A 228,359-nucleotide genomic window follows, 5' to 3' on the forward strand; every position below is an offset into this window, starting at 1 on the left:
GTTCAGCGCTTCGTGCAGGCTGTCCTGCCAGAGCAGCAACTCGTGTTCGCCCACCTGCAGATGGCGCAGACAGTCACCGCCGCGAACGATCCATTCGGCGCTGTCACCCTGCCCCATCTCGTGCGCCAGCACGATGTACTCGGCCACCACGCAGGCGGCCATCAGCGTGCGCACGACCTCGGGAACGCTGGTGTCATGCAGCGCTTCGGCGTCGTGGTGCAGCCGCAGGGCCGACTTCAGCTCGACGGGCAGACCCCAGGTGCGCGCCACCAGCGCGCCGACGATGGCGTGATCGGTGTGGTGCGCCGCCTGCTCGGTGGCCGTGAAGCTGCGGTCCTGCCGCGCACGGGCCTCGGCCAGCGTGCCGGCATAGCCGCGCAGGCCCTGCAGCAGCAGCGGAATGCCGACATCGCAGAACAGCCCGAAGGTGTGCGCCAGATCGGGCGGCGTGCCGTAGAGCTGGCGGGCGATGTAGCCCATCACCAGCGCACGCCGGCTGGCGCTTTGCCAGAAATGCGCCAGCGCCGGGTGGTTGACTGGCAATGCACGTGCGGCCAGAAACTGCGTCAGCAAGGCGCTGGTCTGGCGCAAGCCCAGCAGCGACATCGCCTGCGGCACGCTGCTGACCGCGCCGCTGCGAGCGTAGATCGGGCTGTTGGCGGCCCGCACCAGCGACGCGGCCATGGCCACGTCCGAAGCGGCAATGGCGCAGACGGCATCCCAGTCGGGGTCAGGCTCAGCCATCACCGTCTGCAACCGGGTCAGCAATTCCGGGCACGGCGGGATGACGATGGTGCGCACCGGACCTTCCGTCCGGGCCCAGTCCAGTTCTTGATCGATATGGCGGTTCAACATGTGTGGCGGCTCCCGAGCGGACTCTAGGCGAGAGTCCGTCGGTCAGAAGCGCCAAACAACACGACTTGCGGTCATCAAATCACGCTGGACAGCGGCACGCCGGGCCATGAAAGCGCTTTTCGCTCACCGGCTGGCCGGCGTGGCACTGGCCGAAGCCGCCTCGGCCGGCGCCGTGATGCTCACGGCCGCTGCGTCATGCGGCGCGGCCGAGGGCGCAGAAGCCCCCGCCGGCAGCAGCGGCACGATCAACAGCGCCACGATGTTGATGATCTTGATGAGCGGGTTCACCGCCGGCCCGGCCGTGTCCTTGTACGGGTCGCCCACCGTGTCGCCGGTGACGGCGGCCTTGTGCGCCTCGCTGCCCTTGCCGCCGTGGTGGCCATCTTCGATGTACTTCTTGGCGTTGTCCCAGGCGCCGCCGCCGGTGCACATGGAAATGGCCACGAACAGCCCCGTGACGATGGTGCCCATCAGCAGTCCGCCCAGCGCCGCCGGCCCCAGCAGCAGGCCGACCGCAATCGGCACCACCACCGGCAGCAGGCTGGGCACGATCATTTCCTTGATGGCCGCCGTCGTCAGCATGTCGACTGCCGCGCTGTAGTCCGGCTTGCGCCGGCCGGCCATGATGGCGCCGTCGGCAAACTGGCGCCGCACCTCGACCACCACGCTGCCGGCGGCGCGGCCGACCGCTTCCATCGCCATGGCGCCGAACAGATAAGGGATCAGCCCGCCGATGAACAGGCCGACGATCACCAGGTGGTTGCTCAGGTCGAAGCTGACGCTCAGCCCGCGCGCTTCCAGCGCGTGGGTGTAGTCGGCAAACAGCACCAGCGCGGCCAGGCCGGCCGAGCCGATGGCGTAGCCCTTGGTGACGGCCTTGGTGGTGTTGCCGACCGCGTCGAGCGGGTCGGTCACATCGCGCACGCTCTTGGGCAGTTCGGCCATCTCGGCGATGCCGCCGGCGTTGTCGGTGATGGGGCCGTAGGCGTCGAGCGCGACGACGATGCCCGCCATGCTCAACATCGACGTGGCGGCAATCGCGATGCCATACAGCCCGGCCAGCTTGAACGCCACCAGGATGGCGAGGCAGACAAAGATCACCGGCCAGGCGGTGGACTTCATGCTCACGCCCAGGCCGGCAATGATGTTGGTGCCGTGGCCGGTGGTGCTGGCCTGCGCCACGTGCTGCACCGGCGCGTACTGGGTGCCGGTGTAGTACTCAGTGACCCAGACCATCGCGGCCGTCAGCACCAGGCCGACGGCGCAGGCGCCGAACAGGCGCAGTTGCGTGCCGGCGCCCAGCGCGTCATCGGGCATCACGGCACGGGTGACGAAGAAGAACGCTCCCAGCGACAGCACGCCCGCCACGATCAGCCCCTTGTAGAGCGCCGGCATCACGTTCTTCATGCCCGGGCTGGCCTTGACGAAGCTGCAGCCGATGATCGACGCGATGATCGACACCCCGGCCAGCAGCAGCGGATACACCACCGCGGCCATGGCCGCGCCCGTGACCACCAGCGCGCCCAGCACCATGGTCGCGATCAGCGTGACGGCGTAGGTCTCGAACAGGTCGGCGGCCATGCCGGCGCAGTCGCCCACGTTGTCGCCCACGTTGTCGGCAATCACCGCCGGGTTGCGCGGGTCGTCCTCGGGGATGCCAGCCTCGACCTTGCCGACCAGGTCGGCACCCACGTCCGCGCCCTTGGTGAAGATGCCGCCGCCGAGCCGCGCAAAGATCGAGATCAGGCTGGAGCCGAACGCCAACCCCATCAGCGGCTTGAGCGTGGTGCTGAGCTCCGCCGGCGCGCTGCTGCCGCCCCCCGTCAACACCCAGAACACCCCGCCCACGCCCAGCATGCCCAGGCCCACCACCAGCAGGCCGGTGATGGCGCCGCCCTTGAAGGCCACGTCCAGCGCCGGGCCGATGCCTTTTGTCGCCGCCTGCGCCGTGCGCACATTGGCACGTACCGAGACATTCATGCCGATGAAGCCGCACGCGCCCGACAGCACTGCGCCCAGCACGAACGCCCCGGCCGTGGGCAGGCCGATGAACAGCCCGATCAGCACCGCCAGCACCACGCCCACCACCGCAATGGTGCGGTACTGCCGCGCCAGGTAGGCCGCGGCGCCCTGCTGCACGGCGGCAGCAATCTCCTGCATGCGGGCGTTGCCGGCGTCGAGTTGAAGAATCCATCGTCGGGAGACGAAGCCGTAGATCACGGCAGCGACGCCGCAAAGCAGCGCGACAAGCAGCGCGGTGGGAAGGGACATGAGGGACTCCTTGCTCTCTGGAAGATGGCTGGGAACTCGTCCGCCGCTGCGTGCGGCCACTGGCATCGCTATCCGGCCTCAGGCGCCGGATACCGTGATTTATTGGCACAACCAATGTAAGGCCAAGCCGAGTCGCGCGGCTAGTTGCGCCAGCCCCGTGTTTTCCATCACAGCCCCGCTCTACCGCAAGGCCGGCGCAAGGGCCAAACGTAGAATCCGCGCAGTTTTCTCACCCACCAGAATGAGCACCGCATGAGCCTGCACAACGTCACCCCCGGCAAGAAATGTCCTGAAGAGTTCAACGTGATCATCGAGATCCCGATGAACGCCGACCCGATCAAGTACGAAGTGGACAAGGAATCCGGCGCGATCTTCGTCGACCGCTTCATGACCACCGCCATGCACTACCCGTGCAACTACGGCTACATCCCGCAGACGCTGTCCGATGACGGTGACCCGGTCGACGTGCTGGTGATCACGCCCTTCGCGCTGACGCCCGGCGTGGTCGTGACCTGCCGCGCCATCGGCGTGCTGAAGATGGACGACGAAGCCGGCGGTGACGCCAAGCTGCTGGCCGTGCCCACCACCAAGATCCTGCCGATCTACTCGCACTGGAACAAGCCCGAGGACATCAACCAGATGCGCCTGAACGCGATCCAGCACTTCTTCGAGCACTACAAGGACCTCGAAAAAGGCAAGTGGGTCAAGGTCCAGGGCTGGGAAGGCCCGGAGTCGGCCAAGGAAGAAATCCTGACCGGCATGGCCAACTACAGCAAGGCGCTGGAAGCCAAGTAAGCACCCAAGGAGTGCTCCTCCAGCAGGGTTGGAGCGTCCATGAAAAAGAGAGCCAACGGCTCTCTTTTTTTGTGCCCGGCGATCCGTGCCGCCGGGCTGCGGTCAACAGGCCGCTCAGGCGAAGTTGGCGGCGGCGAAGTCCCAGTTCGCCAGCGAGGCCAGGAAGGTCTCGACGAACTTGGGGCGCGCGTTGCGGTAGTCGATGTAGTAGGCGTGTTCCCACACGTCGATGCACAGCAGCGCGGTGTCACCGGTGGTCAGCGGCGTGCCGGCGGCACCCATGTTGACGATGTCGACCGAGCCGTCGGCCTTCTTCACCAGCCACGTCCAGCCCGAACCGAAGTTGCCCACGGCCGATGCCTGGAAGGCCTTCTTGAAGCCGTCGTACGAACCCCACTTGGCGTTGATGGCGTCAGCCAGCGCGCCGGTGGGCTCGCCGCCGCCGTTGGGCTTCATGCAGTTCCAGAAGAAGGTGTGGTTCCACACCTGGGCGGCGTTGTTGTAGACGCCACCGCTGGACTTCTTGATGATTTCTTCAAGGCTCAGGGCTTCGAACTCGGTGCCCGGAACCAGGTTGTTCAGGTTGGTCACGTAAGCGTTGTGGTGCTTGCCGTGGTGGTATTCGAAGGTCTCCTGGGGAGATGAACGGTGCCAGGGCGTCGATAGCGTAAGGCAGTGCCGGCAGGGTGAAGGCCATGATGAAGTCCTTGTGGTTCACGGTGCTGCCCGAGGGCAGCGGGTTGGGAAAATCGGTACGAATAATCAACTGCAATGAATTGTAGGCACGCCCCCGCAGGAATCAGGTCGGCTGCAGGACAGCCCCACGAGCGGGTGGCGTCATGGCGCGAGGTGGCTGATGACGCTGGTCAACTCACCGTCTGCCAGCGTCGCTTTGAGGGTCTGGCCCAGTTGCAACTGCTGCACCGAGGTCACGGTGCGGCCGGCGGCGTCGCTCAGGCGCGCATAGCCCTGGCGCAAGGCGCGCGCCGGGTCGAGCGCCCGCATGCCGCGCGGCCAGCAGCGCCAGCCGGTGCTGCTGAGCTTGCAGCTGCTGCCGCTGCGTCTGCAGCAGACGCTGTTGCAGGCGCTGCAGGCGTTGTGATTCACGCGTCAGGTTCTGCGGCAGCGCCCGCTGCAAGCGTTGATTCAGCAGTGCGAGACCCTGGTTGTGGCGCCGCAGCGCGTCCCCCGGGCGGGCCAGGCGCAGCGCGATGTGGTCGAGGCGCTGCGCCTCGCGGTCGAGCCGGTGGTGCAAACGGACACGCGCCAGTCGGGCCAGCTGATCCAGTTCGTCGAGCAACCCTGCCCGGGCCGGCGCGGCCAGTTCGGCCGCCGCCGTGGGCGTGGGCGCACGCAGGTCGGCGGCAAAGTCGGCCAGGGTGAAATCGGTTTCATGGCCGACGCCGCTGACCACCGGCATGGGGGAGGCGACCATGGCGCGCACCACGCGCTCGTCGTTGAAGGCCCACAGGTCTTCGAGCGAGCCGCCGCCGCGGCAGACGAGCAGCACGTCGACCTCGGCGCGCGCACCGGCCAGCGCAATCGCCTGCGCCAGCAGCGCGCCAGCATCGGCACCCTGCACCGGCGCGGGGTAGATGATCAGCTCGACCTGTGGCGAACGCCGTGCCAGCACGCTGACCACGTCGCGCAAGGCGGCAGCGGCCAGCGAGGTGACGATGCCGACGCGGCGCGGCATGGCCGGCAGTGGCCGCTTGATCGAGGGATCGAACAGGCCTTCGGCCTCCAGCCGGGCCTTGAGGCGCAGGAACTGCTCCATCAGCGCGCCAGCGCCGGCACGGCGCATGCCTTCGACGATCAGCTGCAACTCGCCGCGCGGCTCGTAGACCGCCAGCCGGCCACGCAGCTCGACTTCCTGGCCGTCCTGGGGCTGGAAATCCACCAGCGAGGCGGCACGCCGGAACATGGCACAGCGCAGGCCGGCGCTGCCGTCGTGCGACTTGAGGTTGAAGTAGCAATGCCCGCTGCTGGCACGCGAGAAACCGCTCAGTTCACCCCGCACCTGCACGGCGCCAAAGCGCGCCTGCAGCGCGTCGCCCAACGCCTGCAGCAGCGCGGCCACGTCCCACACCAAGCTGCGCTCGCCCCCTGCGGGACGATCCAGGCGATCAGACATGAGTGCGCTCCGGCAAGGAGTCCGTCAAATCATCCACAGACGGGTGTGGCCCTGTCGCATCGCAAAAAATCGCTCGGCAGGCCTTGACTTTCTTCGCAAGTTGTTGATTCGTATGAATTTTCTTCTGCCTTAAAATGAAGCAACCTAAGCCGAGCCGCATGCAGCCTCACTTTTTCTCGGGTCGACGGGCACTTGATAACAAAGTTATCCACAGATATTGGGGATGAATTGCGGTGACTGAGGCGGCTTGACGGTACACGCTCATCGCTTGCGGCCGGTAACCACCGCGGTGCACTCCGGCACAGGGGCCGCTGCCGGAGCGGCCATAATCAACGACGATTCATGCCCGCTTGCACCTGCCGGAAGCGGGTCCGACGACCACGGGGAACGCCTTTGTTTTCGATCATACAAGCCGCTGGCTGGCCGATCTGGCCCCTGATTCTGTGCTCCATCACCGCGCTGGCCATCATCATCGAGCGCTTCTCAAGCCTGCGAGCGGTCAAGGTTGCGCCGCCACAACTGCTCGATGAAGTGCTGGCCCTGGCGCGTCATGGCCAGCCCAGCGATGACGTGGTGCAGAAGCTCGCGGCCAACTCGGTGCTCGGCACCGTGCTGGCTGCCGGACTGAGCGGCACGCCCAAGGGCCGGCAACCCGACGAGCAGCAACTGCGCAACCAGTTCGAGAACGCCGGCCGCACCGCCGTTCATCAGCTGGAGCGCTACCTCAACACCCTGGGCACGCTGGCCTCCGCCGCGCCGCTGCTGGGCCTGCTGGGCACGGTGGTGGGCATGATCGAGATCTTCGGCGCGCAGGCACCGGGCTCGGCGGCCAGTGGCGGCTCCAACCCGGAACAGCTGGCGCACGGCATCTCGGTGGCGCTCTACAACACCGCCTTCGGGCTGATGATCGCCATCCCGGCGCTGATGAGCTATCGCTACTTCCGGGGCCGGGTCGATGAGCATGTGATGAACATCGAGCTGGCCGCCGACCGTCTGCTGCAGCAACTGCTCGGCGGCAGCCACGGCGGCAAGCGCTGAGGCTCGCCACCATGGCCCTGAATTTCCGCCGCCGCCGGCCCGAGGAGCCGGAGATCAACCTGATCCCCTTCATCGACGTGCTGCTGGTGGTGGTGATCTTCCTGATGCTGTCGACCACCTACGCCAAGTACACCGCGCTGAAGATCAGCCTGCCGGTGGCCGACGCCAGCAAGCTCGAAGGCGCGCCGCGCGAGATCCTGGTGACCGTCTCGGCCGAAGGCCGCTACAGCGTCAACCGCCAGCCGCTCGAAGGCAACAGCGTCGAAGTGGTCGCCGCCGCGCTGAGCAGCGCCGCGCAGGGCGATGTGCGACGGCCGCTGATCGTCTCGGCCGACGCCATGGCCGCGCACCAGAGCGTGATCAACGTGATGGATGCAGCCCGGCGTGTCGGCCTCAACCAGCTGACGTTCGCCGCGCAGGGCGGTGCGGGTGCGCGCAGCGGCGCTGCGGCACGCTGACCACAGACATCAGACGCGCTTTTGACGCTCGCCCAACACATCGAAGCCGCCTGGACGCGCGGCGGCCCGCTGCAATGGCTGCTGCGGCCGCTGTCGGGACTGATGCGCCTGCTCGTGGCCTCCCGGCGCGGGCTTTACCGGCGTGGCTGGCTGCGCAGCGAGCGCCTGCCGGTGCCGGTGGTGGTGGTGGGCAACCGCATCGTCGGCGGCGCGGGCAAGACGCCAACCACGCTGGCGCTCGTCAAGGCGCTGCAGGCGGGCGGCTGGCAGCCGGCCATCGTCTCGCGCGGCCATGGCGCCAGCAGCAGTGCGCCGCGCGCGGTGCGGGCCGACTCCAGCGCGATCGAGTCCGGCGACGAGCCGCTGCTGCTGCAGCGCCGCACCGGCGTGCCGGTCTGGGTCGGGCGCGACCGCGTTGCGGTGGCGCGGGCACTGATTGCCGCCCACCCCGGCGTCGACGTGCTGATCTGCGACGACGGCCTGCAGCACCTGCGCCTGCAGCGCGATCTGGAACTGGTGGTGTTCGACGAACGCGGCGCAGGCAACGGCTGGCTGCTGCCCGCCGGCCCACTGCGCGAGCCGATCAACGCGCCCGCCGCCGCACCGCAGCTGGTGCTCTACAACGCCCCCGCGCCCAGCACCGCCCTGCCCGGCGCCTGCGCGCAGCGGCATCTGGCCGGGTTGGTGACACTGGCCGCCTGGTGGAACGGCACGCCGGCCACGCTGGAGGCGCTGGAATCGGTACGCAGCCGTCTGGCCGGCTCGAAACGAGCACGCCCGGTGGCCGCCAGCGCCGGCATCGGTCAGCCGCAGCGCTTTTTTGATGGCCTGCGTGCCGCGGGGCTGACGGTGCAGCCGCTGCCACTGCCCGACCACCATGACTTCCGCACCCTGCCCTGGCCAGCCGATCTGGACGAGCTGATCGTGACCGAGAAGGACGCCATCAAGCTCGACCCCGAGCGCATGGCGCGCGAGCGGCCCGGCCTGCGCGTCTGGGTTGCGCCGCTGGAGTTCGAACTACCGCCCGACTTCATCGCCGCCGTGCTGGCGCGGCTCGCCACCCTGCACCGGCTGGAGCCGCGGCGCAGCAGTTAGGATTCCGCCCCATGGACACACGCTTGATGGAACTGCTGGTTTGCCCGGTCTGCAAAGGCCCGCTCGGACACGACCATGCCACGCACGAATTGATCTGCCCGGCCGACCGGCTGGCCTTCCCGATACGCGACGGCATCGCGGTGATGCTCGAAGGCGAGGCCCGCGTGATCGACGCCGTGCCAGCCGCTCTGAGCGCGCCGACCTTGCCATGAGCTTCACCGTGCTGATCCCGGCGCGGCTGGCGTCGACCCGCCTGCCGAACAAGCCGCTGGCCGATCTGGGCGGCGCCCCGATGGTGGTGCGCGTGGCGCAGCGCTGCGCGCTCAGCTGCGCCAGCGCCGTGGTGGTGGCCACCGACAGCACCGAGATCGCCCAGGCCTGCGCCGCCCACGGCGTGCGCGCCGTGCTGACCGCCGCCAACCACCCGACCGGCAGCGACCGCCTGGCCGAGGCCTGCATGCAACTCGGACTGGACGGGCGCGACATCGTCGTCAACGTGCAGGGCGACGAGCCGCTGATCGAGCCGAGCCTGATCGACGCCTGCGCCGAACTGTTGGGTGCACGCGACGATTGCGTCATGAGCACTGCCGCGCACGCCATCGACTCGGTCGAGGAATACACCAACCCGAACGTCGTCAAGGTCGTGACCGACGCCCTGGGCCGCGCGCTGTACTTTTCACGCGCGCCGCTGCCGTGGTGGCGCGACGGCTACCGCGCCGGCGTGCACCAGTTGCCCGACCCGGCGCCGCTGCGCCACATCGGCATCTACGGCTACAGCGCCGGTTTTCTGCGCCGTTTCCCGACGTTGCAGGCCAGTCCGCTGGAGCAGATCGAGTCGCTGGAACAACTGCGCGTGCTGTGGCACGGCGAGCGCATCGCCGTGCACGTGAGCGCCGTGCGCCCCGGCCCCGGCGTGGACACGCCTGAAGATCTGGAGCGCGTGCGCCGCCACTTCGCCTGAAGTGCACCGATGTGACACAACGGCGACGCCAACCGCCGGTCTAGTTGCTGTCATCCTAGGGAAAACCTGCCGCATCGGTGTGCTTCGTGCGTGAGCTGGCGTCAGCTTGATCTCAGGAGTCGCGTGTTATTCTGAAAAGAAGAGAAACCGAGGAGCTTCATGAGACTGATCCTGTTGGGCGCACCTGGCGCCGGCAAAGGCACGCAAGCGGCCTTCATCTGCCAGAAGTACGGCATTCCGCAAATCTCGACCGGCGACATGCTGCGCGCGGCCGTCAAGGCGGGCTCGCCCATGGGCCTGGCTGCCAAGAAGGTGATGGATGCCGGTGCGCTGGTGAGCGACGACATCATCATCGGCCTGGTCAAGGAACGCATCGCGCAGGCGGACTGCGCCAACGGTTTCCTGTTCGACGGTTTCCCGCGCACGATTCCGCAGGCTGACGCGATGAAGGCGGCGGGCGTCAATCTCGATCTGGTGCTGGAGATCGACGTGCCCAGCGAGGCCATCATCGAGCGCATGAGCGGCCGCCGCTCGCACCCCGCCTCGGGCCGCACTTACCACGTCAAGTTCAACCCGCCCAAGGTCGACGGTCAGGACGACGTGACCGGCGAAGCGCTGGTGCAGCGCGACGACGACAAGGAAGAAACCGTGCGCAAGCGCCTGGAGGTCTACCAGAGCCAGACCCGCCCGCTGGTGGACTACTACGCTGGCTGGTCGGCCACGGGGGACACCGCTGCGCCGCGCTACGCCAAGATCAGCGGCATGGGCTCGGTGGAAGAAATCACCGCGCGGGCTTTGGCTGCGCTGGGCTGATTACCGCCCGCACCGTCTCAAAAGCCGCTTGAGCCACGCTCCAGCGGCTTTTTTGTCGTCTCAATCTGACGTTTACGTCAACGGCAATCAAAAACTCAAGGCTATCTCATGGACATCGCAGGCAAGGTTTTCATCGTCACGGGCGCGGCCTCCGGGCTGGGCGAAGGCACGGCCCGCATGCTGGCGCGGGAAGGCGCCACGGTCGTGATTGCCGACCTGCAGGCCGAGCGCGGCGAGCAGGTGGCGGCCGAGATCGGCGGCGCCTTCGTGCGCTGCAACGTCGCCTCTGAGGACGACGGCCGCACGGCGGTCGCCCGCGCCACCTCGCTGGGCAAGCTGATGGGGCTGGTCAACTGCGCCGGCATCGCGCCGGCGGCCAAGACGGTGGGCAAGGATGGTGCGCACGCGCTCGACCTGTTCAGCAAGACCGTGACGGTCAACCTGATCGGCAGCTTCAACATGATCCGCCTGGCGGCCGAGGCGATGTGCCGCAACGAGCCCGAAGCCACCGGCGAGCGCGGCGTGCTCATCAACACCGCCAGCGTGGCCGCCTACGACGGCCAGATCGGCCAGGCGGCTTATGCGGCCAGCAAGGGCGGCATCGTCGGCATGACGCTGCCGATTGCGCGTGATTTGGCGCGCAACGGCATCCGCTGCATGACGATTGCGCCGGGCATCTTCGGCACGCCGATGCTGTTCGGCATGCCGCAGGAGGTGCAGGACGCGCTCGCCGCCGGCGTGCCCTTCCCCAGCCGCCTCGGCACGCCCGCCGACTACGCCAAGCTGGTGCAGCAGATCGTCACCAACGAGATGCTCAACGGCGAGGTGATCCGCCTCGACGGCGCCATCCGCCTCGCGCCGCGCTGAAGCATGCGGACGGGCTTGCGTGCGGGTCTACGTGCATTGCTGGCGCTGATCGGGCTGGCGCTGCTGGCGGCGTGCGCGCAGGCGCCGGTCACATCGCCCGGCGTCAACCCGGAAGCGGCCACCGGCAGCAGCGCCAAGCCAGGCTGGCACACGCGGCGCTTTGCGGTGGCCGCCGCCAACCCGCTGGCGACGGAGGCCGGCGACCAGATCATCCGGGCCGGTGGCTCGGCGGTGGACGCCGCCATCGCGGTACAGATGGTGCTGACGCTGGTCGAGCCGCAGTCCAGCGGCCTCGGCGGCGGCGCGTTTCTGCTGCACTGGGATGGCACCACGCTGCAGGCCTATGACGGCCGCGAGACCGCGCCCGCTGCCGCCGATGAACGGCTGTTCCTGACGCCCGACGGCCGGCCGATGGCGTTTGCCGACGCCATCGTCGGGGGCCGCGCCGTGGGCGTGCCAGGCACGCTGCGCATGCTGGAGTTGGCGCATCGGCAACAGGGCCGGCTGCCGTGGGCACAGCTGTTCGAGCCGGCGATTGCGCTGGCGGAACAGGGATTTGCGATCAGCCCGCGCCTGCACGGCCTGCTGGCGGGTGATGCGCATTTGCGCAAGAACGCGGCGGCGGCGCGCTACTTTTACCAACCCGACGGCAGCCCCAAACCCATCGGCACGCAACTGCGCAACCCGGCGCTGGCGGCGGTGCTGCGCCAGATGGCGGCACAAGGCAGCGCGGCGCTGCATGAGGGCGCGGTGGCGCGCAGCATCGTCACCGCAGTGCGCGGCCACGCCAGCAACCCGGGCCGGCTGAGCGAAGCCGATCTGGCCGGCTACCGCCCACTGCAGCGCGAGGCGCTGTGCAGCGACTGGCGCATCTACCGGCTGTGCGGCTTTCCGCCGCCGTCGTCAGGCCACCTGGCGATGGCACAGATGCTGGGCCTGCTGGAGCGCACGACACCAGACCGCCCCGCGCTGGAGAACGGCCTGCCGAGCGCCGACTTCCTGCACCGCTACACCGAGGCCGCCCGGCTGGCCTTCGCCGACCGCGCGCAGTACGTGGCGGACCCGGACTTCGTCAGCGCGCCGGGCGGGCGCTGGGCTAGCCTGCTGGATGCGGCCTATCTGGACCAGCGCGCCACGCTGATCGGCGCGCAGTCCATGGACATCGCCCGGCCCGGCAAGCCGGCCGGGATGCAGCAGGCGTGGGCGCCGCAGCCGGACCAGCCGGAATACGGCACGTCGCACATCTCGATCGTCGATGCGCAGGGCCGCGCGGTGGCCATGACCAGCACCATCGAAGACCAGTTCGGCGCAAGGCTGCTGGTCGACGGCGGCACGGGGCTGGAGGGCGGCTTTCTGCTCAACAACGAGCTGACCGATTTTTCTTTCACGCCTGCCGATGCGGCTGGAAAACCGATCGCCAACCGCGTGCAGCCTGGCAAGCGCCCGCGCTCCAGCATGAGCCCGACGCTGGTGTTCGACCGCGCCAGCGGCCAGTTGCTGATGAGCGCGGGCTCGCCCGGTGGCGCGCTGATCATTCACTTCACCGCCAAGACGCTGCTGGCCACGCTCGGCTGGGGGCTGGACGCGCAAGCAGCCATCAACCTGCCCAATTTCGGCTCGCTCAACGGCCCGACCCTGCTGGAGGAAAAGCGCTTTCCCGCCGCCACGCTGCAAGCGCTGCGCGAGCGCGGCCACGAGGTGATCGAGATTCCCATGACCAGTGGCCTGCAGGCAATTCAGCGCACGCCACAGGGCTGGTTTGGTGGCGCGGACCCGCGCCGCGAAGGTGTCGTGCGGGGTGATTGACGGGCTGATCGACTCAAGCCGGCTAGACTTTCGCGGGTGATACCCCAAGGCTTTATCCAGGATTTGATCGCCCGCGTCGACATCGTCGAAGTGGTGGGCCGGCAAGTCCAACTCAAGAAAACCGGCGCCAACTACAGCGGCCTGTGCCCCTTCCACGCCGAAAAAAGCCCGAGCTTCACGGTCAGCGCCACCAAGCAGTTCTATCACTGCTTCGGCTGCGGCGCCAACGGCAACGCCATCGGCTTCCTGATGGAAACCAGCGGCATGAACTTCGTCGAGGCGGTCAAGGACCTGGCGCAGGAATTCGGCATGGTGGTGCCCGAGGAAGACACCAGCCCCGAGCAGCGCGAACGCGCCGCGCAGGCCCGCGCCCAGCAGATCAGCCTGACCGACGTGCTGGCGCGCGCCACGCAGCACTACCGCGCGCAGCTCAAGACCAGCCCGAAGGCGATCGACTACCTCAAGCGCCGCGGCCTGACCGGCGAGATCGCTGCCCGCTTCGGCCTGGGCTATGCGCCGGCCGGCTGGCACGCACTGGCGAGCGCGTTTGCGCATTACGACGACCCGCAGCTGGTCGAGTCCGGCCTGGTGATCCTGCAAGACCCGAAAGAGGTGCGCGAAGGCGAGGAAGCGCGCCGGCACGACCGCTTCCGCGACCGCATCATGTTCCCGATCCGCAACCCCAAGGGCGAGGTGATCGGCTTCGGCGGGCGCGTGCTGGACCAGGGCGAGCCCAAGTACCTCAACTCGCCCGAGACGCCGGTGTTCGTCAAGGGCCGCGAGCTGTACGGCCTGTACGAGGCGCGCATGGCCATCCGCGAACGCGGCCACGCGCTGGTGACCGAAGGCTATATGGACGTGGTCGCGCTGGCGCAGCTCGGCTTCGGCCAGGCGGTGGCCACGCTCGGCACTGCCTGCACCGGCGAGCACATCCAGAAGCTGGTGCGGCACACCGACCAGATCGTCTTCAGCTTCGATGGCGACAAGGCGGGCCGCCGGGCCGCCACGCGGGCGATGGAGGCGGTGCTGCCGTTCGCGACCGACACGCGCAGCTTCCGCTTCCTGTTCCTGCCGGCCGAGCACGATCCGGACTCGTTCGTGCGTGCCGAGGGCGCCGAGGCGTTTGAGCGCTGCATTGCCGAGGCACTGCCGCTGTCACGCCAGATGATGCAGGTGGCCAGCCAGGACTGCGACCTGGCCAGCCCGGAAGGCCGTGCCAAGTTCATCGCCCAGGCTGAGCCGCTGTGGCGCGCGCTGCCCGAGGGCGTGCTGCGGCTGCAGATGGTCAATGAGTTTGCACAGCTGTCGCAGATCGCATCGACCGATCTGGCGGTGCGCTGGGGCACGGCACAGGCGAGCGCGGCATCGGGCGCGAAGTCATCGCAAGCGCCGATGCAGTCCCCCATGCAATCACCGATGCAGTCGCCGCAATCCGGCTACCGCAAGAGTGGCGAATGGCAGCCCGGCAGCTTTGGCAAGGGCTCGAAGCGCTGGAATCGCGAGGAACCGCGCATCCCGCAAGGCCAGCGCCCAGCCGCGCGCCGCCCCGAGGACCGCGCCGCCTGGCTGCTGCTGCAGCGCAGTGAGTGGTGGACCACGCTGTCAGGCGCTGACCACGACCTACTCTGCCAGCTGCCAGGATGGCACGGCGAACTGTTCCGGCACCTGGACCAGCTGCACACCGAGCACGACACCGTGCCGTGGCCGGCACTGCGCGAAACGCTGCTGGCGTTCGACTGGGGCACGACCGCGATTGCGCTGGTGGATGCCGCCGAATCGGGCATCGAGCCGCTGCCCGAGGACCTGCCGCACGTCATCTCGCAGATCCGCAGCGCCGGGGACCGCACCGACGCCATGCGCTTTCTGGGTCGGCTCTGAGCGTAAAAAGGTATAATCCTCGGCTGTCTTAGAAACGGCAAGAGTGACAGCAGTGCTTGAGCCCCCCGGCCACCCGCGAAACGGGCACCCACCTCCGGCCAATTCCGCCAACACTGCACCCCCAAATGTTCACGCGAACTTGCCTGCCTTGAAAAACAGCTTGTTTTTCAGGCCGACCGCCCCATTTCCGCCGAGTACACCTGCCGAGGAATCGCATGAACGCGAAGAAGAGCGCTGCCGCGCAAGCCCCTGAAGTCGATCAAGAGTCCAGCGTTGTCGCTGCCGTGGCCAAGCCGCCGCGCAAGAACGCCAAGGCGGTCAAGACCGGTGAAGAAGGCGGCGGCGCCAAGCGCGGTCGCAAGCCCAAGGCGGCAGCCGAGCCGGTCAAGGCCGAGGCCAAGAAGCCGGGCCTGGACAGCGACGAGGACTTCGCCGACATCGAAGCCGAGCTCGAAGGCGAGCCCGAGGCAGAAGTCGAAGCAGAAGCCGAAGTGGGTGTGGCCGTCAGCGAGGAAGTCACGCCCAAGGCCAAGCCGCTGCGCATGAAGGTCAGCCGCGCCAAGGAGCGCGCGCTGATGCGCGAGTTCGGCCTCGACGAGACCGCGCTGACTGACGAAGAGGTCAACAAGCGCCGCACCGAGCTAAAGACCCTGATCAAGATGGGCAAGACGCGCGGTTTCCTGACGCACCAGGAAATCAACGACCACCTGCCCGAGAAGCTGGTCGAGGCCGAGATCCTCGAGGCCATCATCTCGATGCTCAACGACATGGGCATCGCGGTCTACGAGCAGGCGCCCGACGCCGCCACGCTGCTGATTTCGGGCAACAACACCAGCACCGCGACCGAGGAAGAAGCCGAAGAAGAGGCCGAAGCGGCGCTCTCGACGGTCGACTCCGAGTTCGGCCGCACCACCGACCCGGTCCGCATGTACATGCGTGAAATGGGCACGGTCGAGCTGCTGACGCGCGAAGGCGAAATCGAGATCGCCAAGCGCATCGAAGGCGGCCTGCAGGCCATGATGCTGGCGATCTCGGCATCGCCCGCCACCATCGCCGAAGCACTGACCATGGCCGCCCGCATCCGTGCCGGCGAAGACCAGATCTCGGCCGTGGTGGACGGCTTCGTGTCCGAATCCGAGGCCGACGACTACGTCGCCGAAGAAGACTTCGACGAGTTCGACGAAGACGACGATGACGACGGCAACGGCGGCTCCAAGGCGCTGACCAAGAAACTCGAAGAACTGAAGAACCACGCGCTGGTCAAGTTCGCCGCACTGCAGCTGGACTTCGACAAGATGCGCGCCGCGCTTGAGAAAGACGGCTACAAGTCGCCCGCCTACAACAAGGCGCAGAGCGCCATCAGCGCCCAGCTGATGACGATCCGCTTCACGGTCAAGACCATCGAGAAGCTGTGCGCGCTGCTGCGCTCGCAGGTCGATGACGTGCGCCGCTACGAGCGTGAACTGCGCAAGATCGTGGTCGACAAGTGCGGCATGCCGCAAGAGCAGTTCATCAAGGTCTTCCCGCCCAACATCCTGAACCTGGCCTGGGCCGAAGGCGAGATCGCCGCCGGCAAGTCCTACAGCGCCATCATGGGCCGCAACCTGCCCGCCATTCAGGAACTGCAGCAGAAGCTGATCGACCTGCAGACCCGCGCCGTGGTGCCCATCGATGACCTCAAGGCCATCAACAAGCGCATGAACGAGGGCGAGGCCAACTCGCGCGAAGCCAAGCGCGAGATGATCGAGGCCAACCTGCGCCTGGTGATCTCGATCGCCAAGAAGTACACCAACCGCGGCCTGCAGTTCCTCGACCTGATCCAGGAAGGCAACATCGGCCTGATGAAGGCGGTCGACAAGTTCGAATACCGCCGCGGCTACAAGTTCTCGACCTACGCCACGTGGTGGATCCGCCAGGCCATCACGAGGAGCATTGCCGACCAGGCCCGCACTATCCGCATCCCGGTGCACATGATCGAGACGATCAACAAGATGAACCGCCTGTCGCGCCAGCATTTGCAGGAGTTCGGCTTCGAGCCCGATGCGCCCTCGCTGGCCGAAAAGATGGAAATGCCCGAGGACAAGATCCGCAAGATCATGAAGATCGCCAAGGAGCCGATCTCGATGGAGACGCCGATCGGCGACGACGACGACTCGCACCTGGGCGACTTCATCGAGGACACCAACAACACCGCGCCGATCGAGGCCGCGATGCAGTCGGGCCTGCGCGACGTGGTGCGCGACATCCTCGACAGCCTGACGCCGCGCGAAGCCAAGGTGCTGCGCATGCGTTTCGGCATCGAGATGAGCACCGACCACACGCTCGAAGAAGTCGGCAAGCAGTTCGACGTGACGCGCGAGCGCATCCGCCAGATCGAGGCCAAGGCGATCCGCAAGCTCAAGCACCCGAGCCGTTCGGACAAGCTGCGCACCTATCTGGACAACCTCTGATGCAGCGCCGGCCCGGCGTGATTTCCGGGTCTGATCTGCACTGACAACAAGGCCCGGCTCGTCCGGGCTTTGTCGTTTCAGCGCGCCCGGAACCGCTGGAACACATCGTGCAGGATGTCACGGTGGCGCCACTAGAATCAAGACCATGTCGCAGTCCGTGATTCGTACCGTCTTGTTCGCCGATCTGCGCGGCAGCACCTCCCTCTATGAGAGCCTGGGCAACGCCGACGCCGCATCCCTGGTCACCCAGAGCGTCGCCATGCTGGGCCGGGTGATCGAGGCTCACGGTGGCCGCGTCATCAAGACCCTGGGCGATGGCCTGATGGCCGTCTTCACCGACCCTTCGCCCGCCGTGCGCGCTGCCGAAGAGGTGCAGGAGTCGTTCGGGCGCACGCTGGTCAACCTGTTCGGGCTGCGCGCCCAGTCCCTGCGCGTGCAGGTGGCGATGGTGCATGGCGAGTTGATCGAAGTCGGCAGCGACTGCTTCGGTGACGCCGTCAACGTGGCCGCACGGCTGCTGGATCACGCCGGCGACAGCGAAACCCTGCTCACCATCGAAACCCTGGAGCCCTTGCCACGCCACCTGCGCGAGCACTTCCGCCGGCTCGACAAGCTGCACCTGCGCGGCCGCATGGAACCGGTCGAGGTCTGGCATCTGGAGTCACGCCACGGCCCGGACGCCATGTCCACCATGTTCGGCGACGGCCTGCCCACTGCCGTGCCGGACGGCATCAAGATCACGCTCTGCGGCGTGCCACGCGTGCACACGATGCGCAACCTGCCCGTCATGCTGGGCCGCAGCCAGGAGGCGGGCTACTGCCTCGACGACAGCCGCGTCTCGCGCATGCATGCGCGCATCGAATGGCACGGCGGCAACTTCCAGCTCACCGACCTCAGCTCCAACGGCACTTATGTGCGCTTTGGCGTGCAGCCGGCCGTGGTCAGCCTGCGCCGCAGCGCCTGCACGCTGCACGGCCGCGGCGTGATCTCGCTGGGCGTGTCGCCGCTGGTGGCGGACGCGCCCACAGTGAGCTTCGAGGTGCTGCGCTTCGACGAGACCGAGCCGCAGCCGCTCACCTAAACCCTTTCTTTTTCTTCAGGCTCCAGACCCGCATGAAAGCTCTTGCTACCCCTTTGTCGCCGGTGGCGACGCGCGTGATGCTGCTCGGCAGCGGTGAACTCGGCAAAGAGGTGCTGATCGCCCTGCAGCGCCTGGGCGTCGAGACCCTCGCGGTCGACCGCTACGACAACGCCCCCGGCCAGCAGGTCGCCCACCACGCCCGCACCATCACCATGAGCGACCCGGCGCAGCTGCGCGCGCTGATCGAGGCCGAAAAGCCCGACCTGGTCGTGCCCGAGATCGAGGCCATCGCCACCGCGGTGCTGGAGGCGATGGAGGCCGAGGGCCAGATCCGCTGCATCCCCACCGCCCGTGCCGCCCGCCTGACCATGGATCGCGAAGGCATCCGCCGCCTGGCCGCCGAGACGCTGGGCCTACCCACCAGCCCCTACCGCTTCTGCGATTCGCTGGCCGAGTTGCAGGCCGCCATTGACGGCGCAGATGGCGCAACGGCAATAGGCTACCCCTGCATCGTCAAGCCGGTGATGAGCAGCTCCGGCAAAGGCCAGAGCAAGATCGACAGCGCCGCCGACGTCCAGCACGCCTGGGACTACGCCATGGCGGGCGGCCGCGTCGCCAAGGGCCGCGTCATCGTCGAAGGCTTCATCGACTTCGACTACGAAATCACCCAGCTCACCGTGCGCGCCGTCGGCACCGATGGCAGCGTGCAGACCCACTTCTGCGACCCCATCGGCCACGTGCAGGTCGGCGGCGACTACGTCGAGAGCTGGCAGCCCCAGCCCATGCAGCCGGCCGCCCTGGAGCGCGCCCGCACCATCTCCAAGGCCGTGACCGACAACCTGCAAGGGCTGGGCTTGTTCGGCGTCGAGCTGTTCGTCAAGGGCGATCAGGTCTGGTTCAGCGAAGTCAGCCCGCGCCCGCACGACACCGGTCTCGTCACGCTGGCCACCCAATGGCAGAGCGAATTCGAGCTGCACGCCCGCGCCATCCTCGGCCTGCCGGTCGACACCACCCTCAAGAGCGCCGGCGCCAGCGCGGTGATCTACGGCGGCGTGGACGCGCAAGCCGTCATCTTCGACGGCGTGGCCGACGCCCTGTCCGTGCCCGGCACCGACCTGCGCCTGTTCGGCAAGCCCGAAAGCTTCGTCAAACGCCGCATGGGCGTGGCGCTGGCGCACGCCGAGTCGATCGACGTGGCGCGGGAGCGGGCCAAGCTGGCGGCATCGAAGGTGCGGGTGCGCAAAGCCGACTGACCTCACCGGCTCTCACTCGCGGCCCGCAGAACCCGGCAGCCCAGCCGGTGTTCTGCGGGCCGCGCTGCGTTTGTGACCAGATGAAACGCTGAGTCGAATCCGCAAAAACCCGCTGGAAACAGCAACCCGATTCGATAGCATCTGCCGCTTCGATCCCCAGGCGCCCAGCCGCACCGCAGAGTGCTGCAACGCCAGTCCACGGGGATCTCATCAGGGGGAGCCTTCATGGCAAGAAAACGTCGCACCACTGCGGCTGAAGAGTGGATGAGCCTTGTTGCGCGCCTGCCGTGGTGGGTGGGTGTGGGGCTGGCGGGGGTGAGCTACCTGCTGCTGCATCGGTTGGCGACGCCGGTCGACATGCCCATCCCGACGCCGGGCCAGATGGTCGGGCCGATCGTCAAGGTCGCCATCGCGTCCGTTGCCCTGTTCGCACAGTACCTCGTCCCGCTGATCTGCCTGGCCGGCGCTGGCCTGTCCGCCTGGAAACGCCGCCGCGGGCAAGCCTTGGTGCGCGACGTGCAAGCCAGCCGCCACGTCGAGGCGCTCAACGGCATGAGCTGGCGCGAGTTCGAGCAACTCGTCGCCGCCGCCTACCGCCAGCAGGGCTACCGCGTCACCGAAACCGGTGGCGGCGGGCCGGATGGTGGGGTAGACGTTGTGCTCAAGAAAGGCAGCGAAACCTTTCTGGTCCAGTGCAAGCAATGGAAGGCGCTGAAAGTCAGCGTCGACGTGGTGCGCCAGTTGTACGGCGTCATGGCCGCGCGTGGCGCAGCGGGCGGTTTTGTCGTCACCTCCGGCCAGTTCACCGCTGACGCGCACGCGTTTGCGCAGGGCCGAAACATCATGCTCGTCGATGGCCCAGCCTTGAAAGGCCTGATTCAGTCGGGCCGCCAAGCCAGCGTCACACCACCCCCTGCGCCCGTTACTGCCCGGGCGATGGCTCCGGTCTGCCCGAAATGCGATGGTGCGATGACCAAGCGTGTTGCCAAGCAAGGCGCGAATGCGGGGCGGGAGTTTTGGGGGTGTTTGGGGTATCCGGGGTGCCGGGGAGTATTGAGGTTGTGAGGATGAGTGCTATCGGCCATGAGCTGACGGTCACGCAAGTCCGCTGTGAGAGCCTTCACCGGGCAGGCAGCATCATCCTTGCCACCCTTGCCCTCGCGCACTATCAGCGCGCGGTGGGTAAAGTCGACGTCCTTGACCCGAAGTTGCAGGCCTTCGGTGATGCGCATGCCCGTGCCATACAGCAGTCGCGCCAGCACCCGGTGCACGCCCTGCAAACCGTCCAGCACAGCGGCTACCTCGTCGCGCGACAACACCACCGGCAGGCGCCGCACCGGCACCGGTCGGCCAATCTCGGCCAGCCACGGCAGTTGCAGGCCCAACACCTTGTCGTAGAGAAAGATCAGCGCAGACAGAGCCTGCCGATGGGTCGAGGCAGACAAACCCTTTTCTACTGCCAAGTGCGTCAAGAAACCCTCCACCTCTGCCTTGCCCATCTCGGCCGGGTGCCGCAGGCCGTGGAAGCGAATGTAGGCCCGCGCCCAGTACACGTAGGCTTCTTCGGTGCGCAAGCTGTAGTGCAGCAGCCGGATGCGCTCTCGCAACTGGTCCAGCAGACGAACGGACTTCAAGGGCGGCAGCCCCACCGCTGGATCCACGGGGCGCAGGGCCGCACGTCCGGGCGCCTGAGCTTGTCGCGAAAACGCCATGGTTGCCTCCCTTGGCAGGGCGGTGCACTGCTGACAGAATCGTAAGCAAACGCCGCTTTTGACTGCAAATTTAGTACTGTATGAATGCACAGTCAACAGGGAGGGAGGTCAGATGCGACAAGCACATCGGCCACGTCAGGCGCACTCGATTAGGACGACAGTTGCCGTGTTAGGCGACAGTGTGGTGTCGTCTATAACACGTTAGCCAACAAGAAAATATGTCCCACGATATTTCCAATCTCATCGCAGCCGGCGAAAGCCAAACAGTCGAATTCAAAGAACGGGTTACGACCCCGGAAATATTGGCTCGCCTTATTTCCGCATTCGCGAACGCCGAAGGCGGTTCCATATTAGTTGGTATAAAAGAACCAAACATTGTGGTTGGCATACAACCCGAACAATTTGAGCGCGCTTACCAGCGGTCAATTCAAAGGGTTACTGGCGATGTAAAAGCGGATTTTAAAGTCGTCAACATTGGTGACAAATGTGTTGGCCTCATTACGGTTCAAAAATCTTCTGCGCTAATTGGCTCAAGCGAAGGTTTCTTTGTTCGCATCGGCGAGTCAACAAAGGCATTGGCAGCGCAGCAGCTTTCGCAAAAAGCGTCTGAGTTCCAAAATCACAATAAAGCAATTGAAACTCTTAGCGAGACAGTATCGAAGCAAACAGAGGAAATCGGCAAGCTCAGAGAGTCATTTGAAAAAGCAAATTCTTGGCAACGTAAGGCGCTTTATGCGGCCATTGGTGCTGTCGTTTCAAGCCTTGGCAAGGCAATCTTTGCAGCCTTGGTGGGGTAGTTGGCTAACAAGGCACTCCAGCCGACCGCTACGCCTCCGCTTCGGCTGAGTTTGGGCGTTGAGCGGCAGCTTCCGGGCGCTGAATTCGCGCTCTGTTTGAACCGCTCCGGGTCGAAAGCAGTTACAAGCTCAACACCGTTAATTAATCGACAATAATTAATATGACTGCCAAGATAACTCGTACGCAGTCACACCGAACTACTTTCCTCAAACCCCCAACACCCCCGCCAACTCCCCCAAATCCCTCACCCGCAAATGCAGCCCGTCACCCTCGAACGCCGGCTGCTCTGACGCCCCCTCCCGCCGCACCCACGCCGTATGCAACCCCGCATTCCGCGCCCCCACGATATCCAACCCATGGTCGTCACCAATGTGCAGCACCTGCCCCGGCTCACAGCCCAGCCGGGCGCAGGCGGCCTGGAAGATGCGCGCATCGGGCTTGGCCACGCCGCAGCTGCGGGCGTTGACGGAGCCGACGAACCAGCGGGACAGGCCCGTGGCTTCGAGTTCAGCGTTGCCGTTGCTCAGCGCCAGCAGGGGCCAGCGGGCGGCGAGGCGGTCGAGGGCGGGTGCGACGTCGGCGTAGAAGGTGACGCGCTGGCGCTCGGCGAAGAAGCACTCGAACGCCGGTTCGGCCAGCGCCGGGTCGTCGCCTGAATCGGTCAAGGCTTGGCGCAGGCTGAGCAGACGGAGTTCGGTCAGGTCGTGTGCCAGGTCCGGGCGCTGCTGGCCGATCTGGGTGCGCAGGCGGCGCATGGTGTCGAGCGGGTAGCGGGCCGAGGTGGCGGGCGCGTGCGCCAGCAGCCAGTCGTTAAGGACACGTTCGGCGTTGACGATCACCGGGCCGACGGGCCAGAGCGTGTCGTCGAGATCGAGCGTCAGGGCTTGGAGGGTGGAGGCAGTCATGGCGCGGAGTGTCGCGCCAAATGGCCGCCCACCTTGGGGGCAAGGTCGGCTGGGAGAGAATGCGCGCGCCATGAAATTTGCACCCGAACCCACCTTCCGCCACGGCCAGCCAGCGCGCACCGGCGTGCTGCTCGTCAACCTCGGCACGCCGGATGCGCCCACCGCGCCAGCGGTGCGCCGCTACCTGGCGCAGTTCCTGTCGGACCCGCGCGTGGTGGAGATTCCGCGCGCAGTCTGGTTGCCGATCCTGCACGGCATCATCCTGCGCTTTCGGCCCAAGAAATCGGCCGCCAAGTACGCCAGCATCTGGACGCCCGAGGGCTCGCCGCTGGCGGTGTGGACCCGAAAGCAGGCCACGATGCTGCAGGGCTACCTGGGCGAGCGCGGCCTGCAGGCGATGGTGATGCCCGCCATGACCTACGGCCAGCCGTCGATCGCCAGCGGGCTGGACGCGTTGAAGCAGGCGGGCTGCGAACGCATCCTGATCCTGCCGCTCTACCCGCAGTATTCGGGCACGACCACGGCAAGCGTCTACGACTCGGTGCAGGACTGGAGCCGCACCTGCCGCAACCTGCCCGAGCTGCGCTTCGTCAAGCAGTACCACGACGACGCCGGCTACATCGACGCGCTGGCGCAGCGCCTGCAGGCGTTCTGGCAGCGCGAAGGCCGCGCCGACCACGTGCTGCTGAGCTTCCACGGCGTGCCCGAGCGCACGCTGCACCTGGGCGACCTCTACCACTGCCACTGCTACAAGACCGCACGCCTGCTGCGCGAGCGCCTGGGGCTGACGCCTGAGCAGATGAGCCTGAGCTTCCAGAGCCGCTTCGGCAAGGCCAAGTGGCTGGAGCCCTACACCGAGCCGACGCTGGAAAAGCTCGCCAAGCAGGGCGTCAAGCACGTGCAGGTCTTCTGCCCCGGCTTCCCGGCCGACTGCCTGGAGACGCTGGAAGAAATCGCCATGGAGGGCAAGCACGCCTTCCTGACGGCGGGTGGCCAGCGCTTCGAGCACATCCCGTGCATGAACGACGACCCGGCGTGGATCCGGGCGATGGTCGGCCTGGTCGAGCAGCACACCCAAGGCTGGCCGATGCACGCGGCCGACCTGCCCAGCGCGACCGAGCTGGAAAGCCAGCGCCTGCGGGCGCTGGCCGTGGGCGCCAAGGCCTGAATCAGAACGAGTGCTTGATGCCGAGGTCGTAGCCGGTCTTGTCGGTCAAGGCCTTGCGGTCATGGCCGATGTCGGTGTAGATGATCGTGCGCTTGGACAGGGCGTAGTGGTAGCCCAGGCCGACCTTCTGCGCCGTGGTCGTGCTGCCCTGCTTCTGCGTGCCGATCGCCGCCTTCAGCTCGCCCGGGCCAACGCCCCAGTTCAGGCCCAGCATGAAGCCCGTGGCCTTCACGTTGGCGTTGGTGTCGCCCCGCGAGTAGCCGGCTGACAGCGTTGCCGCACCCATCGTGTAGGCCGCGCCGATGCTCATGATGTTGTCGTTCACGCCGGCCGGATCTTCATAGCCGGCGCCCACGAACAGGCCGCCCACCTTGTAGTTCGCCGCCACCGACACCGGCCGGTCCGTACCGCCGTTCGTGACCGCCTCGGCGCCCGACAGCGCCACGTTCAGGCCATTGGCGCTGAAGTCGTAGCGGATCGAACTGTCGATGCGGGTTTTGGCGATGCTGGCGACGCGGAAGCCGACATCGCGCAGCTGCGCCACCGTGTCGCCGCCGAACGGATCGATCTGGTTCTGGATCAGCGAAAACGCCGCCACATACTGGCGACCCAGCGCCACCTGGCCGTAGGCGCCACTCAAGCCGGCGTGGGCGATGCCCTTCCAGAACTGCGTGCCGTCCTGCGTGCCGTTGTTCGGGAAGAAGCGATGTTCGAGGTTGAAGAAGGCACGGTTGCCACCGCCCAGGTCTTCCGTTCCCTTGAAACCGAGCCGGCCATCGCTGCCGGTGGCGATTTCATTGTTGCTGGAGCCGACGGCCTTGCGCGCGCCGATGTCGACCTTGCCGTAGACGGTGACCGACGACTGCGCAGCGGCAGCACCGGCTGCAGCAGCCAGGATGGCGAAGGTGATCAGGGATTTGTTCATTCGGGATGTCTCCGGTTGTTGAAATGTCGAGACCGACCAGGCATCACGCGCCAGGTCCGATCGGGTTGACGCACCCAGGGGCGCGCACGGATCCCCCAGGCCCTGGAGTCAGGACCCGAGAAATAGGGGAAAGGAGGAACGGGGGAAAGAACGCGAGCCCGGCGCGGGCCCGCTCGGCGGCTGAGCGCCGTGGCTCAGCGCGTGCGCTGCAGGTGCTTGATCAGCCGCGGCAGCACCAGCACCGCCACCACCACGACCAGCAGCGTCACCGACATGGGCCGTTGCAGGAAGATGCTCCAGTGGCCTTCGCCGATGGACAGCGCGTTGCGCATCTGCGCCTCGGCCAGCGGCCCGAGGATCATGCCGACCACCACCGGCGCGGTCGGAAAGTCATAGCGCCGCATCACCACGCCCAGCAGGCCGATGGCGTAGAGCAGCACCAGATCGAACGCCGACTGCCGCATGCCGTAGACGCCCACGGTGGCGAAGATCAGGATGCCGGCGTAGAGGTGCGCCTTCGGGATCTTGAGCAGCTTGACCCACAGCCCCACCAGCGGCAGGTTGAGCACCAGCAGCATGACGTTGCCGATGTAGAGCGACGCGATCAGCGCCCACACCAGCGACGCGTTGGTGTCGAACAGCTGCGGCCCCGGCTGGATGCCGTAGTTCTGGAACGCGCCCAGCAGGATGGCGGTGGTGTTGCTGGTCGGGATGCCCAGCGTCAGCAGCGGGATCAGCGTGGCGGTGATGGCGGCGTTGTTGGCCGCTTCAGGCCCGGCCACGCCTTCGATGGCTCCGGTGGTGCCGAACTCTTCCTTGTGCCTGGAGAGCTTCTTCTCGGTGGCGTAGCTCAGGAAGGTGGGGATCTCGCTGCCGCCGGCCGGAATGGTGCCGAACGGAAAGCCGATGAACGTGGCGCGCAGCCACGCCGGCCAGGAACGGCGCCACTCCTGCCGCGTCATGTGCACGCGGCTCATGCGGTTCTGCGATTCGGTCACGCGGCCCTCGTAGAGCACGGCGTAGAGCGTCTCGCCCACGGCGAACAGGCCGACGGCGATCAGCACCACCTCCAGGCCGTCCATCAACTCGGGCACGCCCAGCGTGTAGCGCACTTGGCCGGAGATCTGGTCGATGCCGATCAGCCCCATCGCCAGGCCGATGCCCAGCGCGGTCAGCCCGCGCAGCGTGCTCTTGCCCAGCACCGCGCTGACGGTGATGAAGGCCAGCACCATCAGCATGAAGTATTCGGGCGGCCCCAGCTTGATGGCGTAGGTGGCCACCACCGGTGCGCAGAACGTCACCAGCACGGTGGCGATGGTGCCGGCCACGAAGGAGCCGATCGCCGCCGTGGCGAGCGCCGCGCCGGCCCGGCCGCTCTTGGCCATCTTGTTGCCTTCCATGGCCGTGACCATGGAGCCGGATTCGCCCGGCGTGTTGAGCAGGATCGAGGTGGTCGAGCCGCCGTACATCGCGCCGTAGTAGATGCCGGCGAAGAAGATCATCGACGCGGTCGGTTCGACCTTGAGCGTGATCGGCAGCAGCATCGCCACCGCCGTGGCCGGGCCGATGCCGGGCAGCACGCCGATGGCGGTGCCCAGCGTGCAGCCGAACAGCGCCCACAGCAGGTTGACGGGCGTGCCGGCGGTGGCAAAGCCCTGGAGCAGTTGATTGAGGATGTCGAGCATCAGAGCCAACCCGTGGAAGTGAGACCTGGCAAGTTGATCGCCAGCAGCTTGGTGAACATCCAGAACACCGGCGCGGCAATCGCCACACCGATGGCGCTGTCGGCCAGCCAGGCGCGCGCGCTCAGGTCGAGCCGGCCTTGCGCCGACTTGAAGCCCCGCACCGCCAGCACGAAACAGAGCGTGCAACTCAGGATGAAGCCGATCGTGGTGATCAGCCCCGCGTTGGCCAGGATGCCGAGCGACACCCAGGCAAAGCCGTGCCAGTCGCCGCGCGCCGCGCCGGAGGCTTCTTCCATGTCACGGAAGCCGCCGGCGCGCGCCTCCCACACCAGCCCGGCGCCGCAGACCAGCAGCAGCAGCGCGACCACGCCCGGCAGAAAGTTGGGGCCGACGCCGCCGTAGCCGGCCTCGCCCGAGATCTGCAGCGCGCCGGCCACCAGCAAGGCGCCGGTGGCGATCACGCCCACGCCGATGAGGGTCTGCGGTGTCTTCATCAGATCATTCCGGACTTGACCATCACCGCGCGCAGGCTGGCGAACTCGTTGTCGACGAACTGCGCGAACTCCGGCCCGCTCATCAGCGCCGGGGTCCAGCCGTTCTTCTCCAGCGACTCGGCCCAGGCTTTGCTCTTGGTGGCCTTGATGACCATCTCGGTCAGCACCTTGCGCTGCTCGGGGGTGATGCCGGGCGCGCCGTAGACGCCGCGCCAGTTGCCGATCACGACGTTGATGCCCTGCTCTTTCAGCGTCGGCACCGGGATGCTCTTGATGCGGGTGTCGGAGGTGACGCCGATCGCGCGCATCTTGCCGGCGGCGATGTACTCGGCAAACTCGCTGTAGCCGCTGCCGCCGATGGTGACGTTGCCGCCCAGGATGGCCGCAATCGCCTCACCACCGCCCCGGAAGGCGACGTAGTTGATCCGGGCCGGGTCGACGCCCACTTCACGCGCGATCATGGCGGCCGCAATGTGCTCGGTCGAGCCGCGCGAACCACCGCCCCACTTGACGCTGCCGGGGTCTTTCTTCATCTGCTCGACCACGTCCTTCATGGTCTTCAACGGCGAGTCGGCCGGCAGCACGAAGACGTTGTATTCGCTCGTCAGGCGTGCGATGGGCGTGGCCTGGCTCAGGTTGACCGGCGGCTTGCCGGTGATGATGCCGCCGAGCATGACCGCACCCATCACCATCAGCGCGTTCGGGTCGCCCTTGCTGGCGTTGACGAACTGCGCCAGCCCGATGGCGCCGGCCGCGCCGCCCTTGTTGTCGTAGCCCACGGTGTCGGCCACGCCGGCATCCTGCAGGGCACGGCCCAGCGCGCGGCCGGTGCTGTCCCAGCCACCGCCCGGGTTGGCGGGGATCATCAGCTTGAGGTTGCCCGCCGCACGGGCGCTGAGCGGCAGGCCGCCCGAGACGGCGGCGGTGGCCAGGGCGGCCATCGACTTCAGAAAGGTATCGCGACGCATGGCGGTCTCCGGATCGGTTGGTTTGTGGGATCAACGACAAAATCAATGCTGTGTATGGTGCGGGCGCTGGCTGTCGATCGGCTGTCCAAGTGCTCAGGGAAAACGCCAAGAAACACAAGCCAATCGCCCAACTGCCATGAAACTGCTGCTGATCGAAGACAACCCCGCCATGCAGACGGCGCTGCAGCGCTCGTTCGAGCGCCGCGGCCTGCAGGTCGCCCTGTGCGGCGACGGCGCCCGCGCGCTGGACCGCTGGCGCGCCCACCAGCCCGACGTGGTGCTGCTCGACCTGAGCCTGCCGGGCCTCGACGGCCTCGAAGTGCTCAGCCGCGCCCGCGCCGAAGGCCTGCGCACGCCCGTGATCATCCTGACCGCGCGCGGCGCGGTGGGCGACCGCGTGCTGGGCCTCAACACCGGCGCCGACGACTACCTGGCCAAGCCCTTCGACCTGGACGAGCTGGAAGCCCGCGTGCGCGCACTGGCCCGCCGCCAGGCGCCCATGCAGGACGAGGCGCCCGCCTTCTGCGGCCTGCGTGCCGACGGCCAGAGCGGCGCGGTCTACCACCTGGGCCAGGCGCTGGAGCTGGCGCCGCGCGAGTCGGCCCTGCTGCGCGCACTGCTGGCCCGGCCCGGCCAGGCAGTGGCCAAGGAACGGCTGTTCGAGCTGGTCTTTGCCGGCGAGACCGACGTGCAGCCCGACGCCATCGAGGTGGTGGCCTACCGCCTGCGCAAGCGCCTGGCCGCCACCGAAGCGCGGCTGGTGACGCTGCGCGGCCTGGGCTATCTGCTGGCGCCCCAGCCATGAGGGCATCGTGAGGACGCCGCTCAGGCTCCGGCTGGCCCGGCTGTCGATGCGCAGCCGGCTGCTGCTGGGCATTCTGTTGCCGGTGGGGCTGCTGGTGGCCATCAACACCTGGAGCCTCTACCAGCAGGCGCTGCACTCGGCCGACACCGCTTATGACCGCACGCTGCTGGCGTCGGCCAAGGCCATCGGTGAGCTGCTGGAAGTGACCGGCCCGGCCACGGCGCCGCAGCTGCGCGCCAGCGTGCCCTACTCGGCGCTGGAAGCGTTCGAGGCCGACAACCGCAGCCGCATCTACTTCAAGGTCAGCGGCTTTGGCGGCGAGATGGTCTCGGGCTTCGAGGATCTGCCCACCTGGCGCGGCAAGCTCCCGCTGCGCAGCCCCTACGCCGCGCTGGTCGATTTCTACGACGACCACTACCGGGGCGAGCCGGTGCGCGTGGCCGTGCTGCTGCAGCCGGTGGCGGGCCAGTCGGGCCAGGGCATGGCCACCATCCAGGTGGCCGAAACGCTGGAGCTGCGCCAGACGCTGGCGCGGCAGATGCTGCTGGACACGCTCTGGCGCCAGGCCGCGCTGCTGGGCGTCATCAGCGTGGTGGTGTCGTGGGTGGTGCAGCGCGCCACGCGGCCGGTGCGCGAGTTGAGCGCGGCGCTGCAGTCACGCCGCGCCGATGATTTCTCGCCCATTGCCACCGGACTGGCGCCGCGCGAGCTGCAGCCGCTGATCGACGCCACCAACGGCGCGCTGGCCCGGCTGGCCGGCCTGCTGGCGCGGCAGAAGCGCTTTGTGCGCGACGCCTCGCACCAGCTGCGCACGCCGCTGGCGGTGCTCAAGACCCAGGTGCAATCGGCCCGGCGCGGTGATGTGGCGCCCGAGGTGGCGCTGCGCGAAATCGCCCAGACCGTGGACGGCGCCACCCGGCTGGCCCACCAGATGCTGGCGCTGGCCAAGATCGAGCAGGCCCAGCACGACCAGCCGGCACAGACGCTCGACCTGGCTGCGCTGGTGCGCGAGGTCACGCTCGACCTGGCGCCGCTGGTGGCCGACAAGGAGCTGGACTTCGAGCTGCGTGCCGACACGCCCACCTGGGTGCGCGGCCACGACTGGATGCTGCGCGAGCTGACGCGCAACCTGCTGCACAACGCCATTCGCGCCACGCCGGAAGGCGCGGCGCTGGCGGTGGAGGTGGCTGAGGTGGCTGTCGAGGTGGCACCTGTCACCGCCGCCGAGTCCGGCCCGGTCGCACGCCTGTCCATCCGCGACAGCGGCCCGGGCATCAGCGCCGCACAGCGCGAACACCTGTTCGAGCCCTTTCACACCGGCCACCCCAGCACCGGCAGCGGTCTGGGCCTCAACATCTGCCGCGAAGTCTGCACCCGCCTGGGCGGCCAGATCCGCCTGCTCAACCGGCACGCCAAAGACGGACGATTGACAGGGCTGGAGGCGCGGGTGGACCTGCCGCTGCAGGATGCCGCGCGACAATCTGCGGCGTGAAGAACCGAACCGACAAATCAGCACCCCCTGCCGAAGCGCAAGCCGGCGTGCGGCTGGACAAATGGCTCTGGGCCGCGCGCTTCTACAAGACCCGCAGCCTGGCGGCCGACGAGATCGGCCGCAACCGCGTGATGATCAACGACCAGTTCGCCAAGGCCTCGCGGCTGGTGCGGGTGGGCGACCTGATCAGCGTGCGCCGCGACCAGAACCCGGTTCCGCGCGTGGTGCAGGTGCGTGGCCTGTCCGAGGTGCGCGGCCCGGCGCCGGTGGCGCAGTTGCTCTACGAGGAAACGCCCGAGAGCGTCTCCGCCCAAGCCGCCTGGAACGCCAACCGCCCCTACAGCGCCGAGCCGGCCCACAGCATCGAGCACGGCCGGCCGACCAAGTCGGACCGGCGCCAGTTGAGCGAATGGCAGCGCTGGAGCGTGTCGGTGGACGACGACGCGGACGAGCGCGGCGCGTCCTGAACCTCAGTCTTCCAGCTCGATCTTCTTGGCCACGATCACCGTGCCGCTGAGCGGGCCTTCAGCCTTGACCAGCAGTCCGTTCCTGAGGTCTGCCTCGGTCAGGTCCTTGAAGTAGGTGCTGGCGTTGTAGGACACCTGCCGGCCGTCGACCGTGAAGGTCTTCGCGCTGGTGTTCAGGCCGCTGATCGTGCCCTCGGCTTCGGCGGTGGCGCCATCCACGCTGGATGAGTCGCTGCCCTCGCACTTGATCTTGCTGGCCTGCAGCCCGGTGGTGGTGGGGCGGCCTTCGACTTCGACGTAAACCCCGTTGCCGAGCGCGGTGCCCACGGCGCACTTGTCGCGATCAAAGCTGGCGGCCACCGCTGCGGTGATCGACACCAACGTGCCGCGCAAGATGAACGAGCCGGCCGTGCCCACGGCGGGCGCCGTCCAGCCGCTGATCGTGCCGTGGAGTTCGCCGTTGACATCGTCATCGCTGCGCCGCACCTGCACTTCGGTGGCCGTGAAGCTGCCATCGCTGCCGTACCTGCCCTTGACGCGGACATAGGTGTCGTTGGCTTGCGCCACGCTGCTGCGCACCGTGACATCGTCGAGCTTGAACGACGCGTTGCCCGCACTGGCCACCACACCGCTCAGGTAGGTGTCGTCCGACGACGCGACCGTCGCGGTCGACTTCACCCGCACGGACGACGCCACCAGCGTGCTGGCACCGACGGTGTAGCCGTTGACCGCAGCGAACACCACCACCGATTGGCCCCGTTCCACGCTGGGCGACGGGCTGGCACTGGCGCGGTTGACCGTCAGGCCACCGATCTGGAGGGTGCTGTCGGTGACGGCCGTGACCACACCGCCCACACGCAGGCTCGACAGCGATGTCTGCTTCTCGACCCGCGTGGCCAGCAGGCTGCCGTCGGCCTGGCGCACGGCGTGGACTTCGACCGCATCGCCCTGTGCCAGCGCCGCCAGCGAGGCCGCGCCATCGAACACCGTCACCGGGCCGGCGCCCTGCACGGTGTTGACCTTGATGGTCTGGCCGAGCACGACGAAGCCATCGCTCGTCTTGCTGTCGATGCGGCCCTTGACGGCCGGGTCGACCTCGATGCGCGAGGCCAGGCCGTCGTAGAGGCTGCCCGCCGCTGCGGTCGTGAAGACCACCGAGGTGCGCTGGCCGAACTTCGCCTCCGTGAGCGCGAAGGTGCCGGCGCCGGTCTCGACCTGCACCAGCGCCTTGCTGTCGTCATAGCGCACGCCGTCGACGATCACGCTGCCAAAGCCCGACACCGTGCCCACCGTATTGCTGGGCGCGGCACCCGTGCCGTTGGTGCCGACGTCACCACCACCACAGGCGGCCAGCGTCAGAGCCAGCCACCACGGGGCCAGGGCGCGTGAAGCGCGCGTGGCGCGGCCATCATCACCAGAACGAACAGACATGCGGTCTCCTCACGGGCTCAGGACGCAGAGCCCGAGCGCTTGTTGTCGGCAGCGGGCGCCAGGGCTTGAGCCGAGTCGGGCACCGCTTCATGAAAGTAATAGACGCCGAAGCGCATGCGCATGGGCGTGTCGCTGCGGCTGTCGTCGGCGCGCACGCGCTCGGTGGCGCTGGTGACCATGCCCTGGAAAGCGGGGGCCCAGAGTTCGCGCGCCCGCTGTGCCAGCGCCTGGGCTGATTCGGCGCTCAGGCCGTTGGCGTAGACGCTCTGCTCCAGAAAGCGCCCGGCGCTGCCCGGCTGCAGGTTGTGCACGGCGGCGGCCAGGTGGTCGGCGGCGTTGACGGCCAGGGTCTGCGCGGCGCTTTCGTCCTCGGGGCGGCTGACGAAGCGGTCACCGGCCAGCACCACGTCGTCACCGTCTTGCGTGACGAGTTCCAGCCGCTGCAATTCCTCCAGCAGCGTTCGCGGGTGGACGTCGCTGGAGGTCTCGCGCGCCAGTGCCTCGAAGCTCGGTGCCTCGCCCTGGCGCGGCAGGCGCAGGCGCAGCGGCGTGTTGAGGTCGCCGGGCGTGGTGCGAAAGCGCGCGTCGGTGATCCAGCGGGTGAACAGCACCGACGCCGGCGTGGGCGCCAGCGGCGCGGTGGCCAGGTTCTGGTCGGACAGCGCACGCACGTCCTTGCGGTGCACGCCCGAGAGCACGCTCAGCGCCGAGTCGGTGGCCTTGCTGCCGCGGCGGGTCAGCTCGGCCCGCGCCTCGGCCAGGAAGACCTGCTTGAGCACCTGCGCCACCGCGCCGTAATGCACGCCGTGGCGCAGCAGCCAGCGCACCAGCGGGCGCAGGACCACGGCGATGCCATCCAGCGCCCGCTGGGCTTGCGGGTCGACGGAGGTGTCGACGGAAACAGGGGAGGAAGAGGCGTCAGACATGGCTGGGATTATTTCCCATGAATTCTAGCCGCAAAAACTTCAAAACCACCCTCTTGAAATCAGGGGCTCTGGCGTCAGTTCACCACAGTCCGTCGTTTGACGTCTGTGGTTCCCAGTCCATAAAAAACCATGTCTGAACCCGAAAACTTCGCTCACACCGAACCCACCACCACCGCCACCGGTGCGACCGAGATCATCGACGACAGCGCCGCGCGCATCGCCGATCTCGAAGCCAAGAACGCCGACCTGGCCGACGCTTACCTGCGCGCCAAGGCCGAGGCCGAGAACGCCCGCCGCCGCGCGGACGACGAAATCGCCAAATCGCGCAAGTACGCCGTCGAAGGCTTCGCCGACAGCCTGCTGCCCGTCAAGGACAGCCTGGAGGCGGCCATCGCCACCCACGCCTCGGGCAAGGGCTCGCCCGAGCAGATGCTCGAAGGCGTGCACGCCACGCTGCGCCAGCTGGGCCAGGCGCTGGAGCGCAACAAGGTGCTGGAGATCAACCCGCCCATGGGCACCAAGTTCGATCCGCACCAGCACCAGGCCATCAGCGTGGTGCCGGCAGCGCAGGACCCCAACACGGTGGTCGCGGTGCTGCAGAAGGGCTACCTGATCAACGACCGCGTGCTGCGGCCGGCGCTCGTGACGGTGTCCGCACCCAAGTAAAGACCGCGCCGCGCCCGGAGCCGCCAAGTTGATGCAGCGCAAATTGATTGCACATCGATTGCGCCGCCCTTGAAAGCCCGGCCGCCAGCCGCAAATCGCCAACAAGCCAACAAATTTCCCCGGAGTAAACACATGGGCAAGATCATCGGTATCGACCTCGGCACGACCAACTCGTGCGTGGCCATCATGGAAGGCAACACCACGCGCGTGATCGAGAACAGCGAAGGTGCACGCACCACGCCGTCGATCATTGCGTACCAGGAAGACGGCGAGATCCTCGTCGGCGCCTCGGCCAAGCGCCAGGCCGTGACCAACCCGCGCAACACGCTGTACGCCGTCAAGCGCCTGATCGGCCGCAAGTTCACCGAGAAGGAAGTGCAGAAGGACATCGACCTGATGCCCTACACCATCTCGGCCGCCGACAACGGCGACGCCTGGGTCGAAGTGCGCGGCAAGAAAATGGCCCCGCCGCAGATCAGCGCCGAAGTGCTGCGCAAGATGAAGAAGACCGCCGAAGACTACCTCGGCGAAGAAGTCACCGAAGCCGTCATCACCGTGCCGGCCTACTTCAACGACAGCCAGCGCCAGGCCACCAAGGACGCCGGCCGCATCGCCGGCCTGGACGTCAAGCGCATCATCAACGAGCCGACTGCGGCAGCCCTGGCCTTCGGCCTGGACAAGCACGGCAAGGGCGACCGCAAGATCGCGGTGTATGACCTGGGTGGCGGCACGTTCGACATCTCGATCATCGAGATTGCCGACGTCGATGGCGAAATGCAGTTCGAAGTGCTGTCGACCAACGGCGACACCTTCCTGGGCGGCGAGGACTTCGACCAGCGCATCATCGACTACATCATTGCCGAGTTCAAGAAAGAGCAAGGCGTCGACCTGTCCAAGGACGTGCTGGCCCTGCAGCGCCTGAAGGAAGCGGCCGAGAAGGCCAAGATCGAGCTGTCGAACTCCTCGCAGACCGACATCAACCTGCCCTACGTGACGGCCGACGCCAGCGGCCCGAAGCACCTCAACATCAAGTTCACCCGCGCCAAGCTCGAAAGCCTGGTCGACGAACTGATCGAGCGCACGATCGCCCCCTGCCGTACCGCCATGAAGGACGCCGGCGTGTCGGTCAGCGCCATCGACGACGTGATCCTGGTCGGCGGCATGACCCGCATGCCCAAGGTGCAGGACAAGGTCAAGGAGTTCTTCGGCAAAGAGCCGCGCAAGGACGTCAACCCTGACGAAGCTGTCGCGGTGGGCGCGGCCATCCAGGGCCAGGTGCTGGGCGGCGAGCGCAAGGACGTGCTGCTGCTGGACGTGACCCCGCTGAGCCTCGGCATCGAGACGCTCGGTGGCGTGATGACCAAGATGATCAGCAAGAACACGACCATCCCGACCAAGTTCTCGCAGACCTTCTCGACCGCCGATGACAACCAGCCGGCCGTGACCATCAAGGTCTACCAGGGCGAACGCGAGATGGCGGCAGGCAACAAGAGCCTGGGCGAGTTCAACCTCGAAGGCATTCCGCCGGCCGCACGCGGCACGCCGCAGATCGAAGTCTCGTTCGACATCGACGCCAACGGCATCCTGCACGTCGGCGCCAAGGACAAGGCCACCGGCAAGGAAAACAAGATCACCATCAAGGCCAACTCGGGCATCTCGGAAGAAGAGATCCAGAAGATGGTGCGTGACGCCGAAGCCAACGCCGCCGAGGACAAGAAGAAGCTCGCCATCGTCCAGGCCAAGAACCAGGGCGACGCGATGGTGCACTCGGTCAAGAAGTCCCTCACCGACTACGGCGACAAGCTCGAAGCCGGCGAGAAGGAAAAGATCGAAGCCGCCATCAAGGACGTCGAGGAAGCCATCAAGGGCGACGACAAGGACGACATCGAGACCAAGACCAACACGCTGATGGCCGCCAGCCAGAAGCTCGGCGAGAAGATGTACGCTGACCAGCAGGCCGCGCAAGCTGCCGCCGGTGCGGGTGCCGCCGCAGGCGACGCGCCGCAGGCCGAGGCCGGCAGCGCCAAGCCCGCCGATGCCGACGACGTGGTCGACGCCGAGTTCAAAGAAGTCAAGAAGTGATCTCAAGGCGGCCGCGAGGCCGCCTGTGAGCCTTCGCCGCGTTCGGGGAGCAGACGGCCTGTCTGCTGTTCAGCGCGGCGTTCCTACATCCGTGATTGCAGGTTTTTTTCATGGCGAAGCGCGATTACTACGAAGTCCTGGGCGTGGCAAAAACCGCCGATCAGGACGAGATCAAGAAGGCCTACCGCAAGCTGGCCATGAAGCACCACCCTGACCGCAATCAGGGTGAGGGTGCGAAGGCGTCCGAGGAGCAGTTCAAGGAGGTCAAGGAGGCCTACGAGATGCTCTCCGACGAGCAGAAGCGGACCGCCTACGACCAGTACGGCCACGCCGGCGTCGACCCCAACAGCGGCATGGGCCGGGGCGGGCCGGGCGGTGAAGGCTTCGGCGGCTTTGCCGAGGCGTTTGGCGACATCTTCGGCGACATCTTTGGCGGCCAGGGCCAAGGCGGCGGCCGACGCGGTGGTGGCCAGCAGGTCTACCGGGGCGCCGACCTCAGCTACGCGATGGAAATCACGCTGCCCGAGGCGGCCAACGGCAAGGAAACGCAGATCCGCATTCCCACCTGGGAAGAGTGCGAAACCTGCCACGGCAGCGGCGCCAAGCCCGGCACCAGCCCCAAGACCTGCACGACCTGCAGCGGCTCGGGCACGGTGCACATGCGCCAGGGTTTCTTCAGCATCCAGCAGACCTGCCCGCACTGCCACGGCAGCGGCAAGATCATTCCCGAGCCCTGCGTCACCTGCAGCGGCGCCGGCAAGATCAAGAAGCAGAAGACGCTCGAGGTCAAGATTCCAGCCGGCATCAACGAAGGCCAGCGCATCGCGCTGCGTGGTCACGGCGAGCCAGGCGTGCAAGGTGGTCCGGCGGGCGACCTGTATGTCGAGATCCGCATCAAGCAGCACGACATCTTCGAGCGCGACGGCGACGACCTGCACTGCACCGTGCCGATCGGCCTGACCACGGCCGCGCTCGGCGGCGCCATCGAGGTGCCCACGCTCAGCGGCAACGCCGAGATCGAGCTGCCCGAAGGCACCCAGCACGGCAAGACCTTCCGGCTGCGCGGCAAGGGCATCAAGGGCATCCGCTCCAGCTACCCGGGCGACCTGTACTGCCACATCGCCACCGAGACGCCCGTCAAGCTCACCGAGCACCAGCGCAAGCTGTTGAAGGAACTGGACGAGTCGTTCAAGAAAGGCGGCGACAAACATTCGCCCAACGCCAAGAGCTGGACCGACCGCGTCAAGGACCTGTTCAAGTAAGCGCCGGCAATGCCGATATGAAAAAGGCCTCCTGGGTGGAGGCCTTTTTTGATGGCGCCCACAGATGCAACTGCTCGACCCTGACATTCAAGAGTGCTGCGCGCTGGTGATCGACGGCAACCCCACCTCGCGCAGCACCCTGGTGGGCATGCTGCGCGAGTTCGGGCTGGGCACCGTGGCGCAGTGCTCGCGGGCCACCGATGCCCGGCGCATCCTGGAGTTGCGCCGCTTCGACATCGTGCTGTGCGAGCACCATTTCGATCAAAGCCATGGCGGCGGCTACGACGGCCAGGACCTGCTCGACGAGTTGCGGCGCGCCCAGTTGCTGCCCTTCTCGACCGTCTTCATCATGGTCACCGGCGAGGCCTCGTACGCCAAGGTGGCCGAAGCGGCGGAATCCGCGCTCGACAGCTACCTGCTCAAGCCGCACAACGCCACCATCCTGGCCGACCGCGTGCAGCAGGCGCGCCACCGCAAGAAGGTGCTCAAGCCGATCTTCAGTGCCATCGAGGCCGGCGACCATGGCCGCGCCGCCGCGCTGTGCCTGGAACGCTACGGCCGGCGCGGCGAGTTCTGGCTCTATGCCGCCCGCATCGGTGCCGAGTTGCTGCTGCGCATCGGCCAGCACGACGCGGCGCGCAGGCTGTTCGAGTCGGTGCGCGAAACCCGCGCCCTGCCCTGGACCAAGCTCGGCATCGCCCGCGCCGAACTCGACGGTGGCGCGCCGCAGCAGGCCCGCCGCACGCTGCAGGAACTGATCGCCAACAACCCCGGCTATGCCGACGCCTACGACGTGCTCGGCCGGGTGCACCTTGACCATGGCGAGCTGGATGCTGCCCTGACCACCTACCGCCGCGCCAGCGAGCTGACGCCCGCCAGCATCGGCCGGCTGCAGAAGCTGGGCGCGCTCGCCTTCTACACCGGCGACGCGGCCGAGGCGACCAAGGCGCTCGACAAGGCCATGGTCACCGGCATCAGCAGCAAGACCTTCGATCTGCAGAGCCTCGTGCTGCTGGCGCTGCTGCGCTTCGATCAGGCCGACAGCCGTGGCCTGCAGCGCGTGGTGGACACGCTCACCCATGCGGTCGAGCAGACCCAGCGCCGCAAGCCGGCGCGTGCGGAACTCGACCCGGACGCACTGATCGACACCGTTGCAGAAACCGCGCCCGACGAAACCCGCGTCCGCAACCTGCGCCTGCTGGCCATCACCCAGGTGCTGCACGCCTTGATGCAGCGCCAGTCGGACAGCGCCAGCCGCACGCTGCGCGAACTGGGCAGCACCATTCGCGAGGCCGAATTCGACTTCGAGTCGGCCATCAACCTCGTCTCGCTGCTTAGCCGGCTGGCCGGTGGCGCGCTGGTCGTGCCCGAAGCCGAAGGGTGGCTGCGTGCACTGGCCATGCGCTTCTGCGTCTCCAAGGCCACCACCGATCTGCTGCTGGGCGCTGCGCGGGCGCATGAACCCACTCAGACACTGATTCGCGAGGCGCAGGCCAGCATCACCGGCATGGCCGAGCGCGCCATGACGCACAGCGTCAAGGGCTCACCCGCGATTGCGGTGCAGACCCTGCTGCGCCAGGGCGGCGAGAACCTCAACGCCAAGCTGCTCGAACTCGCACAGTTGGTGCTGGAGCGTTACCGCGACCGCATCGACATGTACCCCGAAATGCATGCACAGGCGCAGGGCCTGCTGCAGCGCTATTGCGCGCAGGGCACGCGCATCAACCTCAATGAGACCGGCCGCAGCGCCGGCTCGCTGGCGCTGCGCGGCTGAAGCCCGCGCGCCTTCAGACCCTCACTCACCCAGCCAGTCGGCCAGCACCTCGCGGGTGTGCTGGCCCAGCAGCGGCGCCGCATGGTGGTAAGTCACCGGCGTGGCCGACAGCCGGATCGGGTTGGCCACGCCCGGCACGGGCGGGCCACCCGCGTGTGGCAGATCGACCCGCAGCCCGCGCGCCAGAACCTGCGGATCGGCAAACACGGCGTCAAGCCGGTTGATCGGCCCGCACGGCACCGCCTGTGACTCCAGCGCTGCGACCCACTCGGCGGTGCTGCGCATCACGGTGGTCTGACGCAGCAGCGGAATCAGCACGGCACGGTGGGCCACGCGCTGGGCGTTGCTGGCGAATCGCGCATCTACCGACCATTCCGGCCGGCCTGCGACGGCGCAGAAGCGCGCGAACTGGCCATCGTTGCCAATGGCCAGGATCATGTCGCCGTCGGCCGTCGGGAAATCCTGGTAGGGCACGATGTTGGGGTGCGCATTGCCCATGCGACCCGGCACCGCGCCGCCAACAAGATAGTTGGCGGTCTGGTTGGCGAGCGTGGCGATCTGCACGTCCAGCAAGGCCAGGTCGATGTGCTGGCCCTGCCCCGTGCGGTGGCGGTGCTGCAGCGCCGCAAGCACGGCGATGGCGGCGTGCAGGCCGGTCATGACATCGACCAGCGCCACGCCGACCTTCTGCGGCCCGGCGCCCTCTTCGCCCTCGGCACGACCGGTGACGCTCATCAGCCCGCCCATGGCCTGGATCAGGAAGTCATAGCCCGCACGCGGCGCATACGGACCGGTCTGGCCGAAGCCGGTGATCGAGCAGTAGATCAGCCCCGGATGCGCGGCGCACAGCGTCTCATGGTCCAGCCCGTAGGCCTTCAGGCCGCCGACCTTGAAGTTCTCCAGCACCACGTCCGCCTGCGCCGCCAGCCGCCGCACCTGTGCCGCACCCGCCGGGTCGGCCAGGTCGACCGCGACCGAGCGCTTGTTGCGGTTGGCGCAGAAGAAGTAGGCCGCGTCGGCGGTGTCGCGCCCTTGCGCATCCGGCAGCCACGGCGGGCCCCAGGCGCGGGTGTCGTCGCCACTGCCGGGGCGTTCGATCTTGACGACGTCAGCCCCCAGATCCGCCAGCATCTGCCCGGCCCAGGGACCGGCAAGCACGCGCGACAGGTCGAGGACCTTGAGGCCTTGCAGCGCTGTGGGCGCCGTCATGGCAGCCGGCGCCGAGCCGCCTCAAGCCGGCTGCACGCCCACTCGGGGGGCAGCGACCGCAGGGAGCGTGGGGGCACCATCAAAACGCCGCAAGGCCGGTGATAGCGCGGCCGAGGATCAGGGCGTGCACATCGTGCGTGCCCTCGTAGGTGTTGACCACCTCCAGGTTGACTAGGTGCCGCGCCACGCCGAATTCGTCGCTGATGCCGTTGCCGCCGAGCATGTCGCGCGCGGTACGGGCGATGTCGAGCGCCTTGCCGCAGGAGTTGCGCTTCATGATCGAAGTGATCTCGACCGACGCCGTGCCCTCGTCCTTCATGCGGCCCAGCCGCAGGCAACCTTGCAGGCCGAGCGTGATGTCGGTCAGCATGTCGGCGAGCTTCTTCTGGACGAGCTGCGTGGCCGCGAGCGGCCGGCCGAACTGACGGCGGTCCATCGTGTACTGGCGCGCGGTCTCGAAGCAGAACTCGGCCGCGCCCAGTGCGCCCCAGGCGATGCCGTAGCGGGCGCTGTTGAGGCAGGTGAACGGGCCTTTGAGACCACGCACCTCGGGGAAGGCGTTTTCTTCGGGGCAGAAGACGTTGTCCATCACGATTTCGCCGGTGATGCTGGCGCGCAGGCCGACCTTGCCGTGGATGGCCGGCGCGCTCAGGCCCTTCCAGCCTTTCTCGAGCACGAAGCCGCGGATCTGGCCTTCATCGTCCTTGGCCCAGACGACAAAGACGTCGGCGATCGGGCTGTTGGTGATCCACATCTTGGCGCCGGTGAGGCTGTAGCCGCCGTCGACCTTGCGGGCGCGCGTGACCATGCTGCCGGGGTCGGAGCCGTGGTCGGGCTCGGTCAGGCCGAAGCAGCCGATGAATTCGCCGGTGGCCAGCCTGGGCAGGTATTTCTGCCGGGTGGCTTCGTTGCCGAAGGCGTGGATCGGCACCATCACCAGCGAGCTTTGCACGCTCATCATCGAGCGGTAGCCGGAGTCGACCCGCTCGACCTCGCGCGCCACCAGGCCGTAGCAGACGTAGTTGAGACCCGCGCCGCCGTACTGCTCAGGGATGGTGGCGCCGAGCAGGCCGAGTTCGCCCATCTCGCGGAAGATGCTGGCGTCCATGCGCTCGTGGCGGAAGGCTTCGAGCACGCGCGGCTGCAGGCGGTCCTGGCTGTAGGCGCGGGCGGCGTCGCGCACGGCGCGTTCGTCGTCGCTCAACTGGGCGTCGAGCAGCAGCGGGTCCTGCCATTGGAAGGAAGCGTGGGAACGGGCCATGCGGATCTCCTGGTTGCCGGGGCGGTAGAACGTGATGTCGCCATTGGACTGCAAACAGCTGTGCCGAAACTGTCACGCGCTTGACGCCTCAGGGTCAGCCCTCAGGTCCGCCCTTAAAACAGCTCGCCCTGCGGGTCGTGCGCCGGCTTCTGGCGCTGTACCGGCAGCGGCGCCGGCCGGATGAAGGCCGAGAAATCGAGCCGGGGCACCTCGCGCGTCAGCCCGACACGCGCCGCGCCCTTCTCCATGCGCTGGCCGATCAGCGCGGCCCAGACGCCCGAGCCCTTCATGCGCAGGCTGAAGTCGGCGTCGTAGTCGCGGCCGCCGCGCATCTCGCGCAGGCGGGCCATGACGCGCTCGGCCCGATCCGGAAAGTGCTGCGCCAGCCAGTCCTGGAACAGCGGCTTGACCTCCCACGGCAGGCGCAACACCGTCCAGTGCGCGCTGCGGGCGCCGGCCTGAGCGGCGGCGGCCAGGATCTGCTCGATCTCGGGCTCGTTCACGAACGGGATCACTGGCGCGACGTTCACGCCGACCCAGACCCCCGCATCGGTCAGCGCCCTGATGGCCGCCAGCCGCCGCGCCGGCGAGGCCGCACGCGGCTCCAGGATGCGCGCCAAGCCGGGGTCGAGCGTCGTCACGCTGATGAACACCAGCACCTGCTGGCGCTGCGCCATGGCCGCGAGCAGGTCCAGATCGCGCACGATGCCGCCCGACTTGGTGACGATGGAGAGCGGGTGGCGGCACTCATGCAGCACCTCCAGGATCGAGCGGGTGATGCGCACGCGGCGCTCGGCGGGCTGGTAGGCATCGGTGGCCGAGCCCAGGTTGATGGGCTGCGGCACGTAGCCCGGCCGTGCCAGCTCAGCCCGCAGGCGCTCGGCGGCGTTGACCTTAGCAACGATCCGGGTCTCGAAATCCAGCCCCGGCGACAGGTTGAGGTAGCTGTGCGTGGGCCGCGCGTAGCAGTAGATGCAGCCGTGCTCGCAACCGCGATAAGGGTTGACCGACAGGTCGAACGGCACGTCGGGCGAGTCGTTGCGGTTGAGGATGCTGACCACGCGCTCCTCGCGCACCGCGGTGGCCGTGGGCGGCGGTGGTGCTGCGGCATTCGCCGCAAAGTCCTCCATGCTGCCCCAGCCATCGTCGGCCGTTTCGCGCTGGCGCGACTCGAAGCGGTGGGCAATCTGCCAGCCGGTGCCGCGGCCTTTGGGTACGACCGAGTGACGCAGCGGATCAGAAACGGCCGATGAAGAGGACGGGATGATGAAGGCTCTCATAACTGTACAAATATACAGTTTTTGATGACCAACCCTCAACCGGTCTTTGATAAGCCACCACGCCTGAAATTGCAATTTCGCAAGAAACAGCAATTTCGTAAGTGTGCGGTTTGTTTTGAATCAAAAGCTGTGCATTTAGGTTGGCTTTCCCAGGCTTTGCGGCATGGCGGCACCGAATCATCCCGTGACTAGCACTGACAATTTGTCACAAGTGGTGCCATTCGATCGGTTGTCACGCCGGCATCGGCACCGTCTGCAAAGGGGAGTCATGAAAAAGAAATCTCGACCGGGGACATCACGGTGATCCCCTCCACGCTGGTTTTGGCGCTGGTGCTGCTGTTGGTTATGGTCGGCTTCGGGCTGATCGCACGCCTTGAGTTCCTGCGCCTGCGCGTGCAGCAAACCCAGGCCGAGAGCGACGGCCGGCTGCGCGCCTTTGCCTCGGCCATTCCGGATGTGTCGTTGCTGCTGGACCGCGAGGGCCGCTACCTGGACGTGTTTGGCCCCGAGGACAAGCTCACCGCACCCAAGGCGCAGCTGATCGGCCACCGCATCAGCGACTTCTTCCCGCCGGATCAGGCCCGCGTCTTTCTCGACCTGCTGGCGCTGGCGCTGGACACGCACCAGACGCAGAGCTGCGAGTTCATGCTGCAGTTGCCGACGGGCGTGCGCTGGTTCGAGGGCCGCGTCAGCGCGGTGCCGGGCCAGAACATGGCGGTGTGGATCAGCTTCGACATCAGCCTGCGCAAGGCCGCGCTGCTGCGCGTCGATGACCTGACGCGGCTCTACAGCTTCCTCAGCCAGGTCAACCAGGCCATCGTGATGACGCGGGAAGCCAGCGAGCTGTACCGGCGCATCGCCCAGGCGGCCATCAGCCACGGCCACTTCCGCGCGGCGGCGGTGCTGCAGGTCACCGACGGGCTGGCCGACTTCACCACCGCCGAGGCGCCCTTCCAGCTGACGTGCAGCAGCGGCGACCTGCCCTGGCAGGACACGCCAGCCTGGTTCGAGGCCACCGCCCGCCAGGCCCAGCACAGCGGCGTACTGGCCTGGCAGCACGATGAACACCTGGAGCTTGGCGCCGTGGCCTTGCCGCTGCGCTGCCGCGGTCAGGTCGTGGCGGTGCTGATGCTGATGCGCGACCAGCTCGACCCGACCGACCGCGAGGAACAGACGCTTTTCACCGAAGTGAGCGCTGACCTGAGCTTTGCGCTCGACCAGATCCAGAGCACGGTCGAGCGCACCGAGTACGAGGGCCGCATGCGCCTGCACGCCGCCGCGCTGGAGAGCACGCAGGACGGCGTGATGGTCACCGACCTGCAGCCGCGCATCGTCTCGGTCAACCGCGCCTTCACCGAAATCACCGGCTACACCGAGGCCGAGGCGCTGGGCCGGATGCCGCGCATGCTGCAATCCGGCCGGCAGGAGACCGGCTTCTACGAGGACATGTGGCGCACGCTCAAGACGCAGGGCCAGTGGCAGGGCGAGATCTGGAACCGGCGCAAGAACGGCGAAACCTACACGCAGTGGATGTCGCTGAGCACCGTGCGCGATGCCGAGCAACGCCCCACGCACTACGTGGCGGTCTTCACCGACATCACCACCAAGAAGCTGGCCGAGGACAAGCTCTACCGGCTGGCGCACTTCGACCCGCTGACGCAGTTGCCCAACCGGCTGATGGTGCTGGACCGGCTCGACCACGCCATCGACGCCGCCCAGCGCCAGGGCCACGGCGTGGCGGTGATGTTCATCGACCTGGACAACTTCAAGACCATCAACGACAGCCTGGGCCATGGCGCCGGCGACGACCTGCTGCACGCCGTGGCCGAGCGCCTGTCCCAGCGCACCCGGCGCGAGGACACGCTGGGCCGGCTCGGCGGCGATGAGTTCATCCTCGTGCTGGAGCGCCTGCGCCAGCCGCAGGATGCCGCACCGGTGGCGCAGGAGCTGCTGAACCTGCTCAACGCGCCCTTTCTGATCGCCGGGCAGGAGGTCTACGTGCGCGCCAGCCTGGGCATCAGCGTCTACCCGAGCGACGGCACCCATGCGGGCGACCTGGTGCGCGATGCCGACGCGGCCATGTACCAGGCCAAGCGCGCCGGCCGGGGCACTTACCGCTATTACACGCAAGGCCTGACCCAGGCCGCCCGGACGCGCCTGGCGCTGGACACGCGGCTGCAGCGGGCGCTGGAGGCCCAGGAGTTCGAACTGTTCTACCAGCCGATCTACCGGCTGAGCGATCGCCGCATCATCGGCGTCGAAGCGCTGGTGCGGCTGAACCAGCCCGGCCTGCCGCCGCTGGCACCGGCCGACTTTCTGCCCGCGCTGGAGGAAACCGGCCAGATCGGCGCCCTCGGGCAGTGGGTGCTGGGCGAGGCCTGCCGGCAGGGCCGCGCCTGGCGCGATGCCGGGCTGGCGTTCGGCCGCATCGCCGTCAACCTGTCGGCCACGGAGTTGCGCAGCGGCCAGACCGCCGAGCGCGTGCGCGCCGCGCTGCAAGCCAGCGGCCTGCCCGCCGCCCTGTTGGAGCTGGAGGTGACTGAAGCCGGCCTGATGGCCCCCGACCGCCGGGCAGAGGCCTGCATCCAGGCGCTGCGCCAGCAGGGGCTGACCTTCAGCATCGACGACTTCGGCACCGGCTACTCGTCGCTGGCCTACCTCAAGCGCTTCCAGGTCGGGCGATTGAAGATGGACCGCAGCTTCATCAGCGACCTGGGCCGCGCGCCCAGCGATGCCCAGCTGGTGCAGACCATGATCGCCCTCGGCCACAACCTGGGCGTCCCCGTGGTGGCCGAGGGCGTGGAGACCGAAGCGCAGCTGCAGACGCTGATCTCGCTCGGCTGTGACGCAGCGCAGGGCCACCACCTGCAGGCGCCGCAAACTGCGGCTGTGATCGGGGCCATCCTGCCGCGTCAGGGTTGAAGGCGGCCCACTTCCTACAATGATCCCGTGAGCATCCTCAACGCCGACCTTCATTGCCATTCCACCGTCTCCGACGGCACGCTCAGCCCCGAGGCCGTGGCCGCGCGGGCGCACGCCAACGGCGTCGAGCTCTGGGCCCTGACCGACCACGACGAGATCGGCGGCCAGCAGCGCGCCCGCGAGGCCGCGCTGGCGCTCGGCATGTCGTGGCTGAGCGGGGTGGAGATCTCGGTCACCTTCGCCCGCGAGACCGTGCACATCGTCGGCCTGGGCTTTGATGTCGAGAACGCCGCGCTGTTGCAAGGCCTGGCCACCACCCGCGGCGGGCGCGAGGCCCGGGCGCGCGAGATGGCCGCCGGCCTGGCCAAGGTCGGCATCCAGGGCGCGTATGAAGGGGCGCTGCAGTACGTCGGCAACCCGGACCTGATCTCGCGCTCGCACTTCGCCCGCTTCCTGGTCGGCACCGGCGTGTGCAGCGACACCAACGAGGTCTTCCGCAAATACCTCACCGACGGCAAGCCCGGCTTCGTGCCGCACCGCTGGGCCGCTCTCGGCGACGCGGTGCGCTGGATCACGCAAGCCGGCGGCGTGGCCGTGGTGGCGCACCCGGCGCGCTACCGCTTCAGCCCGACCGAGGAATACGCGCTCTTCACCGAATTCATGGCCCACGGCGGCAAGGCCATCGAGGTCGTGACCGGCAGCCACAGCTCGGCCGAGGCCGTCAAGTACACCGACATGGCGCTGGAGCTGGGCCTGGCCGCCTCGCGCGGCAGCGACTTCCACTCGCCCACCGAAAGCCGCATCGACCTCGGCACCCTGCCCTGGCTGGCCGGCACGCTCAAGCCGGTGTGGGAGTTGCTGGACGACCGCATCGTCCGCCCCTGATCAAGACCCTGACTTACCCCTCATGGCCCAGCACTTCGAAGTCCACCCTGACAACCCGCAGCAGCGCCTGCTCAAGCAGGCCGCCGCCATCATTGCCGCCGGTGGCATCGCCGCCATTCCGACCGATTCGAGCTACGCGCTGGTCTGCCATCTGGACGACAAGAACGCCGCCGACACCCTGCGGCGCATCCGCGGCGTCGACGACAAGCACCACCTGACGCTGCTGTGCCGCGACCTGTCGGAGCTGGCCAACTACGCCCGCGTCGACAACCGCCAGTACCGCCTGCTCAAGAGCGTGACGCCGGGGCCGTACACCTTCATCCTGGAAGCGACCAAGGAGGTGCCGCGCCGGCTGTCGCACCCCAGCCGCCGCACCATCGGCCTGCGCGTGCCCGAGCACCGCGTCACGCAGGACCTGCTCGACATGCTCGGCCAGCCGCTGCTCGGCACCACGCTGATCCCGCAGGGCGAGCGCGAACCGCTCAACGACGCCGACGACATCCGCGCCCGCTACGACAAGCTGATTCAGGTCTTCATCGACGCCGGCGCCTGCCCGGCCGAGCCCACCACCGTGGTCGACCTGACCGGCGGCGACGCCGTGCTGGTGCGCGCCGGCCGGGGCGACCTGGCTGCGCTGGGCCTGTCGGAAGACTGAAGCCGCCGAACGATGGCCAAGAAAACCGCCCACGTCAGCGCCACGCCTGCGACGCAGTTCCTGCGTGACCACGGCGCCGCCTTCACCGAACACCCGTACGACTACGTCGACCACGGCGGCACCACCGAATCGGCGCGGCAGCTGGGCGTCGACGAGCACCACGTCGTCAAGACCCTGGTAATGCAGGACCAGGACGCCCAGCCGCTGATCGTGCTGATGCACGGCGACGCCATGGTCAGCACCAAGAACCTGGCGCGCCAGATCGGCGCCAAGAAAATCGAGCCCTGCAAGCCCGAGGTCGCGCAGCGCCACAGCGGCTACCAGGTCGGCGGCACCAGCCCGTTCGGCCTGCGCAAGGCCATGCCGATCTACGTCGAGCACACCGTGCTGGCGCTTGCGCAGATCTACATCAACGGCGGGCGGCGCGGCTACTTGGTCGGCCTGGCGCCCGCGCTGCTGACCGAACTGCTGCAGGCCAGATCCGTACAGGTGGCCGACAGCGCCGAGCGCTGACACGGCCCTCGCCGAGCGCTGATCCGGCAGGGCAAGTCTTGCCGGGCTTCTACACTCCGCGCCCGGTACCACTCTGCAAGAAACCCCCGCCATGTCCCTGCTCTGGAACGCCGCCGCCGTGCTGCTGGCTTATCTGATCGGCTCGCTGTCGTTTGCCGTCATCGTCAGCCGCGCCATGGGCCTGTCCGACCCGCGCAGCTACGGCTCGGGCAACCCCGGCGCCACCAACGTGCTGCGCTCGGGCAACAAGACCGCCGCCATCCTGACGCTGCTGTTCGACCTGCTCAAGAGCCTGCTGCCGGTACTCGCCGTGGTGCACTGGGGCCCGGCCTACGGCCTGGGCGAAGGCACGGCCGCGCTGGTCGGGCTGGCCGCCTTCATCGGCCACGTCTGGCCGGTGTTCTTCCGCTTCCAGGGCGGCAAGGGCGTGGCCACCGCCGCCGGCGCGCTGCTGGGCCTCAACCCGGCGTTGGGCCTCACGGTGCTGGCCATCTGGCTAGCGGTGGCCTATTTCACGCGCTACTCGTCACTGGCCGCGCTGATCGCCGCGCTGGCCGCGCCAGTGGTGCAGATGGTGGCGTGGAACCCGTCCAGCGCCACGCTCGCCATCACCGCCATGAGCGCCCTGCTGATCTGGCGCCACAGCGCCAACATCAGCAAGCTGATGGCCGGCACCGAAAGCAAGCTCGGCCAGAAGTCAGCCCCGGCCCCCGCCGCCGCAGCGCCCGTGGGCAAAGCCGCCAAACCTGCCGCCAAACGCAAGAAACGCTGAGGAGCCGCCATGAGCCCCATTGAACGCTACGACGTCGGCGCCCGCCTGTCGGAGATGGCCGTGCACAACGGCACCATTTACCTCGCAGGCCAAGTGCCCGACGACGCCACCCAGGACATCACCGGCCAGACCGCGCAAGTGCTGGCCATGATCGACCGCCTGCTGGAGCGCGCCGGCAGCGACAAGACCCGCCTGCTGATGGTGCAGATCTACTTGGCCGACCTGGCCGATTTCTCTGGCATGAACGCCGTGTGGGACGCCTGGGTGCCTGCGGGCCACGCGCCGCCGAGGGCGACGGTGCAGGCGCGGTTGGCACGGGCGGAGTGGCGGATTGAGGTGGTGGCCACTGCTGCAGTTATTTGATATTGATCCGTCATTCCCGCGAAGGCGGGAATCCAGGGGGCACCGCGCAATGCCTAGTTTTCGGGTCCTGGATGACTGGCTACTGGGCGGGCGGCGTGTATCCATTGGCTGACTCGTATGCCGCCAGAAACTTGTAGATTTCCTCAACAAGCGGTCCATCACCAAAGGCCTTTGCTGCGGCGATGGTAGCCATGAGACCCCTGTAGATGTAGTTCTCCGCATCTCGCGCGAACTCAGAGATACGCGGCGTGCCTCGCATTCCTGTGAGATAGAAGTGTGGAGGGTCACCACCACACATGTCCATGATGTTCTCAGAAGCAGCGTGTACGTATCCAGAATAGGCGGTGCTAACGCTTTCTCCAGCAGCCAATGCTTGAGATTTATTGACTCCTTGTCCTAAGGTATTTATTGTGTGCGCACGAATCTTTTTGCGCGGAACCATGTTCGGCCTCTGGATTTCCAGACTGTCTTTGGGGCGTGAAAATATGACCTCGGAGTAAAACGCTTCCAGATATTTGTCGTGTCGCTCCGTCTTTGCTGCGTTCGTCTCAGCGGTAGCCAAGAAGAAGATATCCTCATGAATCTCATCGAGAGTGCGAAAAAGGACACCAACTTCTTGAACGTAGCCAAAGTCGAGTAGCACAGCGACGGCGTTCAAGCCACTGATACTCCTTGCGAGTTTCTGTACCAATGCTTCGTGAATGCCCTTATTCTCATACCGGAAGACGAACGATTTTCCGTGCGGTACGCGTTGCGGCGACGTAAGAGCGCGCTCGATGTGGCGAAACGCCCTGGTCATCGCTTCAACAGCTTCGGCTTGGAGATGGGGCATTTGTGGTTCCAGCGTTCGAGCCAAATAGGCAACGACGGTAGTACACCAACATTGCCGTGTTCGCAAGTTGGCAGATTTTGACTGAAATGAATATTTAAAGCTTGTTGCGCTTCATCTCTTCCACTCGTGCTGCACGCGAGGCCCCCCTGTCTCCTGCACGACAACAGCGGCGGCCAGTACCAGACCATGCAGCGGGTTGTTTGCGCAATACAGATCTATGAATGAGGCAACGGCGGAAGAATCTGGTGGACGCGATTGCTTTGTCCGGTTTGACCAATTGCTACCGCTCATGAAACCCAATACCCAATTAAGCATTACGGTTCGGTTGTCTGGGCTTGCTCGGTTGGCCATCCACGCACCGCAAGACTCTTGGCCAGAGCCCCAGACAGAAATTCCTTGAGCTTGTACCAGCACCGGGCGAGACAAAAAAATGGTGACCATCGCAAGGGCAATAAATTTAAGGGCGGTGAAAAATTTATTTGAGTAAGGCATGATAATTGGACTGTAAAGCCTAACGTAACTTATACGTCACCACTCGCATCAGGACTCCGTCGCATAACGCACCAAAGGCGTGACGATTTATTGCAGCATATCCAACGCCGTTCACTCTGAGAAGCCCCATCACATCCTCTATTCAAGGGATTGCGCGAGGTTTTTAGGCAGCAGGTGCTATCCGCACCTCTCAGTCATTCCCGCGAAGGCGGGAATCCAGAAGCTCGGTGACGGTTGGTGCGCCTGGATTCCCGCCTTCGCGGGAATGACGGGTAGTTCGGTGACGACGGCCTAGAAACTCACTGCGCCGGATCCCTAAACTTCCACCGCAACTCATCAATCCCCGCCAGCAACTCCGCCGACAACTCGGTGCCCCACGCGTCCACGCATTCATCCAGATGCGCCACGCGGGTCACGCCGATGATGGTGCTGGCGACGCGCCAGTTGCGGTAGCAGAAGGCCAGCGCCAGTTGGGTGGGCGTGAGGCCGTGTTCGCGGGCCAGGGCGTTGTAGGCGCGGGCGGCGGCGAGGGATTCGGGGCGGGCCCAGCGTTGCTTCTTCATGCTGTCGAAGCGGGCCATGCGGCCGGGGTTGGCGGGGTCTTCCAGGCCGAGGGCGTCGTACTTGCCGGTCAGCGCGCCAAAGGCCAGCGGCGAGTAGGCCAGCAGGGAGACGTCGTGGCGGTGCAAGGCCTCGTCCAGGCCGTTGTCGGCGGCGCGGCTGGTCAGCGCGTAGGGGTTCTGCACGGTGGCGATGCGGGGCAGGCCGGCGCGTTCGGCCTGGTGGATGAATTCGCACACGCCGTAGGGGGTTTCGTTGGACACGCCCACGGCCCTGACCTTGCCGGCGCGCACGAGCTTGTCGAGCGCCTGCAGCTGCACCTCGATGCTCGTGCACGGCTTGTCCTTGCGCGGCTCGAAGTAGAGCGCGCCGAACATCGGCGTGTGGCGCACCGGCCAGTGGATCTGGTAGAGGTCGATCACGTCGGTCTGCAGGCGGCGCAGGCTGTCGTCGCAGGCGGCGAGGATGTCGGCCTCGGTCAGGTCGGCGCTGCCGCCGCGGATCCAGTCCATGCCGCGTGCCGGGCCGGCGACCTTGGTGGCGAGCACGATGCGGCTGCGCGCCTCGGGCCGGGCGGCGAGCCAGTGACCGATGATGGTCTCGGTCGCACCGAAGGTCTCGCGCCGGGTGGGCACCGAGTACATCTCGGCGGTGTCGATGAAGTTGATGCCGCGCTCCAGCGCGCGGTCCATGATCTGGAAGGCGGTGGCCTGGTCGACCTGCTCACCAAAGGTCATGGTGCCCAGGCAGATGGGCGTGACGCGCAGATCGCTGCGGCCGAGTTGAACCAGTTCCATGCGGGGCTCCGGGTGTTGTGTAGGGGACAAAACGGGACAGCCCGCGAGTGTGCCGCAGCGCAGCATCTGGGTTATCTTTGCGGCCCTTTGCTGCTGCCCTGCCCTGCTGCCCGCCATGACCTCATCCGCCTCGACCGGCCACACCCTGCGCACCGACCTGCTGATGCTGTTGGCTGCCGCGATCTGGGGTTCCACCTTCGTCGCCCAGCGCCTGGGCATGGATGCCATCGGCCCGTTCCTCTACACCGGCACGCGCTTCCTGCTGGGCGCGGCGCTGGTGGCGCTGCTGTGGCGCTGGCGGCCGGGGCCGCTGGCCACGCACCCGGTGCTGCCGTCGCGCGGGCTGTGGCGCGCCGGGCTGCTGCTGGGCGCGGTGCTGTTTGCGGCCGTGAACCTGCAGCAGGTCGGGCTGCTGACCACCTCGGTGAGCAATGCCGGCTTCATCACCGGCCTGTATGTGGTGCTGGTGCCGATCCTGATGCTGGTGCTGGGCGACAAGGTCCAGCTGGCGATGTGGCTGGCCGTGGCGCTGGCCACCGTCGGCATGTACCTGCTGAGCGTGCAGCCGGGCATGGTGATCGCACCGGGCGACTGGCTGCAACTGGCCGGCGCGCTGCTGTGGGCCGTGCACATGTTGATGGTCAGCCGCATGGCAAGCCGGCACGACGCGCTGCGGCTGGCCGCCCTGCAATACCTGGTGGCGGGCGCGCTGTCGCTGGTGGTGGCGCTGTGGCGCGAGCCGATCAGCGCTGCGGCCATCGCCGACGCCGGCTGGGCGATCGCCTATGGCGGCGTGCTGTCGGTGGGCGTGGCCTACACGCTGCAGGTGCTGGCGCAGAAGACCGCGCGGGCCTCGCACGCGGCGGTGATCTACAGCAGCGAGGGCGTGTTCTCGGCCCTGACCGGCTGGGCCATGCTGGGTGAGGCCATGAGCGGCCGCGCCATCGGCGGCGCGGCGCTGATGGTGGTGGCGATGCTGCTGGCGCAGTGGCGCCGCGAACCCACGCCCGAAGTGCATTGAGGACGCCGCGATGAAGCTGATCCCCCGCCTGCTGCTGGCGCTGGCCGTGCTGCTGCTCGGCACGGCCACCCTGACGGCCCACGCCCAGAGCCCCGACCCGCGCGCCGACTGGCGCAGCGCCGGGACCGCGCACTTCCGCATCCACTACCGCGCCGAGCACCGCGCGCAGGCCGAGCAACTCGGGGCGATCGCCGAGCGCGTCCACACCCGCATCACCGACACGCTGGCCTGGCAGCCTCAGAGCGCCACCGAAGTGGTGCTGGTGAGCGAATCCGACCTGGCCAACGGCCTGACCACGCCGCTGCCGTTCAACCACGTCGCCATTTACCTGGCCCAGCCCGAGGGCGAGTTGCTCGACAACAGCGACTGGCTGGAGCTGGTCTTCACGCACGAGTACGTTCACGTCGTGCACCTGGACAAGGCGCGCGGCCTGCCGCTGGCGCTGCGCTCGGTGTTCGGGCGCGTGGCCTGGTTCTTTCCCAACCTGTTCGCGCCGAGCTGGACCGCCGAAGGGCTGGCGGTGTTCTTCGAGGGCGACCCCGCCACCGACCGCGCCGACGTGCGCGACCGCCCGCTGGGCCGGGGCCGCCTGGGCGGGCCGGCATTCGAGGCCTTTCTGCGCGCCGAGCAGGCGCGCGGCTTCCCGACGCTGGCCGAGATCAACGCCCAGGGCCGGCGCCTGCCGCTGACCAAGGCCTACCTCTACGGCGCGTATTTCTACGAATTCCTGGCCCGCACCTACGGCAACGCCGCCGTGCCGGCCTGGGTCGAGCGCTACAGCGGCAACATCGTGCCGCGCCTGCACAGCAACCCCGAGCAGATCACCGGCAAGACGCTCGACGTGCTGTGGGATGAATTCCTCGCCGACCTGAACCAGCGCCTCAACGCCCGCAGCGCCGCGTTGCGCGCCCAGCCCGAGCAAATCGGCCGCCGCGTGCAGCCGCTGCAGTTCGAGGTCTCGTCCGTCGCCACCCTGCCCGGTGGCGACACGCTGGCGGTGCTGGACGATGGCCTGGGCGCGCCGCAACTGGCACGCATCAGCGCCAACGGCCAGCGGCGCGATCTGGCGCGCGTGCAATCCGGCGCACGACTTGATGTCGCCGCCGACGGCAGCGTGCTGCTGGCCCAGCCGGATCTGTGCGAGCTCTACACGCTGGCCTACGACCTCTACCGAGTCGATGTGCGCAGCGGCGCCGTGCAGCGCCTGACCGAATGCGCCCGCCTGCTGCGCGGCGTCACGCTCAACACACCCGCCGGGCCGCGTCTGCTGGCGATCCAGCACCTTGACGCGCGCACCCGGCTGGTCGAGATCAATGCTGCAGGCAAAGTCGCCGCCGTGCTCTACCAGCCACCCGCCGGACAGGCATTGACCGATCTGGTGGCCGCGCCCGATGGCCGGCAAGTCAGCGTCATCGCCCGCCAGGGCGGCGACTGGCAGGTGCTGGCGCTGGACGTGACGCCCACCGGAGCGCTGGCTGCGCCGCGCAAGCTGTTGCACCAGCTCCAGCCGATCTACGCACTGCGCCACGGCGCCCAAGGGCTGGAACTGATCGCCACCGCCGACGGCGTGCCGGACGTCTGGCGCATCACGAACGGCGGTTTGCAGCGTCTGACGCGCAGCCACACCGCCGTGCTCGACCACGCCGGCACGCAGGCCGATGGCTCGCTCGCGCTGGCCGTGCTGGCCGCGGGCGGCACGCAGTTGCAGCGCATGGACGGCGTGGGGGTGCTGGAGCAGGCGTCGGTGCCGTCCGTAGATTTCGCCGCCGCATCGACGCAGGCGCCCGCCGCCGTCGCCGCAACCTCGCCCCTCGGCGCCGGTGAGCCGTACACACCGTGGCGCACGCTGGCGCCGCGCTCGTGGTGGCCGGTCGTCACCGCCGACCGGGGCCTGACGGCTTATGGCGCCAGCACCTTCGGCAGCGATGCGCTCGGCTCGCATCAGTACGCAGCCCTGGCGCAGTGGGAAACCTCGCAGCGCGAGCCGCTCGGGCAGGTCGAATATTTGTATCGCGGCAGCCAGCTGTTCGCCCTTGGCCGCAGCCTGACCGCGCGCGGCTGGACCGGCACGGCGGGCCGCGAAACCACCACGCTCTACGACCGCCGCACCCAGGCGCAGTGGCTCGGGCTGTGGCCGCTGCGGGTGCGCCACGAAAACCGCCTGCTGCTGGGCACCGGCGCGGTGCTGGACCGCACCGAGCGCGTGCAGGCGGCCACCGATGCCAGCCGCCGCCTGCTCAACACCCAGCTCGGCGCGCTGCTGCTGGACTACGACACACGCGGCGGCAACTGGTGGAGCGAAGGCGCCAACCGCGGCCAGCACAGCAGCCTGCTGTATGAGACGTATCGGCCGTTCTCTGGCAACACCGCCGGCAACACATCCGGCAATGGCCTCTACGACGGCCACGTGCTGCGCGCCGATGCGCGCGGCTACATCGCGCTGGGCCGCAGCGTGCTGGCGCTGCGCTACACCGAGGCGCGCGCCAGCGGCCGCACCGAGCCCTTCCAGCTCGGTGGTGCGACCGACGCGCTGCTGCAGCTCGGCCCCACCCTCAACAGCCGCGATCTGGCGCTGCGCGGCTACGCCGGCAACGAGGCCGTGCTGCTGGGTGCCAACGCCCGCATCGCCAGCGTGGAATGGCGCCAGACCCTGGCCGACATCGACCGCCATGCCATGGTGCCGCCGCTGGGCATCAACCGCCTGTCCGCCGCCGCCTTCATGGACGTGGGCGGCGCGTGGAACAGCGGCCACGGCCCCGACACCTACCGGCGCGGCGTCGGGCTGGAGCTGCTCGGCGAGGTCAAGCTGCTCTACGCGCTCGACCTGCAGCTGCGCCTGGGCGTCGCACGCGGGCTGGATGCGCCGAGCCAGACGCTCGGCTACCTGAATCTGGGACGATCGTTCTGAACGCGTTCCGAGCGACGACCCTGCCCTCGACAAGAACAGAGACACCATGCCCACCATTCCCGCCCCCGCCGCCTTCTTCCCCTACCCCGGCGCGCTGCGTGCCGACGAGGCGCCCGGCGGCGCCATCGCCCACCTGCGCCAGCAGGGCTTCGTGCGCCTGAGCCCGGACGCGCTGGCCACGCTGGCGCAGCAACCCGCTGCCGCGCTCAACGCGCTCAACCACGCCTGGGCCGACCTGCCGCCCGACGATCACCTCAAGGACGGTGGCCGCTACCGCCGCCGCCGCCACGGCAGCTTCGTGCAGGACGTGGCCGGCCACACCCTCACCGCCACGCCGCACCGCGCCCACTGGCAGCCGACCACCTACAACGCGCTGCACGGCGGCATGCTGCGCTGGTTCGAGCCGCTGGCGCCGGCGCTGGCGCAGGCCCCGGCCTTCCTGGCGCTGATCCAGCGCCTGGGCGAGGTCTTTGCCGCCGCCGCGCACCCCACCACCACCGAGCCGCCGTTCACCGGCCAGTGGTTCATCGAGGCGCACCCCTTCCGCATCGACACCACCGGCGGCGTCGGCCGGCCCACGCCGGAGGGCGCGCACCGCGACGGCGTCAACTTCGTCGCCGTGCTGCTGGTCGACCGGGTCGACATCATCGGCGGCGAAACGCGGGTGTTCTCGGCCGACAGCCCGCACGGCGTGCGCTTCACGCTCGACGCGCCCTGGAGCGCGCTGCTGCTCGACGACACCCGCGTGATCCACGAAACCACCCCCATCCAGCCCGAGCGCGCCGGCGCCTACCGCGACACGCTGGTGCTGACCTACCGCGCCGGCGGCTTCCAGGATCCCCCCAAGCCATGAGCATGAGCCTCCCCATGAGCTACACCGCCCAACGCCCCAGCACCTCGCGCTTCATTGCGCTGCGCGGCCTGAATTACCACGTGCGGACCTGGGGCACGCCCGATCGGGTCACGCCCGAGCGCCCGGCGCTGGTGCTGGCACACGGCTGGATGGACGTGGGCGCGTCATTCCAGTTCATGGTCGATGCGCTCGACGCGGACCGCTACGTCATCGCGCTCGACTGGCGTGGCTTCGGCCTGACCACCGGCCCGGCCACCGACAGCTACTGGTTTCCCGATTACCTGGGCGACCTCGATGCGTTGCTTGATGCGCTGCTGCCCGACCAGCAAATCGACCTGCTCGGCCACAGCATGGGCGGCAACGTGGTGATGATCTACGCCGGCGCACGGCCCGAGCGCATCCGCCGGCTCGTCAATCTGGAAGGCTTCGGCATGCCGCCCAGCCGCGCCGCGCAGGCGCCGGGCCGCTACGCCAAGTGGCTGGACGAGCTGAAGGCGCCGCAGCACCTCAGCAGCTACACCAGCCTCGACGGCGTGGCCGCCCGGCTGCGCAAGAACAACCCGCGCCTGCGCGAGGACTACGCCGCCTGGCTGGCGCCGCACTGGGCGGCCGAGCGCGACGACGGCCGCTTCCACATCCTGGGCGACGCCGCGCACAAGCGCGTCAACCCGCAGCTCTACCGGCGCGACGAAGCCATGGCCTGCTTTGCCCGCATCACGGCGCCGGTGCTGTGGGTCGAGGGCCGGCAGACCGACATCACCAAATGGTGGGGCGACAGCTACCCGCGCGCCGACTTCGACGAGCGCATGGCGGTAGTGCCGCAGCTGCAGCGCGTGATGCTCGAAGACTGCGGCCACATGCTGCACCACGACCAGCCGCAGGCGCTGGCGGCGCATCTGCAGGATTTCCTGCGCTGACCTGTCGCGGACGCGTCAGGGCGGCGTGCGAAAATCTGGCGTTTTCGGCGGGCCTGAATGTCGGGCCCGCGCACACGACAAACACCGAAAGATCGCCGTCCATGGACATCGAACGCATCAACGTCATCGGCACGACCCTGTCCGACCTCACACAGCGCACTGATGCGCTAAGGGGGTATCTTTGACTACGAGGACAAATCCAAGCGCCTCGAAGAAGTCAACGCCGCGCTAGAAAACCCGGCGGTCTGGAACGACCCCAAGCGCGCCCAGGAGCTGGGCAAGGAAAAGAAGTCGCTCGAAGACGTGGTCAGCACCATCGACCACCTCACCAGCCAGCTGGGTGACAACACCGAGCTGTACGAGATGACCAAGGCCGAGAGCGACTTCGACTCGCTCGAAGCCATCGAGGCCGAGACCGCCAGCCTGCGCGCCACCGTCGAGCAGCTCGAATTCCGCCGCATGTTCAACAAGCCGGCCGACCCGCTCAACTGCTTCATCGACATCCAGGCCGGCGCCGGGGGCACCGAAGCGTGCGACTGGGCCAGCATGCTGCTGCGCCAGTACCTGAAGTACTGCGAGCGCAAGGGCTTCACCGCCACGCTGGAAGACCAGACCGACGGCGACACCGCCGGCATCAAGAGCGCCACGATCAAGGTCGAGGGCGAGTACGCCTTCGGCCTGCTGCGCACCGAAACCGGCGTGCACCGCCTGGTGCGCAAGTCGCCGTTCGACTCGTCGGGCGGCCGGCACACCAGCTTCGCGTCGCTGTTCGTCTACCCCGAGGTCGATGACTCGATCGAGATCGACATCAACCCGTCGGATGTGCGCACCGACACCTTCCGCGCCTCGGGCGCGGGCGGCCAGCACATCAACAAGACCGACTCGGCGGTGCGCCTGACGCACATTCCGACCGGCATCGTCGTGCAATGCCAGGACGGCCGCAGCCAGCACAGCAACCGCGACGTGGCGTGGAAACGCCTGCGCTCACGCCTGTATGACTTCGAGCTGCGCAAGCGCCAGGAAGAGCAGCAGAAGCTCGAAGACACCAAGACCGACGTCGGCTGGGGCCACCAGATCCGCTCCTACGTGCTCGACAACAGCCGCATCAAGGACCTGCGCACCAACGTCGAAATCTCGGCCACGCAGAAGGTGCTCGACGGCGAACTCGACGCCTTCATCGAAGCCAGCCTGAAGGCGGGGCTGTGATGACCCGCGCGCTGGGTGCGGTGCTGTTCGATATGGACGGCACCTTGATCGACAGCATGCCGCTGCACGACCGCTCGTGGGGCCTGTGGCACGGCGAGGTCGGGCTGCCCTTTGATCAGGACAGCTTCTTCCGCGCCACCGCCGGGCGGACCAACCTCGAAATCCTGCGCGACCTGTTTCCGGCGCATGCCGAGGACGAACTGCACGCCCACGCCCAGCGCAAGGAAGCGCTCTACCGCGAGATCGCCGCACGCGAGCTGACGCTGATCGCCGGTGCCGCCGAGGTGCTGGCCGCCGCGCGGCAGGCCGGGCTGAAGGTGGCGATCTGCACGGCGGCACCGCCGGGCAACATCGCGATCGCCTTCGAGCGCTTCGGCTTCGCTGAGCTGGTCGACACCGTCACCAGCCCGGCGGACGGGCTGCGCGGCAAGCCGCACCCCGACATCTTTGCCGAGGCTGCACGGCGCCTGGGCGTGGCCGCCGAGCACTGCCTGGTGTTCGAGGACGCGCCGCTGGGCGTCGAGGCCGCGCGCCGCGCCGGCATGGCCGCGGTGGCGCTGACCACCACGCTGCCCGCCGCCGACTTTGCCGACTACCCGAACGTGATCGACACGCGGGCCGACTTCACGGGCTACCTGCTGCCCGTGACGCTGCCTGCGCCCCTGTGACACCCGAACCCGAGAAGAGAGACAGCCATGCGTGAAGGCAGCGTGACCCTGGTCCGTCGTGAGGACTACACCGCCCCGAGTCACTGGGTCCGCTCGGTCGATCTCAGCTTCGACCTGGAGCCGCACAAGACGCTGGTCATCAACCGCATGACGGTCGAGCCCAACGCCGACCGGCCGGGCGAGGCGCTGCGACTCGACGGCGAGGCCATCACGCTGACGCGCGTGCTGGTCAACGGCGAGAGTGTGTCGTTCCGCTTCGAGGCCGACCAGCTCGTGCTGGAGAACCTGCCGCACGAGCCCTTTGCGCTGGAGATCCGCAACACCTGCGCGCCGGAGAAGAACACCGAGCTGTCGGGCCTCTACACCTCGGGCGGCAGCTTCTTCACGCAGTGCGAGGCGCAGGGCTTCCGCCGCATCACCTACTTCCTGGACCGCCCCGACGTGATGGCGGTCTTCAAGGTCACGCTCAAGGCCGATGCCCAGCGCTACCCGGTGCTGCTGTCCAACGGCAACCTGGTCGAGCAGGGCGAGCTGCCCAAGGGCCGCCACTTCGCCACCTGGCACGACCCGCACCCGAAGCCGAGCTACCTGTTCGCGCTGGTGGCCGCCGACCTGGTCTGCCGCGAGCAGAAGATCCGAGCCCGCTCGGGCCGCGACCACCTGCTGCAGGTCTATGTGCGCGCCGGCGACCTGGACAAGACCGAGCACGCGATGAACTCGCTGATCGCCTCGGTCGCCTGGGACGAGGCGCGCTTCGGCCTGAGCCTCGACCTGGAGCGCTTCATGATCGTCGCGGTGAGCGACTTCAACATGGGCGCGATGGAGAACAAGGGCCTCAACATCTTCAACACCCGCTTCGTGCTGGCCAACCCGGCCACGGCGGCGGATGTGGACTTCGGCCGGATCGAATCGGTGGTCGGCCACGAGTATTTCCACAACTGGACCGGCAACCGCATCACCTGCCGCGACTGGTTCCAGCTGAGCCTGAAGGAAGGCCTGACGGTCTACCGCGACCAGGAGTTCAGCCAGGACATGGCCGGGCTGGCCAGCGCCCGCGCCGTCAAGCGCATCGAGGACGTGCGCAAGCTGCGCCAGATGCAGTTCCCCGAAGACGCCGGCCCGATGGCGCACCCGGTGCGCCCGGACCAGTACCAGGCGATCGACAACTTCTACACCACCACCATCTACGAAAAAGGCGCCGAAGTCGTGCGCATGATGGCCACGCTGGTGGGCCGCGCCGGCTTCCGCGCCGGCATGGACCTGTACTTCGCGCGCCACGACGGCCAGGCCGTCACCTGCGACGACTTCATCCAGGCCATTGCCGACGCCAACCCGGGCAGCGCGCTGACCACCCGGCTGGACCGTTTCAAGCGCTGGTACAGCCAGGCCGGCACGCCGCGCGTCAGCGCCAGTGGCCACTACGACACCCAGAGCGGCAGCTACACCCTCACGCTCAGCCAGCACACCGCCGCCACGCCGGGCCAGCCGGTCAAGCAGCCGTTCGTGATTCCGGTCGCCATCGGCCTGCTCGATTCCGACGGCCGCCCGCTGCTGCTGCAACTCAGCGGTGAAACCCAGTACAGCGGCACCGAGCGCGTGCTGGTGCTGGAAGAAACCCAGCAGACCTTCGTGCTGACCGGCCTGTTCGGCCTGAGCGCCGCGCCGGTGCCGTCGCTGCTGCGCGGCTTCTCGGCGCCGGTGGTGCTGGAGTGGCCCGCCAGCGAGACCGAGCTGCTCACGCTGCTCGGCCACGACACCGACGCCTTCAACCGCTGGGAGGCGGGCCAGCAGCTCGCCACCACCCGCCTGCTGCAGGCGGTGCGCAGCGGCCAGGCACTGCAGCTGGACGCGGCCTACATCGAGGCGCTGCGCGGCGTGCTCAACCACACCGGGCTGGACGCCGCCTTCAAGGACCTGGTGCTGACGCCGCCGAGCGAAGGCTTCCTGGCCGAGCAGCTGGCCGCGCTGGGCGTGGCTGTCGACCCGCAGGCCATCCACGCTGCGCGTGAGGCGCTCAAGGCCCAGCTGGCCCAGGCACTGCATGCCGACTGGGCCGCCGCCTGGGACGCGAACCAGGACACCGGCGGCTACACGCCCGACCCGGTCTCGGTGGGCCGGCGCGCGCTGGCCAATCTGGCGCTGACCATGCTGGTGCTGGACGCCCGCCGCAGCGGCGACACCGTCTGGCCCGGCCGCGCCTACCAGCGCGCCAAGGACGCAGGCAACATGACCGACCGCCAGGGCGCGCTGCAGGCCCTGCTGGGCGCGCAGCACGCGCTGGCGCTGCCGGCACTCGACCACTTCCACGCCCGTTTCAGCGGCGAGGCGCTGGTGATCGACAAGTGGTTCGCCATGCAGGCCACCGCGCCCGAGCACGACGGCCAGGTCTTCGCCCGCATCAAGGCGCTGGCGCTGCACCCGGACTACTCGCTCAAGAACCCCAACCGCGCCCGCAGCCTGCTGATGAACATGGCGCTGTTCAACCCGGCGGCCTTCCACCGCGCCGACGCCGCCGGCTACGTCTTCTGGGCCGACAAGGTGGTCGAGATCGACGCCTTCAACCCGCAGATTGCCGCCCGCCTGGCGCGCGCGCTCGACCGCTGGCGCACGCTGGCGGTGCCTTATCGTGATGCCGCGCAGACCGCCATCCAGCGTGTGGCCGCCCGGGTAGAGCTTTCGCCCGATGTGCGTGAAATCGTCACACGCGCGCTGGCCGAGTAAGCCCACACTGCGGGCCGCCCCCCATTCAATTCAAAGGAGTTCACCCATGACCAAACGAATCAGCCTGACGCAGTACCTGGTCGAGCAGCAACGCAAGCACGGCCACATTCCCGGCCAGCTGCGCCTGCTGATCGAGGTGGTCGCCCGCGCCTGCAAGCGCATCGCCATCAGCGTCAACAAGGGCGCACTCGGCGAGGTGCTGGGCACCGCGCACAGCGAGAACGTGCAGGGCGAGGTGCAGAAGAAGCTCGACATCATCTCCAACGAGGTGCTGATCGAGGCCAACGAATGGGGCGGCCACCTGGCGGCGATGGCGTCCGAGGAAATGGACAGCATCCACGTCGTGCCCAACCGCTACCCGCAGGGCGAGTACATGCTGCTGTTCGACCCGCTCGACGGCAGCTCGAACATCGACGTCAACGTCAGCATCGGCACCATCTTCAGCGTGCTGCGCAAGATCGGCCACAACCAGGGCGTGACGGAGGAAGACTTCCTGCAGCCGGGCAAGTTCCAGGCGGCAGCCGGCTACTGCGTCTACGGCCCGCAGACCACGCTGGTGCTGACGGTGGGCGACGGCGTGGCGATGTTCACCCTCGACCGCGAGACCGGCAGCTTCGTGCTGACCGAGGAAAACGTCCAGATCCCCGAGGACACCAAGGAATTCGCCATCAACATGTCGAACATGCGCCACTGGGACACGCCGGTGAAGCGCTACATCGACGAATGCCTGGCCGGCACCGAAGGTCCGCGCGGCAAGGACTTCAACATGCGCTGGATTGCCAGCATGGTGGCCGACGTGCACCGCATCCTGACCCGCGGCGGCGTCTTCCTCTACCCCTGGGACAAGCGTGAACCGGGCAAGCCGGGCAAGCTGCGCCTGATGTACGAGGCCAACCCGATGGCCTTCCTGGTCGAGCAGGCCGGCGGCATGGCCACCAACGGCCAGCAGCGCATCATGGACATGCAGCCCGAGAAACTGCACGAGCGCGTCAGCGTCGTGCTCGGCTCGAAGAACGAAGTGCAACGGGTGACGGACTATCACCTCGAAGCCCTGGTCCAGCAGGGCTGATCCGGGGTTGCGGCCTCAGGATTGAGGCCGCTCGGCCGCCATCCCCAGGCGGCTGGCCGCCACGCCGCACACCGCAATGACGCAGATGCCCGCCAGCGACCAGCCGTCGGGCTTCTGCCCCAGCATCAGCCAGCCGGCCAGCACCGCGAAGCCGATCTGGAAGTAGAGAAACGGCGCCAGCCGCGACAGCGGCACGCGGGAATGCGCCACGATGATCAGGCCGTGGCCCAGCGCGCACAGCACCGACAGGCCGGCCAACTGCAGCCACACGGCCGCCGGTAGCGCCTGCCACTGCCAGGGCAGCACGGTGCTGCACAGCAAGGCACCGATCAGGCCGGTCCAGAGGTTGGTGGCCGACGGGCTGTCCAGCGCGCCCAGCCGGTTGGAGACCACCTGGAACGCAGTGGCCGTCAGCATGGTGGCCAGCGGCAGCAGGGTGCTCCAGCCAAAAGCATCGGTGCCCGGACGCAGCACCAGCAGCGCGCCCGCAAAACCACCGGCAATCATGACCCAGCGCAACGGCGTGATGCGCTCGCCGTCGGCGAACACCGCCACCAGCGTCAGCGCGGCGGGCGTCAGCATGCAGATGGCGGTGAAATCGCCCACCGGCACGACCATCAGGCTCAGCACCGCCAGCACGTTCAGCAGCACCAGCAGCACGCCGCGCAGCAACTGCAGGCGCGGGTGGTGGCAATGCCACATGGCACGCAGGCCGCGCTGCGAGGCCTGCAGCGTCACCGCGCCGGCCAGCTGGGCCAGATAGCGCGTCCAGACGATCAGGCCCACTGGCACCAGGGCGCCCACCGCCTGCGTGCCGGCATCCAGAAAACCGAAACAGGCCAGGGCGGCAATCAGCAGGAGCAAGCCCTGGGTTTGTCGGGGAAGAGTGGGCATGGGACGACTTATTTCAACCAGAGAACAAAACGCCGGCCGTAATCCGGCACGGCAAGAAATACCGCGCCCGACACGGCGATATTCGCCAGGCCGGTCGCAAGAAACACACCTGGCACCGTGAGGCCGGCGCCGAGCAGCACACCCGCCAGCAGCGAGCTGGCGATCATGAACAGCGCGTTCAGGATGTTGTTGGCGGCAATCACGCGGGCGCGGTGACTCACCGGCGATCGCAGCTGCACCAGCGCGTACATCGGCACGCTGTAGAGGCCGACGCTGAGCGACAGCGCGAGCAGATCGAACATCACGCGCCAGTGCACCCCCTGGCCGAGGAAAGCGCCGGCGCTCTGCAATCCACCGGGGGCGGCGGGCGCCGGCAGGTGCTGCACGGCAAAGTAAAGGTCGATGGCGAAGGCGCTCATGCCGAGCGCGCCCAGCGGCACCAGGCCGATCTCGACCTGGCCGCGCGAGAGCCGGTTGCACAGCAGCGCACCCGCGCCCACCCCGACCGAGAACAGCACCAGCAGCAGCGAGGCGACCTGCTCGTCGCCGTGCAGCACGCCCTTGGCGAAGATCGGAAACTGGCTCAGGAACACCGCGCCAAAGAACCACATCCACGAAATGCCCAGCAGCGAACGCCACACCACCGGGTCCTGGTGGGCAATGCGCAGGTTGCGCGCGGTCTCGGTCAGCGGGTTGAAGTTGAGGCGCAGGCCGGGGTCCATCGCCGGCGTGGCCGGCACCTGCCGCGCGGTGAACCAGCCCAGCAGCGCCAGCGCCAGGGCGGCCACGGCGACCACCACCTCGCCAATGCCCGGCAGCGCGATCAGCAGGCCGCCGGCCAGGTTGCCGAGCAGGATCGCCACGAAAGTGCCCATCTCGACCAGGCCGTTGCCGGCGGTCAACTCGTGCTCGGCCAGTTGCTGCGGCAGGTAGGCGAACTTGACCGGGCCGAACAGCGTCGAGTGCAGGCCCATCAGGAAGACGCAGACCAGCAGCACGCCGGCCTTGGCGTTGGCCCAGTCCGGCGCCAGCAGCCAGGCCGCGCCAGCCAGCGCCATGATGGCGATTTCCAGCGCCTTGACCGCGCGCATGACGCGCGCCTTGTCGTACTTGTCGGCCAGCTGGCCGCTGGTGGCCGAGAACAGCACAAAAGGCAGGATGAACAGCGCGCCAATCACCAGCCCGGCCAGCTCGGCCGGCAGCCACGCCAGCTGCAGCTGGTAGGTGACCAGCACCGTGAGGGCGAACTTGAACAGGTTGTCGTTGGCCGCGCCCAGGAACTGGGTGCAGAAAAACGGCAGGAAGCGGCGCTGGCGCAGCAGCAAGAACTGGTTGATGGGGTGATTGATGTGACTCATGCGCCGTCCCGCCCGAGGATCTCGGCGTTGTGCTGTCCCAGCGTCGGCGCCGGGCTGTGGATGGCACCGGGCGTGGCGCTGAGCTTGGGCACGATGCCGGGCACGTCGAGCGTCAGCCCGTCGGCGGTGGTGAGGCGCTCGATCATCTGCCGCGCGCGGTAGTGCGGGTCGGCGGCAATGTCGCGCACGGTGTAGATGCGGCCCACCGGCACGCTCACCGCCTGCAGCGCGGCGATCACGGCATCGACCGGACGCTGCACCGTCCAGGCGGTGATGGCGGCGTCGATCTCGTCCACGCGTGCCACGCGCAGGCTGTTGGTGCTCAGGCCGGCGTCGGCAGCCAGGTCATCGCGCCCCATGGCCTGCATCAGGCGCTTGAAGATGCTGTCGCCGTTGCCACCGATCACCACCTGGCCATCGGCGCAGCGGTAGGCGTTGCTGGGCGCGATGCCAGGCAAGGCAGAACCCGCCGGCTCGCGCACCGCGCCGAAGGCGCTGTACTCGGGCAGCAGGCTTTCCATGCAGTTGAAGACCGCCTCGTACAAGGCCACGTCGACCACCTGACCGCGGCCTTGGGGCGCCTCCGGGCTGATGCTGCTGCGCCGCGCCTGCAGCGCCAGCAGCACGCCGATCACGCCGTGCAGCGCCGCCAGCGTGTCGCCCAGGCTCACGCCGGCGCGCACCGGCGTGCGGCCGGGCTCGCCCATCAGGTGGCGCATGCCGCCCATGGCCTCGGCCACCACGGCGAAGCCGGGCAGATCGCGGTACGGCCCGCTCTGGCCGTAGCCGCTGATGCGTAGCATGATCAACCCCGGGTTGGCGCGGCTGAGTTCGTCGTAGCCCATGCCCCACTTCTCCAGCGTGCCGGGCTTGAAGTTCTCGATCAGCACGTCGCACTCGGCCGCCAGCGCGCGCACATCGGCGCGGCCGGCCTCGCTGCGCAGGTCGAGCGTGATGCTCTTCTTGTTGCGGCTCTGCACCTGCCACCAGACGCTGGTGCCTTCGTGCAGAAGACGCCACTGGCGCAGCGGATCGCCGCCGCCGTGGCCATCGGCATCCGGCGGCGGCTCGACCTTGACGACCTCGGCACCGAAATCCGCCAGCGTCTTGCCGGCAAACGGCCCGGCGATCAGTTGACCGAGTTCCAGCACCTTGAGCCCGGCCAGCGGGCCGGGCGTGGCGGTGGGTCCGGACAGAGGGAAGTGAGGAGCGTTCATGGCAGCGGCAAGCTCGCAAAGCGGTTGAATGGCCGCGATGCTAGCGCCCTGCCTTCGGGTTGATACCCATCAACCCGAAGGCAGGGCCACTCCAGACAATCGAGCGCGTGTCTACCGCTGCCGGCGCCCCGCCCATCTTCAGTGCCCACGCCCTGTGCAAGACCTACCTCAGCGGCGAGGTCGAGGTGCGGGCGCTGCGCGATGTGGACCTGGAGATCGCGCGCGGCGAGTTCATCGTGCTGCTGGGCCCGTCGGGCAGCGGCAAGTCGACGCTGCTCAACATCCTGGGCGGGCTGGACGTGCCCACGTCCGGCGAGGTGCACTTTGCCGACCACGACCTGAGCCGCGCCAGCGAGGCCGAGCTGACCGCCTACCGGCGCGACCATGTCGGCTTCGTCTTCCAGTTCTACAACCTGATCCCGAGCCTGACGGTGCGCGAGAACATCGCGCTGGTGACCGACATCGTCGCCGACCCGATGCCGATCGACGACGCCATCGCGCTGGTCGGCCTGACGCCGCGCCGCCACCACTTCCCGGCCCAGCTGTCGGGCGGCGAGCAGCAGCGCGTGGCGGTGGCGCGCGCCATCGTCAAGCGCCCCGAGGTGCTGCTGTGCGACGAGCCCACCGGCGCGCTCGACTACCCGACCGGCCGGCTGGTGCTGGAGGTGATCGAGCGCATCAACCGCGAGCTGGGCACCACCGCCGTGGTCATCACGCACAACGCCGCGATTGCCGGCATGGCCGACCGGGTGATCCACCTGGGCGACGGGCGCGTGCAGCGCGTGCGGGTGAATGAGCACAAGCTGACGCCGGCTGAATTGAGCTGGTGACCATGAAGGCCCTGGACCGCAAGCTGCTGCGCGACCTGCGCCTGATGTGGAGCCAGGCGCTGACGATTGCGCTGGTGGTGGCCAGCGGCATCGGTGGCTTCATCACCAGCCTGTCGGCGGTCGATTCGCTCGCGCTGGCGCGCGACCGCTTCTACGCGCAGGGCCACTTTGCCGATGTGTTCGGCAGCGTCAAGCGCGCGCCGCTGGCGCTGGCCGACACGCTGCACGCGCTGCCGGGCGTGGCGGACGCGCAGACCACGCTGGAGGCGGTGGTGCGGGTCGAGATCGCGGGCGTGGCCGACCCGATCGTCGGCCAGCTGATCGGGCTGGAGGGGCGGGAGGACACTTCCGCCAACACATTCGCCGGTGCGCTGAAGGGCGGGCGCATCAACAGCGTCAGCCTCGCCAGCGGACGCTGGCCGGCGCCGGCCGCGCTGGGCGGGCTGCGCGGCGACGGCAGCATCGAGGCGCTGGCCTCGGTCGGCTTCGCGCAGGCGCGCGGCCTGAAGCCCGGTGACAAGCTCGGCGCGCTCATCAACGGCCGCCAGCGCACGCTGGTGATCGTGGGCACCGCGCTGTCGCCCGAATACATCTTCGCCGGGCTGTGGGGCATGCCGGACCTGCGCGGCTTCGGCATCTTCTGGGTGCCGCGCGAGGCGCTGGCTGCCGCCTACGACATGCAGGGCGCGTTCAACCGCGTCGCGGTCAAGCTGGCACCGCAGGCGAGCGAGCCGGCGGTGATCGCCGCGCTGACGCGCGTGCTGGCGCCTTACGGCGGCGCCGCACCCTACGGCCGCGCCGACCAGATCTCGCACGCCATGCTCGACAACGAGATCAAGGAGCAGCGCGTGCTCGGCACCGTGCTGCCGGCCATCTTCCTGGGCGTGGCGGCGTTTCTGCTCAATGTGGTGGTGTCGCGGCTGGTGGCGACGCAGCGCGAGCAGATCGCCGCGCTCAAGGCGCTCGGCTACGCCAACCGGGCGATCGCGCTGCACTACCTCAAGCTGGTGCTGCTGATCGTCGCGCTCGGGCTGGCGCTGGGCGTGGCGCTGGGTGACCAGCTCGGGGCGATGTTCACGGGGCTGTACGCCGAGTTCTTCCACTTCCCGAGCTTCGAGCACCGCATGGCGCCGCAGCTGCTGTTCATCAGCGCCGGCATCACAGTGGGCACGGCGGTGCTGGGCACGCTCAACGCCATCGTCGCCACGGTGCGGCTGGCCCCGGCCGAGGCCATGCGCCCGCCTGCGCCGGGGCGCTACCGGCGCACGCTGCTCGAACGCCTGGGCATCCGCGGCCTGAGCCCGGCGCTGCGCATGGTGCTGCGCAACATGGAGCGCCGGCCGTGGCGCACGGGGCTGTCGATCGGTGGCGTGGCGGCGGCGGTGGCCATCGTCATCATGGGCAACTTCTTTCGCGATGCGATCGACAGCATCGTCGACAGCCAGTTCACGCTGGCCATGCGCGGCGACGTCGCCGTCTGGCTGGTCGAGCCTGGCCTGGCCAGCGCCAGCCACGCGCTGGCGCGGCTGCCGGGCGTGACGCAGGTGGAGGCCAACCGCTTCGTGGCCGTCACGCTGCGCCACGGCCACCGCAGCGAGCGCAGCCTGATCCGCAGCTACCCGGCGCAGCCCGAGCTGTACCGGCTGATCGACGTGGCCCACCAACAGACGCTGCTGCCCGAATCGGGCCTGGTGCTGACCGACCGGCTGGCCGACAAGCTCGGGCTGCGGCTGGGCGACGCGGTGCAGGTCGAGGTCATGGAAGGCCGCCCGCGCACGCTGACCCTGCCGCTGCAGGCCACCGTGCGCGAGATGATGGGCCTCAACGCCTACATGGAGCGCCGCGCCCTCAACCGCGCGCTGGGCGAAGGCGACATCGCCACCGGCTTCATGCTGGGGCTGGAGCGCGGTGGCGAGCCCGCGCTGCTGGCCGCCACCAAGGCGCTGCCGCGCGTGGCCGGCGCCTTCAGCAAGGCGACCATGCTGGGCAATATGCAGGCCATCAGCGCGCGCAACGTGCGCATCATGAGCACCATCCTGACCAGCTTCGCGGCGGTGATCGCCATCGGCGTGGTCTACAACAACGCGCGCATCGCGCTGGCCGAGCGCGGCTGGGAACTCGCCAGCCTGCGCGTGCTGGGCTTCACGCGCGGCGAGGTCTCGGCCCTGCTGCTGGGCGAGCTGGCGCTGGCCATTGCCGTGGCGCTGCCGCTGGGCATGGTGCTGGGCTGGGCGCTGGTGCACCTGATTGCGCAGCTGCTCAAGTCCGACCAGTTCTTCTTTCCGGTCGTGATCCAGCCGCGCACCTACGCCTGGGCCGCGCTGTGCGTGCTGGCCGCCGGCGTGGCCAGTGCGCTGGTGGTGCGCCGCCGCATCGACCGGCTCGACCTGGTGGCCGTGCTCAAGACGAGGGAGTGACGCGTGAAGACCCGAACCTGGTGGATGTTGGGCGCAGCCGCCGTGCTGGCCGCGCTGGCGCTGGCCTGGGCATTGGCGCCGCGGCCGGTCGAGGTGGAAGCCGCCACCGTGACGCAGGGCCGCTTCGAGGCCCGCGTCACCGAGGACGCCAAGACCCGGCTGCGCGAGCGCTACACCGTCTCGGCGCCGCTGGCCGGCGTGCTGGAGCGCATCACGCTGCACGAGGGCGACGCGGTGGCCGCCGGCGCCGAGCTGGCACGCATCCGCCCGCAGCTGTCGCCGCTGCTCGACGAGCGCACGCGGCGCGAGCAGCAGGCCCGCATCGACGCCGCGCAGGCCCAGGTACAGCGCGCGCAGAGCCAGGCCGAAGCCGCCACGCTCACGCTGCAACGCAGCCGCGAGACGCTGCACCGCAGCGAGCAGCTGCTGGCGCAAGGCTATCTGTCGCCGGAGCGCATTGAGGCCGACCGGCTGGCCGCCGACACCGCGCAGAAGACCCAGGCCGCCACCACCGCCGAGCGCCAGGCCGCCGCCTCGGCGCTGGAACAGGCCCGCGCCGTGCTGATGACGCTGCAACGCCCCGACGGCGCCCGCCCCTTCGTGCTGCGTGCGCCGGTGGCCGGCCGCATCCTGCGCTTGCTGCAGACCAGCGAGGCCAGCGTCGCACCCGGCATGGCGCTGCTGGAGCTGGGCGACATCGCGCAACTGGAAGTCGTCGCCCAGTTGCTGACCAGCGACGCGCTGCAGGCCCGGCCCGGCAGCACCGTGCGGATCGACGCCGGCGGCCCGGCCACGCTGGCCGGCCGGGTGCGGCAGATCGAGCCGGCGGCCTTCACCAAGGTCTCGGCGCTGGGCGTGGAAGAACAGCGCGTCAATGCGCTGATCGACTTCACCGGCCCGGCCGAGGCGTGGCGCGCGCTCGGTGACGGCTACCGCGTCACGGTGCACATCGTCACGCTGGCAGTTGACGGCGCGGTGCAGGTGCCGGTGAGCGCGGTGTTTCCGCTGCCGGCTCCGTCTGCACCTGACGCCAGCCCCGCGCCGCGCATGGCGGTGTTCGTGATCGAGGCCGGCCGCGCCCGCCAGGTCGAGATCCAGCTCGGCGCCCGCAACGGCACGCAGGCCTGGGTGCAGCAAGGCCTGGCGCCCGGCGCGCAGGTGATCGTCTACCCCGGCGCGACGGTGCGCGACGGCGGGCGGGTGGCGGTGCGCAAGGTGTGAGGCGGGGAGCGGAAACGGCGCGCGCATCGACAATGCACGCATGGCCATTTCACCTCCTGCGCTGACACCGCCGATCAAATACCTGGCCGGCTACCCGGCCGAGTTGCACGCCCAGGTTCACCAGATGGTCGAACAGGGCCGGCTCGGCGCGCTGCTCGACCGCAAATACCCCGAGCGCCACGACGTGCGCACCGACCCCGCGCTGTACGACTACATCAGCGAGATCAAGGGCCGCTACCTGCGCATGGCGCCGCCGCTGGCCAAGGCCGTCTACGACCCCAAGCTGCGCGTGCTGCAGCAGGCGCTCGGCACGCACACCGCCGTGTCGCGCGTGCAGGGCGGCAAGCTCAAGGCCAAGCGCGAGATCCGCATCGCCCACCTGTTCCGCGACGCACCGCCCGAATTCCTGCGCATGATCGTGGTGCATGAACTCGCGCACCTGAAGGAGCGCGAGCACGACCGCGCCTTCTACCAACTCTGCGTCCACATGGAACCCGACTACCACCAGCTGGAGTTCGACGTGCGCCTGCACCTGCTGCGGCTGGATGTGGAACGTGCAGGTGCCGGTGCAGCAGATGCAGGCCCACCGACGATGGAGACACCATGACCTTGCCCGCCCACGGCCTGATCGGCACCCCGGCCTTCCAGCCCGGCCGCCAGCGCGCCGAACTCACCGTCTACGACCGCACGCAAGACAGCCACCGCCGGGTCTACGCCTGCGACCACCTGATCGAAGCGCCCAACTGGACGCCCGATGGCCGCTGGCTGGTGTTCAACAGCGCCGGCGCACTGTTCAAGATCCGCGCAGACGGCAGCGCCGCGCCGGAGCGGATCGACAGCGGCGCGCACGCGCCGGCCAACAACGACCACGTGCTGTCGCCCGACGGTCGGACGGTCTATTTCTCGACCGACGATGGCCACATCCTGGCCGTGCCGCTGGCCGGCGGCGCGCCACGGCGGGTGTCGAACCTCTACAGCGGGCTGGGGGAATTTCGCTGCTACCTGCACGGCATCTCGCCCGATGGTCGCTGGCTGGCTTACGTGGGTTTGGGCATCGGCATGACGGACGCATCGGGCAGAGCGACAGGCTCAGCGCATGAGCCTGCCCTCGATGTCGATTACGGCCTCTACCTGCTGCCCACGGCCGGCGGACCAGACCGCGAGTTGCTGCGCCCCGGCGTGCCGGTCGACGGCCCGGAGTTCTCGCCCGACGGCGCCTGGCTCTACTTCAACGGCGAAATCGGCGCCCGCCGGCCTGGCCATTCGCAGCTGTGGCGCCTGCATCTGGAACTCGGCACGCTGGAGCAACTGACGCACGACGAGCGCGTCAACTGGTTTCCGCACCTGTCGCCCGACGGCCGCTGGCTGCTCTGGCTGAGCTACCCGCCCGGCACGCTCGGCCACCCGGCCAACCGCGAGGTCATCCTGCGGCTGGCCGAGGTGGGCAATGCACCATCCAACCCGACCACCGGCCCTGTCATCAGCAGCAGCACCGACCTCGTGACGCTGCTGGGCGGCCAGGGCACGATCAACGTCAACGGCTGGGCGCCCGACAGCGCCCGCTTCGCCTACGTCAGCTATCCGGCGCTTTGACGGCCGGTCCCCACCTCGAAAGGAAGCCCCGCATGTTCATCCACAGCGCCCTGTTCTGGCTGCGCCCGGACCTGACCGCCGCCGACCGCGCCAGCTTCGAACACGAGCTGCGCCTGCTGGCGCAAGCGCCGTATCTGCTGCAAGCGCATGTCGGCCGGGCAGCGGCCACCGAGCATCGCGGCGTCACCGACAACGGCTTCGACTACGCCACGTCCTTCCACTTCAAGTCCTACGAGGACCACGCGCATTACCAGACCGCCTGCCCGTTACACGCCGCCTTCGTCGCGCGCTGCAAGGGCTTCTGGGACCGGGTGGTGGTGCACGACATCGAGCCATTCATTGAGCCGCTCGCACCACCGGTCCAGGGCGACTGATCGCGCTGGACCGACCGCATCAGCGCCCTCAGCCGCGCTTGGCCACCAGCGTGAGGATGTCGTAGCTGGCGACCAGCTCGCCGTGCTGGTTGGTGACTTCCACGTCCCACGCCACCACGCCCTGGCCGACGCCGTGGACGTCGACCTTGTTGCGGTCGACCTTGCGCTTGGCGGTGATGCGCGCCTGGATGGTGTCGCCGATCGGCACCGGCTTGACGAAGCGCAGCGCATCGAGCCCGTAGTTGGCCAGCACCGGCCCCGGCGCGGGGCTGACGAACAGGCCGGCGGCGGCCGAGAGCACGAAGTAGCCATGTGCGATGCGCTGGCCGAACTGGGTGTCCTTGGCGGCGATGGCGTCGAAGTGCATGTAGAAGTAGTCGCCCGAGACGCCGCCGAAGTTGACGATGTCGGCCTCGGTCACGGTGCGGCGGTGCGTCAGCAGGCTCTCGCCGATCTGCAGATCCTCGAAGTGACGGCGGAAGGGGTGGACCTCGGTCTCGATCACCCTGGCGCCGCGTACGTGCTCGCCGGTGACGGCAGCCAGCATCGTCGGCGAGCCCTGCACCGCCGCTCGCTGCAGGTAGTGCTTGACGGCGCGCAAGCCGCCGAGTTCCTCACCGCCCCCGGCGCGGCCCGGGCCGCCGTGCTTGAGCTGCGGCAGCGGCGAGCCGTGGCCGGTCGATTCAGGCGCGGCCTCGCGGTCGAGCACCAGAAAGCGGCCGTGCCAGGCGGCGAGCTGTGGAATGGCCTGCGCCGCGATCTGCGGGCTGCGCGTCACCAGCGTGCCGACCAGGCTGCCCTTGCCACGCGCGGCGAGTTGCACCGCTTCATCCAATTCGTCATACGGCATCAGCGTGCTGACGGGGCCGAAGGCCTCCACGTCGTGCACCGCGCTGCTGACGTGGCCGTCGCGGCACAGCAGCAGCGTCGGGGCGAAGAATGCGCCTTCGAGCGTGCCCGCGCCCTGCGGCAGGAAACCGCCCTCGCCGCCCATCTGGCCGCCGCAGACCAGCTCGGCCGACTGGCGCAGCAGCGCCACGCGTTCGGCCACATCGCGCTGCTGATCGCGTGAGGCCAGCGCGCCCATGCGCACGCCTTCCACCGCCGGATCGCCCACCGTGACCTTGGCCAGCCGGGCCTTGAGCGCGCTGGCGACTGCGTCGATGTGCTGGCGCGGCACGATGGCGCGGCGGATGGCGGTGCACTTCTGGCCCGCCTTGGTGGTCATCTCGCGCGCCACTTCCTTGACGAAGAGGTCGAACTCCTCGTCATCGGGCGACACGTCCGGCGCCAGGATGGCGCAGTTGAGCGAATCGGCCTCGGCGTTGAACGGAATGAAATTCCGCACCAGGTTCGGGTGCACGCGCAGCCGGGCGGCGGTGTCGGCCGAACCGGTGAAGGTGACCACGTCCAGGCCTTCCAGCCGGTCGAGCAGGTCGCCTGTGGAGCCGATCACCAGTTGCAGCGCACCAGCGGGCAGGATGCCACTGCGGTCGATCAGGCGCATGGCCGCTTCGGCCAGGTAGCAAGTCGCGCTCGCCGGCTTGACGATGCACGGCATGCCAGCCAGAAAGCTGGGTGCGAACTTCTCCAGCATGCCCCAGATGGGAAAGTTGAAGGCGTTGATGTGCACCGCCACGCCGCCGCGCGGCACCAGGATGTGCGTGCCGGCAAAACCGCCCTTTCTGCTGAGCGGCAGGGCCGGGCCTTCGTGCACGACGTTGCCGCTCGGCAACTCGTTGCTGCCGACGCTGGCGTAGGCGAACAGGGTGCCCGAGCCGCCTTCGATGTCGATCCAGCTGTCGGCGCGCGTGGCGCCGCTGTGGGCCGAGATGGCGTAGAGCGTTTCCTTGTGCTCGTTGAGGAACCTGGCCAGCGCCTTGAGGCGTTGGGCACGCTGCTGGAAGTCCAGCGCCATCAGGCCGGCGCGGCCCTGGCGGCGGGCGTAGGCCAGCGCTTCGCCGAAGTCGAGCGGCTCGGCGTGGGTGTGCGCCACCGCCGTGCCGTTGATGGCGCTGCGCAGCACCTGCGCCGGCTGGTCGCCCGTCCAGCGGCCGGCGATGAAACTCTGCAGGGTGGAGGCGTGGATCATGGTTTGGGTCATGACGTGAGGGTTTCTTCAGGAATCGGGGCAGCCGGGGCTGGAATCGGCGCCGGCGCGCGCACGCCGGGCACGCCGGCAAAGAACAGGTCGGCCACGATGGGCGCCATCTGCGCGTGGGTCAGCGCGCCGTCGGGCTGCAGCCAGGTGAACATCCAGTTGATCATGCCGAACAGCAGCATCGCCAGCGGCTTGGTCAGCCCGGCCTGGAACTGCTGCGGCTGCCAGGTGGCAATCGCGTCGGCAAAGCCGTTGACCACCAAGCGCTCTTTGTCGAGGATGCGTTCGCGGTCTTCGGGCTCCAGAAAACGCACGTCCTCGGTCAGCACGCGGTGGGCGTCCTGGGCGTCGGCGTATTCCTCGATGATGCGCAGGATCAGCTGGCGCACGCGCGGCTCGGGCGGCAGGTTTTCGGCCTCGACCTCGGCGACCAGCGCCTCCAGCCGCGAGACGTGGCCCTCGGCAATCTGCACCAGCAGCGCGTACTTGTCCTTGTAGTAGTGGTAGAGCGAGGCCTTGGACAGCCCGGCGGCCTCGGCCACCTGATTCATCGACGTGCCGAAGTAGCCGCGCCGCGCGAACAGGTGGGCGGCGTGGCTCAGGATCAGCTCGCGCTGGTCGTCGTAGCCGGCAGAACGCTTGCGTGCCATGGCGTGTCAGCGCCTCAGCGTTCGTCGAAGGACAGCACCACGCGCTCGGTCAGCGGGTGGGCCTGGCAGGTCAGCACAAAGCCGGCGGCGACCTCGGCCTTGTCGAGCGCGAAGTTGCGCTCCATGCGCACCTCGCCCTCGATCACCTTGGCGCGGCAGGTGCCGCAGACGCCCGAGGTGCACGAGTACGGCACCTCCAGCCCCGAGGCCGAGGCGCAGTCCAGGATGCTCGGCTGGTCTTTTCGATAAACGATCTCGCGCCGCAGGCCGTCGCGCACGATCACCACGCGGGCGATCTCGGCGTCGCCGGGCTTGGATTCATGCAGGATCGCGCCAACCCCGGCACCCCCGGCGGTGGCTGCTGCACCGGGCGCCTGCGCCACGCCGAAACGCTCGATGTGGATGCGCTCCTCCGGCACGCCCGCGCCCAGCAGTGCGGCCTCGGCCTCGTCGTTCATCTGGTACGGGCCGCAGATGTAGACATGGTCGATGCCGGCCGGCGGCAGCACGCTGCCCAGGAATTCACTGATCTTGTCGCGGTTCATCAGGCCGCGGTTGATGGGCGCGTCGGTGAATTCGTCCGAGAAGACGTACTGCAGCGTCAGGCGCGTCAGGTAGCGGTTCTTCAGGTCTTCGAGCTCTTCCTTGAACATGGTCGACTGCAGCGTGCGGTTGCCGTAGATCAGCGTGAAGCGGCTCAGCGGCTCGCGGCCCAGCACGGTCTTCATGATCGACAGAATCGGCGTGATGCCGCTGCCGCCGGCAATGCCGACGTGGTGGCGGCGCTGCGCCGGCTGCAGCGGCACATGGAAGCGGCCCTGCGGCGCCATGACCTGCAGCGTGTCGCCCACCTTCAACTCGGCGTTGATCCAGTTGGAGAACACGCCGCCGCGCACCTTGCGCACACCGACGCGCAACTCGTTGTCGTCCACGCCCGCGCAGATCGAATAACTGCGGCGCAGGTCTTGGCCGTCGAGGGTCTGGCGCAGCGTCAGGTACTGGCCCTGGATGAAGCCGAAGGACTCGCGCAGCTCGGGCGGCACCTCGAAGGAGACGATGACGGCCTCGGCGGTGTCGGGCTCGATGCTGCGCACGCGCAGCGGGTGGAACAAGGTGGTCATGGTCAGATCGGCTTGAAGTATTCGAACGGTTCGCGGCAGGCCATGCAGCGCCACAGCGCCTTGCAGGCGGTCGAGCCGAAGGCGGACAGGCGCTCGGTCTGGGCGCTGCCGCAGCGCGGGCAGGCAATGGCTTCGGCGGCGCGGTAGCTGCGCAGGCCGCTCAGGCTGATGGGCACGGCGCCGTCAGGAGCGCAGGCGCCGGGCGGCGCGATGCCGTACTCGCGCAGCTTGCGCCGGCCGTCGTCGCTGATCCAGTCGCTCGACCAGGCCGGGGCGCGCTGCAGGCGGGCGCGCACGGGGCCGAGGCCGGCGGCGTCGATCGCGTCGAGCACGCTGCGCTCGATCACCTCGGTGGCCGGACAGCCGGAATAGGTCGGCGTCAGCACGACTTCGAGCGCGCCACCGTCAACCTCCTTCACGCTGCGCACGATGCCCAGGTCGCAGACCGACAGCGCCGGCACTTCGGGATCGAGCACGTCGTGCAGCACGGTCCAGGCCTGCTCGACGCGCGAGGGGCTCACGTTCACCACACGCCCCCAGGGTAAGCACGCTGCAAATACTGGAGTTCAGCCAGCAGCGGGCCCATGTGTTCGCTGTGCACGCCCTGGCGGCCGGTGCTGCGGAAGGGCGATGCGGCGGGCACGGTCAGGCCGGCTTCGGTCAGGATGGCGCTCATCTCGGCCAGCCAGGGCGCGTGCAGGTCGGCGGCGCGCGGCCCGAGGCCCGCTGCGGCGGCCTGCTCGTCGGTGGCGTCGCTCTCGAACAGCTCGGTCGTGTAACGCCACAGGTGGTCGAGCGCCCGGAGCATGCGGCGGCGCGATTCCTCGGTGCCGTCGCCCAGCCGCACGACCCAGTCGGCGGCGTGCTGCTGGTGGTAGCGCGCTTCCTTGACGGCCTTGCCGGCGATGGCCGACAGCTCGGCGTCGCTTGAATCGGCCAGCTTCGTCCACAGCCCTTTCAGCCAGGTGGCGACCAGGGCGTTGCGCAGCACGGTGACGGCAAAGTCGCCGCGCGGCAGCTCGACCAGCGTCGGGTTCAGGTAGCTGCGCTCCTCGCGCAGGAAGGCGAGCTGGTCTTCGTCCAGCACCGCGCCACCGGCCGCCGCGTTGAGCTGGCCGGCGTGGGTCAGCAGCGCGCGCGCCTGGCCGATCAGGTCGAGCGCCATATTGGTCAGCGCGATGTCTTCTTCCAGCACCGGCGCATGGCCGGCCCATTCACCCAGGCGCTGGCCGAGGATCAGGCAGGCGTCGCCGATGCGCAGCACATAACGCACGGCGGCGTCGGGCTGGGTCTGGACGGAGGTGGAGGTGGCAAAGGTGGCAAGGGCAGCGGTCGTCATGGCTTCAGCCCATCACATGTGGTTGACCGAATCAGGCAACTGATAGAAGGTCGGGTGGCGGTAGACCTTGTCTTCCATCGGGTCGAAGTACATGTCCTTGTCGCCCGGGTCGCTGGCGACGATGTCGGTGCTGCGCACCACCCAGACGCTGGTGCCTTCCTGGCGGCGGGTGTAGACGTCACGCGCCATCTGGATCGCCATCTTGGAGTCCGCCGCATGCAGGCTGCCGCAGTGCTTGTGGTCGAGGCCGGCCTTGCTGCGCACGAAGACTTCCCACAGGGGCCATTCCTGCGATTCGACGGCGGTGCTTTGGTTTTCACTCATGACGATGACTCCGGCTCAGGCCGCCTGGGCCTGCGGTTGGTGTTTGCGGGCGTGGGCGAGCGCGGCGTCGCGCACCCAGGCGCCGTCTTCCCAGGCTTGCACGCGGGCGGACAGGCGCTCGCGGTTGAGCGGGCCGTCGCCGTTGACGACGCGCCAGAACTCGCTCCAGTCGATGGCGCCGAAGTCGTGCTCGCCGCGCGCCTCGTTCCACTTCAGGTCGGGGTCAGGCAGGGTCACGCCCAGCAGCCTGGCCTGCTCGACGGTGGCGTCGACGAACTTCTGGCGCAGCGTGTCGTTGCTGACGCGCTTGATGCCCCAGCGCATGCCCTGCGCGCTGTTGGGGCTCTGGTCATCGGGCGGGCCGAACATCATCAGGCACGGCCACCACCAGCGGTTGACCGCGTCCTGCACCATGGCCTGCTGGGCTGCGGTGCCCTCCTTCATCATCACCAGCAGCGCATCAAAACCCTGGCGCTGGTGAAAGCTCTCCTCGCGGCAGATGCGGATCATGGCGCGCGCGTACGGCGCGTAGCTGCAGCGGCAGATCGGCACCTGGTTCATGATGGCCGCGCCGTCGACCAGCCAGCCGACCACGCCGATGTCGGCCCAGGTCAGGGTGGGATAGTTGAAGATCGAGCTGTACTTGGCGCGGCCGGTGTGCAGCGCATCGAGCAGCTGGTCGCGGCTAGTGCCGAGCGTCTCGGCCGCGGCGTAGAGGTAGAGGCCGTGGCCGCCCTCGTCCTGCACCTTGGCCAGCAGGATCGCCTTGCGCTTGAGCGTCGGCGCGCGGCCGATCCAGTTGCCCTCGGGCAGCATGCCGACGATCTCGCTGTGCGCGTGCTGGCTGATCTGCCGCACCAGCGTCTTGCGGTAGTTGTCGGGCATCCAGTCCTTGGCCTCGATGAACTCGCCCTCGTCGATGCGGGCGTCGAAGCGCTGCTGCAGCGCCAGTTCCTCGGTGCTGCGGAGTTTCTTGTCGGCCTCCAGCCCGCCGTTCAGGGCGTTTTCACGGGCCATGGCGTCCATCGCTTGGGTGTACATGTTCAGTCCTTTCGATGCGTTGAAACGAGGTCGCGGTTCTTCAGCGCGGCCGCTGGTCGATCACCCGGCGCGCCTTGCCGACCAGCGTGCGCTCGATGCTGTCGGGCGGGCCCACGCTGACCCGTGTCGACACGCCCACCAGCGTCTTGATGCGGTGCTGCAGCCAGCGCTCCAGCTCGGCCACGTCGGCGGGGCTGGCGGTGGCCACGGCGGCGGGGTGCAGTTCGCAGCGCACCGCCAGTTCGTCGAGCAGCCCGGCGCGGCTCACCACCAGCTGGTACTGGCCGGCGAGCTTGTCGCTCTGCAGCACGATTTCCTCGATCTGGCTCGGGAAGACGTTGACGCCGCGGATGATCAGCATGTCGTCGCTGCGGCCGACGATCTTGCCGATGCGGCGGAAGCTGCGCGAGGTCGGCGCCAGCAGCCGCGTCAGGTCGCGGGTGCGGTAGCGGATGATCGGCAGCGCTTCCTTGGTCAGGCTGGTGAAGACCAGCTCACCCTCCGAGCCCTCGGGCAGCACGGCGCCGGTCTCGGGGTCGATGATCTCGGCCAGGAAGTGGTCTTCCCAGATCACCGGGCCGTCCTTGCTCTCGATGCATTCGCTGGCCACGCCCGGGCCCATCACCTCGGACAGGCCGTAGATGTCGACCGCGTCAATGGCGGCCTTGCCCTCGATCTCGCGCCGCATCGCCTCGGTCCACGGCTCGGCGCCGAAGATGCCGACCTGCAGCGACATCGCGCGCGGGTCGAGCCCCTGGCGCTCGAACTCCTCGATGATCACCTGCATGTAGCTCGGCGTGACCATGATGATGTCGGGCTTGAAATCCTGGATCAGCTGCACCTGCTTCTCGGTCTGCCCGCCCGACATCGGGATCACGGTGCAGCCCAGCCGCTCCGCGCCGTAGTGCGCGCCCAGGCCGCCGGTGAACAGGCCGTAGCCGTAGGCCACGTGGACGATGTCACCGGCGCGGCCCCCTGCGGCACGGATCGAGCGCGCCACCAGATCGGCCCAATGGTTGATGTCGTTCTGGGTGTAGCCCACCACCGTCGGCTTGCCGGTGGTGCCTGACGAGGCATGGATGCGCGAGACCTGTTCGCGCGGCACCGCGAACAGCCCGAACGGGTAGTTGTCGCGCAAGTCCTTCTTGGTGGTGAAGGGGAATTGGGCGATGTCGGCCAGGGTCTTCAGATCGCTCGGGTGCACGCCTTTCGCATCGAACGACTGGCGGTAGTGCGGCACGTGGTCGTAGGCGTGCTGCAGCGTCCAGCGCAGGCGCTGCAGTTGCAGGGCTTCGATCTCGTCGCGGCTGGCGGTTTCGATTGCGTCCAGCTCACCGGCTTGCGGTTGTTTCACGGGCATGGCTTGTCTCCGGATGTTTGAGTTCTGAGGATCAGTGGCCAATGAGGGCCGTCAATCGCCGATCACCGGCTTGCCCTTGAGCGTGTACGAGCGGCCGCGGAAACAGCGCCAGGCGCTCGCCGCGCTGGTTGCTGACCTCGACGTCGTAGACGCCGGTGCGGCCGGCCCTGGACTGCTCGGTGCAGCGCGCGGTCAGCATGTCGCCCTGCCGGCCGGGGGCGATGAAGTCGATCGAGAAGCCCGAGGCCACCGTCACCTCGTTGTACGAGTTGCAGGCAAACGCGAAGGTCGAATCCGCCAGCGCCGACAGGAAGCCGCCGTGGCAGGTCTGGTGGCCGTTGAGCATGTCCTGGCGCACCGTCATGCAGCCGGTAGCGTGGCCGGGGCCGACCTCGATGATCTCGATGCCCAGCGCGCAGGTGGCGTGATCGTTGGCGTACATCGCGTCGCGGGCACGCTCAGCGGTCTGTTGCGGGGTCCGGTTCGACATGGCTTCAGCGCTCCTTGAACACCGGCGCGCGCTTGGCGAAGAAGGCGCCCACGCCTTCGGCGTAGTCGGCAGAGCGGCCGAACTGGCGCTGCAACTGGGCTTCCTGGCCGAGGGCCTGATCCAGGCTCAGATCCGCGCCGGTGTCCAGCGCGGCGCGGGTGGCGACCAGCGCCTTGACCGGCATCGCCGCCAGCCGCTGCGCCAGCGCCTGGGCGGTGGTTTGCAAGTCGGCGTCGTCGACGCACTGCCAGATCAGACCCCAGTCGGCCGCCTGCTGCGCGCCGAGCTTGTCGCCCAGCATCGCCAGGCCCAGCGCCTGCTGGCGGCTGAGCAGGCGCGGCAGCAGCCAGGTGCCGCCGCAATCGGGCACCAGGCCGATCTTGCTGAAGGCCTGGATGAAGCTGGCCGAGCGCGCCGCAATCGTCAGATCACACAGCAACGCCAGATTGGCGCCCGCCCCCGCCGCCACACCGTTGACCGCCGCCACCACCGGCACCGGCATGCTGCGAACACGCAGGGCCAGCGGCCGGTAGGTGGTGTCGATCAGGTCGCCGATGTCGGGCTGCTGCGCCGGCGGCGCCATGACGCCATCGACAAAAACTGGCGCCACGGAAGGGTCGCCCAGATCCTGCCCGACGCAGAAGGCGCGGCCCGCCGCCGTGAGCACCACGCAGCGCACGCTGTCATCGGCCGCCGCCGCGTTCAACGCCGCCAGCAACTGCGCGTGCATGGCCGTGGTGAAGCTGTTGAGCGCCGCCGGCCGGTTGAGCGTGAGCGTGCACACGCCGTTGGCAGCATGGACCTGGACCAAGGTTTCCGACATGGATGGACGCTCCTGAAGATTGAATAATTACCCGACCGACCGTTCGGTTAATTCTAGGTTTCAAGTTATACCCGTAGCAAGTCCACCAGATCCCTACAAACCCTAGGAGCGGGCCACCCCGGCCTGAAAGCGCCTGAAAACGCCAGAGGGGCTGATAAGCTCATTTGCAAATTCATGGAGTCAACGATGCCTGGCCTGCTTTCCGATATCGACCCCGACGGTCTGCTGGAGTACTCGGTGGTCTACACCGACCGCGCCCTCAACCACATGTCCGGCAAGTTCCAGGGCGTGATGCGCGACATCTCTGGCGTGCTCAAGGAGGTCTACGGCGCCCGCGCCGCCATCGTCGTGCCCGGCAGCGGCACCTTCGGCATGGAAGCCGTGGCGCGCCAGTTCGCCACCGGCAAAAAAGTGCTCGTCATCCGCAACGGCTGGTTCAGCTTCCGCTGGACGCAGATCATGGACATGGGCCACATTCCGGCCGAAGCCGTCGTGCTGAAGGCGCGTCGCATCGGCGAAGGCGCGCAAGCGCCGTTCGCACCAGCGTCGATCGACGAAGTGGTCGCCCAGATCCACGCCCAGCGGCCCGACGTGGTGTTCGCCCCGCACGTCGAAACCTCGTCCGGCATGCTGCTGCCTGACAGCTATCTGCGCGCCGTGGCCGACGCGGTGCACGCCGTGGGCGGCCTGTTCGTGCTGGACTGCATCGCCAGCGGCACGCTGTGGGTCGACATGGCCGCCACCGGCGTCGACGTGCTGGTGAGCGCGCCGCAAAAAGGCTGGAGCGGCTCGCCCTGCTGCGCCTTCGTCATGTTGAGCGAGCGCGCGCTGACCGCCATCGACCGCACCCAGAGCACCAGCTTTGCCGTCGACCTGAAGAAGTGGCTGCACATCATGCAAGCCTACGAAAGCGGCGGCCACGCCTACCACGCCACCCTGCCCACCGACGCACTCACCCGCACCCGCGACGTGATGCTGGAAACCCGCGCCTACGGCTTCGAGAAGGTACGCGCCGAACAGCTAGAGCTCGGCCAGCAGGTGCGCGCGCTGCTGCAGCGCAAAGGCATCGCCAGCGTCGCCGCCCCCGGCTTCGAAGCGCCCGGCGTGGTCGTCAGCTACACCACCCGCCCCGAATTCCAGAACGGCAAAGCCTTCATGGGCCAAGGCCTGCAAACCGCCGCCGGCGTGCCACTGCAGTGCGACGAAGGCGCGGACTTCAGCACTTTCCGCATTGGCTTGTTCGGGCTGGACAAGCTGCACAACGTGGAGCGGACGGTGGGGAATCTGGAGCGGGCGTTAGAGCAACTGACGTAAATACAGCAGCCCAACACCAACAAAAACGGCGCCTTTCCGGGCGCCGTTTTTCATTCAAAAAACCAAGCCATCAACCCTTGCTTGACTGCTCCAACTGCGGAAACAACGCATTCCCCTCCGCCGACAGCAGCCCGACCGAGCTGTACAGGCCCAGCTTGGCGCGGGTGTCGACGATATCCAGATTGCGCATGGTCAGCTGGCCGATGCGGTCAGCCGGCGAGAACGGCGCGTTCTCGACCTTTTCCATGCTCAGGCGCTCGGGCGCGTAGGTCAGGTTGGCGCTTTCGGTGTTGAGGATGGAGTAGTCGTTGCCGCGGCGCAGTTCCACCGTGACTTCGCCGGTGATGGCGCGCGCCACCCAGCGCTGGGCAGTTTCGCGCAGCATGAGGGCTTGCGGGTCGAACCAGCGGCCCTGGTAGAGCAGGCGGCCGAGCTTGCGGCCGTTGTCGCGGTACTGCTCGATGGTGTCTTCGTTGTGGATGCCGGTGACCAGGCGCTCGTAGGCGATGTGGAGCAGCGCCAGGCCGGGGGCTTCGTAGATGCCGCGGCTCTTGGCTTCGATGATGCGGTTCTCGATCTGGTCGCTCATGCCCAGGCCATGGCGGCCGCCGATGCGGTTGGCTTCCAGGATCAGCTCGACCAGGTCGGTGTAGACCACGCCGTTCAGGGCGACCGGGCGGCCTTCCTCAAAGCGCACGGAGACTTCTTCGCGCTTGACCTCCACCTCATCCTTCCAGAACGCCACGCCCATGATGGGGTTGACGATGCGGATGCCGCTGCCCAGGCTCTCGAGGTCCTTGGCTTCGTGGGTGGCGCCTAGCATGTTGGAGTCGGTGCTGTAGGCCTTTTCGGCGCTCATCTTGTAGCCGAAGCCGTGCTGGGTCATGAAGGCCGACATTTCGGCGCGGCCGCCCAGTTCGTCGATGAACTGCTGGTCCAGCCAGGGCTTGTAGATCTGCAGTGACGGGTTGGTGAGCAGGCCGTAGCGGTAGAAGCGCTCGATGTCGTTGCCCTTGAAGGTGCTGCCGTCGCCCCAGATGTTGACGTCGTCTTCCTTCATGGCCGACACCAGCATGGTGCCGGTGACGGCGCGGCCCAGCGGCGTGGTGTTGAAGTAGGTGACGCCGGCGGTGCTGATGTGGAAGGCGCCGGACTGCAGCGCGGCAATGCCTTCGGCGGCGAGTTGCGCGCGACAGTCGATCAGGCGGGCCAGCTCAGCCCCGTACTGCATCGCCTTGCGCGGGATTTCTTCGTAGTCGGGCTCGTCGGGCTGGCCGAGGTTGGCGGTGTAGGCGTAGGGCAAGGCGCCCTTGAGCTTCATCCAGTGCAGGGCCGCGCTGGTGTCGAGGCCGCCGGAGAACGCGATGCCGACTTTCTGGCCGAGGGGCAGGTGCTGGAGGATGGTTGACATGGGCTTGAACTAGGACGGAGTGAGGATCTGAGCCCGCTATTTTCGACGCAATTCAGAACGCCCGGATTGCGCCCTTGAAGCAGCGCTTTTTCATGGATTGCACTTTGGGACGATCTCTAGGATGGATGGATCACAAATTGTTTGATTCACATCAAACCTTGAACATTCTTAACCCTGATCAGGAATCGACCATGAACAAGACCGTCATCGCTCTGTCCGCCAGCTTTCTGCTCTGCGCAGGTCTGGCTCATGCCAATGATCCGAAGGCGACGATTGCCGAGCTGGACACCAAGCTGGCCAAGATTGGCGCGGCCAAGATCAACGGCACCGACAAGGTGCGCGACAAGGTCGTGCCGGCCATGTTCTTCGGCGCCCGTCGCATCAACAACAACTACGACGTGGTGGACGACCTCAAGAAATCCAGCGGCGCCACCGCCACGGTGTTTGTCAAGGACAGCGACGAGTTTGTGCGCGTCAGCACCAACGTGCTGACCCCGGAAGGCAAGCGCGGCGTGGGCACGCCGCTGGCGCGTGCCAAGGCCTATGAAGCGCTCAACCAGGGCCAGTCGTATTGCGGCGATGTCGATGTGCTGGGCACCGCCTTTGCCGCTTGCTACAACCCGGTCAAGGACGGCGCGGGCAAGGTGATCGGCGCGACCTACGTCGGCTTCAAGAAGTGAACGCGTCCGCAGGCACGGACACAGACGCAGACGCAGACGCAAGCGCATCAACTCAGAAAGCACTCACCGGGCACTCATCGTGAACCTGTCTGAACAACTCTCCAACGCCTGGGCACGCAGCCGCATCGGCACGCGGCTGATGGCCGCTTTCATGCTCGTGCTGTCGATGGCCGCGCTGGTCGGCGGCGTGGGCCTGTTCTCGCTCTATCAGGTCAACCTGGAATCCGCGCTGCTGGCCGACAAGTGGATGCCCAGTGCCGGCCATCTGTCGGCTGCACGCGAAGGCCTGCTCAGCCACCGCGACTTCGAGGTCAAGCACACCGTCGCCACGGATGAGGCCTACCAGGCCGAATACGAGGACAAGATGAAAGCCGCGCTGGGCCGCGCGCAGCTTGAGCTGGAGGGCTATCGCGCGCTGGCCACCGAGCCGGAACAAGTCACCCAACTCGCCAAGCTGGACAAGCTCTGGGCGGACTACCTGACGGTGAGCGCCAACGTGATCGAGCTCAGCAACACGCAACAGCAGGCCGACGCGCGCGAGATTTCCGACGGCGCCGTCAAGATGGCCTTTGACGAGGCGGTAGCAGCCCTCGACCAACTCAGCGCCGACACCTACCAGGGCGGCCACGCCGCTGCAGAGATCGCCGCCCAGGTCTATCAGAACGGCAGGCTCTGGATGATCGGCCTGCTGGCCTGCTCGCTGACGCTCGGGCTGCTGCTGGCCGTGGCCATCACGCGCAGCCTGCTCGCGCAACTGGGCGGCGAGCCGGGCGTGGCGGCCGAAGTGGCACGCGCCGTGGCCGAGGGCGACCTCAGCACCACGGTCGTTGTGCGCCCGGGTGACACCACCAGCCTGATGGCACGCCTGCGCGACATGCAACTCGGCCTGTCGCGCGTGGTGTCCAGCGTGCGCGAGGGCTCGGAGAACGTCGCCAACGCCAGCGCCGAAATCGCCCGCGGCAACAGCGACCTCTCCAGCCGTACCGAGCAGCAGGCCAGCGCGCTGCAGGAAACGGCCTCGTCAATGGAGCAACTCGGCTCGACCGTGACGCAGAACGCCGACAACGCCCGCCAGGCCGACCAGCTTGCCCGCGCCGCCAGCGAAGTGGCCGTCCAGGGCGGCCAGGTGGTGAGCCAGGTGGTCGACACCATGCGCGAGATCAACGACAGCTCGCACAAGATTGCCGACATCACCAGCGTCATCGACAGCATTGCCTTCCAGACCAACATCCTGGCGCTGAACGCCGCCGTGGAAGCGGCACGCGCCGGCGAGCAAGGCCGCGGCTTTGCGGTGGTGGCCGGCGAGGTGCGCCTGCTGGCACAGCGCTCGGCCGACGCCGCCCGCGAGATCAAGCGCCTGATCGCCACCAGCGTCGAGCGGGTCGAGCAAGGCACCGCCCAGGTCGACCAGGCCGGTGAGACCATGCAGCGCGTGGTCATCTCTGTCGAGCGCGTCAGCCAGATCGTCAACGAGATCAGCTCCGCCAGCGTCGAACAAAGTGCGGGCGTGCGACAAGTCGGCGAAGCCGTCACCCACATGGATCAGAGCACGCAGCAGAACGCCGCCCTGGTCGAACAAAGCGCCGCAGCCGCCGACAGCCTCAAACAGCAAGCCCAGCAACTGGTGCAGGTGGTAGCGGTGTTCCGGTTGAACGGAGCGCTGGGATAGCAGCGCAACAGTGCCGCTGGAAAGCAAAAAGCCCGGTCATTGCTGACCGGGCTTTTTGCTTTATTTCATTGGTGCCGGAGAAAGGAGTCGAACCCTCGACCTTCTCATTACGAATGAGCAGAAAAGGCTATTTGCCTTCATTCGTCGCTGTTGATAGACTCCCTACAAATCAATATAAATCAACAACTTACCAGCAAACCGATTCGCTGACGTGTTGATGCGCATTGAGCAGTTTCTAGGAAATCGTCTTACATCCGCCCTTACATCCTGGCCGATGTAAGACCAAGGGGGTCATATGGCAAAGGTTGTCTTCACCGCTCCGCGCATCGCCGCGTTCAAGTGCCCGCCCGACAAGGCGCAGGCCTTTTTCTGGGACACCAACGCGCCCGGACTTGCGCTGCGCGTGACGCCAGCCGGACGGCCCGCCTACGTGTTCCAAAGCGAGTACCAAGGCAAGAGCCTGCGAATCACCATCGGCAGCCCTGACGCCTGGAGCATTCCCCAGGCCCGCGACAAGGCCCGCGAGCTACAGCGCCAGATTGACGATGGCCGTGACCCCCGCGAGGTCAAGGCCGCTGCTGTGGCTGCCGACACCGCCAAGCGCAACGCCGAAGCCGCCCAGGCCCTGACCGTGGGCGAGGTGTGGCCGCGCTACATCGCCGAAGGCCGCCCCAAGCGCCGCGATGCCTGGAAGCCGCGCTATCTGTCCGACCTGCAAGCGATGGCCGCGCCCGGTGGCGAGAAGAAGAAGCGAGGCGCCGGCCTGACCCGCCCCGGCCCGCTGTCGCCCCTGCTGGCGCTGCCGCTGGCCGGCATCAACGAGGACAGCCTGAAGGACTGGTTCGACCGCGAAGCCCTGGCCGGCAAGCATCAAGCCGCCCGCGCCCTGATGATGTTCCGGGGCTTCCTGCGCTGGTGCGCTGGCCGGCCTGAGTTCCGCGCCCTGGTAGACCGCGACGCCGGCAAGGCCGCCGCCATCGTGGAAGCCCTGCCCGAAATCACCCGCCGCACCGATGCCCTGGAAGCCGCTCAGGTGGCCGGCTGGTGGGCTGGCGTGGCGCAGCTACCGAACCCGACCGCATCGGTCTACCTGCGCGCCCTGCTGCTGACCGGCGCCCGCCGCGAAGAACTGGCCGCGCTGCGCTGGGATGACGTGGACTTCCGGTGGCTGAAGCTGACCCTGCCCGACAAGGTGGGCGACACCCGCACCATCCCCCTGTCGCCCTACCTCGCGCACCTGCTGGGCAGCATCGGCCGCGCCAAGGGCAAGGACGGCAACCCCAGCCCGTTCGTGTTCGCCAGCGCCAGCAAGTCCGGCCGCATTGCCGACCCCCGCGCCAGCCACACCAAGGCCCTGCAAAGCGCCGGCATCGACGCCCTGACCCTGCATGGCCTGCGCCGCTCCTTCTCCCTGCTGGGTGAGGCCGCAGGCGCCCCGGCTGGCGCCATCGCGCAAGTCATGGGACACCGCCCCAGCGCCACCGCCGAAGGCTACCGACCGCGCAGCGTGGACGCCCTGCGGCCCTTCCTTGAGCGCATTGAGGCGCACATCCTGGAACAGGCCGGCGTGGAGTTCACCCCTGCCCAGGGCGGGGCACCTGCGCTGCGTGTGGTGGGTGGTGGTTGAGTGTTTGATATGCGTAACGCTACGGGATACAATCAATCATGATTCAGAACTTCCGACACAAAGGGCTGAGGTTGTTCTTCGAAACGGGAAGCACCGCCGGGATTCAGGCAGTCCACGCCCCGAAGCTGGGCGCCATGCTGCGACGCCTGAACGTGGCAACTGACGCCCAGGCAATGAACCTGCCCGGCTGGAAGCTGCACCCTCTCAAGGGCGCTCTGTCGGGGCACTGGTCCGTGTGGGTGTCGGGCAACTGGCGCCTGACGTTCACCTTCGTGGGCGAAGACGCCGAACTGGTCGATTACCAGGACTACCACTGACGCAAGGAGCCTCACATGGCACGCATGTTCAACCCCCCGCACCCTGGCCTGACGCTGCGCGATGACGTGTTGCCGGCTCTCGGCTTGAACGTCACCGAGGCCGCGCAGCAGCTTGGCGTGTCTCGCGTCACCCTGTCGCGTGTGCTGAATGGCCGCGCCGCCATCTCGCCTGAAATGGCCTTCCGCATCGAGGCATGGCTCGGCAAAGAGCGTGGGGGCGATGCCCGGCTGTGGCTGGCCGAACAACTGGACTACGACACGTGGCAGGCTGAACAGCGCGTCAAGGCGACGCCGCTGAACGTCAAGCCAGCACCTGCCGAGCTGGTGCGCGCCTGACCGCCATGCCGGACGCACACCTTGACCCCAAGCCGCCCGGGACCGACTGGGACCGCGTGAAGCGCGAAGCCGCCGCCGATGCGCCCGTGGCCTATGACGCTGCCATGTACCAATACACCGATGGCGGCCTGCGCAACGTCTGGCTGATGAATGGCTACGAGGTCCGGCAGACCCCGTTCGGCGAAGGCTTGGTGATTCACGACCTGGACGGGCTGACCCGTGCCATCTGTCTGGCGCTGGCCGACAAGCAGGGTTCCCTGACCGGGGTGGAACTGCGCTACATCCGCAGCGCCGGGATGCTGCTGTCCCAGCCGGCGCTGGGCAAGCTCATCGGCGTGGACGGGCAGACCGTGGCGCGCTGGGAGAAGTCCGGCCGGGTGCCGCGCATGGCAGACAAGACGGTGCGCCTGCACTACCTGGCACACGCCCGGGGTGATGAGCCCATCCGCAGCGCCGTGGAGCGCGTGAAGACCGTAGAGCGGCTGGTGGGGCAGCGCATCGTGGTGGAAGACCTGCAGGGGCATTGGGCGCCCGACAGCAGCGCCAGCGACTCCGACACGCTGGCGCTGGCCGCCTGAGTTTTCGCCCCAGCTAGGCCCGCGTCGAAACCGGGCTGAAAGACACGGCCCTCGACGTGTCCCGCTGGGGTTCCTCCTGCGAGGCGCATCGAGGGATGCAATGAACGACGAACCCAAGCCAAATGACCCGCTGAGCGAGTACGCAGAACGACTTGGAAAAGCACTCGCAGACCAGAAGATGCGCAAAGAGAAAGCGGCCGAATTGGCTGCACAGCATGCGCCGCGACTTGAACGATTGAATGCACTTCAAGAGCAGCTTGATACGCTGCCTCAACACGAACGCCGGCAAGTGCTGGATGCAATCGGGCAAACCCATGTTTCAGCAGTCCCGCCGCCGTTAGAGCGGGTGCGAAGTTCTGCCCACTTTCCGGGGCCGCTGGAAGCTCACGCGCAGGATTCAGAAGCTATTCAGTGGAACTTGTGGCTGAACCTGCCTCAGGTTGCGCTCTGGGAAGGCGTTGCACTGGTGCTAGGTATTGAGCCGCGCAGCCTGCGCCATTCACAAAATGGATGGATGGCCGGCCCTGGGCGTGGGCCGTTCTTTGAGCCGCGCAGTTTCCCAAGCACGGAGAAGCGCAAGGCGTTTGACGATGCGCTGCTGTTGGCAGACCGCGCGGCGAGTTATGACGGACCGCCGATTCACATCCGACTTCCAGAGCGGAATAAACGAATGGCTATGGTCACGCTGTCGGAAGTTGTGGCGTTTTTTGCCATATGTCAGTGGGCCGACATTCCCGCGCCGCTGCTGGCAGTCCTGAGGACTACACCGCCCCTGGCCATACCCGCCGAACCAGAGACACCACCAACGCCAGCGAGTGAGCAGGCCGCAGAGCCTGCCCCGTTGCCCCTGACGACTGGCGACATAGCGTTTTGCTTCGCTGGGATTCGTTGGGACGAGGAGGGGTGGAAAAAGCCGCTGGGTGACAAACCGAAGTGGCTTGCCGAGTGCGTTGCAATCCCGGGCCGTCGCGGAGTGAGCGAGACACGATGGAACCCCGTCAAGATTGCCGCCGCCCTGTTCGGTGGGGGCTACATCAACCAAAACAGCATTCGCGCCAGATTCCAGACCAAGCCACTGCTGAACCCGTGGCTTGATGCTTGGAAGACCTACGAAGCCGACTATCTCGACAACCCCTGAAACGCCGCCAGAACCCCGGGGGTGAACCCCGGAAAATCAGGGGTAACGCACCGCGAACCCGCATGAATGCTTGATTCCTGAACCCCGGGGTTCTTCGCCCAAATACGGGGTTTTCAGAGTTCGCTCCATACCTGGCCTGTGCTGCCGGGTTCGGAGTTGAACCGATGCAAGCCGCCACCCACCACAGCACCGAGGCCCGCCAAGGCGCCTACGCTGCCGAGTTCCCGCCGCTGGAACTTGAGAACCGCCCCGCAGTAAATACCGCCGCCTGCGCGCACTATCTCGACCGCCGCCCGCAGACTCTACGCGGCTGGGCCTGTCTAGAGAATGGCCCGCTTCGCCCCCTGCGCATCAATGGCCGGCTCGCCTGGAAGACGGCAGACATCCGCGCTTTGCTGGGGGTGTCGGCATGAAAAAAGCCCCGAACACTTTGCAGGCTTCCGGGGCTTTGGGTGAGCAACTTTCGTTCATCGACCCGGCGCCATTTTGCCCGGCTTTCCCGACCCGTGGAACCCTGCCCGATGCGCTGCTGTCGCGCCTGCTGTCTGGCGAGCGCATGACGCAACCGGAATGGCTGGGCATTTCGGGTTCCTGGCGGCTGGCTGCATCTGCTGGCGAACTGGGCGACTTGGGCTGGCCGGTTGAATCGCTGCTGGTGCCCGCCCCAAGCATGACGAACCCGAACCGCAAGATTGCCCGCTACGGCCTGAGTCATGAGGCCGTCGCTGCCGGACTGGCGCTGGTGCGCAAGGGGCAGTCATGACCCGCCGCGCCTTCTGCCTGCTGGCTTTGCTGGCACTGCACCTGCCCGCGCTGGTGCCCGTCCTGGCCGTGCTGGGTGCGCTGCTGCTGAACTGGTGGTGCCGCCATGCTTGACCGCATCGACCACCGCCACGCTCGCGAGGCCCTGAGCTATATCGACCCCGGCCTACCCCGCGACGACTGGCACCGCATCGGACGCGCTGCCATCGCTGCCGGCCTGAGCGTGGACGACCTGACCGAGTGGAGCAGCACCGCGCCGAACTTCCGTGGTGAACGTGACGTGCGCGCCGCGTTCCGCACCGTACGTCCTGACGGTGGCACCGGCCCCGGCACGCTCTGGAAGGCCGCGACCGATGCAGGATGGAAGCCCCCACAAGAGGCCGCAAACGACCGCCCAAGGGCTGCGCCAGCGCCAGCGAGACAAGCGCCAGAACAGGCGTTCAAGCCCCGCCGTAGGCCATCGGCTGCAGAGCGTTGGAACAGCTACGCCCCGGCGACCGAGGCGCACGCCTACATCCTGGCGAAGGGGGGCCGGCCTGACGGTCTGCGCGTGGTGCCGGCTGATGACCCGATGACCGTGGCCGGCCTGCCGGTGGCGGGTGCGCTGGTGGTGCCGGTGCTCGAAGGTGGCGAGCCTGTGTCGCTGCAGTACGTCGCCACGCCTACCCAGGCTGAACGCTGGAAGGCATCCGGCAAGCCGTCGAAGCTGAACATGCCCGGCGCACCGTTGCGGGCTGGCATGTTCACCGTGGGCGAGCTGGTGCCGGGTGGCGTGGCCTACGTGGTCGAAGGCATCGGGCAGGCGTGGGCCTGCTGGAAGGCAACCGGGGCCGCTGCCGTGGTGACGTTCGGCGCTGGCCGCATGCGCGTGGTGGCTCAGGAACTGCGAGCGCGTGACACATCGGCACGGCTGGTGCTGGTGCCTGACGCTGGCAAGGAGCAGGACGCCCGCGCCATCGCTGCCGAGGTGGCCGGCGTGGTGGCCTGCATGCCTGCTGGAAGCCCTGCCAACTTCGACGCCTGCGACTTTGCCCAGGCTGAAGGCGTGGACGCCCTGGAGGTGCTGTTGACCAGCGCCAGCGAGCCGCCCCGGCCTGAACCCCGCTTCAAGCTGCTGGGAGCTGATGACCTGCGTGCCCTGCCGGCGCAGTCCTGGCGCATCCGTGGCGTGCTGCCGTCGCAAGGCGTGGCCGCCGTCTTTGGTGCCAGTGGTTCCGGCAAGTCGTTCCTAACCCTGGACATGGCCGCCGCAATTGCCGAGGGTGGCGCATGGTGTGGCTACCGGGTCAAGCCGGCGCCCGTGGCTTATGCCGTGCTGGAAGGCGAGAGCGGATTCAGGCTGCGCGTGCAGGCGTGGGAGCAGGCGAACCGGCGACCGCTGCCCGATGGCCTGCGCCTGGCGCTGCAGGGCTTCAAGCTGACCGACCCGCAGGACGTGCAAGACCTGGCCGCCGCCGTGCTGGCGCTGGGTGACGGGGCCGTGACCATTATTGACACCCTGAACCGGGCCGCCCCAGGCGCTGACGAGAATAGTTCGCAGGACATGGGCGCCATCATCGAAGGCGCGAAGACGCTGCAGCGCATCACCGGGGGTCTGGTGCTGCTGGTGCATCACAGCGGCAAGGACAGCGCCAAAGGCATGCGGGGGCATTCCAGCCTGATAGCCGCGCTGGATGCCGCCATCGAGGTGACGCGCACCGATGACCGCCGCGAGTGGAAGCTGAGCAAGGCCAAAGACGGCGAGGACGGCACCGCGCACGCGTTCCGGCTGGAAGTGGTCGAACTGGGCGAGGACGAAGACGGCGAGAGCATCACAAGCTGCACCGTGCTCCCCGACCAGCGAGCCGAGGACATCCAGCGTGTGAAGTTGCCCCAAGGTGGCAATCAGCGGCTGGTGCTGGATGCGCTGCGCCCGCTGTTCAAGGAAGGACGCACCGGCAAGCCTGGAGCGCCACCCGTGCGCCCTTGCATCGAACTGGAGGCCGCCGTGACCCGTGCCGCGTCCGCGTTGACGGTGGCCCCTGACCGCAAGACCGAACGCGCCAGACAGGCGATTACGGGGCTGGTTGCCCGTGGTCTGCTGGGTCTAAATGAGGGGTGGCTATGGGTTGTGTGACACCCCGAAATTCCCCGAAAACCCCGAAAACGGAGATTCCCGGGCCCGAAATTCCCCGCCCCCCCTTTAGGAGGGGGTGGGTTTTCGGGGGAGCAGTGCCAGAAGGAAAAACAGAAGCCTTTCTCTGGTGCAGACAGACCCGGAACCAAGACACCACCGCCCGGCCCGCTGACTGCCGGCAACCCTGAAACAACAACCCGAGAACACCGCCCATGAAGACACCCCCGAAACCGCCCGCCCCGCGCTGGAAGCCCGGCGAGAGTGGCAACCCGAAAGGCCGCCCACCCGGCACCGGACAGGTTGCCAAGCTGCGCGCCGCCATTGCCCAAGACGTGCCGAACATCCTGGCGAGCCTGAGCGCCGCCGCACTGGCCGGTGACGTGCAGGCCGCCCGCCTGCTGTTGGAACGCACCTTGCCGGCTCTGAAGCCCGCAGAGCTGCCCCAGGCGCTGACCCTGCCTGATGGCCCCCTGACCGACCAAGGCCGCGCCGTGCTGGCGGCTGTCGCTGCTGGTGAACTTGCACCGGGCCAAGGCGCTGCGCTGCTGAGTGCCATCGGCCAGCTTGCCCGCGTGGCTGAGGTTGACGAACTGGCACGCCGTATCGAGGCCCTGGAAGCCCGCAACACTGAAGGAGGTAACAAGCCATGACCGCATCACTGAATCGCCGTTTGCTGGCGCTGGAATCCGACCATGACGCCGCGCACAAGTGCGCAGCCGAAATGACCGATGCCGAACTGATGCGCATCGCAGGCGTTGGACCGGACGTGACAGATGAAGAGCTTGAACGTATCGCACACGGTAGGCGCATTGACCAGCGCGAACAGCCCACAACACCGAAAGAAGGGAACAACGTATGACCGCATCACTTGAACGCCGCCTAGAGGCCTTGGAAGCCGTTAGCCCTGCCAAGGTACGAACGAGCGGCGCCGTACTGGTGCTACAGGACGACGGCACCTTGCGCCCGATATACGGCCCGCGCGACTACCGCGACCAGTTGCCCGGTGAGGGCGCAGACGACTACGTGCAGTGGCTTGAGGCTGACGGCTGGATGGTCATCGTCATCGAGTACGTGGCCCCGCCAGTCCGCACGCCTGACTGAACATCCGGGAAACGCTCCCGCATGCCCTGGCGCACCATCGGCTGACTTGGAATTTCAAGCGAGATGCCCTCAATTGAACTGAGGGCTTGAACACCAGTTTCGGCAACCTAGGTTCAGCCAAGGTTAGACCTAGGTTCAATCGAGGGTGCCGACTGACTGCGCAGGATTGCGTTCACGGTCGCAAGGGTGTCAATTGAACTGACACCCCTGGCCGCCTCCACACATTGTGGAAACGTCGAGCGCAGTGCGTGCCCTTCATGCCCTGGCGACTTCCGCTCAGAATTGAGCAGAAGCCCGCCACCACCAGTGCCAGCCATCCGCTATGATTCATCCCGTCGCGCACACCGCGACACGGGTTTAGCAGCCCGGAAGATTTGGCGCAGTAGCCGCGCCATCATGGAGAGCGGCTTTTTTCATGCTTCATCGCATGCTGCGCACACGGTCAGCCTTCAATGGTGGGCCGTGTGGGGGAGCCGCAAGGCTCGCCGGTACCAAATCCCGGTCTGCTAACCCCGCACGGTCTGCCACCCCCATTTAGCAGTGGGGACGGCAGGTTCTAGACCTGTTGATTTGGAGCCATCATGGCTGACATCACGCCCGCATCGGGCCGCGCAATCCTGCGCCTTCCCGCGCAACCTTCCCCCCGTTCATCCGTCCCCAGCGAGTACGCCCGCGCCTTCATGCTGCGCCTGGCTCGCACGCTGGCCGAACGCAACGCCACCCGCCGCGCCCTGCGCCGTGCCGAGCTTCGCGCCCGTGCCTATGCCGCTGTTGCTGCTGACCGTCTGAATCGGGGTGCAGCATGAGCGCGACCACCAAGAAGACCGCAGCGCCCGAAGCCATCAAGACCCCGCTTGACCTGGCCGGCCTGCTGGCGCACCTTAGCGAACAGGCACAACCACACATCGGCGAGGCGCACGCACAGTGGTTTGCCAAGACGCCCGCAATGGCCGATTGCATTGGCTCGCAAGCTGCCAGCCTGTGCAACATCCTGGCTGAACTTGACCCGCTCCACCCGCACGACCACGCGAACGCCTTTCATCTGCTGGGCAACGTGTTCTCCCTGCTGGCTGGGCTGGCTGCTGTCGGCGACCAAATGACCCGCACGCACCAGCGCCTTAAGGCAGAGCGCGAAGGCGGTGCAGTATGAGCGCGCCCGACTTCATCCAATTGGCAATGGACACGCTCGGTGATGCCATCCTGGCCGCTGGTGTCCTGACCGAAGCGCACGCCGGCATCCTCAGTGCAGACGAAGACGAAGGCGCACTAGATGCCGCCTTTGATGCCGTCATCAATCGTGACCTGATGGCCGCCCTTGGGCACCTGAACACGTCGATTGCCCTGGCTGCTGTGCCACCACTGGCGCCCACCGAGGGCCGCAGCCGGGCACACCGGCACCGTGTCGCCAAACAGGAACGCAAGCGCATCGGCACCGTGGCGCAAGTCGTCCGCGTGCTGGTGCTGCAGGCCGTCCTGAACACCCCCTAAGCCCCCCCAGAAGGCCCGCAAGGGCTGATTGCTGGCCGTAGCCCTGCTGGGCTGCTGCTGGCTGACGCGCACGCTTGTACGTCACGCGGCGAGGGGGCTTTTACGCTTGTCACCCCTTGCCATGCGTCCCGGCTCGGCTGCGCCGTTCCAATCCTGCAAGAGCGAGAACCTACGAAAGCAGGAGCGCAGAGGCTGCAAGCCGTGACGCGCGTAGGAGAGGTGCCCAGACCTTGAACACGGCCGCTGCAGGCGCTGGAATCAGCCTACAGCCCGGATAAGCGCCCGTCCCTGTCCCAGCGGCATGACGACGACTTCCGGCAAGTCCCGAACCGACCTTCACCCGTCGGCTAGGGTGAGGCTTGCCGGTGTCACAACCCTCCCGAACCCGCAGCATCCCCGCCGAAGGCACCGGGACAAGCGTTCCCAGGCGAAGCCTAGGGGTTCTTCCGCTTGGTGGCCGGCTCAGTGGTCAGCCTGACCACCCCTTGACCTGATGAGGGACGCTGGCTCCCCGGTGCTTGACCTGTCGCCTGTCCACAGTCTGTGGGTGGGATTGAGCCGCAGAGCCTGCCGCTGACACTCGCCTCAACTCTGAGGGCATCCCGAGGGTGTCGATTGAACCGACCCCCCTTTGCACTGGCCGTAGTTCTGCTGGCAGTGCCCGAGGCATGCCCCAAGCAATGCCCGAAGCATGCCGGCCCGGTAAATTTCTACCGGGGTTGGATTTGAAGTCTGACCCTCTGGCAACCTTTCCCCGAAGCTGGGGAGAAGGTGCCCCACACGGTGTGGAAGACCCGATGCGCGTTTCTGAGCATCGCCACCGGTGCCGGGCTTTCCGCCCACCGGTGGTGGATGGACCACCGTTGCAGGCTTTCCCGCCCTCAGATTGAGGACGGGCTACCGTTGCAGGCTTTCCTGTATCGACCTGGCGCAGAACATCGCCTCAGTTCTGAATCGGTGTGCGTGGTTCTTTCCGGGACTGGAATCAACCCGCCGCCCGCGAGGCTCCCGACGCTGGTGGAAGTCCGGCATTCGCTGCAGAACTGCGGGCAGTGACCACCGACCCCGCCGCGTGCGGTTTTTTGCGCCTGCTGCTGGCGCTGGTGGGTACTGACCGCTCGAAACGGTCTTACATCCGCCCTTACATCGTGCTCGGAAACAAAAAAGCCCCGGCTTGTGACCGAGGCTAAGTTGTTGATTTCATTGGTGCCGGAGAAAGGAGTCGAACCCTCGACCTTCTCATTACGAATGAGCTGCTCTACCAACTGAGCTACACCGGCACTGCGAGTGACTTGCGTCAAAAGCGAGCCGCTATTCTAGCCATGTTTTGTGCGGCTGGCGATGAGACGGCGTCACTTGTTCACAAGATAGGTCGATAGACTGCCGACCCCATGCGCATTCAACTCCTGTCCGACCTGCACCTTGAGCGACATCCGGACTTCCTGCCCGAGCCGATTGCAGGTGTCGAGGTGCTGGTGCTCGCGGGCGACATCGGCTCGTATCAGAGCGGTTCGCTGCTGACGGACGATGATTTCGGGCTGGGCCGTTTCTCGCCGCTCAAGCCGGGCTCGCCCTGGCTGGTGGTGCTGTACGTGCCGGGCAATCACGAGTACGACGGGCTGGAGTTCGAGCCAACCCATGACCGCCTGCGCGCTACTTGCAAGCGGCTGGGCATCGTCTGGCTGGAGCGCAGCACGCATGTGATCGGCCGCGTGCGCTTCGTGGGCACTACGCTGTGGAGCGATTTCGACGCGCTGGCTTCTGAGGAGCGCAACCTGCACGGCCAGCTCAAGCAGCGCGACAAGGCCTTTCGCGCCGCCAACTACTACCTGCGCAAATACAGCTGCCTGCACCACGGCGAGCAGATGCTGGCCGAGGCCATGCGCGAGCTGGGTCTGCAATGCCAGCACTGGTTGCGCAGGGCGCTGCAAACGCCCTTCAACGGCACCACGGTGGCGGTGACGCACTTCGCCCCCAGCCTGCACAGCGCCGACCCGCGCTACGGCCGCACGCCCGGTACCGCCGGCTTCTGCAATGCGCTCGATGACCTGCTGCCGCACGCGCAGTTGTGGCTGCATGGGCACCTGCACTGCCGCATCGACTACGAGGTGAACTTCGGCGTCAACCCCGACAGCCCGCGCTGCCGCGTGGTGGCCAACCCGTGGGGCTATGCCAGCAAGGACGAGCAGAAGGGATTTCGGCCCGAGCTGTGCATCGAGGTCTGACGCGCCCGGGCGCGCTCAGGCCAGGTTGAACAGTGTCGTCGCTTCCATGTCCAGCACGTCCTGGCCGTGCTGGTTGACCAGCCGCCAACGCCAGCGCATGACGCCGAGCTCGGGCCGGCTGCGCGAGGTGCGGGTTTCCTGCACCTCGGCGTGCAGCGTGAGCGCGTCGCCTGCGCGCACCGGGTTGGGCCATTTCAGGTAGCTCAGGCCGGGCGAGGCGGTGGCATTGGAGTCCTGCAGCGCCACCTCGACCGCCAAGCGCATCGCAATCACCGCCGTGTGCCAGCCGCTGGCGATCACCTCGCCAAACAGACCGGCTGCGGCCGCCTCCGGGTCGGTGTGAAACCACTGCGGATCGTGGGCGCGCGCGAAGCTCAGGATCTCGTCCTGCGTGACCACCACCGGTCCGGCGGTGATGGCTTGTCCGGCAAAGAATTCATGGAATTTCATGCGCTGGATTGGATCAGAAACAGCGCGCCTTGAAGCGGACAATCCACCGCCGTTCAGACCACCGCCAGACCACCGACGCCATGCAGGATCTCATCATTGCCATCTTTGCCACCGTCTACGTCGGCATGATCCTGGGCGGGCTGCCGCTGCTGCAACTCGACCGCACCGGCGTGGCGCTGCTGGGCGCGATTGCGCTGATCGGCATCGATGCCCTCAGCCTCGACCAGGCCGCGCAGGCCATTCACCTGCCGACCCTGCTGCTGCTGTTTTCCTTCATGGTGGTGTCGGCGCAGATGCGGCTGGGCGGCTTCTACGGCTGGGTGACGCGGGCGCTGGCCGGGCTGCAGGTGACGCCCACCACCTTGCTGGGCGCACTGATCGCGGTGTGCGCGGCGCTATCGGCGGTATTCAGCAACGACATCGTCTGCCTGGCCGTGGCACCCGTGCTGGTCGACGCCTGCCGGCGGCGCGGCCTGGCCCCGCTGCCCTTTCTGCTGGCGCTGGCATGCGCGGCCAACATCGGCTCGGCGGCCACGCTGATCGGCAACCCGCAGAACATGCTGATCGGCGAGCGCCTGAAGCTCGACTTCGGCCGCTATGCGCTCGACGCCGCCGCGCCGGTCGTGCTGGGCCTGCTCGCCACCTGGGCGCTGATCTGCCGCCTGTGCCGCAACGACCTCCAGCGCCCGCGCGGCCCGATCACCGCCACCCTGCTGCCGCTGCCCGACGAGAGCGACGACACCCTGATCGATCCACCGTTCGACCACTGGCAAGCCGCCAAGGGTCTGCTGGTGGCAGCCGGCGTGGTGCTGTGCTTCGTGTTCACGCCCTGGCCGCGCGAGGTGGTCGCGCTCACCGGCGCAGGCCTGCTGCTGCTGAGCCGCAAACTGCACAGCCGCCAGATGCTGGGCCAGATCGACTGGGAGCTGCTGGTGCTGTTCATGGGCCTGTTCGTGGTCAACCATGCGTTGGAAACCACCGGCCTGCCCGCCCGGCTGGTGACCGATCTGGCCGCAGCCGGCGTGTCGCTGCAGCAGCCCGGGCCGCTGATGGGCGTGACCTTCGTGCTGTCGAACATCGTCTCCAACGTGCCGGCGGTAATGCTGCTGCTGCCGCTGGCAGACCAGCTGCCCGGCGGCACCGCCTTTGGCGGGCTGCTGCTGGCGCTGATCAGCACGCTGGCGGGCAACCTGTTTATCGTCGGGAGCCTGGCCAACATCATCGTGGTGGACGCCGCCGCCCGGCGCGGCGTGGCCATCGACTGGCGCGCCCACGCCCGCATCGGCGTGCCGGTGACGCTGCTGACGCTGGCGGTGACGGTGGGCTACCTGGCGCTGCGGCTTGCGCTCATCCCATAAGCTCGCCGCCGAATCAATCGCTGAAGCGCTCGCCCAGTTCGGTGCCGTATTCGTAGAGCGCACCCAACACGTCCTGGCCGCGCTCATCGTCATCGGCCAGGCCTTCGGCGAGCTGGTCGATGCGGTCGAAGAAGCCTTGCAGGCTCAGACGCCCCGGGCCGCCTTGCTGCAGGCGAGCGGCGCACTGCGCGGCCCAGCGCGGCTGCTCGTCTTCAGTCAACTGCGCCGGGAAGTTGCGGGCGCGGTAGCGCCAGAGCAGTTCATCGAGGCGCGGGTCCTCGAACACCGGCTGGCGGGCGCTGGTCTTGTCGGCCAGCGCCTCGGGCGTCAGCGCACGCAGACGCTCCAGCGTGCGGCGGTCGTTGTTGCTGAGGAAGCCGCCGTAGAGGTCTTCATCGACGTCCGGCGCTTGCGCCGACGCGGGTCGCGCAAACACGTCGGGCCACACACCGGCCAGCAGATGCGCCTGGCGCTGGGCGATGTCGGCATGCGCCAGAGCCTGCACCATGTCCACGCCCCAGCGCGCGGCCATGTCGGCGCTCAGGGTCTTGAGGTTGGCGATCACCACCGGTGACTTGTTGATGTGGATGCTCTTGATCGGCAACCGCGTCACGCCTTCGGGCAGGTCTTCGGCACGGGTGTAGAGGCGTTGGCGGATCTGGTCGGCGTTGAGCGTGAACAGCTCGCTCGGGTCGGCAGCCAGGTCCCAGACGATGACCTCGTTCTTGTTCGTCGGGTGCGGCGCCAGCGGCCAGACCACCGCCAGGCAACCGCGCTCGGGGCCGTACATGCCGGAGATGTGCAGGAAGGGCCGACCCTGCGACTGCGCCTGGTTCATCTCGGCCAGCACGGCGTCTTTCTTGCGCAGCTTGAGGCAAAAATCGAACAGGCGCGGCTGCTGGCGGCGGATCAGCCGGGCCAGCGCGAGCGTGGCGTGCACGTCGGACAGCGCGTCGTGCGCCGCCTCATGCGTCAGGCCGTTGGCGGCGGTCAGGTGTTCGAGCTTGAAGCTCGGCCGGCCGTCCGGGTGCCGGGGCCAGGTGATGCCGTCGGGCCGCAGCGCGTAGGTGCAGCGCACCACGTCGAGCAGATCCCAGCGGCCGCATTCGTTCTGCCATTCGCGGGCGTAGGGGTCGATCAGGTTGCGCCAGAACAGGTGGCGCGTGACCTCGTCGTCGAAGCGGATGCTGTTGTAGCCGACGCCCACGGTTCCAGGCCGGGCGAGTTGCGCTTCGATGGCGGCAGCGAACGCTGGCTCGGACACGCCTCGTTGCTGGCAGGTCTGCGGCACGATGCCGGTGATCAGGCAGCTCTCGGGGTCGGGAAGCACGTCGGGCGCAGGCTGGCAGTGCTGCATCAGCGGAGCGTCGATCTCGTTGAGTTCGGCGTCGGTGCGCACGCCGGCAAATTGCGCCGGGCGATCCACACGCGGCGATTTGCCGAAGGTTTCGTAGTCGTGCCAGTAGAAGGTCAGGTCAGCCATGGGGCGGCACCATAACCGATGCGGCGCCGGTTTTTGAGGACGTTGTCCGGGTTCTGCGGGCGCTCACGGCAACTCCCGCACGCGCAAGAGCGTGGCAAAGCGCGGCAGGCCGGTGACGGTTTCGCCCCGGTAGCTGTAGGTGATGAGGGTGCCGGGCGGGGGTGGATCGCGCCGTTGCGCATCGCTCAGGCCGCTGCCGATCAGCAGCACGCGGCCCTGCTCGTCGCGCACGCGCAAAGCGCCAGTCAGGCCCTGGTACTTGCCGCGGCCGGGGGTGTGGCTGATGACGACGGCCTCGGCGTCATGCACCGGCTTGAGCTTGAGCAGCACGTCGCTGCGGCCGCCCACATACGGCGCATCGGCGCGATGCAGCATCAGGCCTTCGCCGCCGGCCTGCAGCACGGTCTCGAAACGGCTTTGCAGCGCGGCGCGATCCGGCAGCACCTCCTGCGCCACCGCGACCAGCTGCGGCCAGGCCTGCGCCGCAACCACGTGGCGCAGGCGTTCGGCACGTTCATCAAAGCGGCCGGGCGCACCGGGCAGCTCGAAGAGCTGGTAGCTCAGGGCGCGCCATTCCTCATCCACCGGCGTCAGGCGGCGCACGGTGGCACTCAGGGCGTCAAAGCGGCTGCGGGCCAGCCACAGCTCGCCGTCGAGCGGCTGGTCGGCAGGCAGTCGGGCGGTGAACCACGCGGGCGCGGCGAACACGCTACCGCTGCGGCTGACGAGGCGGCTGCCGTCCCAGCAGGCGCGCACGCCATCGAGCTTTTCGCTCACCAGATAGCCGGCAGGTTCGATCTGCGCCGGCGCTACGCGGGCCAGCAACAGGTTCGGTGGCGCCGCTTGCACGGCGGCAGGCTGAACGCCGCTCCAGGCCGTCAAGCCCAGCGCCAGCCGGCGCAAGGCCTGGCGACGCGATATGGGGCTCAGCAAACGCGACTGGGGGCCGGAATCGAACATGGCGTCACTCCCGCAAGTTGGGTGACGCCATGATGATGAGGAAACGCCAGCTTGGCTCTCCCTCTGAAGGGGGTACGTCGGCTGAAGGGCCAGCGGATTCAGCTCATGCAGGTGCGGTTCTTGCCGGTACGCTTGGCTTCGTAGAGGGCTTCGTCGGCGCGCTGCAGCGCGGCTTCGATGGTTTCGCCCAGGCGGTACGGCGTGACGCCGGCCGAGAAGGTGACGAAGGCCTGGCGGTTCTCGTACATGAACAGCTCGGCCGACAGCTGACGCTGCACGCGCGTGAGCACGCGCTGCGCCTCGTCGACCGGCGTGGCCGGTAACAGCACCACGAACTCCTCGCCGCCGTAGCGGGCGAGCGTGTCGGTGGGGCGCAGCGCCTCGGTCACGCGGCGGGCCAGGAACTTGAGTGCCTCGTCGCCGGTCTGGTGGCCCAGCGTGTCGTTGAGGCGCTTGAAGTTGTCGATGTCGAGGATGCCCACTGCCAGCGTCGCGCCCTCGCGTTCGGCGCGCGAACGCTCGGCGTCGAAGCGCGTGATCAGGCCGCGCCGGTTGGCCACCTGGGTGAGCTGGTCGGTGCTGACTTCCTGCGACAGCTGGCGCAACTCGTCTTCGAGCTGGTGCACGCGCTGGCTCATTTCGCTGGCGCGGGCGTGTTCGTCCTGCAGGCGCTGGGTGGTGTGGCTGACCAGGGTGTGGACGGTGCGGGTTTCCTCGACCATCTCGCGCACCACGCCGGCCAGGCTTTCGAGCGAGTCGGCCTCGCCGATCACCTCGGCGTAGCGGCCGACGTTGTCGTTGAAGCGGCCGGTGTGCGTGCCGAGTTCGCCGATGTCCTGCAGCATGGTGTGGATGAGCTGCTTGAGCGATTCACGCGCCTGGGTGCGCTCGACGCGCAGTTGCTGCTGACGCTCGCGGGTGCTGACGAGCAGCTGGCTCACGGCGCTGACGCCGCGGCTGGTCAGGCCCAGGTCGAGGTGGCTGCGCATGGCCAGGCACTGGCCTTCGACCCAGGAGTTGTCCTCGGCCAGGTCGCCCAGGCCGTCGGTCAGCTCACGCACCAGGCCGCCGAGCTGGTCGACCAGGTGGTGCCGATGCTGCAGCACGCGGCGCACGTCGGCGCAGGCTTCCTGCATCTCGGCCAGCACCGGCGCGGCGTGGCCGGCCAGCAGGCGCAGGCGGTTGCCCACTTCCTGGGCGCGCACTTCGTCCGGCGGCAGCGCGGCCTGCACGGTGGCTTCGAGCGCGTGCACGATCTGCGGCCAGACAGGGTGATGAGCGGCCGCCTCAGCCACCGGCACATCGGCCAGCGGCGCGGCAGCCGACGCCACGGTGTCGGTGGCGGGAAGCGTCTCGACGATGGCCTCGGCCACGGGCGCGGCGCCCGCCTCTTCAGGCGCGGCTGCTTCGCCGTCCCAGCTGCCCACCAGCTGGCGCAGGCGTTGCAGCAGGCGCTGCGGGTCGCTGCGGCTGGAGCTGAGCACGCGCTGCAGGCTCTCGCGCCGGCGGCCGCTGGGCCACAGGCGCGTGCTGCGGTCGAGCAAGCGGGTGGCGCGGTCGAGCAGGTCGGCCCATTCCTGCGCCTGCTGCAACGGGTTGGTCACATCCTGCAGCAGCACACCGCCCTCTTCGCGCCAGGCCCGGGCGTAGTTGTCGGGCGTGGGCTCCAGGCGCTCCATCGCCAGACGGCGGAAGGCGGCCTTGGCGATCAGCGCGGCGGTCGGGGTGACAGCGGAGGCTGCCGAGGGTTTGTCCATGAGTGAGAACCTCTGGGAATCTAGAACGGCTCAGGCCGACGCGGTGGCGGGCTGCGGATCGGGAACGACCACGGCGCCGGGCAGCGCAAACGCCACCAGCGCCAGCGGGTCAGCGGCCACGCCTTCGTCCTGGTACTGCCGCACCCAGCGGCCGATCTCCTCAGGCGGCATGGGTCGCGCGAACAGAAAGCCCTGCATGACCGAACAGCCCAGGCGCGACAGCGTCTCGCACTGAACCTGGTTTTCGACACCTTCGGCCACCAACTTGAGGCCCAGCGTCTGCGCCAGCGCAATGATGGTCGTGACCACCGCCGACATGTGGCCGGGCGTGCCCAGCACGCAGATGAAGGAGCGGTCGATCTTGAGCTCGCCGATCGGCAGCTGGGTCAGGTAGGACAGCGACGAGTAGCCGGTGCCGAAGTCATCGATCGACAGCCCCACCCCGCTCTTGGTCAAGCGGTGCAGCACCGGCATGACGCTCTGCAACCCCTTCATGAGGCTGGTTTCGGTGATCTCCAGCTCGATCGAGCTGAGCGGCACATCGTGCGCGGCCACGGCGTCGCGCAGGTGTTCGAGCATGTCGGCGCGCTCGAAGCAACGGCTGGGCAGGTTGACGGCCACCTTCAGGTCCAGCCCCTCCGTGTCGCGCCAGAGGCGGATCTGGCGGGCGGTCTCGCGGATGGCCCATTCGCTCATCGGCAGGATCAGGCCGGTTGCCTCGGCCAGCGGAATGAAGTCGTCGGGCTGCACCAGCTCGCCGTTGCGGCGCCAGCGCATCAGCGCCTCCACGCCCACCACGCGGCGCTGCAGCACATCGACCTTGGGTTGGTAGTGCAGCACCAGCTCGCCGCGCTCCAGCGCCTTGTGCAGCGCGCTTTCCAGCTCCAGCTGGTCCCGCCCGGCACCCTGCATGCTGGTCTGATAGACCTGCGCCTGATTGCGGCCCCACGACTTGGCCGCGTACATGGCCGCGTCGGCGTTGCGCAGCAGGTCGACCACCGTGACGCCGTGGCCCGGATACACCGCCATGCCGATGCTGGCGGTCACGAAGTACTCGGCCCCGCTCAGCACCACCGGCGCGCGCAGGGCCAGCAGGATGCGCTGGGCGGCCTGCTCGGCCTCGGCCACATCGAACACCTCGGGCAGCAGCGCCACGAACTCGTCGCCGCCCAGGCGCCCGATGGCCTCCAGCGAGCGGTGCGAACGCAGCAGCATCGCGTCGATCGACATGTCGGCGAGCTGGTCGCTGTGGCGCACGCAGGAGCGCAGGCGCCGGCCGATCTCCAGCAGCAGCTCGTCGCCCGCGCCATGGCCCAGGGTTTCGTTGACGATCTTGAAACGGTCCAGGTCGATCAGCAGCAGCGCGCAGCGGTGGCCGAGCCGGCTGGCATGGTCGATGGCGCGCTCGGCGCGCCAGATCAGCTGGCGCCGGTTGGGCAGGCCGGTGAGCGCATCGAAGTTGGCCAGGCGCTTGATCTTGTCCTCGATCTGGCGCCGGTCGGTCACGTCCTGAAGAATGCCGGTGTAGCCGCACACCGCGCCCTGCTCGTTGAACTCCGGCTCGGCCTCGATGTGGATGACGCGCTGGCGGCCGTCGGCCGTGCGGACGCTGGCATCGGTGTCCAGGACCGTGCTGTGGCGCACCACCTCGCGCAGCAGCGCAGCCATGCCGGGGCGCTCGGGCGCCATCACCATGCGCAGCAGCTGCCGCAGCCCGATGGCGCGGCGCGGGCCGCAACCCAGCACGCGCAGCGCCTCGGGCTCCAGCCGCAGGCCGCGCGGCGCGGCACGCCAGTCGAGGCTGCCCATGCGCGCCAGGTCCTGCGCGCGGGCGAGCTTGGCGCGGCTGCGCAGCAGCTCCAGGTTGATGCGCGCCGCACGCAGCAAGGAGCGCAGCCGGCCGGCAATCAGGCTCCAGGGTTGGGACTTGACGACGAAGTCGGTGGCGCCCACGGCATAGGCACGCTCGATCGAGGTCTGATCCTCCAGCCCGGTGAGCATCAGCACCGGCGTGAATTCCAGGCCCCGCAGGCCTCGGATGGCCGCGCACAGCTCGAAGCCGTCCATGCCGGGCATCAGCGCATCGAGCACGATCAGGTCGGGGGTCCAGTCGGACAGCAGGCACAGCGCCTCGGCGCCGTCGGTGACGGGGGTGACATCAAACCCGCGCTCGCCCAGCACGGCCGCACTCAGCAGCAGGCCGGCCGGCTCATCGTCGACCAGCAGCACGCGGGGTCGCTGCGCGGGATCGGCTTCGGTGTCGTTGTACTGCATGACAGGAAGGCCTCAGCAAGAAGACACAGCAGGAGGGCCTGAAGCCGGATTGAAACTTGAAGCTGATAAAACTGGCATTTCCGGATTCTGCAGTGCGCTGAGGAGCGGACCGGCGTGGTGGGGTTCGGGCCCCACGGAGTTAGGCAGGCCTTCACGGATTTTTACCGTCCGGTGCCCCATCGTTCACAAGCGGTCATGAAGCGCTCATGAAGCACGGACGGCTCTCTAGAATCCCGCCCATGCCGTCCAGCCCACCCACGACCGACCCAGCGCTGCGCCCTGCCCCTGTCTGGATGGCGCTGGCGGCGGGCTGGCTTGGGGCGGTGATGCTCTCGGGCGTCGTGGCCACGCTGATCGTGCGGCTGAGCAACGGCAGTACCGTGACGTTGTGGCTGGCCGGCCTGCTGGCACTGGCCCTGCTGGCCGCCTGCGTGCAGTTGCTGCGGCGCAGTCAGGGTCACGCATCACCTCTGCTGCGCTGGCTGGCCGCGCCAAGCCGGGCGCTGCTGCGCTGGGTGCGCCGGTCAGACTCCGCGCCACCGGCCTGGGCCTTGCGACTGGTTCAGCAGTGGCCTGGCACCGCCGTGCTGGTGCGACCGTGGCGCGCGGCGAGTCCCGAGACAGGTCCGGACTGGCAGGTCCTGGCGGTGGGTGCAACGCTGGAAGCCTCGCCACAACGCCTGAGCCAGTGGCTGCCGCAGTGGCACACCGCCCACCCCGAGGCCGGCCCCGCACCCCGGCTGGCGACGCTACAGGGCGAAAACACCGGCGGCTGGCAGCTGATCGCACTGGGCGAGCAGACCGCCGCTGCGCCGCTGATGCTGCTGTGGCGCGCGCCGGCCGCACCGCTGCCGGACGCGGCCGAGAGCGAGCGCGAGTCGATCGCCTACAGCGTCTCGCACGACCTGCGTGCGCCGATCCGCGTCATCGAAGGCTTCACCCGCATCGTGCGCGAGGACTACGGCCCGGTGCTCGACCGTGTCGGCCGCGACCACCTCGACCGCGTGCTGGGCGCGGCCACGCGCATGAACCACATGATCGACGCGCTGATTGCGCTGTCGCGCCTGTCGACCCAGCCGCTGTCGCGACAGCGCGTGCCGCTGTCGGAGCTGGCCGCGCAAATCCTCGACGACCTGCGCCGCCAGGCACCCGAGCGCGTTGTGCAGGCCAGCATCGAGCCAAACCTGGTGGTGCAAGGCGACCCTACCCTGCTCTACAGCGTGCTGGAGAACCTGCTGGGCAACGCCTGGAAGTACAGCGCGCGGCGCTCGGTAGCCCAGATCGAGTTCGGCTGCACGACGCTGCGCGAGATCCGCCCGCTCAAGCCAGGCGAGGTCGACCGGCCCGTGTATTACCTGCGCGACAACGGCGCGGGCTTCGACATGCGCTTTGCCGACCGGCTGTTCGGCGCCTTCCAGCGCCTGCACAGCGCGAGCGAGTTCTCCGGCACCGGCGTCGGCCTGGCCTCGGTGCGACGCATCGTGCGCCGTCACGGCGGCGAGATCTGGGCGCAGAGCGCCGTCGATCAGGGCAGCTGCTTCTTCTTCACGCTGGGCTGAGGCAGAGCGCCGTCAAAGCTCGCCCGGCAGGGCGAGCTGCTCCAGCGCCTGCACCATGGCGCGGCAGCTGTCGTCGAGCGGGCGCCCTTCGCGCGCGGCCAGCTTGTGCAGCCGCTCCAGCGCCGCCGCCGAGGTGAGCGAGTAGCGGTGCATCACGATGCCCACAGCGATCGCCACCGGCTGCGCCAGCGGATCGGCCACCGGCGCCGCTGCGGCTGGGGCGGCCACGGCCTCAGGCGGCGCGGCCACCGGCGTCTGAGCCTTGCCGCGCACCTGGGTCATCACGGCCTCGACCGTCGGCACGATCTGCGCGATGTTCAGCGGCTTGACCAGATAGGCCCGCGCGCCCAGCGCCTTGATCTGCGCCACGGTGGCCTCGTCGGAAAACGCCGACAGGAACATGAAGGGCAGCTGCAGGTGGTCGCGCAGGTAGGCGGCCACGTCGAAGCCGCTCATGCCGTCCATGCGGATGTCGAGCAATGCCAGCTCAGGCCGATGCTCGCGCGCCAGCAGGATGGCGTCATCGCCGTTGTCGGCGTCGATCACGTCGAAGCCGGCCTGCATCAGGCCGTGCACCAGGGTGGCCAGCACGAGCCGGTCGTCGTCGACCACCAGCAGGCGGCCTTTGGAAGGGCGGGGAGTGTTCACGCTGAAGTACCTGAGGAAGGACTCGATGAAGGTCGAAGGGGAGAAGACTTGTCGGCTGCGGCTGCGGCTGCGGCTGCGGTTGCGGCTGCGGTTGCGGTTGCCGCAGGCGCCGGCAGCGGCTTGACCACCGGCGCGGCCAGCGACACCAGTGCCACCACCCGCGCGCCGCGCTGCTCGATGGCCAGCGCGGCGTGGCGGCGCGGCAGCAGGGCGCGCACCAGGCCCAGGCCCGACACGGCCGAGGGCCGGTGGTCGATGCGGAAATCGGTCGCCAGCCGGCCCTCGTTGTCGATCTCGATGCGCACGCCGCCGGCCTCGCCCACCAGCCGGCAGGCCACGGCCGCGCCGGGTGGGCTGTGCTTGATGGCGTTGGTGAGCAGTTCGTTGAGCGTGAGCGCGATCGGAATCGACTCGGCCTCGGGCAGCGACCATTCCTGCGCCCAGTCGCCCTGCAGCGCAAAGACGATCTCGCGGCCGAAGGTGCGCGCGACCGACTGCGCAATCGCCTCGACCACCTGGCGCACCCGCAGCGGCCCGACGCCGCCGACCTGCAGGCCGTAGACCTGGGCAATGGCCTGCACCTGGCCCACCACCTCGGCGATCACCGGCTGCACTTCGGGGCGGCGCTGGCCGATCTGCTGCAGCAGGCCGGCCACGCCCTGCAGGTTGTTCTTGATGCGGTGGTGGACTTCCTGCACCAGCATCTCGCGCTGGGTGATGGCCGCTTCCAGCTCGGCCTTCTGGGCGGCGCGCTGCGCGCTCACGTCCGACGCCACCAGCAGGATCTGGTCGACCCGCACCGCCATGGGCGTGGGCTGGCTGGCACGCGACAGCGGCAGGTAGCGCACGTCCCAGACCTTGTCGCCGCTGGCGTGCTCGATCAGGTGCTCGCGCTGCGTCACCACCTCGGGCGCGGCCAGCGCAGCGCTCAGGTCGGCGCGCAGGCGGGCAGCCTGCGCGGGCGGATAGAGCGCCTCGGGCGCGCGGCCCACCGCCGCTTCGGCGCTCAGGCCCAGCGCATCGGCGGCAACGCGGTTGATCTGCAGCACGGCCAGCGTGTGGGCGTCGAACAGCGTGATCGCCATCGGTGCGGCTTCGATGATGCGCTGCAGCGACTCGCGCGCCTGCGCCACGCGGGCCTCGGCCTGGCGGCGCTGCTCGATGTCCATCAGCGCGAACACCAGCTCGCGCGCACCGCTGGCGCCCAGCGTGGCCACGGCGTTGCCCACCACCCAGAAGGTGCGGCCGTCGCGGGCGCAGACGCGGCACTCGAACTGCAGCGCCTCGCCGTCGCGCAGCTGCTGGAACAGGGCGCGGCTGTGGCGGAAGGGGTGATCGGCGTCGCCGGTGGCCACGCCGCTGATCGACTGGCCCAGGAAATCGCCCAGATCGCCGCCGAACATGCGCCGCGCCGAGCGGTTGAGCCACGAGATGGCGCCGCCCTCGTCCACCGTGACGATGCCCACCAGCACCGAGTCCAGCACCGCCCGCGTCCGGTCGGCCTGCTGGCCGAGCACCTGCGCCATCTGCTCGCGCTCGCGCGCCAGGGCTTCGAGCTGGACCTGCTGGCCCTTGAGGCGGGTGATCTCCGAGAGCACTGCAATCGCCTGCGGCGCATCCCCCGCCGGGCCGGTGCGGCGGATGGACAGCGCATACCAGTGGCTGCCGGCGCCGTTCAATGGCGCACTGGGCGACTGCGTGGCGGCTGGCACGTCTTGGGCCGGCACTTCCAGCTCGGCCTCGTAGAGCTGGCCATGCTCCAGCGCGTAGGCCAGCTGCGAGGCCAGCGCGTCGGCGCTGCCGCCGGTGCGGGTGCAGGTGGCCAGCAGCACGCGGATGTCGGTGCCCACGCCCGCACCCAGCGGCAGGCGCAGCATGCGCTCGAAGCGCTGGTTGCAGTGCATCAGCGTGGTGCCGCGCAGCGAGGCGATGCCGGCGGGCGAGTTTTCCAGAATGGTCGAGATCTCGCCCAGCAGCTGCTCGGCGCGTTCCTGCGCACGGTGCTGCTCGGTGACGTCGAGCGTGACCACCGACGTCGACGGTCGCCCCGAACTCAGCCGCCCCGGCTGCACCCGGCTCACCAGCCAGCGCAGGCCCAGCTCGGGGTGGACGATGGCGTAGCGCGCCTCGTAGCGCTCGCCGTGCTGCATGGCGCGCTGCAGGCGCTCGAACTCGGGCAGCGACGCCGGCAGCACCAGCTCGCGCCGCACACCCTGGGCCATCAGGTTGCCGGCCTCCATGTCGGCGACGGGATGATCCTCGGCACCGGTATCCGCAAAGGGCGACGCCGGCACGCGCGCCGGGCTGGCGATGGTCGCCAGCCCGACGCCGGCGGTGTCCACCAGCGTGCCGAGCTGCAGTTGCGCCAGGTCGCGCTCTTCCTCGGCGGTGCGATCCTCGAGCATGCACATGGTGCGGCGCTGGCCACCCGCGCCTTCATAGCTGCGCAGCAGCGCCCGCACCCAGTGGCCGCGGGCGTGGCCGGGTGCGCTGGCGCCGGAAGCACCATGACCGGAGGTGCCCATGCGCGGCAGCACGGCGTCGCTGCTGACCCAGGCGGCGCCGGGGTCGAGCGGCAGTGCCAGCTCGGTGCCGCTCCAGTGCAGCAGCGCGCACACGGCGGGCGAGGCCTCGCGCAGCTCCAGCAGCGGGCCGCCCACCAGCTGCTCGAAGGCGCTGTTGGCGCGCAGCACCAGACCGCCCTGGTCGAACAGCGCCATGCCCAGCGGCGAGAGGTCGAACCACTGGTCCAGCTCGCGCGAATAGCGCTCGGCCTGCTCGCGCGCAGCGTGTTCGGCGCTGGTGTCCTGCATCAGGGTCAGCTGCAGGCGCCGGCCGTCCTGGGTCAGCGTGACATAGCGGGCCGCGCGCACCCAGAGCGAACGCCCGTCGGTGTCGAGCAGGCGCTTCTCGCGCAGCGCCGGCACCTCGGGGTGCTGCGGGTCGCGCATCAGGCGCTCGCGGTCGCGCAGGGTCAGCTCGCGCTCTTCCTCGGGCTGCAGCTCCAGCGGGTCGCGGCCGATCAGGTGCTGGCGCGGCAGGCCGACCAGCTCGGCGTAAGCGTGGTTGACGTCGATCAGCCGGAACGATTCGTCCTGCAACGTGGCCGGAAACGGCGAGCCCCACAGCATGGCGTGCAACTGGCGCAGCGGGTCGTCGGCCAGCGCCAGCAGCGGCAATGTGGGCAGCGGATCGGCCGCACGTGGCGCGTGTTCCAACGGCAGGCACAGCAGCCAGTACGCAGCATCCAGCCGGGTCAGCACGGCGCCGGCTTGCGGCCCGGGGCTGACCTGGCCGGGCGCCAGTGCGGTGGGTGCCGACCACAGCGCCATCAGCCATTGCCGCACCGGCGCGGCCAGCAGCGGCGACAGATCGGGCCAGGGCATGCCGGCCTCGCACGGCATCAGGCGCAGCGCGGCGCGGTTGGCGAATCGCAGCCGGGCGCCACGCTCGAACACCAGCACCGGTTCGGCCAGCGCGTCCAGCAGCGCAGGCGCCAGGGGCAGCTCAGCGGCCATGGCGAGCCTGCGGAGTGACAGCCACCGGAATGACCACCGAAACGGCCATCGCCATGGCCAACGACGGGTGAACTGACGGATGAGGACTCATGCGCACGCTGCGAGGGAATATCAACCCCGCAGTGTAGGGATGGCCCGAGTCAGCGCCTCACGGCGGCGCGATCACATCAGCTCGATGGCCCCGGCCAGCGCATGCAGCAGTGCGCGGTTGACGGTGCGCAGTTCCAGCATCGCATGGTCCGCCGCGTCACGGATGTCATGCCCCGTGCCGCCTTCCAGGCTGCGCACCAGTTCGATGGCGGTCTGGTACGGCCCGCTCTGCCCGGCCAGCGCCTGGTAGACCAGGTCCGGCACCGGAATGGTCTTGAGCAGCGCGTCGAACGGCTGCTGGAACATGCGGTCGAGCAGCGAGAACACGCCGCAGATGAACATCTCGCCGCGCGTGGCGGCGTCGGTGCCTTCGGGCGCCAGGGCCTCCATGAGCAGGCCGCGGCGCACGGCGGCAAACATCACCGGGCGCAGGTTGGGGTCGCTGCCAGCGGTCACCAGCAGCAGCGCCAGCCAGCGCTTGAGGCGCTGGTAGCCCAGCAGCATCACCGCGTGGGTGAAGGAGCTGATCTCCACGCGCAGGCCGAACACCGGCGAGTTGATGTAGCGCATCAGCTTGTAGGCCAGCGTCGGGTCGCGCTTGAGCGTGGCCTCGATCTCGGCCAGCGGCGCCTCGTCGTCGACCAGGTTGATCAGCTCGATGGTGGCCTTCAGGTCCGGGCGGGTCGAGGTGGCGTCGCGGCCGGGCTTGAACTGCACGATGTCGTCGATCGGCCAGCCCAGCACGGCCACACCGCCGCGCTTGAAGGCGGACTCCATGTGCGCCAGCGTGCGCACGCCGTCCTGCATGAAGCCGATGGAGCGCTGCACGCCTTCGGGCGCGGCGTGGCCGTCCAGGCGGCGTTCGTCGGCGATGTCGATGATCGAATACTTGAAGCTGCCCAGCAGCTCGCGCGGCAGCGGCTGCTCCGGGCGGCCCGACAGCAGCAGCACGTTGCCGCGCGCGGCCAGCGCCAGGATGGCGTCGCGGTGCTGCGGCTCGGCGGCAAAGAACTTGGGCACCTCGATCATGATGTTGCTGCTGGGCTTGACGTTGAGCAGCTCGGCCAGCAGGCCTTCGCTGCGCACCGACAGCGCCACGCGCGGGCCATCGGCCGGCCAGACCTGGCTGACGGCGTCGAGCAGCTCGCCCACCGGCGGCCACTGGCCCAGCGTGACGGGCGAGACCGTCAGGCGCGTGGCCATGACGTTGCGCTGGCGATCGATGATCGGGCAATAACTCAGGGTGACCTGGTCGAGGATCAGAGCGGTCATGGGAGCGTGGGGAGCCGGTTAATTGCCGATGTAGTTGAACAGCGAGAGCTTCTGCACCTGCGCATACGACTGCAGGGCGGCCTGGTAACTGGTCTGCTTGTTGGAGAACTCCGAGATGCCCTGGATCATGTCCAGGTCTTCGGCGTTCGAGCGGGTGGTCTGGGCTGAAAGAATTCTCGCACCCGTGCGGCTCTCCAGACCATCCAGACGGTTGAGCGTTTCGCCCAACATTGAACGCGATGACTGGAAATTACTCAGCACCTGGTCCATGTCGCGCAGGCCGCTCTGCACCGTCTGCATGACCTGGCCGCTGTTGGCGTTGGGGTTCTCCAGCGCGCTCAGCGCACTGTCGAGGGCGTCGAAGACGCTCAGGTCCGGCGTAGACGGATCGACGCTGAAGCGGTCGCCCGCCGCTGGCGTGCCACTGACCGACAGGCTCATGCCCGGCACGTCGGTGATCGCCTTGCCCGACTGGAAGGCCTTGTTGGTGATGGCCGCGCCCGAGGCGTCGGTCGCCGGCGCGCCGGTGGCGCTCAGCGTCACGCTGTATTCGAGCGCGCCGCTGGCGTTGGTCGAGAACGTCATCTGGTAGGCCTGGCCCTGCAGTGCCGACGGGTCGGTGACCTGGCCGGCGCTGATCCAGCCGCTGCCGGTATTGGCCGCCGTGGCGCTGGTCTCGAACACGCCGTTGCCGCTGCGCGCCTGCAGCCAGGCCTGATCGCCGTCGACCGACAGCGGCAGGCGTTCGTTGCCCGAGGCATTGAGCTGGCCACCGGTGGCCACGCTGGTGACACCGCCCACGCCGTCCAGGAACGGCGCCGATTGCGCACCCTGCCCGCCGAACAGGAAGGCGCCCGCGCCGTCCTGCTGGTTGGCGACGTTGAGCAGCTGCGAGCGCACTTCGCGCAACTGCAGCGCCAGCGCGGAACGCTCTTTCGCGGTGTAGGTGCCGTTGCCGGCGGCCACCAGCGCTTCGCGCGCGGTCTGCGTCAGGTCGACGGCGTTGCCCAGGCCGGATTCGGCCAGCGTCATGGCGTTGCGGCTGGCGTCGAGCGAGCGCAGCGTGGTCTTGCTGCGCGTTTCCTCGATCAGCGCACGTTCGGCGCGAGCCGCGCCGGTCGGGTCGTCGCTGGGCTTGCTGATCTTCTTGCCGCTGGTGAGCTGGATCTGCGCGGTCGACATCTCCTGCTGGCGGCGCTGCAGCATGTTGACCGAGGCTTCGTAGGTGGACGCGGTGGAGACTCGCATGATCTAAATCCTTGTAGTCGAGGCGGCGGAGAGCGCGGCCTCAGCCGCCGCCGATCGACAGAATCGTGTCGAACACTTTTTGCGCCACCTGCAGCACCTTGGCCGCAGCCTGGTAGCTCTGCTGGTACTGGATCAGGCGGGCGGCTTCCTCGTCGAGGTTGACGCCGGTCTGCGCGCCCAGCTCTTCCTGGGTGCGGCTGGCCACCGCGCCCGACACATCGGCCGACGACTGCGCGCTCTGCACCCGCACGCCCAGGTCCGACAGGGTCTGCGAGAACGCGTTGGTGAAGGTCGTGCCGCTGGTGATGTTGGCCAGCCCCAGGCCCTGCAGCGCCAGCGCGTTGCCGTTGCTGGAGGCGGCAAAGGTGGTCGGGCTGATCTTGAAGCTGTCGCCGCTGGCCGGCACGCCGTCGAGCTTGAGCGCAAAGCCGTTGTGGCTGATGGGGGTGCCTGCGCTCCAGGTGCCGGCCGACACCACCGTGCCGCTGGTGTCCGTGAGCTGGTAGGCCCGACCGGCGGCGCTGCTGGCGCCGAACGACAGGGTCAGGTCCTGGTAGGCGCTGGTCGGCGTCTGCGTGATGCTCAGCGCGCTGACGCTGGAGGTGCCGGTGTTGGACGGGCTGGCCGTGGCCATGATCGGGTTGGCCGCGGCCAGGCCGCGCGGGTCTTTCAGGTCTTGCGCCAGGGTCTGCGCGGCGGTGCTGACCGGCTGCAGCAGGAAGCGGTCGCCCACCGCCGGCGCGCTGGCGCCGATGTTGAGCTGGAAGCCGTCCACCGTGGCGCCGTTGGCCAGGCCGGTGAAGGTCTGGCCGTCGCTGCGGCGCTTCAGGCCGAAGGTGCCGCCGGCCTCGGCCGTCAGTTCGTATTCGCTGGCGACCAGCGCGCTGGAGTCGGTCACCGTCAGGCCGACCTGGCCGACGAAGCTGCCGCCGGCGTTCAGCGCATTGGTGTTGGCCGCAATCACGTTGGGCCCGCCGACGCTGAACAGCTGGGCCAGCTCGGTGCCCGTCTTGCCGTTCAAGTCCTTGCCCAGCGATTGCTGCTGGTTCATCTGGCTGGCCAGCGTGCCCGCCAGCAGGCCGAGCTGGTCGCGCGCCGTCGTCAGGTCTTCGTTCTGGAACTGCAGCAGGCCGGCAATGCTGCCGCCGCCGAGGTTGTCCACGCTCAGGGCGCGCTGCGTGCCGGCAATGTCGATGCTGACCTGCGTGCGCGACGGGTCGAACACATCCGGGCCGGCCTGGAGCTTGTACTGCGTGCTGCCGAGCACCAGGCTCTGGCCGCCGCCCACGAAGAGGTTGAGCGAGCCGTCGTCCTGCTCCAGCCGCGTCACCTGCACGAACTGGCTCAGCTCGTTGACGAGCTGATCGCGCTGGTCGAGCAGGTCGTTGGGGCTTTGGCCCGTGCCGCGCGTGCCGGCAATCTGCTCGTTGAGCTTGGCGATGCTGGCCGTCAGCCCGTTGACCGAGCCGACCGAGTTCTGCACGTCCTGCACCAGCGAGGACTGCTGCGACTCGATCTGGTCGCTGGTGGTGCGGAACATCGACGCCAGGTCCTGCGCGCGCGCCAGCACCACCTGCCGCGCCGACAGGTCGGCAGGCGTGGCCGCCACGTCGGCGTAGGCGTTGAAGAGCTGCGTGGCCGCATAACCCAGCCCGGCCTCGCCGGTGCCGAAAGAGCTTTGCAGGCGTTCGAGCTGGCCGAGCCGCGCGCTGTCGGCCGCCGCCTGCGAGCCGGTCTGCGACGCCTGGTCGGTCAGGAAGGCGTTGACCGCGCGCGTGACGGTCTGCACCGCCACGCCCCGGCCCACGTAGCCCGCGCCCGTGAAGGTGCCCGACACGGTGGTGAGCTGGGCCTGCTGGCGCGAGTAGCCCGCCACGCTGGCGTTGGCGATGTTGTGGCCGGTGGTCTGCAGCTGCGACTGCGACGCGAACATCGCCCGCGTGCCGATATTGAGGAGGCCGGTGGTGCTCATGCTCGCCTCAGGCCGTCGGGTTGTTGCGCTGCAGGCGCTCGGTGGTCTGGATCACGCGGCCGAGCTTGGCGGCGTACTGCGGGTCGGTCGCATAGCCGGCGCGCTGCAGGCCCTGGGCGAAGGCCTGGGCGTCATGGCCTGCACGCATCACGCCGGCGTAGCGCGGGCTGTTGCCGATGAGCCTGGCGTAGTCGCGGAAGCTGTCCTCGGGCGTGGCGTAGGCGCGGAACCTGGCCTGCACCTTCTGCGGCTGGCCGTTGATGACCTCGGTGGTGGTGGCGGTCACGGTCGGGCCGGTCCAGCTGCTGCCGGCCTTGATGCCGAAGAAGTTGTTGGACGTGGCGCCGTCGGCACCGCGGATTTCCTTGCGGCCCCAGCCGGTTTCGTGCGCGGCCTGCGCCAGCATGAAATGCGCCGGAATGCCGCTCTCGGCCGCCACCGTCTGCGCCGCTGCGCCGTTGCGCTGCAGAAAGCTCTGCGCCGCCGCCGTGCCGGTGCTGGCGGGGGTGACGTCATCGCCCGCTGCGGCGTTGCTGCCGTAGGCGGCGGCGACCTGGGCCGCGACAGGTGAGCCCACCGACGGGCTCGAACTCAAGCTGCGCCCGGGCAGCGGCATGCCTTGGGTGCCCGCAGGCGGCACGGCCGCCGCGCTGCCGCCCATCTGGCGCTCCAGCTGGCGCGCAATCGCGTCGGCCAGTCCGCCCGGCCGGCCGGTGAGCTGGGTGCTGTACTGCTGGTCGAGCATGCCGGTGGCCATGTTGCCGGCGTTGTTCTCGGACGCGTCCTCGGCCATGGTGGTGGCGCGCATGCTCTTCATCAGCTCCTGCATGAACAGGGTCTCGAACTGCTTGGCGACTTCCTTGATGGCCGCCTTGGGGTCCTGGTGGGCGGTCGCGCGCAGGTTGCCGAGCGAGCCACCGCCGGCCACCAACTGCTGCTGGCCCGGGCTTGGCACCGTGGCCGTCAGTCCGCTCTGAAGCCCGTTGGCACGCATGTCAGATGACCTCCAGCTCCGCGTTCAGCGCGCCGGCGGCCTTGATGGCCTGCAGGATGGCGAGCAGATCGCCCGGCGTGGCACCCAGCGAGTTGAGCGCCTTGACCACCTCGGTCAGCTTGGTGCCTGCCGGCAACTGGATCAGCGAACCCGGCTCCTGCTTGATCTGGATGTCGACCTTCTCGGCCTGCACCGTCCGGCCGTTGGACAGCGGGGCGGGCTGGCTGACGACCGGCGTGGAGTTGATCGTGACCGACAGGTTGCCGTGCGCCACCGCGCAGGCGCTCAGCGTCACGGCCTGATTCATCACGATGGAGCCGGTGCGGGCATTCACCACCACGCGGGCGGCGGGCGTGGCCAGCTCGACGGCCAGGTTTTCCATGTCGGCCAGGAAGTTGACGCGGTCGTCAGGCGTCTCGGGCATGCGGACCTTGACGACGCGGCCGTCCAGCGCCTGCGCCGTGCCCTTGCCGAAGCGGTCGTTGATGGCGCGCGACACGGCGCGGGCGGTGGCGAAGTCGGCTGAATTCAAGTCCAGCTGCAGGCTGTCGCCCTGGGCCAGCGGCGTGGGCACGGCGCGCTCGACCGTGGCACCTTCGGGAATGCGCCCGGCCGACAGGTGGTTGACCTGCACCTTGGAGCCACCGGCCGCAGCACCCATGCCGCCCACGATCAGGTTGCCCTGCGCCAGTGCGTAGATCTGGCTGTCGGCCCCGCGCAGCGGCGTGCCGATCAGCGTGCCCCCGCGCAGGCTCTTGGCGTTGCCCAGCGACGCCACGGTGATGTCGATCAGCTGGCCCGGCTGCGCAAACGGCGGCAGCGTGGCGGTCACCATCACGGTCGCCACGTTCTTGATCTGCATATTGGTGCCCGCCGGCACCGTGACGCCCAGTTGCTGCAGCATGGCCGTCAGGCTCTGGGCGGTGAACGGGGTCTGGGTGGTCTGGTCACCGGTGCCGTCCAGGCCCACGACCAGGCCGTAGCCCACCAGCTGGTTGGGGCGCACGCCCTGCACGGTGGCCACTTCCTTGATGCGCGCGGCCTGGGCAGCCTGCGGCAGCGCCAGGGCGATCAGAAACGCCAACGCCGCCAGCAGCGCGCTGAAGGCGGCCTGGGCGGCCTGGGCGGTCAGGGTGGACGGTGGGAAGTGGCGGGGGTTCATGGGGTCCGATCCTTGTCTGGTCGGACCCATTCTGCGTGGACTTAAATCGGGAGAACGCTCAAAAAGAAGCGGCTCAACCAGCCTATTTGTTGTGCATCGCCCTGCTGCCCTCGCCCGCGCTGGTCAACGCGGACGTTGGCAATCTGGGCAGACACCACCGTGTTGCCGGGCTGGATGGCGCGCGGATCGACCTGGCCGGAGAAGCGCAGCACGTCCACGTTCTGGTTGACGCCGATCTGCTTTTCGCCCGCCACGATCAGGTGGCCGTTGGGCAGCACCTCGACCACGGTGGCGGTGATCACGCCGGTGAAGTCATTGGTGTTGACCGTGCCACCCTTGCCGTCGAACTTGTTGGCGCTGTTGGCACCCACGCCCAGCTTGCCGAGCAGGGCCGGCGGCAGGAAGGGCAAGGCGCTGACGCCGGCCTCGGCCGAGCCGGTCTTGGAGACCGAGCTGGTGGTGGTCGAGCTGGCGCTGAGCTTCTCGGCGATCTGCACCGTCAGGGTGTCGCCCACCAGGCGGGCGCGGTGGTCCTCGAATAGCGGCCGGTACTGGCGGGTCTGGAAGATCGAGCCGTTGTTCACGGCCGGTGCCACCTGCACCACCGGGCGGATGCTGGTGGGCGTGACGATGTCGACCTCGGTGGTGGTCGGCATCGTGGGCATGCTGTTGCAGGCCGACAGCGCGGCCGCGAGCAGCGCCAGCATTCCCAGCAGCGGCCGGCGGGTGTTCATCACCAGTTTCATCACGGGGCCTCAGAGCTGACCGAGCTTCTGCAGCATCTGGTCGGAGGTGGAGATCGCCTTGGAGTTCAGCTCGTAGGCGCGCTGGGTCTGGATCATGGTGACGAGTTCCTCGACCACGTTGACGTTGGACGTTTCCAGGAAACCCTGGCTGAGCTGGCCCAGCCCCGTGGTGCCTGGCGTGCCGCCCTGGGGCGTGCCCGAGGCGGCGGTTTCGCTGAACAGGTTGCCGCCCTTGGCCTCCAGGCCGGCCGGGTTGACGAAGTTCACCAGCTGCAGCTGGCCGATATTGGCCGGCGCGGTCTGGCCGGGCAGCGCCACGGTCACGGTGCCGTCGTTGCCGATGGTCACGGTCTGCGCGTTGGCCGGAATCGTGATGCCGGGCTGCACGCCGTAGCCGGCGCTGTTGACCAGCTGGCCGGTGGCGCTGACCTGGAAGGCGCCGTCGCGGCTGTAGGCGGTGGTGCCGTCGGGCATCTGGATCGGGAAGAAACCGTTGCCCTTGATCGCCACGTCCAGCGAGTTGCCCGACTGCTGCAGGTTGCCCTGCGTGAACTGGCGCGTGGTCGCCACCGTGCGCACGCCCAGGCCGACCTGCAGGCCGGAAGGCAGCTGCGTCTGCTCGGAGGTGTTGGCGCCGCTCTGGCGCAGGGTCTGGTACATCAGGTCCTCGAACACCGCGTGCGACTTCTTGTAGCCGTTGGTCGCGACGTTGGCGAGGTTGTTGGAGACGACATCCAGCTGGGTCTGCTGGGCTTCCATGCCGGTCTTGGAGATCCACAGGGCGCGCATCATGGCGAGTTACCTCAGGGTGTTTCAGTTGAGCGACAGCAGCTGGGCTGCGGTCTGTTCGTCTTTTTCGGCGGTCTGCATCGACTTCATCTGCGCCTCGAACTGGCGGGCGGCCGAGATCATCTGCACCATGGTTTCGATCGCGCTGACGTTCGACCCTTCGAGCGCGCCGTCCTGCAGCCGCGCGTTCGGGTCGGCGGGCAGCTCGCCCTCGGGGTTGCGGAACAGCGCGTCGTCGCCGCGCTGCAGCGGGACTTCCGGCGTGACGAGCTTGAGCTTGCCCAGCGGCGTGACGCGGCCGTTGCCGGACTGCGCGCTGACCGTGCCGTCCGACGCGATCTGCACCTGCGAGTTGGCCGGCACCGTGATCGGGCCGCCGTCACCCATCACCGTCAGGCCGTTGGTGGTGACCAGCGTGCCTTCGGCGTTGACGTCGAGCGAGCCGGCGCGGGTGTAGGCCTCGGTGCCGTCCAGGCCCTGCACCGCCAGCCAGCCATTGCCCTTCATGGCCACGTCCAGATTGCGGCCGGTGGCGTTGATCGGGCCGGATTCGGCGTTGTAGCCGGTGGTGGTTTCCAGTGCGTAGGCGCGGGTGCTGGCGCCGCTGCCGAGCACCGGCACCGAGCGGAAGGCCTGCATCTCGGCACGGAAGCCGACCGTGGAAGCGTTGGCCAGGTTGCCCGCGAGCACCTCCTGGCGCTGCATGGCGGCCTTGGCGCCGCCCATCGACAGAAAGATCTTGCGGTCCATGGCGTGTTCCTAGGCCAGATCAGCGGAGGCTGACCAGGGTTTGCAGGATCGAGTCTTCGGTCTTGATCGTCTGCGCGTTGGCCTGGTAGATGCGTTGTGCAGTGATCATGTTGACCAGCTCGGAGGTCAGGTCGACGTTGGATTCCTCCAGCGCGCCCGACTGCAGCGCGCCCATCGAGCCCGAGCCCGGCGTGCCCACCACCGCCGAGCCCGAACCGTAGGTCGGCGCCCAGACGTTGCCGCCCAGGGCCTGCAGGCCTTGCGGGTTGCGGAAGGTGGCCAGCTCGATCTGGCCGGCGCTCTTGGTCAGGCCGTTGGAGTAGCGCGCGGTGATGACGCCGCCCTGCTCGATGTTGAGGCCCGTGAGCTGGCCCGGCGCGTAGCCGGTCTGCTGGGCGTCGGTCACCGAGAACGAGGCGCCGTACTGCGTGGTCTTGGACACGTCCAGGCTGATGCCGGTAATGGGCTCGGTGGTCGAGCCGTCGGCATTGGTCGTGGCGGGAATCGTCATCGGCACGGCGGACGCAGGCGTGGTGGGCGCGCCGCCAGTGCTCGGGAAGGTCATGGCCGTGAACGGAATGGCGTTGCCGGAGGCGTCCTTGCTGATGGATTCGCCATTGGCAGTGACGTAGACGTTCCACGTCTCCGGCGCCGACTTCTGGTAGTAATAAGTCAGCGCCACCGGCTGGCCCTTGACGTCGTAGGCCGTCAGCGAGGTGGCGTTGTTGTAGGTCTTGGGATCGTCGAAATCGATCTGCGGGCCGGCTGCCGCAGCGGTCGCAGCGGCAGCGGTGGTCGTGACCAGCGTGGCGGCGTTGGTGGCCGACGTGACGGCGGCGTCGCGGGCGGTCAGGGCCGCTGCGGTGGCCGAGGCCAGCGTGGTGTTGGCCGGCGCCGCGTCGGACGCAGCCTTGGCGTTGTTGTAGTTGGTGGTGGCGGTGGCCGCAGCGGCATCGGCGGCGGCCTTGGCAGTCACGGCGTTGGCGGCGGTCCTGGCGGCCAGCACCGAGGGCTGGGTGGTCGCGCTGCGCGAGTCCAGGTTCATCTGCATGGTGATGTTGTCGGTCGCGCGCGGGTTGATGCCGGCGGTGGGCAGTTGCAGCGCGCTGGCTGCGCCGGGCACGATGGCGCCCTGCGAATCGGCCTGGTAGCCCTGCAGTTTCTGGCCGTTGTTGTTGACGATGAAGCCGCTGTTGTCGAGCTTGAACTGGCCGTTGCGGCTGTAGGTCAGCGTGCCGGCCGAGTCCTTGACCTGGAAGAAGCCGCTGCCGTTGATGGCGACGTCGAGCGAGTTGTCGGTCGCGTTGATGGTGCCCTGCGTGAACTGCTGCGCCACGGTCTGCATGCGCACGCCGATGCCGATGTTGGTGTTGCCCGTGTTGCCGAGCGCGCCGGCATACATGTCGGCAAATTCCGCCCGCGAGGACTTGGCGCCGTAGGTGTTGGCGTTGGCGACGTTGTTGCCGATCACCTCCAGGTTCTTGCTGGTGGCGTTCAGGCCGGAGAGACCTTGTTGGAAGCCCATGGCGCGTGTCCTTTCAGTGCAGTGTGTTCAGTTTCAGTTGGTGAAGGCTTTGACGTCGGCGTAGGCGACGCTCTTGCCTCCGGCCAACTCCAGCGTCAGGCCGCCGGTGCCGCTGCTGACGGCGCTGACCTGATCGCGCGCCAGGGTGCTGGCCGTCACGGCATTGGCGCCCGAGGTGGCAGCCACGCGGAAGCTCAGGCCCGTGGTGCCGGCCCAGGCGGCGGGTGCGGTCCAGTCGAAGGTGTGGCGCCCGGCGGTCTCGGCGCCCATGTCGACGGTGTCGATCACCCGGCCGGCCGGCGAGAGCACTTCCATCTTCACGGCGTCGGCCGCACCGGCCAGGTCGAAGCCGGCGCTGGCCTTGCCTTGCGCATCGAGCGCCAGGCTGTTGCCGCTGACCATCACGCTCTTGCCGACCAGCTGCGCGCCCTGCAGCGCCTGCATCTGCACGAACTGGCTGGAGAGATTGCCGACGCTGGTGTTGACCTTGTCGAGCCCCGAGACGGTGTTGATCTGCGCCATCTGGCTGGTGACCTGGGCGTTGTCCATCGGGCTGAGCGGATCCTGGTTCTTCATCTGCGCGACCAGCAGCGTCAGGAAGCGGTCGGCCGAATCGGCGGCGGTGGTCTGCGCCGTGGCGCTGCTGCTGCCCGACAGCTGCGCGTAGACCGCCGAGGCGTTGCTGTTGTTGGTGCTGGAAACCGAGGTGCTCATGGCGATGTGTTCTCAGGTGAATGCGGGGCGGGCGGCCGGTCAGGCGCCCTGGCCCATCTGCAGCGTCTTGAGCAGCAGGGACTTGGCGGTGTTCATGACTTCGACGTTGTTCTGGTACGAGCGCGAGGCGGAGATCATGTTGACCATCTCCTCGACCGAGTTGACGTTGCTGTAGGTGACGTAGCCCTCGCCATCGGCGCTCGGGTGCTTGGGGTCGTGCACGCGGCGGCCGGGGCTCTGGTCTTCCACGACGTTGGAGACCTGCACGCCGGCAGCACCCACCTCGCCCATCGCCACGGTCTGGAACATGACCTGGCGCGCCTTGAAGCTCTTGCCGTCGGGGCCGGCCACGGTGTCGGCGTTGGCCAGGTTGGTGGCCACGGTGTTGAGCCGCTGGCTCTGCGCGCTGACGGCGCTGCCGGCGACGTTGAAGATGTTGAGCATGGACATGGTTATTGACCCTTGATGGCCGACAGCATGGTCGACACATGACCATTGAGAAAGCGCAACGTGGCCTCGTACTTGATGGCGTTGTCGGCGAAGCTGGCGCGCTCGCGGTCCATGTCCACGGTGTTGTTGTCCAGGTTGGTCTGGCTGGAGGTGGCGTAGAGCAGATGCGACTCGGCACGCGCACCGGCCACGGGGGCCTGGTGGCCGGCGTGGGTGGTAGCCATCGCGCCCTGCACCGACTGCTGGCCGGTGGCCTCGCGCAGTGCGGCCTTGAAGTCCATGTCCCGCGACACATAGCCCGGCGTCTCGGCGTTGGCAATGTTGCTGGCGATCAGGCGCTGGCGTTCGGAGCGCAGCACCAGCGCCTGCGATTGCAGGTCGAATGAGTCGGTGAGGCGGTTGAGCATGGCGGGCTTTCAGGATCTGGTCGCCATTCTTGTCCTCTGGCGCCAAAACATGAGCCGGAATAACAGCCCATAAACCCCGCATCTCCACGCCTCGGAAAACCGGTCCGAGCCTAGAGTTGCACACCATGCAGCCCCATGCCGTCCACCGTTTTCATGCCCGCCTTCGCCGGCTGATGAACCCTGCCGGGAACCTCACACGCCATGGCGTGCAGGCGTCCGTGCGGCTGCTGTGGGCGCTGATGGCCTTGATGGTGCTGGTGGGCGCCAGCCTCGGGCTGGTCGGGACCAGCCAGGCGCAGACAGCGCCGGCCAGCGTCCTGCCCATGAATGAGGTACTGGCGCTGACCCGCGCCGGCGCACAGGTGCCTGCTGGCGCGCGGGTGGAGATCATTCCCGGCCAGCTCGACCCGCGCCTGCGTCTGGCGCCGTGCCAGAAGATCGACGCCTACCTGCCGCCCGGCTCGCGCCCCTGGGGCAAGACGCGGGTGGGCCTGCGCTGCACGTCGGGCAGCGTGGCGTGGAATGTCTATCTGCCGGTGACGGTGCAGGTCTGGGCACCGGCGGTGGTGACGCGCACCGCGCTGGCGGCAGGCGCCGAACTCGCCGCTGCCGACCTGAAGCTGGAATCGGTCGATATTGCCGAGACGCCCTCGCCCGTTTTCACCGACACCGCTCAACTCATCGGCCGCAAGCTCGCCCAGGCCCTGCCGCCGGGCAGCACGCTGCGCGCCGACAGCCTGCGCCTGCGCCAGTGGTTTGCCGCTGGCGAGATGGTGCAGGTCAGCGCGCAAGGCGCCGGCTTTGCCGTCAGCAGCGCCGCCGAGGCGCTGTCGCCCGGCCTCGAAGGCCAGCTGGTGCGCGTGCGCACCGAGAGCGGCCGCGTGCTGCAGGTCTGGCCCACGGGTGAACGCCAGGCAGAGATCCGCTTGTGATGAATTTGAAATCGAGCCCCGCCATGAATTCAGGCCTCAAGTTTTCGCCTTCCGGTACCGAAACCCCCTTGACTCGGGGGATGAAAAGCGATTGGCAGTTCAAGACCCCTCAAGTTCGATCCCACCGGGTCGATAACCTCAAGCAAGACGGGTTGATTTCGCAGGAAGCCAACGCTGTCCAGCCTCAGACAGGCCGGGCACCCGTCGCAAAGTGCACAATCTTGAATCTTGCCTTCGATGTCAGTCGGGGCGTGTTACAGCTCCAAGGAGTCCATCATGAAGATCGGCAACAACGCAACATCCCCGGCCATGGCGCCGGCGGGCGGTGCGGCGACGACTTCAGCGCGTCCGGCCGAAGCGGGTCGCCCGGCTTCGGGGGTGTCCAAAACCCAAAGCGAAGGCAGCACCACGGTGCAACTCTCCAAGACGGCTCAAACCCTGATGGCGGCCGACGGCAGCTTCGACGCCGAGAAGGTCTCACGCGTGCGCCAGTCGATCTCGGACGGCACCTACAAGATCAACGCCGAGGCGATCGCCGACAAGCTGATCACCAACGCGCAGGAAGTGCTGGGCCGCTCCGGCAGCGCGAGCTGATTGCTGCGGCCAGCGCCACCCTGGCGCTGAAGCCGGCACAGCTGCCACCCCAAAGGTGGGCTGAACGGTCCGCCCACGTCGGAGCCTGCCGGTCATGAACGCTCTTACCAACGCCCCCGCCCCGCAAGGCGCACAGCACCCTGAACTCGAAGCCCTGCTCGGCCAGGTCGAAACCGCGCTGGCGGCCTTGGGCGACGCCCTGCGGCTGCGCGACAGCGCGGGCATCGATGCCCAGGCTCAGAACCTGCAGCGCGCCCTGGAGCAAACCGTCAACGCCTTTGCCCGTGCCGCACGCGTGAGCGGCGGCGTACCGGCCCCACTGCGCGCCCGCCTGGTGCGGGCCAGCGGCCAGGTGGCGGCGCAACGTGAATCGCTGATGCGGGCGACCGTGGCGCTCGACCGCGCCATCGACACCCTGATGCCCAAGGACAGCAGCAGCGCCAGCGCCAACGTGTACGGCCAGCGCGGCTGGTCCGGCGCCAGCGCCTACCGCAGCTGAAGCGCCGGCTTCAGCCTAGCCGCGCTCTGACCCTTCGGCCGGCACGGCGCGCGGCCCCAGCGTCATGGCGGCATGGACCAGATCGGTGATCAGGTCCACATCGATCGGCTGGCTGTAGCGCTGCTTGATGTGGCGCACGCCGTGGCCCACGCCCTCCAGCTCCTTGAAGTCCTGCGCCAGCACCGCGCCGTTGAAGAACTGCAGGTGGGCGTGCGCCTTGTGGGCGACGATCGCCATCAGCACGCGGCCCTGGCTCATGAAGCACAGGTTGCCCCACTTCACCGCCTGTTCCAGCTCGGGCGCGATCATCAGCAGCCGCTGCTGCAGCGCACGCGCGGTCGGCACCTGGGCGGGGCTGAGGGTGTCGAAGTAATTGGCCACCAGGGCCGCCGGACGCATCAGGCTGCGCATCGCTGCTGAGGCTCCGGCGTCAGGTCTTGGGCAGCGTGACGCCGACCTGACCCTGGTACTTGCCACCGCGATCCTTGTAGCTGGTCTCGCAGACCTCATCGCTCTCGAAGAACAGCACCTGCGCGCAGCCTTCGCCCGCGTAGATCTTGGCCGGCAGCGGCGTGGTGTTGCTGAACTCCAGCGTGACGTAGCCTTCCCATTCAGGCTCGAACGGCGTCACGTTGACGATGATGCCGCAGCGCGCATAGGTGCTCTTGCCCAGGCAGATGGTCAGCACGTTGCGCGGAATGCGGAAATATTCCATCGTGCGCGCCAGCGCAAAGCTGTTGGGCGGAATGATGCAGCTGTCGCCTTCGACGTCGACAAAGCTCCGCTCGTCGAAGTTCTTCGGGTCCACCACCGTGCTGTGCACGTTGGTGAAGATCTTGAACTCGCGCGCGCAGCGGATGTCGTAGCCGTAGCTGCTGGTGCCGTAGCTGACGATGCGCTGGCCGTCGGCCGACTGGCGCACCTGGCCGGGCTCGAACGGCTCGATCATGCCGGTCTGCTCGGCCATGCGCCGTATCCATTTATCGCTCTTGATGCTCATGCGGGTCTTCCGGTGCGGGGCCGCGATTCTAGGAGGCCCGCACCCGATATCAACCGGCGATCAACGCGAACCGGAAATCCGCTGGCGCAGCGCCATGATCTCGCCCACCAGACCGCGGCGGAACAGCAGCACGCAGATCACGAAGATCGCGCCCATGATGACCGTGACCCAGCTGCCGACCTTGTCAGCCAGCTCGTTCTCCAGCGCCACGATCACCAGTGCGCCCACGCCCGGGCCGAAGATCGTGCCCAGGCCGCCCAGCAGCGTCATCAGCACCACCTCGCCCGACATGTGCCAGTGCACGTCGGTCAGGCTGGCCAGCTGGAATACCAGCGACTTCAGGCCGCCCGCCACGCCTGCGATGCCCGCCGACAGCACGAAGGCCAGCAGCTTGTAGCGCGCCACGTCGTAGCCGAGCGAAATGGCGCGCGGCTCGTTCTCGCGAATGGCCTTGAGCACCTGGCCGAACGGCGAGTGGATGGTGCGGTGAATCAGCCAGAAGCCGGCACAGAACACCGCAAAGACGAAGAAGTACATCGCGGTGTTGTCGGCCAGGTCGATGAAGCCCAGCAGCTTGCCGCGCGGCACGCCCTGCAGGCCGTCCTCGCCGCCGGTGAACGGCAGTTGCACCGCCAGGAAGAACACCAGCTGCGCCAGCGCCAGCGTGATCATCGCGAAGTAGATGCCGGCGCGGCGAATGGCCAGCGCACCGAACAGCGCACCCAGCGTGGCGGCGAACAAGCCGCCCGCCAGGATGGCCAGCTCAGGCGGCCAGCCCAGGTTCTTGACCAGCCCGGCGCAGACATAGGCCGCGCCGCCGAAGAAGGCCGCGTGGCCGAACGACAGCAGCCCGGCAAAGCCCAGCAGCAGGTTGAAGGCGCTGGCGAACAGCGCGAAGCACAGCACCTTCATCAGGAAGGTCGGATAGAGCACGAAGGGCGCGATCAGGCCCAGCGCGATCAGCGCGCCCCAGGCCAGCCAGCGGGTCGTGGTGGAAACGCGGGCGGCAGGCGCGGCCATCAAGGGGGTCGAAGGGGAAGAACTCACGTGCGCATCCTCAGGCTTGCTTGCCGAACAGACCGGCCGGACGCACCAGCAACACGATCACCATGATGACGAAGATCACCACCGCCGAAGCCTCGGGGTAGATCACCTTGGTCAGCCCCTCGACGATGCCCAGCGTCAGCCCGGTGACGATGGAGCCCAGGATCGAGCCCATGCCACCGATCACCACCACCGCGAACACCACGATGATGAGGTTCGAGCCCATCACCGGATTGACCTGCAGGATGGGCGCGGCCAGCACGCCGGCAAAACCCGCCAGCCCGACGCCGGCGGCGTAGGTGGCCGTGACCAGCAGCGGCACGTTGATGCCGAGGGCCTGCACCAGCTGCGGCTTCTCGGTCGCCGCACGCAGCGTGGCGCCCAGCGAGGTGCGCTCGATCACGTACCACGTGACGGCGCACACCACCAGCGACGCCACCACCACCCAGGCGCGGTACTTGGGCATGAACATGAAGCCCAGGTCGACGCCGCCCTGCAGCACCTCGGGCACCGGATAGCTCTCGCCCGAGACGCCGAAGAAGTAGCGGAACACGCCCTCGGCGATCAGCGCCAGCCCGAAGGTCAGCAGCAGGCCGTAGAGGTGGTCGAGCTTGTAGAGGTGGCGCAGCATCAGCCGCTCGATCACCACCCCCAGCGCGCCGATCACCACCGGCACCAGCAGCAGTGCGGCCCAGTAGTTCAGGCCCAGCTGGTTCAAGCCCAGCAAGGCCCCGAACGCGCCCATCATGTAGAGCGCGCCGTGCGAGAAGTTGATGATGTTGAGCAGACCAAAGATGACCGCCAGCCCGAGGCTCAGCACGGCATAGAACGAACCGTTGATGAGCCCGAGCAGCAGTTGCCCGAACAGGGCTTGCGACGGGATGCCGAAGAGTTCCATGCGTGAGAGTTCCCGGGGTGTGGCGGTCAGCAGGTCAGGGTTCGAAGCAGCGCGAGGCTTACTTCTTGACGATCAACGGGCACTTCGAGGCCGACAGCGGCTGGAAGGCCTCGGCCGCCGGAATGGTGGCGCGCACGTTGTAGTAGTCCCAGGGGGTCTTGGACTCCTCGGGCTTCTTGACCTGCAGCAGGTACATGTCGTGGACCATGCGGCCGTCCTCGCGGATGGTGCCGTTCTTGGCGAAGAAGTCGTTGACCGGCGTCTTCTTCATCTGCGTCATGACCTTGGCGGTGTCATCGGTGCCGGTGGCCTTGACGGCCTTGAGGTAATGCATCACCGACGAGTACTGGCCGGCCTGCACCATCGTGGGCATGCGCTTGTGCTGCTCGAAGAAACGCTTGGACCAGGCGCGCGTGTCGGCGTTCAGGTCCCAGTAGAAGCCTTCGGTCAGGTACATGCTCTGCGTGGTCTTCAGGCCCAGCGAGTGCACGTCCGACACGAACATCAGCAGGCCGGCGAGTTGCTGCTTGGGCGTCACGCCGAATTCGGCCGCCTGCTTGATGCTGTTGATGGTGTCGCCGCCGGCGTTGGCCAGGCCGATGATCTGCGCGCCCGACGACTGCGCCTTCAGCAGGAAGGACGAGAAGTCGCTGCCCGGGAAGGGGTGACGCACGGCGCCCACCACCTCGCCGCCGTTGGCCTTGACCACGTCGCTGGCGTCCTTCTCCAGGCTGTGGCCGAAGGCGTAGTCGGCCGTCAGGAAGAACCACTTCTTGCCGCCCGCCTTGGTCACGGCCTTGGCCGTGCCGTTGGCGACGGCATAGGTGTCGTACGTCCAGTGCACGGTGACGTCGTTGCAGTCCTCGTTGGTGATGCGCGTGGAGGCGGCACCCGAGATCAGCGCGATCTTGTTCTTTTCCTTGGCGATCTTCTGCACCGCCAGCGCGACCGAGGTGGTCACCAGCTCGGAGGCCACGTCGACCTTGCCCTGCTCGAACCACTCGCGCGCCTTGTTGGCGGCGATGTCGCCCTTGTTCTGGTGGTCGGCCGAGACCAGCTCGACCTTGAAGGCCGGCTTTTCCTTGGCCACGAAGTCATCGATGGCCATCTGCGTGGCGATCACGGTGCCCTTGCCGGCCACGTCGGAGTACACGCCCGACAGGTCGGTCAGCACGCCGACGCGCACGACGCCGTCGGACACCTGGGCTTGTGCCGGGGCAAAGGCCGCCGCCAGCGCGGTGGCCAGCGTCAGGGGAGCGAGGTTCTTGAAGTTCATGGAGGTCTCCTGTGGGGCAAAGAAAAACGGGCGGGTCAACGGCGGATCAGACGCCAAGCATCTCGTGCAGCATGCCGGTCTTGGCGGCCAGTTCGTGCTGGTGCACCACGGCCTCGATGCGGCCGTGCTCCAGCACGTAGTGGCGGTCGGCCAGCGGCGCGGCGAAGCGGAAGTTCTGCTCCACCAGCACGATGGTGTAGCCCCGGCTCTTGAGCAGGCGGATCACTTCGCCCAACTTCTTGACGATCACCGGCGCCAGGCCTTCGGTGATCTCGTCGAGCAGCAGCAGGCGCGCGCCGGTGCGCAGGATGCGCGCCATCGCCAGCATCTGCTGCTCGCCGCCCGACAGACGCGTGCCCGGGCTCATGCGGCGTTCGTACAGATTGGGGAAGACGGCGTAGATTTCGTCGAGCGTCATGCCGCCGCTCTTGACCACCGGCGGCAGCAGCAGGTTTTCCTCGGTCGTCAGGCCGGAGAAAATGCCGCGCTCCTCGGGGCAGTAACCGACGCCGAGGCGGGCGATGCGGTGCGGGCTGAGCGTGGTCAGCTCCTCGCCCTTGAACTTGACCGAGCCGGTGCGGCGCCCGACCAGCCCGAGCATGGCCTTCAGCGTGGTCGAGCGCCCGGCGCCATTGCGGCCCAGCAGCGTGATCAACTCGCCCTCGTTCACCTGCAGGTCGATGCCGTGCAGGATGTGGCTCTCGCCGTAGAAGGCGTGCAGGTCGGTCAGACGGAGCATTTCCTGGCCGCTCATGCTTCCACTCCCACATAGGCTTCCAGCACGCGGGCGTCCTGCGACACCTCGGCGTACGGCCCTTCGGCCAGGATCTGGCCGCGCTGCAGCACGGTGATGCGGTCGCAGAGCTTCTCGACCACCGACAGGTTGTGTTCCACCATCAGCACGGTGCGGCCCACGGCCACTTTCTTGATCAGCTCGACCACGCGGTCGACGTCCTCGTGACCCATGCCCTGGGTCGGCTCGTCGAGCAGCATCAGCTTGGGCTCCAGCGCCAGCGTGGTGGCGATCTCCAGCGCGCGCTTGCGGCCGTAGGGCATCTCCACGGCCAGCGTGTGGGCGTAGCTGCTCAGGTCGACCGCGTCCAGCAAGGCCAGCGCCTGCGCATCGAGCCGGCTCAGGCTGGCGGCCGAGCGCCAGAAGTGGAACGACGTGCCCAGCTTGCGCTGCAGGCCCACGCGCACGTTCTCCAGCGCCGTCATGTGGCCGAAGGTGGCCGAGATCTGGAAGCTGCGGATCACGCCGCGCCGGGCGATCTGCGCCGGCTCTTCGCGGGTGATGTCGACGCCGTCGAAGACGATGCTGCCGTGGGTGGGCTGCAGGAACTTGGTCAGCAGGTTGAAGACCGTGGTCTTGCCCGCGCCGTTGGGGCCGATCAGCGCGTGAATGCTGCCGCGCCGCACGCTCAAGTCCACGCCCTGCACGGCGGCGAAGCCCTTGAACTCTTTGGTCAGACCCCGGGTCTGGAGGATGAAATCCGTCATGCCTGTCCTTGCTCGGTGACTTACTCGATGGCCTGGGCCGACTTCATCTGCGCACGCAGCTGAAATTTCTGGATCTTGCCGGTGCTGGTCTTGGGCAGCGCGCCGAAGATCACGCTCTTGGGCACCTTGAAGCGCGCCATGTGGGCGCGGCAGAACTCGATGATGTCGGCCTCGGTCACCGTGCTGCCTTCGCGCACTTCGACGAAGGCGCACGGCACCTCGCCCCACTTCTCGTCCGGCCGCGCCACCACGGCGGCCACCAGCACGGCGGGGTGGCGATACAGCACTTCCTCGACCTCGACGCTGGAGATGTTCTCGCCGCCCGAGATGATGATGTCCTTGCTGCGGTCCTTGATCTTGACGTAGCCGTCCGGGTGCGTCACCGCCAGGTCGCCGGTGTGGAACCAGCCGCCCTGGAAGGCCTCCGCCGTGGCGGCGGGGTTCTTCAGATAGCCCTTCATGACGATGTTGCCGCGGAAGAAGATCTCGCCCATGGTCTCGCCATCGGCGGGCACGGGCTGCATCGTCTCGGGGTCGAGCACCGCGATCGATTCCTGCATCGGGTAGGCCACGCCCTGGCGGGCGTTCAGGCGCGCGCGCTCTTCGATGGGCAGCCCGGCCCAGTCGTCCTGCTTGGCGCAGACCGCTGCCGGGCCATAGACCTCGGTCAGGCCGTAGACGTGGGTGATGTCGATGCCGATGCGCTCGCAGCCTTCAATGATGGCCGCCGGCGGTGCTGCCCCCGCGATCAGGCCCTGCACTGGGTGCGTGATGCCCTCGCGCAGCGCGGCCGGCGCGTTGATCAGCAGGCCGTAGACGATGGGCGCGCCGCACAGGTGGGTGACGCGGTGCTCGGCAATCAGCGGGAAGATCAGCGCCGGGTCAACCCGGCGCAGGCAGACGCTGGTGCCGGCCTGCAGCGCCATCGTCCAGGGGAAGCACCAGCCGTTGCAGTGGAACATCGGCAGTGTCCACAGGTAGGTGGCGTGGCGCGGCATCTCCCAGGTCACGACGTTGGAGACCGCGTTGAGATACGCGCCGCGGTGGTGCGTCACCACGCCCTTGGGGTTGCCGGTGGTGCCGCTGGTGTAGTTCAGCGCAATGGCGTTCCACTCGTCGCCCGGCAGCTGCCACGTGAATGTGGCATCGCCGCTGGCAATGAAGGCCTCGTAGTCCAGCTCGCCCAGGTTGACGCCACCGTCGAACTGCGCGTCCAGCACGTCGATCACCAGTGGCTGGGGGCCTTGCATCAGCGCCAGCGCGCGCTGCAGGGTGGACGAGAACTCGCGGTCGGTCAGCAGCACCTTGGCCGCGCCGTGGTCGAGCTGGAAGGCGATCGCCTCGGGGTCGAGCCGGGTGTTGAGCGTGTTCAGCACCGCGCCGCTCATGGGCACGCCGAAGTGCGCCTCGAACATCGCCGGAGTGTTAGGCAGCATCACCGCCACCGCGTCCCCCACGCCCACGCCACGTTGCTGCAGCGCGCTGGCCAGCTGGCGGCAGCGCGTGTAAGTCTGCGCCCAGGTCTGGCGCAAGTCACCGTGCACCAGCGCAATGTGGCGCGGGTAGATCTGCGCGGTTCGTTGCAGGAAAGACAGCGGACTCAGCGCCACGAAGTTGGCGCTGTTGCGCGCCAGGTCGTCGTCGTCAAAGGCGTTCAAAGGCTTGCTGCCGTTCATCTCGGTGTCTCCTGCACATCGCTCGGCACCCCTGCGGGCACCCTGCATTGGATGATGGAATTCAATTCTTACGGCAGCCTCGCTGACTTCACCAGGGTTTTCCCGAGGAAGGCCTCAAACTGTGGCGCACACGCATCGCTGCCGTTTGCGTCAACGCAAGGCCAGCCGCCAGAGTGACGTCACCTCCGCCGAACGCGCCGCGTGGAGCGGATCGCTGGCGTCGCGCGCCTTGGCGTGGCGTGGGCGAATGTCGTGGCGCTGCAGCACGCTCAGGCCAGCGTCGGCGATCCAGCCCAGCAGTTCGGCCCGGCTGCGCAGGCCCAGGTGCTCGGCCAGATCGGAAATGATCAGCCAGCCCTCGCCCTGCGGCAGCAGCCGCGCGGCCAGACCGCCGAGGAAACCGCGCAGCATGCGACTGTCGGGGTCGTAGACGGCAGCCTCGATCGGCGTGTTGGGCTGCGCCGGCACCCACGGCGGGTTGCAGACCACCAGCGCGGCACGGCCGACGTCCGGCGCCGGGTACAGATCGGCGCACTGCACCTCGACCTGTCCGGCCACGCCCAGCTGCGCCAGGTTTTCAGCGGCGCAGGCCAGCGCACGCGGGTCCATGTCGGTGGCGACGATGCGCCGGGCGCCACGCCGCGCCAGCACGGCCGAAATCACGCCCGTGCCGGTGCCGATGTCGAACACGCACTCCCGCGCCAGGTCCAGCGCCGGCAGCGGCACGCTGGCGATCAGGTCGAGGTACTCGCCCCGCACCGGCGAAAACACGCCGAAGTGCGGGTGGATGGACTCGCCGCCGAGCGCGGCAATCGCCACGCCCTTCTTGCGCCACTCGAACGCACCAACCAGCCCCAGCAGTTCGCGCAACGACACCACGGTGGACGGCTGATCCGGCTGCGGCTCGCCCCAGGCGGACGCGCAGGCCGCGTACATGTCAGGTGCACGGCGCAGCGCGATGGCGTAGTCCGCACCCACTTCGATCAGCAGCAGCGACAGCAGCCTGGCCCGGCGCGCCTGCGTCTGACGCTGGCGTTGCCAGACCTCGGCGGCGCTGGCGGCGGGCGGCAGTGGCGCCACATTGCGCGCCGGCCGATCCGCCCGGCGTACCAGCGCGGTCAGCAGGTGGCGGGCGTTCTGGAAGTCACCGCGCCAGAGCAGCCCGGTGCCGGCCTGCACCAGCCGCCAGGCGACATCGGCGGGAGTCTGGTCGTCGACGATCTGAACGCGAGCGGGTGGCGGCGCGCCGTTCTCGCTGCGCCAGCGGGCTTGGCGGGGCGTGTCGGCTTCGGTCCAGCGCAGTTCAGCGGTCGACGCCTCAAGCACCTTGAGCGGCCACAGGCTGTGGCGTTTTGGCAGCAGGCTCTAACTTCGCGCGATGCTTCTCCAGCGCCTCACGCGCCATATCGTGCAGGCCTGCACCGCCCTCGTTCAGGTAGGCGTAGAGGGCGATGCGCATGCGCGGTTCCCAGAACTTGCGCACGTGGTCGGCCACGCCGTCGACGGCTTCGAGGTGGTCGGGCATGGCCGCGAAGAATTCGGCGATGCGGTTGACCTGGTGCACGAGGTTGTTCTTGTCCATGGCTTCACTCCGCCTGGGGCGCCGGAGCGAGGGTGACCCGCTCGGCGTGGGTGTAGAGGGTGCTGCGGTTGCCGCGGGTGTAGCCCGCCAGCGTCAAACCCGCGCTCTGGGCCGTGCGAACCGCCAGGGCGGTGGGCGCGGAGATGGCTGCCAGCAGGCCGATGCCGGCGCTGGCGGTCTTGTAGACCATTTCGTAGCTGGCACGGCTGGTGACGGCGACGAAGCCGGTGGCCACGTCGGTGCCGTCGCGCGTCAGGCGGCCGATCAATTTGTCGAGCGCGTTGTGGCGGCCGACGTCTTCGCGCACCAGTTGCACGTGACCATCCAGAGCGCACCAGGCCGCAGCGTGGGTGGCGCCGGTGGCGTTCTGCAAGGCTTGGCTGGAAGCCAGTTCGACCATGGCGCGTTCCAGCGCAGCGGCGTGAATCTGGATCGACGCCACCGACTGGCGCACCGGGCGCACCGCCTCGGCAAGGCTTTCGGTGCCGCACAGGCCGCAGCCGGTGCGCCCGGCGAGCGTGCGGCGGCGCTCCTTCAGGCGCATGAAGCAGCGCAGCGTGACGCGCAGGTCCACCGTCAGGCCGACTTCGGTGCTGGCCACGCCATTGGCGGTGGCCAGATCGGTTTCGTGAACCTCGAAGTCAAGCAGATCGGCGGGGCTGTCGATGATGCCTTCCGAGAGCGAGAAGCCGAGCGCGAAGTCCTCCAGATCCAGCGGGCTGGCCAGCATCACCGCGTGCGAGATGCCGTTGTAGACCAGCGCCACCGGCACCTCTTCGGCCAACCATTCCTGGCTGGTGGCGGCCACGCCCGCACGCAGCGCCAGGGCCTCGACCCGGCGGGCGCCGGCCTCGGGGTGCAGGGGGATGTCGTCGACTTTCATGCGCGGATTGTCGCTGGCCGCTTGGGCGACCAGCGCCTCTTCACTTGCCCATCGCCACCGCTGCACCCGCGCTCGCACCGGCGAGCAAGCCGATCTGCTCTTCGTGCGTGCGGTGGAACTCGCGCTGCCAGTCCGACATCGCCTGGCCGGCCTGCGTCACGCGGCTGACCTGCACGGCCGTGACTTTGTACTCGGGGCAGTTGGTGGCCCAGTCGGAGTTGTCGGTGGTGATGACGTTGGCACCGGACTCGGGGAAGTGGAAGGTGGTGTAGACCACGCCCGGCTGCACGCGCTCGGTCACGTCCGCGCGCAGCACGGTCTGGCCCGCGCGGCTCTCGATGCCGACCCAGTCGCCATCGCTGATGCCGCGGTCCTCGGCATCCTGCGGGTGGATTTCCAGCAGGTCTTCCTTGTGCCACTGGCTGTTCTCGGTGCGGCGGGTCTGCGCGCCGACGTTGTACTGGCTCAGGATGCGACCGGTCGTCAGCAGCAGCGGGAACTTGCGCGTGACCTTCTCGTCGGTCGGCACGTACTGCGTCAGGATGAAACGGCCCTTGCCGCGCACGAAGTGGTCGACGTGCATGATGGCGGTGCCGGCCTCGTCGGTGCTGTCATTGCACGGCCACTGCACGCTGCCCAGGCGGTCGATCTTGTCGTAGCTGACGCCCGAGAACGTGGGCGTCAGCGCCGCGATCTCGGCCATGATTTCCTCGGGGTGGCTGTAGTTCATCGGGTAGCCGAGGGCGTTGGCGAACTTCTGCGTCACCTCCCAGTCGGCGTAGCCGGCCAGCGGCGGCATGACCTTGCGCACGCGGCTGATGCGGCGCTCGGCGTTGGTGAAGGTGCCGTCCTTCTCCAGGAACGAGCAGCCCGGCAGGAACACATGCGCGTACTTGGCGGTTTCGTTGAGGAAGATGTCCTGCACGATCACGCACTCCATCGCCGACAGCGCGGCAATGACGTGCTGGGTGTTGGGGTCGGACTGGACGATGTCCTCGCCCTCGCAGTAGAGCGCCAGGAAGGTGCCGTCGAGTGCCGCCTCGAACATGTTCGGAATGCGCAGGCCCGGCTCCGGGTTGATGGTCACGCCCCAGGCGGACTCGAACTGCGCACGCACGGTGCTGTCCGACACGTGGCGGTAGCCCGGCAACTCGTGCGGGAAGCTGCCCATGTCGCAGGAGCCCTGCACGTTGTTCTGGCCACGCAGCGGGTTGACGCCCACGCCTTCGCGACCGACGTTGCCGGTGGCCATGGCGAGGTTGGCAATGCCCATCACCATGGTCGAGCCCTGCGCGTGCTCGGTCACGCCCAGGCCGTAATAGATGGCGCCGTTGCCGCGGCCGCCGGCTGCGCGCACATGGCTCTGCGCATACAGGCGGGCCGCACCGCGAATCAGCTCGGCGGGCACGCCGCAGACGGACTGCATCGCCTCGGGCGAGTTCTCGGGCTTGGCGACGAAATCGCGCCACTGCTGGAAGCTCTTGGGGTCGCAGCGTTCGGCCACGTAGGCCTCGTCAACCAGGCCTTCGGTGACGATGACGTGCGCCAGCGCACTGATCACCGCCACGTTGGTGCCGGGCTTCAATTGCAGGTGGTAGTCGGCCTTGACGTGGACCGAGTTGACCAGCTCGATCTCGCGCGGGTCGATCACGATCAGCTTGGCGCCTTCGCGCAGGCGCTTCTTCATGCGCGAGCCGAACACCGGGTGGCCTTCGGTCGGGTTGGCGCCGATGACCATGATCACGTCGGCCTTCTCGACCGACTTGAAGGTCTGCGTGCCGGCCGAGGTGCCATAGGTCTGGCCCAGGCCGTAGCCGGTGGGCGAGTGGCAGACGCGGGCGCAGGTGTCGACGTTGTTGGTGCCAAACGCCATACGCACCAGCTTCTGCACCAGGTAGGCCTCTTCGTTGGTGCAACGGCTGGAGGTGATGCCGCCGACCGAGTCCTTACCAGCCTTCTTCTGGATGCGCTTGATCTCGCCGGCGGCGTGGTTGAGCGCCTCGTCCCAGCTGACTTCCTGCCACGGATCGGTGATCTTGGCGCGGATCATCGGCTTGGTCATGCGGTCCTTGTGGGTCGCGTAACCCCAGGCGAAGCGGCCCTTGATGCAGCTGTGGCCTTCGTTGGCCTTGCCGTCCTTCCAGGGCGTCATGCGCACGACCTGGTTGCCCTTCATGTCGGCCTTGAAGCCGCAGCCGACGCCGCAGTAGGCGCAGGTGGTGATGACGCTGTGCTCGGGCTGGCCGAGTTCGATGATCGATTTTTCCTGCAGCGTCGCGGTCGGGCAGGCCTGCACGCAGGCGCCGCAGGACACGCATTCGCTGTCCATGAAGTTCTCGTTCATGCCGGCGGACACGCGCGACTCGAAGCCACGGCCCGAGATCGTCAGCGCGAACGTGCCTTGCGTCTCTTCACAGGCGCGCACGCAGCGGTTGCAGACGATGCACTTGCTCGGGTCGTAGGTGAAGTAGGGGTTCGATTCGTCCTTCTTCGAGCCCAGGTGGTGGCGGCCGGTGACACCCGCCACCTCGGTCTCGCCCACACCGTAGCGCACGTTGCGCAGACCGACCACGCCGGCCATGTCCTGCAGTTCGCAGTCGCCGTTGGCGGCGCAGGTCAGGCAGTCCAGCGGGTGGTCGGAGATGTACAACTCCATCACGCCCTTGCGCAGTTCCTGCAGCTTCGGCGATTGGGTGCGCACCTTCATGCCCGCTTCGGCGGGCGTGGTGCACGACGCGGGGTAGCCGCGCCGGCCTTCGATCTCGACCAGGCACAGGCGGCAGGAGCCGAACGGCTCCAGGCTGTCGGTGGCGCAGAGCTTGGGCACCTGGATGCCGGCGTCCACCGCCGCGCGCATCAGCGACGTGCCGGCGGCCACCGTGACCTGGTTGCCGTCGATCTCCAGCGTCACTTCCTGTTCGCTGGTGCGACGCGGCGTGCCGTAGTCGACTTCATGGATCTTGATGACGGGGTAGTTCATGACGTTGCTCCTCAGCTCAGGCAGCCGAACGGTCGTCGGCGGCCAGACCGAAATCGGCCGGGAAATGATTCAGGGCCGACAGCACCGGGAACGGCGTCATGCCGCCCATGGCGCACAGGCTGCCGCTGACCATGGTGTCGCACAGGTCGCGCAGCAGCGTGATCTGCTGTTCGCGCACCTGGGGCTGATGGTGGTTGGCGACGATGCGGTCGATGACCTCGACACCGCGCGTCGAGCCGATGCGGCAGGGCGTGCACTTGCCGCAGCTCTCGATGGCGCAGAACTCCATCGCATAACGCGCCAGCCTGGACAAGTCCGCCGTGTCGTCATGCACCACCAGACCGCCGTGGCCGACCACCGCGCCGACCTTGGCGTAGGCCTCGTAGTCGAGCGGAATGTCCCACTGCGACTCGGGCAGATAGGTGCCCAGCGGGCCGCCGACCTGCACCGTCTTGACCGGCCGGCCGCTGGCGGTGCCGCCGCCGTAGCCGAACACCAGTTCGCGCAGCGTCACGCCGAAGGCCAGTTCGACCAGGCCGCCGTGCTTGATGTTGCCCGCCAGTTGGAAGGGCAGCGTGCCTGTCGAGCGGCCGATGCCGTAGTCCTTGTAGGCCTGCGCGCCGCGCGCCAGGATGTACGGGGTGGCCGCGAACGTCAGCACGTTGTTGATGATGGTCGGCTGGCCGAACAGCCCGCTCAAGGCGGGGATCGGCGGCTTGGCGCGCACGATGCCGCGCTTGCCTTCGAGCGATTCCAGCATCGCGGTTTCTTCGCCGCAGACGTAGCTGCCGGCGGCCAGTCGCGCTTCCAGATGGAAGGCGTGACCGCTGCCGAGAATGTTGTCGCCCAGGAAGCCGGCTTCGGTGGCGCGACGGATGGCCTCGCTGAACACACGGAAAGCCACCGGGTATTCGCTGCGGATGTAGACGTAGCCCTGCGTTGCGCCGGCCGCGAGCGCAGCGATCGTCATGCCTTCGATCAGCATGTACGGGTCGTCTTCCAGCACCATGCGGTCGGCAAAGGTGCCGGAGTCGCCCTCGTCGGCATTGCAGACGACGTATTTCTGAAGCGCCTGCGCCTGCGCCACCGTGCGCCACTTGATACCGGCCGGAAACGCTGCGCCGCCCCGGCCGCGCAGGCCGGAGTCGAGCACCTGCTGCCAGATGCCATCAGCCGGCATCTGCAGCGCCTGCTTCAGGCCGGCCCAGCCCTCGTGCGCCGCGTAGTCGGCCAGCGACAGCGGATCGGTCACGCCCATGCGCGCAAAAGTCAGGCGCTGCTGGCGGGCCAGGTAGGGAATGGCTTCGGTCAGGCCGTGGCTGAGCGCGTGCGCGCCGCCGGCCAGGAAACCGGCGTCGAACAGGCTGGCAACGTCGTCGACCTCGACCGGCCCGTAGGCCACCCGGCCGGCCGGCGTGGCGACTTCCACCAGCGTCTCCAGCCAGAACAGCCCGCGCGAGCCGTTGCGGATCAGCTCGATGCGCGCGCCGCGTGAAGCGGCCTGGGCGACGATGGCATCAGCCACTTCGTCAGCGCCCACGGCCAGGGCCGCGCTGTCGCATGGCACGTAAACCTTGATGCTTGAGTTGTTCATGCCTGCACCTCCGTCAGGGCTGAAGTCAGCCGGTCGAGCTTGGCCACCGTCATGCGGGCGTGCAGACGGTCGTCGATCTGCACCGCCGGCGACGACGCGCACAGGCCGAGGCAATAGACCGGCTCGACGCTCCACTGGCCGTCGGCCGAGTGGTGTTCACCTTCGGCACAGCCGAGCGCCTGGCGTGCATGTTCCAGCAGGGCCGCGCCGCCGCGCGACTGGCAGGATTCGGCCCGGCAGACCTGCAGCACATGCTGGCCGGCTGCCTGGGTGCGGAAGTGGTGGTAGTAGGTGATGACGCCATGCACCTCGGCCCGCGACAGGTTCAGGGCGGCCTCGATCAGCGGCACGCCCTGGGCCGGAACAAAGCCCAGCACGTCCTGGATGCCGTGCAGCAGGGGCAGCAGGGCGCCGGGCCGGTGGCGGTGTTCATCGATCGCGCGCTGCACGACCGCCATCGGTTCGGCATCCGCAGGGGATGGGCTGCTGTGTGACGTCATCATTTTTCCTTTCGAGACTTTGAGCCGCTCAGTTCGTCAGGCGAAGAACTTGGCCACGCTCAACAGCGTGCGGTAGACGCCCCAGGCCAGCGGAATACCCACCACGGCCCAGGCCAGCATCACCACCGCCGGGCTGACGGCCTGACCGCCGCCAGCGCCCTTGCCCACTTCGGAGGCCGCCGCCTTCTCGTGCGCCAGCTTCTTTTCGCGGGCGAGCTCTTCGTCGCCCATGAACCACTTGTCGGCCACCGGACGCACCATCAGGTTGCAGATCAGGCCGATGACCAGCATGCCGGTCAGGATGTACATGGTCTGGTTATAGACCTGCTCGCGCGGGATGCCAAGACCCAGCTGATATTCGCGCATGTAGTTCACCACCACCGGGCCCAGCACGCCGGCCGTGGCCCAGGCGGTCAGCAGGCGGCCGTGAATGGCGCCCACGAACTGCGTGCCGAACAGGTCCGCCAAATACGCCGGCACCGTGGCGAAACCACCGCCATACATACTCAGGATGACGCAGAAAGCCCCCACGAAAAGCAAGGTGCTGCCAGCAGCAGCGCTGCCCGGCACGCTGAAATACATCACGCCACCGAGTATGAAGAAAATGGCATAGGTGACTTTGCGACCGAATTTGTCCGACAGGCTGGCCCAGAAGAAACGGCCTCCAATATTGAACAGGCTCAGCAGCGCGGTGAAACCCGCAGCCACGGTCGCAATGGCCTTCAGCTGATCCTTGTCGAGGTCACCGAACTTGGTGTCAACCCCGATCAGCGAGCCGCCGAACACCTCCTGCAGCATGGGCGAAGCCATGCCGATCACGCCAATGCCGGCACTCACGTTCATGCACAACACCATCCACACCAGCCAGAACTGCGGGATCTTGAAGGCGTTCTTCACGTGCACGTGGCGCTGCGTGATCATGGTGTTGTTCTGCGCGGCGGGCGGCGTCCAGCCAGCGGGCTTCCAGCCCGTGGCGGGTACGCGATAGCCCAGGGCACCGGCCATCATGAAGACAAAGTAGAGACACGCCATGACGACGAAGGTGGGCATGACGCCCACGCTCTCGGGCGTGGCGAAGACCTTCATCAGGTCGGCTGCCAGGGGCGAGCCGATCATGGCGCCGCCACCGAAGCCCATGATGGCCATGCCGGTGGCCATGCCGCGGCGGTCCGGAAACCACTTGATCAGCGTCGAGACGGGCGAGATGTAGCCCAACCCCAGCCCGATGCCTCCGATCACGCCCGAGCCCAGCAACATCATCCAGAACTGGTGCAGGTGGATACCCAGCGCCGAGATCAGCATGCCGCCGCACCAGCAGATGGCGCTGACCACGCCGGCCTTGCGCGGGCCGGCGCGCTCAAGCCAGCCACCCCAGAGGGCCGCCGACGAACCCAGGAACACGAAGAACAGCGTGTACATCCAGCCCAGCGTGGCCACCTTCCAGTCGCAGGTGGTGGTGAACAGTTCCTGGAAGAAACCGATCTCGGGACCGCACTTGGTGCCGATGGCCTTGCTCAGCGGCAGCCAGAACACCGAAAACCCGTAGGCCATGCCGATGCATAAATGAATGGCAAGCGCCGCAGGTGGCACCAGCCACCGGTTGAAACCCGGGCCCGCAATGATGCGTTCCTTGTCGAGAAAACCTGCCATGGATGTCTCCGGTCTTATTGGATGTTGTCAATGCAGCCCCGGGCACGCTGGCCCAAGGCTGTCGCGGCGGAGTGTCTGCGCCAAGTCAAGCCCGGTCAAATTGATTCGGGACATATCCCGATTCAAGAATGAAATGAATCCCTGGGATAACCCTGAGCGAGATTCAATCGTCGAGCGGGCCGCTGTGCGCGGCGGCGTGGCGCAGCCATTCGGGCTCGCGCGCCAGGGCCAGTGCGGCCTGGAGGGTGCGGGATGGGCGCTCGAACTGCGTCGTCATGAAGCCGATCGGCGTGCGCAGGTCGGGGCCGACCAGCGGCAGCGCTTCGAGTTCGCGGTAGCCGCGAATGGCGCCCACCAGCGCACCGGGCAGCACGCTGCAGACCTCGCCGGCCACCACGCTGAGTGACAGCGTCAGGATCGAGTTGGTCTCGATCACCGGCTGGACCGGCGTGCCGGCCTGCGCAAACGCCTGATCGACGATGGTGCGGTTGTGCATCTCCGGCGTCAGCAGGCACAGCGGCAGCGCGGCGGCAGCGGCCCATGAGATGGCCGGGCCGCGCTGCAGGCGCTCGGACTCAGTGCGGGCCAACTGCGAAGCACGGCGCACCAGAAAGTAGTGTTCGACGTACTGCGGCATCGACAGCATGGCAGCCCCGCGCTGGCCGGGCCGGTCGATGTAGCCCAGCCCCAGATCGAGCGTGAGCGTCTCCACGCCGGTCTCGATCTCGGACGACGCCAGCGACAGCACCACCGGCCGGATGTCGGGGTAGCGCGCCTGCAGGCAGGCGGCAAAACGCGCCACGATCGGCATGGCGGTGGGCACGGCGCCGATGCGCAGGGTGCCGCGCGGGCGGTCGATGTCGCTCTGCAACTCCTGCTGCAGCAGCTGGTGCTCGTGCAGCATGCGGCGAGCGCTCACGACCACGCGCTCGCCCTCGGGTGTCAGGCCTTCGTACTGGCGGCTGCGGCGCACGATGGTCACGCCGTACTGCTGCTCCAGCGCCCGCAGCGCGTTCGACAACGCCGGTTGTGTGATGTGGCAGGCCTGTGCGGCGCGGCCGAAATGACGGTGCTGCTCCAGTGCCACCAGGTAGCGCATCGCCTCAAGCTGGTTCATGCAGGCATGATAGGCGGCTGCCTCCACTATGATTTTCAGCACAGATTCAGCTCACCAGGGCAACCGCGCCTCAAGGGAAACCGCATGACCCACACTCGTTCAACTGCCCGCACGCCCGGTTTTCCCGGGCTTCGTGGCGCCCTGGTCGGGCTCGCCGTGCTGCTGAGCAGCTGCGGCGGCGGCAGCACCAGCAGCGGCGGTGGTGGGGGTGTCAGCGGCTACAGCCTGTCAGGCACGATCCTGATGGCCGAGACCGCCGCCGTCGACGCCGACCTCAACGACATCAACCAGACCCCGCGCAGCAGCAACGATGACCCCGACGTTGCGCAACGGCTGGCGACGCCGGTCGTGCTGGACGGCACCGTCAACCAGCCCGATGCCGGCCCCCCCGGGGCCAACCGAAGCGGCACCCGCAACGGCGACACCGACGATTTCTTCAAGGTCGAACTGCAGGCCGGCCAGGTGGTCGAGCTGGAATTTGCCTCGGATGCGGCCACCAACGACCTGGATCTCTATCTGTTCGGCAGTGACGCGAGCACCGTGGCCGGCTCCTCCACCGGCGACGCCACCCGCTTCGAATGCGTGCAGGCCACCACGGCAGGCACCTACTACGTCAACGTCTATGCGTTCCAGGGCGCCTCGATCTACACGCTGCGCATCGGCGCGGTCGGCACCTCGGGCACCTGCGGCAATGTGACGGCGTCGCTGGCCGGCGACGGCAGCCAGTTGCTGGCGCGGCCGCTGGCAGCGGGCGACGCGGCCTTCACCGCGCTCGGCAGCACCGAGCGCACGGCCCGCCAGCAGACCCAGGCGGTGGCCCATCGACTCGGCCTGACGGCGGCGGCCGCCCACACCGCGCCCGGCCCGCAGGTCCTGACGCTGCCCGCTGACACGCACGGCCGCCGCGCCATGGCCGACACGTTGCACCGCCTGCACGCCGGCCTGCGCGCCGGCCAGGTCAGCACCGCTCAGGCGACTGCGACCGCCAACATCAGCAAACGCCTGGCCAGCCCGGCCGATGCGCTGGACGGCATCCGCGCCGCACTCGCCACCCTGCGCAGCGTCAAGGCGCTGCACGCCACCGGCGCTTACGCCTATGTGCAGCCCAACTGGCTGCTCAAGACCACCGCCCTCACCGGCAGCTTCCCGCCGGGCGATCCCAACTACGCCAGCCAGAGCTGGCACTACAACCAGATCAACCTGAGCGAGGCGATGAACCGCATCAACGCCCTGCCGAGCCCGCCGACGCTGCGCCCGGTCGTGGCGGTGATCGATTCCGGCGTGGTGCTGGACCACCCCGACCTGGCACCGCAGCTGCTGTCGACCGGCTGCCTGTTCGTCAGCGGCAACACCGGCTGCAACGGCAGCGGCACGGGCGCCAGCAAGACCGGCCGCAACGGCGACTCGCTGGAGGGCGCTGCCAGCGGCACCGAGTTCCACGGCAGCCACGTCGCCGGCACGGTGGCCGCCGCCGCGTTCAACGGCGCCTATGGCACCGGTGTGGCGCCCATGGCGCAGATCCTGCCGCTCAACGTCTTCGGCGCCAACACCGGCGCCAGCAGCCTGGACATCGTGCAGGCCATGCTCTATGCGGCGGGCCAGAGCAATGCCTCGGGCACGCTGCCCTCGCGCCGGGCCGACGTGATCAACCTCAGCCTGGGCGGCGGCGGCAGTTGCGCGCCGGTGTTCCAGGAGGCCGTCAACACCGCACGCAACGCCGGCGTGATGGTGGTGGCCGCCACCGGCAACGATGGCCGCAACCCCGGCACGCCCGCGCCGGTGGGCCAGCCCGCCAACTGCAGCGGCGTGGTCGCGGTGGGCGCCACCACGCCCTCGGGCACGCTGGCGAGCTACTCCAACACGGGCGCTGCCGTGGTGCTGGCCGCGCCGGGTGGCAGCGGCGCCGGCAGCAACGGCGTCTTCAGCACGGTGGCCAGCTTTGTGGGCACCACGCGCACCCCGGGCATGACATCGATGCAGGGCACGTCCATGGCAGCACCTCATGTGGCCGGCGTGCTGGCGCTGATGCGCTACGTCAACCCCGCGCTGACGGTGGCGCAGGCCGATGACCTGATCGCCGCTGGCGCCATCAGCGTCGACATCGGCACCGCAGGGCGCGACAGCAGCTACGGCTGGGGCCTGGTCAGCGCCAGCAAGGCAGTCGACGCGGCCCTGGGCGCCGCCACCAACGCGCCAACACCCCGTGGCCAGATCGTCGCCCAGCCCAGCGCCTTCGACCTGGGCGGCCTGCAGACCAGCACCGTGCTCAACCTGACCAGCACCGGCACGACCAGCGACAGCGTGGCCAGCGTGATCTCCAGCAACCCGGCCGTCGTGGCCGTGGCGGCGACCACCGTGAACAGCGCCGGCCTGGGCAGCTACACGCTCACCGTCAACCGCAGCAGCCTGAGTGCGGGCAGCAGCACGGCCTTGACCCTGACGGTCAGCATGGCGCCCTCCGGCATGGTGCTGACGCTGCCGGTCACGGTGACCAAGCCGGCCACCTCGGTGGCGCGCGTGGGCGCCAATTTCGGGCCGGTCTATGTGCTGCTGGTCGATGCGGACACGCAACTGACGCTGGACACGCAACTGGTGCAGGCCGTCAACGGCCGCTACACCTACCAGCTCAGCGGCATTGCCGCCGGCACGAGCGTGTCGGTCCTGGCCGGCACCGACCTGGACAACGACGACCTGATCTACCAGCCCGGCGAGGTTGGCGGGGCCTACTCCGCCGCGTCGTCAACACCCGGCATCAGCGGCAGCCGCATCACGGTCAACAGCAGCATGAATGCACTTGATTTCCAGATTGCACCGCTGTCGGGCATTCCTACCCAGTCCGTGGGCGGCTTGTCCCTGACGGGTCTGCGCCGCAGCGGGGTGGCGCGTTGAGCGCGGTGCTGAAGTGGGCCATGAAACGGGCACTTGAACTGGCCGGCGTGCTGTCCCTGGGCGGACTGCTGCTGGCCGGGCCGGCCCAGGCGGACACGGCACCCGGCCGCAGTCCGCCGCAAGCCAGCGCGGACGACGACCGGCGCCCAGCGCCCCGTTCGGTGCGCGTGCTGGCGTGGCGATCGCACGGTGTCTGCCCGATGAGCGGACAACAACGCAGCCTGCGCACGGTCGCTTCGGTGCATGAATGGAGCAAGACCTTGACGCAAGGCGAGACCGGCGCCCTCGGGCGGCGGGTGCGCTGGGCCGATGAGCGCGTGCTGGTGTTCGCGCTCAGCCAGCAGCCCAGTCTGGCCATCAAGCTGGAGTCGCCCAGCAACCTGCGCCTGAGCGGCGACGTGCTGTGGTGGCCGGTCACGATCCGCACACCCGAGACAGGCCAGATGGCATCCACCGCACTCGGCCGGCCCTGCGTGATTGCCGCCGTCAGCCGCAACGGCTGGCAGCGCGTGCGGGTGATCGAGCGCAAGCCGGCAGCGCAATGAACACGGCGGGGTTTCGACCCCGCCCCTTCGTCGCTCAGGTGTTCTGGCTGATGTTGATGCTGGGGAACTTGGACGAGTAGTCCTTGGACTGCGCCGCCACCTTGACCGCCACCTGGCGCGCCACGGCCTTGTAGAGCGCGGCGACTTCGCCGTCGGGCTCGGCCACCACGGTCGGGCGGCCGGCGTCGGTCTGCTCGCGGATCGACAGCGCCAGCGGCAGCGCGCCCAGATAGTTGAGGCCGAACTCGGCGGCCATCTTCTTGCCGCCATCGGCGCCGAAGATGTGCGCGGTGTGGCCGCAGTTGGGGCAGCAGTAGACCGCCATGTTCTCGACCACGCCGAGGATGGGCACGCTGACCTTCTCGAACATCCTGACGCCCTTCTTGGCATCGAGCAGCGCGATGTCCTGCGGCGTGGTCACGATCACCGCGCCGGTCACGGGCACCTTCTGCGACAACGTGAGCTGGATGTCGCCGGTGCCGGGCGGCATGTCGACGATCAGGTAGTCGAGGTCTTTCCAGTGGGTCTGGCGCAGCAACTGCTCCAGCGCCTGGGTGGCCATCGGGCCGCGCCAGATCATGGCCTGGTCGCCATCGACCAGGAAGCCGATCGACATGACCTGCACGCCGTGGCCGATCATCGGCTCCATGGTCTTGCCGTCCTGGCTTTCGGGCCGGCCGCTCACGCCCAGCATCGTGGGCTGGCTGGGGCCGTAGATGTCGGCGTCCAGGATGCCGACGCGCGCGCCTTCGGCGGCCAGGGCGAGGGCCAGGTTGACGGCGGTGGTGCTCTTGCCCACGCCACCCTTGCCCGAGGCCACCGCAATGATGTTCTTCACGCCCGGCAGCAGCTGCGTGCCGCGCTGCACGGCGTGGGCAACGATCTTGGTGGTGATCGTCACGTCGACCTGGCCGACACCCGGCAGCGCCTTGACGGCGTCGGTCAGCAGGCCGCGCAGGGCGTCATGCTGGCTCAGGCCGGGGTAGCCCAGCTCGATCTCCAGGCTCACATCGGCGCCCGAGACCTGCAGGCTCCTGAGTTGGCGGCTGGTGACGAAATCTCGTCCCGTATTGGGATCGATGACGGTCTGGATCGCGGCGCGCAGGGCGCTGTCGGTGAGGGTCATATCAGGGCTGCTGGTTGGGGCTGAGCGGGATGCTTGGGGTGCATTCTTTGAAGCGGCGCCAGTCTAGCGGCTGCCCAGCCACCGGGATGCCGCAAGGGCAAGCCCGCCCAGCCCGTGATCAGCCGCTGACCAGTCCGCTCATCTGAACCACCTCCAGGTCGCTGCCCTTGACCTGGCCCAGCTCGGAGATCATCCGGCTGTTGTTCCAGCGTGCATCGGGCGCCCCGCTCATGTAGAAGTTGCTGCCGTTGTCGGCCAGGAACATGCCGTAGGTCTTGAGCGCCGTCAGCACCGCACGCGCCTCGGCACTGAAAGTGGCCGGGATGACGTAGCTGGCCTTCAGGCGCACGCGCATGCCCATCGGCGGCAGGTTGGTGGCCGTGCTGGAACTGGCCCAGTGCGTGGCGGGCGCCACATAAGCCTTGCGGGTGCGGGCGACCGTGAAGCGCAGCGCGTGGCGGATGCCGCCCGGGCCGAGCGCGGCTTCTTCGTAGCGCACCAGGCCGGGCAGGATCGGCAGGCCGGCGGCGTCCGCGCTGGTCCAGCCGGCCTGGCCACCGGGGCGCACGGTGTTGCTGGTCAGGTCGAAGATCGCACCCGATTCGGCATTCCAAGAGCCATCGGCGTTCGGGAAGGCACGGTACAACTCATACAGCTTGTTGCCGTCACGGTCGATCACCAACACGTGGCGATCGCCGGTGCCGGCCGAGCCGCCTTCGATCTGAGCACCGGCAGGCACCGGATAAGGGCCAGGATCACTCTCGCTGCCGTAGGCGGTGTAGGTGATCTTGACCTTGGCCTGGGTGCCGGCCACCACGTGGTACGGAATGCCGATCGGCCCGCCGTCCCAGGTGCCGGAGCCGAAGTCCGGTCGCAAGCCGGTGGTCAGCCCGATGGTCGACAGGATGGCGCCGGAGTTGGCGTCCACCGCCGCCGTCGAGATGTCGCTGTTCCAGGCATTGCTGGCGGGGAAGGCGATGGCGCCGTTCAGGTTGGCGTTGGCGCCCAGGCTGGCGCCCTTGAAATTGCCGTAGCTGCCGGTCGCGGGCGCAGGGGCTGGGGCGGGCGTCGGGGCCGGCGCGGGTGCAGGTACGGGCGCTGGGGCGGGCGCAGGAACCGGCGCCGGCGCAGGGCTGGGCGTGCGCCGCCGCAGCGCTTCCAGGGTCGCGTCGTCCGAGGCCACGGCATCCGTGCTGCCCCCGCCGCAGGCACTCAGCCAGAGGCTCGACAGCGCCGCCAGACCGCCCAGCGTGGTGGTCCTGCGGCGCGGGTTGATCACGGTGTCGGCTGCTTTTTTGGGCTCCAGCGGACGGGGAGCAAAGGTGGGCTTGTTCATGGCCTCGATTCTGGGAAGCCGCGCTGCAAGCGTCTGTGGTGGAGGGCAACGCAACGTGAAGGACTGTTGCATCTTCCACCGGGGCTGACACATCAGGCCGGATCGCCCCGCCGCCGCGCCCTGGGCACCTCGATCACCAGCGCCGACTCGGCCAGCGCCACGCACGGCAGGATCTGGCCGGCGTGCTTTTCCTCGGCGCTCAGGCCCGGCCAGTCGATGCGATAGCGCACCTGGCCGGCGCGCAACTGGCAGATGCAGGCGCGGCAGGTGCCGTTGCGGCAGGAACTCGGCAGCACGATGCCGGCGGCTGCGGCAGCCTGCAGCAGGCTCAGGCCGGCCGGCGCGTCGAAAACCCAGCCGGCGGGTTCGATGCGCACGGGCCAAGCCTCGTCAAGCGCGCCTGAATTCATCGCTGAGTCCCTTCCGGCCTGCGGCCTAGAATCTTCGGTCTGCCCCGGATCGGGGCGCCCCGTTACTGCTTCGTTACTGTCGCCACTGCCGTTGCCCATGACACGCCAACTCTTCGTCACCACCGCCCTGCCCTACGCCAACGGCAATTTCCACATCGGCCACATCATGGAATACATCCAGGCCGACGTCTGGGTGCGGTTCCAGCGCATGCAGGGGCACCAGGTGCATTTTGTCGGCGCCGACGACGCCCACGGCGCGCCGATCATGATCGCCGCAGAAAAGGCCGGCAAGACGCCGCAGCAGTTCGTCGCCGACATCGCAGCCGGTCGCAAGCCGTATCTGGATGGCTTTCACATCAGCTTCGACAACTGGCACTCGACCGACGGGGCCGAGAACCACGAACTGGCGCAGTCGATCTACCGCTCGCTGCGCGCCAACGAGTTGATCGCGCAGCGCTCGATCGAGCAGTTCTACGACCCCGAAAAGGGCATGTTCCTGCCCGACCGCTTCATCAAGGGCGAGTGCCCCAAGTGCGGCGCCAAGGACCAGTACGGCGACTCGTGCGAGAGCTGCGGCGCGGTCTACGCACCCACCGAACTGAAGAACCCGTATTCGGCCCTGTCCGGCGCCACGCCGGTCATGAAGACCAGCGAGCACTACTTCTTCCGCTTGAGCGACCCGCGCTGCGCCCAGTTCCTGGAGGCGTGGACGCAGGAAAGCGGCCGGCTGCAGCCCGAGGTGCTCAACAAGATCAAGGAATGGTTCACCAAGGACGAAGAAGGCCAGGGCGGCCTGGGTGACTGGGACATCAGCCGCGACGCGCCCTACTTCGGCATCGAGATTCCCGATGCGCCGGGCAAGTACTTCTATGTCTGGCTGGATGCGCCGATCGGCTACCTGGCGTCGCTGAAGAATTACTTCAGCAAGGGCGGCCCGCTCGCCAGGTATGGCGAGGCGCGCTCCTTCGATGACTTCATCGCCGACCCGGCGGTCGAGCAGTACCACTTCATCGGCAAGGACATCACCTACTTCCACACGCTGTTCTGGCCGGCGATGCTGCAGTTCAGCGGCCGCAAGACGCCCACCAACGTCTTCGTGCACGGCTTCATGACCGTCAACAACGGCGAGAAGATGAGCAAGAGCCGCGGCACCGGGCTCGATCCGCTCAAGTACCTGAGCCTCGGCATGAACGCCGAATGGCTGCGCTACTACATCGCTGCCAAGCTGAACTCGCATGTGGAAGACATCGACTTCAACCCCGAGGACTTCGCGCTGCGTGTCAACAGCGACCTGGTGGGCAAGTACATCAACATCGCCTCGCGCGCCGCCGGCTTCCTGACCAAGCGCTTCGGCGGCACGCTGAGCGCCGACCTCGGCGTCGAAGGCCGCACGCTGCTGGACACGCTGCGCGCCCACCGCGACGTCATCACCGGCCTGTACGAGGGCCGCGAGTTCGGCAAAGTGCTGCGCGAAATCATGGCGCTGGCCGACCGCGTCAATGAATACGTCGACGCCAACAAGCCGTGGGAACTGGCGAAGAAGGAAGGCGCGGATGCGGTGCTGCACGACGTCTGCAGCGTCTGCATCGAAGCCTTCCGCCTGCTGACCATCTACCTCAAGCCGGTGCTGCCGGCGCTGGCCGCGCAGGTCGAGGCCTTCCTGCAGGTCGAGCCGCTGGACTTCCACGCGGCCGGCCGTGCTTTGGGCGCACATACCATCGGCACCTACCAGCACCTGATGCAGCGCGTCGACCCCAAGCTGCTCGAAGCCCTGTTCGAGCCGCCAGCAGCGCCCAAGGTGATCCCTGGCGGCGAGGACATCGCCCCGGAAATCAAGATCGACGACTTCACCCAGGTCGACCTGCGCATCGCCCGTATCGTCAAGGCCGAGCACGTCGCCGGCTCGGACAAGCTGCTGCGCCTGACGCTCGACGTGGGCGAAGGCCGCCTGCGCAACGTCTTTTCGGGCATCAAGGCGGCCTACAAGCCCGAAGACCTGGAAGGCAAGCTGACTGTGATGGTCGCCAACCTCGCGCCGCGCAAGATGAAGTTCGGCATCAGCGAAGGCATGGTGCTGGCCGCCAGCGATGCCGACGAAAAGAAGAACCCCGGCATCTTCGTGCTGGAGCCCTTCCCCGGCGCGCAGCCCGGCATGCGGGTGCGCTGAAGAAACAGGTCAGGTGGCGCGGCGCCGCGGTGCCGACAGGGATGTCGACAGTTGCGCGGCCACCTCGGCCAGCATCGCCCGGTCGGCCTCGGCCCAATCGCTGTAGCGGCTGCGCTGCCGCTTCAAGCCGGCTGCCGTCACCTGACAGCAGGGCTCACCCGCCAGAACGATCACATTGCCGCCGCACGGGCTGGGCAGCGCCCGCACCGCGCCGTCAAACGCCAGGGCGATGCGGTCGCGCAGCGCGGGGGTTTGCGGGTCGGCCGCCTGCAGGTTGACGACCAGCACGCCGTCGGGCGCCACGGCGCGGCGGCAGGCGGCGTAGAAGTCGGCGCTGCACAAGACATCGGGCTGGCCGTCGTAGTCGAAGCCATCCACGATCAGCACGTCGACCGGCTCGGCCAGCGCCGCCACATGCGCCGCGCCATCGGCCTCCACCACGCGAAAGCGCTCGCCGTCCGGCGGCACCGCAAACGCCTCGCGCAGCGCGATCACGTGCGGATTGATCTCGACCACCGTGATGTCGGCCTCCGGCAGCCGCGCATGGCAGAACTTGGGCAGCGAGCCGCCGCCCAGCCCGACCATCAGCAACCGCTGCGGCGTCGGGCGCGGGAGGGGCTGCAGCAGCGCAAACGCCATCATGGTGCGGGTGTAGTCCAGCGCCAGCGCGTCGGGCGCGTCGCGCTGCATGCGGCTCTGGATCGAATGCAGGCTGAAGTGCAGGGAGACGCCATCTGCGTCCTCGCAGACGAAGGGGTGGACGTGGTCGAAGTCACTCATCAATCAGGGTCGGTCGGGGGGTCAGTCCTGCAGGGGCAGGCTCAGTCGGTGTTCACGCAGGTCGCGCCACAGCGCGGGGGCGGCCATCGCCATCAGCAGTGCGGCGATCGGCATGGTGGCGGCAAAGCCGGCGTGCTTGAAGGCCAGCGCGCCGACGATGCCGCCGCTGAAGAACAGGCCCAGGATCACGCCGTGCACCTTCATCCTGTCCCGGTTGGCCTGCACGTAGTGGACGCTGCCGGCATCGTGCTGGCGGTTCAGGTACAGCAGGCGGCCGAGTTCGATGCCCAGGTCGGTGATCACGCCGGTCATGTGCGTGGTGCGGATCTCGGCCTTGGAAATCTTGGTGACGATGGCGTTCTGCAGCCCCATCACGAAGCACAGCAGCAGCACGGTCGACGGCACGAACACATCCACCAGCAACTCCAGGTTGGCGCCCAGCAGGCCGAACAGCAGCAGCAGCGCGGCTTCGAGCATCAGCGGCAGCGCGTACTCGACGTTCAGCTCGCGCCGCCGCGCCCAGTTGATCAGCACCGCCGTGGTGGCCGCGCCCAACACGAAGGCCAGCAGCGACGACAGGCCCGCCATCGCCCACGCCAGCTGGCCCAGCACCAGATCGTCGGCAATGGCCGAAACGATGCCGGTCATGTGCGAGGTGTAACGCTGCACCGCCAGAAAGCCGCCCGCGTTGATGGCGCCGGCCACGAACGCCAGCAGCGCGCCCAACTGGCGGTTGGCGCTGCGGGTGCGCTCCGGCTGGGTCAGGCGCTGGATGAAATCGATCGGCATGGGTGGCGGCGGACAGGCGAACTGGCTAGCATGTAACTGAAACCAACATCACATTAGCATGACCAAAAGCAGAGTCCCAGGTCGCGTCCCCCGCCTGCACGGATCAGCCGCCTTGCCCCCGCTCCCGGCTTGATCATGGCCCTGCACCGTTTCCGCCCCAGACTGATCGACAGCCTGTCCGGCTACGACCGCCGGCACTTCATGGCCGATCTGGGCGCCGGCCTGACGGTGGGCGTGGTGGCGCTGCCGCTGGCGATGGCGTTCGCGATCGCCTCGGGCGTCAAGCCCGAGCAGGGCATCTTCACCGCCATCATCGCGGGCTTCCTGATTTCGGCGCTGGGCGGCTCGCAGGTGCAGATCGGCGGGCCGGCCGGCGCCTTCATCGTCATCGTCTACGGCATCGTCGAGCGCTACGGGCTGGCCAACCTGCTGATCGCCACCATGCTGGCGGGTGTGCTGATGTTCGCGATGGGGCTGTTCAAGCTCGGCGCCATGGTGCGCTACATCCCCGTGAGCATCGTGATCGGCTTCACCAACGGCATTGCAGTGCTGATCGGGCTGTCGCAGGTCAAGGATCTGCTGGGCCTGCAGATCGACAAGATGCCGGGCGACTTCTTCCTGCAGATCAAGACACTGGCGCAGCACATGGGCAGCTTCAACCCGCTGGCGCTGCTCATCGGCCTGGCCTGTCTGGCGCTGGTGGTGTTCTGGCCCAAGAGCTACCAGATGGAGGCCGCCGAGCCCGCCGAGCTGATGCCCCGGCTGCGCCGCGCCGCCTCGCACCTGCCGGGCACGTTGATCGCGCTGTTCCTGGCGACCCTGGCGACCTGGCTGCTGGACCTGCCGGTGGAGACCATCGGCTCGCGCTTCGGCGGCATTCCGCAGGCGCTGCCGGCGTTCGACCTGCCCGAGTTCAGCTGGGCCACCGCCAAGCAGCTGCTGATGCCGACCCTGACGATTGCGCTGCTGGGCGCGATCGAGTCGCTGCTGTGTGCCCGCGTGGCCGACAACCTGACCGAATTCCCGCGCCATGACCCGAACCAGGAGCTGATGGCGCAGGGCGTGGCCAACTTCGTGGCGCCGCTGTTCGGCGGCATTCCGGCCACCGGCACGATTGCGCGCACCGTCACCAACGTGCGGGCCGGCGCGGCCAGCCCCATCGCCGGCGTGGTGCATGCCGTCACGCTGCTGGGCGTGGTGCTGCTGGCCGCCCCGCTGGCCGGGCATGTGCCGCTGGCCGCGCTGGCGGGCATCCTGCTGTTCGTGGCCTGGAACATGGGCGAGTGGCATGAGTTCGTGCGGCTGCGCCACTTCCTGCTGCCCTACCGGACCACGATGCTGGGCACCTTCGTGCTGACGGTGGTGTTCGACCTGACGGTGGCGGTAGAGGTCGGCCTGCTGCTGGCCTGCGGCTTCTTCATCTGGCGCATGAGCGCGCTGTTCGAGGCCCGCCCGCACCCGGGCAGCGCCACGCTGCCGGCGGGCGTGCAGGTGTTCGACCTGTACGGCTCGCTGTTCTTCGGCGCGGTCGGAAAGATCGAGGCGCTGCCCGAACAGCTGCGCCCCGGCACGCGGGCGGTGGTGCTGGACATGCAGAAAATGATCTCGATGGACACCTCCGGCCTCGACGCGCTGCGCCAGCTGCACCGCGCGCTGCAGCGCCAGCGCATGGGGCTGGTGCTGGCCAACGTCAACGCGCAGCCGCTGTCGCTGCTGCAGCGCTCGGGCTTCGAGGCCGAGATCGGCGCCGACGCCATCGTGCCCACCGTCGATGAGGCGCTGATCGCCACCCGCGACCTGCCCACCGGCGCGGGCGCGCTGGGTTGAGTCATGCCGGGTGGAGTCACGCCGGCTCGATAGAATCCGCAACTTCGCCGCACCCAACGCCCACCGCCATGCCGCTCTTCTGGAAGCCCTACCAATCTGAGGTCACTCAGTTCATCGACAGCCTCAAGCAGAAGGACCCGCAGCTGGAGCAACGCCAGCGCGAAGGCCGCGAACTGCTGTGGGACAAGCCGCAGGACCGCAGCGCCCAGGCCGAGTTCAGCGACGCCCGCGTGGCGCAGCAACCCTACGTCTATCAGACCAAGGGCTGAAATCGTGGTGGCCGATGTCGTGGTGACTGACGTCGCTGACATCGTCCGCGCCACGCTCTACGGCGAGCCGCTGTACGCGCTGCCGCAGGACCTCTACATCCCGCCGGATGCGCTGGAGGTCTTTCTGGAGAGCTTCCAGGGCCCGCTGGACCTGCTGCTCTACCTGATCCGCAAGCAGAACTTCAACATCCTCGACATCCCGATGGCGGATGTCACGCGGCAGTACCTCGACTACGTCGAGCAGATCCGCAAGAGCAACCTCGAACTCGCCGCCGACTACCTGCTGATGGCGGCGGTGCTGATCGAGATCAAGTCGCGCATGCTGCTGCCCGCGCGCAAGAGCGACGAGGGCAAGGAAGCCGACGACCCGCGTGCCGAACTTGTGCGCCGGCTGCTGGAGTACGAGCGCATCAAGCTCGGCGCGGCGCAGCTGGATGCGCTGCCGCTGCTCGGGCGCGACTTCGTGCCGGTGCAGGTCCACATCGAGCAGACCGTGCAGGCCCGCCTGCCCGAGGTCAGCCTGCACGACATCCAGCAGGCCTGGGCCGACGTGCTCAAGCGCGCCCGGCTGGTGCAGCACCACAAGATCAGCCGCGAGGCGCTGTCGGTGCGCGAGCACATGAGCCTGCTGCTTCGCCGCCTGCAGGGCCGGCGCTTCGTCGAGTTCCACGACCTGTTCGACACCGACCAGGGCCCGCAGGTGCTGGTGGTGAGCTTCATCGCCATGCTGGAGCTGGCGCGGGAGCGCCTGCTGGAGATCACCCAGGCCGAGGCCTTTGCGCCCATCTATGTGCGGCTGGCCTATCAGCCGCAGGTCATCGCGACCGACGCGTCCTGACACGGCCCGGTGCGTGACGGCAAGTGAAGCCGCGCGGTTTTCACTTCGGTTTTCACCTCGTTACCAACGACGGTTGTAATTTTTTCATATTCGGCTGGATGCAGCCCTCTATCGCGCAAAATACGAAAAAGTAATGGAATTCGTGGCGGCTTTCACACGGTGTTTCCGGACTTGCACTGGCGCTGCGTCCAGAACCCGAAGGGGTTCGTAACGCAGGCCATGAGCAAAGACAAGGCTGCCGTTTTCCGTCTCCCGCCGTTGATGTCCCGTCGATGGGTTGGCTTGTGGGCACGCGTGCCCCGATACAGGACCCGAGAACAACAAGATGCAAGCACCTGCCAAACCGCGCAACCCGGCCCGCCCGGCTGGATGCTGCTGCCCATGCTGAGCCGCGTCAGACGCCTGCAGGCGTGCAGCAGCCAGCCGTGGATCGTGGCCTGCGGATTGATGCTGCTGCTGCTGACGCTGGGCAAGCCCGTGCTGCAGCAGCTGGAGCAGGTCAGCCTGGAGGTTCTGCTGCACCTGGCCGGCATGAGCCACGGCACGGCCATCACACCCGTCCCCGCTTCGCTGGCCATCGCCCTGAACAGCCTGCCGCTGCTGGTGGCCGCAGGTTTCCCAAAACTGCCCGGACGAACGCTCGGGCACGGCCCCTGGCTGCTGCCACTGCCGCTGCTGGGCAGTGCCGGCCTGCTGGCGGGCTGGTCGATCTGGTTGCCGAGCATGGCGCTGACGCTGAGCCTGAGCCTGGGCTGGCTGCTGGCGCGCAACCGCGAACTGCGCCGGGCGCAGCGGGAATTGCAACAGGCGCGCAGCCAAGCCGACACCACGCTGCAGGCCATTACCGATGGGGTCATCACCATCGACGCGCGCCGCCGCGTGCGCTACCTCAACCCCAGCGCCGAGCGGCTGGTCAGCCACGCGTTGGCCCAGGCGCAAGGCCTGCCGCTGGCCGACGTGCTGGCGCTGGACGCGCACGGCCAGCCGCTGCTGGATCAGGCGCTGAGCGAATGCCTGCTGCAGGCGCGCGTGGTGCAGATCCAGCGCCCCTTGCGTGTGATGTGCCAGGGCGTGGAACACCAGGTGCAAGTCACGGCCAGCCCGGTGCGGACGTCCGACAGCACGCCACCCCGGCCGGCTGAAGCCGCCGCCGATGCGCCTGCGCGAGGCTTTGACCTTCACCCTGTCCAGGGTGCCGTGCTGACGCTGACCGACATGACCGACCGCCTGCACGCCGCCAGCCGCCAGCAGCACGAGGCCACGCATGACCAGCTCACCGGCCTGCCCAACCGCACGCTGCTGACCGACCGCCTGCAGCACGCCGTGCTCGGCGCGCAGCGCGGCCACACCAGTGTGGCGCTGCTGTTCATCGACCTGGACCGCTTCAAGCGCATCAACGACAGCCTGGGCCACCGTCACGGCGACACCGTGCTGCAGGTCATCGCCCAGCGCCTGCGCGACAGCTGCCAGCCGCACGACACCGTGGCGCGCTGGGGCGGCGATGAATTCGTGGTGCTGCTGGAGCAGGCCACCAGCCGCGAGGTGGTGGCGGCGCGGGCGGCGCAGATCATCGTGGCAGTGACCGACGACCTGCTGATCGACGAGATCGAGGTCGCCTGCGGCTGCAGCATCGGCATCGTCATGGCGCCGCAGGACGGCGTGGCCAGCGACGCGCTGCTCGCCATGGCCGATACCGCCATGTACCGCGGCAAGGCACGTGGCGGCAAGCGCTTCGAGTTCTATGCCGCCGAGATGCCCGCCTGGACGCGCGAGTGGCTGGCGCTGGAGACCCGGCTGCGCCACGGGCTGGAAGAGCACCGCTTCGAGCTGCATTACCAGCCGCAAGTGCACCTGGTCACGAACCGCCCGGTCGGCATGGAGGCGCTGCTGCGCTGGCGCCAGCCCGACGGCGAGCTGTGGGCACCGGCGCGCTTCCTGGCCGTGACCGAGGAAACCGGGCTGATCCTGAGCATCGGCGAATGGGTCATCCGCGAAGCCACGCGCCAGATCGCCCGCTGGCGCACCGAAGGCCTGCCGCTGCTGCCGGTGTCGGTCAACGTCTCGGCGCGCCAGTGCCTGGACCGCAGGCTGGTGCAGGTGGTGGCCGACGCGCTGACCGACAGCGCCGTGCCGGCCGCGCTGCTCAAGATCGAGATCACCGAGAGCACCGCCATGTCCGACCTCGGCCAGCTGCACCACCTGCTGACCGACCTGCGTGCCATGGGCGTGAGCGTGGCGATGGACGACTTCGGCACCGGCTACTCATCGCTGTCCTACCTGAAGCGCTTCCCGGTCGACCAGATCAAGATCGACCCGAGCTTCATCAACGACATCACCAGCGACCCCAACGGGGCGGCCATCGTGCGCGCCACCATTGCGCTGGCCCACGGCCTGGGCGTGCCGGTGGTGGCCGAGGGCGTGGAGTCCGAAGAGCAGATGCGCTTCCTCAAGCTCCACCAGTGCGACATCGCCCAGGGCTACCTCTACGCCCACCCGCAGTCGGCGGACGACCTGAGCGTCTTCCTGCGCAAGAGCATGGGCGCGCTGGCCTGAAGCCAACGCCCGGGTTGCCCACGCCCGTGCCGGCTCACATCAGCAGATGCTCGCCGGCGTTCTCGCCGCCCAGGATGACGTAGTTGACGCGCCGCAGGTCGCTCAGCAGCTTGCCGCCGGCGTAGCTGATGGAGCTTTGCAGGTCTTCCTGCATCTCGCGCAGCGTGTCGCTCAGGCGGCCCTTGATCGGCTCCAGGATGCGCTTGCCCTCGACGTGCTTGTACTCGCCCTTGTTGAAGTCGCTGGCGCTGCCGTAGTACTCCTTGAACAACTGGCCGTCGACCTCGACCGTCGCGCCGGGCGACTCCTCATGGCCGGCGAAGAGCGAGCCGACCATCACCATCGCGGCGCCGAAGCGCACGCTCTTGGCAATGTCGCCATGGTGGCGGATGCCGCCGTCGGCAATGATCGGCTTGGTCGCCACGCGGGCACACCACTTGAGCGCGCTCAGCTGCCAGCCGCCGGTGCCGAAACCGGTTTTCAGCCGCGTGATGCAGACCTTGCCCGGGCCGATGCCGACCTTGGTGGCGTCGGCGCCCCAGGCTTCCAGGTCGATCACCGCCTCGGGCGTGCCGACGTTGCCGGCGATCACGAAGGCGCGCGGCAGGCGCTGCTTGATGTGCGCGATCATCTTGCGCACGCTCTCGGCATGGCCGTGGGCGATGTCGATGGTGATGTAGTCGGCGCCCACGCCGGTGGCGGCCAGCCGGTCGATCACGGCCACGTCGGCGGGCTTGACGCCCGAGCTGATCGACACATACAGCCCGCGCTCGCGCATGTCACCGGCAAAGGCGACCGCATCCAGATCGAAGCGGTGCATGACATAGAAGTAGCCGTCGGCGGCCAGCTGGCGTGCAATGCGCTCGTCGAGCACCGTCTTCATGTTGGCCGGCACCACCGGCAGCTTGAAGCGGCGTCCGCCGAACTCCACCGAGGTGTCGCACTCGCTGCGGCTCTCGACGCGGCATTGACGGGGCAACAACAGGACGTTGTCGTAGTCGAAGATTTCCATGGAAGGTGGCTCTCATCAGTGGGGCGGCGTTGATGCAGTGCCACCCCAAGGCTGCGAGCGCTTGACCTGGAACCCGGCCGCCTCACGCACCGGGCACCAGAATTTGGGCCCGATGGTCGAGTTTACGCGCGCCTGCCCTGGCATTCAGGCATTCAGGCATTCAGGCGAACAGCGCCTCCAGATCCACCGTGGCATGGCGGCCCACGTCAGCCTGGGTCTCGTCCAGCCACTGCCGGGCGCGGTGGCGGCCCAGGTCGCGCAGGTTCTCCAGAAACGGCCGGTGGGCGAGCAGCTTGGTCTCGGGCGTCAGGTGGCCCAGCGCCGCCTGCGCGTCGATCAGGTGCCAGCGCAGGCGGCGCAAGCGCCGCTCCTGCCGCCCGACCGGCCACCAGCGGTGCCGGGCGGCGGTGCAGGCGCGGCCGTAGGACGCGGCCTCGCGCTGGAAGGTGGCGTTGAAGGCGATCTCCGCCACGCGGCTGCGGATCTCGGTCACGCTGCTGGGGGTCTTGGGCGGCGGTTCGGCGGCGTCCAGCGTGCTCAGCATGACGATCAGCACATCGTCGGCGTGGCCGGGCGCGGCCAGCGGAAACAGGGCCGGGTTGGCGCTGTAGCCGCCGTCCCAATAGGCTTCGCCGTCGATCTCGACCGCATGGTGCAGCGTGGGCAGGCAGGCCGAAGCCAGCGCGGCATCCACCGTCAGTTCGTGCTCGCGAAACAGCCGCAGCCGCCCGGTGCGCACCTGGGTGGCGGCGATGTAGAGCCGCACCGGGCTGGCCTGGCGCAGGCGCTCGAAGTCGATGCGCTGCGCCAGCAACTCGCGCAGCGGATTGAGACCCAGCGGGTTGAGCTGATAGGGCGAGAACAGCTGGCTCCACTGCAGCGCCACCCGCGCGGCGGGCGCCAGGCTCGGCTCGTTCGCATCGCCCACGCTGAACCATTCGGGCAGCTGCGCGCCGATGTCAGCCCAGAACGCGGCCAGCGCCTCCCGCCCGCCGTCATTGCCGCCCTCGGCCAGGCCATGGGCCATGACGATGGCGTTGAGCGCGCCGGCGCTGGTGCCGCTGAGGGCGTCCCACTCGAAGCGGTCGGCCTCCAGCAGCGCGTCCAGCACGCCCCAGGTGTAGGCGCCGTGGGCGCCGCCACCCTGCAGCGCCAGACTCAGCGGCGGACGTTGGTTCGATCCTCTGAACTTCATGGGACGCTCCTATCAAGAGCCGCTCAAGGGTTCGCTCAAGGGCCGTCACAGCGGGATGCTGCAGTGCAGCATAACGGCAAAGGACAAAAAAATAGAATCCCCTCATGCCCGACCTCCAGCACCCGCCCGCCCTGCCCGAATCCGCCGAATCAAATCACCCGGCCTTTCGCGACGACATGCCCCTGGTCGATGAGCCCGGCACGGGCGCCGATGCGTTCGCCGGCTCTGAACCCGATCTGCCGGCCCGCACGGCCGCCCTGCCCGCCAGCCTGCTCGCCAACCTCAACCCCGAGCAGTACGCCGCCGTGACGCTGGCGCCCGAGCCGGCGCTGATCCTGGCCGGCGCCGGCTCGGGCAAGACCCGTGTGCTGACCACCCGCATCGCCTGGCTGCTGCAGACCGGACAGGTCGGCCCCGGCGGGCTGATGGCGGTGACCTTCACCAACAAGGCGGCCAAGGAGATGGTCCACCGTCTGTCGACCATGCTGCCGTACAACGTGCGCGGCATGTGGATCGGCACCTTCCACGGCCTGTGCAACCGCTTCCTGCGCGCGCACTGGAAGCTCGCCGCACTGCCGCAGAGCTTCCAGATCCTCGATTCCGGCGACACGCTCAGCGCCGTCAAGCGCGTCATCAAGGCCATGAAACTCGATGAAGAGCGTTTCGTGCCCAAGCAGGTCAGCCGCTTCATTGCCAGCTGCAAGGAAGAAGGCCGCCGCCCGCCTGACGTGGCGGTGCACGACGGCCAGACGCAAAAGTTGGCCGAGATCTACCAGGCCTACGAGGACCAGTGCCAGCGAGAAGGCGTGGTCGACTTTGCCGAGCTGATGCTGCGCAGCTACGAGCTGATGCGCGACCAGCCCTCGATCCGCGAGCACTACCAGCGCCGCTTCCGCCACATCCTGGTTGACGAGTTCCAGGACACCAACAAGCTGCAGTACCTGTGGCTGAAGATGTTCGCCGGCGCGCCCGATGCACGCGACGCTGCGGCGCTGTTCGCGGTGGGCGATGACGACCAGAGCATCTACGCCTTCCGTGGCGCGCAGGTCGGCAACATGAGCGACTTCGAGCGCGAGTACCGCGTCAAGCAGGTCATCAAGCTGGAGCGCAATTACCGCTCGTTCGGCAACATCCTGGACAGCGCCAACGCGCTGATCGCCCACAACGCCAAGCGCCTGGGCAAGAACCTGCGCACCGAGGCCGGCCCGGGCGAGCCGGTGCGCATCTTCGAGGCCACCAGCGACTTTGCCGAGGCACAGTGGCTGCTGGAAGAAATCCAGGCCCTGCACCGCAGCGGCACGGCGCGCAGCGAAACCGCCATCCTGTACCGCAGCAACGCGCAGTCGCGCGTGATCGAGTCGGCGCTGTTCAACGCCGGCGTGCCGTACCGGGTCTATGGCGGCCTGCGCTTCTTCGAGCGTGCCGAGGTCAAGCACGCCCTGGCCTACCTGCGCCTGCTGGAGAACCCCAACGACGACACCAGCTTCCTGCGCGTGGTGAACTTCCCGGCGCGCGGCATCGGCACCCGCAGCGTCGAGCAACTGCAGGACGCCGCCCGCACCAGCGGCCGCAGCCTCTACCAGGGCGTGAGCGCCCTGAGCGGCGCGGCGGGCGTCAAGATGGCCGGCTTCAACAAGCTGATCGACGACCTGCGTGACGCCACCCGCGGCCTGACGCTGCGCGAGATCATCAGCCGCATGCTGGCCGCCAGCGGGCTGATCGAGTTCTACCGCACCGAAAAGGAAGGCCAGGACCGCATAGAGAACCTGGAAGAACTCGTCAACGCCGCAGAAGCATTCGTCACCACCGAAGGCTTCGGCAAGGACGCCGTCGGCCTGCCGGTGGACGAAACCTCGCCGGGCACGCTGACGGCGCCCAAGCCGGGCGAGCCCAACGCGGTCGCCGCCGTCGACCTGCAGCCCGATGCGGAAACCGGCGAGATCCTGTCGCCGCTGGTGGCCTTCCTGACCCACGCCTCGCTGGAGGCCGGTGACAACCAGGCCCAGGCCGGCCAGGACGCGGTGCAGCTGATGACGGTGCACTCGGCCAAGGGCCTGGAGTTCGACGCGGTCTTCATCACTGGGCTGGAAGAAGGCCTGTTTCCGCACGAGAACTCACTGACCACCGTCACGGCATCCGGCGGCGAAGGGCTGGAGGAAGAACGCCGGCTGATGTACGTGGCCATCACCCGTGCGCGGCAGCGGCTCTACATCAGCTTCAGCCAGACCCGCATGCTGCACGGCCAGACGCGCTACAACGTCAAGAGCCGCTTCCTGCAAGAGCTGCCCGAAGCGGCGCTGAAGTGGATCAGCCCCAAGGGCCAGGCCTTCGGCTCGGGCTTTGCGCCCAGCTACCAGCAGGCCTGGCAGCGTGGATCGGGCCTGAGCGGCGTGGTGGGCGCCGGGCGTAACAATGGCTGGCAGCCCCCCGCCGCGCCGCCGCCACCGGCCTGGGCAGCACCGGTGCCCGCCGCCATGAGCCAGAGCGCGGCCCAGGCCGCTGGCCACGGCCTGCGCAAGGGCCAGAGCGTCTTCCACACCAAGTTCGGTGAAGGCGTGGTGCTGACGCTCGAAGGCGCCGGGGCCGACGCCCGGGCTCAGGTCAACTTCGGGCGACATGGCAGCAAGTGGCTGGCCCTGTCGGTGGCCAAGCTCACGCCCATCGAATAAGCTGTGGGGCATTGCCTTCACTGGAGAAATGCCATGGAAAGCCCGCTGCACGACCTGCCCACCCTATTCAAGCAACTCGGCCTGCCCAGCACAGCGGTCGATGTGCAGACCTTCATCGCCCGACATGCACCGCTGGCCGGGCAGGTTCACTTGGCAGACGCGCCGTTCTGGACACCCTCGCAGGCTAGTTTCCTGCGCGAGGAATGCCAGGACGACGCCGACTGGGCCGGCGTGGTCGATCAGCTCAACCTGCTGCTGCGCGCCGCGCGCTGAGTCAGTCCGATATCAGTCCGGCGCCACGGCCGCCGGCGTGGCCGGTGCGCTGACCACGTCGATGGTTTTCTCGATCACCTTGCCAGTGACCTTGACGCCGGTGGTCACCACCGCCGCGCCGACCGAAACGGCCGCACCCGCCACCGATCCCGCCAGGCTGACGGCACCGCAGCCGCTGAGCGGGGCAAGGCACGTCACGCTGACGAGGCTGACAAGAAACAGGCGGAGGCGAGGAGATGAGTTCGACATGGCGAAAAACGGTTGCGTGGATAGGACGGCAAAGACGCGATGGTCTCAGAACCGGATGCCGCTGGCCGCCGGTCCGGGCGGCGGCGCAACAGGCGCAGGCGCATTCATGCGCGGCGCGGCCAAGGCGGGCGCCGGCGCACCGGAAACCAAGGGCTGCGCGGACGGCTGGCGATAGCCCGACGGCAGCCGCGACGTCGTCGGGTAGCCCGCCGCATCCAGCGCCGCCTGCCAGTCCTGCGCGCTGTAACCCACCAGCCGGCGCGCGCCGACGCGCAGGATCGGCAGGTTGGTGGTCTGCTCCAGGCGCTGCAACTCGCCCACGTCGTCGGACGCGGCCACGCTGCGCTCGCTGTGCGGAATGCCGCGCTGGCGCAGCAGCACCCGGGCATCGTCACACGGTGCGCAGGCGGGCGCGGTGTAGAGCACCACGGGCGCACGCGCGGCAAGCTGGCTCAACTCGTAGGGCAGCGCCGGCTCGCGGGCCGTGCCGCCCTGCAGGCGCAGCGGCTTGGCCTCGGCGGGCGGGCGATCGGTGTAGGTGACGCGGCCCTGGGCGTCGGTCACCTTGTACTGCGCCAGCGCAGGCAGGCATGCGCCCGCCAGCACGCTGCACAGCCCGGCCAGCCATGTCCGCCAGGCGCGGTTCGTGGGCGGTGGCAATGACGATCGAGGTGAATACGGCATGTTCAGACTCCTGATGCCGCGATGATGCCAGCGCCCGCTATCGGCCCGATGTCGGCAGCGCAAGGACACGCTGGCATGATTTGCAGTCTCCACTGACACCGCCCGCCATCATGACCGCACCCGATTTCCTGCAGATCCTGGACCACGGCATCACCGTGATCGACACCGGCTTCCACCGCCCGCGCTTCGACGCCGCCTACCTGATGGTGCAGGACGGCCGCGCCGCCTTCATCGACACCGGCCACAACGCGGCCGTGCCACGCCTGCTGGCCGCACTGGCGCACCACGGCCTGGGCGTGGACGCGGTCGACTGGGTCATTCCGACCCACGTCCACCTCGACCACGCCGGCGGCACCGGCCTGCTGATGCAGCACCTGCCCCACGCCCGTGCGCTGATCCACCCGCGCGGCGCCCGGCACCTGATCAACCCGCAGGCGCTGGTCGAAGGCGCCCGCGCCGTCTATGGCGCCGAGGAAGTGGCGCGCACCTACGGCGAGATCGTGCCGATTGCGGCCGAGCGCGTGGTCGAGAGCCACGACGACATGACCGTGCTGCTGGCCGAGCGCCCGCTGCGCCTGATCGACACCCCCGGCCACGCCCGCCACCACCATTGCGTCTGGGACGCAGCCAGCCGCGGCTGGTTTACCGGCGACACCTTCGGCATCAGCTACCGCGTCTTCGATGGCGCGCAGGGCCCCTACATCCTGCCGAGCTGCACGCCGGTGCAGTTCGAGCCCCAGGCCATGCGCGACTCGCTCGCCCGCATGCTGGCGGCCGAGCCGCAGTGGATCTTCCCGACCCACTATGGCCCGCTGGGCAATGTACCGGCGCTGGCGGCGCAACTGCGCACGCAGATCGACGAGTTCGAGCACGGCGCGCTGGCCTGGGCCAAGGCCCACCCCGGCGCCACGGCCCCGGCGCGCGAGGCCGCCATGATCGAGCTGATGCGCAACATCCTGCTGGGCGCCGCCCGCCGCGCCGGCTCGCCCTTGAGCGAGGCGCAGGCCGAGGACTGGCTGTCGCTGGACATCACGCTCAACGGCCAGGGCCTGGCGATCTGGCTGGGCAAGCAGGGCTGATGTGATGCTGCCGCTCGACACCCTGGCCACCTTCTTCGGCGCCGCCGTGCTGCTGAGCCTGTCGCCCGGGCCGGACAACGTCTTCGTGCTGCTGCAATCGGCCCAGCATGGCCGGCGCGCCGGCCTGCTGGTGGTGCTGGGGCTGTGCACCGGCCTGATCGGCCACACGCTGGCGGTGGCGCTGGGCCTGGCAGCGCTGTTTGCCGCCTCGGCCCTGGCCTTCACCGCACTCAAGCTGGCCGGCGCGGCCTACCTGCTCTGGCTGGCCTGGCAGGTGCTGCGCGCGCCCGTGGGCGAGTTCAACCCCTCGGGGCCGACCACCAGCGCCGGCCGGCTTTACCGGCGCGGCGTGCTGATGAACCTCAGCAACCCCAAGGTGGCGATCTTTTTCCTGGCGCTGCTGCCGCAGTTCACTCGACCCGAACTCGGCCCGGTGGCGCCACAGATCATGCTGCTGGGCGCGGTGTTCATGCTCGCCGCGCTGCTGACATTCGGCGTGATCGCCTGGTTTGCCGGCACGCTGGGCGAGCGGCTGCAGAACTCGGCACCGCTGCGGCTGGCGCTGAACCGCGTCACGGGCGTGGTATTCATCGGGCTGGCGGGGCGGCTGGTGGTGTGAGGGGGATTTGCGCCCACAAAAAAGCCCGGACCGTCGCCAGTCCGGGCTTTGCCTTTCAGCCGTGCTGAAGCCGCTTACTTCTTGCTCGGCGGCAGGTCCGTGCAGCTGCCGTGTGCCACTTCGGCGGCCATGCCGATGCTCTCGCCCAGCGTCGGGTGCGGGTGGATGGTCTTGCCGATGTCGACCGCGTCGGCGCCCATCTCGATGGCCAGCGCGATCTCGCCGATCATGTCGCCGGCGTGCGTGCCGACCATGCCGCCACCGAGGATCTTGCCGTGGCCATGGGCCTCGGGCGAGTCGTCGAACAGCAGCTTGGTGACGCCTTCGTCGCGGCCGTTGGCGATCGCGCGCCCCGACGCCGTCCACGGGAACAGGCCCTTCTTGACCTTGATGCCCTGCGCCTTGGCCTGGTCCTCGGTCAGGCCGACCCATGCCACTTCGGGGTCGGTGTAGGCCACGCTCGGGATCACGCGGGCGTTGAACGCGGCCGAGGCCAGTTCCTTGTTGCCCTGCAGCGTGCCGGCGATGACCTCGGCCGCGACGTGCGCCTCGTGCACCGCCTTGTGCGCCAGCATCGGCTGGCCGACGATGTCGCCGATGGCGAAGATGTGCGCGACGTTGGTGCGCATCTGGATGTCGACGTTGATGAAGCCGCGATCCGTCACCGCCACGCCAGCCTTGTCGGCGGCGATCTTCTTGCCGTTGGGCGTGCGGCCAACCGCTTGAAGCACCAGGTCGTAGAGGCCTTCGCTTTTCGTGCCGTCCAGGCCCTCGAACTGCACCTTGATGCCTTCGGGGGTGGCTTCGGCGCCGACGGTCTTGGTCTTCAACATGATGTTGTCGAAGCGCTTGGCGTTCATCTTCTGCCAGATCTTGACCAGGTCGCGGTCGGCGCCCTGCATCAGGCCGTCGAGCATCTCGACCACGTCCAGGCGCGCGCCCAGCGTGCTGTAGACCGTGCCCATTTCGAGGCCGATGATGCCGCCGCCGACGATCAGCATCTTCTTGGGCACTTCCTTCAAGGCCAGTGCGCCGGTGCTGTCGACGATGCGGTCGTCGGCCGGGAAGAACGGCAGCTTCACCGACTGCGAACCCGCGGCGATGATGGCGTGCTTGAACTTCACGACCTTGCTGGCGCCCGCCCGTTCGGTGCCGGTGCCGGTGGTCTCTTCGACCTGCACGTGGTACGGGTCGAGGAAGGTGCCGACGCCGCGCACGGTGGTGACCTTGCGCATCTTGGCCATCGCCGCCAGGCCGCCGGTCAGCTTGCCGATGACCTTTTCCTTGTGGCCGCGCAGCTTGTCGACGTTGACGCTCGGCACGCCGAAGTCGACGCCCAGGTCACACAGGTGGCTGACCTCGTCCATCACGGCCGCGACGTGCAGCAGCGCCTTCGACGGGATGCAGCCGACGTTCAGGCAGACGCCGCCCAGCGTCGCATAACGCTCGACGATCACGACCTTCAGGCCCAGATCAGCCGCGCGGAACGCCGCCGAATAACCGCCAGGGCCGGCGCCGAGCACGAGCAGGTCGCACTCGACATCGGCCGCGCCGCTGTAGCTGCCGGCCGGACCCGCCGCCACGGCGGCAGGCGCTGGGGCCGCGACCGGAGCCGCAACGGGTGCCGGAACCGGGACCGCAGCAGGCGCCGCAGCGCCTTCGGCTTCCACCGTCAGCAGCACATCGCCCTGGTTGATCTTGTCGCCGAGCTTGACGCGCAGTTCCTTGACCACGCCCGCGTGCGAGCAGGGAATCTCCATTGAGGCCTTGTCGGACTCCACGGTGATCAGGCTCTGCTCGGCCTTCACCGTGTCGCCGGGTTTGACCAGCAACTCGATGATCGCCACGTCCTTGAAGTCGCCGATGTCGGGGACTTTTACTTCGATCAATGCCATGTTGTGCACTCCTGGATCACAACACGATGCGGCGGAAGTCCGCCAGCAGCGATGCGAAGTAGACGTTGAAGCGGGCTGCGGCCGCGCCATCGATGACGCGGTGGTCCCACGACAGCGACAGCGGCAGCATCAGGCGCGGCTGGAAGGCCTTGCCGTCCCACTTGGGCTCGATGGCGCTCTTGCAGACGCCCATGATGGCGACTTCCGGCGCATTGATGATGGGCGTGAAGTAGCGCCCGCCGATGCCGCCCAGCGACGAGATGCTGAAGCAGCCGCCGGTCATCTCGGCGGGGCCGAGCTTGCCGTCGCGTGCCTTCTTGGCCAGCTCGCCCATTTCCTGGCTGATCTGGAAGATGCCCTTCTTGTCGGCGTCCTTGATGACCGGGACCATCAGGCCGTTGGGCGTGTCCGCGGCGAAGCCGATGTGGAAGTAGTTCTTCAGCACCAGCGTGTCGCCGTCGAGCGAGGCGTTGAACTCGGGGAACTTCTTGAGCGCGGCCACGGCGGCCTTGATCATGAAGGCGAGCATCGTGACCTTGACGCCGCTCTTCTCGTTTTCCTTGTTGGTCGCCACGCGGAAGGCTTCCAGCTCGGTGATGTCCGCGTCGTCGTGGTTGGTGACGTGCGGAATGATCACCCAGTTGCGGTGCAGGTTGGCGCCCGAGATCTTCTTGATGCGCGACAGGTCCTTGCGCTCCACGGGGCCGAACTTGGCGAAGTCGACCTTCGGCCAGGCCAGCAGGCCGGGGAAGGTGTCGCCACTACCGGCTGCGGCAGGTGCCGGTGCCTTGGCCTTTTGCGCCACGGTCTGCACCGCGCCGGCCATGACGTTCTTGACGAAGCCCTGGACGTCGGCCTCGGTGATGCGGCCCTTGGCGCCGCTGCCCTTGACCTCGACCAGCGGCACGCCGAGTTCGCGGGCGAACTTGCGGATCGACGGCGAGGCGTGCGGCAGCGACAGGTTCAGCGTGGTCGGCTCGTGCGCGGGCACGGCAGCCACCGGCGCCGCAGCAACGGCCGCAGCCGGCGCGGCAACCGCAGCGGCAGCAGCCACCGGGGCAGCCACCGGCGCCGGAGCGGGCGCGGCCGGCGCTGCGCCTGCCGCGCCCGCTACACCTTCAAGCACCACCACCGGCGAGCCCTTGCTGACCTTGTCGCCGAGCTTGACCAGCAACTGCTTGACCACGCCGGCATGCGACGACGGGATCTCCATCGAGGCCTTGTCGGACTCGACCGTGATCAGGCTTTGCTCGGCCTTGACGGTGTCACCCACCTTGACCAGCAGCTCGATCACCGCGACGGTGTCGAAATCGCCGATGTCGGGCACGACGACCTCGATCGGGCCGGCAGCTGCGGCAGGCGCTGCCACAGGCGCGGCGGCCACAGGCGCTGCTGCGACCGGGGCAGCGGCTGCAGGTGCGGGGGCCGCAGCGGGCGCCGCAGAGCCCGCCACTTCCAGCGTCAGCAGCACCGAGCCTTCCTTGACCTTGTCGCCGAGCTGGACCTTCAGCTCCTTGACGATGCCGGCGTGCGACGACGGAATCTCCATCGACGCCTTGTCGCTTTCGACCGTGATCAGGCTCTGCTCGGCCTTGATGCTGTCGCCGGGCTTGACCAGCAACTCGATGATCGCGACTTCACTGAAGTCCCCGATGTCGGGGACTTTCACTTCGATCAATGCCATGTTGTGTTTCTCCGTTTGCGCTGGGACGAGGCTCAGGCGTAGAGCGGGTTGATCTTGTCGGCCTTGATGCCGTACTTGGCAATCGCAGCCGCCACCGTGGTGGCCGGCAGCACGCCGTCGTCAGCCAGCGTCTTGAGCGCCGCGACCACGATGTAGTGGCGGTTGATCTCGAAGTGCTCGCGCAGCTTGCTGCGGAAATCGCTGCGGCCGAAGCCGTCGGTGCCCAGCACCTTGTAGGTCTGGCCGCGCGGGATGTAGGCGCGGATCTGCTCGGCGTAGTTCTTCATGTAGTCGGTCGACGCGATCACCGGGCCGCCCGTGCGCAGCAGCTGCTGCGTGACGAACGCGACTTGCGGCGCGTCGGTCGGGTGCAGCAGGTTGTGGCGCTCGACGGCCTGGCCGTCACGGGCCAGTTCGTTGAAGCTCGGGCAGCTCCAGACGTTGGCGCTGACGCCCCAGTCGGATTCCAGCAGCAGCTTGGCGGCCTGCGACTCGCGCAGGATGGTGCCCGAGCCCAGCAGGTTGACCGTGGCGCTGGCCGGTGCGGCCTCTTCCAGCAGGTACATGCCCTTGATGATCTCGGCCTCGGTGCCGGCTTTCAGGCCGGGCATCGGGTAGTTCTCGTTCAGCAGGGTGATGTAGTAGAAGACGTTTTCCTGGCGCTCGACCATGCGCTTGAGGCCGTCCTGCATGATGACGGCGACTTCATGGGCGAAGGTCGGGTCGTAGCTGATGCAGTTGGGAATGGTGCCGGCCAGGATGTGGCTGTGGCCGTCTTCGTGCTGCAGGCCTTCGCCGTTCAGCGTGGTCCGGCCGGACGTGCCGCCCAGCAGGAAGCCGCGCGCCTGCATGTCGCCCGCCGCCCAGGCCAGGTCGCCGATGCGCTGGAAGCCGAACATCGAGTAGTAGACGTAGAACGGCACCATGATGCGGTTGGACGTGCTGTAGCTCGTGGCCGCTGCGATCCAGCTGCTCATGCCGCCGGCCTCGTTGATGCCTTCCTGCAGGATCTGGCCGGCCTTGTCCTCGCGGTAGTACATGACCTGGTCCTTGTCGACCGGGGTGTACTGCTGACCTGCGGGGTTGTAGATGCCAACCTGGCGGAACAGGCCTTCCATGCCGAAGGTGCGCGCCTCGTCGACCAGGATCGGCACGACGCGCGGGCCCAGCGCCTGGTCACGCAGCAACTGCGTCAGGAAGCGCACATAGGCTTGCGTGGTGGAGATTTCGCGGCCTTCGGCAGTGGGTTCGATCACGGCCTTGAAGGTCTCGAGCGGCGGCACGGTGAAGCTCTCTTCAGCCTTGACGCGACGCTTGGGCAAGTAGCCGCCCAGCGCCTTGCGGCGGGCGTGCAGGTACTGCATCTCGGGGGTGTCGTCGGCGGGCTTGTAGAACGGGATGTTCGGCAGTTCGCTGTCGGGCACGGGAATGTTGAAGCGGTCGCGGAAGGCCTTGATGTCCTCGTCGATCAGCTTCTTGGTCTGGTGGACGGTGTTCTTGCCCTCGCCGACCTTGCCCATGCCGAAGCCCTTGACGGTCTTGATCAGCATCACGGTCGGCTGGCCCTTGGTGTTGACCGCCTTGTGGAAGGCCGCGTAGACCTTCTGCGGGTCGTGGCCGCCGCGCTTCAGGGCCCAGATCTCGTCGTCGGTCATCTTGGCGACCATTTCGAGCGTGCGCGGATCCTTGCCGAAGAAGTGCTTGCGGACGTAGGCGCCATCGTTGGCCTTGAAGGCCTGGTAGTCGCCGTCGAGCGTCTCCATCATCAGCTTGCGCAGGGCGCCGTCCTTGTCGCGCGCCAGCAGGCCGTCCCACTCGCTGCCCCACAGCAGCTTGATGACGTTCCAGCCCGCGCCACGGAACTCGCCTTCGAGTTCTTGCACGATCTTGCCGTTGCCGCGCACCGGGCCATCGAGGCGCTGCAGGTTGCAGTTGATGACGAAGACGAGGTTGTCGAGGTTCTCGCGCGCGGCCAGGCCGATGGCGCCCAGCGACTCGGGCTCGTCCATCTCACCGTCGCCGCAGAAGACCCAGACCTTGCGGTTGCTGGTGTCGGCGATGCCGCGGGCGTGCAGGTACTTCAGGAAGCGCGCCTGGTAGATCGCCATCAGGGGGCCGAGGCCCATCGAGACGGTCGGGAACTGCCAGAACTCGGGCATCAGCTTCGGATGCGGATAGCTCGACAGGCCCTGGCCGTCGACTTCCTGGCGGAAGTTCAGCAGCTGCTCTTCGGTCAGGCGGCCTTCCAGGTAGGCGCGGGCGTAGACGCCCGGCGACACGTGACCCTGGATGTAGAGGCAGTCGCCGCCGTGTTCCTTGCCAGCTTCGTTGCTCTCGGCGTGCCAGAAGTGGTTGAAGCCGGCACCGAACATGTGCGCCAGCGACGCAAAGGAGCCGATGTGGCCGCCCAGGTCGCCGCCGTCTTCGGGGTTGTGGCGGTTGGCCTTGACGACCATCGCCATGGCGTTCCAGCGCATGTAGGCGCGCAGGCGCTCTTCGATCTCGATGTTGCCGGGGCAGCGCTCTTCCTGGTCGGCAGGAATGGTGTTGACGTAGGCGGTGTTGGCCGAGAACGGCACGTCGATGCCGGCCTGGCGGGCCTGGTCGATCAGCGTCTCCAGCAGGAAGTGGGCGCGGTCACCGCCCTCGGCGCCGATGACGGCGGACAGCGCGTCCTGCCATTCGCGGGTTTCCTGGGCGTCGGTGTCATGGGCCGCCGCTTGGGGCAGGCTCTCGGGCAATGCAGACATGAAGTCTCCTCGTGCTGCTTGTGATGAAAACCCCGCAGACACGGGGCAACGCGCCCTTTTTCAGGGCTTGGGGCGAAAGTCTCGCACAAGAGCGATTGAATTTCAAATCGTGCGTGTTGATTTCATAATGCGAAATATTATCGAACGATCGTTTCTTTTTGGTGCACCGCAACATCCCGGCAGGCACCGGTTCCACATCGATAATTCAGGCATGAAAGCGCACGTCTGCCCATGAGTTCCAACCCTCGCTCTCGTCCGATGGCGGGCCGCTCCCGCCTGCAGCGCTGGTTCGGGTCCTGGTGGCGGCGTCTGCCACCGGCGCGTCAGGATCGTGTGGCAGCACTGGCGCCGCTGCTGTCGGTGCTGCTGTTCCTGGCGACGATGGTGGTGGCGTTCTGGTACTTGCGCACCGAGGAGGTCGAGCGCGAGCTGGAATCCGTCAAGCGTGACACCGAACTGGTGCAACAGCAGATCCGGCTGCGCCTGATCGACAACCAGGAACAGCTGGTGCGCCTGGCACGCGAGGTGGTGACACGCGCCACCAACCGCGAGGACTTCGTCGCCCAGAGCGAGGCGCTGATCCAGAGCCGGCCGGAGATCGTCGGCATCTCCTGGCTCAATGGCTCGCGCCAGGCGGTGGCGCGCCATGTGTCGCCCGATCTGGTCGGCGCCATGCCCAGGCTGGGCCTGCTGGACGGCATCGACACCAGCACCGGCCGCGCGCAGGCGGTGACGGCCTTCGAGGACGCGCGCGACCTGCGCCTGCCGGTCTACTCCCGCCCCTTCCTCCACGACGCCAAGCTGCTGGTGTTCCAGGTGCATGTGCCGCTGATCGACCATGGTGCCTTTGCGGGCACGCTGGTGGCGGAATACTCGGTCGAGGCGCTGCTGCGCTCGTTCGTGCCGGCGGAGGTCTCGCGGCGCCACGTCATCAGCCTGCTCGGCGTGGACGACCAGACGCTCGTCAGCACCATGGCCAGCCAGCCCGGACGCACCAGCACCACGCTGAGCTACAGCGTGTCGTTCGCCCCCGTGGGCCACGGCGTCACCCTGCGCGGCGAGGGCTACCGCACCTCGTTCGGGCTGATCGGCAACACGCTGTTCTGGATGGTGCTGGCGCTGTCGGTGCTGACGCTGTGGATGCTGCTGGGCACCTGGCGCCACATGCGCCGGCGCCTGCAGATCCAGGGCGCGCTGGTGCAGGAGACCAACTTCCGCCGTGCGATGGAAAACTCCATGCTGACGGGCATGCGCGCCATGGACACCGACGGGCGCATCACCTACGTCAACCCGGCCTTCTGCGCCATGACCGGCTTCAGCGAGGCCGACCTGATCGGTCGCATGCCGCCCTTCCCGCACTGGCCGCCCGAGCGCATGGAAGAAAGCGCCCGCCTGCTGCAGCAGGAGCTGGCCGGCCGCAGCCCGGCCGGCGGCATCGAGGTCAAGGTCATGCGCAAGGACGGCACGCGCTTCGACTCGCGGCTGTACGTGTCGCCGCTGATCGACGCACGCGGCCAGCAGACCGGCTGGATGACGTCGATGACCAACATCACCGAGGCCAAGCGCATCCGCGACCAGCTCACCGCCTCGCACGAGCGCTTCACCACCGTGCTGGAGGGGCTGGACGCCTCGGTGTCGGTGCTGTCGGTGCCGGCAGGCGAGCTGCTGTTTGCCAACCGCAGCTACCGGCTCTGGTTCGGCTCGGACGCGCTCTGGCACGGCCAGCTCGCCGGGCTGCACACGCCGCAGCTGGCGCGCCTGGACACCAGCGATCAGGAAGAGGACGACGTCGACGCGCTCACCGGCCTGCCGGCGTCCGAGCTGCATGACCTGGGCGCCGACCCGCGCGAGGTCTACGTCGAGAGCCAGCAGAAATGGTTCGACGTGCGCGCCCGCTACCTGCAGTGGACCGACGGCCGGCTGGCGCAGATGCTGATTGCCACCGACATCACCGTACGGCGGCGCATGGAAGAGCTGTCGGCCCAGCAGGCCGAACGCGCGCAGGTCACCAGCCGGCTGGTGACGATGGGCGAGATGGCGTCGTCGGTGGCTCATGAGCTGAACCAGCCGCTGGCGGCCATCAGCAACTACTGCAGCGGCATCATCTCGCGCCATCAGGCCGGTCGCCTGACCGATGAAGACCTGATCAGCGCGCTGGAGAAGACCGCGCGCCAAGCGCAGCGCGCCGGGCAGATCATTCACCGCATCCGCTCGTTCGTGAAGCGCAGCGAGCCGCAGCGCCAGATGTCGAGCGCGGTCGAGATCGTCGAGGACACGCTGGAGCTGGCCGGCATCGAACTCAAGCGCCGCAACGTCGCCATCCACAGCTATGTGGCCAAACGGCTGCCGCCGCTCAACGTCGATCCGATCCTGATCGAGCAGGTGCTGCTCAACCTGATCAAGAACGCTGCCGAGGCCATCGACAACGCGCAGTTGCCCAACTCGCGCCGCACGATCGAGCTGCGCGTGGTGCCGCATCACACGCCCGACCTGGGCGGCACGATCGAGTTCAGCGTCACCGACGCCGGCCCCGGCCTGAAGGAAGAAGTCATCAACCGGCTCTATGAAGCCTTCTTCTCGACCAAGGCCGATGGCATGGGCATCGGCCTGTCGCTGTGCCGCTCGATCATCGAGTCGCATCAGGGCCGGATCAAAGCGGAGAACATTTACACTGCAGGGCTACCTACAGGGTGCCGATTCACGGTCTTGTTGCCCGTGAGCAGCACCATCGATTCGACCTACAAGAGTACCGAGCAGACATGAGCTTGATCCCGAAAAAAGGCACGGTCTACGTCGTCGATGACGATGAAGCCGTGCGCGATTCATTGCAGTGGCTGCTCGAAGGCAAGGACTACCGCGTCAAGTGCTTCGACTCGGCCGAAGCCTTCCTGTCGCGCTTCGACCCGCGCGAGGTCGCCTGCCTGGTGGCCGACATCCGCATGGACGGCATGACCGGCCTGGAGTTGCAGGATCGCCTGCTGGAGCGCCGCAGCCCTCTGCCCATCGTCTTCATCACCGGCCACGGCGACGTGCCGATGGCCGTGACGACGATGAAGAAAGGCGCCGAAGACTTCATCGAGAAGCCCTTCAAGGAAGAGGAACTCCTCAACCTGATCGAGCGCATGCTGGAGCGTGCCCGCAGCGCCTTCTCGCAGTACCAGGAACAGGCCAGCCGCGACGCGCTGCTGGGCCGCCTGACCACGCGCGAGTCGCAGGTGCTGGAGCGCATCGTCGCCGGCCGCCTGAACAAGCAGATTGCCGACGACCTCGGCATCAGCATCAAGACGGTGGAAGCGCACCGCGCCAACATCATGGAAAAGCTCAACGCCAACACGGTGGCCGATCTGCTGAAGATCGCCCTCGGCGCTGCGGCCAAGGTCTGACGCTCTTTGCTCAACGAAAGGCCGCCACGCGCGGCCTTTTTGTGTTTTGATGCCAGCCGTTTTTGTTCCCCTCACCCACTGCACAGCCTCACCCGGATTCACTGACATGACCGCACAACTGATCGACGGCAACGCCCTGTCCCGCCAGATTCGCGCCGATGTGGCGCAGCGCGCCTCCGCGCTCAAGGCCCGTGGCATCACGCCCGGCCTGGCCGTGATCCTGGTGGGCGAAAACCCCGCCAGCCAGGTCTATGTGCGCAACAAGGTCAAGGCCTGCGAGGACAGCGGCCTGCACTCGGTGCTGGAGAAGTACGACGCCACGATGACCGAGGCCGAGCTGCTCGCCCGCGTCGAGGCGCTCAACAACGATCCCGCCATCCACGGCATCCTGGTGCAACTGCCGCTGCCCAAGCACATCGACGACCACAAGGTCATCGAGGCGATCTCGCCCGACAAGGACGTCGACGGCTTCCACGTCGCCAGCGCTGGCGCGCTGATGGTGGGCGAAGTCGGCTTCAAGGCCTGCACGCCGTATGGCTGCATGAAGATGCTCGAATCCATCGGCATGAAGGACCTGCGCGGCAAGCACGCCGTGGTGATCGGCCGCAGCAACATCGTCGGCAAGCCGATGGCCATGATGCTGCTGGCCGCCAACGCCACCGTCACCGTCACGCACAGCGGCACGGCCGACCTGGCCTTCCACACGCGCCAGGCCGACATCGTGGTCGCCGCCGTGGGCAAGCGCAACGTGCTGACCGCCGACATGGTCAAGCCCAGCGCCGTGGTGATCGACGTCGGCATGAACCGTAACGACGAAGGCAAGCTGTGCGGCGACGTCGACTTCGACGGTTGCAAAGAGGTGGCCGGCTACATCACCCCCGTGCCGGGCGGGGTCGGGCCGATGACCATCACAATGTTGCTGGTCAACACCCTTGAAGCGGCCGAGCGCGCTGCCATCTGAACCAGCATGAACACACCCAACCCGCTGCTTTCCCCCGCCCCGCTGCCGCTGTTCGACGCGATCCGCCCCGAACATGTCGGCCCGGCCATCGATGCCCTGCTGGCGCAAGCCAGCGAGGCGCTGGAGTTGGCCGTGAGCGACGCCACGCCGGCCGACTACGACGCGCTGAGCCGCGTGCTGGGCGTGGCGACCGAGCGGCTGGGTTGTGCCTGGGGCGCGATCGGCCACTTGAAGGGCGTGATGGACACGCCCGAGCTGCGCGCGGCCTACAACGCCCAGCTGCCTGCCATCACCGAGTTTTTCACCCGTCTGGGCGCGGATGAGCGGCTGTACGCCAAATACAAGGCGATCGACAAGGCCATCGCCACCAGCCCGGCTGCCGCCAAGCTGGACGCGGCACGCGCGCAAGCCCTCAAGCACAGCCTGCGCGATTTCGTGCTCTCGGGCGCCGAGCTGCAAGGCGAGGCCAAGACCCGCTATGCCGCGATCCAGGACGAGCAGGCGCAGCTGTCTCAGGCGTTCTCCGAGCATGTGCTCGACGCCACCGACGGCTACAGCCACTACGCCAGCGCCGCCGAACTGGCCGGCGTGCCCGAAGACGTGCTGATGGCCACGCGCGCGGCGGCCGAGGCCGAAGACCGCGACGGCCACAAGCTCACGCTGCACATGCCGGTCTACCTGCCGGTGATGCAGTACGCCGACAACCGCGAACTGCGCCAGCGCCTCTACACGGCTTATGTCACCCGCGCCAGCGAAGCCGGCCCGGCCGAGCGCGACAACAGCGCCGTGATGGCCAGCATCCTGCGCCTGCGCCAGGAAGAGGCCGTGCTGCTGGGCTATCCGAGCTACGCCGACGTGTCGCTGGTGCCCAAGATGGCGCACGACCCCAAGCAGGTGCTCGACTTCCTGCGCGACCTCGCCCACCGTGCCCGGCCCTACGCCGAGCGTGACCTGGCCGAGCTGCGCGAGTTCACCGCCCAGCACCTGGGCATCACCGACCTGCAGTCCTGGGACAGCGCCTACGCCAGCGAAAAGCTCAAGGAAGCGCGCTACGCCTTCAGCGATCAGGAGGTGAAGCAGTACTTCACCGAGCCCAAGGTGATGGCAGGCCTGTTCCGCATCATCGAGACCCTGTTCGAGGTGGCGATCCGCCCGGACGTGGCACCGGTCTGGCACGAGTCGGTGCGCTTCTACCGCATCGAGCGCGCCGGCCAGCTGGTCGGCCAGTTCTACCTCGACCCCTACGCCCGCCCCGGCAAGCGCCCGGGCGCCTGGATGGACGACGTGCGTGGCCGCTGGCAGCGCCCGGACACCGGCGCGCTGCAGACGCCCGTGGCGCACCTGGTGTGCAATTTCCCGGCGCCCGTGGGTGACAAGCCCGCGCTGCTGAGCCACGACGACGTGCAGACGCTGTTCCACGAGTTCGGCCACGGCCTGCACCACATGCTGACGCAGGTGAGCGAGCTGGCGGTCTCGGGCATCAGCGGCGTCGAGTGGGACGCGGTCGAATTGCCCAGCCAGTTCATGGAGAACTTCTGCTGGGAGTGGGAGGTCATCAAGCACATGAGCGCCCACGTCGACACCGGCGCGGCCCTGCCGCAGGCGCTGTTCGACAAGATGCTGGCGGCCAAGAACTTCCAGAGCGGCATGCAGACGCTGCGCCAGGTCGAGTTCTCGCTGCTGGACATGCGCCTGCACGCCGAAGCCGGCAGCGACACCCGCATCCAGCAGGTGATCGACGAGGTGCGCGACGAAGTTGCCGTGCTCAAGCCACCGGCCTTCAGCCGCCACCAGCACACCTTCTCCCACATCTTTGCCGGCGGCTATGCGGCGGGCTACTACAGCTACAAGTGGGCCGAGGTGCTGAGCGCCGACGCCTGGAGCGCCTTCGAGGAAGAAGGCGTGCTCAACCCCGACACCGGCCGCCGCTACCGCCAGCAGATCCTGGAAGCCGGCAGCGCCCGCGACGCGATCGACAACTTCAAGGCCTTCCGTGGCCGTGAACCGACGATCGACGCGCTGCTGCGCCACCAGGGCATGGCGGCATGAAGCTGCGGCTGCGGCTGACGCTGCGGGCGGGCGCGGCAACGGCAGCCTTGGCCTTGCTGGCGGGCTGCGCCTCGGCGCCTGGCGTGCCAACCGCGCCGATGGCCACCGTCGCCTCCGTCGACCTGACGCGCTACGCCGGCACCTGGTACGAGGCCGCCTCGCTGCCCAACCGCTTCCAGGCGCAGTGCGTGGCCGACACGCAGGCGCGCTACCGGGCGCAGGGCAATGACATCGAAGTCACCAACCGCTGCCGCAAGGCAAACGGCGCCTTCGACGAAGTCACCGGCGTGGCCAAGGTCGTGGCCGGCAGCGGCAACGCCAAACTGCGCGTGAGCTTCTTCCGCCCCTTCTACGGCGACTACTGGGTGCTGGCCTTGGCTCCCGGTAACCCGCCCGACTACGGCTGGGCACTGGTGGGCGAGCCGTCGCGGCGCTTCGGCTGGGTGCTGTCACGCTCGCCACAGATGGCGGCAGCCGACCTGGAAGCCGCGCTGGCCCAGGCCGAATCGCTGGGCTACGCGCGCTCGGCATTCAAGCTCACGCCGCAGACGTCTTCGACCGGCCCCTAAAGCAGCGCGGCCTTTTCGGCTTCTGCCGTGAACCGCATCCAGCGGTTGCGTCCGGCCCGCTTGGCGCGGTACATGGCGGCGTCGGCGTGGCGCATCAATGTGGGCGCGTCCAGCCCATCCTGCGGGTAGCAGGCCAGGCCGATGCTGAGACTGACGTGGGCGATGTGGGCCGGGTTGGCGGTCACGTCGAGCACGTCCAACACAAACGGCTCGGCGGCGGCGCGCAGCAGGTGCTCGGCCACTTCCTGCGCGGCATGGGGCTGGTCGATTTCGGGCAGCAGCACCACGAACTCATCCCCCCCCAGACGCGAGGCGGTGTCGCTGGCGCGCAAGTGCACATGCAGACGGCCGGCCAGCTGGCGCAGCAACTCATCGCCCAGATCGTGCCCGAGGGTGTCGTTGACGGACTTGAAGTGATCGATGTCCATGAACATCAGCGCAAATGAGTGCTGATAGCGCCGTGCCAGCTCCAGGCACTGCGTCAGGCGGTCCTGCAGCAGCAGGCGGTTGGGCAGGCCGGTGAGCGCATCGTGCTGGGCGCGGTGGGCCAGTTGCAGTGCCAGCGCATGGGCTTCGCTGACGTCCTGGAACACGGCCACGGCGCCGATCAGCGTGCCGCTGGCGTCGAACATGGGCGTCACGGCCTCCTGGATCACGAACTCGCTGCCGCCAGCCTGGCTCAGGCGCACCTGGTGCGGCAGTTGCGGGCGGCGGCGCTCGTGCAGGCACAGCGCCACCGGGTCGGGCAGTTCAGTGGCGCCGTCGACGGCGCGGCGGTGCACCACCTCGGCGTACCGCAGCCCCCGGGCGCGCTCTTCCGGCCAGCCGGTCAGGGTCTCGGCCACCGGGTTGAGGTATTCGACGCGCCCGGCCGCGTCGGTGCTGATGACGGCATCGCCGATGCTCTCCAGCGTGACGCGGCTGCGTTCGTGCTCGGCCGCCAGCTGCTCGGCCAGGCGCTTGCGGGTCACGTCTTCCAGCACGGCGTGGGTGATGGTGATGCGGCCGTCGGCATCGCGCTCGCGGGTGGCCGACAGCAGCACGTCGATCACCGCGCCATCGCGGCGGCGCAACTGCAACTCGACGTCGCGGCGGGCGCCGGTCTGGTCGAGATCAGGCTCGGGCAGTGCGCGGCGGGCGTCGTCGGTCAGGAAGTCGCGGAAGCGGCGGCCGATGACCTCGTCGCGCGCCTGGCCCAGGCGTTCGAGCCAGAGTTCGCTCACGCTCAGGATGCGGCCATCGGGGCCGACGGTGTGCATCATGGCGGGCGTGCGCTCGTACAGGTCGCGGTAGCGGCGCTGGCTGCGCTGCAGGTCGGCCCGCCGCAAGCGCGACTGCTCCATGGCGGCAGCCAGCAACAGCGGTGGCAGCACCAGCGCCAGGATCGGGCCGTACACCAGGCTCTGCTGCCAGACCGAGGTCAGCGGCGGCGGGGCGAACAGACCGTGCACGATCAGCAGACACGCGGTCGACGCCGCCAGCCAGGTCATGACCGTGACCGCCACGAAGCGCAGCCGCACGGCCGCCAGCACCAGCGGCAGCGTGACGTAGATGAAGGGGTAAGGCGAGCCCAGCAGCGACAGCACCGTGACGCCCACGGCCAGCAACGCCAGCGCCAGCGCTTCCGGGTCGACAAGCTGGCGGCGCAGCGCGGCCGGGCTGACCGACAACAGGCCCAGGCCCAGCGGCAGCAGCGAAACCGAGCCGATCACCGTGCTGTGGAACCAGCTCATCCAGAGCCGCACCGATGCGTTGAAATCACCCCCCCCCAGCAGCAGTGCCGCCACGCTGGAGCCTGCCAGCGTCGGTACCAGCGAACCACGCAGCAGCGCACTCCAGCAGCGCGACGGGCTGCTGCTGATGCCCTGATAGGCCGGCGTGGCGCGCAACAGCACCGCACCCAGCCAGGACTCGCACAGATTGGGCGGCAGAAAGCCCAGTGAGCGCAGCAGGCTGTGGCCCATCAGGCCGTTGGCCACGGTGATGCCCACGGCCAGTGCCAGCAGCAGGCTCGGCCATTGGCGGCGCGGCGCGGCCAGCAGACAGCACAGTCCCCAGACGTTGGCGTACCAGAGCCCGGCCAGCTCGCCCGGCGCCGTGCGCGACAGCCACAGCGCCACGCCGGCAAGCAGCCCGGCGCCGACGCCGGTCAGCAAGAACATGCGCCAGGGATGCGCATCCATCCAGGGCAGGATGAGGGCTTCGATGCGATGCGCGCGTTCGGCCTCTCCCTCGGTGACAGGCGGGCCGAGACCGGACGACAGGGTCTGGGGCAGTCGGGCGGACATCAGCGCTCCTGGTCGTCGCCCAGGTGGTTGCGGCGCCAGCGCAACCCACCCCAGATGAGCGCACCCAGCAGGCTCAGCGCCAGGGCGATCAGCATGAGGTGGTCGCGATCGCTGGCCGGCTGGTCGACTTCAGCCTGCGGCGGCAGCCAGCGCGCCAGCAGGGCCTCGCGCTCGGCAGCGGGCACGGCGCGCAGGCCGCGCTCCAGCGCCGCGCCGATGTCGGGCCGGTCCTTGCGCCAGGCGAGGCTGAGCGGGTAATCGAAACCCACCGGGCTGCCCAGGCGCAAATCGGTCCAGCCCTCGCGCTGCATCAGGAAGCCGACGCTGGCGACGTCGGCCACCACGGCAGCGACTTCCTGCCGGTGCAGGCGCTGCAAGGCCTGCAGGTCATCCGGCACCGCGACCCAGCGCACGGCAGGAAAGCGCTGGCGCACATGCGCCTCCACCGCGTAGCCCTGGCCCACCGCCACCGGCTGGCCGGCCAGTGCGGGCAAATCGTTCGCGCTGTTGAGCAGCGTCACCACCACGGCGGGCACGCGCACATAGGGCGGGCTGAAGGCGAGGTATCCGGCCCGCTCGGGCGTGGGGCGCAGGGAGGTCAGCACATCGACCTCACCGCGCTGCACGGCGGCCAGGTTCTCGGCCAGCGCAGCCGGCGGCAAGGTGATCAGCCGCAGCCCGGCCCGGCTGGCCGCGCGCTGCAGGATCTCGACCGACAGGCCCTGGATCGAGCCATCGGGCGCGCGGAAGACGAACGGGCCGTAATCCGCCTCGGGCGCGAAGCGAAGCGTCATGGCGGGCGCATCCGCGGCCGGTGGTGGGGCGGGTTCTGGCGCCACCGCTGACGCAGCACCTCCCGACCCAGACAACAGCAACCCGACGAAGAAAGGGATGGCGCAGCGCAGGCACCCTGTTCGTGCAGCATTCATGGCCCATTGTGAAACGATTTGAGCCACCGTGAGTCACTCAAGAAGCGGCCGGAAACACAGTCAAGCCTGATCGTCACCGGCAAACAAATCTGCCTGGGCCGACATCGCAGGGGCCGTCGATATGGCGCGGCGGCGGCCCGCCTCAGGCCGGACCGTGCTGGGCAGGCCGCTGCGGCGCGAGCCGTGGCGCTGCTGGATCACGTCGGCCTCCTGCCGGGCCGGGTCGCTCTGGCGCAGGCCGTAGCAGCGCGCCTTGGCGTGCTGCAGCGCCAGCGCTTCATCAACGATGGGCAGCGGGTAGTCGCGGCCGATGACGGTGGCGCAGTGCTGCTGCAGCGTGTCGGGCAGCGTCCATGGCCGGGCCAGGTAGGGCAGCGGCACACGCGCCAATTCCGGACACCAGCGGCGGATGAAGACGCCGTGCGGATCATGATCCGCCGCCTGCTTGGCCGGCGAGTAGATGCGCAGCGTGTTGATGCCGGTGGTGCCGGACTGCATCTGCATCTGGCTCCAGTGGATACCAGCCTCGAAATCCAGAAACTGCCGCGCCAGGAACAGCCCCGGCTCGCGCCAGTGCAGCCACAACTGGTAGGCGGCAAAGCTGACCAGCATGGCGCGCATGCGGAAGTTGAGCCAGCCGGTGGCGCGCAGGCTGCGCATGCAGGCGTCGACCATCGGGAAGCCGGTCTGGCCGTCGCACCAGGCGGCAAAGCGCAGCGGATCGAAATCGCCCTCGCGCAGGCCGTCGCAGCTGCGGGCGAAGTTGCGGAACTCGATCTGCGGCTCGTCTTCGAGCTTCTGCATGAAGTGGCAGTGCCAGCGCAGCCGGCCGGCAAAGCCGCGCAGCGCGTGGGCGATGCGGCGCTCGGCAGGGTCGTCGGTGCGCAAGGCCGCCGCGATGCGCGCCTCGGTGGCCTGATGCACCCGCCGCAGGCTCAAGGTGCCCCAGGCCAGGTGCGGTGACAGCCGGCTGCAGCCGTCCTCGGCACTCAAGGGGCTGGACAAGGCGCGGCGATAGTCGCCGCCGCGCGCCTGCAGAAAGCTCTGCAGCATGGTCGCGCCAGCCACCTCGCCCGCCGCCTGCAGCGTCTTGCCGTGTGGCGCCAGGCCCAGGCTCTTCAGGCTGGGCAGGCGGCCGATCTCGAACACCGGCGACTCGGGCGCGGCAAAGCCGGCAGGCACGTCAACCGGCGGCGCGTCCATGCGCGCCTGCCAGCGCGCCGCCCAGCCGCTGCGGCTTTTGAGACGGCGGATCACGCCGGTCTGCGGCGTCTCGTGCCAGCGCACGCCCTGATCGCGGCACCAGGCGGCCACAGCCAGGTCGCGCCGGTAAGTCCAGCCAGGGCCGGTTTCTTCGTGGCTGAGCAGGCGCTCGAAGGCGAAGTCGCGCCGCAACGCGGCCAGCACCTCGGTCGCCCGGCCCACGCGCAGCAGCAGGGGCAGACCGCGCGCGAGCAGCGCGGCGCGCAACTCAGCCACGCAGGCCAGCCACCAAGCCAGGTGCGCGGCGTCGAACTCGGGGCTGTCGAGCCACTCCGGCTCCAGGATCACCAGGCCCAGCGCGGCGCGGCAGGACGCGGCCTCGGCCAGCGGCGCGTGGTCGTGCAGGCGCAGATCGCGCTTGAACCAGACCAGGGCGGTGTCCGCCGTCGCGCCGCTCATGGTGGTTTGACCTCAGCGGCGGCGCAGCGGCGGCAGCGCGGCGGCGGGAACGGCAGCGGGCGCTTCGTCACCGTCATCGCCCGCTTTCAGCGCCAGCGCGCGCTGGTAGACCGCGTTGCGCGGCGCGCCGGTGGCCTGCACCGCCAACGCCACCGCCTGCTTGAGCGGCAGGGCCTCCAGCAGCGCCTGGAGCCAGGCGTCCAGCCCGGCGCGGCTGGCGGCGGCCTCGTCACCCGTCAACGCCTCGCGCTCGGGCCGGCCGTGCAGCACCAGCACGAATTCACCGCGCCGGTGGTGTTCGTCCGCCGCCAGCCACGCCGGCCAGTCCTGCGTGGCCAGGGTGTCGATCTGCTCGAACTGCTTGGTCAGTTCGCGGCAGACCGTGAGCGTGCGGCCGGGCAGCGCAGCCGCCAGCGCGTCGGCCAGGGCCTGCACGCGGTGCGGGGCCTCGAAGATCACCACGCTGGCGGTCTCGTCGGCCAGCCGGCGCAGCGCCACGTCGCGTGCCTGCGCCTTGGGCGGCAGGAAGCCGGCGAAGCGGAAGCCGCTGCCCGCCACGTCGCCCGCCGCGCTGAGCGCCGTCACCACGCTGCTGGCACCGGGAATCGGCACGACACGGTGGCCGGCGGCGCGCGTGGCCGCCACCAGCCGCGCGCCGGGGTCCGAGATGGCGGGCGTGCCGGCATCGCTGACATAGGCGACACGCTCGCCCTGGCTCAGGCGGGCGATCACCGCGCCGGACTGGGCTTCCTCGTTGTGCTCGTGCAGCGAGATCAGCGGCTTGTGCAGCCCCAGGCGCTGCAGCAGGCCGCCGCTGACGCGCGTGTCCTCGCAGGCCACGGCGTCCACCAGGCTCAGCACATGAACGGCACGCAGGCTCAGGTCGGCGAGGTTGCCGATGGGCGTGGCGACCACATACAGTGCACCGGTCGGGTGCTGCTGGCCGGCCGTGGCCGACGCGGCAGCGCGCAGCACCAGCGACGAAGCGGTGGAAGAAATCAGGGAGTCGTCGATGTCAGAACTCAAGGGGAAACCGGAAAGTAGGAAGGCCGCGGGTCAGGAGGCCGAAGACCGCGCGCTGGCCTATCTGCTCGATCAGGGGCTGCGACTGGTGACGCGCAATTATCGAGTCGCCGCCGGCCCCAGCCGGCGCGGTGGTGAAGTGGACCTGATCGTGCGTGACCGCGACGGCACGCTGGTCTTTGTCGAGGTGCGCAGCCGCCGCAGCCGCAGCCAGGGCGGCGCGGCGGCCAGCATCGGCGCGGCAAAACGGGCCAAACTGATCTACGCGGCGCAGCATTACCTGCGGCCGCTGCGCAGCCTGCCGCCGTGCCGCTTCGATGTGATCGCCATCGACGGTGAAGAATTGCAATGGTTACCGGCCGCATTCGACGCATTCTGAGGCTCGAATATGATCAACCGATGCTAGAGCAACGCATACAACAACAGTTCTTCGACAGCGCCGACCTCAAGTACGCGGCCGCTGAAACCCTCACCCGGCCGATTGCCGAGGCCACCCAGGCCATCCTGGGCTGCATCACCTCGGGCGGCAAGCTGCTGGTCTGCGGCAACGGCGGCTCGGCGGGCTATGCGCAGCATTTCGCGTCAGCTTTCGTCGGCCGCTTCGAGCGCGACCGGCCCGGCCTGGCCGCGCTGTCGCTGTCAACAGACACGTCGATCCTGACCGCCGTCGGGCGCCACGACTCGTTCGACCAGATTTTCTCCAAGCAGGTGCAGGCGCTGGGCCACCCCGGCGACCTGCTGGTGGTCATCACCACCAGCGGCGATGCGGCCAACGTGCTGGCGGCCATCGACGCCGCGCACGACAAGGAGATGACCGTGGTCGCCCTCACCGGCCAGGGTGGCGGCAAGGTGCCGCAGCAGCTGGCCGAGACCGATGTGCATATTTGCGTCCCGCATGCCCGTTCCGCCCGCATCCAGGAGGTCCACCTGCTGGTGCTGCACTGCCTGTGCGACGCGGTGGATGTTCAACTGCTCGGAGAAAACGAAGAATGACCCGTCCTGACCTGTCCCTGAACCCTGTCCGCGCTTCCATGGCCCGCGCCCTGTGCGGCGCCCTGGCCGCCGGCACCGCCGTGCTGGCCCTGAGCGGCTGCGCACCGCTGATCGTCGGGGGTGCCGCCGTGGGCGGCGCGCTGATGGCCACCGACCGGCGCACCTCCGGCACGCAGGTCGAGGACCAGGGCATCGAGCTGAAAGCCCAGAACCGCATCCGCGACGTGGTGGGCGAACGCTCGCACGTCAACATCACCAGCTACGACCGCCAGGTGCTGCTGACCGGCGAGGTCTTCAGCGAAGCCGACAAGGCCACCATCGGGCAGGCCGTCGCCAAGGTCGAGAACGTGCGCAACGTGGTCAACGAGCTGGAGATCGGCTGGCCCAGCTCACCCAGCGATCGCTCCCGCGACCTGCTGCTGGCCACCAAGGTCAAGGCAACGCTGGTGGACGCGCGCAACCTGTCGGCCAACGCCTTCACCATCGTCACCGAACGCGGCGTGGTCTACCTGATGGGCAAGGTCACCGAGGCCGAAGCCAGCCGCGCAGTCGAGCTGGTGCGCACCATCTCGGGCGTGAAGAAGGTGGTGCGGCTGGTGCAGGTCATCACGGCCGAAGAGCTGGCCGAGCGCAAGCCGCGCTGACCTCACGATCAGCGCGACAGATTCAGCGCAAGAATTTCAGCGCAAACGGCGGATCAGGCTGGACGTGTCCCAGCGCTGGCCGCCCATCTCCTGCACGTCGGCATAGAACTGGTCGACCAGCGCCGTGACCGGCAGGCGTGAGCCGTTGCGGCGCGCCTCGGCCAGCACCAGGCCGAGGTCCTTGCGCATCCAGTCGACGGCAAAGCCGAACTCGAACTGGTCGTCCACCATGGTCTTGCCACGGTTGTCGAGCTGCCAGCTCTGCGCCGCGCCCTTGCCGATCACATCCAGCACCTGTTTCATGTCCAGCCCGGCGTTCTGGCCGAAGGCGATCGCCTCCGACAGGCCCTGCACCAGGCCGGCGATACAGATCTGGTTGACCATCTTGGCGAGCTGGCCCGCGCCGCTCTCGCCCAGCAGCGTCACCGCCTTGGAGAACGCCATCGCCACGGGCTTGATGGTCTCGAACGCCAGCGCGTCGCCACCGCACATCACCGTCAGCGCGCCGTTGACCGCACCGGCCTGGCCACCCGAGACCGGCGCGTCGATGAAGCGCAGGCCCAGCACCTTGGCCGCACTGGCCAGCTCGCGCGCCACCTCGGCCGACGCCGTGGTGTGGTCGACCAGCACCGCGCCCGGCTGCATGCCGGCAAAAGCGCCGTCAGCGCCCAGCGTGATCGAGCGCAGGTCGTCGTCATTGCCGACGCAGGCGAACACGATGTCGGCGCCCAGCGCCGCTTCACGCGGCGTGGCGGCGTGCGCGCCGCCGTACTGCGCCACCCACTCCGCCGCCTTGGCGGCCGTGCGGTTGTAGACCGTGACCGTGTGGCCGGCGCGGGCCAGGTGGCCGGCCATCGGCCCGCCCATCACGCCCAGACCAATGAAGGCGACACGGCGCGATGCTGCGGATTCGTAAACCTTGGTGCTCAAAATTCAACTCCTGAAAATGGAAAAAACGCTCAGACGATCGCCAGATGCTCGGTGCCCGAGCCGAAATCGGTGTTGCGCGCGCGGCCGCTGCTCAGCTTGATCTGCAATCGCAGGTCATTGACCGAGTCGGCGTTGCGCAGCGCGTCCTCATAGGTCACGTAGTGACCCTCGTACAGATCGAACAGCGCCTGGTCGAAGGTCTGCATGCCGTACTCGCGGCCCTTCTTCATGATCTCCTTGATCTCGGCGACCTCGCCCTTGAAGATCAGCTCGGAGATCAGCGGCGTGTTGACCAGGATCTCGACCGCCGCAATGCGCCCGGCGCCCTCCTCGCGCGGCAGCAGCCGCTGGCTGATGATGGACTTGAGGTTGAGCGACAAGTCCATCAGCAGCTGGTCACGCCGGTCTTCGGGGAAGAAGTTGACGATGCGGTCGAGCGCCTGGTTGGCACTGTTGGCGTGCAGCGTGGCCATGCAGAGATGGCCGGTCTCGGCGAAGGCGACGGCGTGTTCCATGGTCTCGCGGTCGCGGATCTCGCCCATCAGGATCACGTCGGGCGCCTGGCGCAGGCTGTTCTTGAGCGCCGCGCCCCAGTCGAGCGTGTCGATGCCGACCTCGCGCTGCGTCACGATGCAGTTCTTGTGCGGGTGCACGAACTCGACCGGATCCTCGATGGTGATGATGTGGTCGTAGGCGTTCTCGTTGCGGTGGTCGACCATCGCCGCCAGCGAAGTGCTCTTGCCCGAGCCGGTGGCGCCCACCATGATCACCAGCCCGCGCTTGGTCATCACGATCTCCTTGAGCACGCTGGGCAGGCTGAGCTTGTCAATGGTCGGCAGCACCTGCGGAATGGTGCGCAGCACCAGCCCGATGTTGCCCTGCTGCATGAAGGCATTGACCCGGAAGCGGCCGATGCCCTGCGGCGAGATCGCGAAGTTGCACTCCTTGGTGCGCTCGAACTCGGCGCCCTGCTTGTCGTTCATCACCGCAGCGCGCCAGCGCCAGCGTGTGCTGGCCGGTCAGCGGCTGGGGTGACACCTTGGTGACCTTGCCGTCGACCTTGATCGCCGGCGGAAACTCAGAGGTCAGAAACAGGTCCGAGCCCTTGCGCGACACCAGCAGGCGCAGCAGGTCGTTGACGAATTTGGCGGCTTGGTCGCGTTCCATGATGAATCCTTAGCCAGGAAAATTCTCGGGGCTGCGGGCCTTGCTGCGGGCCTCGGCGGCCGTGATCTGGCCCTTGCGGACCAGGTCGGTGAGGTTCTGGTCCAGCGTCTGCATGCCCTGGGCCTGGCCGGTCTGGATGATCGAGTACATCTGGGCGACCTTGTTCTCGCGGATCAGGTTGCGGATGGCCGAGTTGCCCAGCATGATTTCGTGCGCCGCCACGCGGCCATTGCCGTCGCGCTTCTTGCACAGCGTCTGCGAGATCACCGCCACCAGCGACTCCGACAGCATGGCGCGCACCATCTCCTTCTCGGCCGCCGGAAACACGTCGACCATGCGGTCGATGGTCTTGGCCGCGCTGGAGGTGTGCAGCGTCGCGAACACCAGGTGGCCGGTCTCGGCGGCGGTCAGCGCCAGCCGGATGGTTTCCAGATCGCGCAACTCGCCCACCAGGATTGCATCCGGATCTTCACGCAGCGCCGAGCGCAGCGCGTTGGCGAAGCTCAAGGTCTGGCCGCCGACCTCGCGCTGGTTGATCAGGCACTTCTTCGATTCGTGCACGAACTCGATCGGGTCTTCCACCGTCAGGATGTGGCTGAACTCGCTCTCGTTGAGGTGGTTCACCATTGCCGCCAGCGTGGTCGACTTGCCCGAGCCGGTCGGCCCCGTCACCAGCACCAGCCCGCGCGGCTTGAGCGACAGCTCGCCGAACACCTTGGGGCAGTTGAGTTCCTCCAGCGTCTGGATCTTGCTCGGGATGGTGCGGAACACCGCACCCGGGCCGCGGTTCTGGTTGAAGGCGTTGACCCGGAAGCGCGACAGGCCCTGGATCTCGAACGAGAAATCGCACTCCAGCGTCTCCTCGTAGGACTTGCGCTGGGCGTCGTTCATGACGTCGTAGATCATCTCGTGCACCTGCTTGGCAGGCAGCGGGTCGACGTTGATGCGCCGCACGTCGCCGTGCACGCGGATCATGGGCGGCAACCCGGCCGAAAGGTGCAGGTCCGACGCCTTGTTGCGGACCGAAAACGCCAGCAGCTGAGTGATGTCCATGTTCGTCCGTTCGTCCGATATCGCACTCACCTGCCAGCGCCACGGAATCGGCCTGTGAAACAGGTGAAGGTGGATAGTAGCCCGGCCTTCGCAGCGAAAGAACTGCTCTAAGCTCGGTGCCATGAACCTTCCGGACTCCGAAATCGACACCCGCCTGCAGACCGTGCGGCAGCAGATCGCGCAGTTCTGCGCTGACGCCGGCCGCCCGGCGGCCGACGTGCACCTGCTCGCCGTCAGCAAGACCCAGCCGGCCGAGGCCGTGCGCGCGGCACTCGCCGCCAACCAGCACGCCTTCGGCGAGAACTACGTGCAGGAGGCGCTGGCCAAGATCGAGGCGCTGGCCAATGTGCGCAACCAGCTCGAATGGCACCTGATCGGCCCGCTGCAGAGCAACAAGAGCCGCGCCGTGGCCGAGGCATTCGACTGGGTCCACAGCGTCGACAGCCTGCGCCTGGCCCAGCGCCTGAATGACCAGCGCCCGATGCACCTGGGCCCGCTGCAGGTCTGCCTGCAGGTCAACATCAGCCACGAGCCGAGCAAGAGCGGCCTGGCGCCGCAGGACGTGCCGGCCATCGCCCAGGCCGTGGCCGCCCTGCCCCGCCTGCACCTGCGCGGCCTGATGGCGATTCCCCAGCCCGCCGCCGACCTGGCCACCCAGCGCCTGCCGCACCACGCTCTGCGCGAGCTGTTGCAGACATTGCGCGATCAGGGGCTGGACGTCGACACGCTCTCGATGGGCATGAGCGCCGACCTGCAGGCCGCCGTGCTGGAAGGCGCCACGCTGGTGCGCGTGGGCACGGCGATCTTCGGGGCGCGGGGGTGAGCGACGGGAAAGAGCCTCGCCCTCAGATATCGATCGCCGCGCTGTTCTTGACCTCTTCCATCACCACGTAGGTGCGCGTCTCGCGCACGCCGGGCAAGGCCCAGATCACCGTGCCGATGAACTCGCGGTAGGCGGTCATGTCGGCCACGCGGGTCTTGAGCAGGTAGTCGAAGCCGCCGGCCACCAGGTGGCACTCCAGGATCTCGGGGCGCACCTGCACCGCCGCCTTGAAGGCGTCCATCACGTCGTGCACGGTGCGATCGAGCAACACCTCCACGAACACCATCAGCCCGGCGCCCAGCAGCCGGGGGTTGAGGCGCGCCTCATAACCGAGCACATAGCCGTCGCGCGTCAGGCGGCGCACACGCTCCAGCACCGCCGTGGGCGACAGGTGCACCGCTTCGGCCAGCTTGAGGTTGGAGATGCGGCCGTCGATCTGCAGGTGCCGCAGGATCTTGCGGTCGATCTTGTCGAGCGTCAGGGGTTCGCGGTCAGGCGTCATGGCTGAATTTTATCCGGTCAGTCTTGATTATTTTGGCGGGTTCTTCTGGGTGACTGAGCATAAGCTAGAACGATCAACCGAAACAGACCCACAAAACAACGTCTTGTCAGGAATCGCGATGCCAGCAGTCCTCTCCCCAAACCTCTCCATCACCCAAGCCACCGCCCTCGACCGGCTCGGCCCGCCCTGCGTTGACGAAGCCACGCAAGTTCAGCGCCTGCTGAACGCGCTGCAAGGTCTGGACTGGCCAGCCGTGGCGCAGCGCGCCGCGCCCTGGGTCGATGAGGTGCGCGACCACCCCGCGCCGTTCTGGGCGATGGAGTCGCTGCTGCACGAATACCCGATCTCCACCCAGGAGGGCCTGGGCCTGATGCGGCTGGCCGAGGCGCTGCTGCGCATTCCGGACACCGCCACCGCCATCGCGCTGACCGCCGACCAGCTCGGCCGCGCCGACTTCAGCCAGCACGCCGCCGGCAGCGCCCACCCGCTGCTGGGCACGCTGGCCTCGCAGGCGCTCACGCTCGCCAGCAAGATGCTGCCCGAGCACGGCGCCACCCAGCCCGCCGGCCTGATCCAGCGCCTGGGCGCGCAGACCGTGGTCGCGGCCACGGTGCGCGCCATCGGCCTGCTCGGCCGCCAGTTCGTGCTGGGCGAGAACATTGGCGCCGCACTGCAGCAGGCCAATGCCGCGCGCCGCCAGCAGTCCAACCTGACGCACAGCTTCGACATGCTGGGCGAAGGGGCCCGCACCGATGCAGACGCCGAGCATTACCTGGCCGCCTACCGCGGCGCCATCAGCGCGATTGCCTCCAACCTGCCCGGCCAGCGCGCCGCCAGTCCGGAAACCGCTGACGGCATCTCGATCAAGCTCTCGGCGCTCGACCCGCGTTATGAGCCGGCCCAGCGCCAGATCGTGCGCCAGCGCCTGCTGCCGCGCGTGCTGGGCCTGGTCGACCAGGCCGCCGCCGCCAACATCAACCTGACCATGGACGCCGAAGAGACCGAGCGGCTGGAGTTCTCGCTCGAACTGCTCGACGCCATGGCCGCCCACGCCGCCCTGCGCCACCCCGGCTGGCAGGGCCTGGGGCTGGCGGTGCAGGCCTACCAGACCCGCGCACTGGACGCCGTGCAGGCGGTGATCGCCATCGCGCGCCACCACCAGCTGCGCATGATGGTGCGACTGGTCAAGGGCGCCTACTGGGACACCGAGATCAAGCGTGCCCAGGAACTCGGCCTGTCCGGCTACCCGGTCTTCACCGACAAGCGCCACACCGACCTGAGCTACCTGGCCTGCGCGCAGACCCTGCTGGCTGCGGGCGACTGCCTGTACGCGCAGTTCGCCACCCACAACGCCGGCACCATCGCCGCCATCCTGTGCATGGCTGAAGCGCGCAATCAAACGCGTGGCGCCGGCCAGACCAGTGGCTTCGAACTGCAGCGCCTGCACGGCATGGGCGAAGGCATTTACCGCGAGCTGCGCGCCGACGCCGCCGCGCCGCCGCTGCGCATCTACGCGCCCGTGGGCGAGCACCGCGACCTGCTCGCCTACCTGGTGCGCCGCCTGCTGGAGAACGGCGCCAACTCGTCTTTCGTGCATCAGCTGGCCGACCATGAAGTCGACACCGCCACGCTGCTGGCCACGCCACTGCTGCCACCGGCCGGGATGACGCTGCCGATGCCGGTGGCGCTGTTCGGCCCCGACCGCGCCAACGCCGCCGGCCGCGACCTGACCGTGGCCGCCCAGCGCGAGCCCCTGCTGCAGGCCCTGGCCCGCCAGCGCCAGAGCGGCATCACGCGCCCCGCCGACGCCACCGCCGAACAGGCCCGCGCCGCCATGGCCGCGCTGCACGCCGCCCAGCCGGCCTGGAATGCCACGCCGCTGGCCGAGCGCTGCGCTGTGCTGCGCCGTGCCGCCGACCTGCTCGAACAACGCATGGACGGCTACGTGGCGATGCTGGCCGTCGAAGCCGGCAAGACCCTGGGCGACGGCGTGGCCGAGGTGCGCGAGGCGATCGACTTCTGCCGCTACTACGCCGCCCAGGCCACGTTGCGCCTGGCGCCACAAGACCTGCCCGGCCCGACCGGCGAGAGCAACCAGCTGCGCCTGCACGGCCGCGGCGCCTTCGTCTGCATCAGCCCGTGGAACTTCCCGCTGGCGATCTTTGCCGGCCAGGTGGCCGCCGCGCTGGTCACCGGCAACACCGTCGCCGCCAAGCCCGCCGAGCAGACGCCGGCCGTGGCGCACGCCTTCGTCGAACTGCTGCACGAAGCCGGCCTGCCGCGCACCGCGCTGCAACTGGTCTGCGGCACGGGTGAAACCGTGGGCGCGGCGCTGGTGGCGCACCCGAAGTGCGCCGGCGTGTGCTTCACCGGCTCGACCGGCGTGGCCAAGGCCATCCAGCGCACGCTGGCCGCCAGCGACGGCGCCATCGTGCCGCTGATCGCCGAAACCGGCGGCCTCAACGCCATGGTGGTCGACTCCAGCGCGCTGCCCGAGCAAGTAGCCGACGCCGTCGTGCAAAGCGCCTTCCGCAGCGCCGGCCAGCGCTGCTCGGCGCTGCGCCTGCTGTGCGTGCATGAGGAAGTGGCCGACAAGCTCATCACCATGCTGAGCGGCGCGATGGCCGAACTGCAGTCCGGCGATCCGACCGACGCCGTGCAGACCTGGGCGGTGGACATCGGCCCGGTCATCGACGCCGAAGCGCACGCCAACCTCAGCCGCCACGTTGCCCGACTCGAAGCCAGCGCCCGCCTGATCGCCCGCAGCCCGCTGCCGGCGGCACTCGCAGCCACGCACATCGCGCCGGTGGCGTTCGAGCTGAACGCGGTCGAGCAGATGCGCGAGGAAGTCTTCGGCCCGGTGCTGCACGTGGTGCGCTGGACCGGCGATGTCGACGCGCTGGTCGCGCAGATCAACGCCCTCGGCTACGGCCTGACGCTGGGCGTGCACACCCGCATCGACGGCCGCGCTCAACGCATCGCCGACCAGGCCCGCGTCGGCAACGTCTACATCAACCGCAACATGATCGGCGCGGTGGTCGGCTCACAGCCGTTCGGCGGCGAAGGCCTCTCCGGCACCGGCCCCAAGGCCGGCGGCCCGCACTACCTGTACCGCTTCTGCGGCGAGCAGACGGTGACGGTCAATACGGCAGCGGCGGGCGGCAACGCGGCACTACTGGCGGGGGGCTGAAGACGCCCCCTAAACTCGCGCGCCATGAACACATCCACACTCGCATTCATCGGCGGCGGCAACATGGCCAGCGCCATCATCGGCGGGCTGCTCAAGAGCGGCACGCGGCCGGAGCAGATCCTGGTGGTCGAGCCCTACGCGGCGCAGCGCGACAAGCTGGCGGCGGATTTCGGCATCGTGGCGCTGGCTGAAGCAGACGCGACGCTGGCGCTGGCCGGCACCGTCGTCTGGGCGGTCAAGCCACAGAGTTTTGGCGAGGCGGCGGCGCCCTGCGCAGCACACGTGGGCGGCGCGTTGCACCTGTCGGTGATGGCCGGCATCCGCAGTGACGCCATCGCCCGTGCGGTGGGCACCGAGCGCGTGGTGCGCGCCATGCCCAACACGCCGGCGTTGATCGGGCTGGGCATCTCGGGGCTGTACGCACGGCCGGCTGTGAGCGAGGCCGAGCGCGAGCGCATCGCCGCGCTGCTGGCCCCCACCGGCACGGTGTTGTGGGTGGCGCAGGAGGCGGATCTGGACGCGGTCACGGCGATTTCCGGCTCCGGCCCGGCGTACGTGTTTTACTTCATCGAAGCCATAGTGGCCGCCGCCCAGCAGATGGGCCTGAGCGCCGAGCAGGGCAAGGCGCTGGCGCTGGCCACTTTTGGCGGCGCGACCGAGCTGGCGCGCCGCTCACCTGAAACGCCGGCAACGCTGCGCGAGCGCGTCACGTCCAAGGGCGGCACGACCTACGCGGCGCTCACGGCCATGAATGAATCCGGCGTGGCACCCGCCTTCATCGCGGCCATGCAGGCCGCGCAACAGCGCGCCCGCGAGCTGGGCGACGAGTTCGGCGGCTGAATCAAGACAGCTCACCCAAGCCGGACGCCGGCTGAGATTTGATCTGCCACAGCCGCCATGCAATCCGTGCATGGGTGGCGCAGGCAGCCGGGGCCGGGCAGGCCTAGAGTGGGACGCATCGCGACTCCACCCCCAGGCCCGCTCATGAACTCACCCTCAAAACCCGCTGCGCTCACGTCAGCCATCCACACAGGCAGCACGCCGTCCTATGTGTCGCCCAACGCGCACAGCCCGTGGGGCACCTACCTGGCGCAGATCGACCGGGTCGTGCCCTATCTGGGCCGGCTGGAGCGCTGGGCCGACACGCTGCGCCACCCCAAGCGCTGTCTGATCGTCGATGTGCCGATCGAGATGGACGACGGCAGCGTGCGCCACTTCGAGGGCTACCGCGTACAGCACAACCTGAGCCGCGGCCCGGGCAAGGGCGGCGTGCGCTACCACCCGCAGGTCAATCTGGAAGAGGTGATGGCGCTGGCGGGCTGGATGACGGTCAAGAACGCCGCCGTCAACCTGCCGTTCGGCGGCGCCAAGGGCGGCATCCGCGTCGACCCCAAGCAGCTCTCGCACAAGGAACTGGAGCGCATGACGCGCCGCTACACCAGCGAGATCGGCCTGGTGATCGGGCCGCAGCAGGACATCCCGGCGCCCGATGTGGGCACCAACGGCCAGATCATGGCCTGGATGATGGACACCTACTCCATGAACATCGGCGCCACCGCCAGCGGCGTGGTGACGGGCAAGCCGGTGCACCTGGGCGGCTCGCTCGGGCGCATCAAGTCGACCGGGCGCGGCGTGTTCGTCACCGGGCGCGAGGCGGCCCGCCGCATCGGCCTGAACCTGGACGGCGCGCGCGTGGCGGTTCAGGGCTTCGGCAATGTGGGCAGCGCGGCGGCGGAGCTGTTCGCGCAGGCCGGCGCGAAGATCGTCGCCATCCAGGACCACAGCGGCAGCATCGCCAACCCGGCCGGCATGGACATGGCCGACCTGATGGAAACGCTCAAGCGCGACGGCGGCGTGGGCGCGTTCACGGGCGCCGAGCGCACGGCCGACGAGGACTTCTGGGACACCGACTGCGACATCCTGATTCCGGCCGCGCTGGAAGGCCAGATCAACGTGTCACGTGCCAACCGCCTCAAGGCCCGGCTGATTCTGGAAGGCGCCAATGGCCCGACCTGGCCTGACGCCGACGACGTGCTGGCCGAGCGCGGCGTGCTGGTCATGCCCGACGTGATCTGCAACGCCGGCGGCGTGACGGTGAGCTACTTCGAGTGGGTGCAGGACTTCTCGAGCTTCTTCTGGACCGAGGACGAGATCAACCTGCGGCTCGACAAGATCATGGTCGAGGCGCTGCGCAAGATCTGGGACACCGCCGACCGCCACAGGATCACGCTGCGCACCGCCACGTTTGCGGTAGCGTGCGAACGCATCCTGATGGCGCGTGAAGAGCGCGGGCTTTATCCCTGACTTGCAGCTGACTTATCCCTGACAAGGGACTAAAGTGGCTGGACCCCTCACCCGCTGGAGGATCCGGTCATGACGCTGCAGCAGATCTACCAATTCAAGCAGTGGCACGTGCATCACGTGCGGGGCTACGGACTGGAACTGGCGTTGTGCGACGCGGTGCTGGGCGCGTGGGTGATGGGCTGGATGCTGCTGCCCACGCTCATCGTGCTCAACGAATGGCCGTGGCTGCCGCTGTCCTTGCTGCTGACGTGCATGCCGGCCAGCTACTGCGCCCTGCGCCGGCACCTGCATCAGCGCGGCCTGCTGCGCTGCGACTGGCTGCAGTCGCTGAAGTAGGCCGGTACCGCCTGAGGCGCCGGGGCCTCAGAACTTGTAGGCGAAGCGCACGCCACCCCAGTGACGGCCGGCCACGGTGATGGGTGCGGACGCTTCCTTGAGCAGCACGAACTGGCCGTTGCCCATGTCGCGCCGATAGGTCTGCAGCAGGAACGGCCGCTCGTTGCGCGCCGAGGCCAGCCCGGTGCGGTCGGTGTAGATGCGGCGGTAGCGGCTGTGGGCGGTGTCCCAGGCCAGGTTGCCACGCTGCGGCTGGCAGTACTTGCGGTTGTGGGTGGCGATGTAGCCGTTGCGGTCGGTGGCGGCGCAGAACACCACCTGGTCGCTGAAGTTGAGCATCGCCTCCTGCACCGCTGGGAACAGCTGGTCGGTCAAGTGGCAGAAAGGGGTCAGGTGCTGCGCCGGCTGGGTGCCAGCAATGGGCTGGTACTGGTCGGAGAACAGATCCGCCAGCGTGATCTTGCCGCTGGCCACCGCCGCTTCGAGCTGGGCCGACAGCTGCGCGGCGGCGCCCTGCACGGCGTGGATGTAGGGTGTGTCGGCGGTCTCGACGCCGCTGCCGGCCAGGTCATCGATCATGCGTTCGGACAGCGTCAGGAAGCGGTCGCTGCAGCCCATGGCGGCGTCGAGGCCGATCATGGCCGACTGCATTTCGGTGCCAAGTTCGCGCGTCTTGCCGGTGACTTCGCCGCAGGTGACCGTGCTGGTCTGGGCGGCGCTGTTGATGCGCTGCACCTGGGTCTCGACATCGGCGAATGCGCGGTGGATACCGCCGGGCTGCTCGCCCGGACCGGCCAGGCGGATTTCCTTGGAGAAGGTCTCGATGCGCGCGTCGAGCTGGCCGAGCGTGCTCATGATGACCTTGGAGGAGCGCTCCACCCGCTCGGACAGGTCCTTGACCGCGTCGGCCACCACGCCGAAACCGCGCCCGGCTTCGCCGGCGCGCTTGGCCTCGACCAGTGCGTTGAACGCCACCAGCCGGGTCTGCAAGGCAATCTGGGTGATGTCGCCGGCAGCCGCCGACACGCGGTGCAGCACCTCGACGATGTCGGCCACCTCGGACGCGACTTCGCTGACCACCTGCCGGGCACGCGCCACGGCGTCCAGGCTGGCGTCGGTGGCCGAGCCGATGGCCACCTGAGATGCCTGCACCGCCAGCAACTGGCCGTTGAGCTGGTCGAGCGCCGCAATCTGCGCCACGGCGATGTGCTGAGCATCCTCGATCGCGCCATGCGTCTCGGCCGCGTCGCGCCCGATCTGCGACACCTGGTCCGACATGCGATGCACGAGGCCGCGCGCATCAGCGCCCTCCGGCGACGCAGGCGCGGCGCCGACGCCGGTTTCAGGCATCAGCGTGGTTGCCGCAAACGGTTTGCGTTTGAAACCAAACATGGGCGGTCTCCTATTTTTGTGGTCTACCAAGGACGCAGCTTGGTGCGCAACCGGGCAATCGACTGGCTGTGCAGCTGGCAGACGCGCGACTCGGTCACGCCCAGCACGGCGGCGATTTCCTTCAGGTTCATGTCTTCTTCGTAGTACATGCTCATGACGTACTGCTCGCGCTCGGGCAGGTTCTTGATCGCCTCGACCAGCGCCTCGCGCATGCGGCGGTCATTGAGCTGGCCGAGCGGGTCGGCGCCCTCCTGCATCACGTGGCGATCCAGAAAATCGTTGTCGCCGTCGTCGCCGCCCATGTCTTCCAGGTAGATCAGCTGGGTGCCGCGCACGCGGTTGAGCAGGTCCTGGTATTCGGCCAGGCCGATGCCCATTTCAGCGGCGATCTCGCTTTCCTGCGGCGCGCGGCCCAGGCGCTGTTCGAGCTTGTGCACGGCGGACTCGATGTCACGCTGGTGCTTGCGGTTGCCGCGGCTCATCCAGTCGGTGCCGCGCAGCTCGTCGAGCATGGCGCCGCGGATGCGCTGGGTGGCGAAAGTCTCGAACTGCACACCCTGGCCGACGTCGAAGCGGCTGAGCGCATCGGTCAGGCCGATCATGCCGACCTGGATCAGGTCGTCGAGTTCCACGTTGGCGGGCAGCTTGGCGATCATCTGATGCGCCAGACGCCGCACCAGCGGGCTGTATTGCTTGAGCAGGGAATTGGCGTCGAGACGGCCCTTGGCGGTGTACATACCGTAGCTCCGGTGCGGGTCAGATCATGGCGGGCCGACCGGAGGGCAGCGCCAGGCGCAAGCCACCATATCCGGTGTCCCCGTGGGTAAAGACGGCGGCGGTCAGCAGCGAGGCTTCCACCATCGTCACCAGTTCCTGGGCCGGCCGGGCGGTGGGCGGCTCGGCCGGGTCGACCCGGACCCAGCTGTGCTGCACGCCACCCAGAAACATGTCGGCGCAGTGCGCCAGGCGATCGGCCACCAGCGGCGACTTGGCCGAGGCCGGCGGCGAGCACATCAGCAAGTCGTGGGCGAGCCAGTCGGCCCGCTGCGCCAGCACCTTGAGCGCGGCGTAGGCGTGGGTCATGGATTCGGGCCGGTCGTCGCACAGCAGCATCGGGCGCGGGCGGCTCAGGCCCTGGTCACCGCGGCCGAACAGGCGGGCGAGTTCGACGGCGCTGCCGTGCACCAGGATCACTTCGGCGCGCGGCGCGGCTTCGGCCAGCGCGTCGAGGAAACCGCGCGTCGAGCCCCGGCTGTCGACCCAGCGCACCGGCAGGCCGCGGGCGGCGAGGTAGGACACGCGCTCGGACAGCGGCTCGATGCCTTCGCTCAGGTCGAAGCTGGTGAGTTCCTTGGGCGGGCCGCCGCGCTCGGAGGCGTCGACCAGCAGGGTTTCGAGCTGCAGTTCATCAAGCACGGTGCACAGCCGCTCGATCAGCACGCCGCCGTGGGTCACGAACGGGTTGGAGACCAGCGGAATGAAGCAGCGGCTGCGCGAGCCGAACAGGCGGCGCAGGCCGTCGGCCTGGTCGGCGGGCTGGGTACGGCGGAAGGACGGGGGGGTGAACATGCGGCGCTCCGGACTCAGGCTCGGGCTCAAGATCAAACGGCGTCGCGACTCGACGGGCGGCTGCTGCGCTGGGCAACAACCGGGGCCGGCGGCGTCGAGAACATCAGGTTGATGTCGGCTGCATCCATGCGCCAGGCCTGTGCGCCGCCTCCCTTGAGGGCGCGGTGCATCAGCGCCTGGGCGGTCAGGCGGTGCCAGTCTTCGGGCACGCGCTGGCCGTTGGCGATGGCGAGCACCTTGATGCGGTGGCGGATGACGGCGTCCAGTGCGGGCCCGAGCTTGACGGCCTCGTCGAGCTTGGACAGCACCACGCCCTTGGCCTGCGTGGCCTTGTAGCCGATCAGCACGTCCTCGATCGTTTCGCCCTGCGCAGCGGCGTTGACCACCAGCAGGCGCTGGATGCTGGGGTGCGAGAGCATTTCCAGCGCCTCGCGGGTGCGGCTGTCGCGCTGGGCCAGGCCGGCGGTGTCGATGATGATCATCTTCTTGGCCGACAGCAGGTCCAGCAGGTCTTCCAGCGCGACGCGGTCATGCGCCACGTGCACCGGCACGCCCAGGATGCGGCCGTAGGCGCGCAGCTGTTCGTGGGCGCCCAGGCGGTAGGCGTCCAGCGTGATCAGGCCCAGGTTGGCTGCGCCGTGGCGGCTGGCAAAGGCGGCGGCGAGCTTGGCCGCCGAGGTGGTCTTGCCCACGCCGGTGGAGCCGATCAGCGCGTACACGCCGCCCTGGTCTTCCAGCGAGGCTTCGGCCTCGGCCGTCTGCAGGTTGCGCTGCAGTACGCTGGTGGCCCAGGCCACTTCGTCGCCGACCTCGTCACCCAGGCTGTCGACCAGCTTGCGGATCAGCGCGGGCGAGAAGCCGCAGTCGATCAGCTTGGTGGTCAGCGCCGCCTGCTTGGGGCTTTTCTGCAGCCGCTCCATGAAGGCCAGGGCGCCGAAACGCTCTTCGATCAGGCCCTTCATGGCGCGGATTTCCTTCATCATCGCGGTCGACGATTCCGGCGTGCCCGAGCGGCTGCTGCTGCTCTTGCTGCTGCTGCGGCTGGGCGGGTCGAGCGGCATCGGCGCCGACAGCGCGTCTTCTTCCTGCGCAGCCAGTCGCGGCGCCGGGGTGCGGGCGCTCTGGCGGACTTCCGGGCGCGGCTCCTGGCGCATCTCCTGACGGGCTTCCGGACGCGGCTCGCGGCGAGCCGGCTCCATCGGCGCAGCGGCCGAGCGGCTGCGCAGCAGGCCTTCGTGCATCGGGGCGTCGCGACGCGGCGCAGCGGCAGGGGCCGGTGCGGGGGTGTGGGAAGAAGGGGTGTTGTTGAGCAGGTCGTCGAAGCTGTTCAGGTCTTCGGCCTCGAAACCCCGGTGGCTTTGTGCGTATTCGCGCTGGGCCAGACGGTGTTCGATCGCCTCGGGCGAGACCGGCACCGGGCGCTCGGCCTGGGCACGCAGTTCGGCCTGGCGCTTCTTCAGCATGCGCTCGCGCACATAGTCCTGGAACGACAGCGTGCTCATGGCGAGCGTGCCGACATCGTCCTGCACGGGCGTGTCGATCGCCTCAGGCGCCGGCTGGCGCGGGGCCTGCTGGCTGGCGCGTTCACGCAGCGAGCTGGCGCGCGCGGCCGACGGGGTCGGCGCGGCTTCGGGCAGGCTGGCGCCGAAGCGCTCGATCTGCTCGACGCTCTCGGGCGGCATGGCCAGGATTTCGATGCCTTCGGTGCACGGCTTGGTCGAGAGCACCACGGCGTTGTCGCCGAACGCGAGTCGAACTTTCTGCATGGCCTCGCGCGAATTGCGGCCGATGAAGCGTTTGACGTTCATGCGTTGGCTCCGATGATCGAACCGATGCGGATCGAATGGGTATCAGGGATCTCGCTGTGGCCCAGCACCCGCAGGCGCGGCGCAGCGCGCTTGAGCAGGCGCGCCACGGAGGGGCGGATCATGTCGGGCACCAGCAGGCAGGCCGGGTGGCCCAGGTCTTCCTGACGACGGGCGGCGTCGGCCGCACCGCGGCTCAGGTGGTCGGCCACGCCCGGGTCGAGCGCGGCGCCGTTCATGGAGCTGAGCGCCTGGGTCAGCAGACGCTCCAGGTCGGGTTCGATCGCGATCACGTCCAGTTCACGGGCGCTGCCGTAGATCTGCTGGACGATGGCCGGGGCCAGCGCAATGCGCAGGCGGCGGGCGAGTTCCTGCGGGTCGGTCAGGCCGCCGGTGGCGTGCTCGGCCAGCGCTTCGATGATCGAGCGCATGTCGCGGATGTGCACGCCTTCTTCCAGCAGGAGCTGGAGGATTTTCTGCAGAGGGGCGATGCCGACCATTTTGGGAACCACGTCTTCAATCAGTTTCGGCGCCAGCTTCGTCACATGCTCGACCAGCGCCTGGGTCTCGGTGCGGCCCAGGAGTCGAGCCGCGTTCATTTGCATCAAGTGTGAAAGATGTGTGGCCACCACGGTCGATGAATCAACCACGGTGTAGCCCGCCATTTGCGCGCTTTCACGCTGCCGGTCGTCAATCCAGATCGCCGGCAGGCCGAAGGCCGGATCGATGGTCGCCTGGCCCTGCAACTGCAGCTGCGCGTGGCCGGGGTTGATGGCCAGGTGCATGCCGGGGAAGGCCTCGCCCTCGCCGATGACCGCGCCGCGCAGGCTCAGGCGGTAGGCGCTGGGCTTCAATTCGAGGTTGTCGCGGATGTGCACCGACGGCGGCAGGAAGCCCACCTCCTGCGCAAACTTCTTGCGCACGCCCTTGATGCGGTTGAGCAGGTCGCCGCCCCGATCCTTGTCGACCAGCGCGATCAGCCGGTAGCCGACCTCCATGCCCAGCGTGTCCACCGGCTGCAGGTCGTCCCAGCTGGCCTCGGCATTCGGGTTGGGCGGCGGCGCGGCGGCCTCCTGCGGCTCGGCGGGCTTGGGCGCGCGCTCCTTCTTGTAGAGCCAGCGCGCCAGCGCGCCCAGGCTGCCGCCGATGAGCAGGAACACCACGTGCGGCATGCCCGGAATCAGGCCGATCATGGTCATCACCACGGCGGCAATGCCCACCGACTGCGACGAGCGGAACATCTGTCCCATGATCTGGGTGCCGATGTCCTCTTCCTTGCCCACGCGCGAGACCACCATCGCCGAGGCCACCGAAATCAGCAGGCCCGGAATCTGCGCCACCAGCGCGTCGCCCACGGCCAGCAGCACGTAGGAGCTGGCCGCCTCGCCTGCGCTCAGGCCGTGCTGGGCCACGCCGATGATGAAACCGCCGACGATGTTGATGAACAGGATCAGGATGCCGGCCACCGCGTCGCCGCGCACGAACTTGCTCGCACCGTCCATGGAGCCGAAGAACTCGGCCTCGTTCTGCACCTCGGAGCGGCGGCGCTTGGCTTCCTTCTCGTCGATGTTGCCGGAGTTCAGGTCGGCGTCGATCGCCATCTGCTTGCCGGGCATGGCGTCCAGGGTGAAACGCGCGCCCACCTCGGCAATGCGCTCGGCGCCCTTGGTGATCACCATGAAGTTGATCACCACCAGGATCGCGAACACGATGATGCCGACCGCGAAGTTGCCACCGATCAGGAAGTGGCCGAAGGCCTCGATCACCGCGCCGGCTGCGCCCGGGCCGGTGTGGCCCTCCAGCAGCACCACCCGGCTCGACGCCACGTTGAGCGACAGCCGCAGCAGCGTCGTCAGCAGCAGCACGCTCGGGAAGGCGGCAAAGTCCAGCGGCCGCACCATGTAGGACGCCACCAGCATCACCATCAGCGCGGTGGCGATGTTGATGGTGAAGAAGATGTCCAGCGCAAACGCCGGCAGCGGCATCACCATCATCGCCAGGATCATGATGATCAGGATCGGTGCGGCCAGCGCCTTGATGGCGGTGGCGTTGGCGCCGAGCAGGCGCTGCAGCTGCTGGAGGGGTGCGGGGAGCTGGGCGTTCATGCGGTCGCCGTCGGTTTGTTATGGGGGTCGAGTTCGGGCGGCACGACGATCGGGGCCAGGTCGGCCGGCCACGGCGCCTTGCCGGCCAGCGCAGCGCGCAGCTGGAACACATGCGCCAGCACCTGCGCCACGGCGCTGTAGAGCGCAAACGGAATCTCGCGGTCGACCTCGCCGTGTGCGTAGAGGGCGCGTGCCAGCGGCGGCGCCTGCAGCACCGGCACCTTGGCTTCGCGGGCGATGTCGCGGATCTTCATCGCGAGCAGATCGGCGCCCTTGGCCACCACCTTCGGGGCCCCCGCGCCGTTCTCGTCGTACTTGAGCGCCACGGCATAGTGGGTCGGGTTCATCACGACCAGATCGGCCCCGGGCACGGCGGCCATCATGCGGCGGTTCGCGGCCTCGCGCATGCGCTGCTTCATCTTGCCCTTGACCTCCTGGTTGCCCTCCTGCTGCTTGAACTCTTCCTTCATCTCCTGCAGGCTCATCTTCAGGCGCGACTTGTGCATGAAACGCTGCAGCGGCACATCCACCGCCGCAAACGCCGCCAGCACCAGCACCAGCAGCCACAGGCCGGAAGCGATGCGGTCCCCCGCCGCACCCAGCGCTGCGGGCAGCGGCATGGCCTGGGTCAGCACGAAATCCTCCACATGCGCCCACAGATAAGCCGCGCCCACCGTGCCCAGAATCAGCGCCAGCAGGCAGGCCTTGAGCATGTCGCCCAACTGGGCTTTGGAGAAAATGCGGCCGATGCCCGTCATCGGATTGATCTTGCTGAAGTCCGGCATCAGCGGCTTGAGCGTCCAGACCCAGCCCCCCGAGGCCACCGCCGCCGCCAGCGCGGTCAGCGCGGTCAGCGCCGCCATCCCCACGCCGCCCAGCAGCGCGGGCAGCAGCAGGTGCGCCAAATGCTCCTTCATGACTTCGGGACGAGTGACGCTGTTGACGTCAAAGCGCAGGCCGGTGGCCAACAAGAGGCGCAGCCACTGCGTGATCAGCGGCGCGGCAGTCATCACGACGCCCAGACCCACCGCAATGACGCCGAAGTGCGCCAAGTCGCGCGAGCGCGCCACCTGCCCATCTTCGCGCGCCTTGCGCAGGCGCTGCTCACTGGGGGGTAGGGTCTTGTCTTGTGCGCTGTCGCCGGCCATATCGGGTGGGTAGAAGGTTCCCCCCGATTCTTCCGCTCAACTTGAAAAACTTGAGCCGGAAAAGCAAGGTGTTTCAGGCGGTGTTCGGAGCCTTGGCCGTCTTGCCGGAGAGCGCCGCCAGCTTGCGCAAAACCCGACCTGCCAGCAGGTGGTATTTCACAAACCCGTCCCGAAACAGGAAATTACCCTTCGCAGGCGGCGAACCTGCATGCGTTTTCGCCTGCTGCTGCGTGAACCGTTCGCGCGTCAGCAGCACCAATTGCGCAGTCTTGTTCGGCAGATGCACCACCGGCCCGAGCTGATAACCCACCTGCACGCAGCGTGCGAACATCTTGGTGTTTCTGATATCTGGCTCAGCCACGATCCGGCCCACTGCCGCATCGCGAAAAATATACTGACTCAACGCAGATATGGCGTAATAAGCCATATTTTTGACCGGCTTCAAGGCAGGCGCCACGATCAGATGAAAACCCCGGTCACTTTTCCGCGCCTTGTAATACCGCGCCAGATCATCTCGCTCAGGCCGGTAACACTCCAGCAAGAAAATCTTTTCGTTGGTGGCAGTGCGCACACCGATCAGCATGTCGAAGTCGGCATCTGCCAGCATGACCCGATATTTTTCTCGCACCTGAGGCAGCGTCAGACCCTGCTGCCCCCAGAAGTGAGCATAGTCGCGGCTGACCCAGTCATGGATGGTCGTGGCATCTTCATCGAGAACCATCGGCCTGATTTCGATGGCGCCAAAATCAGGAAAGTCCACCGTGAACGGCGTCGGGGGCAATTCAGTCATAGTTTTTACTGCTTTTCAAGCGCAGCCAGCAAGGGGGCCAGACCGACACCGCTGCTACGAACATACAGATCATCCACTGTGATCGTCTCGTCCTTGAACTGATCCAGCGCAGCATGAACGCGCTCCAACTCAGCTCGGCAATACGGGTAAAACAATTCGTTCGTTCGCCGAATACGACTGCAAAGTTCCAGCACGGTTGCAGCGCTGACGTCAACGCCCGCCAAACCGGCTTGGTTCAAGGCGGGTCGTATCTCGGCGCAATTCAATTCTTCAAGCAGGGTCAACGACACTTCAATGAAGTTTTTCAGCACGGTCTGGTCGTCCAGATCCTTGGCCGTGCGGTGGTAACTGCGCTCCAGACACTTTTCAAGCAAGGCCTGTGCTTCAGCGGGCAACGCACTCGCGCCGGGCTGCAGTGCCAGCAGCGATTGCGCGCACAGGGCCTGGTTCAGCTTGACCAGCAGTTCCAGCCGCGACGAGGCAAAGATATAGCGATAGAAATTATCCCAATCATCCACCATCGCAAATGCTCGTTGCGCTTCAGCGGAGGACAATTCTTTTTTATAGGTGCCGTTCATGGCGGCGTCCAGAAAATCAAGGAAGAGCTTCTTGCTGCCCGCGCAGGCCTTGCCCGCACCCGAGACGATGGAGCCCGAGGTATCGGCCAACTCGTAGAGTACCTCGGCAGTCTGCGGCTCCAGGTTCAACGGTGTCAGATCACCCTTTTCCATCAAGCTGCGCACCACCATGAAGGGCCCCACGCCAAGCGTGAAAAAAGCCGTCTCCAGCGGTGGCAGGCTGCCGTCCTTGATGGGGCTGTTTCTCCTGCGCGCCAGATAGGCGGGCAATCCCGCACCCAGCTTGGAAAAAACATAGCCCTGGCGCAGATTTAACCGGGTGACATCCAGCTTCAATTGTTTGACGTGCTGGTTTCGCAGCAACGTCACGAATTGCAGCGCGTCGTCCCACACGCCCATGACCTCGCGCAACGCGGTCACGTTGATGGGCAGGCCGTAGCGCGAGCCTTCGAACTTGCAGATCTTGTGCTCGGTCTCGACCACTTCTTTGTAGACTTCGGGGCCGGTGTTGTTCTCGCCAATCTGGCGGCCTTGGTTGGAGTGGAAGGTACAAATACCATTCCACACGTCAAAGTCGAACTCCATCTTGGCGCGCTGATAGGGTGGCGGCTTGATCCTCGAGTACAAGCGCAATGCCGGCTTGTTCAACTGCTTGGAATAGAACGCTTTTTTCAGAATATCTTTGACAGGATTCGACATATCAGTTTCTTATAAATATCGAGACAAGGTTTTCGATGAATCAGTGTAGATGCGCAGCCCATACCGACCGGGCACGCCCACATTCAACTGCAGGATTTCCGTGCACAACCCCACAGGGCTTGGCGCAATTTGTCGCCACAGCGCTGCATCACTCCGCCGGGTAACCCTCTTCCTGCAGGGCCTGCCGGACGGCTTCGGCGCTGACCTCGGTGTCGATGCGCACCCGGTGGCTCGGCAGGTCGATGTCGACCTCGGCATGCGGGTCGAGCGCGGCGACGGTGCGCTTGACCGTGGCGACGCAGTGGCCGCAGGTCATGTCGGGCAAGGTGAGTTCAAGCATGTTGGATTCCAGAAGATTGACGATCATCAAGCGCAAAACGGCTTGTGAACGGGCATATTGCACCCACTGAACTTTGCATCACCCGCACTTTATCGAGCTTGTGCGATCTCATGACCCACCACCGATGCCCGCCACTTTGACAAATACCGCACAAATTACCTTGCCTGTGGGAGGCATGACTTGCGCCTCTTGCGCGTCGCGGGTCGAGCGTGCACTGCGCAAGTCCCCGGCGGTCTCCGAAGCCGAAGTCAACCTCGCGCTCGAAACCGTGCACATCTCCTGGAACAACGCCACCGCCGGCGATGCGCACGACGCCATCGCGCGCATTGAGGCGGCCGGCTACCAGGTGCCGCGCACGCAATGGGATTTCGCCATCACCGGCATGACCTGCGCGAGTTGCTCGGGTCGCATCGAACGCGCGCTGCGCAAGCTGCCGGGCGTGCTCGACGTGCAGGTCAATCTGGCGACTGAACAGGCGCAACTGGAGGTGCTGCAAGGCCAGATCGAGCGCGCCGCCGTGGTGCGGGCGATCGAGCAGGCCGGCTACGGCGTGCGCCCGGAAGCTCGCCCTGACGAGGCGCCACAGGAGGCTGCGTTCTGGCCGCTGGGCGAAGGCGCCAAGCTCGCGCTGGCCGCACTGCTGACACTGCCGCTGGCGCTGCCGATGCTGGGCGATCTGCTCGGCCGGCACTGGATGCTGCCGGCCACGTGGCAATGGCTGCTGGCCACCCCCGTGCAGTTCTGGCTGGGCGCACGCTTCTACCGCGCCGGCTGGCACGCGCTGCGCGCCGGTGCCGGCAACATGGATCTGCTGGTGGCGCTGGGCACTAGCGCGGCCTACGGGCTGTCGCTGTGGCTGTGGATGGCCTCGCCCGACGCCATGCCGCACCTCTACTTTGAAAGCTCGGCGGTGGTCATCACGCTGGTGATGCTCGGCAAGTGGCTGGAAGGCCGCGCCAAGTTCCAGACCGTGGCCGCCATCCGCGCGCTGCGGGCGCTGGCGCCTGAAACCGCACGCGTGCGGCAGGCCGACGGCAGCGAAATCGAGCGCCCGCTGGCCGCGCTGCAAGTGGGCGACGTGGTGGTGGTGCGGCCCGGCGAGCGCATTCCGGTCGACGGGCTGGTGCTCGAAGGCGCCAGCCAGATCGACGAATCGCTGCTGACCGGCGAGAGCCTGCCGGTGCTGCGCGAGACCGGCCAGCGCGTGGCAGGCGCCTCGGTCAACGGCGAAGGGCTGCTGGTGCTGCGCACCGTGGCCGTGGGCGCCGAGACCACGCTGGCGCGCATCGTGCGGCTGGTGGAGTCGGCGCAGGCCAGGAAGGCGCCGATCCAGCGGCTGGTCGACCAGGTCAGCGCGGTGTTCGTGCCGGCAGTGGTGGTGGTGGCGTTCATCACGCTGCTGGGCTGGGGGCTGGGCCGCGGCGACTGGGAAATGGCCACGCTGCGGGCGGTGGCGGTGCTGGTGATCGCCTGCCCGTGCGCGCTCGGGCTGGCCACGCCGGCGGCCATCATGGTCGGCACCGGCGCGGCGGCGCGCCACGGCATCCTGATCAAGGATGCGCAGGCGCTGGAGTTGGCGCATGCGGTCGGCGTGGTCGCCTTCGACAAGACCGGCACGCTCACGGCCGGCCGGCCGGCGCTGCTGGGCACGCAGGCGGTGACCGACTCGCCCACACAAAGCGATGAGGTGCTGCGCCTGGCCGCTGCACTGCAAGCCGGCAGCGAGCACCCACTGGCGCGAGCGGTGCTGAAAGCGGCGCCTGCCGACCGCCCCAGCGCGAGCGCGGTGCGCGCCAAGGCCGGACGCGGCGTCAGTGGGCAGGTGGGCAGTCAGTTGCTGTCGCTCGGCAGCCGGCGCTGGATGGACGAGTTGGGCGTGGACTGCAGCGCGCTGGAGGCCACGGCGAATGGCTGGCAGCAGGAAGGCCGCACCCTAGCGTGGCTGGCGGCGCGTCCGGCCGATCTGTCAACGTCTACGGCCAGCGAAACCCCGCGCCTGCTCGGCGTGCTGGCGTTTGGCGACACGATCAAACCCGGCGCGGCCGACGCCATCGCGAGGCTGCATGCGCTGGGCGTGCGCACCCTGCTGCTCAGCGGCGACAACGCTCAGGCGGCGGCGAGCGTGGCGCGTCAACTCGGCATCGACGATGTGCGCGCCGAGGTGCTGCCGGGCGACAAGGCCGGCGTCATCATGGCCTTGAAGGCCGAGTTGGCGCTGCAGCCGCACGGCAGGCGACGTGTCGCGATGGTGGGCGACGGACTGAACGACGCGCCGGCGCTGGCTGCCGCCGACGTGGGCCTGGCCATCACGCACCTCGACGGCAGCGGCACCGATGTGGCGATGCACGCCGCCGGCATCACGCTGATGCGCGGCGACCCGGGCGCGGTGGCCGACGCCATCGACATCTCGCGCCGCACCACGGCCAAGATCCGCCAGAACCTGTTCTGGGCCTTTGTCTACAACGTGGTGGGTATCCCGCTGGCGGCCTTCGGGCTGCTCAACCCGGTGGTGGCCGGCGCGGCGATGGCGGCCAGCAGCGTCAGCGTGATCAGCAACGCGCTGCTGCTTACGCGCTGGCGCCCGAAAGCCACAGCGCGTCTAGGTCCTTGAAGTTCCAGTTCTGCGGCGGCTCGACCGCCGTGATGCGGTCCTGGCAGCCGGGCGCAGCCAGGTCGACCACCTCGGGCAGCAGGCGCAGCATCGACTTGGTCGAGAAGAAGATCTTGACGCGCGGCGTCAGCAGCGCCTGCGCGTTCTGCTCCAGCACCACGCCCAGCCGGCCCGACTGCAGCCGCACCAGCGTGCCGACCGGGTAGATGCCCACGGTCTTGACGAAGGCCTGGAACACGGCAGGGGCGAAGTGGCCCTTCCACTGCGCCATCTGGCGCACGGCCTCGCCCGGATCCCAGGCGGTCTTGTAAGGCCGCGCCGAGGTGATGGCGTCGTACACGTCGCAGACGGCGCCCATCTGCGCGTGCAGGCTGATCTGCTCGGCACGCAGGCCGTGCGGGTAGCCGCTGCCGTCGATCTTTTCGTGGTGGTGCAGGCACACATCCAGCGCCAGCTCGGACGCGCCACCGCCGGCCACCAGCAGTTCGTGGCCCCAGGCCGGATGCTGCTTGATGAGCGTGAACTCGGCGTCGGTCAAGCGGCCGGGCTTGTTGAGCACCGCCAGCGGAATACGCGCCTTGCCCATGTCGTGCAGCAGGCCGGCCAGGCCGGCGTGGCGCACGGCCTCGTCATCGAGCCCGAGCGTGCGCGCCAGCGCGACCATCAGCGTGCAGACCGCCACCGAGTGCAGGTAGGTGTATTCGTCCTGGCTCTTGAGCCGCACCAGGCTGATGAGCGCACCCTGGTTGCGGGCGACCGAGCCGATGATGTCGTCGACCAGCGGCAGGCAGCCTTCGGCCTGAATCGCCTGACCCATGCGGGCGGCGCCGAAGAGCGACTGCACCTCGGCCTTGGCCTGCTGGCAGATGCGGCGGGCCTGGCGGTATTCGTCCTGCGCGGCCAGCGAAGGCTGCACGACGGGCGCCGCCACGGCCACTTCCAGCTCGCGCTCTACCTGTTCGACCACCTCTTCCTCGCTCAGGCCACCCTCGATGTCGAGGCCGCGCGCGGTGTCGATCCAGACCTCGGCGATGCCGCATTCGCGCAGCCGGCGCAGATCGTCTTCTTCCTTGAGCACGAACTTGGCGCGCCAGAAGGGATGATCCATCCACGAGCCGCAAAGCTCGTGCAGGAACATGCCCAGCCGGAGCTGGTCGGTGCGGATACGTTTGAGCATCGGTTGAAGCGTGGACGGCAACGGGAAAGCGCGACGATAAGCGCCGTTCAGCGTGGAAGCGAAATCAGCAACGCACGATCCATGAAAAAAACCCGGCTGCGAAGCCGGGTTTTTGAGGACTCAAGGCAGAAGCCGGGCGATTCAGCGCAGCTTGGCGTTGGGCACGATCTGCAAGTCGCTCGGCATCGAGCCGATGTAGTCGGCCATCGACTTGAGCTCGCCCAGGCTGAATGCCTTGACTTGGGCGCCCATGATGGCGTTGGCGCGACCGACCTTCGCACCGTTCTCAACCTTGTAGGACTTGAGCGCCACGTACAGGTAGTCCGCATGCTGGCCCGCCAGCTTGGGGTAGCTGGCGTCGATGGGCTTGTTCAGGCCTTCACCATGGCAGGCCAGGCAGTTGCCTTTCTGCAGCAGTTCAGCCACCTTGGCGTTGGGCGCAGGCACGGCAGCCGGTGCGGCCTTGGCGACCACGTTGGCCGAATAGAAAGCCGACAGATCGGCGATGTCGGCATCCGACAGCGAGCCGGCAATGCTGCGCATGGTCGGATGCCTGCGCTCGCCCTTCTTGTAGGCGTTGAGCGCAGCGGTGATGTACTTGGCCCCTTGGCCCGAGATCATCGGCACCTGGTGCACTTCGGGAAAACTGGCGCGGTAGCCCGAAATGCCGTGGCAGCCGATGCACATGGCGGCCTTGGTCTGGCCGGCAGCGGCGTCACCCGCCTGGGCGTCCTGTGCGCGAACCGACGACACCGCGGCGGTCATCATCAGCGCCATCATCGTGACGTAGAGCGTCTTTTTCATAGCTTGGGGCTTGGTATTGAGGTCGGTTCTGCAGGAGCTGGCTCGTGAAATCAAGCCAACGAAACAACCCGCGATTATATGAAGGCGAACCCCGTACGATCTGGGTCAAGGCCCGTGCGATGGTGAGGCGATGCCAGCGCGCCACAGTCGGGGGCTTGCGGCGGTGATTTCCGGCATCGGGCAAGTGCTGCGCCCGGCCCTGGTTTTTTTCGGAAAATGGCCCGCAGAAACTCATCTCCCATGCCGGATTCAAAAAGCAAGCCATGACCCTGACCGAATTGCGCTACATCGTCGCCGTGGCACGGGAGCGCCATTTCGGGCGCGCCGCCGAGGCCTGCTTCGTCTCGCAGCCGACCCTGTCGGTGGCGATCAAGAAGCTGGAGGAAGAGCTGGAGATCAAGCTCTTCGAGCGCGGCGGCACCGAGGTCAGCGTCACCCCGCTGGGCGAGGAAATCGTGCGCCAGGCCCAGGCCACGCTGGAGAGTGCCGCGTCGATCAAGGAAATAGCCCGGCGCGGCAAGGACCCGCTGGCCGGCCCGCTGCGTCTGGGCGTGATCTACACCATCGGCCCCTACCTGCTGCCCGAACTGGTGCGGCGAGCCATCGAGCGCGTACCGCAGATGCCGCTGATGCTGCAGGAGAACTTCACCGTGCGTCTGCTGGAAATGCTGCGCACCGGCGACCTGGACGTGGCGATCCTGGCCGAACCTTTTCCCGACACCGGCCTGGCCGTGGCGCCGCTCTACGACGAACCCTTCATGGTGGCCGTGCCGGCCCAGCACCCGCTGGCGCAACGCGCGAGCGTCTCCAGCGCCGAACTCAAGCAGGAAACCATGCTGCTGCTGGGCACCGGGCACTGCTTCCGCGACCACGTGCTGGAGGTATGCCCCGAATTCGCCCGCTTTGCCAGCGACACGGACGGCATCCGCAAGCGCTTCGAGGGCTCGTCGCTGGAGACCATCCGCTACATGGTGGCCTCGGGCATGGGCGTCACGGTGGTGCCACAGCTGTCGGTGCCGACCGGCCCGCAGCACGACGGCACGCCGCTGGTGCGCTACCTGCCCTTCAGCGAAAACGTGCCGCACCGGCGCGTGGTGCTGGTCTGGCGGCGCTCGTTCACGCGCTATGAAGCGATTGCCGCGCTGCGCAACGCCATCTATGCCTGTGCCCTGCCCGGCGTGATGCGCTTGACGGATTGACCCCCTGATGTGAACAAATTCACTTCTGGCGGGTGGGCTTCGACGATGACGGGACTCAAGCCCGACGTGAAAAAGTCGAAATGAAGGGGCAAGCGGTGCATGTCGTGCCGCGCCACAGCCCGCCATGACTGCCAGCCCCCCGCCCCGTTCATCGCGCTCCAAGCCGGATTCTTCGGCGCCCCGCGCCACCCCTGCGCCTGCCGGCGGCACGGTCGCCGAGGCCAAGCCGCGCAAGCCGGCCCCCGCGTCATCGACCGCCGCCCGACGCTCCAAGCGCCGTGTGGGCGAGCGGCGCGAACTCGACCGCCGCCTGTCGGTGCAGACCTCGGACGAATCGATCGCCGCGCGCTTTCGCGCCCGCCAGTACGTGGCCGTGATGCGCGCCTTGCCGCTGGCCAGCACGGCCGCGCTGGTGCAGGCGGTGATCGTCGGAGCACAAAGCCCGCTGGCTGGCGACGGCCCGGCGCTGCTGGTCTGGCTGGCGCTGGTGGTGGCGATGACGATGGGACAGTTGCAACTCTGGCGGCGCTGGCGCCAGGCCACGGCCATGGAGCGTGTCGACAAGCGTCGCCTGAACCGCGTGGCGATCTATTGCGCCACCTACGGCGCGGTCTGGACCGCCTGGCCCGCCTGGTTGCTGGTGCACGGCACCGCCGGCGTCGGCAGCACCGCCAGCCTGGTGGGCGCTTGCCTGACCGGCATGCTGTGCGTGGGTGCGCTGACGCTCACCTCGATGCCGCGCGCCGCCTACGCCTACCTGGGCGCGATGGGCGGCGTGCTGCTGCTGACGCTGCTGACGGCGCCGGGCATGCTGCTGATCTGGAGCGTGCTGCAGTGGGCCACGCTGATTGCCATGGCCTGCACGGTGGTGGCCGCGGTCAGCCGCACGCTGCAGGCCCGCGTCAGCGCCGAGGTGCGCAGCGAACACCAGGGCCAGCTGATCGGCCTGCTGCTGCGCGACTTCGAGGAACAAGGCAGCGACGTGATCTGGGAAATCGACGAGCGCGGCCGCCTGCGCAACGTTTCCAAGGCACTGGCCGAGGCGCTGGGGCGCGATGCCGAACTGCTCACGGGCCGCTCGCTGCTGACCTTGCTGGGCGAGCTGCAGAAAACCCTGAGCGAGGCCGACCGCGACTCCGCACACACCCTGCACGAGCGCCTGACCGAAGGCCAGCCCTTCCGCGACGTGCTGCTGCCCATGATGGTGGACGGCCGGCAGCTCTGGTGGGCCATGACCGCCAAGCCACTGGTCGATGACCGGGGCGCCGCCATGGGCTGGCGCGGCGTGGCCCGCGACGTCACCCAGGCCCGCGTGGCCGACCGCCGCCTGGCCTGGCTGGCGCACTACGACACCCTCACCAGCCTGACCAACCGGGCGCACTTCCGCGTGCTGCTGGAGCAGGCGCTGCAGCAATCGAAGAAGCTCAAGCTCGAAGGCGCGGTGATGTGCCTGGACCTGGACGGCTTCAAGACCGTCAACGACACCCTGGGCCACGCCACCGGCGACGCGCTGCTGGTGGAGGTGGGCCGACGCCTGAAGTCCGCCTGCGTCAAGGGCGACGTGGTCGCACGCCTGGGCGGCGATGAATTCGCGGTGCTGGTGCGCCAGACGCCGGGACACTTCATCGGCGAGGCCGAGATCACCGCCGCCGCGCAGCGCGTGATCGACTCGCTGCGCGAGCCGTGCGAAGCGCTGGGCGCCGTGGTGTCGGTGCGGGCCAGCATCGGCATCGCCCGCTTCCCGCAGGACGGCGGCACCGTCGATGAAATGATGCAGCACGCCGACCTGGCGCTCTACGACGCCAAGGCCACCGCCACCGGCTCGATGCGCTTCTTCGTCCAGCACATGGGCGAGCAGGTGCGCCGCCGCCTGGTGCTGGAGCGCGACCTGCGCGAGGCCATGGAGCACGGCCAGCTGCACCTGCACTACCAGCCCAAGGTCGATCTGTCGACCTGGGAGATCACCGGCTTCGAGGCCCTGCTGCGCTGGCAGCACCCGGAGCACGGCTCGATTCCGCCGAGCGAGTTCATCCCGGTGGCCGAGGACTCCGGCCTGATCCTGCCGATGGGCGAATGGGCCCTGACCGAAGCCTGCCGCGAGGCCGCGCGCTGGCCCGCGCGCATGCAGGTGGCGGTGAACATTTCGCCCGTGCAGGTGATGGCGCAGAACCTGCCCGAGGCGGTGCAGCGCGCGCTCGACGAAAGCGGGCTGGAGCCGCACCGGCTGGAGCTGGAAATCACCGAATCGGTCTTCATCAACGAGACCCGCGGCACGGTGGGCCGCCTGCACGCGCTGCGCACGCTGGGCATCCAGATCGCGCTGGACGACTTCGGCACCGGCTACTCGTCGCTGGCCTACCTGCGGCGCTTTCCGTTCGACACGCTCAAGATCGACCGCGCCTTCGTGCGCGAGCTGCTCACCAGCCGCGACGCGCGGGCCATCGTGCGCAACATCCTGGCGCTGGCCAAGTCGCTGCGCATGGCCACCGTGGCCGAGGGCGTGGAAGAACCCGCGCAGGTCAACGTGCTGGCCAGCGAGGGCTGCGACCTGGTGCAGGGCTATTACGTCTCGCGCCCGATGCCCGCCGACGAGGTCATGCCCTTCGTGCGCCAGTGGACCAAGCGCGACCGCCCGGTCATGCCGCGCGACTTCGAGCTGGCCAACACCCAGACCGCCGACCTGAGTTCACGGCCGCTGACGCTGCAGTGAGGCGCCGGCCAGCGCCTGCGGGGGCGCTGACGATAATCGCCGGCCATGAAAACCGCAGTTACTGGCCGCCTGGCCCTTTATCTGGATCTGATCCGCTGGAATCGCCCCGCCGGCTGGCTGCTGCTGCTGTGGCCGACGCTGGCCGCGCTCTGGCTGGCCGCAGGGGGATTTCCGGGCTGGCAGCTGGTGGCGGTGTTCACGCTCGGCACCATCCTGATGCGCAGCGCGGGCTGCTGCATCAACGACGTGGCCGACCGCGACTTTGACCGCCACGTCAAACGCACCGCGCAGCGCCCGGTCACCAGCGGCGCGCTCGGCAGCAAGGAAGCGCTGGCCGTGGGCGCCGTGCTGGCGCTGCTGGCCTTCGCGCTGGTGCTGTTGACCAACGCGCTGACGATTCAATACTCATTCGCCGCGCTGGCCGTGGCCGTGGCCTACCCGTATGCCAAGCGGCTGGTGTCGATGCCGCAGGCGGTGCTGGGCGTGGCGTTCAGCTTCGGCATTCCGATGGCGTTTGCCGCCGTGCAGTCGCAGGTGCCCGAGGTGGCCTGGTGGCTGCTGCTGGGCAACCTGTTCTGGGTGCTGGCCTACGACACCGAGTACGCCATGGTCGACCGCGACGACGACCTGCGCATCGGCATCCAGACCAGCGCCATCACGCTGGGCCGCTGGGACGTGGCCGGCGTGATGGGCTTCTACGCCGTCTTCCTGCTGCTGTGGGCGGCGCTCGGCCTGCAGGCCGGGCTGGGCCGCGTTTTCCTGGCCGGCATTCTGGTGGCGGCGGTGCAGGCGCTGTGGCATCACCGGCTGATACGCGACCGCAGCCGCGACGGCTGCTTCAAGGCCTTCCGCAGCAACCACTGGCTGGGCTGCGCGGTGTTTGTCGGCACGGCGCTTGACCTGGCCTGGCGCTGAGTCCCCCAGCCATGACGACCACCACCCTCGCCGGGCCTGCCCAAGATGCGCTGCGGGAGGACGCCCGCACCATCGCGCTGATCGGCCTGGCCCACGGCACCTCGCACTTCTTCCACCTGCTGCTGCCGCCGCTGTTTCCGGTCTTCATCCGCGACTTCGGCCTGAGCTATGCGCAGCTGGGCTGGCTGGTGACGACGTTTTTCGTCATCTCGGGCATCGGGCAGGCGCTGGCGGGGTTTCTGGTCGACCGCACCGGCGCACGACCGGTACTGTTCACGGCGCTGGGCTGCTTTGCCGGCGCGTCACTGGCGGCAGCGTCAGCCCAGGGTTACGCCGGGCTGCTGCTGGCGGCTGCACTGGCGGGGCTGGGCAATGCGCCGTTCCACCCGGTCGACTTCACCATCCTGAACCGGCGCGTGTCGCCGGCGCGGCTGGGGCATGCGTTTGCGGTGCACGGCATCTCGGGCAACCTGGGCTGGGCGCTGGCGCCGGTGTTTGCCATCGGCGTGATGAACCTCAGCGGCCACTGGCGCACGGCCAGCCTGTGCACCGGCGCGGTTGCGCTGGCGGTGCTGGCGCTGCTGGTGTGGCAGCGCGATGCGCTCGATGACCGCCGGCCGGCGGATGCAGCCACGCTGCGCAGCGCAACGGCGGCAACGGGAGCGGTGGCTGAACACCCGCTCGCCTTCCTGCGCCTGCCGGCGGTGTGGCTGTGCTTCTCGTTCTTCTTTTTCACGACCGCGTCGCTCAGCGCGATCCAGAGCTTTGCCAGCCCGGCGCTGATCGCGCTCTACGGCCTGCCGCAAAGCCTGACGGCCTACGTCGTCACCGGCTACATGCTGTGCGGCGCCGCCGGCATGGTGATGGGGGGCTTTCTGGTGGCGCGCTCGGCCCAGCTGGAGCGCCACATCGCCCTCGGCATGGCGGGCGCTACCGCGCTGCTGGTGCTGGCCGGCGCAGGCGTGCTGCCGCCGCTGGCCGCAGCCGCCGCCGTGGCGCTGGCGGGCCTCGGCACCGGGCTGGCCGGGCCGTCGCGCGACATGCTGATCAAGCGCGCCGCCCCGCCCAATGCCACCGGCCGGGTCTACGGCACGGTCTATTCGGGTCTGGACGTGGGCTTTGCGCTGGCTGCGCCCGTGTTTGGCACGCTGATGGACCGGGGCCAGCCGACCGCAGTGTTCTTTGGCGCGGCGCTGGCGCTGGGCCTGGGCATCAGCGCTGCGGCACTGGTGGGCTGGGTGCGGCGCAGAGCCTGAAGCCTGACTCCGGGCCTGATTCAGTCGCCGCGGCCGGCCGCCAGCCGCCGCGCCATCTGCAGCGCGGCGATCAGGCTGGCCGGATCGGCGCGGCCAGTGCCGGCTAGGTCGAACGCGGTGCCGTGATCGGGGCTGGTGCGCACGAGGGGCAGGCCCAGCGTCACGTTCACGCCCTGCTCGACGCCCAGGTACTTGACCGGAATCAGGCCCTGGTCGTGGTACATCGCCAGCACCAGGTCGAACTCGCCACGCCGGGCGCGCATGAAGACCGTATCCGGCGCGTACGGCCCGCTGGCGGCAATGCCTTCGGCCTGCGCGGCGGCAATCGCCGGGGCGATGAAGTCGATCTCCTCCCGTCCGAACAGCCCGCCCTCGCCTGCATGCGGGTTGAGACCGGCCACCGCGATGCGCGGCGTGGTCTGGCCCCAGGCGGCGGCCGACTGGTGGGCGATGCGCAGGGTTGACAACACGGCGTCGAAGTCCAGCCGCTCGATCGCCTCGCGCAGCGAACAGTGCACCGTCACGAGCACGGTCTTCAGCTCCTCGTTGGCCAGCATCATGCGCACGTCGGCGGGCTGGCCGGCTTGGGCGCACAGGTCGGCCAGCATCTCGGTGTGGCCGGGGTAAGGCTCGCCGGCGGCGGCCAGGGCTTCCTTGTGGATCGGCGCAGTGACGATGGCGCTGGCCTCGCCCGCCAACGTCAACGCCACCGCCTGCCGGATGGCCGCCGCTGCCGCCCGGCCCGCCAGCGCGCTGACCTGACCCCAGGGCAAATCGGCCAGACCGGGCAAGGCGTCCTGCAGCGGCAGCACCGGCAGCACGCCAGACGGCAGGTCGGCGGCGTCAGCCAGCTGCTCGATCACGGCGATGGGGACGGCCGGCACGTCAGCGCGTTGGCGCACACAGCGCGCCGCACGGCGCAGCACGTCCACATCACCCACCACCACAGCGTTGTTCAGGCCGCCCGGCTGCATGAAGGCGCGCACGATGATCTCCGGGCCGATGCCGCAGACATCGCCCTGGGTGATGAGCAAGGGAAGGTCGGAAGATGGGGTCATGACGGTCGGCTCGGATGGCAGGGACGCCGCCATTGTCCCGGAGCGGTCATACCCGGTTGATACACTGCTGCGCATGAATTGGCTCGATGAAATCAGCTGGACGCCCGAGGGCCTGGTGCCCGTGATCGCCCAGGAGTTGCACAGCAAGGATGTGCTGATGTTCGCGTGGATGAACCGCGAGGCGCTGGCGCGCACGGCCGAACTCGGCGAGGCGGTCTATTTCAGCCGCTCGCGCCAGCGGCTCTGGCACAAGGGCGAGGAGTCGGGCCACGTGCAGCGCGTGCACGAGATCCGCATCGACTGCGACCAGGACGTGGTGCTGCTGAGCATCGAGCAACTTGGCCACACGCCCGGCATTGCCTGCCACACCGGCCGCCACAGCTGCTTCTATCAGGTGCTGAAAGATGGCGTCTGGCAGAGCGTGGAGCCGGTCCTCAAAGACCCTGCGTCGATCTACAAATGACTTCCAGCCCCTCCCTCACTCAAGCGGATTCGCTGGCCCGCCTGACCGAGCTGATCGCCAGCCGGCGCGGCGGCGACCCGGCACAAAGCTACGTCGCCAAGCTGTTTCACAAGGGCACCGACAGCATTCTCAAGAAGATCGGCGAGGAAGCCACCGAGGTGGTGATCGCCGCCAAGGACGGCGAGCGCGACAAGATCATCTACGAGGTGGCGGACCTGTGGTTCCACTCGATGATCCTGCTAGCCCAGTTCGACCTGAGCCCCGCCGACGTGCTGGCCGAACTGCAGCGCCGCGAAGGCGTCTCGGGCCTGCAGGAATTTGCCCAGCGCAGCCAGACCTGAACCCACCGCCCTCGACCATGCACACCGACCCGAACTGCCTCTTCTGCAAGATTGCCGCCGGACAGATCCCGGCCCAGAAAGTCTATGAAGACGACGAACTGCTGGCGTTCAAGGACATCCACCCGGCCGCGCCGGTGCACCTGCTGATCATCCCCAAGCTGCATCTGGCCAGCCTGGCCGAAGCCGGCCCGGAGCACGCCGCGCTGCTGGGCCGCATGCTGGCGCTGGCGCCGCGCCTGGCGCAGGAACAAGGTGCCGGCAACGGCTTCAAGCTGCTGATCAACACCGGCCCGGACGGCGGCCAGGAGGTCTATCACCTGCACATGCACGTGATGGGCGGCCCCCGGCCCTGGAAACACGGTTGAGCCGACGCAATCCCCCGCGCCGGATCGGCTGCGGGTGGACCACTAGAATCATTTTGTCTTTTCACTCCCTGAAGGAGTCACGCCATGGGTTTCTCGACTACACATCTGATCATCTTCCTGGTCATCATCGTGCTGATCTTCGGCACCAAGAAGCTCAAGAACATCGGCGCCGATCTGGGCGGCGCGGTCAAGGGCTTCAAGGACGGCGTGAAGGACAGCGACAAGACGGCGGCGGAAAAATCGGCTGATCCGGCCCAGCAAGTCAGCACCGAGAAGCGCGCAGCCGATGGCCAGACCATCGACGTCGAAGCCAAGACCAAGAGCTGAGACAGCCGTCCATGCTGGACATCGGCCTCACCAAACTGATGATCATCGGCGGCATTGCGCTGGTGGTGATCGGTCCCGAGCGGCTGCCGCGCGTGGCCCGCATGGCCGGCACGCTGATCGGCCGGGCACAGCGCTATGTGGCGGACGTCAAGGCCGAGGTCAACCGCTCGGTCGAACTCGAAGAGCTTCAGAAAATGAAGGCGCAGTTCGAGACGGCCGCGCGCGACGTCGAAAGCTCCGTGACGAGCGGCCTGAACCAGGCGACCTCCGAGTTCAACGAGGCATTCGCGCTCGACCCCGTCGAGCCGGTGATCTGGGAGCCGCCGCTGCCGGTCTACCTGCATCCCCGCAAGAAATGGCGCCTCAAGCGCGGTGCGCTGCCGCAGTGGTACAAGCAACGCGAAGGCGTGCACCGCCACGTGCAATCAGGTGCAGCCCGAGTAGCGCGGCACCGGCCCCGCCCCAGTTCGACGTTCTGACACTTGATGAGTTCCCCTCCCAATCCCGACGAACTGTCCGGCACCGAGCAGCCCTTTGTCAGCCACCTGATCGAGTTGCGCGACCGCCTGCTCAAGGCGGTCTACGGCGTGGGCGCCATCTTTGCGCTGCTGGCGCTCTACCCCGGCCCATCCCGGCTGTACGACCTGCTGGCGCATCCGCTGGTGTCCGCCCTGCCGCAGGGCTCCAAGATGATCGCCGTGGGCGTCGTTTCGCCCTTCCTGATCCCGATCAAGGTCACCGTGCTGGCGGCCTTCGGCATTGCCCTGCCCTGGGTGCTCTATCAGGTCTGGGCCTTCATTGCGCCGGGCCTGTACAAGCATGAAAAGCGGCTGGTGATGCCGCTGGTGGTGACCAGCACGCTGCTGTTCTACACCGGCGTGGCGTTCTGCTACTTCTTCGTTTTCGGCCAGGCCTTCCCGGCCATCCAGTCGATGGCGCCGCAGTCGGTTTCGGTCAGCCCGGACATCGAGGCCTACCTCGACTTCGTCATCACCATGTTCCTGGCTTTCGGCATTGCGTTCGAGGTGCCGATTGCGGTGGTCATCCTGGCCCGTTTGGGCGTGGTGACGGTGGAACAGTTGCGCAGCTTCCGACGCTATTTCTGGGTCGCTGCTGCTGCAGCCTCTGCCCTGGTGACGCCGCCTGATGCCGTATCGATGATCGCCCTGCTGGTGCCGATGGGCTTGCTGTATGAAATGGGCATCATCGCGGCCCAGTTCTTCCTCAAGTACAGCCGGGCCCCGCAGGCCGAAGACGCAGCGCCCGGAGCCGATCCGGGCTGACCTCAACGGTCTGCCGTGCCAGGAGCCTTGGCCTTGGGCCGCTGGGCGATGCGGATCTGCAAGTCCACCGTCTGTTCGCCGCGCCGCACCGACACCTGTGCCTGACTCAACGGCTTGAGCGCAGCCACCTCATTGAGCAACTGCGCCGTGTTGGCCACCGGGCGCCCAGCCACATTGATCACCACGTCGCCCGGCTGCATACCGGCCTCGCTGGCCGGGCCGCCCTGCAGGACGCCGGCGATCAGCACGCCGCGATCGGTCTTGAGCTTGCTGGAGGCGATCAGGTCGGGTGTCAGGTCGCGCGGCTGCACGCCAATCCAGCCCCGGGTGACCACGCCGTCGCGGATCAGCGACTCCATGACCTGACGCGCGGTGGTGACCGGAATCGCAAAACCGATGCCCATGCTGCCGCCCGAGCGCGAATAGATCGCCGTGTTGATGCCCAGCAGCTGCCCGGCACTGTCGACCAGTGCGCCGCCCGAGTTGCCGGGGTTGATGGCCGCGTCGGTCTGGATGAAATTCTCGAAGGTGTTGAGCCCCAGGCCATTGCGCCCCAGCGCGCTGACGATGCCCGACGTCACGGTCTGCCCGACGTTGAAGGGGTTGCCGATGGCCAGCACGCCGTCGCCCACCTGCAGGTCCTCGGCCCGGCCGAAGGTGATGGCCGGCAGTTCCCGGGCCTCAATCTTGAGCACCGCCAGATCGCTGTCCGGATCGGCGCCCACCACCTTGGCGCGCAGGCGCCGGCCATCGGCCAGCGCCACCTCGATCTGCTGGGCGTCCGCCACCACATGGTGGTTGGTGAGCAGGTAGCCATCGGCCGACACGATCACGCCGGAGCCGCTGCCGCCCGGGCCTTCGCCCGGCCCGTCGGAGCCATCGCCCTCGGCGTCGGGGGCATTGAAGAAGCGATGGAATCTGGAGACCTTGGACTCGGCCCCCGTCGTCACCACGCTGACCACCGATGGCGCCGCGCGCCGCGCCGCATCCGCATAGCTCAAGGCTTGGCCGGACGCCGGCGCCAGGGCCGACGGCGATGCGCCCTGCGCCACCTGGACCACCGGCCCCGTCGGCGGACGGCGACTCAAGCCCCCCAGCGCCTCCAGCCATTGCGGCTGCAAGGTGGCCAGGACAAAAACAACGGCCAGCGTGACCGTGACGGCTTGCGAAAATACGAGCCAGAACCTGCGCATGGAGAGTTGAAGTGGTGAACCGCGATGAGTTGAGTCAGTACCTCGAGCAACTGCTGGAGGTGCCTCGTTTTGCCGATTATGGGCCGAACGGTCTGCAGGTCGAGGGCCGCGCCGAGGTCCGGAAACTCGTCAGCGGCGTGACCGCCAGCCTGGCGCTGATCGAAGCCGCCGTCGCTGCGGGCGCCGACGCCATCGTGGTGCACCACGGCCTGTTCTGGCGCGGCCAGGACGGCCGCGTCACCGGCTGGATGCGCCAGCGCCTGGCCGCGCTGCTGCGCCATGACATCAACCTCTACGCCTACCACCTGCCGCTGGACGCCCATCCCACGCTGGGCAACAACGCCCAGCTGGCGCGGCAGCTGGGCTGGCAGATCGACGGCAGTTTTGGCGACAAGGCCCTCGGTCTGATCGGCCGACCCACCGTGGAGGGCCTGGCGCTGGAGCAGGTCGCCGCCGGCATCGCCCAGCGCCTGAAACGCCGGCCCACGGTGGTGTCAGGCGACGACCGGCCGATCCGCCGCATCGCCTGGTGCACCGGCGGCGCGCAGGGTTACTTCGAGTCCGCGATTGCCGTCGGTGCCGACCTCTACGTCAGCGGCGAGATCTCGGAGCCGCAGGCCCACATCGCCCGCGAAACCGGCGTGGCCTACATCGCCTGCGGTCACCACGCCAGCGAACGCTACGGCGCCCCGGCGCTGGGCGAACACCTGGCCGAGCGCTTCGGGCTGGCGCATGAGTTCATTGAGATCGACAACCCGGCTTGAGCCGGTCTCAACCTCAGCCCAGCGCCGCCCGCAGCTTCTCCGCCTGCGGGCCGAACGCGTAGCTGTCCATCGCCAGCATGCCGGCGTCGACGCTTTCGTGCACGCGCACGGCGGGGAAGTCCTCGCCACCGGCGCCGGCGGCAAAGTAGTACGGCAGCCAGTGTTCGTCGGTCGGGTGCTGCTGGGCGGCGAACGGGGCCTGGCGGCGGTAGTCGAGCAGCGCGGGCCAGTCGCGCTGGGTGCCGCGGTCGGCAATCCATTGCTGGAAGGCCGCCACGTCCGGCTCGGTCGGGGTGATGCGGTTGCCGTCGTAGGCGCCGCGCTGGCCGAAGAAGCGGCGCAGGTTGTGGGTCAAGGCCCCGCTGCCGATGATGAGCACGCCGTCCTGCGCCAGATCCGCCACCGCGCGGCCGATGGCCCACTGCTGCGCGGGCGTCCAGTCAGGGACCAGCGTCAGCGGCACGACCGGGATGTCGGCGCCCGGCCAGGCGCGCTTGAGCACGGTCCAGATGCCGTGGTCGAGCCCGTCGGCGTCCACCGCCTGGGCCGAGGTCACGCCCGCCGCCTTGAGCCGCGCCGCCACGTCGGCGGCCAGCGCCGGATCGCCCGGCGGGTTGTAGCGCTGCTGGAACAGCTCCTGCGGGAAGCCGCCGAAGTCATGGATGGCCTGATGCCGCGCGCCCGCCAGCACCATCGGCGTGCGGGTGGCCGAGTGCGGCGACACGATCAGCACCGCGCGCGGGCGGCCGAAGGTGGCGTCGATGACCGGGCCGAGGCGATCGAGGAAATCCGACGCTGGCGAGCGCTCGATGGCGATCATCGGCGAGCCGTGCGAGAGGTAGAGCGGAGGCAGTGCGTGGTTCATGGCAGATCCTTGAAGTACAACCATTGAAACACTGCCGCCGGGCCGCTTCATTCGCCGGCTTTGCACGCGGCGTTCAGCAGACCACGGCGGCGGCTGCTACAACCTCGTCTTTGCCTTGATTGCGACGTCGACCGCCATGTCCACCACTTCCAGCACCCTGCCCGCCCCCCTTGCCGTGAAAGGCCCGCGCGCTGCCGCCCGCGTCTGGACGATGGCGTGGCGGCAGCTGCTGCGCGACTTCCGCGCCGGCGAGTTGCGCCTGATGCTGGTGGCGGTGGCGCTGGCGGTGGCGTCCCTGAGTGCGGTGGGCTTCTTCGCCGACCGGCTGCAGATGCGGTTGCAGCGCGACGCCGGCTCGCTGCTGGGCGGCGATGCAGTGGTCGCCAGCGACCAGCCGCTGACTGCGGCCTTCAGCAGCACCGCGGCCGGCATGAGCTTGCGCAGCGTCACCTCGGCCACCTTCCCGAGCATGGCGCGTGCGGCCGAGGCGCAAGGTGGCGCGTCGCGGCTGGCGTCGATCAAGGCCGTCAGCGCCGGCTACCCGCTGCGCGGCGACCTGCGCATTGCCGACCGTGTCGATGGCGCGCCGCGCAACGCCGGGGCGCCGGTGCCGGGCACGGTCTGGGTCGATGCCAGCGTGCTGGATGCCTTGAACCTTCAGGTCGGCGACCCCCTGCTGCTGGGCGACGCCAGCCTGCGCATTGCCGCCGTGCTGCTGCAGGAACCCGACCGGGGCGCCGGCTTCAGCAACTTCGCGCCGCGCGTGATGCTGCACGCCGACGACCTGGCCGCCACCGGCCTGATCCAGCCCGCCAGCCGCGTCACCTGGCGCCTGGCCGTGGCCGCCAACGAAGGCCGTGGCCGCGAAGCCGCCGTGAAAGGCTTCACCGGCTGGGCCGAAGACGAAATCGCCCGCACCAAGCTGCGCGGCACACGGGTCGAATCGCTCGAAGGCGCCCGGCCCGAAATGCGCCAGACACTCGACCGCGCCGGCCAGTTCCTGAAGCTGGTGGCCGTGCTGGCCGCGCTGCTGGCCGCCGTGGCAGTGGGCATTGCCGCGCGCGGCTTCGCCAACCGCCACATCGACGCCTGCGCCATGCTGCGCGTGCTCGGCCTGCCGCAGCGCCAGATTGCCGCCATCTACACGCTGGAGATCGCCTGGGTCGGCCTGG

197 protein-coding genes, 1 tRNA gene and 6 pseudogenes (2 of these 204 only partly in view) are annotated in these 228,359 nt (G+C 68.1%); 103 read left to right on the plus strand and 101 right to left on the minus strand.

The annotated features are described in order from the left end of the window. Together AC5IG3_RS16380 and AC5IG3_RS16385 are read right to left on the minus strand one after the other, a co-directional pair. Positions 1-855, minus strand: the 5' portion of a protein-coding gene (locus tag AC5IG3_RS16380) for an HDOD domain-containing protein (RefSeq protein ID WP_491907355.1). It extends 12 nt beyond the left edge of the window; only the first 855 of its 867 coding nucleotides appear in the window; its start codon is at positions 853-855; the stop codon falls past the left edge of the window. A gap of 123 nt (positions 856-978) precedes the next feature. After that, a complete protein-coding gene (locus AC5IG3_RS16385; protein ID WP_491907356.1) occupies positions 979-3,126 on the minus strand; it encodes a sodium-translocating pyrophosphatase in 2,148 nt (715 codons plus the stop codon). Between the two features lie 252 nt (positions 3,127-3,378). Between AC5IG3_RS16385 and ppa the strand changes: the two genes are divergently transcribed. Further along, positions 3,379-3,921 (plus strand): inorganic diphosphatase, encoded by a 543-nt coding sequence (ppa, locus tag AC5IG3_RS16390; RefSeq protein ID WP_491907357.1) that lies wholly within the window; start codon positions 3,379-3,381, stop codon positions 3,919-3,921. A gap of 114 nt (positions 3,922-4,035) precedes the next feature. On the opposite strand, the pseudogene AC5IG3_RS16395 reads toward ppa, so the two are convergent. Continuing rightward, positions 4,036-4,618: pseudogene (locus tag AC5IG3_RS16395) on the minus strand (superoxide dismutase). Positions 4,619-4,758: 140 nt separating this feature from the next. Beyond that, positions 4,759-6,055, minus strand: a pseudogene (gene xseA / locus AC5IG3_RS16400) (exodeoxyribonuclease VII large subunit). 393 nt (positions 6,056-6,448) lie between these two features. On the opposite strand from xseA, the gene AC5IG3_RS16405 reads away from it, so the two are divergent. The 13 genes from AC5IG3_RS16405 to AC5IG3_RS16465 all read left to right on the plus strand — a co-directional run bounded on the left by AC5IG3_RS16405 (position 6,449) and on the right by AC5IG3_RS16465 (position 20,820). Then, positions 6,449-7,093: a MotA/TolQ/ExbB proton channel family protein gene (locus AC5IG3_RS16405; RefSeq protein WP_491907358.1), complete on the plus strand. Its 645-nt coding sequence runs from the start codon at positions 6,449-6,451 to the stop codon at positions 7,091-7,093. Between the two features lie 17 nt (positions 7,094-7,110). Continuing rightward, positions 7,111-7,551, plus strand: a complete 441-nt coding sequence (locus AC5IG3_RS16410; RefSeq protein ID WP_491907592.1) for an ExbD/TolR family protein — start codon at positions 7,111-7,113, stop codon at positions 7,549-7,551. A gap of 21 nt (positions 7,552-7,572) precedes the next feature. Beyond that, a complete protein-coding gene (lpxK, locus tag AC5IG3_RS16415; RefSeq protein WP_491907359.1) occupies positions 7,573-8,646 on the plus strand; it encodes a tetraacyldisaccharide 4'-kinase in 1,074 nt (357 codons plus the stop codon). 11 nt (positions 8,647-8,657) lie between these two features. Continuing rightward, positions 8,658-8,858, plus strand: a complete 201-nt coding sequence (locus tag AC5IG3_RS16420; protein WP_491907360.1) for a Trm112 family protein — start codon at positions 8,658-8,660, stop codon at positions 8,856-8,858. Further along, positions 8,855-9,607 carry a 3-deoxy-manno-octulosonate cytidylyltransferase gene (kdsB, locus tag AC5IG3_RS16425; protein ID WP_491907361.1) on the plus strand — a complete coding sequence of 251 codons (753 nt, stop codon included), beginning with the start codon at positions 8,855-8,857 and terminating at the stop codon, positions 9,605-9,607. The genes AC5IG3_RS16420 and kdsB overlap by 4 nt, the downstream gene beginning before the upstream one ends. Before the next feature lie 159 nt (positions 9,608-9,766). Next, entirely contained in the window at positions 9,767-10,420 is a 654-nt protein-coding gene (gene adk / locus AC5IG3_RS16430) for an adenylate kinase (protein ID WP_491907362.1), read from the plus strand. Positions 10,421-10,528: 108 nt separating this feature from the next. Further along, the gene (locus tag AC5IG3_RS16435; RefSeq protein WP_491907363.1) at positions 10,529-11,287 is read left to right on the plus strand and encodes a 3-hydroxyacyl-CoA dehydrogenase; all 759 of its coding nucleotides are present in this window, start codon (positions 10,529-10,531) and stop codon (positions 11,285-11,287) included. Between the two features lie 3 nt (positions 11,288-11,290). Next, positions 11,291-13,093: a gamma-glutamyltransferase family protein gene (locus AC5IG3_RS16440; RefSeq protein ID WP_491907364.1), complete on the plus strand. Its 1,803-nt coding sequence runs from the start codon at positions 11,291-11,293 to the stop codon at positions 13,091-13,093. A gap of 36 nt (positions 13,094-13,129) precedes the next feature. Further along, positions 13,130-14,971, plus strand: a complete 1,842-nt coding sequence (gene dnaG / locus AC5IG3_RS16445) for a DNA primase (protein WP_491907365.1) — start codon at positions 13,130-13,132, stop codon at positions 14,969-14,971. Between the two features lie 215 nt (positions 14,972-15,186). Next, a complete protein-coding gene (gene rpoD / locus AC5IG3_RS16450) occupies positions 15,187-17,421 on the plus strand; it encodes an RNA polymerase sigma factor RpoD (RefSeq protein ID WP_491907366.1) in 2,235 nt (744 codons plus the stop codon). A gap of 145 nt (positions 17,422-17,566) precedes the next feature. After that, positions 17,567-18,502: an FHA domain-containing protein gene (locus tag AC5IG3_RS16455; RefSeq protein ID WP_491907367.1), complete on the plus strand. Its 936-nt coding sequence runs from the start codon at positions 17,567-17,569 to the stop codon at positions 18,500-18,502. 32 nt (positions 18,503-18,534) lie between these two features. Then, positions 18,535-19,755, plus strand: coding sequence for a formate-dependent phosphoribosylglycinamide formyltransferase (gene purT / locus AC5IG3_RS16460; protein ID WP_491907368.1), 1,221 nt, complete (start codon positions 18,535-18,537; stop codon positions 19,753-19,755). A gap of 225 nt (positions 19,756-19,980) precedes the next feature. Next, positions 19,981-20,820 (plus strand): restriction endonuclease, encoded by an 840-nt coding sequence (locus AC5IG3_RS16465; RefSeq protein WP_491907369.1) that lies wholly within the window; start codon positions 19,981-19,983, stop codon positions 20,818-20,820. 125 nt (positions 20,821-20,945) lie between these two features. On the opposite strand, the pseudogene AC5IG3_RS16470 reads toward AC5IG3_RS16465, so the two are convergent. Further along, a pseudogene (locus tag AC5IG3_RS16470) lies at positions 20,946-21,467 on the minus strand (phage integrase N-terminal SAM-like domain-containing protein); the annotation flags it as partial. Between the two features lie 218 nt (positions 21,468-21,685). Between AC5IG3_RS16470 and AC5IG3_RS16475 the strand changes: the two are divergent. Next, a complete protein-coding gene (locus AC5IG3_RS16475) occupies positions 21,686-22,264 on the plus strand; it encodes an AlbA family DNA-binding domain-containing protein (protein ID WP_491907370.1) in 579 nt (192 codons plus the stop codon). Between the two features lie 207 nt (positions 22,265-22,471). On the opposite strand, the gene AC5IG3_RS16480 is transcribed toward AC5IG3_RS16475, so the two are convergent. Next, entirely contained in the window at positions 22,472-23,170 is a 699-nt protein-coding gene (locus AC5IG3_RS16480) for an HAD family hydrolase (RefSeq protein WP_491907371.1), read from the minus strand. A gap of 70 nt (positions 23,171-23,240) precedes the next feature. Between AC5IG3_RS16480 and hemH the strand changes: the two genes are divergently transcribed. Then, complete coding sequence (gene hemH / locus AC5IG3_RS16485; protein WP_491907372.1) at positions 23,241-24,338, plus strand: ferrochelatase; 1,098 nt, start codon at positions 23,241-23,243, stop codon at positions 24,336-24,338. A gap of 1 nt (position 24,339) precedes the next feature. Here the strand turns inward: hemH and AC5IG3_RS16490 are convergent, their stop codons facing one another. The 4 genes from AC5IG3_RS16490 to AC5IG3_RS16505 form a co-directional block, all read right to left on the minus strand. Further along, positions 24,340-25,263, minus strand: a complete 924-nt coding sequence (locus tag AC5IG3_RS16490) for a porin (protein ID WP_491907373.1) — start codon at positions 25,261-25,263, stop codon at positions 24,340-24,342. Between the two features lie 194 nt (positions 25,264-25,457). After that, positions 25,458-26,948, minus strand: a complete 1,491-nt coding sequence (locus AC5IG3_RS16495; protein ID WP_491907374.1) for a tripartite tricarboxylate transporter permease — start codon at positions 26,946-26,948, stop codon at positions 25,458-25,460. Beyond that, the gene (locus AC5IG3_RS16500) at positions 26,948-27,442 is read right to left on the minus strand and encodes a tripartite tricarboxylate transporter TctB family protein (protein ID WP_491907375.1); all 495 of its coding nucleotides are present in this window, start codon (positions 27,440-27,442) and stop codon (positions 26,948-26,950) included. The genes AC5IG3_RS16495 and AC5IG3_RS16500 overlap by 1 nt, the downstream gene beginning before the upstream one ends. After that, the gene (locus tag AC5IG3_RS16505; RefSeq protein WP_491907376.1) at positions 27,442-28,410 is read right to left on the minus strand and encodes a Bug family tripartite tricarboxylate transporter substrate binding protein; all 969 of its coding nucleotides are present in this window, start codon (positions 28,408-28,410) and stop codon (positions 27,442-27,444) included. Before AC5IG3_RS16505 ends, AC5IG3_RS16500 begins: the two co-directional genes overlap by 1 nt. A 136-nt stretch (positions 28,411-28,546) precedes the next feature. Between AC5IG3_RS16505 and AC5IG3_RS16510 the strand changes: the two genes are divergently transcribed. From AC5IG3_RS16510 to AC5IG3_RS16520, 3 genes are read left to right on the plus strand one after another with little or no spacing between them, the layout of a single operon-like run. Next, entirely contained in the window at positions 28,547-29,215 is a 669-nt protein-coding gene (locus tag AC5IG3_RS16510) for a response regulator transcription factor (protein WP_491907377.1), read from the plus strand. A 46-nt stretch (positions 29,216-29,261) separates the two neighbouring features. Further along, positions 29,262-30,707: a sensor histidine kinase gene (locus tag AC5IG3_RS16515; protein WP_491907593.1), complete on the plus strand. Its 1,446-nt coding sequence runs from the start codon at positions 29,262-29,264 to the stop codon at positions 30,705-30,707. Continuing rightward, the gene (locus tag AC5IG3_RS16520; protein ID WP_491907378.1) at positions 30,704-31,174 is read left to right on the plus strand and encodes an RNA-binding S4 domain-containing protein; all 471 of its coding nucleotides are present in this window, start codon (positions 30,704-30,706) and stop codon (positions 31,172-31,174) included. The genes AC5IG3_RS16515 and AC5IG3_RS16520 overlap by 4 nt, the downstream gene beginning before the upstream one ends. 3 nt (positions 31,175-31,177) lie before the next feature. Here the strand turns inward: AC5IG3_RS16520 and AC5IG3_RS16525 are convergent, their stop codons facing one another. Beyond that, complete coding sequence (locus AC5IG3_RS16525) at positions 31,178-32,605, minus strand: DUF5666 domain-containing protein (protein WP_491907379.1); 1,428 nt, start codon at positions 32,603-32,605, stop codon at positions 31,178-31,180. Positions 32,606-32,622: 17 nt separating this feature from the next. Then, complete coding sequence (locus AC5IG3_RS16530; RefSeq protein WP_491907380.1) at positions 32,623-33,531, minus strand: DUF6502 family protein; 909 nt, start codon at positions 33,529-33,531, stop codon at positions 32,623-32,625. 129 nt (positions 33,532-33,660) lie between these two features. Between AC5IG3_RS16530 and grpE the strand changes: the two genes are divergently transcribed. From grpE to AC5IG3_RS16550, 4 genes are all read left to right on the plus strand, one after another. Further along, positions 33,661-34,197 (plus strand): nucleotide exchange factor GrpE, encoded by a 537-nt coding sequence (gene grpE, locus AC5IG3_RS16535; RefSeq protein ID WP_491907381.1) that lies wholly within the window; start codon positions 33,661-33,663, stop codon positions 34,195-34,197. 132 nt (positions 34,198-34,329) lie between these two features. Beyond that, complete coding sequence (gene dnaK / locus AC5IG3_RS16540; protein WP_491907382.1) at positions 34,330-36,279, plus strand: molecular chaperone DnaK; 1,950 nt, start codon at positions 34,330-34,332, stop codon at positions 36,277-36,279. 110 nt (positions 36,280-36,389) lie between these two features. Then, entirely contained in the window at positions 36,390-37,541 is a 1,152-nt protein-coding gene (dnaJ, locus tag AC5IG3_RS16545) for a molecular chaperone DnaJ (RefSeq protein WP_491907383.1), read from the plus strand. A 64-nt stretch (positions 37,542-37,605) separates the two neighbouring features. Then, a complete protein-coding gene (locus AC5IG3_RS16550; protein ID WP_491907384.1) occupies positions 37,606-39,315 on the plus strand; it encodes a response regulator in 1,710 nt (569 codons plus the stop codon). A gap of 21 nt (positions 39,316-39,336) precedes the next feature. Here AC5IG3_RS16550 and AC5IG3_RS16555 read toward each other — a convergent pair whose 3' ends face one another. The 3 genes from AC5IG3_RS16555 to AC5IG3_RS16565 all read right to left on the minus strand — a co-directional run bounded on the left by AC5IG3_RS16555 (position 39,337) and on the right by AC5IG3_RS16565 (position 43,065). Next, positions 39,337-40,524: a CaiB/BaiF CoA transferase family protein gene (locus AC5IG3_RS16555; protein ID WP_491907385.1), complete on the minus strand. Its 1,188-nt coding sequence runs from the start codon at positions 40,522-40,524 to the stop codon at positions 39,337-39,339. Between the two features lie 79 nt (positions 40,525-40,603). Further along, positions 40,604-41,785, minus strand: coding sequence for an acyl-CoA dehydrogenase (locus tag AC5IG3_RS16560; RefSeq protein WP_491907386.1), 1,182 nt, complete (start codon positions 41,783-41,785; stop codon positions 40,604-40,606). 113 nt (positions 41,786-41,898) lie between these two features. Beyond that, entirely contained in the window at positions 41,899-43,065 is a 1,167-nt protein-coding gene (locus AC5IG3_RS16565; RefSeq protein WP_491907387.1) for a PA0069 family radical SAM protein, read from the minus strand. A 300-nt stretch (positions 43,066-43,365) separates the two neighbouring features. Between AC5IG3_RS16565 and AC5IG3_RS16570 the strand changes: the two genes are divergently transcribed. The 6 genes from AC5IG3_RS16570 to AC5IG3_RS16595 all read left to right on the plus strand — a co-directional run bounded on the left by AC5IG3_RS16570 (position 43,366) and on the right by AC5IG3_RS16595 (position 49,175). Next, positions 43,366-45,987, plus strand: a complete 2,622-nt coding sequence (locus tag AC5IG3_RS16570) for a sensor domain-containing protein (RefSeq protein ID WP_491907388.1) — start codon at positions 43,366-43,368, stop codon at positions 45,985-45,987. A 27-nt stretch (positions 45,988-46,014) separates the two neighbouring features. Next, entirely contained in the window at positions 46,015-46,872 is an 858-nt protein-coding gene (locus tag AC5IG3_RS16575; protein WP_491907389.1) for a 3',5'-nucleoside bisphosphate phosphatase, read from the plus strand. A gap of 22 nt (positions 46,873-46,894) precedes the next feature. Further along, on the plus strand, positions 46,895-47,527 hold the full coding sequence (locus AC5IG3_RS16580; RefSeq protein ID WP_491907390.1) for an L-threonylcarbamoyladenylate synthase: 633 nt from the start codon (positions 46,895-46,897) through the stop codon (positions 47,525-47,527). Positions 47,528-47,539: 12 nt separating this feature from the next. Then, positions 47,540-48,040, plus strand: coding sequence for a Cys-tRNA(Pro) deacylase (gene ybaK / locus AC5IG3_RS16585; RefSeq protein ID WP_491907391.1), 501 nt, complete (start codon positions 47,540-47,542; stop codon positions 48,038-48,040). Positions 48,041-48,131: 91 nt separating this feature from the next. Continuing rightward, positions 48,132-48,812, plus strand: coding sequence for a glycerol-3-phosphate 1-O-acyltransferase PlsY (gene plsY, locus AC5IG3_RS16590; protein ID WP_491907392.1), 681 nt, complete (start codon positions 48,132-48,134; stop codon positions 48,810-48,812). A 9-nt stretch (positions 48,813-48,821) separates the two neighbouring features. Beyond that, positions 48,822-49,175, plus strand: coding sequence for a RidA family protein (locus AC5IG3_RS16595; RefSeq protein WP_491907393.1), 354 nt, complete (start codon positions 48,822-48,824; stop codon positions 49,173-49,175). Positions 49,176-49,254: 79 nt separating this feature from the next. Here the strand turns inward: AC5IG3_RS16595 and AC5IG3_RS16600 are convergent, their stop codons facing one another. After that, complete coding sequence (locus AC5IG3_RS16600) at positions 49,255-50,007, minus strand: hypothetical protein (RefSeq protein WP_491907394.1); 753 nt, start codon at positions 50,005-50,007, stop codon at positions 49,255-49,257. A 791-nt stretch (positions 50,008-50,798) separates the two neighbouring features. Further along, the gene (locus AC5IG3_RS16605; protein WP_491907395.1) at positions 50,799-51,857 is read right to left on the minus strand and encodes an aldo/keto reductase; all 1,059 of its coding nucleotides are present in this window, start codon (positions 51,855-51,857) and stop codon (positions 50,799-50,801) included. Positions 51,858-51,972: 115 nt separating this feature from the next. On the opposite strand from AC5IG3_RS16605, the gene AC5IG3_RS16610 reads away from it, so the two are divergent. From AC5IG3_RS16610 to AC5IG3_RS16645, 8 genes are all read left to right on the plus strand, one after another. After that, positions 51,973-52,878: a DMT family transporter gene (locus AC5IG3_RS16610; RefSeq protein WP_491907396.1), complete on the plus strand. Its 906-nt coding sequence runs from the start codon at positions 51,973-51,975 to the stop codon at positions 52,876-52,878. A 10-nt stretch (positions 52,879-52,888) separates the two neighbouring features. Beyond that, positions 52,889-55,786: a hypothetical protein gene (locus AC5IG3_RS16615; RefSeq protein WP_491907397.1), complete on the plus strand. Its 2,898-nt coding sequence runs from the start codon at positions 52,889-52,891 to the stop codon at positions 55,784-55,786. Positions 55,787-55,832: 46 nt separating this feature from the next. After that, complete coding sequence (locus AC5IG3_RS16620) at positions 55,833-56,639, plus strand: 2OG-Fe dioxygenase family protein (RefSeq protein WP_491907398.1); 807 nt, start codon at positions 55,833-55,835, stop codon at positions 56,637-56,639. Positions 56,640-56,641: 2 nt separating this feature from the next. Further along, a complete protein-coding gene (locus AC5IG3_RS16625; RefSeq protein ID WP_491907594.1) occupies positions 56,642-57,556 on the plus strand; it encodes an alpha/beta fold hydrolase in 915 nt (304 codons plus the stop codon). 101 nt (positions 57,557-57,657) lie between these two features. Beyond that, positions 57,658-58,762, plus strand: a protein-coding gene (prfB, locus tag AC5IG3_RS16630; RefSeq protein WP_491907399.1) for a peptide chain release factor 2 whose coding sequence is annotated in 2 segments (ribosomal slippage) — positions 57,658-57,738 and positions 57,740-58,762 — 1,104 coding nt in all. Because the reading frame shifts where the segments join, the coding sequence is not laid out codon by codon here. After that, on the plus strand, positions 58,762-59,430 hold the full coding sequence (locus AC5IG3_RS16635; RefSeq protein WP_491907400.1) for an HAD family hydrolase: 669 nt from the start codon (positions 58,762-58,764) through the stop codon (positions 59,428-59,430). Before prfB ends, AC5IG3_RS16635 begins: the two co-directional genes overlap by 1 nt. A 27-nt stretch (positions 59,431-59,457) precedes the next feature. Next, entirely contained in the window at positions 59,458-62,151 is a 2,694-nt protein-coding gene (gene pepN / locus AC5IG3_RS16640; protein ID WP_491907401.1) for an aminopeptidase N, read from the plus strand. Positions 62,152-62,197: 46 nt separating this feature from the next. Continuing rightward, on the plus strand, positions 62,198-63,220 hold the full coding sequence (locus AC5IG3_RS16645) for a class 1 fructose-bisphosphatase (protein ID WP_491907402.1): 1,023 nt from the start codon (positions 62,198-62,200) through the stop codon (positions 63,218-63,220). Between the two features lie 15 nt (positions 63,221-63,235). On the opposite strand, the gene AC5IG3_RS16650 is transcribed toward AC5IG3_RS16645, so the two are convergent. The 3 genes and pseudogenes from AC5IG3_RS16650 to AC5IG3_RS16660 all read right to left on the minus strand — a co-directional run bounded on the left by AC5IG3_RS16650 (position 63,236) and on the right by AC5IG3_RS16660 (position 66,689). Next, positions 63,236-64,114 carry a DMT family transporter gene (locus AC5IG3_RS16650; RefSeq protein ID WP_491907403.1) on the minus strand — a complete coding sequence of 293 codons (879 nt, stop codon included), beginning with the start codon at positions 64,112-64,114 and terminating at the stop codon, positions 63,236-63,238. 14 nt (positions 64,115-64,128) lie between these two features. Beyond that, positions 64,129-65,472: pseudogene (locus tag AC5IG3_RS16655) on the minus strand (MFS transporter); the annotation flags it as partial. Continuing rightward, positions 65,469-66,689, minus strand: a complete 1,221-nt coding sequence (locus AC5IG3_RS16660) for a CaiB/BaiF CoA transferase family protein (protein ID WP_491907404.1) — start codon at positions 66,687-66,689, stop codon at positions 65,469-65,471. The pseudogene AC5IG3_RS16655 and the gene AC5IG3_RS16660, both read right to left, overlap by 4 nt. 107 nt (positions 66,690-66,796) lie before the next feature. Here AC5IG3_RS16660 and AC5IG3_RS16665 point away from each other — a divergent pair, with 107 nt between their 5' ends. Genes AC5IG3_RS16665 through AC5IG3_RS16690 form a run of 6 tightly spaced genes read left to right on the plus strand, consistent with a single transcriptional unit; the run spans position 66,797 to position 73,124 of the window. Further along, positions 66,797-67,519: an ABC transporter ATP-binding protein gene (locus tag AC5IG3_RS16665; RefSeq protein WP_491907405.1), complete on the plus strand. Its 723-nt coding sequence runs from the start codon at positions 66,797-66,799 to the stop codon at positions 67,517-67,519. 2 nt (positions 67,520-67,521) lie between these two features. Then, entirely contained in the window at positions 67,522-69,936 is a 2,415-nt protein-coding gene (locus AC5IG3_RS16670; protein WP_491907406.1) for an ABC transporter permease, read from the plus strand. Between the two features lie 3 nt (positions 69,937-69,939). After that, positions 69,940-71,157: an efflux RND transporter periplasmic adaptor subunit gene (locus AC5IG3_RS16675; RefSeq protein ID WP_491907407.1), complete on the plus strand. Its 1,218-nt coding sequence runs from the start codon at positions 69,940-69,942 to the stop codon at positions 71,155-71,157. Between the two features lie 40 nt (positions 71,158-71,197). Further along, positions 71,198-71,764, plus strand: coding sequence for a M48 family metallopeptidase (locus tag AC5IG3_RS16680; protein ID WP_491907408.1), 567 nt, complete (start codon positions 71,198-71,200; stop codon positions 71,762-71,764). Continuing rightward, positions 71,761-72,750 carry a TolB family protein gene (locus tag AC5IG3_RS16685; protein WP_491907409.1) on the plus strand — a complete coding sequence of 330 codons (990 nt, stop codon included), beginning with the start codon at positions 71,761-71,763 and terminating at the stop codon, positions 72,748-72,750. Before AC5IG3_RS16680 ends, AC5IG3_RS16685 begins: the two co-directional genes overlap by 4 nt. A 32-nt stretch (positions 72,751-72,782) precedes the next feature. Next, positions 72,783-73,124 (plus strand): Dabb family protein, encoded by a 342-nt coding sequence (locus tag AC5IG3_RS16690; protein WP_491907410.1) that lies wholly within the window; start codon positions 72,783-72,785, stop codon positions 73,122-73,124. 28 nt (positions 73,125-73,152) lie between these two features. Here AC5IG3_RS16690 and paaZ read toward each other — a convergent pair whose 3' ends face one another. The 10 genes and pseudogenes from paaZ to AC5IG3_RS16740 all read right to left on the minus strand — a co-directional run bounded on the left by paaZ (position 73,153) and on the right by AC5IG3_RS16740 (position 82,373). Then, positions 73,153-75,228, minus strand: a complete 2,076-nt coding sequence (gene paaZ, locus AC5IG3_RS16695; RefSeq protein ID WP_491907411.1) for a phenylacetic acid degradation bifunctional protein PaaZ — start codon at positions 75,226-75,228, stop codon at positions 73,153-73,155. After that, positions 75,225-75,875 (minus strand): TetR/AcrR family transcriptional regulator, encoded by a 651-nt coding sequence (locus AC5IG3_RS16700; RefSeq protein WP_491907412.1) that lies wholly within the window; start codon positions 75,873-75,875, stop codon positions 75,225-75,227. The genes paaZ and AC5IG3_RS16700 overlap by 4 nt, the downstream gene beginning before the upstream one ends. A 14-nt stretch (positions 75,876-75,889) precedes the next feature. Then, positions 75,890-76,996, minus strand: coding sequence for a 1,2-phenylacetyl-CoA epoxidase subunit PaaE (paaE, locus tag AC5IG3_RS16705; protein ID WP_491907413.1), 1,107 nt, complete (start codon positions 76,994-76,996; stop codon positions 75,890-75,892). A gap of 2 nt (positions 76,997-76,998) precedes the next feature. Next, positions 76,999-77,523 (minus strand): 1,2-phenylacetyl-CoA epoxidase subunit PaaD, encoded by a 525-nt coding sequence (paaD, locus tag AC5IG3_RS16710; RefSeq protein WP_491907414.1) that lies wholly within the window; start codon positions 77,521-77,523, stop codon positions 76,999-77,001. Continuing rightward, positions 77,520-78,335, minus strand: coding sequence for a 1,2-phenylacetyl-CoA epoxidase subunit PaaC (paaC, locus tag AC5IG3_RS16715; protein ID WP_491907415.1), 816 nt, complete (start codon positions 78,333-78,335; stop codon positions 77,520-77,522). The genes paaD and paaC overlap by 4 nt, the downstream gene beginning before the upstream one ends. Positions 78,336-78,347: 12 nt before the next feature. Then, on the minus strand, positions 78,348-78,659 hold the full coding sequence (gene paaB / locus AC5IG3_RS16720; RefSeq protein ID WP_491907416.1) for a 1,2-phenylacetyl-CoA epoxidase subunit PaaB: 312 nt from the start codon (positions 78,657-78,659) through the stop codon (positions 78,348-78,350). Positions 78,660-78,674: 15 nt separating this feature from the next. Next, positions 78,675-79,700 (minus strand): 1,2-phenylacetyl-CoA epoxidase subunit PaaA, encoded by a 1,026-nt coding sequence (gene paaA, locus AC5IG3_RS16725; protein WP_491907417.1) that lies wholly within the window; start codon positions 79,698-79,700, stop codon positions 78,675-78,677. Between the two features lie 40 nt (positions 79,701-79,740). After that, the gene (paaK, locus tag AC5IG3_RS16730) at positions 79,741-81,060 is read right to left on the minus strand and encodes a phenylacetate--CoA ligase PaaK (RefSeq protein ID WP_491907418.1); all 1,320 of its coding nucleotides are present in this window, start codon (positions 81,058-81,060) and stop codon (positions 79,741-79,743) included. A 51-nt stretch (positions 81,061-81,111) separates the two neighbouring features. Further along, a pseudogene (gene paaI, locus AC5IG3_RS16735) lies at positions 81,112-81,550 on the minus strand (hydroxyphenylacetyl-CoA thioesterase PaaI). Positions 81,551-81,554: 4 nt separating this feature from the next. Then, positions 81,555-82,373, minus strand: coding sequence for an enoyl-CoA hydratase-related protein (locus tag AC5IG3_RS16740; protein WP_491907419.1), 819 nt, complete (start codon positions 82,371-82,373; stop codon positions 81,555-81,557). Between the two features lie 186 nt (positions 82,374-82,559). Between AC5IG3_RS16740 and AC5IG3_RS16745 the strand changes: the two genes are divergently transcribed. Further along, positions 82,560-83,687, plus strand: a complete 1,128-nt coding sequence (locus tag AC5IG3_RS16745; protein ID WP_491907420.1) for an aminotransferase class V-fold PLP-dependent enzyme — start codon at positions 82,560-82,562, stop codon at positions 83,685-83,687. Positions 83,688-83,757: 70 nt separating this feature from the next. On the opposite strand, the gene argG is transcribed toward AC5IG3_RS16745, so the two are convergent. After that, positions 83,758-85,098: an argininosuccinate synthase gene (gene argG / locus AC5IG3_RS16750; protein ID WP_491907421.1), complete on the minus strand. Its 1,341-nt coding sequence runs from the start codon at positions 85,096-85,098 to the stop codon at positions 83,758-83,760. 191 nt (positions 85,099-85,289) lie between these two features. On the opposite strand from argG, the gene AC5IG3_RS16755 reads away from it, so the two are divergent. From AC5IG3_RS16755 to AC5IG3_RS16830, 16 genes are all read left to right on the plus strand, one after another. Beyond that, entirely contained in the window at positions 85,290-85,778 is a 489-nt protein-coding gene (locus AC5IG3_RS16755) for a Cache 3/Cache 2 fusion domain-containing protein (protein ID WP_491907422.1), read from the plus strand. A 79-nt stretch (positions 85,779-85,857) separates the two neighbouring features. After that, on the plus strand, positions 85,858-87,447 hold the full coding sequence (locus AC5IG3_RS16760; protein ID WP_491907423.1) for a methyl-accepting chemotaxis protein: 1,590 nt from the start codon (positions 85,858-85,860) through the stop codon (positions 87,445-87,447). Positions 87,448-87,742: 295 nt separating this feature from the next. Continuing rightward, entirely contained in the window at positions 87,743-89,074 is a 1,332-nt protein-coding gene (locus AC5IG3_RS16765) for a tyrosine-type recombinase/integrase (protein ID WP_491907424.1), read from the plus strand. 38 nt (positions 89,075-89,112) lie between these two features. Then, positions 89,113-89,391 (plus strand): type II toxin-antitoxin system RelE/ParE family toxin, encoded by a 279-nt coding sequence (locus AC5IG3_RS16770; protein WP_491907425.1) that lies wholly within the window; start codon positions 89,113-89,115, stop codon positions 89,389-89,391. A gap of 15 nt (positions 89,392-89,406) precedes the next feature. Continuing rightward, complete coding sequence (locus AC5IG3_RS16775; RefSeq protein ID WP_491907426.1) at positions 89,407-89,727, plus strand: HigA family addiction module antitoxin; 321 nt, start codon at positions 89,407-89,409, stop codon at positions 89,725-89,727. 5 nt (positions 89,728-89,732) lie between these two features. Beyond that, complete coding sequence (locus tag AC5IG3_RS16780) at positions 89,733-90,305, plus strand: hypothetical protein (RefSeq protein ID WP_491907427.1); 573 nt, start codon at positions 89,733-89,735, stop codon at positions 90,303-90,305. A gap of 100 nt (positions 90,306-90,405) precedes the next feature. Further along, the gene (locus AC5IG3_RS16785) at positions 90,406-91,443 is read left to right on the plus strand and encodes a hypothetical protein (RefSeq protein WP_491907428.1); all 1,038 of its coding nucleotides are present in this window, start codon (positions 90,406-90,408) and stop codon (positions 91,441-91,443) included. A gap of 164 nt (positions 91,444-91,607) precedes the next feature. Next, on the plus strand, positions 91,608-91,856 hold the full coding sequence (locus AC5IG3_RS16790; protein WP_491907429.1) for a DNA-binding protein: 249 nt from the start codon (positions 91,608-91,610) through the stop codon (positions 91,854-91,856). A 35-nt stretch (positions 91,857-91,891) separates the two neighbouring features. Next, the gene (locus tag AC5IG3_RS16795; protein WP_491907430.1) at positions 91,892-92,206 is read left to right on the plus strand and encodes a hypothetical protein; all 315 of its coding nucleotides are present in this window, start codon (positions 91,892-91,894) and stop codon (positions 92,204-92,206) included. Positions 92,207-92,311: 105 nt separating this feature from the next. Beyond that, the gene (locus AC5IG3_RS16800; protein WP_491907431.1) at positions 92,312-94,321 is read left to right on the plus strand and encodes an AAA family ATPase; all 2,010 of its coding nucleotides are present in this window, start codon (positions 92,312-92,314) and stop codon (positions 94,319-94,321) included. A 212-nt stretch (positions 94,322-94,533) separates the two neighbouring features. Next, positions 94,534-94,971, plus strand: a complete 438-nt coding sequence (locus AC5IG3_RS16805) for a DUF5681 domain-containing protein (protein WP_491907432.1) — start codon at positions 94,534-94,536, stop codon at positions 94,969-94,971. Continuing rightward, positions 94,968-95,180 (plus strand): hypothetical protein, encoded by a 213-nt coding sequence (locus AC5IG3_RS16810; protein WP_491907433.1) that lies wholly within the window; start codon positions 94,968-94,970, stop codon positions 95,178-95,180. The genes AC5IG3_RS16805 and AC5IG3_RS16810 overlap by 4 nt, the downstream gene beginning before the upstream one ends. After that, positions 95,177-95,422: a hypothetical protein gene (locus AC5IG3_RS16815; protein WP_491907434.1), complete on the plus strand. Its 246-nt coding sequence runs from the start codon at positions 95,177-95,179 to the stop codon at positions 95,420-95,422. Before AC5IG3_RS16810 ends, AC5IG3_RS16815 begins: the two co-directional genes overlap by 4 nt. Before the next feature lie 581 nt (positions 95,423-96,003). Then, entirely contained in the window at positions 96,004-96,228 is a 225-nt protein-coding gene (locus tag AC5IG3_RS16820; protein WP_491907435.1) for a hypothetical protein, read from the plus strand. After that, positions 96,225-96,572, plus strand: coding sequence for a hypothetical protein (locus AC5IG3_RS16825; RefSeq protein ID WP_491907436.1), 348 nt, complete (start codon positions 96,225-96,227; stop codon positions 96,570-96,572). Before AC5IG3_RS16820 ends, AC5IG3_RS16825 begins: the two co-directional genes overlap by 4 nt. Then, positions 96,569-96,910: a hypothetical protein gene (locus AC5IG3_RS16830; RefSeq protein WP_491907437.1), complete on the plus strand. Its 342-nt coding sequence runs from the start codon at positions 96,569-96,571 to the stop codon at positions 96,908-96,910. Before AC5IG3_RS16825 ends, AC5IG3_RS16830 begins: the two co-directional genes overlap by 4 nt. 1,204 nt (positions 96,911-98,114) lie before the next feature. On the opposite strand, the gene AC5IG3_RS16835 is transcribed toward AC5IG3_RS16830, so the two are convergent. Further along, a tRNA-Thr gene (locus AC5IG3_RS16835) sits at positions 98,115-98,190 on the minus strand. Positions 98,191-98,301: 111 nt separating this feature from the next. Between AC5IG3_RS16835 and AC5IG3_RS16840 the strand changes: the two genes are divergently transcribed. Then, positions 98,302-99,135: a metallophosphoesterase gene (locus AC5IG3_RS16840; protein ID WP_491907438.1), complete on the plus strand. Its 834-nt coding sequence runs from the start codon at positions 98,302-98,304 to the stop codon at positions 99,133-99,135. Between the two features lie 15 nt (positions 99,136-99,150). Here AC5IG3_RS16840 and AC5IG3_RS16845 read toward each other — a convergent pair whose 3' ends face one another. After that, positions 99,151-99,585, minus strand: a complete 435-nt coding sequence (locus AC5IG3_RS16845) for a MaoC family dehydratase (protein WP_491907439.1) — start codon at positions 99,583-99,585, stop codon at positions 99,151-99,153. Between the two features lie 80 nt (positions 99,586-99,665). On the opposite strand from AC5IG3_RS16845, the gene AC5IG3_RS16850 reads away from it, so the two are divergent. Continuing rightward, positions 99,666-100,943, plus strand: coding sequence for an anion transporter (locus AC5IG3_RS16850; RefSeq protein WP_491907440.1), 1,278 nt, complete (start codon positions 99,666-99,668; stop codon positions 100,941-100,943). A 13-nt stretch (positions 100,944-100,956) separates the two neighbouring features. Here AC5IG3_RS16850 and sbcB read toward each other — a convergent pair whose 3' ends face one another. The 4 genes from sbcB to AC5IG3_RS16870 all read right to left on the minus strand — a co-directional run bounded on the left by sbcB (position 100,957) and on the right by AC5IG3_RS16870 (position 107,417). Beyond that, positions 100,957-102,426 carry an exodeoxyribonuclease I gene (gene sbcB / locus AC5IG3_RS16855; protein WP_491907441.1) on the minus strand — a complete coding sequence of 490 codons (1,470 nt, stop codon included), beginning with the start codon at positions 102,424-102,426 and terminating at the stop codon, positions 100,957-100,959. Positions 102,427-102,489: 63 nt separating this feature from the next. Next, entirely contained in the window at positions 102,490-103,386 is an 897-nt protein-coding gene (locus AC5IG3_RS16860) for a DNA ligase (protein WP_491907442.1), read from the minus strand. Positions 103,387-103,484: 98 nt separating this feature from the next. After that, positions 103,485-105,143: a GGDEF domain-containing protein gene (locus tag AC5IG3_RS16865; RefSeq protein ID WP_491907443.1), complete on the minus strand. Its 1,659-nt coding sequence runs from the start codon at positions 105,141-105,143 to the stop codon at positions 103,485-103,487. Between the two features lie 30 nt (positions 105,144-105,173). Next, positions 105,174-107,417 (minus strand): putative bifunctional diguanylate cyclase/phosphodiesterase, encoded by a 2,244-nt coding sequence (locus AC5IG3_RS16870; RefSeq protein WP_491907444.1) that lies wholly within the window; start codon positions 107,415-107,417, stop codon positions 105,174-105,176. 239 nt (positions 107,418-107,656) lie between these two features. Between AC5IG3_RS16870 and AC5IG3_RS16875 the strand changes: the two genes are divergently transcribed. Then, positions 107,657-108,976 (plus strand): sensor histidine kinase, encoded by a 1,320-nt coding sequence (locus AC5IG3_RS16875; RefSeq protein ID WP_491907445.1) that lies wholly within the window; start codon positions 107,657-107,659, stop codon positions 108,974-108,976. Between the two features lie 12 nt (positions 108,977-108,988). Here the strand turns inward: AC5IG3_RS16875 and AC5IG3_RS16880 are convergent, their stop codons facing one another. From AC5IG3_RS16880 to flgB, 14 genes are all read right to left on the minus strand, one after another. Continuing rightward, positions 108,989-109,624, minus strand: a complete 636-nt coding sequence (locus AC5IG3_RS16880; RefSeq protein WP_491907446.1) for a response regulator — start codon at positions 109,622-109,624, stop codon at positions 108,989-108,991. Continuing rightward, complete coding sequence (locus AC5IG3_RS16885; protein ID WP_491907447.1) at positions 109,621-113,142, minus strand: PAS domain-containing sensor histidine kinase; 3,522 nt, start codon at positions 113,140-113,142, stop codon at positions 109,621-109,623. The genes AC5IG3_RS16880 and AC5IG3_RS16885 overlap by 4 nt, the downstream gene beginning before the upstream one ends. Positions 113,143-113,304: 162 nt before the next feature. Next, entirely contained in the window at positions 113,305-114,504 is a 1,200-nt protein-coding gene (locus tag AC5IG3_RS16890) for an EAL and HDOD domain-containing protein (protein WP_491907448.1), read from the minus strand. Positions 114,505-114,522: 18 nt separating this feature from the next. After that, entirely contained in the window at positions 114,523-115,752 is a 1,230-nt protein-coding gene (flgL, locus tag AC5IG3_RS16895; protein ID WP_491907449.1) for a flagellar hook-associated protein FlgL, read from the minus strand. Positions 115,753-115,792: 40 nt separating this feature from the next. After that, complete coding sequence (flgK, locus tag AC5IG3_RS16900) at positions 115,793-117,724, minus strand: flagellar hook-associated protein FlgK (RefSeq protein WP_491907450.1); 1,932 nt, start codon at positions 117,722-117,724, stop codon at positions 115,793-115,795. A gap of 7 nt (positions 117,725-117,731) precedes the next feature. Next, on the minus strand, positions 117,732-118,718 hold the full coding sequence (flgJ, locus tag AC5IG3_RS16905) for a flagellar assembly peptidoglycan hydrolase FlgJ (protein ID WP_491907451.1): 987 nt from the start codon (positions 118,716-118,718) through the stop codon (positions 117,732-117,734). A gap of 1 nt (position 118,719) precedes the next feature. Further along, complete coding sequence (locus tag AC5IG3_RS16910; RefSeq protein WP_491907452.1) at positions 118,720-119,880, minus strand: flagellar basal body P-ring protein FlgI; 1,161 nt, start codon at positions 119,878-119,880, stop codon at positions 118,720-118,722. A 41-nt stretch (positions 119,881-119,921) separates the two neighbouring features. Then, complete coding sequence (locus AC5IG3_RS16915) at positions 119,922-120,626, minus strand: flagellar basal body L-ring protein FlgH (RefSeq protein ID WP_491907453.1); 705 nt, start codon at positions 120,624-120,626, stop codon at positions 119,922-119,924. 9 nt (positions 120,627-120,635) lie between these two features. Then, complete coding sequence (gene flgG, locus AC5IG3_RS16920) at positions 120,636-121,418, minus strand: flagellar basal-body rod protein FlgG (RefSeq protein WP_491907454.1); 783 nt, start codon at positions 121,416-121,418, stop codon at positions 120,636-120,638. A gap of 21 nt (positions 121,419-121,439) precedes the next feature. Then, positions 121,440-122,165: a flagellar basal-body rod protein FlgF gene (gene flgF, locus AC5IG3_RS16925; protein WP_491907455.1), complete on the minus strand. Its 726-nt coding sequence runs from the start codon at positions 122,163-122,165 to the stop codon at positions 121,440-121,442. A 19-nt stretch (positions 122,166-122,184) separates the two neighbouring features. Beyond that, positions 122,185-123,690: a flagellar hook protein FlgE gene (locus tag AC5IG3_RS16930; protein ID WP_491907456.1), complete on the minus strand. Its 1,506-nt coding sequence runs from the start codon at positions 123,688-123,690 to the stop codon at positions 122,185-122,187. 33 nt (positions 123,691-123,723) lie between these two features. Continuing rightward, positions 123,724-124,404, minus strand: a complete 681-nt coding sequence (locus AC5IG3_RS16935) for a flagellar hook assembly protein FlgD (RefSeq protein WP_491907457.1) — start codon at positions 124,402-124,404, stop codon at positions 123,724-123,726. A gap of 39 nt (positions 124,405-124,443) precedes the next feature. Beyond that, positions 124,444-124,854, minus strand: a complete 411-nt coding sequence (flgC, locus tag AC5IG3_RS16940; RefSeq protein WP_491907458.1) for a flagellar basal body rod protein FlgC — start codon at positions 124,852-124,854, stop codon at positions 124,444-124,446. A 2-nt stretch (positions 124,855-124,856) separates the two neighbouring features. Further along, complete coding sequence (gene flgB / locus AC5IG3_RS16945) at positions 124,857-125,261, minus strand: flagellar basal body rod protein FlgB (RefSeq protein ID WP_491907459.1); 405 nt, start codon at positions 125,259-125,261, stop codon at positions 124,857-124,859. Positions 125,262-125,386: 125 nt separating this feature from the next. On the opposite strand from flgB, the gene flgA reads away from it, so the two are divergent. The 3 genes from flgA to AC5IG3_RS16960 all read left to right on the plus strand — a co-directional run bounded on the left by flgA (position 125,387) and on the right by AC5IG3_RS16960 (position 127,286). Further along, positions 125,387-126,193, plus strand: a complete 807-nt coding sequence (gene flgA, locus AC5IG3_RS16950; RefSeq protein WP_491907460.1) for a flagellar basal body P-ring formation chaperone FlgA — start codon at positions 125,387-125,389, stop codon at positions 126,191-126,193. 276 nt (positions 126,194-126,469) lie between these two features. Continuing rightward, positions 126,470-126,787, plus strand: coding sequence for a flagellar biosynthesis anti-sigma factor FlgM (gene flgM, locus AC5IG3_RS16955; protein WP_491907461.1), 318 nt, complete (start codon positions 126,470-126,472; stop codon positions 126,785-126,787). A gap of 94 nt (positions 126,788-126,881) precedes the next feature. Continuing rightward, a complete protein-coding gene (locus AC5IG3_RS16960; RefSeq protein WP_491907462.1) occupies positions 126,882-127,286 on the plus strand; it encodes a hypothetical protein in 405 nt (134 codons plus the stop codon). 15 nt (positions 127,287-127,301) lie between these two features. Here the strand turns inward: AC5IG3_RS16960 and AC5IG3_RS16965 are convergent, their stop codons facing one another. The 16 genes from AC5IG3_RS16965 to AC5IG3_RS17040 form a co-directional block, all read right to left on the minus strand. Then, on the minus strand, positions 127,302-127,697 hold the full coding sequence (locus AC5IG3_RS16965; protein WP_491907463.1) for a DUF1801 domain-containing protein: 396 nt from the start codon (positions 127,695-127,697) through the stop codon (positions 127,302-127,304). Positions 127,698-127,716: 19 nt separating this feature from the next. Beyond that, positions 127,717-128,286 carry a dCTP deaminase gene (gene dcd / locus AC5IG3_RS16970; protein ID WP_491907464.1) on the minus strand — a complete coding sequence of 190 codons (570 nt, stop codon included), beginning with the start codon at positions 128,284-128,286 and terminating at the stop codon, positions 127,717-127,719. A 60-nt stretch (positions 128,287-128,346) separates the two neighbouring features. Beyond that, positions 128,347-129,306, minus strand: a complete 960-nt coding sequence (locus AC5IG3_RS16975; RefSeq protein ID WP_491907595.1) for a branched-chain amino acid ABC transporter permease — start codon at positions 129,304-129,306, stop codon at positions 128,347-128,349. Between the two features lie 37 nt (positions 129,307-129,343). Then, positions 129,344-130,228 carry a branched-chain amino acid ABC transporter permease gene (locus AC5IG3_RS16980; RefSeq protein WP_491907465.1) on the minus strand — a complete coding sequence of 295 codons (885 nt, stop codon included), beginning with the start codon at positions 130,226-130,228 and terminating at the stop codon, positions 129,344-129,346. 58 nt (positions 130,229-130,286) lie between these two features. Further along, the gene (locus tag AC5IG3_RS16985) at positions 130,287-131,504 is read right to left on the minus strand and encodes an ABC transporter substrate-binding protein (RefSeq protein ID WP_491907466.1); all 1,218 of its coding nucleotides are present in this window, start codon (positions 131,502-131,504) and stop codon (positions 130,287-130,289) included. A 46-nt stretch (positions 131,505-131,550) separates the two neighbouring features. Continuing rightward, entirely contained in the window at positions 131,551-132,258 is a 708-nt protein-coding gene (locus tag AC5IG3_RS16990) for an ABC transporter ATP-binding protein (RefSeq protein ID WP_491907467.1), read from the minus strand. After that, complete coding sequence (locus AC5IG3_RS16995) at positions 132,255-133,004, minus strand: ABC transporter ATP-binding protein (protein WP_491907468.1); 750 nt, start codon at positions 133,002-133,004, stop codon at positions 132,255-132,257. The genes AC5IG3_RS16990 and AC5IG3_RS16995 overlap by 4 nt, the downstream gene beginning before the upstream one ends. Positions 133,005-133,024: 20 nt before the next feature. Continuing rightward, positions 133,025-134,680, minus strand: a complete 1,656-nt coding sequence (locus tag AC5IG3_RS17000; protein ID WP_491907469.1) for an acyl-CoA synthetase — start codon at positions 134,678-134,680, stop codon at positions 133,025-133,027. A gap of 150 nt (positions 134,681-134,830) precedes the next feature. Next, the gene (locus tag AC5IG3_RS17005) at positions 134,831-136,006 is read right to left on the minus strand and encodes a methyltransferase (RefSeq protein WP_491907470.1); all 1,176 of its coding nucleotides are present in this window, start codon (positions 136,004-136,006) and stop codon (positions 134,831-134,833) included. Further along, positions 135,999-136,262 (minus strand): formate dehydrogenase subunit delta, encoded by a 264-nt coding sequence (locus AC5IG3_RS17010; protein WP_491907471.1) that lies wholly within the window; start codon positions 136,260-136,262, stop codon positions 135,999-136,001. Before AC5IG3_RS17010 ends, AC5IG3_RS17005 begins: the two co-directional genes overlap by 8 nt. Positions 136,263-136,266: 4 nt before the next feature. Next, on the minus strand, positions 136,267-137,145 hold the full coding sequence (gene fdhD / locus AC5IG3_RS17015; protein WP_491907472.1) for a formate dehydrogenase accessory sulfurtransferase FdhD: 879 nt from the start codon (positions 137,143-137,145) through the stop codon (positions 136,267-136,269). A 40-nt stretch (positions 137,146-137,185) separates the two neighbouring features. Then, entirely contained in the window at positions 137,186-140,125 is a 2,940-nt protein-coding gene (gene fdhF, locus AC5IG3_RS17020) for a formate dehydrogenase subunit alpha (protein WP_491907473.1), read from the minus strand. A gap of 16 nt (positions 140,126-140,141) precedes the next feature. Continuing rightward, positions 140,142-141,719 (minus strand): formate dehydrogenase beta subunit, encoded by a 1,578-nt coding sequence (locus tag AC5IG3_RS17025; protein WP_491907474.1) that lies wholly within the window; start codon positions 141,717-141,719, stop codon positions 140,142-140,144. Next, the gene (locus tag AC5IG3_RS17030) at positions 141,716-142,219 is read right to left on the minus strand and encodes a formate dehydrogenase subunit gamma (RefSeq protein ID WP_491907475.1); all 504 of its coding nucleotides are present in this window, start codon (positions 142,217-142,219) and stop codon (positions 141,716-141,718) included. The genes AC5IG3_RS17025 and AC5IG3_RS17030 overlap by 4 nt, the downstream gene beginning before the upstream one ends. A gap of 36 nt (positions 142,220-142,255) precedes the next feature. Continuing rightward, positions 142,256-143,869, minus strand: coding sequence for an OFA family MFS transporter (locus AC5IG3_RS17035; RefSeq protein WP_491907476.1), 1,614 nt, complete (start codon positions 143,867-143,869; stop codon positions 142,256-142,258). A gap of 163 nt (positions 143,870-144,032) precedes the next feature. Beyond that, complete coding sequence (locus AC5IG3_RS17040) at positions 144,033-144,986, minus strand: LysR family transcriptional regulator (protein ID WP_491907477.1); 954 nt, start codon at positions 144,984-144,986, stop codon at positions 144,033-144,035. Positions 144,987-145,070: 84 nt separating this feature from the next. On the opposite strand from AC5IG3_RS17040, the gene AC5IG3_RS17045 reads away from it, so the two are divergent. After that, positions 145,071-147,875 (plus strand): S8 family serine peptidase, encoded by a 2,805-nt coding sequence (locus AC5IG3_RS17045; protein WP_491907478.1) that lies wholly within the window; start codon positions 145,071-145,073, stop codon positions 147,873-147,875. A 20-nt stretch (positions 147,876-147,895) separates the two neighbouring features. After that, the gene (locus AC5IG3_RS17050) at positions 147,896-148,420 is read left to right on the plus strand and encodes a hypothetical protein (RefSeq protein ID WP_491907479.1); all 525 of its coding nucleotides are present in this window, start codon (positions 147,896-147,898) and stop codon (positions 148,418-148,420) included. A 34-nt stretch (positions 148,421-148,454) separates the two neighbouring features. Here the strand turns inward: AC5IG3_RS17050 and apbC are convergent, their stop codons facing one another. From apbC to AC5IG3_RS17065, 3 genes are all read right to left on the minus strand, one after another. Next, positions 148,455-149,546 (minus strand): iron-sulfur cluster carrier protein ApbC, encoded by a 1,092-nt coding sequence (apbC, locus tag AC5IG3_RS17055; protein ID WP_491907480.1) that lies wholly within the window; start codon positions 149,544-149,546, stop codon positions 148,455-148,457. 118 nt (positions 149,547-149,664) lie between these two features. Beyond that, complete coding sequence (locus AC5IG3_RS17060) at positions 149,665-150,882, minus strand: hypothetical protein (RefSeq protein WP_491907481.1); 1,218 nt, start codon at positions 150,880-150,882, stop codon at positions 149,665-149,667. Positions 150,883-150,974: 92 nt separating this feature from the next. Next, a complete protein-coding gene (locus AC5IG3_RS17065) occupies positions 150,975-151,292 on the minus strand; it encodes a 2Fe-2S iron-sulfur cluster-binding protein (protein WP_491907482.1) in 318 nt (105 codons plus the stop codon). 97 nt (positions 151,293-151,389) lie between these two features. Between AC5IG3_RS17065 and metG the strand changes: the two genes are divergently transcribed. After that, on the plus strand, positions 151,390-153,459 hold the full coding sequence (gene metG, locus AC5IG3_RS17070) for a methionine--tRNA ligase (protein ID WP_491907483.1): 2,070 nt from the start codon (positions 151,390-151,392) through the stop codon (positions 153,457-153,459). 9 nt (positions 153,460-153,468) lie between these two features. Here metG and AC5IG3_RS17075 read toward each other — a convergent pair whose 3' ends face one another. After that, a complete protein-coding gene (locus AC5IG3_RS17075; RefSeq protein WP_491907484.1) occupies positions 153,469-154,239 on the minus strand; it encodes a fused MFS/spermidine synthase in 771 nt (256 codons plus the stop codon). A 21-nt stretch (positions 154,240-154,260) separates the two neighbouring features. Then, positions 154,261-155,028 (minus strand): YoaK family protein, encoded by a 768-nt coding sequence (locus AC5IG3_RS17080; protein WP_491907485.1) that lies wholly within the window; start codon positions 155,026-155,028, stop codon positions 154,261-154,263. A gap of 135 nt (positions 155,029-155,163) precedes the next feature. Between AC5IG3_RS17080 and AC5IG3_RS17085 the strand changes: the two genes are divergently transcribed. From AC5IG3_RS17085 to AC5IG3_RS17100, 4 genes are all read left to right on the plus strand, one after another. Further along, a complete protein-coding gene (locus tag AC5IG3_RS17085) occupies positions 155,164-156,855 on the plus strand; it encodes a SulP family inorganic anion transporter (protein WP_491907486.1) in 1,692 nt (563 codons plus the stop codon). 68 nt (positions 156,856-156,923) lie between these two features. After that, positions 156,924-157,124: a DUF3460 family protein gene (locus AC5IG3_RS17090; protein ID WP_491907487.1), complete on the plus strand. Its 201-nt coding sequence runs from the start codon at positions 156,924-156,926 to the stop codon at positions 157,122-157,124. 1 nt (position 157,125) lies between these two features. Further along, positions 157,126-157,962 (plus strand): segregation and condensation protein A, encoded by an 837-nt coding sequence (locus tag AC5IG3_RS17095; RefSeq protein WP_491907596.1) that lies wholly within the window; start codon positions 157,126-157,128, stop codon positions 157,960-157,962. 381 nt (positions 157,963-158,343) lie between these two features. Beyond that, positions 158,344-160,515 (plus strand): putative bifunctional diguanylate cyclase/phosphodiesterase, encoded by a 2,172-nt coding sequence (locus AC5IG3_RS17100; protein ID WP_491907488.1) that lies wholly within the window; start codon positions 158,344-158,346, stop codon positions 160,513-160,515. 34 nt (positions 160,516-160,549) lie between these two features. Here AC5IG3_RS17100 and AC5IG3_RS17105 read toward each other — a convergent pair whose 3' ends face one another. Beyond that, positions 160,550-161,527: a GMP reductase gene (locus AC5IG3_RS17105; RefSeq protein ID WP_491907489.1), complete on the minus strand. Its 978-nt coding sequence runs from the start codon at positions 161,525-161,527 to the stop codon at positions 160,550-160,552. A gap of 160 nt (positions 161,528-161,687) precedes the next feature. Beyond that, positions 161,688-162,722, minus strand: a complete 1,035-nt coding sequence (locus AC5IG3_RS17110; protein ID WP_491907490.1) for a patatin-like phospholipase family protein — start codon at positions 162,720-162,722, stop codon at positions 161,688-161,690. A 176-nt stretch (positions 162,723-162,898) separates the two neighbouring features. Here AC5IG3_RS17110 and AC5IG3_RS17115 point away from each other — a divergent pair, with 176 nt between their 5' ends. After that, a complete protein-coding gene (locus AC5IG3_RS17115; protein WP_491907597.1) occupies positions 162,899-165,391 on the plus strand; it encodes a UvrD-helicase domain-containing protein in 2,493 nt (830 codons plus the stop codon). Positions 165,392-165,424: 33 nt separating this feature from the next. Next, entirely contained in the window at positions 165,425-165,664 is a 240-nt protein-coding gene (locus tag AC5IG3_RS17120; protein ID WP_491907491.1) for a DUF2789 domain-containing protein, read from the plus strand. Positions 165,665-165,676: 12 nt separating this feature from the next. Here the strand turns inward: AC5IG3_RS17120 and AC5IG3_RS17125 are convergent, their stop codons facing one another. Both AC5IG3_RS17125 and AC5IG3_RS17130 read right to left on the minus strand, forming a co-directional pair. Further along, complete coding sequence (locus AC5IG3_RS17125; RefSeq protein ID WP_491907492.1) at positions 165,677-165,862, minus strand: hypothetical protein; 186 nt, start codon at positions 165,860-165,862, stop codon at positions 165,677-165,679. Between the two features lie 96 nt (positions 165,863-165,958). Then, entirely contained in the window at positions 165,959-166,597 is a 639-nt protein-coding gene (locus tag AC5IG3_RS17130; protein ID WP_491907493.1) for a DUF4124 domain-containing protein, read from the minus strand. A gap of 110 nt (positions 166,598-166,707) precedes the next feature. On the opposite strand from AC5IG3_RS17130, the gene AC5IG3_RS17135 reads away from it, so the two are divergent. Together AC5IG3_RS17135 and AC5IG3_RS17140 are read left to right on the plus strand one after the other, a co-directional pair. Beyond that, the gene (locus AC5IG3_RS17135; RefSeq protein ID WP_491907494.1) at positions 166,708-167,676 is read left to right on the plus strand and encodes an MBL fold metallo-hydrolase; all 969 of its coding nucleotides are present in this window, start codon (positions 166,708-166,710) and stop codon (positions 167,674-167,676) included. Positions 167,677-167,680: 4 nt separating this feature from the next. Further along, a complete protein-coding gene (locus tag AC5IG3_RS17140) occupies positions 167,681-168,295 on the plus strand; it encodes a LysE family translocator (protein ID WP_491907495.1) in 615 nt (204 codons plus the stop codon). Between the two features lie 74 nt (positions 168,296-168,369). On the opposite strand, the gene lpdA is transcribed toward AC5IG3_RS17140, so the two are convergent. The 3 genes from lpdA to aceE are packed head-to-tail and all read right to left on the minus strand — an operon-like array spanning position 168,370 to position 174,624. Further along, positions 168,370-170,190, minus strand: coding sequence for a dihydrolipoyl dehydrogenase (lpdA, locus tag AC5IG3_RS17145; RefSeq protein ID WP_491907496.1), 1,821 nt, complete (start codon positions 170,188-170,190; stop codon positions 168,370-168,372). Between the two features lie 16 nt (positions 170,191-170,206). Next, positions 170,207-171,874 carry a dihydrolipoyllysine-residue acetyltransferase gene (gene aceF / locus AC5IG3_RS17150; RefSeq protein ID WP_491907497.1) on the minus strand — a complete coding sequence of 556 codons (1,668 nt, stop codon included), beginning with the start codon at positions 171,872-171,874 and terminating at the stop codon, positions 170,207-170,209. A 32-nt stretch (positions 171,875-171,906) separates the two neighbouring features. Continuing rightward, positions 171,907-174,624 carry a pyruvate dehydrogenase (acetyl-transferring), homodimeric type gene (gene aceE / locus AC5IG3_RS17155; protein WP_491907498.1) on the minus strand — a complete coding sequence of 906 codons (2,718 nt, stop codon included), beginning with the start codon at positions 174,622-174,624 and terminating at the stop codon, positions 171,907-171,909. A gap of 258 nt (positions 174,625-174,882) precedes the next feature. Here aceE and AC5IG3_RS17160 point away from each other — a divergent pair, with 258 nt between their 5' ends. The 5 genes from AC5IG3_RS17160 (at position 174,883) to AC5IG3_RS17180 (ending at position 181,586) form a co-directional block, all read left to right on the plus strand. Next, positions 174,883-177,387, plus strand: coding sequence for a PAS domain-containing sensor histidine kinase (locus AC5IG3_RS17160; protein WP_491907499.1), 2,505 nt, complete (start codon positions 174,883-174,885; stop codon positions 177,385-177,387). After that, a complete protein-coding gene (locus tag AC5IG3_RS17165; RefSeq protein WP_491907500.1) occupies positions 177,384-178,007 on the plus strand; it encodes a response regulator transcription factor in 624 nt (207 codons plus the stop codon). The genes AC5IG3_RS17160 and AC5IG3_RS17165 overlap by 4 nt, the downstream gene beginning before the upstream one ends. Positions 178,008-178,113: 106 nt before the next feature. After that, positions 178,114-178,968 carry a bifunctional methylenetetrahydrofolate dehydrogenase/methenyltetrahydrofolate cyclohydrolase FolD gene (folD, locus tag AC5IG3_RS17170; RefSeq protein WP_491907501.1) on the plus strand — a complete coding sequence of 285 codons (855 nt, stop codon included), beginning with the start codon at positions 178,114-178,116 and terminating at the stop codon, positions 178,966-178,968. Positions 178,969-178,974: 6 nt separating this feature from the next. Beyond that, complete coding sequence (locus AC5IG3_RS17175; RefSeq protein ID WP_491907502.1) at positions 178,975-181,017, plus strand: M3 family metallopeptidase; 2,043 nt, start codon at positions 178,975-178,977, stop codon at positions 181,015-181,017. Continuing rightward, positions 181,014-181,586, plus strand: a complete 573-nt coding sequence (locus AC5IG3_RS17180) for a lipocalin family protein (protein ID WP_491907503.1) — start codon at positions 181,014-181,016, stop codon at positions 181,584-181,586. The genes AC5IG3_RS17175 and AC5IG3_RS17180 overlap by 4 nt, the downstream gene beginning before the upstream one ends. Here AC5IG3_RS17180 and AC5IG3_RS17185 read toward each other — a convergent pair. The 4 genes from AC5IG3_RS17185 to rsmI all read right to left on the minus strand — a co-directional run bounded on the left by AC5IG3_RS17185 (position 181,583) and on the right by rsmI (position 187,443). Continuing rightward, entirely contained in the window at positions 181,583-183,874 is a 2,292-nt protein-coding gene (locus tag AC5IG3_RS17185; protein ID WP_491907504.1) for a diguanylate cyclase domain-containing protein, read from the minus strand. The two genes, AC5IG3_RS17180 and AC5IG3_RS17185, sit on opposite strands and share 4 nt — an antisense overlap. After that, on the minus strand, positions 183,874-184,668 hold the full coding sequence (locus tag AC5IG3_RS17190) for a transporter substrate-binding domain-containing protein (protein WP_491907505.1): 795 nt from the start codon (positions 184,666-184,668) through the stop codon (positions 183,874-183,876). The genes AC5IG3_RS17185 and AC5IG3_RS17190 overlap by 1 nt, the downstream gene beginning before the upstream one ends. A 195-nt stretch (positions 184,669-184,863) precedes the next feature. Beyond that, the gene (locus AC5IG3_RS17195) at positions 184,864-186,465 is read right to left on the minus strand and encodes a cryptochrome/deoxyribodipyrimidine photo-lyase family protein (RefSeq protein WP_491907506.1); all 1,602 of its coding nucleotides are present in this window, start codon (positions 186,463-186,465) and stop codon (positions 184,864-184,866) included. A gap of 12 nt (positions 186,466-186,477) precedes the next feature. After that, entirely contained in the window at positions 186,478-187,443 is a 966-nt protein-coding gene (gene rsmI, locus AC5IG3_RS17200; RefSeq protein ID WP_491907598.1) for a 16S rRNA (cytidine(1402)-2'-O)-methyltransferase, read from the minus strand. 34 nt (positions 187,444-187,477) lie between these two features. Here rsmI and AC5IG3_RS17205 point away from each other — a divergent pair, with 34 nt between their 5' ends. Genes AC5IG3_RS17205 through AC5IG3_RS17215 form a run of 3 tightly spaced genes read left to right on the plus strand, consistent with a single transcriptional unit; the run spans position 187,478 to position 189,125 of the window. Continuing rightward, entirely contained in the window at positions 187,478-187,867 is a 390-nt protein-coding gene (locus tag AC5IG3_RS17205; RefSeq protein WP_491907507.1) for a YraN family protein, read from the plus strand. A 20-nt stretch (positions 187,868-187,887) separates the two neighbouring features. Next, positions 187,888-188,481 (plus strand): phosphoheptose isomerase, encoded by a 594-nt coding sequence (locus AC5IG3_RS17210; RefSeq protein WP_491907508.1) that lies wholly within the window; start codon positions 187,888-187,890, stop codon positions 188,479-188,481. Positions 188,482-188,519: 38 nt separating this feature from the next. Next, the gene (locus AC5IG3_RS17215; protein WP_491907509.1) at positions 188,520-189,125 is read left to right on the plus strand and encodes a BON domain-containing protein; all 606 of its coding nucleotides are present in this window, start codon (positions 188,520-188,522) and stop codon (positions 189,123-189,125) included. A gap of 36 nt (positions 189,126-189,161) precedes the next feature. Here the strand turns inward: AC5IG3_RS17215 and AC5IG3_RS17220 are convergent, their stop codons facing one another. The 3 genes and pseudogenes from AC5IG3_RS17220 to AC5IG3_RS17230 all read right to left on the minus strand — a co-directional run bounded on the left by AC5IG3_RS17220 (position 189,162) and on the right by AC5IG3_RS17230 (position 192,275). Continuing rightward, complete coding sequence (locus AC5IG3_RS17220; RefSeq protein WP_491907510.1) at positions 189,162-190,055, minus strand: NAD(P)-dependent oxidoreductase; 894 nt, start codon at positions 190,053-190,055, stop codon at positions 189,162-189,164. A 29-nt stretch (positions 190,056-190,084) separates the two neighbouring features. After that, positions 190,085-191,222 (minus strand): annotated as a pseudogene (locus AC5IG3_RS17225) (PilT/PilU family type 4a pilus ATPase). Positions 191,223-191,231: 9 nt separating this feature from the next. Continuing rightward, positions 191,232-192,275, minus strand: a complete 1,044-nt coding sequence (locus AC5IG3_RS17230; protein ID WP_491907511.1) for a type IV pilus twitching motility protein PilT — start codon at positions 192,273-192,275, stop codon at positions 191,232-191,234. Between the two features lie 121 nt (positions 192,276-192,396). On the opposite strand from AC5IG3_RS17230, the gene AC5IG3_RS17235 reads away from it, so the two are divergent. After that, positions 192,397-193,098, plus strand: a complete 702-nt coding sequence (locus AC5IG3_RS17235) for a YggS family pyridoxal phosphate-dependent enzyme (protein ID WP_491907512.1) — start codon at positions 192,397-192,399, stop codon at positions 193,096-193,098. Between the two features lie 22 nt (positions 193,099-193,120). On the opposite strand, the gene AC5IG3_RS17240 is transcribed toward AC5IG3_RS17235, so the two are convergent. Beyond that, on the minus strand, positions 193,121-193,600 hold the full coding sequence (locus AC5IG3_RS17240) for an Lrp/AsnC ligand binding domain-containing protein (protein ID WP_491907513.1): 480 nt from the start codon (positions 193,598-193,600) through the stop codon (positions 193,121-193,123). A 118-nt stretch (positions 193,601-193,718) separates the two neighbouring features. Between AC5IG3_RS17240 and putA the strand changes: the two genes are divergently transcribed. The 4 genes from putA (at position 193,719) to AC5IG3_RS17260 (ending at position 199,430) form a co-directional block, all read left to right on the plus strand. Then, a complete protein-coding gene (putA, locus tag AC5IG3_RS17245) occupies positions 193,719-196,790 on the plus strand; it encodes a bifunctional proline dehydrogenase/L-glutamate gamma-semialdehyde dehydrogenase PutA (protein WP_491907514.1) in 3,072 nt (1,023 codons plus the stop codon). A gap of 24 nt (positions 196,791-196,814) precedes the next feature. Next, on the plus strand, positions 196,815-197,630 hold the full coding sequence (gene proC / locus AC5IG3_RS17250; protein ID WP_491907515.1) for a pyrroline-5-carboxylate reductase: 816 nt from the start codon (positions 196,815-196,817) through the stop codon (positions 197,628-197,630). Between the two features lie 144 nt (positions 197,631-197,774). Next, a complete protein-coding gene (locus AC5IG3_RS17255) occupies positions 197,775-199,094 on the plus strand; it encodes a Glu/Leu/Phe/Val family dehydrogenase (protein WP_491907516.1) in 1,320 nt (439 codons plus the stop codon). Between the two features lie 69 nt (positions 199,095-199,163). After that, positions 199,164-199,430 (plus strand): hypothetical protein, encoded by a 267-nt coding sequence (locus AC5IG3_RS17260; RefSeq protein ID WP_491907517.1) that lies wholly within the window; start codon positions 199,164-199,166, stop codon positions 199,428-199,430. Between the two features lie 27 nt (positions 199,431-199,457). Here AC5IG3_RS17260 and AC5IG3_RS17265 read toward each other — a convergent pair whose 3' ends face one another. The 9 genes from AC5IG3_RS17265 to AC5IG3_RS17305 form a co-directional block, all read right to left on the minus strand. Next, complete coding sequence (locus tag AC5IG3_RS17265) at positions 199,458-200,822, minus strand: methyl-accepting chemotaxis protein (RefSeq protein WP_491907518.1); 1,365 nt, start codon at positions 200,820-200,822, stop codon at positions 199,458-199,460. A 23-nt stretch (positions 200,823-200,845) separates the two neighbouring features. Further along, positions 200,846-201,559 (minus strand): RNA polymerase sigma factor FliA, encoded by a 714-nt coding sequence (locus AC5IG3_RS17270; RefSeq protein WP_491907519.1) that lies wholly within the window; start codon positions 201,557-201,559, stop codon positions 200,846-200,848. 19 nt (positions 201,560-201,578) lie between these two features. Continuing rightward, the gene (locus AC5IG3_RS17275) at positions 201,579-202,391 is read right to left on the minus strand and encodes a flagellar biosynthesis protein (protein ID WP_491907520.1); all 813 of its coding nucleotides are present in this window, start codon (positions 202,389-202,391) and stop codon (positions 201,579-201,581) included. Between the two features lie 32 nt (positions 202,392-202,423). Further along, on the minus strand, positions 202,424-204,199 hold the full coding sequence (gene flhF, locus AC5IG3_RS17280) for a flagellar biosynthesis GTPase FlhF (RefSeq protein WP_491907521.1): 1,776 nt from the start codon (positions 204,197-204,199) through the stop codon (positions 202,424-202,426). Continuing rightward, positions 204,196-206,301, minus strand: coding sequence for a flagellar biosynthesis protein FlhA (gene flhA, locus AC5IG3_RS17285; protein ID WP_491907522.1), 2,106 nt, complete (start codon positions 206,299-206,301; stop codon positions 204,196-204,198). Before flhA ends, flhF begins: the two co-directional genes overlap by 4 nt. Beyond that, positions 206,298-207,449, minus strand: a complete 1,152-nt coding sequence (gene flhB / locus AC5IG3_RS17290; protein WP_491907523.1) for a flagellar biosynthesis protein FlhB — start codon at positions 207,447-207,449, stop codon at positions 206,298-206,300. The genes flhA and flhB overlap by 4 nt, the downstream gene beginning before the upstream one ends. Before the next feature lie 73 nt (positions 207,450-207,522). Continuing rightward, a complete protein-coding gene (locus tag AC5IG3_RS17295) occupies positions 207,523-208,239 on the minus strand; it encodes a GNAT family N-acetyltransferase (protein WP_491907524.1) in 717 nt (238 codons plus the stop codon). A gap of 5 nt (positions 208,240-208,244) precedes the next feature. Beyond that, positions 208,245-209,516: a hypothetical protein gene (locus AC5IG3_RS17300; protein WP_491907525.1), complete on the minus strand. Its 1,272-nt coding sequence runs from the start codon at positions 209,514-209,516 to the stop codon at positions 208,245-208,247. A gap of 148 nt (positions 209,517-209,664) precedes the next feature. Next, positions 209,665-209,856 (minus strand): heavy-metal-associated domain-containing protein, encoded by a 192-nt coding sequence (locus AC5IG3_RS17305; RefSeq protein ID WP_491907526.1) that lies wholly within the window; start codon positions 209,854-209,856, stop codon positions 209,665-209,667. 124 nt (positions 209,857-209,980) lie between these two features. Between AC5IG3_RS17305 and AC5IG3_RS17310 the strand changes: the two genes are divergently transcribed. Next, on the plus strand, positions 209,981-212,467 hold the full coding sequence (locus tag AC5IG3_RS17310) for a heavy metal translocating P-type ATPase (RefSeq protein WP_491907527.1): 2,487 nt from the start codon (positions 209,981-209,983) through the stop codon (positions 212,465-212,467). Here the strand turns inward: AC5IG3_RS17310 and AC5IG3_RS17315 are convergent. Then, positions 212,424-213,644 carry an HD-GYP domain-containing protein gene (locus AC5IG3_RS17315; RefSeq protein WP_491907528.1) on the minus strand — a complete coding sequence of 407 codons (1,221 nt, stop codon included), beginning with the start codon at positions 213,642-213,644 and terminating at the stop codon, positions 212,424-212,426. The two genes, AC5IG3_RS17310 and AC5IG3_RS17315, sit on opposite strands and share 44 nt — an antisense overlap. Before the next feature lie 141 nt (positions 213,645-213,785). After that, the gene (locus tag AC5IG3_RS17320) at positions 213,786-214,448 is read right to left on the minus strand and encodes a c-type cytochrome (RefSeq protein ID WP_491907529.1); all 663 of its coding nucleotides are present in this window, start codon (positions 214,446-214,448) and stop codon (positions 213,786-213,788) included. Positions 214,449-214,711: 263 nt separating this feature from the next. Here AC5IG3_RS17320 and AC5IG3_RS17325 point away from each other — a divergent pair, with 263 nt between their 5' ends. From AC5IG3_RS17325 to AC5IG3_RS17340, 4 genes are all read left to right on the plus strand, one after another. Then, complete coding sequence (locus tag AC5IG3_RS17325) at positions 214,712-215,647, plus strand: LysR substrate-binding domain-containing protein (protein WP_491907530.1); 936 nt, start codon at positions 214,712-214,714, stop codon at positions 215,645-215,647. 124 nt (positions 215,648-215,771) lie between these two features. Next, positions 215,772-218,357: a putative bifunctional diguanylate cyclase/phosphodiesterase gene (locus AC5IG3_RS17330; RefSeq protein WP_491907531.1), complete on the plus strand. Its 2,586-nt coding sequence runs from the start codon at positions 215,772-215,774 to the stop codon at positions 218,355-218,357. Positions 218,358-218,402: 45 nt separating this feature from the next. After that, positions 218,403-219,272, plus strand: a complete 870-nt coding sequence (ubiA, locus tag AC5IG3_RS17335; RefSeq protein WP_491907532.1) for a 4-hydroxybenzoate octaprenyltransferase — start codon at positions 218,403-218,405, stop codon at positions 219,270-219,272. A gap of 11 nt (positions 219,273-219,283) precedes the next feature. Next, positions 219,284-220,528, plus strand: a complete 1,245-nt coding sequence (locus AC5IG3_RS17340) for an MFS transporter (protein WP_491907533.1) — start codon at positions 219,284-219,286, stop codon at positions 220,526-220,528. A gap of 20 nt (positions 220,529-220,548) precedes the next feature. Here the strand turns inward: AC5IG3_RS17340 and pdxA are convergent, their stop codons facing one another. After that, positions 220,549-221,586: a 4-hydroxythreonine-4-phosphate dehydrogenase PdxA gene (pdxA, locus tag AC5IG3_RS17345; RefSeq protein WP_491907534.1), complete on the minus strand. Its 1,038-nt coding sequence runs from the start codon at positions 221,584-221,586 to the stop codon at positions 220,549-220,551. A gap of 73 nt (positions 221,587-221,659) precedes the next feature. Here pdxA and hisI point away from each other — a divergent pair, with 73 nt between their 5' ends. The 6 genes from hisI (at position 221,660) to tatC (ending at position 224,365) form a co-directional block, all read left to right on the plus strand. Next, positions 221,660-222,049: a phosphoribosyl-AMP cyclohydrolase gene (hisI, locus tag AC5IG3_RS17350; RefSeq protein ID WP_491907535.1), complete on the plus strand. Its 390-nt coding sequence runs from the start codon at positions 221,660-221,662 to the stop codon at positions 222,047-222,049. Then, positions 222,046-222,390 carry a phosphoribosyl-ATP diphosphatase gene (locus AC5IG3_RS17355; RefSeq protein ID WP_491907536.1) on the plus strand — a complete coding sequence of 115 codons (345 nt, stop codon included), beginning with the start codon at positions 222,046-222,048 and terminating at the stop codon, positions 222,388-222,390. Before hisI ends, AC5IG3_RS17355 begins: the two co-directional genes overlap by 4 nt. A gap of 17 nt (positions 222,391-222,407) precedes the next feature. Then, positions 222,408-222,755, plus strand: a complete 348-nt coding sequence (locus AC5IG3_RS17360; protein ID WP_491907537.1) for a histidine triad nucleotide-binding protein — start codon at positions 222,408-222,410, stop codon at positions 222,753-222,755. Positions 222,756-222,839: 84 nt separating this feature from the next. After that, the gene (gene tatA, locus AC5IG3_RS17365; protein ID WP_491907538.1) at positions 222,840-223,082 is read left to right on the plus strand and encodes a Sec-independent protein translocase subunit TatA; all 243 of its coding nucleotides are present in this window, start codon (positions 222,840-222,842) and stop codon (positions 223,080-223,082) included. A gap of 11 nt (positions 223,083-223,093) precedes the next feature. Next, the gene (gene tatB / locus AC5IG3_RS17370) at positions 223,094-223,561 is read left to right on the plus strand and encodes a Sec-independent protein translocase protein TatB (RefSeq protein WP_491907539.1); all 468 of its coding nucleotides are present in this window, start codon (positions 223,094-223,096) and stop codon (positions 223,559-223,561) included. 6 nt (positions 223,562-223,567) lie between these two features. Beyond that, the gene (tatC, locus tag AC5IG3_RS17375; protein ID WP_491907540.1) at positions 223,568-224,365 is read left to right on the plus strand and encodes a twin-arginine translocase subunit TatC; all 798 of its coding nucleotides are present in this window, start codon (positions 223,568-223,570) and stop codon (positions 224,363-224,365) included. Between the two features lie 2 nt (positions 224,366-224,367). Here the strand turns inward: tatC and AC5IG3_RS17380 are convergent, their stop codons facing one another. Continuing rightward, positions 224,368-225,558, minus strand: a complete 1,191-nt coding sequence (locus tag AC5IG3_RS17380; protein WP_491907541.1) for a S1C family serine protease — start codon at positions 225,556-225,558, stop codon at positions 224,368-224,370. 11 nt (positions 225,559-225,569) lie between these two features. On the opposite strand from AC5IG3_RS17380, the gene AC5IG3_RS17385 reads away from it, so the two are divergent. Next, positions 225,570-226,322 carry a Nif3-like dinuclear metal center hexameric protein gene (locus tag AC5IG3_RS17385; RefSeq protein WP_491907542.1) on the plus strand — a complete coding sequence of 251 codons (753 nt, stop codon included), beginning with the start codon at positions 225,570-225,572 and terminating at the stop codon, positions 226,320-226,322. A gap of 13 nt (positions 226,323-226,335) precedes the next feature. On the opposite strand, the gene AC5IG3_RS17390 is transcribed toward AC5IG3_RS17385, so the two are convergent. Continuing rightward, positions 226,336-227,187: a DODA-type extradiol aromatic ring-opening family dioxygenase gene (locus tag AC5IG3_RS17390; RefSeq protein ID WP_491907543.1), complete on the minus strand. Its 852-nt coding sequence runs from the start codon at positions 227,185-227,187 to the stop codon at positions 226,336-226,338. Between the two features lie 211 nt (positions 227,188-227,398). On the opposite strand from AC5IG3_RS17390, the gene AC5IG3_RS17395 reads away from it, so the two are divergent. Continuing rightward, positions 227,399-228,359: the beginning of an ABC transporter permease gene (locus tag AC5IG3_RS17395; RefSeq protein WP_491907599.1), read on the plus strand. The gene runs 1,577 nt beyond the window's last position; 961 of the gene's 2,538 nt are visible here — the first part of the coding sequence; the start codon lies at positions 227,399-227,401; its stop codon lies off the right edge, out of view.

Source organism: Leptothrix sp. (in: b-proteobacteria) (assembly GCF_965250675.1).
In the GTDB taxonomy this organism is placed as follows: Bacteria; Pseudomonadota; Gammaproteobacteria; order Burkholderiales; family Burkholderiaceae_C; genus Sphaerotilus.

Bases quoted from the DNA above. Each gene is read 5' to 3' on its own strand.
- adk (WP_491907362.1), top strand. From the start codon at position 9,767: ATGAGACTGATCCTGTTGGGCGCACCTGGCGCCGGCAAAGGCACGCAA.
- AC5IG3_RS16995 (WP_491907468.1), bottom strand. From the start codon at position 133,004: ATGACGGATTTCATCCTCCAGACCCGGGGTCTGACCAAAGAGTTCAAG.
- AC5IG3_RS17050 (WP_491907479.1), top strand. From the start codon at position 147,896: ATGAAACGGGCACTTGAACTGGCCGGCGTGCTGTCCCTGGGCGGACTG.
- AC5IG3_RS16595 (WP_491907393.1), top strand. From the start codon at position 48,822: ATGAGCCCCATTGAACGCTACGACGTCGGCGCCCGCCTGTCGGAGATG.
- AC5IG3_RS16580 (WP_491907390.1), top strand. From the start codon at position 46,895: ATGGCCCAGCACTTCGAAGTCCACCCTGACAACCCGCAGCAGCGCCTG.
- AC5IG3_RS16620 (WP_491907398.1), top strand. From the start codon at position 55,833: ATGCCCACCATTCCCGCCCCCGCCGCCTTCTTCCCCTACCCCGGCGCG.
- AC5IG3_RS16915 (WP_491907453.1), bottom strand. From the start codon at position 120,626: ATGAAACTGGTGATGAACACCCGCCGGCCGCTGCTGGGAATGCTGGCG.
- AC5IG3_RS17025 (WP_491907474.1), bottom strand. From the start codon at position 141,719: ATGAACAACTCAAGCATCAAGGTTTACGTGCCATGCGACAGCGCGGCC.
- AC5IG3_RS16610 (WP_491907396.1), top strand. From the start codon at position 51,973: ATGACCTCATCCGCCTCGACCGGCCACACCCTGCGCACCGACCTGCTG.
- purT (WP_491907368.1), top strand. From the start codon at position 18,535: ATGAAAGCTCTTGCTACCCCTTTGTCGCCGGTGGCGACGCGCGTGATG.
- paaC (WP_491907415.1), bottom strand. From the start codon at position 78,335: ATGACGACCGCTGCCCTTGCCACCTTTGCCACCTCCACCTCCGTCCAG.
- ubiA (WP_491907532.1), top strand. From the start codon at position 218,403: ATGAAAACCGCAGTTACTGGCCGCCTGGCCCTTTATCTGGATCTGATC.
- AC5IG3_RS16770 (WP_491907425.1), top strand. From the start codon at position 89,113: ATGATTCAGAACTTCCGACACAAAGGGCTGAGGTTGTTCTTCGAAACG.
- kdsB (WP_491907361.1), top strand. From the start codon at position 8,855: ATGAGCTTCACCGTGCTGATCCCGGCGCGGCTGGCGTCGACCCGCCTG.
- argG (WP_491907421.1), bottom strand. From the start codon at position 85,098: ATGTCAACCATCCTCCAGCACCTGCCCCTCGGCCAGAAAGTCGGCATC.
- dnaJ (WP_491907383.1), top strand. From the start codon at position 36,390: ATGGCGAAGCGCGATTACTACGAAGTCCTGGGCGTGGCAAAAACCGCC.
- AC5IG3_RS16850 (WP_491907440.1), top strand. From the start codon at position 99,666: ATGCAGGATCTCATCATTGCCATCTTTGCCACCGTCTACGTCGGCATG.
- apbC (WP_491907480.1), bottom strand. From the start codon at position 149,546: ATGACCCTCACCGACAGCGCCCTGCGCGCCGCGATCCAGACCGTCATC.
- AC5IG3_RS16510 (WP_491907377.1), top strand. From the start codon at position 28,547: ATGAAACTGCTGCTGATCGAAGACAACCCCGCCATGCAGACGGCGCTG.
- paaE (WP_491907413.1), bottom strand. From the start codon at position 76,996: ATGACCACCTTGTTCCACCCGCTGCGCGTGCGCAGCATCGAGCCCGAC.
- fdhF (WP_491907473.1), bottom strand. From the start codon at position 140,125: ATGAACTACCCCGTCATCAAGATCCATGAAGTCGACTACGGCACGCCG.
- AC5IG3_RS17045 (WP_491907478.1), top strand. From the start codon at position 145,071: ATGACCCACACTCGTTCAACTGCCCGCACGCCCGGTTTTCCCGGGCTT.
- AC5IG3_RS16890 (WP_491907448.1), bottom strand. From the start codon at position 114,504: ATGACCGCTCTGATCCTCGACCAGGTCACCCTGAGTTATTGCCCGATC.
- AC5IG3_RS16985 (WP_491907466.1), bottom strand. From the start codon at position 131,504: ATGAACTTCAAGAACCTCGCTCCCCTGACGCTGGCCACCGCGCTGGCG.
- flgK (WP_491907450.1), bottom strand. From the start codon at position 117,724: ATGAGCACCACCGGCCTCCTCAATATCGGCACGCGGGCGATGTTCGCG.
- AC5IG3_RS16530 (WP_491907380.1), bottom strand. From the start codon at position 33,531: ATGTCTGACGCCTCTTCCTCCCCTGTTTCCGTCGACACCTCCGTCGAC.
- AC5IG3_RS16780 (WP_491907427.1), top strand. From the start codon at position 89,733: ATGCCGGACGCACACCTTGACCCCAAGCCGCCCGGGACCGACTGGGAC.
- AC5IG3_RS17030 (WP_491907475.1), bottom strand. From the start codon at position 142,219: ATGACGTCACACAGCAGCCCATCCCCTGCGGATGCCGAACCGATGGCG.
- paaK (WP_491907418.1), bottom strand. From the start codon at position 81,060: ATGCCCGTGAAACAACCGCAAGCCGGTGAGCTGGACGCAATCGAAACC.
- AC5IG3_RS17080 (WP_491907485.1), bottom strand. From the start codon at position 155,028: ATGCCGATCGATTTCATCCAGCGCCTGACCCAGCCGGAGCGCACCCGC.
- paaB (WP_491907416.1), bottom strand. From the start codon at position 78,659: ATGAGTGAAAACCAAAGCACCGCCGTCGAATCGCAGGAATGGCCCCTG.
- fdhD (WP_491907472.1), bottom strand. From the start codon at position 137,145: ATGAAAGTCGACGACATCCCCCTGCACCCCGAGGCCGGCGCCCGCCGG.
- AC5IG3_RS17300 (WP_491907525.1), bottom strand. From the start codon at position 209,516: ATGTCGAATCCTGTCAAAGATATTCTGAAAAAAGCGTTCTATTCCAAG.
- AC5IG3_RS17000 (WP_491907469.1), bottom strand. From the start codon at position 134,680: ATGAACGGCAGCAAGCCTTTGAACGCCTTTGACGACGACGACCTGGCG.
- AC5IG3_RS16865 (WP_491907443.1), bottom strand. From the start codon at position 105,143: ATGGACAAACCCTCGGCAGCCTCCGCTGTCACCCCGACCGCCGCGCTG.
- aceF (WP_491907497.1), bottom strand. From the start codon at position 171,874: ATGGCATTGATCGAAGTGAAAGTCCCCGACATCGGGGACTTCAGTGAA.
- AC5IG3_RS16960 (WP_491907462.1), top strand. From the start codon at position 126,882: ATGAACGCTCTTACCAACGCCCCCGCCCCGCAAGGCGCACAGCACCCT.
- AC5IG3_RS16935 (WP_491907457.1), bottom strand. From the start codon at position 124,404: ATGAGCACCTCGGTTTCCAGCACCAACAACAGCAACGCCTCGGCGGTC.
- tatB (WP_491907539.1), top strand. From the start codon at position 223,094: ATGCTGGACATCGGCCTCACCAAACTGATGATCATCGGCGGCATTGCG.
- putA (WP_491907514.1), top strand. From the start codon at position 193,719: ATGCCAGCAGTCCTCTCCCCAAACCTCTCCATCACCCAAGCCACCGCC.
- AC5IG3_RS16600 (WP_491907394.1), bottom strand. From the start codon at position 50,007: ATGCCCCATCTCCAAGCCGAAGCTGTTGAAGCGATGACCAGGGCGTTT.
- pdxA (WP_491907534.1), bottom strand. From the start codon at position 221,586: ATGACCCCATCTTCCGACCTTCCCTTGCTCATCACCCAGGGCGATGTC.
- flgM (WP_491907461.1), top strand. From the start codon at position 126,470: ATGAAGATCGGCAACAACGCAACATCCCCGGCCATGGCGCCGGCGGGC.
- AC5IG3_RS17295 (WP_491907524.1), bottom strand. From the start codon at position 208,239: ATGACTGAATTGCCCCCGACGCCGTTCACGGTGGACTTTCCTGATTTT.
- AC5IG3_RS16495 (WP_491907374.1), bottom strand. From the start codon at position 26,948: ATGCTCGACATCCTCAATCAACTGCTCCAGGGCTTTGCCACCGCCGGC.
- AC5IG3_RS17135 (WP_491907494.1), top strand. From the start codon at position 166,708: ATGACCGCACCCGATTTCCTGCAGATCCTGGACCACGGCATCACCGTG.
- AC5IG3_RS16745 (WP_491907420.1), top strand. From the start codon at position 82,560: ATGCCTGGCCTGCTTTCCGATATCGACCCCGACGGTCTGCTGGAGTAC.
- AC5IG3_RS17120 (WP_491907491.1), top strand. From the start codon at position 165,425: ATGGAAAGCCCGCTGCACGACCTGCCCACCCTATTCAAGCAACTCGGC.
- AC5IG3_RS16435 (WP_491907363.1), top strand. From the start codon at position 10,529: ATGGACATCGCAGGCAAGGTTTTCATCGTCACGGGCGCGGCCTCCGGG.
- AC5IG3_RS17210 (WP_491907508.1), top strand. From the start codon at position 187,888: ATGCTAGAGCAACGCATACAACAACAGTTCTTCGACAGCGCCGACCTC.
- AC5IG3_RS17340 (WP_491907533.1), top strand. From the start codon at position 219,284: ATGACGACCACCACCCTCGCCGGGCCTGCCCAAGATGCGCTGCGGGAG.
- AC5IG3_RS16490 (WP_491907373.1), bottom strand. From the start codon at position 25,263: ATGAACAAATCCCTGATCACCTTCGCCATCCTGGCTGCTGCAGCCGGT.
- AC5IG3_RS17185 (WP_491907504.1), bottom strand. From the start codon at position 183,874: ATGTCCGCCCGACTGCCCCAGACCCTGTCGTCCGGTCTCGGCCCGCCT.
- AC5IG3_RS17115 (WP_491907597.1), top strand. From the start codon at position 162,899: ATGCCCCTGGTCGATGAGCCCGGCACGGGCGCCGATGCGTTCGCCGGC.
- AC5IG3_RS16660 (WP_491907404.1), bottom strand. From the start codon at position 66,689: ATGAACGCTCCTCACTTCCCTCTGTCCGGACCCACCGCCACGCCCGGC.
- AC5IG3_RS17010 (WP_491907471.1), bottom strand. From the start codon at position 136,262: ATGGACAAGAACAACCTCGTGCACCAGGTCAACCGCATCGCCGAATTC.
- AC5IG3_RS17255 (WP_491907516.1), top strand. From the start codon at position 197,775: ATGAACTCACCCTCAAAACCCGCTGCGCTCACGTCAGCCATCCACACA.
- AC5IG3_RS16635 (WP_491907400.1), top strand. From the start codon at position 58,762: ATGACCCGCGCGCTGGGTGCGGTGCTGTTCGATATGGACGGCACCTTG.
- AC5IG3_RS16475 (WP_491907370.1), top strand. From the start codon at position 21,686: ATGTCCCACGATATTTCCAATCTCATCGCAGCCGGCGAAAGCCAAACA.
- AC5IG3_RS16440 (WP_491907364.1), top strand. From the start codon at position 11,291: ATGCGGACGGGCTTGCGTGCGGGTCTACGTGCATTGCTGGCGCTGATC.
- flgF (WP_491907455.1), bottom strand. From the start codon at position 122,165: ATGGACCGCAAGATCTTTCTGTCGATGGGCGGCGCCAAGGCCGCCATG.
- AC5IG3_RS17325 (WP_491907530.1), top strand. From the start codon at position 214,712: ATGACCCTGACCGAATTGCGCTACATCGTCGCCGTGGCACGGGAGCGC.
- ybaK (WP_491907391.1), top strand. From the start codon at position 47,540: ATGGCCAAGAAAACCGCCCACGTCAGCGCCACGCCTGCGACGCAGTTC.
- ppa (WP_491907357.1), top strand. From the start codon at position 3,379: ATGAGCCTGCACAACGTCACCCCCGGCAAGAAATGTCCTGAAGAGTTC.
- AC5IG3_RS16625 (WP_491907594.1), top strand. From the start codon at position 56,642: ATGAGCCTCCCCATGAGCTACACCGCCCAACGCCCCAGCACCTCGCGC.
- AC5IG3_RS16755 (WP_491907422.1), top strand. From the start codon at position 85,290: ATGAACAAGACCGTCATCGCTCTGTCCGCCAGCTTTCTGCTCTGCGCA.
- flgG (WP_491907454.1), bottom strand. From the start codon at position 121,418: ATGATGCGCGCCCTGTGGATCTCCAAGACCGGCATGGAAGCCCAGCAG.
- AC5IG3_RS17090 (WP_491907487.1), top strand. From the start codon at position 156,924: ATGCCGCTCTTCTGGAAGCCCTACCAATCTGAGGTCACTCAGTTCATC.
- AC5IG3_RS17275 (WP_491907520.1), bottom strand. From the start codon at position 202,391: ATGTTCACCCCCCCGTCCTTCCGCCGTACCCAGCCCGCCGACCAGGCC.
- proC (WP_491907515.1), top strand. From the start codon at position 196,815: ATGAACACATCCACACTCGCATTCATCGGCGGCGGCAACATGGCCAGC.
- sbcB (WP_491907441.1), bottom strand. From the start codon at position 102,426: ATGGCTGACCTGACCTTCTACTGGCACGACTACGAAACCTTCGGCAAA.
- AC5IG3_RS17265 (WP_491907518.1), bottom strand. From the start codon at position 200,822: ATGTTTGGTTTCAAACGCAAACCGTTTGCGGCAACCACGCTGATGCCT.
- paaZ (WP_491907411.1), bottom strand. From the start codon at position 75,228: ATGACCCAAACCATGATCCACGCCTCCACCCTGCAGAGTTTCATCGCC.
- AC5IG3_RS17035 (WP_491907476.1), bottom strand. From the start codon at position 143,869: ATGGCAGGTTTTCTCGACAAGGAACGCATCATTGCGGGCCCGGGTTTC.
- AC5IG3_RS16385 (WP_491907356.1), bottom strand. From the start codon at position 3,126: ATGTCCCTTCCCACCGCGCTGCTTGTCGCGCTGCTTTGCGGCGTCGCT.
- tatA (WP_491907538.1), top strand. From the start codon at position 222,840: ATGGGTTTCTCGACTACACATCTGATCATCTTCCTGGTCATCATCGTG.
- AC5IG3_RS17390 (WP_491907543.1), bottom strand. From the start codon at position 227,187: ATGAACCACGCACTGCCTCCGCTCTACCTCTCGCACGGCTCGCCGATG.
- AC5IG3_RS17040 (WP_491907477.1), bottom strand. From the start codon at position 144,986: ATGAACCAGCTTGAGGCGATGCGCTACCTGGTGGCACTGGAGCAGCAC.
- plsY (WP_491907392.1), top strand. From the start codon at position 48,132: ATGTCCCTGCTCTGGAACGCCGCCGCCGTGCTGCTGGCTTATCTGATC.
- AC5IG3_RS17235 (WP_491907512.1), top strand. From the start codon at position 192,397: ATGAACCTTCCGGACTCCGAAATCGACACCCGCCTGCAGACCGTGCGG.
- AC5IG3_RS16820 (WP_491907435.1), top strand. From the start codon at position 96,004: ATGGCTGACATCACGCCCGCATCGGGCCGCGCAATCCTGCGCCTTCCC.
- AC5IG3_RS16615 (WP_491907397.1), top strand. From the start codon at position 52,889: ATGAAGCTGATCCCCCGCCTGCTGCTGGCGCTGGCCGTGCTGCTGCTC.
- AC5IG3_RS17175 (WP_491907502.1), top strand. From the start codon at position 178,975: ATGAACACACCCAACCCGCTGCTTTCCCCCGCCCCGCTGCCGCTGTTC.
- AC5IG3_RS17180 (WP_491907503.1), top strand. From the start codon at position 181,014: ATGAAGCTGCGGCTGCGGCTGACGCTGCGGGCGGGCGCGGCAACGGCA.
- AC5IG3_RS17305 (WP_491907526.1), bottom strand. From the start codon at position 209,856: ATGCTTGAACTCACCTTGCCCGACATGACCTGCGGCCACTGCGTCGCC.
- AC5IG3_RS17240 (WP_491907513.1), bottom strand. From the start codon at position 193,600: ATGACGCCTGACCGCGAACCCCTGACGCTCGACAAGATCGACCGCAAG.
- AC5IG3_RS16870 (WP_491907444.1), bottom strand. From the start codon at position 107,417: ATGCAGTACAACGACACCGAAGCCGATCCCGCGCAGCGACCCCGCGTG.
- AC5IG3_RS17105 (WP_491907489.1), bottom strand. From the start codon at position 161,527: ATGGAAATCTTCGACTACGACAACGTCCTGTTGTTGCCCCGTCAATGC.
- AC5IG3_RS17260 (WP_491907517.1), top strand. From the start codon at position 199,164: ATGACGCTGCAGCAGATCTACCAATTCAAGCAGTGGCACGTGCATCAC.
- AC5IG3_RS17195 (WP_491907506.1), bottom strand. From the start codon at position 186,465: ATGAGCGGCGCGACGGCGGACACCGCCCTGGTCTGGTTCAAGCGCGAT.
- AC5IG3_RS17130 (WP_491907493.1), bottom strand. From the start codon at position 166,597: ATGCCGTATTCACCTCGATCGTCATTGCCACCGCCCACGAACCGCGCC.
- flgB (WP_491907459.1), bottom strand. From the start codon at position 125,261: ATGCTCAACCGCCTCACCGACTCATTCGACCTGCAATCGCAGGCGCTG.
- AC5IG3_RS16845 (WP_491907439.1), bottom strand. From the start codon at position 99,585: ATGAAATTCCATGAATTCTTTGCCGGACAAGCCATCACCGCCGGACCG.
- AC5IG3_RS16515 (WP_491907593.1), top strand. From the start codon at position 29,262: ATGCGCAGCCGGCTGCTGCTGGGCATTCTGTTGCCGGTGGGGCTGCTG.
- dnaK (WP_491907382.1), top strand. From the start codon at position 34,330: ATGGGCAAGATCATCGGTATCGACCTCGGCACGACCAACTCGTGCGTG.
- AC5IG3_RS16555 (WP_491907385.1), bottom strand. From the start codon at position 40,524: ATGACGGCGCCCACAGCGCTGCAAGGCCTCAAGGTCCTCGACCTGTCG.
- AC5IG3_RS16465 (WP_491907369.1), top strand. From the start codon at position 19,981: ATGGCAAGAAAACGTCGCACCACTGCGGCTGAAGAGTGGATGAGCCTT.
- AC5IG3_RS17075 (WP_491907484.1), bottom strand. From the start codon at position 154,239: ATGAGTGACTTCGACCACGTCCACCCCTTCGTCTGCGAGGACGCAGAT.
- AC5IG3_RS17320 (WP_491907529.1), bottom strand. From the start codon at position 214,448: ATGAAAAAGACGCTCTACGTCACGATGATGGCGCTGATGATGACCGCC.
- AC5IG3_RS17330 (WP_491907531.1), top strand. From the start codon at position 215,772: ATGACTGCCAGCCCCCCGCCCCGTTCATCGCGCTCCAAGCCGGATTCT.
- flgA (WP_491907460.1), top strand. From the start codon at position 125,387: ATGCAGCCCCATGCCGTCCACCGTTTTCATGCCCGCCTTCGCCGGCTG.
- AC5IG3_RS16420 (WP_491907360.1), top strand. From the start codon at position 8,658: ATGGACACACGCTTGATGGAACTGCTGGTTTGCCCGGTCTGCAAAGGC.
- AC5IG3_RS17100 (WP_491907488.1), top strand. From the start codon at position 158,344: ATGCTGAGCCGCGTCAGACGCCTGCAGGCGTGCAGCAGCCAGCCGTGG.
- AC5IG3_RS17110 (WP_491907490.1), bottom strand. From the start codon at position 162,722: ATGAAGTTCAGAGGATCGAACCAACGTCCGCCGCTGAGTCTGGCGCTG.
- rpoD (WP_491907366.1), top strand. From the start codon at position 15,187: ATGAACGCGAAGAAGAGCGCTGCCGCGCAAGCCCCTGAAGTCGATCAA.
- AC5IG3_RS17190 (WP_491907505.1), bottom strand. From the start codon at position 184,668: ATGACGCTTCGCTTCGCGCCCGAGGCGGATTACGGCCCGTTCGTCTTC.
- AC5IG3_RS16525 (WP_491907379.1), bottom strand. From the start codon at position 32,605: ATGTCTGTTCGTTCTGGTGATGATGGCCGCGCCACGCGCGCTTCACGC.
- AC5IG3_RS16685 (WP_491907409.1), top strand. From the start codon at position 71,761: ATGACCTTGCCCGCCCACGGCCTGATCGGCACCCCGGCCTTCCAGCCC.
- AC5IG3_RS16560 (WP_491907386.1), bottom strand. From the start codon at position 41,785: ATGGCCCGTTCCCACGCTTCCTTCCAATGGCAGGACCCGCTGCTGCTC.
- AC5IG3_RS16680 (WP_491907408.1), top strand. From the start codon at position 71,198: ATGGCCATTTCACCTCCTGCGCTGACACCGCCGATCAAATACCTGGCC.
- AC5IG3_RS16825 (WP_491907436.1), top strand. From the start codon at position 96,225: ATGAGCGCGACCACCAAGAAGACCGCAGCGCCCGAAGCCATCAAGACC.
- AC5IG3_RS16700 (WP_491907412.1), bottom strand. From the start codon at position 75,875: ATGGCACGCAAGCGTTCTGCCGGCTACGACGACCAGCGCGAGCTGATC.
- hemH (WP_491907372.1), top strand. From the start codon at position 23,241: ATGAAATTTGCACCCGAACCCACCTTCCGCCACGGCCAGCCAGCGCGC.
- AC5IG3_RS16980 (WP_491907465.1), bottom strand. From the start codon at position 130,228: ATGGAACTCTTCGGCATCCCGTCGCAAGCCCTGTTCGGGCAACTGCTG.
- AC5IG3_RS17310 (WP_491907527.1), top strand. From the start codon at position 209,981: ATGCCCGCCACTTTGACAAATACCGCACAAATTACCTTGCCTGTGGGA.
- AC5IG3_RS17315 (WP_491907528.1), bottom strand. From the start codon at position 213,644: ATGCTCAAACGTATCCGCACCGACCAGCTCCGGCTGGGCATGTTCCTG.
- AC5IG3_RS16885 (WP_491907447.1), bottom strand. From the start codon at position 113,142: ATGGCCGCTGAGCTGCCCCTGGCGCCTGCGCTGCTGGACGCGCTGGCC.
- flgJ (WP_491907451.1), bottom strand. From the start codon at position 118,718: ATGCGTGCCAACGGGCTTCAGAGCGGACTGACGGCCACGGTGCCAAGC.
- AC5IG3_RS16785 (WP_491907428.1), top strand. From the start codon at position 90,406: ATGAACGACGAACCCAAGCCAAATGACCCGCTGAGCGAGTACGCAGAA.
- aceE (WP_491907498.1), bottom strand. From the start codon at position 174,624: ATGTCTGCATTGCCCGAGAGCCTGCCCCAAGCGGCGGCCCATGACACC.
- AC5IG3_RS16690 (WP_491907410.1), top strand. From the start codon at position 72,783: ATGTTCATCCACAGCGCCCTGTTCTGGCTGCGCCCGGACCTGACCGCC.
- AC5IG3_RS16455 (WP_491907367.1), top strand. From the start codon at position 17,567: ATGTCGCAGTCCGTGATTCGTACCGTCTTGTTCGCCGATCTGCGCGGC.
- tatC (WP_491907540.1), top strand. From the start codon at position 223,568: ATGAGTTCCCCTCCCAATCCCGACGAACTGTCCGGCACCGAGCAGCCC.
- AC5IG3_RS16500 (WP_491907375.1), bottom strand. From the start codon at position 27,442: ATGAAGACACCGCAGACCCTCATCGGCGTGGGCGTGATCGCCACCGGC.
- AC5IG3_RS17165 (WP_491907500.1), top strand. From the start codon at position 177,384: ATGAGCTTGATCCCGAAAAAAGGCACGGTCTACGTCGTCGATGACGAT.
- AC5IG3_RS16965 (WP_491907463.1), bottom strand. From the start codon at position 127,697: ATGCGCAGCCTGATGCGTCCGGCGGCCCTGGTGGCCAATTACTTCGAC.
- flhF (WP_491907521.1), bottom strand. From the start codon at position 204,199: ATGAACGTCAAACGCTTCATCGGCCGCAATTCGCGCGAGGCCATGCAG.
- AC5IG3_RS17360 (WP_491907537.1), top strand. From the start codon at position 222,408: ATGCACACCGACCCGAACTGCCTCTTCTGCAAGATTGCCGCCGGACAG.
- AC5IG3_RS17215 (WP_491907509.1), top strand. From the start codon at position 188,520: ATGGCCCGCGCCCTGTGCGGCGCCCTGGCCGCCGGCACCGCCGTGCTG.
- AC5IG3_RS16840 (WP_491907438.1), top strand. From the start codon at position 98,302: ATGCGCATTCAACTCCTGTCCGACCTGCACCTTGAGCGACATCCGGAC.
- AC5IG3_RS16990 (WP_491907467.1), bottom strand. From the start codon at position 132,258: ATGAGCGGCCAGGAAATGCTCCGTCTGACCGACCTGCACGCCTTCTAC.
- AC5IG3_RS16805 (WP_491907432.1), top strand. From the start codon at position 94,534: ATGAAGACACCCCCGAAACCGCCCGCCCCGCGCTGGAAGCCCGGCGAG.
- folD (WP_491907501.1), top strand. From the start codon at position 178,114: ATGACCGCACAACTGATCGACGGCAACGCCCTGTCCCGCCAGATTCGC.
- AC5IG3_RS16565 (WP_491907387.1), bottom strand. From the start codon at position 43,065: ATGAGAGCCTTCATCATCCCGTCCTCTTCATCGGCCGTTTCTGATCCG.
- AC5IG3_RS16810 (WP_491907433.1), top strand. From the start codon at position 94,968: ATGACCGCATCACTGAATCGCCGTTTGCTGGCGCTGGAATCCGACCAT.
- AC5IG3_RS16930 (WP_491907456.1), bottom strand. From the start codon at position 123,690: ATGGGCTTCCAACAAGGTCTCTCCGGCCTGAACGCCACCAGCAAGAAC.
- AC5IG3_RS16975 (WP_491907595.1), bottom strand. From the start codon at position 129,306: ATGGCCGCGCCTGCCGCCCGCGTTTCCACCACGACCCGCTGGCTGGCC.
- metG (WP_491907483.1), top strand. From the start codon at position 151,390: ATGACACGCCAACTCTTCGTCACCACCGCCCTGCCCTACGCCAACGGC.
- AC5IG3_RS16480 (WP_491907371.1), bottom strand. From the start codon at position 23,170: ATGACTGCCTCCACCCTCCAAGCCCTGACGCTCGATCTCGACGACACG.
- AC5IG3_RS16860 (WP_491907442.1), bottom strand. From the start codon at position 103,386: ATGTTCGATTCCGGCCCCCAGTCGCGTTTGCTGAGCCCCATATCGCGT.
- AC5IG3_RS17140 (WP_491907495.1), top strand. From the start codon at position 167,681: ATGCTGCCGCTCGACACCCTGGCCACCTTCTTCGGCGCCGCCGTGCTG.
- AC5IG3_RS16645 (WP_491907402.1), top strand. From the start codon at position 62,198: ATGACCAAACGAATCAGCCTGACGCAGTACCTGGTCGAGCAGCAACGC.
- hisI (WP_491907535.1), top strand. From the start codon at position 221,660: ATGAATTGGCTCGATGAAATCAGCTGGACGCCCGAGGGCCTGGTGCCC.
- flhA (WP_491907522.1), bottom strand. From the start codon at position 206,301: ATGAACGCCCAGCTCCCCGCACCCCTCCAGCAGCTGCAGCGCCTGCTC.
- pepN (WP_491907401.1), top strand. From the start codon at position 59,458: ATGCGTGAAGGCAGCGTGACCCTGGTCCGTCGTGAGGACTACACCGCC.
- AC5IG3_RS17065 (WP_491907482.1), bottom strand. From the start codon at position 151,292: ATGAATTCAGGCGCGCTTGACGAGGCTTGGCCCGTGCGCATCGAACCC.
- AC5IG3_RS17230 (WP_491907511.1), bottom strand. From the start codon at position 192,275: ATGGACATCACTCAGCTGCTGGCGTTTTCGGTCCGCAACAAGGCGTCG.
- AC5IG3_RS16650 (WP_491907403.1), bottom strand. From the start codon at position 64,114: ATGCCCACTCTTCCCCGACAAACCCAGGGCTTGCTCCTGCTGATTGCC.
- AC5IG3_RS17060 (WP_491907481.1), bottom strand. From the start codon at position 150,882: ATGAACAAGCCCACCTTTGCTCCCCGTCCGCTGGAGCCCAAAAAAGCA.
- flgC (WP_491907458.1), bottom strand. From the start codon at position 124,854: ATGTCCATGCTCAACATCTTCAACGTCGCCGGCAGCGCCGTCAGCGCG.
- dcd (WP_491907464.1), bottom strand. From the start codon at position 128,286: ATGAGCATCAAGAGCGATAAATGGATACGGCGCATGGCCGAGCAGACC.
- AC5IG3_RS16800 (WP_491907431.1), top strand. From the start codon at position 92,312: ATGCTTGACCGCATCGACCACCGCCACGCTCGCGAGGCCCTGAGCTAT.
- grpE (WP_491907381.1), top strand. From the start codon at position 33,661: ATGTCTGAACCCGAAAACTTCGCTCACACCGAACCCACCACCACCGCC.
- AC5IG3_RS16910 (WP_491907452.1), bottom strand. From the start codon at position 119,880: ATGAACCCCCGCCACTTCCCACCGTCCACCCTGACCGCCCAGGCCGCC.
- AC5IG3_RS16605 (WP_491907395.1), bottom strand. From the start codon at position 51,857: ATGGAACTGGTTCAACTCGGCCGCAGCGATCTGCGCGTCACGCCCATC.
- flgL (WP_491907449.1), bottom strand. From the start codon at position 115,752: ATGCGAGTCTCCACCGCGTCCACCTACGAAGCCTCGGTCAACATGCTG.
- AC5IG3_RS16765 (WP_491907424.1), top strand. From the start codon at position 87,743: ATGGCAAAGGTTGTCTTCACCGCTCCGCGCATCGCCGCGTTCAAGTGC.
- AC5IG3_RS16550 (WP_491907384.1), top strand. From the start codon at position 37,606: ATGCAACTGCTCGACCCTGACATTCAAGAGTGCTGCGCGCTGGTGATC.
- flhB (WP_491907523.1), bottom strand. From the start codon at position 207,449: ATGGCCGGCGACAGCGCACAAGACAAGACCCTACCCCCCAGTGAGCAG.
- AC5IG3_RS16790 (WP_491907429.1), top strand. From the start codon at position 91,608: ATGCAAGCCGCCACCCACCACAGCACCGAGGCCCGCCAAGGCGCCTAC.
- AC5IG3_RS17270 (WP_491907519.1), bottom strand. From the start codon at position 201,559: ATGTACACCGCCAAGGGCCGTCTCGACGCCAATTCCCTGCTCAAGCAA.
- paaA (WP_491907417.1), bottom strand. From the start codon at position 79,700: ATGTACACCCAAGCGATGGACGCCATGGCCCGTGAAAACGCCCTGAAC.
- lpdA (WP_491907496.1), bottom strand. From the start codon at position 170,190: ATGGCATTGATCGAAGTAAAAGTCCCCGACATCGGCGACTTCAAGGAC.
- AC5IG3_RS16505 (WP_491907376.1), bottom strand. From the start codon at position 28,410: ATGCGTCGCGATACCTTTCTGAAGTCGATGGCCGCCCTGGCCACCGCC.
- AC5IG3_RS16815 (WP_491907434.1), top strand. From the start codon at position 95,177: ATGACCGCATCACTTGAACGCCGCCTAGAGGCCTTGGAAGCCGTTAGC.
- AC5IG3_RS16670 (WP_491907406.1), top strand. From the start codon at position 67,522: ATGAAGGCCCTGGACCGCAAGCTGCTGCGCGACCTGCGCCTGATGTGG.
- AC5IG3_RS16775 (WP_491907426.1), top strand. From the start codon at position 89,407: ATGGCACGCATGTTCAACCCCCCGCACCCTGGCCTGACGCTGCGCGAT.
- AC5IG3_RS17085 (WP_491907486.1), top strand. From the start codon at position 155,164: ATGGCCCTGCACCGTTTCCGCCCCAGACTGATCGACAGCCTGTCCGGC.
- AC5IG3_RS17205 (WP_491907507.1), top strand. From the start codon at position 187,478: ATGTCAGAACTCAAGGGGAAACCGGAAAGTAGGAAGGCCGCGGGTCAG.
- AC5IG3_RS17380 (WP_491907541.1), bottom strand. From the start codon at position 225,558: ATGCGCAGGTTCTGGCTCGTATTTTCGCAAGCCGTCACGGTCACGCTG.
- AC5IG3_RS16830 (WP_491907437.1), top strand. From the start codon at position 96,569: ATGAGCGCGCCCGACTTCATCCAATTGGCAATGGACACGCTCGGTGAT.
- AC5IG3_RS16875 (WP_491907445.1), top strand. From the start codon at position 107,657: ATGCCGTCCAGCCCACCCACGACCGACCCAGCGCTGCGCCCTGCCCCT.
- AC5IG3_RS17160 (WP_491907499.1), top strand. From the start codon at position 174,883: ATGGCGGGCCGCTCCCGCCTGCAGCGCTGGTTCGGGTCCTGGTGGCGG.
- AC5IG3_RS17355 (WP_491907536.1), top strand. From the start codon at position 222,046: ATGACTTCCAGCCCCTCCCTCACTCAAGCGGATTCGCTGGCCCGCCTG.
- AC5IG3_RS16740 (WP_491907419.1), bottom strand. From the start codon at position 82,373: ATGTCGGAAACCTTGGTCCAGGTCCATGCTGCCAACGGCGTGTGCACG.